The following is a 230,686-nucleotide window of genomic DNA, read 5'->3' as shown; positions in this document are numbered from 1 at the left end:
AAACAGAACCAAAGCCGCCATAAACCGCACCATGTCAGCCATTAACGAAGCTAAAAACAAAGTAACCGAAGTTGAGCTTGCCATGATCAACCGCTGGAGCAACGAGTTATCAGAAGCTTTGCTTCGTCTTGATGCTGTAAAAGAAACCGAATCAGGGCTTGCCGACAAAGTAACACAAACCGAAATTCGCTCCCCCGTGAATGGCACGGTTCAACGTTTACTGGTTAATACCGTCGGGGGCATTTTACAACCGGGCAGTGATGCTCTTGAAATTATTCCACTTGATGATCAGCTCGTTGTCGAAGCAAAAATTTTACCGAAAGACATCGCTTTTTTACGTCCAGGCCAAACTGCGATGATCAAATTCAGTGCCTATGACTTCGCTATTTATGGCGGCTTAGAAGCCGAAGTAACACATATCAGTGCTGATACCGTCACCGATGAAAGAGATAATACGTTTTACATTGTGCAGTTAAAAACGAACCGCAATCATTTTTCAGAAAACCTGACCATTATTCCGGGCATGACCACTCAGGTAGATATAATAACCGGCAAAAAAACCGTACTAGAATACCTTTTCAAACCCATTTTACGTGCAACGTCTTTAGCGATGACCGAAAGGTAAGACGAGATAATTACAGCATTTTTACGGAGTATTCATGCGCCGCAGTATTTTTATTACACAAGATAAATTGCAATCGCCTCATTGGCAAAGTGCGTTTCCAGATTGTGCCGTTCATACCTCGTCACCCAAGCAATTAATTGCAGACACATTAATTTGGTTGTTAGCCGATGGACCTGAGTGGCCGTCTCTCGTTGAGAAGTACAGCGCCCAACGCATACCCGTTATCGTGATGACCACACAACTTGATATAGCCCAGTTGTGTCAAGCACTTCAACTTGGTGCACGTGGTTACATAGAGGCATTTGCGAGTAAGGTGATTATCGAGCAAGTAGCAGAAACCGTGTGTTCAGGCGGTATTTGGTTACCGGGGCAGTTACTGTCGAATCTGGTCGGTGTTTTGTCAAACCAACCTATTAGCTACCAACATCAATGCGATTTGAGCTGTTTAACTAAACGTGAAAAACAAGTTGTTGATCACGTTGTCACTGGCGCAACCAATAAACAGGTTGCGCAAACCTTACATATTACAGAGCGGACTGTAAAAGAGCATATGAGCTCTATTTTTAATAAATTAAAAGTACGCGATCGTATGCAATTAATGTTGGCCGTAAAAGGCCATTAACCAACACGTTCCTCAATTGCGACTAAGCCATCAAATCCTAAACTGTGCAGTATGGCTTGGTCACTCGGGTTTTTAACTCCCTCTGCAACCACTTTAATACCTAAAGAATGAGCTAAAGAGCATACGCCACGTAAGAACGTTTGGTTGTCTTCACTAAAACTAATATTGTGGCAATAAACCGTGTCAATTTTAATCATCTCAAGGCCAAGTTCTTGTATTTTAGTGAGCTTAGTAAACTCAGCCCCCACTCTTTTAAGCGCAACTTTGGCGCCAATACAGTGTACTTGCGAACAAAAGCTTCTAAACAAACTAAACTCTTTCACTGCAAAACCCGCTCTTACCTCAAAACATAAGCGTTTAGCTAAATTCGGGTAAGCAGAAAGCCCTGTTAAAATAGAGGCCACAGCCATGTCATCTCGCAAAGTATCGGCGCTCAGCTCTATGGCAAGTATTGATTCATCCTCACTATCACCATATTCAAGGATCATCAGTTTCATTAAACTCCAATCAAGCCTTGCTAATAAGTGCAAACGATGTGCCCATTGGTAGTAAAATCCAAAGCGATATTTTTCACCGTTTAACAGTAAACTCAATGAAATTTGCTGCTGGAGTAACGAGCCACTAAAACTACTGACTGGGTATAAGGCAATTTCAAGTTGATTCTCTTTAAGTGCAGTTTCGATTGTTGTGCGCCATTGGTCGGCATCAATATGTTCTTGATGAACCGGCACATTGTCGTTAATGCATGCATTACATCCTGGCTGGGCAATAGCAATTTTTAATAGCTGATCAACGCGTGTTAGTAACTCTCCTCGAGTATCATCGGCTTTAATAAGGCTACAACTATGAGACACCCCAAGCTCAACTTGAGCAAACTCTGCTACTAACTGTTTGTGTATATTTAGCACATTATCGCTGAGTGTTTTTAGCTCGCTGACATCACTAAATAACACTAAAAAATCGACATGCGACATACGTGCAATTTGGCTCTCACGAAAACTGTCTTCGTTTGATTCTAAAAACACCACTAACGACTCTGAAAAACGGCGTAAAAATGACACCATTTCAACTCGCCCCACTTGGTCAGATAATGCATCTAGATTAATCACTCTAAACAGAAATAAAGCACCGTGTGCTTGTGAGTTTTGTAAAAAGGTATCGAGCGTTGCATTAAAATACTCACGATTAGCAAGCCCCGTTAAATCGTCGTGCTGACTTTTAAAGCGCATTTCTTCTAGGCGTCGGCGGTCTTCTTTGACTGTGCGACTAAAGCGAGATGATAATTGGTTCATTGACGTGACAAGCTTGGCAAACTCGTAGGTTCTTGGCACTTTTGATTTAATAAAGCGCTTTTCACCCAGCGCCACCGCTTGTTTCATTACATCGCTCAATGGACTTAATATTTTTGATAAGAAATAAGCACCAGCAATACATGCAGACACCGCAACCGCTAAAAAGCTATAAAATAAATGTACGGCGCTCTGCCACAGTGCATCTTGCGTATACTCGCTGTGGCTTTCGACATATAACGTACCAAATTGTTGCCAGCCATCGCTGACTTGCGCGATGCCCGGCGCCACATTTAGCGAATATAAATGCCGAAACCAACGGGGTGCATTTAGGGTTAGCTCACCACTGTAAATGCGTTTTATTATGGTGTCGCCTTGGGGGTCTTTGAGCTCAATACGATGGTAGTACCCGGTATCAAAAGTAGCCGAAATAAGTAACTCTATTTCCACCGGATCTTTATTCATTTGACTCAGCATTAATGCCAACGAGTTAGCATTATCGACATTTTTCATTCTAAGCTCAGTGGTAAAGTATTCTTTCGCCGAGCTGGTACTAATCAGCAAACTACTTACAAAACCAATAATGATCACCGTTAAAATGGCAATCCACAATTCCTGTTTTAAGGTAATGGTTTTATTTCTTTTGCGTTTTAACACTTTAAATACGCTCACCATTTAACTCCTTCTTTACGCGTTTGCTCTAAAATATGACGCCAACGCGATAGTCTCGCGGTTGGATCTGCCACACTTTGCGTCGAATTATTTGCCCAAAGGCCTTTACTATTAAAACTAAAAACGGGACTAAGATCGGTGCGTTTGGCTGCAGGCAGCACCTTAACAATCAAACTGTCTAAAATAAGGGGTTGGGCATTAGGCTGAGTAAAATAACCGAGCACCATATGCGCTTGGGTTTGCCGAGTACCGGGGAGTTGGGCTTTAACATAAATAAGCCTAAGTTTGTCGTCACTGATACCCAGCGCACGTAAACTCACATACTTGGCAATCGCATAATCTTCACAATCCCCCAACCCTTTGCCCATGGTCTCGAGAGGGGTCGCCCAATAGTCGTTTTGCTTCCAAAGTTCTATATCAGTTTGATAACGAAGTGTGCGGGCAAAAAAGTCATTCACAACTAAAATTTGCTGCTGCTCGGGTAAGCCTGCAGCATGTTGCAGCATGCCCTGCCACTGCCTGGCGACAGTCACTCGGTTAGCACCATAACGCTGTTGCATTTGTTGGATAAAGGTTGAAAACTCAATCACCAAACGCTCAGCAAGCGCGACGCTCGTTAAGCATAAAACCAAAAAAAAGAGGATCGAAAAAAAGCGATAGCGCCAAGCAAAGCGGCATGCACTCACAATGCCTTTACTGAGCATAGGCCATGCCAAAGAACAGAACAGCTTGGTTTAAGTAACGTGTTATCACCAGTATGCTTTTATTAAAACCGACAGTCTTAAAAGCATAGCACCCAAGCTGCAACTATGAGAATTTAACGGTTAATAATAAGTCACTTTTTTTACTTCACGCGGCTTAATTTCACCAATATAAAGGTCGTGAACGCGTTTCATATCTAGCTGTAATTCGGTTGCATACGTATCGCCTACAGCGTAGCTTTTGATCACCTGAGCGCCTTTGATCACCCCTTGCACTTGGCTTTGCAATTGATCGTTGTGCGCAACACTATTTTGCACCGTGGTGCCGGCGGAAATTTTTTGCCCATAAACTTGCTCAGCCAGCTCTCGGTAGGCTTCAAGTTTAGAGGCTTTAATTGCAAGCAGCGCTCGTTGCGATTCACTGCTGCCTGGCTGCGCACTAATAGGCGCGTAACCCACCGCTTTTAGTATTGGGTAGTCATCTGGTTCAATGTAAGTATACTCAACATGCTTATCAAAAATACTGCTACAGCCCGTTAATGCTGCGCAGGTAACAAGCCCAATAAATAGAAGTGCTCGCATAATTTGCTTCCGCTTAAAACTCATTTGTCACAAATATGCACGTTTAATGCCACTTCTGGTACATTCCTTGCTCGTTTAGGCTAATCAATAGTTATCGGTGCTAGGTGTCAGCATGAAACGTAAAATTATAGCCAGTTTACAAGGTATCGGATTAGCCTTCACAATTGTGTTTTCAAACAATAGCTTAGCCCAATGGTTTGAGTCTACAGGGCATGCCGTAGTGAAAAATGGCGACACGAGTCAGGCAAAATCAGCCGCCATTAAAGATGCGATCACCCAAGCATTGGTGTTTTCAGGGGCCCGTGTAACGTCTGTTCAAACCCTTGTTGACGGGGTTTTGACACAAGATCAGTTGAAGATCAGCAGTCATGGCGAGATCCAAAAAATAGAGTTAATCAGCGAAGACCGTCATAACGACACCTATGCCATTACACTTCGCTTAGATATATTCCCTCAAGCTGAAGAATGCCCTGCAAATCAATACACTAAGTTTATCGCGGTTACACAAAGCCAATTAGTAAATCGTGAACAAGCAAGAATGGGCCAAATTTTTGACGTTAATAAAGCGATCAGTGAGCAACTGTATGCCAGTTTAAGTAATACGCAAATGGCAGCCAAGCCAACAGCCTATTACAACGTGCCTCTTAGGGTTGATCACTTTTTTACCCAACAATACGATTACAGTAATGCCCTACTTGAAGAAATAACCAGTCGCAGTAATTCGCAATACGTGTTGCTTAGCCGTATTCGCGACCTGTCGGTTAATCAAAAGCTCAACAACGACTATGCATTTTGGCAAGACGACAGCTTTAAACGTGCTTACAAAGTCGATTATGTTTTATTTGATGGCACAACCTATGAAAAACTGTGGGAGAAAAGCTATCAAGCAGAAGGGGTCTGGCCGTACAAAAAAACCGATATCATCGATGTTTACAGCGATAGATTTTGGGCAACCGATTATGGCCGTGCAATCAGTGATGTAAACCAAACTCTGACCTACGACTTGCAAGCAGCCATGGCGTGTTTGCCCACTCAAGGCAAGATCTTACATATTGAAAACGACACGCTCATTATTAACTTGGGCAAAGCTCATGGCCTGCAACAAGGCCAAATTTTAAATATAGCGCATCACAACTACATTACAGATGCACAAGGTAATAAGCTGCCACACAAAATTACCACTTTAAACCAAGTGAAAGTAACACAGCTGTATCAGCAGTCAGCGGTTGCTACCAGTATCGATAAACAACCTTTGCCCGCGATTCAAATTAACGACATTATAGAACTAGCGGGCGCTGAGTAAGCGTTCGTGTAAGCCCTTATGAGCATTTAGCCATGCGGCTAATTGCTCTACCCCAGCGATATGTGGGTAATGTTTTCGGGTTGCAATCACAATTTGACGCTGCTGATTAGGCGCAATAGACACATAGTTAATACCCGCTCTGGGTGAACACGCCAATTTTGGCACAAAGGTCACGCCATCATCCATCGCCACCAGCGCAAGCAAGGTTTCTAAACTGTTTCCTTTATATTGATTAGACACTTCAACCCCTGCCGAAAAGCAAAACTGCTCAGCTTGCTCTTTAAAACAGTGCCCTTCATTAAGCATCAGTAACTCGCCGCCATTTAACTGTTTTAATGCAACCTCATTATGGCTTGCCAGCGCGTGCTGCTCAGATACCGCGAGTAAAAAGTCTTCTTTGTACAAAGCCGATTTATGATAACTCTCTAAATCTGGCACATCAGCGACAATCGCAATGTCTATTTCGCCCTTGTCGAGGGCGCTTAATATTTGTGCTGTTTGCATTTCTATAAACGAAAACTGTGTTTTAGCGAATGCATGCTTCATTGAGGTCAGTAAAGTAGGTAATAAATAAGGCGCTATGGTAGGAATAATACCCACATTAATTTTACCTTGAAGGGGGTCATGTGAACTCGCGGCCAGTTCTTTTAACACTTGAGTTTGCTCAAGTATTACAATAATTTGGTCAACTAGCCGCTGCCCTTGCGCTGTTATAGTAACGTGCTTGGTTGAGCGGTCAAAAATAGTCACGCCAAGCGCTTCTTCAAGCTTTTTTATTTGCCCACTTAACGTAGGCTGGCTGACATAACATGCATCGGCCGCTTTACGAAAGTGCTGAAATTGGGCAACGGCTTTAACATATTCAAAGTCTTTTAAATTCATATCCGTCTCAAAATGATTAAGCATTATTACTGATTGGTATTACCTATCGTATCAATACAAACAAACGATTGGAACTATTAAGAGCAAACCGTCACAATAGTACTCATCAAATCAAGAGGAATTAAAAACAATGTTAAACAATATCGAAGGTCAAAAAGTACCAAACGTTACATTTGCAACACGTGTAGGTGAGCAATGGCAGTCAATCACCACTGACGACATTTTTAAAGGTAAAACCGTGGTGTTATTTGCCTTACCAGGTGCGTTTACACCCACTTGCTCATCAACTCACTTGCCTCGCTATAACGAGCTTGCAGCCGTATTTAAGAAAAATGGGGTAGATGACATCGTATGTATTTCGGTAAACGATACATTTGTAATGAACGCATGGGCACAAAACCAAGAAGCACAAAATATTACCCTGCTTCCAGATGGTAATGGCGAATTTACTGACGGCATGGGTATGTTAGTAGATAAAAACGACTTAGGTTTTGGTAAACGTAGCTGGCGCTATTCAATGCTTGTTAAAGATGGCGTGATTGAAAAAATGTTTATTGAGCCACAAAAGCCAGGTGACCCATTTGAAGTCTCTGATGCTGATACCATGCTTGATTACATCAACCCAGCGCAAGTTAAACCAGAACCTGTGAGCATTATTACTAAACCTAATTGCCCATTTTGTATAAAAGCAAAAGCATTGCTAGACAGCAAAGGCCTTGTGTACGAAGAAATTGTATTGGGGCAACATGCGTCACTTACTAGCTTAAAAGCCTTGTCTGGTCGTGAAACTGTACCACAAGTATTTATTGGTGGTCAGCACATTGGCGGCTCAGACGACTTAGAAAAACATTTTGCATAAGCAATGCAAAACTTCCTTTAAGGGCTACTTTGTAGCCCTTTTGTATTTGCGCTATTTAATCGTTATAAACCGCGCTGAATAAACCTTAAATAAAACCTTTAACGATTCTGCCCATTAGAAACCGCAGCCTATTTACCTTACGAACTTTTCCCCTGCTATTTTTAGCACCTTCATACCTAAACATTACTCATATTTATATTGGATATACCTACATTTTTATTACTTCTTTGTTACAAAAAGTACAAAAAAAATCTAAAATAGCCACCGCTTCACACAGTAAACACCGTCGACTCTAAATATGACTAAATGGAACACACAATGAACAAACTGATACTAGGACTCCTGCTCTCCTTGGTAGGATTCAGTAGCCAAGCTTACGCTGAAACAACAGCCGCTATTGACCTACTTAACCACCCCGTCGGCATTATCTGTGTCGCTATTTTTATTTTTGCCTATGTACTCGTTATTCTTGAAGAAAAAATCCATTTACGAAAATCAAAACCGGTTCTTGTCGCTGCCGGTATTATTTGGACCTTAATTGCGTGGCAATACAGCGCCCAAAACATGTCGGACTTAAGCACCAATGCATTTCGTCATGCGTTGCTTGAGTTCTCTGAGTTAATGCTCTTTTTACTGGTCGCGATGACGTACATTAACGCGCTTGAAGAGCGCCGCCTATTTGACGGCCTGCGTAGCTGGTTAGTCGCACGCGGTTTTAGTTATAAACAATTATTCTGGATCAGTGGCGTACTCGCTTTTTGTATTTCGCCTGTGGCAGATAACTTAACCACCGCATTGCTGCTATGTGCCGTGGTAATGAAAGTAGCAACCGATGATAACCGCTTTATTGCAATGTCGTGCGTTAATATTGTTATTGCTGCCAATGCGGGCGGTGCATTTAGCCCATTTGGTGACATAACCACACTTATGGTCTGGCAGGCTGATGTTGTTGCCTTTTCTGAGTTCTTCGTTTTATTTTTACCCGCGTTAGTCAGCTATATTATTCCTGCTTTAGTGATGTCTTTCTTTATTAACAATAAACACCCACAAACAGCCGATGAAGATGTGGAACTAAAACGCGGTGCTATCCGTATTTTATGCCTATTTTTACTTACCATTCTTACGGCTGTGGTACTTAAAACAGCGTTTGGTTTACCCCCTGTTGTAGGTATGATGATGGGGCTTGGTTACTTACAATTCTTTGGTTATTTCTTACGTGTAACCCTACCGGGTTCACTGGCAAGAAAACGTGCTATGGCAGAGCGTGAAGGTGATAAACAGCGTTTAGAGCGTTTAGGAAACGTGGTGCCATTTGATGTATTTAGCCGCGTATCTCGCGCAGAATGGGATACCCTACTGTTCTTCTATGGCATTGTAATTTGTGTGGGTGGTTTAGGGTTTATCGGATACTTAAGCTTATTGTCTGATTTGCTTTATAACAACTGGTCAGCAACAGGTGCAAATATAATCTTAGGTTTAATGTCGGCTGTGGTAGATAACATTCCTGTGATGTTTGCAGTACTGCAAATGATGCCAGATATGTCTCATGGTCAATGGCTATTAATTACCCTCACCGCAGGCATTGGCGGTAGCCTATTGTCAATTGGTTCAGCTGCGGGTGTGGCTCTTATGGGGCAAGCGCGTGGTATATACACCTTTAATAGCCATTTAAAATGGACACCGGTTATTTTGCTCGGCTATTTTGCGGGGGTGGTCACACATTTATACCTTAATACAGGTTATTTTAACTAACTCAGAAATACGCCCTCGGTAAAGCGCCGAGGGCTTACTTCTTTATTTGCCTTTTAAAAGCACGAGGCGACAGCCCGAACCAATGTTTAAAACTGCGGCTAAACACCGAGAACTCTGCATAACCAAGGTTCAATGCCAAGGTGGTCATCGACATATTACTCATTTCGAGAGTACGTAACGTAATTGATTTTCGTGTTTCATTTAACACTTCCCGAAAGCTCGTACCCGCTTCTTTGAGCGACCGCTCTAACTTTTTAGGGTGCATACCAAGGTTTAAAGCCACGCTGTCTTTATTGCATTCACCTGTCGGTAATAACATTGTAATGCTGTGCTTAACTAAATCGCTAATAGGTAGCACTACAGATGCACTGTTTAGTTGAAATTGCTGATTAATAATGTCGGTAATTAAATTATCTGGACGAATTGGTTTTTTCATTAAAATATGCGACGAAAACAATAAGGCATTATTTTGAGCCTGTGGCACAACTTCACATTGAAACATCTTTCGGAGTATTTTTTGCTGTTCGTGGCTAATGGCTTGCTGTAAACAAATACACTGAAGCTCAAAATCAGCCCCCGCCATATCACGTAAAATACGGTAAATAAGCGCAATGCTTAATTGCACGACTTGTGTGCTGCGGCTTAACTCGTTTATCACTAAACTTATTTGCAGCTCGCATTGCTTTGCCGTCAAATGTGTTAGCGCTAGCTGCGCCCCTTGCACATGCATAAATGAATATTTACGTGCAATACTCAGGGCTGTCGCAATATTTTCTTGCTGCGCCATATGTGCGCCAATTAATCCTAACGCGCGGATCCCTTGGCGTAATCCCAACTTAAAACCAAATAAAGGGTCGGCCAGCTGCAGCGCCGTCAGCTCTAATAAGTGCGATACTTTTTCGTATACAATCATGTTATCAGCGTCACGCAAGTGGCTAGGTAAAAAACCCGCTTGTTTTAATAAGCTAATAGGGTTTGCACCCAGCTCATTCACCAACTCTTGATACCCAGCTAACGAACCTGCACGTACACAATAGTCCATGTTAATGCTCTTATTGCTTTGTTATGTCGCAATTTATCATGTTTTTGTCGTAAAAAGTCAAGATATACCCTGCCAGTTTACTTAGTGTAGATAGCACACAAGGTGAAAACCTTTCCCGTTCAATTGAGGATACACATATGAGCCAAATGAATTCGGTCGCTATGCAAAATGGCCAACTACATGTAAAACAAATAGCCATTCCAACACCTGGGCCTGGACAAGTACTTGTAAAAAGTCTTGCGTGTGGAATTTGCGGATCAGACATTCATATTACTCGCCATACGAGCGATGTATTTGATATTTATAAGAACCTTGGCATCATGGATAAAAGCGCAGGGAACGATCAAGAAGTATTACTCGGCCACGAATATGCCGCTGAAATTGTTAGCTACGGTCCAGATACAAAAGGCGAGCTTACTGCGGGCACACGCGTAACATCGGTGCCTATTTTAATGTCGGCAGGCGGTGCTGGAGTTGGAGTAACACCCGGTATATATGGTGCTTACTCTGAGTACTTTATTGTTGATGAAGCGCTATTATTACCTATTCCTGATGGCGTGCCGTCAGAAGCGGCCGCCATTACCGAGCCTCTTGCTGTGGGCTTGCATGCCGTTAATCGCGCAAACATGAATAAAGATGATGTCGCCGTTGTCGTAGGTTGCGGACCTATTGGTCTTGCCGCTATTGCCGCTCTAAAACTGCAAGGCGTAAAACATATTGTTGCCTCTGACCCGCAAGAGAGTAAAAAACAAATCGCCCTTGAGTTTGGTGCAACACACTACGTAAACCCCATGGCCGATGACGAAGTAACAACAGCGGCCACACTCGCAGGCGATCACAAGGTAGTAATTTTTGAATGTGCAGGTGTAAGCCGTCTACTAAACGACTATATTTTGCGTGCGCCAGCCAAAGCAAAAATTATTGTAACAGGCATTCATACCGCACCACTCGAAGTGAACTTTGCGTATGCAACCGTAAAAGAGCTCGACCTTATTTTCTCTTATTACTATCAACCTGAAGAGTTCGCGCAATCACTTGAGAATATCGCCTCGGGCAAAATAGCGTGGCAAAAAATGCGCACCGGCAAAGTCGGCATCGACGGTGTACAAGGCGCATTCGATACCTTATTTAAACCAAACGACCACATTAAAATTATCATCGAACCATGGCGCACAGGTGCATTAGAAAAAGTAACAGATTAGTCATCACAATGACTAAAACGGGGGGTTATTCGGGTTGATATGCAACTTGGTAGCCCCTAAAACCAGCAAACAGATATTCTAAAAAACCGATAAGTAAAAACCTTCGTTACCCGCTTTTATCCATGGCGTTTAGAAAAACCTAACTCAATCACTTTAAATAGCTAAAGCCCTATTATGCGGTTTAAGCGAACAACAACCGCTCATTAGCTATATAAATCCCATTAATGTAAATTGCTTGCAAATTCAGGAAAATGACCCAATCACTCGTTTTATACTGTAAAGAAAAGCGAGCACCACTGAGTTTTAATAACACTGGTAATTAGTTAACAAGTTTGTTAAAAGTAAACCAATAAGAAATACAAGCTACATTGTGGTAGAAAAACAAGTGATTCGCTCGCTATAAACATGTTAGGTGAATAAGGAGGTTGTAGCAGGATGCGAATCATAAAAATACTATTATGGCTTAATCTTATATTTTTTATGTTAATACCATCATTCCGCTATTTCTTTTATAACTCAATGTATAAAATCCTTACGGTATTTCAGATATCATTGAGTTATTACTAGGTTATTGCTTCATATTTGTAGTTTTAGTCTCAATAGCTATATTGCTCTATTTAATGGTTAAGAAAGATCTCATTATAAAAAAGCAATGCGGGCTATTCATCGTATTTTTTATTGCTCTTGTAATGTTGGTAAGTCCATTGCACAATCTAGCAGCTCGTTTGGCGGTATAATTCGCCTAATAAGATAATTAATAGGACAAAAACAGTTGGCTGTTTTCGTTCCCAACATTTTAGCCAACAATTTTTTGCCCATTATTAGGGCGTTACAAGCAAAAGGAGCTCGAGCAATTAAGCTAATATTGTTACCAGGTATGGATGGGACAGGTAAGCTATTTGAGCCAATTTTAGCTTCATTACCGTCAAATCTTGATGCGCAAGTTATTACTCTATCGAGCCTACAGGGTAACGATATTAAGTCTCAAGCAGAAGAAGTCGCAAGATTAATAGGTAAACAAGAAGTCATCATATTTGCTGAATCTTATTCTGGTTCAATAGCATACGAATTGGCCCAGTTTGAGAGTGTAAATATAAAACATATTGTTTTTGCAGCAAGTTTCTTATCAAGGCCATCATACTTCAGCAAATTTGGCGCTATCACTCCTTTATTTATTTTAAGATTAAATTTAGTACCTTCATTTATATTAAGCTGGTTGTTTTTTGGTAGTTTAAAACGTAATGATCAAGTAAAGCTATTTAAGCAAGTATTAAAGCTGGTAACTAATAGCACCTTAAAGGCGAGGTTAAAAATTATAGCTTCGCTAACAGAACCAGAGAAACAGATTAAAGTCCCTTGCACATATATACAGGCAACAAAAGACAAATTAGTTAATCCAGAATCTATTACAGTTTTTCAAAGGCTATGTGTAAACTTGAAAACCGAAAGAGTAATTGGTGGGCATTTTATTGCTCAAAGTAACCCAAAAAAATGTGCAGAAGTGGTATCTGAAGCATCGGGCTTATAACAAGTGGCTGCTACGGAGTGGTTAAATTGAAATCATTATTTATACTATTAATCCTGCTTAGTTTGGCAGCATGTACTGAACCTATGAAGCCTGGTATCAGCCTTAGCGGGCAGCCTAGAGCCCTCCTATTGAAACGGTTTGAAGCTGAGAATATTAAGTACGAGCTTACTGGTGACGGAACTATCAGATGGTCTGAAAAGGATCAGAAAAAAGCACAAAACCTTGTTTTAGAAGTACTCAACAATTCTAAAGATTGAGATGTATAACTCGTAAAACAAATGCATTAATGAATGGGCGTTACCGCCGCCTACCTCTGGCACAAAGCTCCCTAGTATAACTTGGCTATAAAAGAATATCGTTGGATTTTAAAATCTCAACTCACAATGCTAGACATGCGCTATTAGGAAAAAATGTGAGATTGGTAGCCCCTACAGGAATCGAACCTGTAACTGCCCCTTAGGAGGGTGAGGTAAGCAGGATTCTCCATATATCTCCATGTACAACCAAGCACAAAAATAAAATTTAAATATATGATTTTTAATAGGTAAATTTAAAGTCATTTTTATACCATTGTTCTTTGCTGTTCTTTGTAGCACAATGAGCTTGCTACAAATATGCTACACAGGGAAAGCAGCAATGGCTATAAAAGCTAAAATTACAGCATCGAGTATTAAAGGATTAACACCAGAAGACAAGCGTCTAAATGATACTGAAATTTCAGGTTTCCACGTACTATTACCCCTAAAGGTTTAATCTCTTATTATCTTTTTTATAGACTCCATGGCAAACAAGTAAATTATAAGTTGGGTGTTCATGGTCAAATCACTCCCGCTCAAGCCAGAGATCTTGCTAAAGATAAATTAGCCGAGGTTACAAAAGGCATCGATGTTCAAGCTGTTAAAAAGCAAGAACGCATCAACACAGAGCAAGCTAAGCTTTCAACGCTAGAAAAGTTTCTAGAAGAGAAATACTACCCTTGGCTTAAATCTCGAAACCCAAAAACGATTCAAAAAACCATAAAAGCATTTGAGTCATCATTTAAACAATTCATGAATTATCAGATTAAGGATATTACAGCGTGGGAAGTTGAGAAATGGCGAAACAAACGCCTTGATAGCGGAATAAAACCAGCCACAACTAACCGCCAGATAAACTTAATTAAAGGCTGTTTAAGCCGTGCTGTTGAATGGGGGTTAATTGAGAGCCACGACTTACATAAAGTTAAAGCGCTAACCGTTGATAACTCAAAAGTACGTTACCTATCTAAAGATGAAGAGCAACGTTTAAGAGTTGCTTTAGATGAGCTTAATATTGATTACCTGAAAGCATTGGTTTTGCTTGCTAGAAATACAGGAATGCGTAAAGGTGAACTACTTTCGCTAAAATGGGCAGACATAAATTTAACAAATAAAGTCCTCACTGTTGATTTTCAAAATGCTAAATCGGGTAATTCTCGCCACATTCCACTAAACACAGAAGCCTTCAACACGCTTACTCACTGGAAAGACATATCTGGTGATATAGGCCACGTATTCAAAGATGGTAATCAGCAACCGCTAAACGATTTTAGATACGACTGGGCTAACCTACTTGAGCAAGCAAATATAACTAATTTTAGGTTTCATGATTTACGCCACCACTTTGCAAGCATGCTAGTAATGGCGTGTGTAGACTTAAATACTGTGCGGGAGTTGTTAGGCCATAGTGACTTAAAAATGACGCTAAGGTATGCACACTTAGCGCCAGAACATAAAGCCGCAGCAGTTAATTTGATAGGATAAATTTTAATTAACTCCAGTCTTCCCAACGCTTGCCTCTCGCATGCCATGGTAGCGCTGGTTGGCTTCTAACTTTTTTGCACCGACCATTCTGGATATGAAATGTTTCAATCAGATCAAAAACGCGTCTACCTTTGCGGTTATACCTAATTAAAATAAGGAGAAGAGGCTCAGGAGAAGCTCCCCACTGCTCTTGAACTACATTTAAATTATCTTCGTAGTAATTATTATTTGAATATGAAACAAAGACAGAAAACTCACAGCTTTCTTTTGCAGCTTTTAGTTGTCGCACTTCATTTACCTTTTCAATTTTTCTAGGTTCAAACCACTCCCATTCTAAATTAGAAATTACTTTCTCGTCATTGTCTTTAATTACAGCATCAGTCCTATTTCCGTGTTCGAAATACATAAAATAACCAAGAAGATCTGAGGCAGCCCTAGCACAAATACCAATATGTGTTGTCCACTCAGCTCTTGAAGCAATTTCTTTATGCTCTTTTGTTAATGGGAAATCCCTGTACCATAGAACATTAAATAATGTAATAAAATCTTTAGTTATACGTTTCAACTTTTTATCCTATTATAACTAATAAAAATTTCTTCATATTTCTAAATAGTCATATTCTAGTGTAAACAACTTCTCTTCTGATACTGTAGCTTTTCTTAAGTAGATTTTAGGCTCAGTTCCGTTCCTATTTTTATTAAGATCAATAATGATTTTTTTAATGAAATCAAGTTTTGAAGGCGGAAAGTTGACCCCTAGTGTAATACCTAAAACTCTTGCATTTATTTTACTTCTGTCGGGATTTGGAAAGCTATGCCTTTCGTAATAAACCTTGCTAACCTGATAAGATATCAGGCGAACTTCCTCTTCATACTCCCACTCTTTATTTTTCGTTAGCAAATACTGGTTAAAGATAAATTTGTCTTTCTCAACTTGCCTTTTCTGCCCATAAGTATATTTTACTTCACTAATACCAAAGCCCGAAGGTAAACCACGCCCAAACTCATATTCAACCATAATACCTTGATGATCACCTGTGTAATGTGACCACATCAGCATAGAGTTATCATTTTTAGAGAAGGAACAGATTCTATAATCTGTATCAATGAAGTGTTCTTCCCCAATATCTGAAATGCTAGGCATTTCAATAGGATCATTTAACTGTTGCTTTTCTGGAAGATAAAAGTATTGATTAATCAATGAATCAAGATAATTCAGATTCAACGGCGAATATTTAAACAGCGATGTATTTTGAAGAGAAATATTGTCATTCAATTGGAAAGAATTAACCAGTGCAATATTATACTTATGTCTCCAGTAATAATATTTTTCGTCTTTCAAGTTTTTATCTAACTTTCTAAAAGAAGATAGAAAATTACCTATAACAATATCATCATATTCTTTACACTTCTCCATTATTTTTAGAGCCATTAAATATGATTCACAAGCCTTATCATGCTTTCTTATTCTATCAAAACTAATCCCTAACAGGTTAAATGTGACGATAGTAGGTTTATTATTTTTGTGGTAAATCTGAATACTATTAATTACATCTTCAAACTGATTTTCATTAAAACTGGTTCTACACTGATATACAAACATATCATATTTGGAAATATTATTGGAAGAATCCTGCTTGTGCATATCTAGTTCGTCTTGATCAAATTTTTTATCCCACTTCTTCTCTATAACTGATAACTCATAGTGTAAGTCGCTATATAAGTAATGAGCTATAAGATCAGGATCTTCAAGAAGTTTTTCTGCATCTTGAAATAAACCTTGTATTGCGATGCGAAACTTTAAATCCTCCTCTTTAACGAGCTTATACATTAACTTCATACAAAGAAGTTTAACTTCAACTGCTTTTTTTAAAGCACCGTCATAGTTACTTCGTTTCACTTCGTCATATATAGTTTGATCTAAACGAACACCTAAAAATATTTGTGACATCAAGTAATAGCACTTTGTTTCCGAACTGCCTTCAATATGTTCCCCCCACTTTTCTTTAAAAATATTTATAACTTCCTTGTACAACTTTGCCTTAAAAGCGATTTCAATAATTGACGCTTTGTTTAAGTACATGACACCTGTTTTTTTCCTTTTAATAAGTTCGTCAAACAAGTGAGCATAGTTGTAATCTAAAAACTCGTCTAAATCATAGTCTGAGACTTTTGACATTGCGGATTCATACGACAAAGCATTTGAGCTGACATAGCTTTTAAGCACTTGCACATCAGAATAGGAAACGTCGTCAATTAGATAAGCCCCTTCGCTATGTCTTTCTGTTTTGCAGAAAGCTCTAAGGAGGATGTTGTTTACTGATTTGCTTTTCTTTACTCGTTTGTCATTTAAAATTTCAATTAACAGATTCCATTTATCTTTTTGGAATTCAAAGCTAACAATTAAAACTTCACTTAAACAACGGTTTAAGTTTAAGAAGTCACATTGTTCATAATAAATCATAATTGATTTTAGGAAAGCGTCTTCGTCTTTAGTATTTCTGAATATTGCCCACCATGCATTTGCATTCTCATCATTTTCTAAAATAGCCAGTTTAAAAAATGAATCTGAAATATAGCGTTCGTTTTTGTAGTGAAATACGCTCCTAGATATTCGACCTAAATACTCGTAAGCTCGATCAATACTTCCTTCAACTTCACATATTTTAGATAAAATCTCAGCTGTTGGCTCAGACTTAAGATCTCGCACAAAATAGAGATACCCTAGATAGTTTTTATTTTGTTCTAAAGCCTCTGCCTCTTCTAAGAAATCCAAAGCTGAAAAGCGACCATTACGTATCAAATCTAATACTTCATTGTCATCCATGATGTTCTCCTTTTAAAAATATAACTTAGGGACTTATCCCTAATTTGTAGTTTCCAGACCTCTCAACTATCAGTTGTAAGCATAAATCTTAGAACAAAAAGTAATACATCCTATGGTAAATTTTTGTATTAAGATAAGATACCTATGAATCAAATGGTTAGAAAAGGATTTTACTGTGAAGAAATACTACAGACTTTCTGAACTAGATAAAGCATTCGGTATATCGGTTGATGACGCACATTATCTCAATTCAGAAACTGATGTTTCATTTTGCCTCTATTGTAGAACCTCAGACATTATTTTAGGTGGTTATAAGGAGTCTAAGTTTTTTGGCTTTGGTAAGGCTACTTATTCTGGTTTAATCAAATTAACTAAAGCACAACAAACAACAATTTTTGAAAGTAAAAAGCTTAGCTTAACTAAGTCGACTCTTTTGCAGAAAGATAAAATAACTAACTACAATAGTGGCTATCCCTACTCTATAGAGCTACCAAACAAAATGTTTGAAGGTTGGCTTGCAGCACCTTTAGAAAAAATACAGCTAATAACTATTCCTTTCTGTTTTCAGCCTGAACAACGACAGAGTATGCTAAAGCAGTTTTGCAAAGGGATTTTTGACATATCTGAAAATAAAGAAAAGCTAAGAGAAAAAGCATCTGCTGTTTTTGATCCATCCCAACCCATACCTCCTGAGTTATTTCCAACGTCAAAAGCATTCTCATTTGATGATGTTTGCATTGAGCCTGATGAAATCGAAAAGGCTAAACGTTACTTATTTGGCAATAAAGAAGAATCAACAAGTAATACCAATATCCGACTTATTGATGCCATGCTGATTAATATGCTTAATGAATTCCCTAACGATAGACCAAGCCAAACTTGGGAAAAGTTAAAAAATGACATCACAAATGACCCACGCTCATTTGATACTGACGAAATCATTGATGAAATAGGCGAAGATACATTGTATTGGTATAACTCAAGTGCTGAGTTACAAAAAATGAAGAAGAAGAGTTTTTATAACTTAATTAAAAAATTAAAAATAAATTAAAAGTCATAACTCCTAGAAGGACTCCTAGGAGTTCACTCACCTCTTAAAGTCCTCCATGAACTTAAACGTACATGGAGGCAATCATGCCAACAACAGAAAACAAACGCGCATTTTCAGAAATAGAAACCGCTGAATACATCGGTATGAGTCGCTCTTTCCTTCGCCAGTCACGTATGGAAGGAAATAGAACAAATCGCACACCCGCACCACCGTTTATCAAAATTGGTCGTGCTGTTCGTTACTTAAAAGAAGACTTAGATAATTGGCTAAATAGCTTTAGCCGTTTAGAGCATTTAGGCCAAGATCCGCATGGTGCTGATCATGCCTAAGCTATCTAAAGAGCAAAAGAGACTTTTAGTTTGGTTAGCTCAACCAAATAATCATTTAGAAATTTGTCGTCAACAAGGCCATTCACTAAATCAAGTGAACGGCCTAAAGACCTATACTGATGAATTTGGCAACCCTTACAAGTTTGATATTCGTACCCTCAATAAACTTATAAGCGAAACCCTAGTTTTCAGCGAAATAATTTACCCATTTGGACTTAAGCACGAGCAATACGCTTTAACAAAACTTGGCTTTGAGTTTGTTGAAAAACTACCTAAATCAGTTCAATGAAAACATTTAAAGAAAAGAAGATAGCAAAAGCTATCTTAGACCAAGATACAATACTCGCCCCATACATAGCGAAAGTAGATAAATATGATGCAGCCTTTATCATAAAAAGGCTTTCGCCTTTTTCAAACCTGATTAAAAGCACTATTCTATTTCAGGCATTTAATAAGCCAACTCCTGTCGAACGCAACAGGCATATTCTGGCAACAACAAAAACCTTGTTTGCTCTTTTACCAGCGAAACTGGCTCACTTGTTTTTTTGCTCTGACGACGAAATTAGTTTAAAAGCTAAAGAGTGTTCAAGTTATTGCCGCCAGATTGCCATTAGCCCAGAAAAGGTTAATTTCATTCACTACCAAGCATTACACGCACAGCGAAATGAGAGCGAATTCAAGCGAACGAGTTCACTGTCATTTCGTACTGCTAATAGTGCAAATAGCGAAACTAATAGCGAAAATTTCGCTGCTATTCGCCCTACTAACAACGAATTCGATAGCGAATTCGCTCTAGCAAAGCAAAAGTCTCTTTATGAGTACTTATCAAATTTCGCTATGAATATCGGCGTTTCGCCTATCTCTATCGAAAATAATATCGAATTCGTTGGTTGCATTAAGCGCTATTCAGATAATCGTTGGTGGCTGCGCCGTATTCGAAAACTGATAAACCAAGCAAACGAAAAAGCAGCGATACACTTAAACTTCGTAAACAGCAAAAGGCAAATTTACGCCAGTGATGTAACTACTCGTAACCGAATAGCACAACATACTCGAAACGAAAACTTGCTTAGCTCAACGTATATCTTAAACGAGCAAGGCCAACGTTATTCACTAAAAGAAATATCAGACCTAAATGTATCGAATCCAAAAATTCGCAAAGACGAATTACTTTGTCGTGCCAGAGGGTTTGAAAACCTAGCAAAAGACTTAGGTCACGAAGCGCTATTTATTACCGTAACTTGCCCCTCTAAATACCACCGTGCCTTTTCTAAATCTGGTGCGCCTAATCCTAAATGGCAAGGGTTAATGCCAGACCAAGCGAACAGCTATTTAAATCAACAATGGCAAAAAGCCCGCGCTGAATTCAAACGTCAAAATATTGCTCCTTATGGATTTAGAGTAGCTGAACCACAACATGATGGAACACCGCATTGGCATATGCTGTTTTTTATTGAGGGCGAAAAGCTAGAAGCATTAAAAGCTATTATTCGTCATTATGCGTTAGAAGTAGATGGTGACGAAAAAGGCGCAGCCGAAAACCGCTGTGATTTTAAGCATATCGACCCAAATAAAGGCTCTGCCACAGGTTATATTTTAAAATACATAGCGAAAAACATTGATGGTGAAGGTGTTGGCGAGGATAAATTCGGTAACGATTCGCTACTAGTAGCCCAACGTATTGATGCGTGGGCATCATGTTGGTGTATTCGTCAATTTCAGCAAATTGGTGGTGCGAGTGTATCTGTATGGCGCGAACTTAGACGCTTACGTTCGATGTTCAAAGGCGAAAGTAATTCGCTATTAGAACAAGCGCGTTCTGCTGCTGATAATAGCGACTGGCAAGCTTACACGCAGGCTATGGGAGGCTTAAACATCAAAAGCAAGGATAGACCTATAAAACTTCATTACGATGTTAACGTGAATGAAGAGACAGGCGAATGTTCACAAAGCTATTACGATGGTGAGTTAATCCAAAAAGTAAAAGGTCTTTGGTTTGCGGGTAAAACCTTTGTTACCCGCTTCTACCAGTGGCGTTTAGAAAAAGCATAACAATATTATTTTAATTCGCTAAAGCTCGATTATGAGCTTTAGCTACCAAGTCATACACAAAGCATTGTTTTGATGCTTTTCAGAAGACCTAAAGCTATAAAACAAGCTTTAGGTAGTTCAAATCCTCTACCCAACTTCAAAAATAACCTTTAGCCACCCACTTGCCAGAATGGCAATAAAGCTCTTACTTGGAGTTCTGTAAATAACTGTACTTTAAGATTATGTTTGTCTCGTTGATGATCCTTCCTCTATGAATAAATACAGTTCCAAATAACAACACTATCTTTATTTCTATATACGAATACTGAAATAAGTCAAAATAAAGGCTCTCTAATATATGGATTTAAGGAACTAAATTGAAACCGTTATGTATTTTTTGTGGTAAACCACCACAAAATAAAAATAAAGAGCATATTTTTCCTCAATGGTTACTTAAGCTTACAGGTTATGATAAAGGAAAAGCCTCTGTTGGAAGTAATTGGAAAACAGGCGAAGAATTTATATTCAATATGAAGGCATATACGTTTCCATCATGTACTTCTTGCAATACTAAGTTTGGAGAAATCGAAGGTAAAATAAAACCTATCATTGAGATGTTAATGAAAGACCAAGATGTTACTGCAACTGATCTTGAACTACTTTTGGATTGGTTTGATAAAGTAAGAATTAGTGCATGGCTTGGTGTTAAGTATATGAATAGGGATATATTTAATACAAACTCTCATTATTATGTTAACACCCGAGTAGGTCTAAAAGATCGTTATTTATCAATAACAAATACGTATAAAGAAGAGAAAGAATTAAACTGGTCTGGTGTCAATACTATTGCTTTTATGATGAGCCCAACGGCATTTAGCTTACGTATAAATAACTTAGTCTTCGTTAATTGCTCTTCTGACTTTCTAGTATCTAAACAACTAGGCTTTCCATATGTAGCTTTTGAGATTCCTACCCCTAATAAGAATACTATAGATGCGCAATTTGCAATGCCAAAAAAGCGTGTGGCAAGAAGGATCTTCAAGACCCATACTTATTCACCAAAAATCGAAATTGCGCAACCTATATATAAAGTCACAAGTAACAACTTGCAAGAGTACTATGATAATGATTACGTATCTGAAAATTCATATGAAAAAGGTGTTGGAAAAATATTTGTATCCCGCGGTTCAGGTTTTAGGCCAATAGAAAGAAGCGAGAAAGTCAGTTTTCATAGGGAAGACCCCAAACCTCAATTCAACCATGTTGAAGTCGTAAGACCGATAATAGAACTTCAGATTGAGTTAATTTTAAGCAAAAAACGTAATTTAAAAAATCTGTCTTCAACACAGAAAAAGCAAGAAATGCAGGCTAAGAAATTTATCATTGAATCACTTGTTGAAACAATGAACCAATATAGATATTAAGAATTTACAAATTCAAAGCATCTTTTGAAATTCTAATAGCCTTTGAAACAAAAAGGCCAACATTTGCAAAGAATCTCAAAAACAATAAAACCTGCTACATATACGCTACACAAAACCGAAACCTAAATAAAATTAAATATAACTCATTGATTTTATTGGTAGCCCCTACAGGAATCGAACCTGTAACTGCCCCTTAGGAGGGGGCCGTTATATCCATTTAACTAAGAGGCCACACTTGCACTGAGTTTTCTAGTGACGGTCACTAGCGGTATGCAACTCGTAAAATTATAACGGGCTAAGGCTTTGGTAATCAAGAGATTATGCCAACCGACTACGGTTTTAGCCGGTTGGTATTAATTTTTGTTAGTTTAGCTGGGCTGTTGCCGACTGTATCGACTCATTTTGCAGCACAAAGTACGGAATTACTTTGTTTGAGGTGGCGACAACTTGCTTGGTGGTTAAGTTGATCACGCGGGCATTCACTTCAACGCCACTGGGGCGATAAATTAAGGTGCCCGCTAGCACATGACTTGCAATTCGGCGCTTAGTTAATTCGTTGATATCGCGTGAAAAAACAAAATCACCTGTTTTATCAATAACCACACTATCGCGCGTCTTAAAATCAATAACACCGTAACCAAATTTTTGCAGTTGATGATACAAGGTTTCTGCCACTTGATTACCAAGTTGGTTACTCTGTTGTAGGCTTTCATTTAAATCGACAAACGAGGTCACGGCTATGCCAAGCTCGGACTCTTGTTGCATGGTGTCGGCTATATCAAGCGCCATTTGTTCAACGTAATTACCTAACGTTTTATAATGCTGATAAGGCTTAAATTGGCGACTATTGGTTTGTAGCTCTGATTCATTTTGCTGCTGAGCAAGTAGCATCATGGTGTTTATATCATAGTTAGTTGGCGCGTTGCTCGCAGTCTGGTTGCTTGGCTCAGGCGCTTGGCTAAGTAACTCACACCCAGATAAACTGAGTGTGATAGCTGCGGTTAATGCAACAAGTTTAAACTTGCTCATAACTTACCTCACTCACTCGCTTGTTTAAGCATAATACCGTCGGTACGGTTGCTACTATCAAGAGCATCAACCACTGACTGCGGAATAAAGCCTTGTGCCGAGCCAACCACGGCTTTGCTGGCAAGCCCAATAATACGTGCATTTACCAACACACCACCTTGGTGGTTTACTAACGTGCCTGCAAGTACGTAATTAAAGTTTTGATCTTGACTCAACTCTAAATAATCACGGCTAAACACAAAATCACCGCTTGGGGTTACACGAATGTAGTCTGTGGTTTTAAAATCAACAACAGGCACACCAAACGTATGCAGTTCGTGCATGAAGCTTTCGGCAATTTGATTACCTAGTAAGCTCGATGTGTTGTATTGATCATCTAAAAAGATAAAGCTCGATACGGCAAGGGGTGTTTTATCACTAACGTATTGAAGATTTTGTGCCATGTCTTGCATTAATCCACGTACATAATGATTTATATTTTTGCGCGTAGGGGCTGCGGTAAAGGTGGTGTTATTTTTAACGGCCTGACTACTTTGATAAACCGACACATTTGTTTGTGGTGCGGCAACCGCGCGCTCACTGCGGGTAAGCTGTGGCTCTTTGGTGTCTATCGTTTGTGAGGGTGACATCATTTGTGCGCAGCCGAACCCTAATGGTAAACATAAGCTGAGTAGTAAACGTCTCATGAGTGGACTCCTAATTAGTATTCACTGCGGTAGATCATGCCACCGCGCTGCTGAACTTTTTCACTTCCCCACATTACATTAATGGGGATCTCGGTACTGGCTGCAGACACGATCCGCTGATCGGCTGCATCCACTAAACGGGCATTAACAATATAGGCATGTTGTTGCCGCGTTAAGGTGCCGGTGATCACAAAGTCAATATTCTGACGTTGGCGCAAATTTTTTGTATTTCTGCTTAACATACTATCGGCAGATGATTGTAAATTTAAATTATTTTCTAATCGGTACTCAATGGTATGGTAACCAAGCTGAGCAAATTGCGTCATTAAGCTTTCTTGAATTTGTTGACTAAGCCCTGCCCCCTGACCTTCTGCAAGGCCCGAATCAAGTGCATCAGCCAAGTAAAAGCTGGTTACAGCAATGCGTGCATTACTTTTAAAAGCCCCTTGAATTCGGCTTAATTGCGAACTTAAATCAGCCACATACTGGTGTACCGTATAAGGCGCCATAACGGCTTTTGGTGCTGCTGTACTTACCACTGGTTTTGGCTCTTCAGAGAGCTTACAACCCGCTAAGCTTAAAAATATTAATGACACTAGTAGACGCATAATTGCCATCCCATATCGAACATGGTTAATTAAAAGCAATAACTGTGCCTACTTAGTATAAATCGTTTTAGCGACGTGATAAGTCGAGTGGTTCGCCTAGAAAAGGCGCGGTTAAACAGTGCTGTTGTAGCTGTTTAGCAAGGTAACAAAACACGGTTGCTTCGTTGTAGTTGGCAAACGGGCCAACACGCAGTGCATACCGTGTTTGTGATTTTGTGGGGCGTTCTAAAAACACAAACTCTAGTTTATCAAATGCACCGGGATACTGTTTTTTCATTATTAACACTTGGCGCTTAATTTGGCTTGGGTCTAAATACACTCCAAGCTGAGCGCCAGCAGGCGCCTGAGCATTTCGCGCTACGGCATCATTGTAGGTTATTGACGCGTTATCGGAATGAGTGTGATCACTCTCAGATGCTTCAGAGAGCGTTTGCACGTCTGGCTTACTATTGAGTTCGGCCGTCATAATGCGTAAATCATTTTCCATTTCGGTTAAACGGGCAATACTTTGCTGCTGTGATTGATATTGAGCCGCAAATTGCTGTATTTGTTGCTCTGTATATATCGGCTCTGGTTGCTGTTGCAGCAACATACATGCAGGCAACAGACTTACACTGGCAGTAATTAATAAGTGTTTGAACAACGTTGAAATTGGCATATTTATCATCAGCTAAAAAAACAGAACTTAAGCACAGCAAATAAAATGCCAGCTTTTAGCCTTTATATCAGCACGCTATAGGTAAATGCGATTATCGGTATAATTACTTACCCAACAATCAAGCCCTTGACGCTTAATGGCTTCACAATCAGCGGTTGCGTTTTTAAGGTATTTATAGCCACCAAATTTTAAACGGTAATAGGTGTTTTGATTAACATCAGCCACTTCAACATTTAATAGCGGTTTGCCCTGAAAAACCTCGGGGGCTAAGGCCTTCATTTTTTTAAATGTAATGGCTAAGTTTTTTTCTGAATTTACTGCAACAAGCTGTAATGCAAAACTGTATTCAGGTTTAACCTGTTCGCTGCTCTTACGCTCGTCTGATTTAGCCATAGAATCTGGCTCTTCTTTAGTAGGCAGCCCAGCTGCAGGTAACGCGCTATCTGTGCTCTCTGTGCTCTCTGTGCCATCTGTGCTTAGCTCAGGCAGCGATTGCACCTTTGCTAATACGCTTTGCTCATTGGCCTGAACATTCATTGACTGAAATAGATGACTAAACGACAAAAAATTAAATAATGTGGTAGGTAATGAATGGTGACTACAACCCGATACAACAAACAGCACCATTAGGCACGTGCTGTAACGCAACGGTTTTAAGCAATATTTCATAAGCAGGATTCTTAAACGTACCATTATATATTTGCTTCTTAATCTGAGAAGACCGTTTGTTAGTACTTACCTGCCTGTAAAAAGCCTGAAATATCGTTTAGATATTAAACAAGAAAACACTAACAAATTGCTTTTTTATTATTATATTTTCAGTACAGTGCTTTTACTAACTGCAATAAAAACTTAGTGACACCCTCAGCTTAAGTTTTCATATACGACAACCTAAAGCAATAAAAATCCGTTTCATTATAGGTATTTTTATGAGTATAGCTTAATTAGCTATTCTACAGTGGGTAACTAAGCACTTTTCTGTAATAACTATCTTAGCAATCTGCTAATACAAAGGTATATCAGAAAAGTCCTTAATTAGGTAATAATCGACAATTGAGCATGACATGTAAATAACAAAAAAGTGCCATATAGGCACTTTTTTTACATCATTTTTAACTAATCAAATAGAATTGATTATTTAACCAGCGTTTTTATGAAGTCGGTGAGCTCATCTTTGAATTCATCGCGTCGTAATGAAAACTCAACAATCGCTTTTAAATAGCCTATTTTGCTACCACAGTCATGGCTTTTCCCTTTCATTGAGTAGGCATCAACGGTTTCTTTTTCCATTAACATTGCAATCGCGTCTGTTAACTGAATTTCATCGCCTGCCCCTGCTGGGGTTTTTGCAAGAAGTGGCCAAATGTTTTTACTTAATACATAACGACCAACCACGGCGAGGTTTGAAGGCGCTTGATCAATTGGCGGCTTTTCAACCATATTTAAAATAGCGGCACTTTCACCTTGTTTAATTTTGGCATCACCTAGGTCAACCACACCAAACTTGTCAACTTCGTTAAGTGGCACAGGCTCAACCATAATTTGGCTTTGGCCTGTACTTTCAAAGCGTCCAATCATCTCTGCAAGGTTGTCTTTTTTTAGATCGCTCGCCACATCGTCAATAATCACATCGGGTAAAATAACCACAAACGGTTCATTACCAATGATTGGCGCTGCACAGTTAATTGCGTGGCCTAACCCCTTCGCTTCACCTTGGCGTACTTGAATAATAGTGACATCTTTAGGACAAATAGACTGTACTTCTGCAAGTAGTTGACGTTTAACACGCTTTTCTAATGTTGCTTCTAACTCAAAGCTCGTATCAAAGTGGTTTTCGATAGAATTCTTACTTGAATGCGTCACTAATACGATTTCTTTAATTCCCGCTGAAATCGCCTCATTAACCACATATTGAATCAAAGGGCGGTCAACGATAGGTAACATTTCCTTTGGAATCGCTTTTGTTGCAGGCAACATACGCGTGCCAAGACCAGCAACTGGGATCACTGCTTTCATTGATTTCTCCTTAAACTTTTTTCTTTTTACACTGAAAACGGATACTTAATTGCATCGTGACACTGATAACCTTCTACTTCAAAATCGTCTTTTGTGACCCAAGTTTCAATGTCTTCAAGTGATTTAATATTTGGATTTATTTTAAGTGTAGGTGATGCAAATGGCTCACGCTTAAGCTGTACATCACGCATTAACTCTAACTGATTTTCGTAAATATGTGCATTTGCTATTTTATGATACGCCTTTCCGGGCTTGTGTCCGGTGATTTGTGCAACCAACGCTAATAACACAAAACATTGAATTTGATTAAAATTCAAACCCAGTGGCACATCACAACTACGTTGATACGAGGTTAAGTATAGAGTATCACCCAGTAATGAAAAAGTGTGCGTATGCATACACGGACGTAAACAACCTAGCTCAAACTCGCCCGGATTATAAAACGTGACAATTTCACCTCGGTCATCAATGCCGTTAGATAAGTTAGTAATTACCTTTTTAAGTTGATCAAGGTGTGTACCATCTGGGCGCTGCCAGCTACGGCCTTGTACGCCGTACACACGGCCCATATCATCTTCACCACGTCGATGCGGGTTTTCGAGCCAAGCTTTATTTTCGTTCGCGTTGGCATTCCATGTCATGCAACCGATATCACGAAACTGTGCCGCACTGTCGTAACCACGAAGGTAGCCTAACAACTCTGCAATGGCTGCTTTATAAAAGCTTTTACGTGTTGTTATAAGCGGAAACTTATTGTTTGCTACATCGTACTCAAGGTCAGCATTAATAACGGTTAAACATTTGGTGCCTGTACGCTTATTTTCGACCCACACGCCTTCATCAACAATGCGTTGACATAAATCTAAATACTGTTTCATTGACTTGCTCTTATTATGCTTTGCTTGCAACGCGTCGTTGCGGCTTCATGTAGGCCCATATTAACAAACCAAGGCCCCCAAATACCATTGGCAGCGAGAGTATTTGTCCCATTGAAATCACACCTGCAAATAGACCTAAATGCGCGTCTGGCTCACGGAAATACTCAACAACAAATCTAAATACGCCGTAGCCTAATAAAAATAAACCGGCGACACTCCCTGCTGGGCGTGGCTTTTTAATAAACCATTGCAAAATTAAAAATAGCACCAAGCCTTCTAAAAATGCTTCGTATAGTTGTGACGGATGGCGTGGTTCTGGCCCACCGGTAGGGAAAATAAACGCCCAAGGTACATCGGTTACGCGTCCCCATAACTCACCATTAATAAAGTTACCTATGCGGCCGGCTAGTAGGCCAAATGGCACTAATGGCACCACAAAATCGCCGACCTCTAACAATGATTTTTTACGTGTCCAGGCAAAGACCATAATTGCGGTAATAACCCCCAGTGTGCCGCCATGGAATGACATGCCACCTTGGTCTATTCTGAATAAATAAAACGGGTTTTCAATAAAATAACTAAACTGATAAAACAACACATAGCCAATACGCCCACCGAGTATTACCCCGAGCATACCGTAAAATAATAAGTCGCTTACTTGCTCTTTCGTCCACCCAGAATTAGGTTTTGCAGCTTGACGGTTTGCCAGCCACATAGCTAAAGCAAAGCCAATTAAATACATTAAACCGTACCAACGTACGCTGAGCGGTCCTACCGAAAAAATAACCGGATCTATCTCTGGAAATTGAAGAGCCATAAAAATAAAAACCTTTAACTAAACACCATTTTAAGCGCAATTATGACAAGTAATAGCGCGAATACTTTTTTTATTGTTGCCACAGGTAAATAATGCGTCGCTTTTGCACCATAAGGAGCAATTAATGACGACGTGACAACGATGCCGACTAATGCGGGTAAATAAACAAATCCGGCAAAACCATCACTAAAGGAGGTTACTTGCCAACCTGCAGACACATAACCAACCGAGCCAAACAGCGCAATGACAATACCACATGCTGCGGCACAACCAATGGCCTTTTTAATATCGACAGAGAAATAATGCAGCAAAGGCACAATAAGTGCACCGCCACCAATACCAATCAGTCCTGATAACGCCCCCATTATTGCACATAAAAAGCCAATTACGGGACCTGAGGGCAATGGTTTTTCACTTGCAGCCTTGGTACGTGTAGATAACACCATGCGTAACGCGATAAACACCACACTCGTGGCAAAAACTAAACGTAATAACTGCTCAGGAATAAAGCTCGCCGCAAAGCCACTCACGAGTGCACCAATACCTACACCGGTCATGACCCAAGGAGCAATTTCCCACGGCACATTAGCATTACGATGATGAGCCAACGCTGAAGAGGTAGACGTAAAAATAATGGAAGCAAGTGAGGTGGCTATGGCAATAACTAATACATGGCTTGAGTCAGCAACATTAAATGATACCAACATGGCGCTCAGTACAGGCACAATAATTAAGCCACCACCAATGCCTAGCAGACCGGCTAAAAACCCTACTACACTGCCCAAAATAGCGCAGTACACCATTAAAAGTATTACGTCATGCATAGCACACTCATATATTCAGTTTGTTATATGTATATACTAAACGAATATATAAACGCTTCACAGTACAATTTACTCTCATACTTGCCCTTGGCTAGGGGTATAAAATAACTCACCCAATTGGTGCTCTATCATAAAGTTACGCGTGAGCCTCAATACTTGCTTAGCGGTAGGCTGCAATAAACATTCGCTAAGCAGCTCCTCCATATCGCTCACTTTTAAGCGACGCAGCACAAATTTAATTTTACTGATTGATGAAAGGTTCATACTTAAGCGACGATACCCCATGGCGATTAGTAATAATGCCCCTTCTGGGTCACCACCAAGCTCACCACATAAACTAAAGGGTAATTCATGGTTTTGGCACTCTTGAGCAACTTTAAGTAGCACTCGCAGCACACTAGGATGATAGGGGTTAAAGAGCTCTGCAACACGCGCATTAGAACGATCAACGGCCAGCATATATTGAGTTAAATCATTGCTACCCACAGAGCAAAAGTCGACTTTTTGTGACCACTCTTCTAGCATGAATATACTTGAAGGGACCTCTAACATAATGCCAATTTCTGGGCGGTCAATGGCTTGCTCTGGGTATTGTTCTTCCAGTTCGAACAGCGCTTGTTCAACTAACTTAATTGACTCGTCGACTTCTTCAGAGCCACTGATCATGGGTAACATTATTCTAAGGTTACCTAAACCGATATTGGCCTTTAACATCGCTCTGAGTTGATCTAAAAATAGTTCAGGATGATCCAAGGTGACGCGAATACCCCGCCACCCTAAGAAAGGGTTCTCTTCTGTGATATTAAAGTAGTCTAATACTTTATCACCGCCGATATCTAAGGTGCGCATTACCACAGGATTCGGGTGATAGCTGGTAAGCACTTCTCGGTACCACTTTTCTTGCTCCGACTGCGAAGGAAATTGCCCCTTTTGCATAAACCAGGCTTCGGTACGATACAAACCCACTCCATCACAAAACAGTTTGTTGTCTTGCTCTGTGTTTAATTCAAGGCCTGCATTTAACAATAAGCTAATGTGCTCGCCATCTAAGGTGACCGCATCTAGGTTCTGCTCTGCGACGAAACGATCATTCAGTAATGTTTCTTGGTATTTTAATTGGCTGTATTCATCGTGGAGCATTTGCGAAGGTGAGATATATAAACGCCCTGCGTAGGCATCTAAAATCATCGGCTTACCTTCAAATTGCAGTAAGGGAACGTCTTCAATACCCCAAATAGCGGGTATCCCCATTGCTCGCGTTAATATTGACGCATGGCTGTTTGCTGCCCCATTTACACTCACCACCCCCGCTAAATGCCCTTTGGGCACTTCGGCAAGCATGGCAGGTGTTAACGTACTGGCAATTAAAATGGTGTCTTTAGGGTAAGGCTTTGCCGCATGCTCGGTATTAACTAAGTGGTGTAAAACACGCAAACCAATGTCTTTAACATCTACTGCGCGCTCTTTTATGTATGGGTCTTGCATGGCGTTAAACTGCGCCACCAGCTTTTCGATAACTATTTTTAATGCGCTTTTTGCACTCCAGCCTTGTTGAAGTTGCTCTTCAACATTTTTGCCTAGGCTTTTTGCATCAAGTAGCTGCTGATACACATCGAATACCGCAAGCGCTTCTTGCGGAATCGAATCGCTTAATGTCATTGATAACGTATTAAACTCGTTGCGTGTTGCCGCAACAGCCTGCGTAAATAATTTACGTTGCGTGCTTATGTCATTGTCTTTTTGCAACTCAATCGATTTAAAATCGAGTTTAGGCAACACCACAAAAGCTTCACCAATGGCAATACCTGGCGCGCTCGACACCCCTTTGAGTACCGAAGTCTGATGCGAGAACTCATCAAGCCTTAAAATCTCTTTGATCTCGGCATGTGCAAGCTGCGATGCAAGTTGTGCCGAAAGTGTAATTAAAAAAGATTCTTCATCGGGACTAAAAACACGCGCTAACTTTTGCTGAACTACAATAACGCCCAGCACTTTTTTTTGATGCACCACAGGCACAGATAAAAACGCGTTATAGCCTTCTTCATTAACTTCTGGAGAGAGTTTAAAGCGAGGGTGTGATTTAGCGAACGCTATATTAATTGGCTCTTCGCGTTGCGCCACTAAGCCAACTAAGCCTTCGGTAAAACCAATTCTAAACTTACCCACAGCATCTGGGTTAAGTCCTTGCGTGGCCATTAATACAAAGTTGTCTTGGCTGTAATCAGCAAAGTAAATTGAGCAGCACTGTGTTTGCATGGCATCTTTTACCATTTGCACAAAACACGCTAAGGCACTGTTTAAGTCCGCTTGTTGCGACACAGCCTCAGCAATTGATCTGAGCGTGGCTAACATGATGCTGCTCCTTTCATTTAGTTGATAAAGTTGCCCTTATCGCTTTTGTCGCCAATTATCTTTATGTTGTTCTCGTTTATTAAACGGCATTGCAAACGGGGCAAACTCTTTCATTACACGACGGTAAACATCGCGCTTGAATGACACAACTTGCCTCACCGGATACCAATAGCTCACCCATCGCCAGTCATCAAACTCTGGATGATGAGTTTTAAGTAAGTTTACATCTTCGTCTTTACAACGTAATTTCAGTAAAAACCATTTTTGTTTTTGCCCAATGCACACAGGACTTGAGTCTCTGCGAATTAAACGCTTGGGTAATTTGTAGCGTAACCAATGTTTTGAACTTGCGACGATCTCGACGTCTTCAGGAAGCAAGCCCACTTCTTCGTGTAATTCTCGGTACATGGTTTGCTCTGCTGTTTCACCATCATCGACACCACCTTGGGGAAATTGCCAAGAGTGCTGACCATAACGTCGAGCCCAAAATACTTGTCCCTGATTATTGCAAATTACAATTCCGACATTGGCACGAAAACCTTCGGCATCAATCACCTTAGTGCCTCATTTGTAAGTCGATTTTTATTGATTGTTCCACATAACCTGCGATACAGCAAACACTTTACACCTTCGCCGAAACCAGATTTGAAATTAGCATTTTAACAAGCGCTTTTAATCAATATGTTAGAAAGCAATTATTACGAAAATACGCGCTTTTAATAAAATAGTAGTTTACAACCGTATTTTTCTCACCTTACCCACAGCTTGTGCATAACTTTTGTAAATCATGCTTATTTTGCAAACAAATCCACAATAGTCAGTTCAAAAAAGCACTTTCTCCACAGAAACTGTGGATAAACATGTTCATATATCTGTATTTATACAAACAACTGTCTAATTAATACAACAGCCAAAAATCAAACATCGACAAAAGTCATTAAATTTCAATATATTAAGATGTTATTCCCACAAAACAAATTGACTATTTTTAACTCACTTTCAACATGCGCAAAAAACACCCAAATACAAAGATATCCACGGCAATGCGCATTTGCTATCATGTTAAGGTTAATAACACAATCAAATAAACGCCGTATGCGACCACTAAAACCAAGCTCAATCAACGAATTAATGCAACGCGTGAATGCAATAGCGGGGCTTACACTCGGCCAGCTTGCAGAGCAGTACCAATTTAAAACACCCGATGACTTGCTGCGTGAAAAAGGCTGGACCGGTCAGCTTATTGAATATGTATTAGGGGCAACCGCGGGCTCGAAACCCACTCCTGATTTTGAAGAGCTTGGTATTGAGTTAAAAACCTTGCCTATTTCGTTTAAGGGTAAACCCTTAGAGACAACTTTTGTCTCTGTTACGCCGTTATTGAACGTAACAGGTCTTACATGGCAGCAAAGTACGGTGCGTAAAAAGCTCAATCATGTGTTGTGGTTACCGATTTTGGGAGAACGCGAAATTCTGCCATTTAATCGTACCATTGGCAGTGGTTTTTTATGGCAACCCAGTGCTGAGCAAGATGCACAGTTGCAACGTGACTGGGAAGAGCAAATGGAACTTATCGCACTGGGTCGTATCGATGAAATTTCAGGACACTTGGGTGATGTCATGCAAATAAGACCAAAAGCGGCTAACAGTAAAGCGCTTACTGATGCTATTGGGCCAAATGGGCATGTGATCCAAACCCTGCCTCGCGGCTTTTATTTAAAAACAAGCTTTACCGGCGAGATTTTAAAACGCCAATTTCAGCTGTAAGGGTCTCCGCTCTTTGTATTTATAAGCGGTTTGTCGTGCTAACTCGTAAAAAAGCCGCGATGATGGTCGTCGCGGCTTTGTTCTAACTTGAATTATTAACGTATTGTTATTTCCAACTTTTCATCTTATGGCCTTTAAGAGCATAAAATAAAATGAATAGATAACTTGGGATCATAACAATATACGCACCTTGCGCGCCCAGCCCTGCTACGTTACCTAAACCAATTAACAGCGGACCTAAAGCACCACCTGCAATACCCATGATCAACAACCCCGATGCAGTGCCAGTTAAGCGGCCTAAACCCGCCAATGCTAATGGCCAAATTGCAGGCCACACCATCGCATTCGCAAAACCAAGTAGCGCGATACACAATAAAGGATCGGGGAGTTCAGGGCCTCCAAATGGCACAAGTAATAGATTAGAAATAATAAACGAGTCATTGCTACCAAATACCACCAGTAGCACGGTGATTATGCCAGCGATACCCGACATTAATAGTGCTGTTTGCTGGCTCATAAAACGTGGGATAGTTGCAATACCTATCGCGTAGCCAATCAACATACACGCCATTGTGTACGAAGTCATAACGGAGTAATCAGCAACGCCAATTTGCAAAGCGTAAGAGCCAATCGTATCGGCAGCAATCACTTCAACTGCGACATACAAAGCAATGCCAACAACACCTAGAACAAGGTGCGGATGAGCAAGTGTTTCTTTTAACTCACCTTTACCATTTGATGACTCGCCTTCGTCAAACACTAAATCAGGAAGAGGCGCAAATTTTGCGAACGCAGCAAATAACATAATAAGACCCGCAATTAATACATACGGCATAATTAAGCTATTGGCCATAATGTCTTTTTGCTCTTGCGACAGTTTACCCGCACCATCGACTACACCGCTTACAACGACCGCAGCAAAGATCACCGGTACGATAACTCCAGCAAACTTATTCAATAAGCCCATAATACATACACGCACCGCGGCTGATTTTTCAGAGCCCATTTTTACTACATAGGGGTTAACAGCCGTTTGAAGAATTGTTTGACCTACACCTATCATAAGCTGTGCAAATAAAAATATTTCGATCATTTGCAGTTTCGCGGCAGGAATATACATTAACGCCGACAGCGCCATGACAGCACAGCCGATCGCCATTCCATTTTTATAACCAACGCGTCTTATGAGCATCGCTGAGGGAATACCTGCAACAGTAACCGCAATATAAAACGAAGAAATAATAAACGAAGCTTGTAACGGCGACAGCTCAAGCATTTGCTGCAAAAATGGTGTAATTGCACCATTAAGCCACGTTATACACCCCAGAATAAAAAACATTGATCCTGCCAATACCATTGGCAGCCAAATGCTTTGTTTTGTGTTGTTGTCACACTCAACCGTTGCTTCCATAATTTTTCTCAACTAGTTATTTTAATTAATTATTTTTATTTGGCTGGCTTTAAAACATCATTGTGCTGTTTAATTTCCATACCAATCACAAAAATTTAATCATACACTAACAAAAATGACAGCGCTATCATTTTGCATTCAGCTAAACGTAAAAAAGCCGTAACTAGCTGGCTAGTTACGGCTTTATTTAAATATTTACAACGGCTTAGTTATTACTTACCAATCGCTTCTTTTGCGAACAAGTGTTTAATTGGTCCCAGGTTATCAACAAGGCTAAGCCCCACACCGCGCACGAGCTTTTTAAGCGGATTAGCACCGGCAAATAACTCTTTTAGTCCTTGCATCATGGCAATGTGTTTTTGCGCATCAAGCTTACGGGTACGTTCATAATCACGCAGCGTGCGTGTACTTGCAAACTCACCCTGCTCATTGGTTAATAACTCAATTAGGTAAGCGGCATCTTTTAAGCCTAAGTTCATGCCAAGCCCGGCAAGTGGGTGAATAGTATGCGCTGCATCGCCCATTAACACGACTTTGCCCGACACCCACTGCTGTGCATAACGCATTTTAAGTGGAAACGCCATGCGCTCACTTTGAACTTCGCATAAACCGCATTGGCCATCCAGTGCAGCCAGTAGTGCTTTATTAAACTCGGTATCGTCAAGTGCTAGTAACTGCTCGCAGTGCACAGGGCTGGTTGACCACACAATCGAATGCGTGTGTTTATCAGGCAGCGGCAAAAACGCTAAAGGGCCGGTTGGTAAAAACACTTGGCGTGCTGTGTGATTATGCTCATCATCGGTTTTTACAGTCGCAACAATGGCATGATGATCATAATCTTTAAACGTAATTGGCATATTGAACTGCTTTCGAATCGCCGAGTTTGCTCCGTCGGCTGCTACCAGCAATTTAGCAATCACAGGTTCACCGCTTTCAAGTGTAATAAAGACATCGGACTCTGTTTGATGTATTTGTTGATAACGGGTTTCGAATAATAAGCTGGCATTACTTTGCTTTTCAAGCTCGCTAATTAAAGCGTAGCGAATAATGTCGTTTTCAACGATATGACCAAGCTGCGGTAAGTCGAGATCATTGTGATCAAAATGAATTTTGCCAAAGCTGTCTTTATCGCGTACATCCATCGAGGTATAAGGCGTGGCGCGTTGCTTAATGATTTCTGGCCACACATTCAGTGACTCAAACAAACTTTGGCTCGCCAGACTCAGCGCACTAACGCGAAGGCCATACTCATCCCCCGGAAGCGCCTGTTTTTCACTGGCATCAATCACCACCACACTAATATTGGCTTTAGCTAAACCAAGTGCAAGCGTAAGGCCTACACAGCCACCGCCAACAATACAAACCTGTGCTTGTTTCATATCCGTTTACCTTGCTTAACTTGACCCATTAACTGTTTGGCTAACGGGGTTTTTAACGAGGAGAATAAATCCATAGAGAAAAGACCAATGCTACGACCAAGCGCAAGCATTCGCGATGAATTTGAAAATAACCGCACCAAGCTGTCAGTTAAAGTCATAACCGTGGCAATATCTTGACTGCGCACTTGGCTATAGTAGCGGGTAAAAGCGTAATCACCTAAATCGCTGCGGTGCGCCATATCACAAAGTAGTTGCACATCACGTAAACCTAAATTAAAGCCCTGCCCCGCAATGGGATGAATAGCATGACCAGCATTACCTATAAGTACAGTGCGATGGCTGCTTAGCGCGTCTACTTTTCCATACACCAGCGGGTAGCTGGCACGCATACCAACTTTACTGAACGTGCCGGCACGATAGCCAAACGACTTTTGCAAGGCAGCTAAAAATGCATCATCTGAAAGCGCCATGTGCGCATCTATATGCTCAGGCTCCATGCACCATACTAACGAGTAACGATTATTGCTCATGGGCAAAAGCGCCATCGGGCCATGCTCGGTAAAGCGTTCAAATGCGTGATGATGATGACCACCCGCCACTTCAATATTGGCAATGATCGCGCCTTGCTGATAAGGGCGCGTATTAAACTCAATATTAGCCAGCTTTCGACTACTCGAATTAGCACCGTCGGCTATAACCACCAGTTTTGCACTCAGCTGTTCGCCCGAACTTAAAGTAACGTTCGCAGCATCGGCTTGGTACTCAAGTTTAGCAACCGTGTCAGGACAAAACAGGCTCACATCTGTGCGAGTTAACTGCTGGTGCAAGCTGCGACCAAATGGATTCACCTCAACGACATACCCAAGTGCATCTTGCGCATATTCATGGCAATCAATGTGGGTTTTACCAAAGTGACCACGGTCAGAAACCGTTACTTTTTCAATTGCAGCAGCAAATTGCGCTTGGCAATCAAATGCATTAATGGATTGTAAGTATTGAACCGATTGCTGAGCCAGTGCAATACTTCTATCATCAAAGCTTGGGTGATAGTTTGCACTTACTTCATTTGCTTCAATCACAGCGATTGATAACTGTTTATTGCTGTGTTTTAGGCCTAATGCACAACTTGCGCCAGCCAAACCACCGCCGATAATGACAACATCAAACTGCTCTGCCACGTTTGCTCCTAGCCTTTATTTGCCTTGCATCACTGCTTCAATGTCACTGATAGTTTTAGGTACTGAGAGTGTCAGGTTTTCATGACCCTCTTTTGTGACAAGTAAGTTATCTTCTATACGAATGCCAATACCTTTGTATTGCGCAGGTGCTTTGGCATCTTCGCTGATGTATAAACCGGGTTCGATAGTTAAGACCATTCCTGGCTCAAATACGCGCTCTTTTTCGTCAAGCTTGTATTCGCCTACATCATGCACATCAAGGCCTAACCAATGGCCAAGGCCATGCATATAAAACGCTTTACAGGCTTGGTTTGCCATTAGCTCATCAAGCTCACCCGTTAAAATACCCAAGTCAATTAAGCCTTGCGTTAATACCGTTGAAGCCAGTTCATTGGCTTTAGATAAACTACCACCGGGTTTCACTTGGCTAAATGCAGCCTCTTGCGCCGCAAGTACAATATTATAAAGCGCGGCTTGTGGCTCACTAAACTTGCCATTCACAGGGAATGTTCGAGTAATGTCTGCTGCATAACCCTCAAGCTCACACCCTGAATCAATCAGTACTAGGTCGCCCTCTTTTAGTTCGGCGTCGTTTTGTGTGTAATGCAGTATATTGGCGTTATCACCACTGCCAACAATGGTGCCATATGCTGGGTGGCGAGCACCATTCATTGCGTAGTGATGGTGCAGTTCTGCTTCTAGCTGATATTCAGTTGCGCCGGGTTTTGCAAATTGCATCGCACGAATATGGCCTTGCGCACTAATTTCACAAGCAGTGCGCATAATGTTTAGCTCAGCGTCAGATTTAAATAAACGCATTTCGTGTACTAGGCCACGAATATCTTTAATGGTGTGAGGCGCTTTGTAACCTTTTTTTGGTGCGCCACGAAGCGTGCTTAATAAGTCCCAAATTTTCGTATCGAAATGTGGGTAAGTGCCTTGTGCATAAAATAAAATCTGCTGGCCGTTCACCAAATCTAATAATTGTTCATCTAGTTCACTAAGTGGACAGGTTGCGTCGAATAAGTACTCAGATTTCGCTTTTTCGAAGCCAATTCGACGACCATGCCAAATTTCAGCTAATTTATCTTTATTGCGACAAATAAGCGTACTTGGCGTGTCACTTGATGGGCAAAGCACTAACACTGCATCGGGTTCGTTAAAACCCGTTAAGTAGAAAAAGTCACTGTCTTGGCGAAATGCGTATTCGGTATCACGACTGCGTGTAACTTCAGCAGCCGCAGGAATAATCGCGATGCTATTTTTGTCCATCATCGCAAGTAAACGCTCGCGACGGGCTTTAAATTCAGCTTTATCGATAGCAATAGACAACATGCTAAACCTCTGTAATTTAATTAGTGAAGGGTCTTTTTAGTGCTTTTATCTGTTTGCTCTTTACCGAGTTCAGCAAAACATAATAAGGCAGAAACGCGCACGTACTCGATCACCTCGTGTAGTGCTTGGCTGTCTTCTTCGGTTTCTTCGAATAAAGTATCCAAGCGAGTAATTTCGCTAAAATCGCTAATAACTTCTTTTACGTCCGCAGACAATTTGCCATAGTCTTTTTGCTTTAAACCGAAACCAAGCATAAAACCCGACACCCAAGACACTAGGCCGTTTGCTACGTCAACTAGGGTCTCGTCATCACTTGGCAAGAATAAATCGAACTGAAATTCATCGTCACCAAAACTCGCCACAACCTGTGTATATATAGTGGCAAAAAACGCTTTTAGATCGGTATTGAATGCTAAACCATCATTGAAAACATCGCTTAATAAGCCTAAATACTCGTCGGCTTCAATATTAATGCCACAAGCAAGTAAGCCACTTATTACGCCATGGGCTTCGGCGGGTGCGACAAAAATTTCATTTTTTTCTAATAGCAATTGCGCTTGCTGGTAATCAGGTAACGTACTCATAACTTTTTCTTTGTTCGTCTCAGTAACGTCATGCTACCACTCGATAAATCGCAACTCCAATTAATTGTATGATTGAGGTCAAAAAGCAATCTGAAAAGTAAATGCTTCGTTAAAGGTGGGGAAAAACTACCCGAACGATCCGCTTTTTTGGTTTCTATGGTTTAATGATTGAAACTTGTCTTATATACTGAATATGTTCCCTAGGGTGTTGGAGCTTGGTTAAGTCCCTGAGCCGATAAATTTTATGTTAGGGTTTCTGTTCGTTTACTATTGTGCAAGCTCGGCATGTACCGAGAAGCCTACGGTAGACCGCAGATTCCCGCCCTGAAACCTCAAGGTTTCAGGACTGACACCGGGCACCGCATACTTGGGGAACACCTTCATTACTTCATGCTACGAGCTATCAACATTTTCATTTTATACGACGTTTTTAAACTGTATTTTTTGCGCGCAAAATAAATTCGCACCTAGACCATTTGGCATTTAAACGCCTTCTTCGGTTTATCTTTAATCTTTAGAATTTGCTCACTTATTGAGTTTTTCTGCACTGGGCTCAGCCTACTCACTCTGCTTGCCAATAAAAAACGCGGAATAAATCCGCCGCCACCTTTTTACCTGTAGCAGCGGGTTTACCCCGCGTTATAGCACTGAGTACTTGTATTTAGAATCTAATAACGAGTACCTAGTCTCAAGCCTATTTAAACCATCCCTGAAAACGTTCCATCAATAAGTAATTAACCGGAACAAGTAATAAGGTAATAAGGGTTGCAAAAATAATTCCAAACCCAAGGCTTACCGCCATCGGAATTAAGAATTGTGCTTGTGTGGCTTTTTCAAATAACAACGGCATTAAACCAATAAAAGTGGTTAAACTGGTGAGCATTACTGGGCGAAAACGCGATGCTCCCGCCATTTTAACTGTTTCGAGAAGGTCACCGCCCTCCTCGCGCTTTTTATTGATAAAATCAACCAGCACCAGTGAGTCATTCACAACCACGCCAATCAAGGCCAGCATACCGAGCAAGCTCATAATGGTAAGCTCCATCCCCATGATCCAATGCCCCATTACCGCACCTATCATGCCAAAGGGGATCACACTCATGACAATCAATGGCTGCATATACGATTTAAACGGTATTGCCAACAGCGCATAAATAATGAAAAACACAAACACCAGCCCCCAAGCTAGCGACCCAAATGACTCACGCTGCTCTTTAGCTTCACCTTCAAGCGAATAGTCTGCACCAGGGAATTGCTGCATTAGTTCATCAAGGTACGATTTTAGGTCTGCCTGCAGCACTGTCATGTTGGTGTTTGATTTTTCAACATCGGCAGTCACATTAAGCGTACGGTATCGGTCAATACGGTAAATTGATGACGGGCTTTGTCCCGGCACTAAAGTGGCAACATGCGACAATGGCACCGTACCACCGCTAGGTGTATTTATAAGAATATCTTTTAAATCGGCTACTGAACGACGCTCATCAATGGGTAAGCGCACCATAACACGTACATCGTCACGACCACGTTGAATGCGCTGTACTTGCGCACCAAAAAACGAGTTACGTATTTGCTGCGACACATCAACGCGATTCAAACCAAGCGCTAAACCTTGCTCTGTTAGCTCAATTTGCAGCTCTTCTTTACCATCGGACATGCTGTCGGCAATTTCGTACACTGTTGGGTATGTTGCCAAACGTTGCTTTACTTTTTCTGCAACTTGCTCAAGTGTCGATATTGAATTGCCTGTTAGCTGTACGTCGATAGGGCTTGATGTTCGACCAAATTCAGCACGAAAGGTTACGCTTTCCGCACCAGGGATAATACCAATTAAATCGCGCCATTCACTCGCAAGTTCTCGAGAGCCAATGTCTGATTCGCGTTTTTCTGCTGGCATAATTTCAAACCGAACACTCCCCGAATTAGACGCGCCACCACGGCCACCTGTAGTAGCCAAAATGTTTAAAATAACACTTTGACCGTCTTCGTCACGGTACTTATCTTGCAGCTCTTTTGCTTTATCAGACATTTTAATCACGTATTTATTAGTGACTTCAAACGGTGTACCCGCAGGAAATGTTACTGAGGCTCTCACTGTTTCACTTGGAATGCGCGGAAAGAACACAAACTTTGTCCAGCCACTGGTAATTAACGTTAAAATAATAACGAAAATACCCACAAACAAGCTGACTGTTGCCAGTTTATTCTTAAGAGCGTGATTAAGCAGCGGTTGGTAATATTTCATAATGGCATGCTCAAAGCCATCGGCAAAACGCTGTTGTAAGCGCTCCAGCTTAGTAGGCTCACCCTTTTCGTGGCGCAGCTTTAAATACTTTAAATGTGCCGGTAATACAAACTTAGACTCAATTAACGAGAACAGTAATACAGGAATAACCACCACAGGGATTTGCGCGAAAATAGCACCACGCGCACCTTCAATAAAGGCAAGCGGTAAAAATGCAGCCACCGTAGTCAACACCCCAAATGTCACTGGGGTCGCTACTTCTTGTGTACCACGAATTGCAGCCTGCTCGCCTGTTTCGGCTGTTTTTAAGTGGGTATAGACATTCTCGCCGGTGACAATCGCATCATCCACAACAATACCCAGCACTAAAATAAAGCCAAATAAACTAATAACATTTAATGTGATACCAAATAGTGGCATCACTAAAAATGCCCCCATAAACGATACCGGTATACCAATAAACACCCAAAATGCGATAGCGGGACGTAAAAACAGTGTCAGCAAAGCAAGCACCAGAATGCCACCTTGAATCGCATTACTGGTGAGGGTTGCAATACGACTTTTTACCACTTCTGAGTCATCATCCCAGTAGCTTAATTCGAAGCCTTCAGGCAGGTTATCTTGCTGTGCGACAATAAAGTTTTTCACGACATCTGCAACTTCAATCGCACTTTGTGGGCCAATACGATAAACATCAATAAAGGCGGCTTGTTTACCATTAAAACGCGTGCGTACCGGGGTTTCTTCAAAATCGTCTTTAATGCTAGCAATGTCTCCCAAGCGAATGATCGTGCCATCGGCTTGATGCTTAATTACAATCTTTGAAAACTCATCTTTACGATATGCCTGCCCTTTAGAGCGAATAAGCACATCGCCCCCTTCTGTTTTTAAGTTACCTGCTGAGACATCGGTACTTGAATTACGAATAGCAGAAGAGATATCCGACAAACTTAAATCGTATTGACGCAAGGTATCTTTGCTTACCTCAATAGCAATTTCATAATTGCGCACCCCACTTAGCTCAACCTGAGTCACGCTAGGTAGGCGCAACAATTCATCGCGCACTGTTTCTGCATATTCTAAGGTTTCTTTTTCACCATAAATACTTGAAACAGTGACCGCTATTACTTCACGTTTCCATTCAGCGAGCGACACTATCGGCTTTTCAGCATCAACCGGAAAGGTATTAATCGCATCGACTCGGCTTTTTATATCCGCTAATAACTCTCGCGGGTCATAACCTGTTTCGACTTCAATTGTGACAGAAGCCGAGCCTTCAGCTGAACGGCTCGTTATGCGTTTTACACCTTCTAAATCTTGCACCGCTTCTTCGATTCGGATTGTGACCCCTTTTTCGACGTCTTCAGGTGTAGAGCCACGTAATGAGACGCTGACGCTGATGCGATCAGATTCAAATGATGGGAACACCTCAAGCGGTATTTGCGTTGAAACGCTAAATAACCCCGCTAATAAAATGCTGATCAGCAATAAGTTAGCTGCAACATGATTTTTTGTGAACCAAGCTATCATTATTGCGCTCCTTGCTCACGAGCGGCGCGGCGTTGCTCAATCAATTTTTCAACCGTAATGCCTTGCTCTTTTGCTTTTTTTTCAAGCTCTTCGCGGCTTAGTCGCGGTGTATCCGCGCGCGTAGCTTGATAAGCTTCGCTGCCCATTACCGTTACTTGCGTACCTGAACTTACTTGCCCAAGTGGCGTAAGCACTAAATTATCTCCAGCCGATAAACCATCAGCCACGACTGCCTGAGTTGCATTTTGCCAAGCCAGCGTAATGTCTTTTCGACGTAAAACCCCTTTTTCCTCGGTGTACACATAGCTGCCTTGGTAAATTGCACTGTTTGGAATAACTAAAGCATTCTCAACGGTTTTACCTTTAATCTGCGCTTTAATATATTGACCAATTTTAATGGGGTACTGGTTATCGCTTGTGGCTTTATACGGGTCGTTAATTTGCGCCACAACATAAAGTTGCTGAGCACTTTCATCAATCGCACCTTCGGTACGAATCACTTGGCCTTGCCAATGCTGTTTGCCTACTAGGTTTGAGCTGAACTCGACAAGTGAACCCGCACTATTTTTAGCACCATCGCGGAATTGCTCCGGCAAATTAATAAACGGTAAGTCTTTATTTTTAATCGGTAGCCTAATTTCAACACTGTCTACAGCATAAATAATGGCTATTTCCATGTTATTACTAACAACTTGGCCTAAATCAACACTGCGGCTTAACACTCGTCCTGCATAAGGCGCGGTTATTTTAGTTCGCTCTAAATCAAGTTTTGCTTTTTCAAGGTTGGCTTGTGCCGATAATACACTCGCCTCTGCGGCTGCCAGTTGAGGTTTGCGAAGTACTAAGCTACTCGCTTCTTCGCCTTTACCTAAGCGCTGCCAATCTGTCATTGCTTGTCGGCCACGCGCTTGCTCTTCAAGTAAACTTTGTTCAGCGGTTAATAGTGCGGCTTGCGCTGATTTAACTTCAGCGCGGTGATCTCTATCATCAAGCTGTACAAGTACATCGCCTTTTTCAAAAAAGCCCCCTTCACGGAATTGCTCACTTATTTTAATGATTTGTCCTGAGGCCTGCGCAACCAACTTACTCTGTGTGCGCGGTTTCACTGTACCAAAACTGTCGATCATAATTTGAAAGCTTTGCGGTGTGAGGCTCTCAACTGCAACATTCACTTTTGCTTTAGGAGGTGATGAAAAGCGATTAGCTTGCGGCGGATTCCCTTTTATAAACATCACTAAAAGTACCGTCACGATTATCACTACGAGTGGAATTAATATTTTACGAGTTTTGCTTTTCATGATTATTGCTCTGCTACTTCGGTGTTTGCTTCACTAAAATCACCCCCGAGGGCAATATGTAAGTTGATTCTGTTGATGATAAGTTGGTTTTTAATTTGAATAACTGAACTTTGTGCGTTAAAAGAGCGGTCTTGTGCATCCAGAACCGTGGTGTAGGTTACCAAACCACTTTGATATTGCTCAAAAGCAAGTTGCTCTGCCGCGATGGCATTTTTTTGTGCTTCAAGTGTTTTTTCGTAACGCACTTTTAGCGCTTGCTCTTGGCTTATTGCTGTTTCAACATCGTTAAATGCATCATAAAGAGTCGCTAAGTAAACTTGTTCTTGGCGTTTAACATTGAGCCTAGCTTGCTCTTCGTTCGCTTTTAAACGTCCGCCTTCAAATAACGGCATCGAAATGCTGCCAAGTAAAGACCAGGCAAGGCTTGAAGGCGAAAATAAATCACTCATTCGATCAGTGCTATCACTGATTGAGGCTGATAAGTTCAAGCTTGGAAAACGCTGTTTGTGCGCATACGCAAGACCGGCATCAGTGCTGAGTAATTGATACCAACTGGCCATTAAATCAGGTTTACGGGTAATAAGCTCAGACGGCAAACCAAGTGGTATGGCATTATCAAGTAAAGGTAAGTCTGCGCTAACCGTAAGCGCTCCTCTGGGGTATTGCCCTGTTAAACGCTCTAAATCACGAATTGATTTTGTTAACGTAGCTTGCTGCTCTGCAATGTTTGAACGCTCTGTATTTAGCTCATTGCGAGCAAGGTAAACATCCAGTGCTTCGTTTAGACCTTGGCGGTAACCAGATTCAATGATTGATAAGTTTTGTTCTGCATTTTGTTCGCGCTGCTTATAAAGTTCGAGCAATTTATGATTGCTGATCACATTAAACCAACCCGAAACAACATCAGCAACTAACTGCTGCTTAGCTTGCTCAAACGACGCTTTTTCTGCTAAGTATTCTAAGTTAGCTTGGCGCTCTGACGCCGACAACTTACCCCATAGATCAACTTCGTATCCGAGCTCAAGTGATGCTGAACTTGCATTATTATAATTTACCGGGCGGTTATCTTTACTGCGGCTAGTTCGTGTTGATAAGTCTAAGCTTGGCCACAAAGCCGCACCCGCAGCAACGAGTTGTTGCTCTTTAATTGCAACATCATAACCCGCTTGTAAAATACCCTGATTATTCGCTAAAGCCTGTTCAACTAAGCTCAGCACCTGTGGATCTTGTAACTGCTGTAACCAATTACTCTTCACAGCTAATACTTTTGAAGCACTGTCTAGTTGTTGCCAAGCGTTTGGTATAGCTTCAAGCTCTGGTACTCGTTCACTATTCGTTGGCTGGCTTGCACATGCACTTAGCAAAACCACACTTAAGGCAACTAAACTTGGCCTACATTGCCAATTCATCATAAAAACCTGAAAAATAACTATTTATGAGTGTAATTCAAGCATTGCATTAAGTTTTGCTCAACTGACTTTACATAAAATTACACTCGTTGACGTTGTAGTACGATAAACGGCAGGTATTTAGCGATGAGATTAGAGTTACAACGTTCAAACGTAAGCTGTGAGCAATTTGAGGAGAAAAAGCAACCATGAGTGAAACTGTATTAGGAGCGACCGGTTTAACACTCAAAGCCTATGGCCATTACTTGTTATACCATTACGCTTAATTAAGTAGTCTATTTTGAGGCAATAAAACCGCGTTGATAACAAGGCAAAAATTTAGTTATTTAGTTGTTCTAAATCAGAAATTTTTAACGCAGGTAGCGACTGGTTTAATCACTCAAAATGATTAAGTATTTTTGCGGATTGGTATTACTATTTTTGCAACAGAAACAAAAAAGCCCCGCAATAGCGAGGCTTTTAAATAATGGTGCCCAGAGGCGGAATCGAACCACCGACACGAGGATTTTCAATCCTCTGCTCTACCGACTGAGCTATCTGGGCATAACAATTTACTAATTGTTTAATAAATGGTGCCGACTATCCGAGTTGAACGGATGACCTACTGATTACAAGTCAGTTGCTCTACCAACTGAGCTAAGTCGGCACACTAAAACTGTGTGCGTTGTGCACTATAATCACTTTAAAAGTAATTATCAAATAATGGTGCCCAGAGGCGGAATCGAACCACCGACACGAGGATTTTCAATCCTCTGCTCTACCGACTGAGCTATCTGGGCTTAAAAACTAGTTAATTAACTAGACTTTTAATAAATGGTGCCGACTATCCGAGTTGAACGGATGACCTACTGATTACAAGTCAGTTGCTCTACCAACTGAGCTAAGTCGGCACACTAAAGCTGTGTGCTGCTGCACTATATTAATGTTATAATCTTTTGATTTAAAACACCAATATTTTTAATAATGGTGCCCAGAGGCGGAATCGAACCACCGACACGAGGATTTTCAATCCTCTGCTCTACCGACTGAGCTATCTGGGCGTGCGGCGTATTAAACGGGTTTTGCCTTCGCAAGTCAACTTTTTTTTTGAGCTTTATAACTGTTTGAACAGTTTTCCATCAAGATTGCTATTTTTAATACTTTTACGGTTATTTAAGCATCAAACTGACGCTTTCTGATAGTTTACTCTAATTGTTATTTGGTTTCCTTAGGTAAAAACGTGGTGAATTTTTCTTCGTTGATGGTAGGATTGTTCTACCATCAAGGAACTGCTTAATTTTGCTGTAAAATTATTGGATAAGACCCATGCCGAGTAAATCGACCTCTACTGTAAAAGGCCTATTACCTCTCTTTATAATAACAAACGTAGTTATCACCCTATTAGCGGTGGTTGCTTACTCCTTTTACCCAACCAGTAACGCGCCGAAGCAAACAGAGCCCCCTCGCTTAACTGCAATAGAAGTTTCAGAGTTATTATCTGCACCACTTATCAGCGCACTCACTATGCCTGGACAAGATAAAGTTAAAGAAGTACTCGATTTAAGCCTATTGCTTAATAAAGATTTTGATTACTACTTATATAGATACGAAATTAATGGCGATGCATCGCTTGTCTACGCTAATAACAAAGAGGCGCTTATCGCTTCAAGTAAAGTGGACCAACAACTTGCTCAAGGCACAATTATTCATACGGTGCTTGAGCTGAATGATCAACCCGTTGGTGAGCTTATAGTAAAACAACATCCACAGCAGCAACCAATCATAGAATCAGCCGCGCTCTCGTATGCCCTCGCGGGTTTAACGCTTTTAGCTTTAGTTATTTTATCATTTGCCTTGAGTGTATTAATTAATAAGCGTTTTATAAAAAGCAGCGAATCACTCAGCAACGAATTAATGGTAATAACACAAAATGCCGATTATCAAACGCAGGTGTCAGAAGAGCTCGATTTTGGCTTAGATAAAGTCGCTAAAAACATTAATCAATTACTTAATAAAGTGTTGTCGGTTATTACCGAAAACAAAGCCGCTCAGCAAGACTTAGAAAAACTACAAAGCGGTCTTGAAGCAGAGGTACAAAGCAGAACACTGGCCCTTGAGCAAGCCACCTTAAAAGCAGAACAAGCAAACGAAACCAAAACGACCTTTTTAGCAACCATGAGTCATGAAATTCGCACTCCCATGAATGGCGTGATTGGTACAATTGATTTACTGCGTCAAACAGAACTTGATGGAGCGCAACATAGATTAAGCACCATTATTAGAGACTCAGCGTTTTCATTATTGGGAATTTTGGATGATATTCTTGATTTTTCTAAAATCGAGGCGGGTAAACTTAATATAGATAATATGCCATTTTCAGTGTCAGACACCATTGAAGAGGTCGCGCGGGTGTTGTCCTCTGTCGCGAGAAAACGCGATCTTGACCTTGAGCTTGCCATTGCCCCCGACATTCCAACCAACCTAATTGGAGATACTGTTCGCGTACGCCAAGTACTGTACAACCTATGTAGTAACGCCATTAAGTTCACCACCACTGATGATAACCGTAAAGGCTGCGTAAAAATATCAGTAGAAGTGGTGCAAAATACCACCGATCACTACACCTTACGCTTTAGTGTTTCTGATAACGGCAAAGGGATGACTCGCGCACAACTTGGCGAAATATTTAATCCCTTTATACAAGCCGAAAGCTCAATTACACGTGAATACGGTGGAACAGGCCTAGGGTTATCCATTTGTAAAAGCTTAACAGAGCTTATGCTGGGCACTATTTCTGTCACCAGTGACTTGGGTATCGGCAGTGAATTTATTGTAGAACTTCCTTTTAGCACGCAAGGTAAAGTCGATTTTGCACATAAACACGTCATTAAAGATCAGCGCGTTGTAGTTGTTACGAATCATGATGGCCGTAAAAAACTATTAACGCGCTATCTCTCGTTTATGGGGGCCACCGCCGTCATTGCCGACAGCAACGAAAAAATAGAAGCAGAACAAGACAGTAAAGATATTATTTGGGTTCTCGATGGGATCGAAAGCATGGAGGACATTAATTATATATTGCGCCGCCTGCTTTACACGCTAGAAGATAACCACCAACAAGTAATCGTTCTCAGTAAATTAGATGAAGCAGCCGTTAATCATAAAAATATTTTCTATTTAAATGCTGCCCCACTGTGTAAATCTAACTTTATGATGTCGCTACTTGTTGCTGCGGGCTTACATCAGCCAAAGCAAATTACTTCTGCAAAAACATTTAACAACTACTTAAGCGTTGAACAAGCGCGCGAGGAAAATAAGCTTATTCTGTTAGTGGAAGATAATGTTTTAAACCAGCAAGTGTTAACTGACCAACTTCATTTACTCGGTTACGGGGTCGAGTTGGCAGAAAATGGCCAACAAGGTTTAGAGCTGTGGCGAAAAAATCACTATGCGATTATTCTCACCGACTTACACATGCCAAAAATGTCAGGTTACGACATGGTGAAAAGTATTCGCGAAGAAGCTTCTCAGCTAGAAGACATTAATGCACAACCGTATATAGTAGCAATCACAGCGAATGCGCTTAAAGGTGAAAAAGATCGTTGCTTGAGCATTGGTATGAATGATTACATCACTAAGCCTGTTGAATTAAATGTGCTTGAATCCACCTTATTAAAGTGGTCTAACAAAATAAATCCACAAAGCACATCGGTTGAAGTCAAAAAATCAGCTATGCCTATCGATATGAACATGCTCGCTAAATATATTAATAACGATGAGGCTAAAAAACTGCGCTTCTTTAAAATGTATTTAGAGCAAAGTAATCAATTGACTAAAAATATTAATGCGGGTGTCATTGAACATGACATCGACAGCATTATTTCGTCGTGCCACCAGCTAAAATCAATTTCGAAAACGATTGGTGCGATGAAAGTCGCCGAGCTTGCCGCTGAATTTGAGCACTTTTGCAAAAGCGAAGAGCCAACCAGCGATGAGTTAATTGAGCTGCGTGATGGTTTTGAAATTGAGTACTCTAAGGTGGCGCAGTTTCTCAAAGAGCAAATTAAAAAAGCTGAAACCGAGCAATAAAAAAGGGCCTTTTGGCCCTTTTCTATTATTTTTCAGGTGGACGGTAGCCTTCAATTTCTACGTCTTTACCTTCAAATAAAAACCCTACCATTTGCTCTTCTAAAAAAGCACGGTGCTCTGGGTCCATCATATTTAAATGTTTTTCATTGATCAGCATTGTTTGCTTATGCTGCCATTGGCCCCACGCTTCTTTGCTGATGTTGTTGAAAATCTTTTCACCAAGCTCACCTGGGTATAGTTGGAAGCCTAAGCCTTCAGCTTCTTTTTGTAACTTTTGACAAAATACTGTACGTGCCATAATTGCTCTCTACTCTTATTGCGTGATGCTATTGTAATCTATTGTGCTTAATTGTTTAACCAGCTTTTTAGTGGGTGCAGCCAACCCAACTTCAACCGATTCGTCAAGCGGATACCAAACAAGTTGGCGCTCGTTAATAAAATCAGGAATTGCCGGTAAGGTTAGCACATGTGGGTTAATGGTTAATTCAAAATGCGAGAATACATGGGTAAATGCCTCAAGTGCTTGCGTGTTATCAGTTAAACCATGTTGTGCTAAAAAGTGTTCTAACTCGCTGTACTCGGTAAATTCAAAAAAGCCAAATAAACCTCCCCAAATACCGCTACTTGGCCGCTTTTCCATTAATACTTTATTATCACAGGCTAAAATAAGTTGATGACACGCTTTTTTAGGCACCGCTTTTTTAGGTTTTGAGTGTGGAAACTCTTTCACTTTACCTTGATTAAATGCCTGACATTTACTCTTTAACGGGCATGGCTGACAATCAAACTTACTGCGAGAACAAAGACTTGCTCCTAAGTCCATCATGGCTTGGTTAAATTCAGTAACCGACTCTTTGGGGGTTAACTGAGACGATAACGACCAAAGCTGGTTTTCAACTTTTTTAACCCCGTACCAGCCCTCAACCATAAAGAACCGCGCAAGAACCCGCTTAACATTACCGTCTAAAATAGGGTGATGTTGACCCAGCGATAACGATAAAATAGCGCCTGCAGTCGAGCGGCCAATGCCAGGTAAATCCATGACTTCTTCGAGGGTTGTAGGAAACTTACCTTGGTATTTATCACGGACTATTTTTGCTGTTTTATGTAAATTACGGGCACGGGCGTAATAACCAAGCCCAGTCCAGTGATGTAATACCTGATCTTCATCAGCATTAGCAAGCGCGATAATATCAGGGAAGCTTTGCATAAACTTCTCAAAGTATGGGATGACAGTGATCACTTGCGTCTGTTGCAACATCACTTCGGAGATCCATACTTTGTAAGGGGTTTTATTTAATTGCCATGGCAGTGTCTTACGACCATGAAGGTGATACCAGTCAACCACTTGGTTAGCAAACCAAGTTGACTCCTTATTGCTTAAATTCAAAATAACATCTTTACTTGCTGAAGCTCATTGCGGCTCAGTCTATTGCAGTTAGTTAGGCCAAGCAAGTGAAAACCCAGCATCGAGGCGTGTTGCCCTTACAGGATTAAATAAGAGTTAATATAAGAGTTAATCCGTCCCTAAATAGAGCAAAAGCGCTTCGCATATTTATTCGCGTATTTAACAGCGACACACCTTTTTTTGCCAATTATGCCCCCTCCCCACTTCATAAACTCCGCCATGCCTCAATAGCAAATTCACTACAGCAAAATTAATCTCGAAAGATAAACAGGTCCTAACTATTGTACTCAAGGCGCTGGTCAGGGATAATACGCACCCTTTTTCTATAGTCCGTGTTTTTATCAGGCCAAATTATATGAATGACTCAAGTAACCCTAACCTCGAGCAAGCAAAGCAAGAGGGTAAATATATCCGCACTATTCGTAGTTTCGTTAAGCGCGAAGGTCGCCTAACTAAAGGCCAAGCAGCCGCCATCGAAAAGTGTTGGCCAACAATGGGCCTTGAGCATAAAAACGGCATGCTCGACCTGAAAGACGTCTTTGGTAACGATAACGATATCGTATTAGAAATCGGCTTTGGTATGGGTAAATCACTTGTTGAAATGGCTAAAAATGCCCCTGAGTTAAACTTTATTGGTATCGAAGTACATCGCCCAGGTGTGGGTGCATGTTTAATGGATGCCGATGAAGCGGGTATTACCAATCTACGTGTATTTGAGCACGATGCTATTGAAGTGTTGGCTGACTGTATTGCCGATGAAAGCTTATCTAAGCTGCAACTGTTTTTCCCTGATCCATGGCATAAAAAGCGTCACCACAAGCGTCGTATCGTGCAACCTGAATTTGCACAAAAACTACGTAGCAAGTTAAAAATAGGTGGGGTTTTCCATATGGCAACAGACTGGGAAAATTACGCAGAACACATGCTAGAAGTTATGCAAGTTGCAGAAGGTTACAAAAACCAATCTGAAACAAACGATTATGTTCCTCGCCCTGATTCTCGCCCGTTGACTAAATTTGAGCAACGCGGTCACCGTCTAGGTCACGGTGTATGGGATTTAATGTTTGAACGTACGAAGTAACATAAGGTAAAGCCAGAATGAGTAAGTTAACCAACCCCAGTTTATTATTACTTCGCAACGACGAAGAGTTAGTTGGGCAATCCATTTTAGTGGTTAACTTTGAACAAGATGGCTTTTTACGAGAGCTAAAAGCATTAAACCCAAATGCGGCCATAACTGCATTTAGCTATAACCACGCAAATGCACAGTATGCCAGTAAAATTAATGGCGTACGTGCGGTGGTTGATCACACTATTCCTGAAGGGAATTACGACTTAGTTATCTATTACTACCCTAAAGCGAAGCCTGAAGCTTTAATGTGTCTTGATAATATTCGCGCTATTTGTAAAGAAGATGCACAGCTTCTTATTGTTGGTGAAAACAAAGGTGGCGTTAAGTCAGCAGAAAAACAGCTTAAGGATTTATGTGGTTTTAGTAACAAAATCGATAGCGCCAAACACTGTATTCTATACCTTTTCTCTGAGCTGACATTAAACGATAGTTTTGATATCAGCCGTTACCACAAGCCATTTCAAGTTAAAGCGGGCAATCTTGAATTTACCGCTATCAGTGTACCGGGGGTATTTAACCATGGCGCACTCGATGTAGGGACCGCTGTGCTATTAAATAACGCTCCTAATATCAGTAAAGGTAAAGTACTCGATTTTGCCTGTGGGGCCGGTGTAATTGCCGCCTATTTAGGTATTAAACACCCTGACCTTGTGTTTACTTGCAGTGATGTCAGCGCACTTGCAACCTATGCAACCACACAGACTCTTGCGTTAAACAATTTACAAGGTGACGCAATATTAAGTGATGGTCTTGAAAGTATTGATGGTAAATTTGATTTAATAATCAGTAATCCACCTTTTCATACCGGCATTGCGACCGACTACACAATTGCTGAAGCGTTTTTAGCTAATGCAAAACAACACCTTACTAAACAGGGTAAGCTTACAATCGTCGCGAACAGCTTTCTGAAATACCCTCCTATTCTTGAAGCACAATTTGGTCAATACACAACTGACTTCAAAAATACTAAGTTTTCAGTTTACTCAGCGGCTTAGTTTTCGTTAATTAATATTGGTTGTTGAAATATTTTTCTTATTATTTAGTTACTTTTTGTTGTCTTTGCTAGACTAAGAAGTTACTAATAATACTAAAAAGATTGGCTTTAGACAGCGCATGTCAATATTCTCTGCACAAACAAGTATTCGCAAAGCTTTAACTAACGCAGTAATGTTAGTTACCGCACTCTGTTTGTCGCTATCTATTTCTATTTCGACCTACCTTGATGTAAAAGAGCAAAAATCACTCATCATCGATAAGATTACTATTTTATCTAAAATTGTCGCATACAACGCACAAGTTACCGTGCTATTCGACGATAACGAAACAGAAACTGAGCGCTTAAAATCATTTGAGTCAGTACCTTTAATAAAAAACATTCATATTTACTCTATTGACGAGCTTTCTAATGAACCGGTTTTTTTCAGTAGCTTTAACGCCAGCAAAACGCCGCCCGTTCCAATTAAAGTAGGTAGTATTAATGACTTATTAGTACCTAATGTTAAAGATAAGGTTATTGAGCTTGTTACCCCTATCGTTTACGAGGGGAACACCATTGGCTATGTGTATATTCGCGGTGGTCTAGACCGATTAAATGAATACATTAATCATAAAATTATGATTGATATCCTACTGACGCTGTTCGTACTGGTATTAGTGTTTTTTGTTGCGCGAAGTATTCAAAAGCGTATTGCAAACCCCATTGATGAGCTAAGTGTGTTGCTGCAAGACGTTTCTAAAAATCATAATTATGAAACGCGCGCGCAAAAAACCAATATTGATGAAATAAATCAACTCGCGGGCAGCTTAAACATCATGCTTGCGCGCACTCAAAAACAAATTGAGCGCCATGAAAAAGACAAACAAGAGATAAAACAACTCAACCAAAGCCTTGAAGAAAAAGTAAATCAGCGAACCATTGCCCTTCGTGAAGCAAACCAAGAGCTACTCAACACCCTTGAGCGAATGCATCAATATCAAAACCAAATCGTTGAAAACGAAAAAATGGCTTCGTTGGGGCAAATGGTTGCAGGGGTGGCACACGAAGTTAACACCCCAATTGGTCTGGGGATCACTGGGTCGACGCTGTTGCGTGACAAGCTGGCTGAAATCAATACGCTGTTTGAACAAAAAACCTTAACATCGGCACATTTAAAACGCTTTATAAATGATGGCATTGAAAACCTCGACTTAATTTATCGTAACCTCAACCGCGCTGCCGAACTGGTGTCGAGCTTCAAAAAGGTGGCTGTAAACCAAGATGGCGAAATGACTTCTCTGGTTAACTTACATAACCTACTAAGTGATGTTGTGCTCTCAATGCGTTCAGAAATTGAATACCGCAGCCCTAAAGTAAACATTAATTGCAGTCACGACATTAGCATCGAAACAAAGTCAGGGCCGCTGCAACAGATCTTACAACAACTGTTAAGTAACTCCGTGATACACGCTTTTACTGACAATCAAAATAACGAAATAACCTTTGACGTTGAGCGTAATGAGAGCAGCTTAGTCATTCATTATTTCGACAATGGCGTTGGGGTAGACAAATCGATTAAAAAACGAATTTTTGACCCCTTTGTTACCACCAAACGTGGCGAAGGTGGAAGTGGTCTAGGCATGCACCTCGTTTATAATTTAGTTACCCAAGCATTAGGGGGCAGCATTATTTACGATGAGCTAAGTAATGAAGGCGCTCACTTTATTATTACTCTGCCATTAAACGAAGGTGCAGTTTAATGAGAGCGCTCTTTTATCTATTTGTATTAGTGCTTATAACATACCCCGCGCAGGCTAAGTCGCCTGACCAAGTAAAGTCGGCATTTTTATTTCAAATTGCGAAGTTTGTTGAGTTCACACATGATGACACTGCACGCCCTGTGTCATTTTGTTTTTACAGTTTAAATAGTGGCCCTGGTGCATTTATGAAGGACCGAGATGAACTGCAAATTAACAACAAACCAATTAATGTGATATTAGTTAAAAAAACTCAGCAAATTTCTGAACTTTCTCAACTTTGTGATATCACATACATTGATGAAACATTAGAAAATGATATACTTCCACTTTGGACCGATACAATTTCATTGGATACTTTAACAATAGGTGAAAGTATCAGTTTTTTAGAAAACGGCGGCATAGCCTCTCTGGTTCAAGAAGGGAATAAAATCCGACTGTATATCAATAAGCAGCACGTATTGCAGCAGAACTTTAAAGTGCAATCTCGATTGTTAGCTATGGCTAAGTTTTATCCAAATTGATTTTACTTGTTAACAATTGGATCTACTCCTATAATCTCTAGTATTCGGTTTTGCTTGATAATACCGAATTTTTGTAAATAAAATTTCCGAAAAGGTTAATATACAATGCAAACGCCAGTCATTCTGATCGTAGAGGATGAAGACGTAACTCGACTAAACCTCGTTAGTTTATTTGAAGCTGAAGGTTACAAAGTTATTGAAGCCATTGATGGCGATGATATGCATGACAAGCTTACAAATAATGATGATGTGAACCTTGTAGTTATGGACATCAACCTACCAGGTAAAAACGGGTTAATCTTAGCTCGTGAATTACGTCAAAAACGCAATGTTGGCCTGATTTTCTTAACAGGTCGTGACAACGACGTTGACCGTATTCTAGGTCTTGAAATTGGTGCAGATGATTACATCACTAAGCCGTTCAACCCTCGCGAACTAACGATTCGTGCGCGCAACCTAATCTCTCGTACAGCGTTAGGTGGCGAAGAAGCTAATATCGAAACAAATGGTGTTATTACATTTAACGGTTGGGAACTTGATGAAAACAGCCGTTGTTTAACATCACCAAGTGGCGATGCTAAACGTCTGCCTAAAGGTGAATACCGTGCGTTACGCTTAATGCTTGATTCTCCTGGCCGTATCTTTAGCCGTGAACAACTTATTAAGCATATGACTGGCCGCGAGCTACGTGCTAACGACCGTACAGTTGATGTAACAATTCGTCGTATTAGAAAACACTTTGAAAGCGATAACAGCACATCTGAGCTTATCAGCACCATCCATGGTGAAGGCTACCGCTTCATTGGTAAAATTGACAACTAATTAGAACTAATCTTCTAACTGTTGTAAAAATAATTGGAGGGCTTCATGCCCTTCATTTATTTTGTCTGCTAAAACACTTAACCACTCTTGCAGTTCTTCTGCACTCTCATCAAGCGCACCGTGTTCCATCTTTTTAGCATGTAATTGCACATCGTTTAAACCAACAGAACCTGCAGCACCTTTTAGCTTATGGGCTACCGATTTATATTCTTCTCTGTCGTCTATAGCCAGAGCATCGGCCAATTCTGTTTGATACTGCGGGTTAAGCTTAGCAAATAACGCAGCGCTGCGTTTAAACACCTCTAACCCCATAGAGCCAACAAAATCTTCAATGGTTTCAATGTCGAGTAATTCTACTTTGATACCGGAAAGATCTTTCGGCTTAGCGGCTTTAACAGATGCAGAGTCAGGTACTTTTTGCTGTTTAATATCAAATAGCTCACCCAGCATTTTATCAAGCTTCGTGGTGTTAATTGGTTTTGCTAATGCACCTTGAATACTTATACCAGCGAGCTCCTCTTCGGCGCTTCTTACGTTGGCGGTAAGGGCGACTATCGGTAAGTTATCAAAATGCTCATCATCACGAATTTGCCTTGCTACTTCATCACCATTAATGTCAGGTAATTGCATATCCAGTAGCACTAAGTCTAAATCATCCTCGGTGTAAACAAACGACAGCGCATCTTCACCGGTTTCAGCCCAAATAACTTCGTGACCCCGCTGCTCTAACAGGTTAGTTGCTATTTCAGCATTTAATGGCACATCTTCAACTAACAAAATGTTTAAGCTGCGAACTGCATAGCTTTGCTCGGTTGGCGCAATACAAAGTTTAAGGGGGATTTCTACCACGAATACACTGCCCTCGCCCTCTGTGCTGCTAACATGTATTTCACCTTTCATAGCACTAACCAACGCTTTGGTTACGGCTAAACCAATTCCCGAGCCAATTGCGTTGGTGCCATTTATATCTGGCGCTTTATAATACATATCAAAAATACGGTGTAGCTGCTCTTGAGGGATCCCTTGTCCTGTATCACTCACTCGCATCACTAACCAAGGCCCATCTGGGCGATTTTCACGGCGGCATTCGAGTTCTACATGACCTTGCTGGGTAAATTTCACCGCATTATTAATAAGGTTCCAAACAACTTGGCGAAGGCGGGTCGGATCTAAAGACGCATACACATCAAGCGTGCCTTTACGCTTGATATTAAAGTCGAGGCCTTTTTGTTCAGCAATTAAACCCGCAAAGTTCACAACATCATTGATGAAGTCTGCAACATTCACTGAATCGGCTACAATATCAAGTTGCTCACGGTCAATTTTATCTAAATCTATAATATCATTGAAGATATTACCCAGCGTTTCAGCACTTGAGAACACCGTATTACACCAGCTTCGTTGCTGCTTATCGAGCTCAGTATCGAGTAGCATGCGGGTTAAACCAACAATGCCATTAAGTGGGGTTCTTAATTCATGGCTCAGAGTAGCAATGAATTTCCCTTTATCTTTGTAGGCTGCCTCTAGCGCTTGAGCAGCTTCTTTACGGCTGGTGATATCACGACCGAACGCAAGTAAGCCTATGTATTCACCTTTTTCATTAATAAACGGCAATTTACGCATTTCAAACCAACGTTTCTCCCCTGCTACAGGGTATTCAACGTCTAAAGTGAGTGCTTGATGAGTCTGCGACACTTTTTTGTCGGTGCGTAATACTTCAGGTAGATAATCGCTTGGGTAAATTTCTTCGACACTTTTGCCAATCAGGTCTTCGCTACTTTTACCAATCACCTCTTCAAACATTTTATTACACCCAGCGAACACACCATTGTTATCACGGTAGTAGAATAAATCGGGTGAGGAGTCGACAATAGAGCGAAGTAACATGCCCTGTTGTGCTAACTCTTGTTGTGTTTTCTTACGCTCGGCAATTTCTCGTCTTAACTCTTCAATTGCTCGGTGTTTGGCATGAAACGCCATTTTACGTTCGTCAATTTCTTCATTAAGGCGACTAATATTGTCTTTTAACGTTTGGTTTAAGAGCTTTTCTTGTTTGGTTGCACTGTCTAAGTAACTGTATGACGCTTCTAACTGACGAATAGAATTTAACAGTACAGAAATTAAAATTGGCGATACGACAGCCGTAAAAAACATTACAGCCAATACATCAACTAAGGTTACGGTTCCAACTGCCACGTAGTAAAACATACACGACAATATTAAAGACATAACCAATAACAGGGCATAGCAAGCTGCGGCGGTTTTGAATTCACCGTATTTTGATATAAAGCTTGAGAGTGTGCGAGCCCACGGACTCAAAGAAGAATCAATCATAGATAAAGCTTAGGCACATAATCTAAAAAAAACAGCATAGCTAATTTTATCACTATTCCTTATGAAATATTCATATTGTGCGATAAACACAGAATTTTTTCATCAACGCCGCGTTTTTTATATTTTTTCATGTAAAATACCGCGCTTTAATAATTGCAAAGAATGAGTATTACCATGCAGACCACGATGCCAGATATTGCTGATACGGCTCCCGCCTTACGAACAGGAAAATTAGACTGGGTTGGCATGGGCGAAATTGAACTTCCTTTCATTTTTGAATCTCGCAATATTGCCCCTGTAAATGTAGTTGCTAAAGCACGCGCATTTGTAAATTTACATAAAGAAGATGCGAAAGGCATTCACATGTCGCGCTTATTTTTAGCACTCGATACCTTATCAACTGAGCAGCAAGTGAACCCACAAACACTTGCTCAGGCACTTGATACCTTTATTAGTAGCCATGATGATTTAAGTGACCAAGCACAAATTGAATTTAAGTTTGAGCTTCCGTTGCGTCGTGAGTCTCTATTGAGTGGCAAAGTGGGTTGGAAAAACTACCCAATCCACCTAATAGCCAAAATTAATCAAGGTGTATTAAGCTTTGAGCTAATGGTTGATGTCACTTACTCATCGACTTGCCCATGCTCAGCTGCGCTCGCAAGGCAATTAATTCAACATGCATTTGATGAAAAATTTGCAGAGCAACAACTTGATAAACAAACAGTTTTAAACTGGCTTGGCACAACAGAAGGGATTGTCGCCACACCGCACTCTCAGCGATCAATTGCAAATGTGAAAGTGAAGCTTGATAACGCTCTCACCAGCTTTGATGTGGTTGGCTTAATAGATGCATTAGAAGGTGAATTAAAAACCCCTGTGCAAGCGGCAGTTAAACGTGAAGACGAGCAAGAATTTGCACGTTTAAATGGCCAAAACCTGATGTTCTGTGAAGACGCGGCTCGTAAAATCAAAGGGCTGTTAGAAGAGCAAAACTATGCCGATTACTGGTTGCAAATCAACCACTACGAATCACTCCATGCGCACGATGCTGTTGCAATTGCCGTAAAAGGAGTTGCTGGCGGTTATACTGCTTAAATAATTTGGTAACTCCCGACACTTAGGCACACATATTGCTTTTATTTTTCAGTGTCAATTTGTTGTTGTGGAGTTACCTTATGGAATTCGCTTTATTATCAATTTTAGTTTTAGTCGTAGTGGCTTCTGTTGTTGCGTCAAAGTTCAGCGATGATGGCGGAAACCCGTACCCTTTCACTCGTAAACAAAGTGTTTTTACTCAAGTTGAAAGTGCTTTTTTAAACCTTCTTGAACGTGCCGTTGGCGATCAATACAAAATTGTAAGCCGCGTAAAACTAATCGATTTAATTGACTGCAAGCAAGGCTTGTCTGTTAAAGCAAAGCGAGCAGCCATGACGAAGGCAAAAGGTAAGCAATTAGATTATGTGCTTATCGATAAAGAAAAGCTAACAATCGTTGCAGCGGTTGATTTAGTAAATAATACCAACAAAGACGGTCATAAAGCACAGCGAGATTGGTTTGTTAGTGGCGCATTAGAAGCGGCTGGCATTCCTCATATTCGTATGAAGGTGAAATCGGGTTATCAACCAAGGGAAGTCCGTGATGCGATTATGTTTAAGCTAGGGAAACCTGCAGCAGCGCCGATAAGACCAACACGCAACCGTGTTACAAAGCCTGCAGTATTGTCGCCATCTCAAGCAAAAGCTCATACGAGCTCTACCGCACTTGCTGAAATATAAGTTGTCATAATAGTGGCATAAGCAGACTTTCGGGTCTGCTTTTTTGTTTGTTTTATACATTTTTAGGTATAATCATCCTATTCAATCTAAGGAATCAAATATTATGCACGTTGGTATTATTGGCGCGATGGAGCCAGAAGTAAAAATCTTACGCGAGGCAATGGCAAACCCAAGCACGATGACAAAAGCAGGGTTTACATTCTACACAGGCGAATTAGCAGGTAATAAAGTAACACTTGTTCAGTCTGGCATCGGTAAAGTGGCGTCTGCAGTAGCGACCACGTTACTGATTGATAACTTTACACCTGATTGTGTGATCAACACCGGTTCTGCGGGTGGCTTTGAACCGTCATTAAATGTGGGTGATGTGGTTATTTCATCTGAAGTGCGTCACCACGATGTTGATGTTACTGCGTTTGGTTACGAAATCGGTCAAGTACCACAAATGCCTGCTGGTTTTGCAGCTCACCCAAAACTGATTGAAGCTGCAGAACAAAGCGTTAGCCAAATCAGTGATGTTAAGACCATGATTGGTCTAATTTGTACTGGCGACTCGTTTATGTGTGACCCGGTACGTATAGAAAAAACACGTGCTGAATTTCCTACAATGCTTGCCGTAGAAATGGAAGGCGCTGCAATTGCTCAAGCTTGCCACGTACTTGAAACTCCATTTGTGGTTATTCGTTCTATGTCAGATATAGCGGGTAAAGAATCACCGCAGTCATTTGAAGAGTACATTGAAACAGCATCAATTAATTCATCAAAAATGGTTGTGGCCCTATTAGAAAAACTGACCTCGGTGAGTTTATAAGGTGATTACACATTTTGTTCAAACCCATTTGGACATTATTGTATTTTTTATAGCGCTCCTTGCTGAGCGCTTTTTCCCCTTAGTTAGCTGGTATCACCCCAACACTTTTTTAAGCATTATATTCGCAGCCTTGGGAGAGCGTTTATATAACCGTTCAAACCCCACGAGTTATCAATATATTGCCTCTACCCTTGCCTTTACTTTGACCGTTTTAGTGATTGTCGTTCTTGTTGTATTGTTCTTAGAGTTTGCTTTCTACCCCGAGTTACTGAATGGCTTAATCTTATATTTACTGCTAAGTAGCCGCTTACAAGAAAAGAAGTCGCTGCGTATTGCTAGACTCATAAAACAAAATCAAAAAGCTATCGCAAAAGAGCTACTATCGAGTTTGGTTGCACGTGATGTGTCACGACTTTCATCGCCAGGTATCTGTAAAGCCACCATGGAGTCATTGGTGCTGCAAAGTGCGAGGCATTATTTTGCCGTTATATTCTTTTATTTAATCGGCGGCCCTATTAGCGCAATCGTTTATCGTTTATTAACGCTTATTCACCAATCATGGCGTAAAAAGCAACAGCCAAATAGTCCATTTTTAAAACCTATCGCAAAGCTGTTATTTGTCCTTGAGTGGCTACCCACTCGATTAGTTGCCATCACGATTGCGGCAACCAATGCCAGTAAACACAGTATTCATTATATTAAATACTACGGTAGACATTTTTATCAAACGAATACAGGCTGGTTATTAAGTGTGACCTCAGCAGCCTTACACGTACAACTTGGCGGCCCCGCACTTTATCAAGGCGAACGTTACAATAAAATGCGTGTAGGCACCGAACGATTACCCACTGCCGATGATATTCCTGTGCTTGTAAACCGTTTAAATCAAGCAAAAGCATTCTGGCTGCTATCAATCGTTGCAATCGAAATAGCCACACTATTGCTCGTTAACTAATTGCGACAAAAAAACCAGCCGAAGCTGGTTTTTTGTTTTGCTTAGTATGGAAGTATTAAGCAACCGTGATCTTTGCAAACTTACGTTTACCTACTTGGTAAATCTCAGTGGTGCCTTTTGCAACTTCAAGCTTAGTATCTGTTACTTTTTCTTCACCATTAATTTTAACTGCGCCTTGCTTGATCATTCGCATTGCTTCAGACGTACTCGCTACTAAGTTTGCTTCTTTTAGCAAATTAGTGATAAAGACCGACTCTTCAGCGATGGTTACAGTCACTTCAGGGATTTCATCTGGTAAAGCATTTTTTTGGAATCGTTTGATGAAATCTTGGTGTGCACCTTCGGCTGCATCTGCGCTGTGGAAACGCGCAATTAATTCTTTAGCCAGTTCAATCTTAATATCACGCGGATTAACACCCTCTGCAACGCGTTGCTTAAGTGCAGCAATTTCTTCAATAGATAACGCACTTAGTAAGTCATAATAACGCCACATTAGCTCATCACTAATTGACATCACTTTACCAAACATATCGTTTGGTTCATCAGTAATACCAATGTAGTTGCCTAATGATTTAGACATTTTTTGTACGCCGTCAGTCCCTTCAAGCAGCGGCATCATTAGCACTGTTTGTGGCTTTTGACCTTCGTCTTTTTGTAACTCACGACCCATTAGTAAATTAAAACGTTGATCAGTACCACCTAGTTCAACGTCTGCTTCTAATGCAACTGAGTCCCAACCTTGAACAAGTGGATATAAAAATTCGTGGATTGCAATAGATTGGCCACCGGCATAACGCTTTTTAAAGTCATCACGTTCTAGCATACGTGCTACTGTTTGACGCGCAGCCAGTTTGATCATGCCCGCAGCACCTAATGTCTCCATCCACGTAGAGTTAAATGCAACCGTTGTTTTAGCAGGATCAAGAATCTTAAATACTTGCTCTTTATATGTTTCGGCATTTGCAAGCACGTCATCACGGGTTAACGGTTTACGTGTCACGTTTTTACCCGTTGGATCACCAATCATACCTGTGAAATCACCAATCAAGAAAATCACTTCATGACCTAGGTCTTGGAAGGTTTTCATTTTATTGATAAGTACTGTGTGACCTAAATGTAGATCAGGCGCAGTTGGATCGAAACCCGCTTTGATCTTTAACTTCTTACCAGACTTTAATTTTTCAACTAATTCGTCTTCAATTAATATCTCTTCTGCACCGCGTTTTATCTCAGCTAGAGCGGTTTGTAAATCCACTGTGTATTACTCCAAAAATTCAGCTTACCGGGCGTGGTGGCCTATTAGGGTTAAAATAGAACTAAAACATTAAAATTTAGCTAGTTAGCGCCAGAAATACTGCACAAAAATAAAGCTAACTTAACCGTGTTAAGTAAAAGCCCCGAAGGCAGCGCGCGTGATTGTTCTTTATACCGCGTTATTGCATTTTAATGAAGGTACTTTAGTTAACTAATGCATAATTAGTTTAACTCTTGGCATCTGCTGCAAATTTAATCAAAAAAGTTTAACGCGCCTACTAATTCTAGCGTAAAATAGCGCCAGTTTAAATCTACAAAACTCTGGTATTTGCTCTATTTTAGGTATATCCTGCAATATTAGTAATTAATTTTCTTGACAGCAGAAAAAGGCACGTTATGGTTCACGTTGTGCACAAACTCCCCAAAAAACACAAACTGCTTATTCTCGGTTTGGTTTCTGCTATTGCTGGCTTAGCATTATTACCTTCGGAAAAAGCCACCGCATCAAAGGATAACAGTGCGAATGCACTTGAGATTGGCAAGCGCTACGAATTACAAGTTAAAGTTGACGATAACGAAAAACTAACTGAATTAAATTCTGAGCAAGCAGCAGCTAAACTTCCAGAATACGACCTTATCGACCATGAAGTTCGCAATGGCGATAATTTAGCACTTATTTTTAAACGTGCAGGCTTTTCCGCACAAACATTACACAAGCTAATCAATACAAACGCTGAAACGCGTAAACTGACAAAAATTCATCCAGGCGAAGTATTAAGCTTTGCAACCGCAGAAGATGGCTCATTAGCACAGCTTCGCTATGTTATCTCAAAAACAGATACCTTATACGTTACCTTAAACGAAGAAGGTAACTACGACACCTCTATCGATAGTAAAGAGATAGAAACGCTGAGTAAATCAGCCGGTGGAGAGATTAATAGCAGCTTTTGGACATCAGGTATTGCCGCAGGCCTTAGCGAACGTCAAATTATGAACTTTGCTGATATTTTTGGTTGGGATGTCGATTTTGCCAATGATATTCGTAATGGTGACCAATTCGGTTTAATTTACGAAGCACATTATGTTGATGGTGAATACATTGGCGACGGTAAAATTATTGCCGCAGAATTTATTAACCAAGGCGAGCGCTACACAGCAATTCGTCATACAGATGGTAACTTTTACACTCCTGAAGGCCGTAGCATGAAAAAAGCCTTCTTGCGTGCACCAGTTAACTTTAAATATATTAGCTCTAGCTTTAACCCACGCCGTTTACACCCTGTAACAAAGACAGTTAAGCCACACAACGGTATCGATTATGCCGCGCGCACTGGCACACCGGTTGTTTCAGCTGGTAATGGTAAAGTACTTAAGGCAGGCTACAGTAAGTACAACGGTAACTATGTTTTTATTAGCCATGGCACTCAATACGTGACTAAGTACTTACACTTAAACAAAAAAATGGTTAAAACGGGTCAGAAAGTGAAGCAAGGCCAAAAAATTGGTACGGTCGGTGCCACTGGTCGTGTAACAGGCCCACACTTACATTATGAGTTTTTGGTAAATGGTGTACACCGTAACCCTAAAACGGTAAAACTACCTAAATCAGAACCTTTGCCTCGTGATGAGTTAGCCAAGTTTAAACCTATTGCAGATAACTTCTTAGCGCAATTACAGCGTAACCGTGAAATGCAATTAGCCTTAAACAAATAAGCTAAATTAATAATGACAAAGCCGCTGCACGTTGTAGCGGCTTTTTTGCGCTTGGCCCTAAATTACCTTACGAGTAAATAAATAAGCTGAATAACCATTGAGATCATCACCAAAGGCCAAATGTATTTAGCGTATTTAGTTGCGCCATCAAGGCCCAGTTTTGAATGGTACTTTTCAAGTAACGGCACCAGAATAACCAAGGCAATAAACAAGCAAAGTAAGATAACAAATATATTCATGGTGGCTTCCTAATGTAGACGGTAATGTAACCAGTTTATAGGCAAAAAAAAGCGCAGTAAAATTACTGCGCCAGTCGGTTGGAAGTAAAATGTCTAATCGATTTATTAACCTACAATCGCTAACAAAATACCTGCTGCAACAGCACTGCCTAGTACCCCTGCAACATTTGGCCCCATTGCATGCATTAACAAGAAATTATGCGGGTTACTTTCAAGGCCTACTTTATTAACAACACGCGCAGCCATCGGAACGGCTGACACTCCAGCAGCCCCTACTAGCGGGTTAATAGGTGATTTAGAAATCTTATTGAGGCCTTTTGCCATAAAAACACCAGACGCTGTACCAATGGCAAAAGCCAATGCACCAAGTACTAAAATACCTATCGTTTCGACAGTTAAGAACTTATCGGCAGCCAGTTTTGAGCCAACAGCAAGACCTAAAAAAATAGTGGTAATGTTAATGATCTCGTTTTGCGCACTATTACTTAAACGGTCAACAACACCAGACTCTCGCATTAAATTACCTAAACAAAACATGCCAACAAGAGGGGTTGCCGCTGGTAAGAACAAAATAGTTAGGCTCAATACCATAAGCGGGAAAATAATCTTCTCAGTTTTCGACACAGCACGTAATTGTGGCATTTGAATTTGGCGCTCTTCAGGCGTTGTTAAAGCTCGCATGATAGGCGGTTGAATTATAGGAACCAATGCCATGTACGAATAGGCAGCTACTGCAATGGCACCTAATAAATCAGGAGCCAATTTCGACGCTAAAAATATTGCCGTTGGACCATCTGCACCACCGATAATAGCGATAGCGGATGCATCTTGCAGGGTAAACTCAAAACCTGGAATAAAGTTAAGTAAAATGGCACCAAGTAAGGTTGCAAAAATACCAAACTGAGCAGCAGCCCCCAATAACAACATGCGAGGGTTTGCAATTAAAGCACTAAAATCTGTTAATGCACCCACCCCCATAAAGATCAACAGTGGAAAAACACCTGAGTCGATACCAATGTGATAAACATAATATAAAAGCCCACCTGGGTCAGATAACCCAGCAACTGGAATGTTTGTCAAAATAGCGCCGAAGCCAATGGGTAAAAGCAGCAACGGCTCAAAATTACGTGCAATTGCCAAATACAGCAATAAGCACCCTACGGCAATCATAATCAAAGCAGGAAAGGTAAAGTTTGCTATACCCGTTGCATGCCAAAGGTTTAAAAGACCATCCATCTTCTATCCCCTACGCTAACGAAATCATAGCATCGCCAGTGGTAACTGAGTCACCTTCGGCTACTAAGATTTCAGCGACAGTGCCTGTATGTGCAGCACGGACTTCGGTTTCCATTTTCATTGCTTCCATAATGATAACCACATCGCCTTGATTTACCGTTTGGCCCGGCTTTACCTTAATTTTAAAGATATTACCCGCCAATGGCGCATTGAGCGTTTCACCCGCTGACGCTGATGCCGATTGTGGAATTAATTCGCTGTCTTTAAGAGTAACTTCTTTAAGCTCACCACCTTGCGCTACTACGACATCGTAAACTTTCCCATCAACTTTTACGCTATACTGCTCAGCTTTAACGGCATTTTTGCCTGACGTAGGTTGTTTACTTTCAGTCTGGGCAGTTTCAGCGGTTGGAACTGCTTCAAATGCATCAGGGTTATGGCGGTTTTTAATAAACTTCAAGCCAATTTGCGGGAATAATGCATAAGTAAGCACATCATCAATTACTTCATCAGCAAGCTCTAAGCCTTGCTCTTTGGCTTCTTTTAAAAGCTCAGCTTCTAATTTCTCAAGTTCAGGCTCAAGTTTATCAGCAGGGCGACAAGTAATCGGTTCAGCACCATCAAGGACGCGTTCTTGCAACTCTTTATTCATTGGCGCTGGTGTCGCACCATATTCACCTTTAAGTACACCGGCAGTTTCTTTAGTGATTGTTTTATAACGCTCACCAGTTAATACATTAAGTACCGCTTGTGTTCCTACTATTTGTGAGGTGGGTGTAACAAGCGGAATGAACCCTAAGTCTTCACGAACACGCGGGATCTCAAGTAATACTTGGTCTAATTTATCTGCTGCACCTTGCTCTTTAAGCTGGTTTTCCATGTTAGTTAACATGCCGCCAGGCACTTGTGCTAGTAAAATTCGACCATCAACCCCTTTTAAGCTGCCTTCAAATGCCGCATACTTTTTGCGAACATCACGGAAGTACGCAGCAATTTCTTCAAGTTGATTTAAATCGAGTTCAGTATCGCGCTCTGTGCCTTCAACAATTGACACAATTGTTTCAGTGGCACTGTGGCCATACGTCATACTCATTGACGATATTGCGGTATCAAGCATATCAATACCTGCATCAATTGCTTTTTGATATGTTGCAGTGCTAAGCCCCGTAGTCGCATGACATTGCATAGCAATCGGAATTGAAACTGTCTCTTTCAACCCTTTAATGAGTTGCTCACACTCATACGGTTTTAATAAACCCGCCATATCTTTAATACAAATAGAGTGACAACCAAGCTCTTCTAATTGTTTAGCAAGTTTTAACCACATATCAAGCGTATGAACAGGGCTTACCGTATACGAAATAGTCCCTTGCGCGTGCGCTCCCACTTTAACAGCCGCTTTAATCGCCGTTTCTAAGTTACGTACATCATTCATCGCATCGAAAATACGGAATACATCAACGCCATTTTTATGGGCGCGTTCAACAAATTTTTCGACAACGTCATCAGCATAGTGGCGATAACCTAAGAGATTTTGACCGCGTAATAACATTTGCTGTTTAGTGTTTGGCATTGCCGCCTTTAGCTCACGGATACGCTGCCAAGGGTCTTCACCTAAATAACGGATACAGGAGTCAAAAGTAGCTCCCCCCCATGATTCAATAGACCAATAACCTGCATGATCAAGCTTTTCGGCAATAGGCAGCATATCATCTAGGCGCATACGCGTTGCTAATAGAGACTGATGCGCATCACGCAATACTAATTCGGTTAGTTTTAATTTAGCCATGTTCAAGCTGCTCCGTTATTGTTGTTTATTTCTAAATTGAGCGATAGCAGCGCTGATAGCTGCAATATGTGCCGGTGGTACCCCTTGCTGAGGCTGTAATTTTGCGGTTCGGGCTGGAACTGAGCTCGCAGAGTTTTCAAATCGCCCCAACAATTTCGACATCAGCAGTACGGCTGAAATCAAAATACTGAGAAAGATAAATACACCCACCATACCCGTTAGCATTAAGCTGGCTGCGGTTGTAAGTAAGCCACCAATATCCATACTGCTCCCCTCGCTACTCAGAATAAAAAAACACTTAAATCGAATATTTATACATTCATAATAACAAACAAAACTTATTTTTAAAGCTTTATTGTCAATTGGTAAAACCAATTAATTACAGGGTAACACATCAAACAATTAATTAACACCAAGCCATTACGGCAATTAACTACCCAATATAGACGATAAAAATACTCAATATAGTCAAAAGTTATATGTAAAAATAGTTAACTGTGTAACGTAGCAGCGTAAAAATCAGCTAAAGCAAGGGGTTTGGTAACTTGCATGCCATACAGGTTAAATTGGTCTTACCAAGAAAACATAATCACAGGTGTCCACTTTCAGCATAGAAGTTGAAAAATTATCACTATGAATAAGTTACATGATCACTCGTAATAATTACCAAACGACACGCCACAAAAAAAACGAAAACAAAACTAACAAATTGAAAAATAAGGACTTTAAAACTTTGGTATGGAACTCGCTTCAGTCTAATCAACCGAAACGAAATTAAATAACCAAGGAGAACATTATGTTACGCTGGACAGTTACTTTTTTAGTTATAGCGCTAATCGCTGCAGTGTTAGGTTTTGGCGGTATTGCAGGGGCCGCAGCAGGCATAGCTAAAATCATATTTTTTATATTCTTAGTTTTACTTGTTATTTCACTTATATCAGGTGCTCTTAGAGGCAATGTACCTAAGTAATAACAAACCAACAGCAATTTACTTTACTAATTTATTTACAAGGAATTTCATTATGAAAAATTCAACTTTAAAAGCAGCTACTATCGCCCTATTTTCAGCTTTATTTATTATGGGGTGTGAAGACAACACAGCAGAAGAAGCTGGTGAGCGCATTGATGAAGCAGTAACCGACGCTCAAAATGCAGTAGAAGATGCATGCGAAGAAGTTAAAGAAGGTGTAAAAGCAGAAGAAACTAACTGCTAAAAATAGAGACTTTACGAAAAAAAGCGGCTTTATAAGTCGCTTTTTTTCGTAAAGCATTGGTATTTTTGAAAAACATATACAAAATAACGAAGTATTTTTTTACTTTTACCTAATATATATACTAAGCTGATATTGCTAAGAATGGACTATCAGCAGTATTCCATTGTTTTCTAGCCAACTATAATTTATTGGGAGATAACAATGTTAACCAGCAAACTATCTAATGCTATAAGATTAGCAATTAGTACAGGCTTCGTGTCATCAGTTTTACTGTATGCACCAACAAGTTCAGCCGAAGAAGAAACTGAAGCAAAAAAAGATCTCGAAGTGATATCAGTCACCGGTAGTCGGATTAGACAACCTGGTGCGGTCTCTGCAAGCCCTATTGTTTCAATTGGAGAAAAAGAACTAGGTTATCAACAAGAACCTGAAGTAGAGCAAATCCTTAGAACCCTTCCCTCTACAATCCCTGGAGACGGTAGTAACGTAAATAATGGCTCTGGCGGTGCAGCAACCATTAACTTAAGGGGCTTAGGTTCACAACGCTCTTTAGTGTTAATGAATGGTCGCCGGATGATTCCATACAACTATAATGGGTCTGTTGATAGCTCAACAATCCCCACAGCCCTCATTGAAAGAATTGACATTATTACCGGTGGTGCTTCTGCGGTATACGGCTCAGATGCGATTGCAGGTGCTGTGAATGTAGTCTTAAAAGATGACTTCCAAGGCGTTGATTTAGACTTTAAGCACTCTGAAACAGGTGATGGTGATGGCGATAAAGACAGCATAGCCCTGACAATCGGCTCTAATTTAGAAGATGATAAAGGCAATGTGGTTCTCTCTTTAGGCTGGAGCCAACGTGATCAAATCTTACTGGGTGACCGTCCGTTGGGCCTACTCGGTATAGAAACTAAAACAGGTGCTAACTACGAGCAATTCCTCAATGGTGAACCCCCAATTCCAGCACCAGCAGATTGTAGCGGTCCAAACTCTGTTGAAAGTGGCGGTTCAACAACAGCATTCCCTACGAGATTTGCGATTGTAGGTGCGGGTACAACAGGTTCTGGGCAATTTAGAAATGACGGAACATTGCAACCAGACACCTGTAGTGTATTTAACTTTAACCCTTATAACTTCTACCAAACACCTTCAGAGCGTTATTCTGCTACAGCCATTGCTAAATATAACTTAACTGATGAGCATAAAGTATATTCAAGCTTCAACTACACAAATACCAGTGTTGATACTCAGGTCGCACCATCTGGAACATTTGGTTCAAGCTTCAACTTACCGCTTGCTAATCCACTAATTGGTGACCAAGCTAGACAATTTATGATTGACGGAGCAACAGCAGCTCTGGCAGCTGGAAGCTTAGATGATAGCAACTGGCAAGACGTCAATGGCAATGGTATCGTTGATAGTGAAGACTATTTAAAAGTTCAACTTCGTCGTAGAACGTTAGAACTTGGCGCAAGAACAGAACGTTATGACAGTGCGCAATTCCAACTTGTAACTGGTGTGACAGGTTTCTTCCTTGATGACTGGGAATACGATGTTAGCTACCAATATGGTGAATCTAACAGAACCACAGTGCGTGGCGGCTATACTAACCTAACTAATATTCAAAATGCTCTTGATACAACAGATGGTGTCACTTGTAAAAATGGTGATTCTAGCTGTGTGCCAATCAATTTATTTGGTGGTTTCGGTACAATCACTGAAGAAATGGCAGGATACGCTCAAGCAATCGCCCTGCAACAGCAAAAATACAGCCAAGAAATTTTCACCGCAACGGTTAATGGCGCCATTAATTTTATCGAAATTCCAGGTGCAGGTGCGCCACTTTCGATGAGCTTTGGTTATGAAAATCGTCGCGAAAAAGGCCTTTTTGAACCGGATGAATGTTTAAAACTTGCCCCTGCAAGCTGCCAAGGGGGAGCCGGTGGTAACCAGCTACCGATTTCGGGTGGCTTTAAAGTTGATGAGGTATTTTTAGAAGGTTACCTACCTGTGTTAGATGGGTTACCTGGTGCTGAAACACTTGATGTTGAATTTGGTTTCCGCTGGGCAGACTATGACACTGTTGGTAGTAACGAAACTTGGAAGCTCGGTTTTAACTGGCGCCCTGTAAGTGATGTACTTGTTCGTGTAATGCAACAACAAGCAACACGTGCACCTAATGTTGGTGAGATTGCATCACCTGTAGTCACAGGCTTAGACAATGCACAACAAGATCCTTGCTCTGTCGCAAATGCCGCTAATATTGATGCAACGTTGAGACAACTTTGTATTTCAACTGGCATGACTGACGCGCAAGTAGGTAATGTACAAGATGTAATATCTGGTCAAGTGCAAGTTATCAGCGGGAGCGATCCTTTAAACCCACCTGGTGCTGAAGAAGCAGAAACATTTACTGCGGGTATTGTCTGGACGCCTGAGTTCAGTGCAGTTGAAAACTTTACAATTACACTCGATTACTACGATATTGATATTGATAATATTATTGGTAACTTCTCAGCTCAGGAAATTCTGGATGCATGTTATGTACTTGGCGATGCAAACGAGTGTGCAAAAATCAACCGTATTGGGGGTGATTTAACAATTGCTGGCGCGGGTATTGAGCAATTTACGACCAACTTAAAAAACCAACGCGCCGAGGGTGTAGAGCTTGGGTTTAATTTTGGTATTTTGCTTGATGATATGGGCGAATTGCAGTTCTCTGGTAATGTAAACAAATACCTAACTCAAGAATCACAAAGTTCCAGCACTGCCCGTATTATTGACTGTAAAGGGTATTTCAGCACAAGCTGTGATCCTGTTTCTGAATTACGCTGGGTACAACGTACTAGCTGGATTTGGGAAGACTTTACGGTTTCATTACAATGGCGCCATATAGATGGTGTTGATGTTGAGCCAATCGAAGCACCTAATGTTTTTGAAGAATTCAGAAGTATTGAAAGCTACGATTACTTCGATTTATTTGCCAGCTATCATGTTACCGAATACATGAATGTTACATTCGGTATTGATAACATGTTTGAAAAAGAGCCACCTGTAGTGGGTGGTGAAGCTGGTGATACAAGCTCAAACTCAGGTAACACATTCCCAAGTAACTATGACGTTTTAGGTCGTCAATTTAAAATGGGTGTGAAGTTAAAGTTTTAATAACTTAAAACCAGAGCGGCTTATAAAGCCGCTCTTTTTTTACTTAATTTTTTACTTACATTGAACAGTTAATACCTTCCCTGACGCCATACTGTTAATTTGCCAATTACCATCGACTAAACTCACCTTCGCTATATCACTTACTTCAAAGTCGCCGGGTACATTCAAACGGGTTAAATTATCAGCCAGTTGCTGCTGACAGTATGGGGGTGTATCACCATGCATTACCAACACCGGCTTATCAGTGCGCTTTGCAAAGTCATTGATTGCATCTCTATATACTTTAAAGGCGTCGCAGTCGCTTCGGCGTAAATCAGCGCATGGCTGCTTTTTAGTTGAACGATAGATATCGGCTTGAAAGCCAAACACATATGCCTTCGCACTCTGATTAACTAACGCCTGATTTAACCAATTTACATTGAGCTTGTCTCGTGTATCGGCCGCATCGAGTGCAACATGTTTATCAGTTTTTAGTATTTGAGAGCGGCCATTAAACGTACCTGGTATATGCAAAGTGCGAAACTCTATTCCGTCAAACTGCCAGCGAGCGTTTTCAAGCATATCGGCCTGCTGTGTAAAGCCCTCTAGCTGCTTCGCTTTTTTAACGTATGCTTCGTCATACAGTAATCCTTTAACGTAGTTTAATCGCTCAAGTTCATCAAAACGGGGATTTAGCGTAGCACGGTCACAGTCGGTCCATTCATTGTCGCCAGGCGTATAAATAAATGGCTGAGAAGAAAGAGAAGTAAGTAGTTGTTTATTGCTAGTTAAGAGTTCATTGGTACATGCAAGAGAGCCAGATTTCATATCACCTAAATGCATCAAAAAGCCATGAGGCGTAGTCGCAACAGCTTTTGCTAACTTGCCATTGGGCTTAGCAAGGTTAATTTCATCAATTGGTGTATAAGGCATGTCGGCCATAACTAAAAACGAGTTAGTGGCCACTGTAAGAGCTAAAGATAATGAGCTAAAGAGCATAATATTTTCGCCTAAAAACACATTTACTTAAACGCATTCACTTAAACTCTAGGCAGCTTAATTAAATAAGCTGTTTAGAGACAGGTAAAACGGGCAATAGCAAGGCGAAAAGCTTCATCATTACGTTGTTCTAGATAGAAACTTTTAACGCAGCTAGCGTCAGGTTTAATCCCTCTGAATGATTAAGTAATATTGCAGGTTGGTATAAGCTCTCATAATGACAACAAAATGAAAACCAACTACGGTAGTTTTTTTCTAAAAATGATAAACTTCATGTATCAAATAATGTGAGTACCATGAATGTCGCTAAGTATAACTTACACACTAGATAAACCTTATTACTATGAGTGCTTTGATGAGTCATTGCCCTACTCTTCACAGGCAAAACCAAAATATCCATTATTAGTATTGCTAATAAGCCTAGGGTTACTTGCCTTTTATATGCTTGAAAACCATTACCTTGGCAGCTTTATGTTTATGCTGGCTATCGTTGAGTGTTTATCGTTTTACTACAAACGCCCTTGGTGGGTCACTAGGCAAATGCTGAGTCGCGCATCAGGCAGTGAAGTAACCGTTAGTTTTGATGATGAGGGTGTAAAAGCCGAAAACCCTTACAAAAGCTACCAATTAAGTTGGCAGCAAATCAATGAGATTATTGAAACAGAGCGGGGTTATATTTTAAAAGCAGACAAAGGCATGCAGTATTTATCAAAGCAAGCGCTAAACGAAGCAATGACCACCGCGCTAAATAAAAGAGCCACTCAATGAGTGGCTCTTAAAAAATCTTTTTGCTGATTAAACATTACCCGGATTAGGGTTAGATTTCTCTGCTTGGATTCGCATGTAAATTTCTTCACGATGTACAGAGACATCTTTAGGTGCATTTACACCAATGCGAACCTGATTTCCTTTAACACCAAGAACAGTAACTGTTACTTCGTCACCGATCATTAGGGTTTCACCTACTCTTCGAGTTAGTATTAGCATTCTCTTGCTCCCATGTTCCAAAAAATTAAAAGATTCCGCGTCAAAATCATTTTAATGAAAACTAGACCTAAAAGTAAGTAAAAACTCTATATCTTACTCATTTTCAGTTAAAAAAACTTTGTGTAGTGCACGTACAGCCAGTTCTAAATACTTTTCATCAATTAAAACTGATATCTTTATTTCTGATGTCGATATAAGTATCACTTTGATGCTTTCTTGTGCAAGTGCATTAAAAAATAAACTTGCGACACCTGAGTGAGATTTCATCCCTACGCCAACAGCAGATACCTTGGCAACATTGCTTACTCCATTTATAGATTCAGCTTTGATAGCACTTTGGTTACTGGTTAAAATTTCAAGCGCCTGCTCAAAATCATTTGTGTGCACAGTAAAAGCATAGTCTATTTTTTCAAAGTTATGATTAACTTGATTAATCATATCTATTTCGATACCGAATTCTGCAAAAAGTTGCAAAATTTTTGCAAGGTTTTCCATTCCTTGTGGCACTGCGTTGACATAAATAAGACTTTCATCTCGATTAAACGCAATACCCGACACAATATTTGCTTGCACATCCGGCTCCTCAAAACTGATCAAGGTCCCTTGATCGGGATTAAAACTCGATAACACCCTGAGCGGTATATTATACTTTCCTGCTGCTTCGACACTGCGAATATGTAAGACCTTTGCGCCTAAACTCGCCATTTCGAGCATTTCTTCAAAGGTAACATGGCTCATACGACGCGCATTTGGTTCAATGCGTGGATCGGTCGTATAAACGCCGTCAACATCAGTATAAATTTGGCATTCATCGGCATTAATTGCCCCCGCAATTTCAACTGCTGAGGTATCAGTGCCGCCGCGACCTAACGTGGTGATATTGCCCTCGATATCACGGCCTTGAAAACCAGCAATAATTGCAATCCGGTTATGCTCAAGCTCATGCTTTAGCCGTGTCGCTGCAATTTCTTCAATACGGGCTTTACCGAACATATTGTCAGTACGAATATTTACCTGATCGGCAAGTAAGCTAACAGCTGAGTGTCCACGCTTAATTATTGCCATTGCCAACAACGATACCGACACTTGCTCACCAGTGGTAAGCAACACATCGAGTTCACGGGCACTAGGCCGAGAATCTATTTGTTTAGCGAGGTCAATCAGACGGTTAGTTTCTCCCGACATAGCCGAGAGCACCACCACAACTTGATGGCCTTGTTGTTTTGTTTTAACAACAAGGTCGGCGACGGCCTCAATACGCTCAATGGAGCCCACTGAAGTGCCGCCGAACTTTTGGACGATAAGTGCCACTAGTGATTAAGAACGTTCAGATAACCAACTAGTTACGCTTTCTAAAGCTGCGCTTAGGTTCTCTGGCTGAGTACCACCCGCTTGCGCCATATCAGGACGACCACCGCCTTTACCGCCCACTTGTGCAGCCATGTGATTAACAAGTTCACCCGCTTTCACTTTGCCTGTCAGGTCTTTAGTTACACCGGCAATTAAGCTAACTTTGTCGCCGTTTGCTACACCAAGTGCAATCACGCCTGAACCAATCTTCGTTTTCAGGTCATCAACCATGCCACGTAATGCTTTCGACTCTGTACCAGCTACATCAGCAACTAGAAGTTTAATACCATTCACTTCAACAACTGAGTCAAGTAGCGATGCACCCGCCGCACTTGCTAGCTTATCGTTAAGCTGAGCAATTTGCTTCTCAAGCCCTTTTGACTTTTCAAGGAGTGCTGTTACTTTTTCAAGTACCGTGCTGCTATCACCTTTTACTAGAGCTGCAACATCGTTTAACTGTTGCTCCTGCTCACTGACATACGCAACAGCTTCAGCACCTGTTACCGCTTCGATACGACGAATACCAGCTGCAATGCCGCTTTCTGATACGATTTTGAATAAACCAATATCACCAGCACGCTTAACGTGAGTACCACCACACAGCTCGATTGAGTAATCACCAATCGTGACTACGCGCACTTCGTCGTCGTATTTCTCACCGAATAACGCCATCGCCCCTTTTGCCTTGGCCTCATCAATTGCCATAAGCTCAGTCTCAAGCGCAAAGTTACGACGGATTTCGTCGTTCACTGCACGCTCAATTTGACGTAATTCATCTTTTGTTACGGCTTCAAAGTGAGAGAAATCAAAACGTAAACGCTCAGGGTCAACCAGTGAACCTTTTTGACTTACGTGATCACCTAAAATTTGGCGAAGCGTTTCATGTAAAATATGCGTGGCAGTATGGTTTTTCTTAATGCTATCGCGACGTGCTGCATCAATTGTTGCTTCTGCTTTGTCGTTTGTACCAATGCGGCCTTGTACACGACCATGGTGCGCAAATGCATTACCCAGCTTGGTAGTGTTAGTAACAACAAACTCACCACCCGCCACTTTTAACACCCCCGTGTCACCAACCTGACCACCTGACTCGGCGTAGAATGGTGTACGGTCAAGAATAGCAATACCTTCTTGGCCATCTTCAAGTACAGAAACAGATTGGCCCTCGGCAAATAATTCAACCACGGTGCCAGTGTAGTGCTCTGAATCGTACCCTTTAAAGTCTGTGTGTTTTTCAGATTTAAGTTGCTGATTATAATCAGCACCAAATTTACCCGCTTGCTGTGCTTGCTTACGCTGAACAGCCATGCACTCTTGAAAACCTTGCTCATCAATAGTCATGAAACGCTCACGCGCAACGTCAGCCGTTAAATCAGCAGGGAAACCGTAAGTATCGTAAAGCTTGAAGACTAAATCACCCGGGATTACATCACCTTCGATGTCAGTAAGGCTTTCTTCAAGAATTGCTAGACCACGCTCAAGTGTTTTACCAAACTGCTCTTCTTCGATGCGTAATACTTTTTCGATAATTTCTTGTTGCTTAGCAAGCTCAGGATACGCTTGACCCATTTGCTCGATTAGTGCAGCAACAAGCTTATAGAAGAACGCGCCTTTTGCGCCAAGTTTGTTACCGTGACGTACTGCACGACGAATAATACGACGTAATACGTAACCGCGGCCTTCGTTTGATGGCATAACGCCGTCAGACACTAAGAATGCACACGAACGAATGTGGTCAGCCACTACGCGTAATGATTTATCATTTAAATCTTGCGCGTTGGTTACTTTAGCCGCCGCAGCAATGAGTGCTTGGAACAAATCGATTTCGTAGTTTGAGTGAACGCCTTGTAAAATAGCCGCGATACGCTCAAGACCCATACCAGTATCAACAGATTGCTTAGGAAGCGGCTCCATTGTACCGTCGGCATGGCGGTTGTATTGCATGAATACGAGGTTCCAAATTTCGATGAAACGGTCGCCATCTTCTTCAGGTGAACCTGGAGGCCCCCCCCAAATTTCTTCACCGTGATCATAAAAGATTTCTGAACATGGACCACACGGACCCGTGTCACCCATTGACCAGAAGTTATCGCTGGTTGCAATACGAATGATGCGGTCTTCACTTAGACCCACTTCTTTGTGCCAAATGTTAAACGCTTCTTCGTCATCGTGGTAAATAGTAACCAATAACTTTTCTTGCGGTAACTTTACAGTCTCTGTTAAAAACTGCCACGCAAACTTAATCGCGTCTTGTTTGAAGTAATCGCCAAAGCTGAAGTTACCTAACATTTCGAAGAATGTATGGTGACGTGCAGTGTAACCCACGTTTTCAAGGTCGTTATGTTTACCACCTGCGCGCACACAACGCTGTGAGCTGGTTGCACGTGAATAAGGGCGGCTTTCCGCACCTAAAAATACATCTTTAAATTGCACCATGCCGGCGTTATTGAATAATAATGTGGCATCGTTGCCCGGGATCAGCGAGCTTGAAGGAACAATTTGGTGTTGTTTAGAGGCAAAAAAGTCTAAGAACTGTTGCCTGATCTGTGCGGTAGTCATATGCTGCATGTGAAAGTCTCACCCGTTTATTGCTGTGCTTGCATTGCAAAATCAATTTGTTCGTAATTAAAGCCTCGATACATCAAGTAGCGTACACGTTTCGCTTTTTCTTTCTGATCGAGTTCTTTACGTGAATTTGAAAACTTTTTTAAATATGCGTCCTGTGCGAGCTCAAACCAATCGATTTCGAACTCTTCGAGCGTCTTGTCTAACAAAGCCCGATCTATCCCTTTTGCCATTGCTTCGCTTTGGATGCGTTTAGCCCCATGATACTTCGCTAAATGGCGGCGTACAAACCCTTCGCAGTAGCGCTGCTCGTTAATAAAGTTGTGTGACTCACACCAATCTAACAAACGCTCTGTAAACTCGGGCGTCGCTTCTTTTTGTTGTAGCTTTCGGGTTAAATCACGACGCGAGTAATCTTGTCGTGAAAGTAACCAAAGTACGTAATTTTTTAACTTTTTTTCTTTATCATCCATTACGCGTCAAAGCGTCCTGATTGTGACGATGTTTCTGGTGTCTTTGGTTGGTCATCATTTTTTGGCACAACTGGCATAAAAATAGCCTGAAAAGACACGAAGAAGCTAATGTAACAAATTGGCATTAAAACCAATAGTGGAATAAACGATAAAGGTATACAGATCAGCATTAATACAGCACAAATCAAACCGTAAACACCTAACGGAGCCATATTATGATAAAACACCATGAACGAGGTTTTTAATACCTGGAACATGTTGGTTTGCTTTTGAAAATAAACCAAGGGGACTGCATAAGCAAACGCCGTTAAATACACACAGATTGCCAGTAAAAAAACGGCCACTTGCCCCATAGAAATGGTTGCCAGTAAATCCGCTATGTGTGTTTGGTTTTGTGGGTCGAACGTTTGGCTTGAAATAACTGCATAGGCATCTGCAAAGATAAAATTAGATAACACCGCTAATAAAATGCCCGCCGCCATTTGATACACAGCAACTCGCACTAAACCAATACGGTTCCCTTTATTGGTAAACGGTTTAAAGATATCTGCCTGACTAATCGTGCCACCTTGTTGTTTAGTTAGCACGGCTTGATAAAAGCCCGCCATTAAAAATGGGACAACAAATGCACCGACAACTTGCAGCAGGGGTAACACTAACGATAAGAAACCAATCACACCTATTAATAGGTGCATTAAAATAAACGTAAACGGTTGCAGCTTAAAGATTTCCCAACCTGCTTTAAACCATTTTACGCCTGCATCGGCTTTAAAAATACGCACTTCGATCGACATAGCTTCTCATTCAATAACGACAAAACGCACCGAGTATAACTGGGTGCGCTATTTGTTTATAGTCACCTGCTGTGAAAATTATTCAGGCTTTTTAATTTTTTTGATATCAAGCATGTGTGAACCATGTTTGATTTTTGTTTCTAAGTAAGCGCGATTACCAACAACACCTGCTTTAATGTGTGCATGCGTGCCGACAACTGAATCAACTTCAATGCCAGCATCACGCAGAGCTTTGAGCTTATTTGGGTTGTTAGTCATTAACTTAACATGCTTTTGATTAAGTGCCTCGAGCATTAAAACAGCGTCAGAAAAATCACGCAAATCATCGGCAAAACCTAGGTGGTTATTCGCTTCGTAAGTATTCATACCTTGCGATTGCAATACATAAGCATCAATCTTATTGTATAAACCTATGCCACGCCCTTCTTGGCGCAAATATAATAAAATTCCACCTTGCTCATGCATCATTTCAATGCACTCATTTAACTGCTCACCACAGTCACAACGCGAAGAATGAAATACATCACCCGTTAAGCACTCTGAATGCATACGAATTAAGGGGATGTCTTGCTCGGTGTCAGCTTGATTAAATACTAAAGCAATATGCTCTTGGCCATCATTTAAACCACTAAACGAGACGATTTCTGCAGGGATATCACTGTTTTTGCCAACATTTAGCTGGACTCTTGCTCTTACTTGCGCCACGACAAATCCAAATTAAAAAAATAAATGCAATACTGCAAATGTGATTACAACAGTTTGAGGTTGTAAGAATGCAACATACGACGAGTGATAACTAATATTGAGGCAGTTACCAGCAATTCAAGTATTATACACTCAAACCAGACGAAGATACGAGCTTTGCACATCTTTCAAGCTTAATTTTACAGCCGTATTCATCAACACTTCCTCCGCATTTTTAACTAGAAATTACCCAATTAAGTGACATTTATAATACCTTTTGCTAATCTCGACTAATAAATATGAGTAACCCTCGTTTGTGGTTTATTTAAAAGCTAACTTGCGAAATATAATAAGGATTATTATGAAAAAAGCCTCTTTAGCCATATGTTTAGGCATACTATTAAGCCAGCCTTGTTTAGCTAATCAAGATATAAACAGTGAGTTTAATGAAACTTACCGCGCCTATTTAGCTGCGCTTGAAAACCAACAAGACACTACCGAACTTGCTCAAAAAGCCTATCAACTCGGTCAAAAAGTGTATGGCGAAAACTCCGACAATACAGCGAATTTAGCCATTAACTACGCAAATAGTCTTGCCACGTACCAGCACGAAAAACAATACGAGTTATACAAAACGGCATACACTATTTTAGAAAAAAGACATGGTGAACACAGTACCGAAGTCTATGATGCACTGCTCGGCATGGCTGAATCGACTCAATCAGCAAGAAAAGCAAGTGCTTACTTAAGCGACTTAATTAGCATTGCTGAGCAACAAAAGAATGACAAACTGGTTGCCGACAGTAAGCTCAGTGCAGCACGTATTTTGGCCCTTAAAAACAGTGGTGAACGTTACTTAACAGCTAAACGTTACCTAGAAGAAGCCGATGAATATTACAAAGATAATGTGCCAAGTAACTCGCTAGAGCGTATTCAAGCAGACTTTTTAGCCGCCGCTTTTGCTCAAAGCAGGCACGATTATGACTACGCAATTGAGCGCCTTAACCATGTTGTTAAAGTATTTGATGACGCACTCAGTTTTGATCACAAAGCCGAACTGGACGCCCACTCTAAGCTAGTTCATTTATACGAAAAAATAGGTAAAAGCGATGAAGCAACCAAGCACTGTATTGCTATCGCAAAAATGGTGCCGTGGAAAGACAACCAAGAGCAAGAGCCCTTGTATCGCGTGCATCCTAAGTACCCCATGTCAAAGGCACAGCTTAGACAAAGTGGTTCTGTTATTATGGAGTTCGAAGTGACTCCCACAGGCTTTGTAGATAACGTTGCCGTACTTGAGTCTAAAGGCGGTAAAGCATTCGAAGTAGAAGCTATAAAAGCAATGAAAAAGTGGCGTTATGCCCCAAAATTTGAAGATGGGCATGCCGTTGCATCAACAACCCAAGTTCAGCTCGACTTTAAAATAAACTAATCAAAATAAACTAATCAAAATAAACTAAAAGGTCGCAGTGCGACCTTTTAAAAAAATTAAAGCTTTTTGAGCAAGTTATCCGCCGCGTTTTCGATTAAATCTAGGACCTTTTCAAAACCTTGATCGCCACCATAATAAGGATCGGGAATTTCTTGCTCGCCCGCATCACCATGGCTTAAAAATAACGACAATTTATATTGCAAATGCTCAGGGCATTGCGCGTGTAAATCAGCAAGGTTTTGCTTGTCAGCCGCTAAAATAAAATCAAACTCATAAAAATCAGTCTGCGTAACCGGGCGCGAATAAATCCCTTTAAAGCTGTAGCCTCGTTTTTCGCCTGCTGCTTTTGAACGTGAATCAGGTGGATTACCTTGGTGATAGCCAATCGTGCCTGCTGAGTCGACTTTTACATTAACATTAAGCGTCTTTGCACGACTTCTGAGCACCGCTTCAGCAGTTGGTGAGCGGCAAATATTACCCAAACATACAACCAAAACCTTCTTCATTACTCGTCCTTAAAAGTTCTTTAAAATAGCCTCATCATAGCGCTCGGCATCCAGGCTTAAATTATATTTCTCGGCGACACTATCAAGCTCAGCTTGTTTAATTGCCAGCTCATCCATAGTGATGGTGTTGTCGTCGAGCTGCCATAACAAACGCGAGCCAGCATAGCTGTAATGAATCGCTAATAAAGCATCGGCATTGCCCTCACGCCCAGCCGCTTTTAGCTTTGGCATTTTACGGGTAATCTTATTCAGCGCTTTTTTAAGCTCCCACACATACACAATCTCGGTCATGTAATCATGGTTGCGGTATTTATTGAGTACAAAGCCCACCAGCAAACTGCACACAACAACCCCCGATAGATTCCAGTGAAAATGACTCCCACTTGGGTCTGGGAATAACGCAATCAAGGTTTGTGAAATGGCTAAACTACCAACGGCTAAAGCAATAACACACGCTACAATAACGTGGTTTAAATGCTTACGGTAACGGGCTTTATCTATTTGAATGAGTTTCATAACTACCTAAAGAATCACACTAATTAAAGTGAAAAAATAAAAAGTGAAAATAGTTTCACCCCTTTTTTATTTGCCAGCCGTTTTAGCTATGAAAGCAATTATCCAAAAAGGAACGGCTATGCATACTTTACCACTAAACTCAGCAAGCTTGAATAACAGCAATGGCGCTTTAAAGACAACCGTCGCAATTATAGGTGGCGGGGTAATGACCTTTGCTGCATTTGCCTTTATGCAATACCTAATTTCAGCAGATCAACGCGCAGATATAAAAATGGGCCCCGATATTACCGTTGAAATTTACCAAGTGCCCGAAGACTCAAAAGTGCAAGTAAAGCAAACTTTGCCGCCACCACCCGTTACTCAGGTGCCACCGAAAACGCCCCCGCGGCCAGCTGCTGAAAACCCAGATACAATAATCATTTCCGATGCAACACCTACTATGACATTTGATGATATTGGCGACTCTCTCAGTAAAGCAATTAATCAACCAACCGGTGATGCGACCCCTATCGTGCGTATTAACCCTAAGTATCCCCCTGTTGCTGCACGTGATGGTATTGAAGGATGGGTGCAAATTAGTTTCAGCATTTCACCCACCGGCGAAGTTATCGACCCAGTCATTATTGACGCTGAGCCAAAACGAGTATTTGATCGAGAAGCTATTCGCGCTATAAAACGTTGGAAATACCGCCCCAAAGTAGTTGAAGGTGTGGCACAATTACAAACAAACCAAAGCGTTCAACTTGATTTTAAAATAGATGGATAACGGCCTATGCTAATGAGCATCAAGACATGGTTATTTGACACGCCAAACAGCGATTGTTTGGCGCTGTATGCCAAAACAGGCGACAACCGTTATCTCAACCAACTTGTTGCTCAATACGGTAACGACCTTTATCACTACCTAGTAACACAAAGTGATAAAGATTTAGCATTCGATATTTGCCAGCAAACCTGGTTAAAAGTCATTGATAAACGTGACTTTTATCACGCGCAAAACAACCTAAAAGCGTGGCTATTTCGTTTAGCGCGTAACGTGCTAATTGATGAGTTTCGAAAACAACAAAAATTTGTTGAACTAGAAGACAACCAGCTAGTGTCTGAGCCACACGATGCAAGTTATCACTACGATTATGACGCATTTGATAAAGCACTAATGGCGCTTAGCTTTGTACAGCGAGAAGCCCTGACATTACAGCAAGAAGGCTTTAGCCTCGATGACATTGTTGCCATTACACAAAGCAACCATGAGACCATAAAAACTCGGCTGCGATACGCCCGTCAAAACCTAAAACAACAACTTGGAGGCAATCATGAAGCGTGACGACGAGCAATTTGATGCCGATTTAAAAGCGCATTATCAAAAACGCAAAGCACAGCATACTTTAAGTCCTGAGCAGCTGACGCAAATGCAAAAGCCACAACAAGCTCGCTCAAAACAGCAACGCTTTTTAGGACTTCAAATGACAGGTGTTTTTGCTGCGCTGGCCATTTTGGGCTTTATTATGTTGCAATACAATAACCGCGAACTGACTGACGTATATGCTGTAGATTTATCAGATTACCACTGGCTTGAAGTTCATGAACTTGACGCAAAAGGCAGCTATGTCAGCAACCTAAAACAACAAAAACAAACCCTAGATGCCGACTACCAACACGCCCTTGCTGCTCATCAAACCCGTACCCGCTTCACTGGCCGCTTAGTCAGTGTTGATAACGATTGGTATATCGCAGACTGCGAGCAAAATATACTCGTACAAATAAAACAGTCACTACTTGAAGAGCTACAAAAACACGGCACACTCGATACCCACATTCACCAAGGCGACCTGTTGGCCCTTGACCAAAATCAACAAGGGCAAATTATCGCACTTAAACAATTAACGCATGAAGCCGTGAAATGTGAAGCATAAAAAGCTTAAGCCAATTTTTCGAGCCTAAGAGGCGATTTAACGCCGAGATATTTAGATTGAATAACAACTACTCCGGAATAAGAGAGTCATTAATATCAAGTGCTATGCTTATAATTTTTCCTCTAAGTCTTTGAGTATCAGTTTCTTCAATTAGACCCAATTTAGACAATACATTGATTATAATAGAAAAATCAATGAAAAAATACGCAATTTCAATCCCTCCTTTGTTCTGGCATGAGCCATAAGAGTTTATTTGAAACACAACGCCAAAATCTAAAAACATTTCGTAGAAAGAGTACAAAGATATTAAATTAACTTTTAATAAATCGAGGTTACTTAGTGAATATAGTTTTTCACTCAATACTTCAATATTTATGATCTCTTTACTTTTAGGCACCCATAAATCAAAGCAAACCATTTCTTCGGGGCTATTTTCTGGAAATAATTTTTTATATAGCTTTTGACTATCAATACATAAAGCTGATTTAAAATCTCTACTTTGAAGAATGTTGCTCTGATAAGAAACTTGCTCTTTTAGCTCTAATTTTACTAACTCAGACAGTGCTTTCCTATGTTCTATGAACAGAACAAAATTTTCTTTCTTATTGGCCAAATTAAATTGCTGTTGAGAAATATCTAACTGCTTTTCTATTTTATTTAGCTGATGTGAAACTTGAATGCTTCTGAAATACATCCCTATTAATGAGGTAATAGCAACCATAGAAGTAAAGACACCTATAGGTAACTTGAAGGTACTAGAAAAGCCAACCCAGTTTTCAATTAGTTTAAAATCTGTAGATAGCTGTTCACTAGTGAATAGTGCTTGTAATAAGAAAAATACTATAGTTATTATTGGAGTAGCATAAAAAGAAATCTTAAAACGACTTTTCCATAAAGTTAGCTCTTTATCATAGTCTTCACTTATTACTTCGCTTTCCTTTCTTTCCATACCATGTATCCAAATATCAAATTATTTTAAATAGCATTAATTTTTGGGTCATGCCCCGACCTTCGGCAGCATACTCTTACTAATCACTTTGAATGTATCTAGATCTATCAACATCGAATAAACTTCGTTGTTGTTGATGAATACCACAAATAGATTGCCTTCGGCGTTGAGATTAGACTCTACAATGCGGTTGTAACCTGAAATGACTTCGGTGTAGTTTGAGCCATCAATCTTGCTAAGCGCAAAGGTGCGCTTATCTTTGCCATCAAGCCGTTTATCATTATTGCTATCGTTTTTGATAACCTCATAAGAAACCCCACGAGGAGTATCGACTTGTTGCTCCATGTAGGCTCGAGTATCAAACTCTTTGTAATTGCTTAAAGCACCAAACTCTATGATTAACTGATCAGTTGTGTTAAATAGCCACTTTGCTTGATTGGTTTTGTCATTAATAAATAAGATATTCTTTGAGCGCGTGGGATTATATTTGTAGCTGCCGCTACCAAAGCTTTCGTAAACTGCTGATTCAGGTTTTATATCAACCGATCTTTTTTCTGACTCTAACGGGATGTAATAATAATCGCTATCAGCGACTTTTCGTGGGTACCCTAACTTCCACTTTTCTTGCTGCTTTTCATCTTCAGCTAAATTGAGCGCCTGATGATCCATTTGAGTATTAGATTTAAACAAAAAGCTCGCAAGATTATAGCCAACAACCAATATTGTGATAATTAAGCCAATAAGTAACACAAGGCCATTAATATTCCACACCCATTTGAAAAACTTTTCTGATTTCATACGTAGATTAAATCCATTTAAGTAACTGATATCTCTAAGCTACCAGTAAACTTAAAACAAAGCTATCTAGGGACGAAGGTTCGAGTTAATCAACTTGGCAGGTTTTTTCATGACTGTAATGCCTAATATTCGAGATTAAAAAGCCAACTACATTCATACATTACATTTTTCGCGCGAAATAAATTTCACGCCTACGGCTAACTTACAACCGCTTTTGTTCTATCCCGCTTTTTCTACCAATAGTCGCACTTTACTGAAAGTTAATAACAATTTACCTACGAACAAGCTAGGCTAATAGTATTATGCTTAATAATTTGGAGTAACCATGAAAAAGTCTTTATTTAGCAGCCTCGTCGTCGCTTCTATCAGTTTAACCAGCTTGCAGGCATGTGCGCAGCCAGAGCAAACAATTCCGTTAGATGCCAGTGCCAATAAGTATGAGCTTGAATTAGTGAGTAAAGGGATTCAGATCCCTTGGGGTATGGCGTGGCTAAACGAGCGTGATTTATTAGTGACCGATAGGCGTGGTGAGTTAAGGCTGATCCGCGATGGTCAGCTTGATAAACAAATAATCAAAGGAACTCCTAAGCTTCACGCAGAAGGCCAAGGGGGATTACTTGATATAGAGCTCGACCCAAATTTTGCCGACAATGGCTGGATTTACCTTTCTTACTCAGGTTATGAAGGTGATGATGAAGGCTATAACACCTCAATAATGCGTGCACGTTTAAAGGACATGACGCTTGTAGACCAGCAACTCTTATTTAATGGTGAACCAAATACCACAACAACTAAACACTATGGTTCGCGTATTGAGTTTGATAAAGACGGTTATTTGTATTTTTCGATTGGCGACCGTGGCGACAGAGATGTTCACCCACAAACCCTTGATTACGATGCGGGTAAAATTCACCGTATCAACAGTGATGGCTCTATTCCTGAATCAAACCCTTTTTATAACCATAAAAGCGCGCGTAAAAGCATTTACTCATATGGTCACCGTAATCCTCAAGGTATGGCTATGCACCCAGAAACTGGGGTAATTTGGAGTCATGAACATGGCCCTCGTGGGGGAGATGAAATTAATATTATTAAAGCTGGGGCTAATTATGGTTGGCCTGAGATCACCTACGGCATTAACTACATTGGTACAAAAATCACGGATGAAACAAGCCGCGAAGGCATGGAGCAACCTGATTGGTACTGGGTACCTTCAATTGCGCCCTCTGGTATGGCGTTTATAAATAGCGATAAATACCCGCAGTGGCAAGGGCAAATAGCCGTGGGCTCAATGAAGTTTGCTCACCTTGTGCTTGTTAAACTCGATGGTAATAAAGTCACTGGCCACAGCAAAGTATTTGAGGGTGTAGGCAGAGTGCGCAGTATTGCGACCCATCCAAATGGAGATTTATACCTTGGGGTTGATGGTGTAGGTATTTATAAAGTTGTGCCTAAAGCCTAGCTCCAAGCCTTAAGCTGTCACCTCGAAGAAGCTAGTTTTCAGTCGTCAGATATCAGATTTGAACGTGCTGGCTATCGAGATTTGAGAAGCGAGCCTAGAAATACGAGGTACGGACAATAAAAAACCACAGATTTCTCTGTGGTTTTTTATTGTTTGCTTAAGGGCTTAAAGTTACAAAACCAAAATACTGGTTACCAAATAAGCGATAAAGGTTAATGCGCCGCCGAATAAGGCGTAAGGCATTTGAGTTTTAACGTGGGTTAATAAGTCACACCCAGAGGCAATCGCCGATACCGCACTGGTATCTGAAATTGGCGAGCAGTGATCGCCAAACACACCGCCACCTAGAATGGCAGCAATAACCAGTGAAGGCGGTAAACCTAGCGCTTGAATAAGCGGCACACCAATTGGAATAAGAATGGCAAATGTGCCCCACGAGGTACCCGTAGTGAATGAAATAACCGCTCCGGTTAAAAATAGCACTGGCACAACAAGGTAAATAGGTAAGAAATCACCCACAAGCCCCGCTACAAATACACCGGTGCCTAAGTCTTTTAAGCTCGCACCAAGTGTGAGTGATAACAAGACAATTGCAACCAGCGGTAATAATTCACCCATGCCTTTAAAGCCAATATCAACAAGCTTATGGTGAGTAAAATCACGAGAGCTAATCATTAAAAAGTAAGCGACTACACAGGCTAAAATGGTTGCATACAACACTGATTTTGAGCCACTGCCACTAGCAATATCGCCATCGCCAGTCCAGAACATAAAGCCAACCATGCTGCCAATTAAGGTAATAAGTGGAATAAGCATGTAACGCGCTTTTGAGCCTTTAACTTCTTCTGCTAATTCGGTTTCTTGCTGCTCAAAGTTCTCTTCGGCTTGTTTTAATGGCCCATGTACTTTGTCGAAAGTAATGGTATAAAACACGATGAGCAAGGTGATAATCGCATAAAAATTATAACCAATACTGCCCCACAGTACCGAAACAGCAGACTCTTCCATCTCGTAGTTACCAAGTAGGCCAAGCACATACGCACCCCAGCCGTTAAGTAAAATTAAAATACACACGGGTGCACTGGTACTATCAATAATATAGGCAAGACGCGCCCGGCTCATTTTAAATTTATCAAATAAACCACGCGATAAAATACCCGAAGTTAATACGCTCAAGTTCGATTCAATAAACACCGCAATGCCCGAGAACATGGTTAAATAACCCACTTGGCGCTTACTCTTAGCAACACCTTTGTTCATTAATAGGTTTACGGTTGCTGCCACACCGCCAGATTCACGAATATAGGCAAGCAGTGCACCAATCAAAATACTAAAAATAAGAATACGGCTGTTACCCGCTGAGCTCGCGACTTCGATTACCCGTTCAATGGTATTGATAAAAGTGTAAAACACACTATTGCCTTCACCATTGAGGGCTAGCAAAAACTCAGACGACGCAACGGCGACCAATAAAGCCATGATCACTTCTTTGCGCCAAAACACAATTAAGATAGCAATCAAGGGTGGTAAAATTGAATACCAAGACATAAAAACCCTTTTAAATTAAGACCAATATTTTATTTTTATTATGCAAAAACTCGCTAAGCTTAATGGCTTTGCCGCTAAACTCAACTTAAATCGACTAGTGATTTAATATACTCTCATAAATCAGTGAGATAATTGAACCATACTTACCTGTTTCAAAACGCTTTCCGACAAATTCATAATTTTTATCGTTGCCCTCAATAGGTGTGTGACGGGCATTGGTAAGTAACACGATGGCAAGGTCATACTCGGGGTCAATCACAGTAACGGTGCCGGTCCAGCCAGTATGACCATAGGCTCTTGGGCTGGCATACGGGCCAAAATGCCATGTGCGTGCTTGGTGCCCTGCTCTTCGCCAGCCTAAGCCATAGGTTTCGTCGCTGGCTTGAGGCTGAGTAAATTGCGCGAGTACTTGTGGGGTAAATAACTGTTTATTGTCGTAGCCACCGCCGTTAAGCAGCACCTGCATCAACACCATTATATCGCCAGCCGTACTAAAGAGGCCTGCATGCCCTGCTACGCCCCCTAAAGCATAAAAGGCTTTTTCGTCATGTACTTCTCCTTGCAATACATCGGTACGAATATTGTCAAACTCAATACGCCCGCCACGGGTGTTGCCATTTATTTCAGTTGCAGCAATCTGCGACGCTAAAAATCCCTTTTGCAAAGGGTTGTACACTGTGTGTGTTAACCCTAGCGGCTGATAGAGTTGGCTTTCAACATAGCTGTCGAGAGGCATACCGCTAATGCGCTCAATCAATACGCCTAGCAACATGTAATCAATATCTGAATAAAGGTGCTTTACATTACGCCCCGCCACAAAAGGCACTCCTGTAAGCAGTAAATTTTTGGTACGTAAACTGTTTTGCGAGAAAAACCGTTCGCCAAATTTATTATCTTTACGGTGAAAATCAACCACTGCAGGGTAACCTGCGCTATGCGTGAGCAAATCCTTTACTAAACGCTGCTCTCGACCGCTGCCTCTAAATTCTGGCAGGTAATAAAACAATGGTTTTTCTACATCTAACTTACCTTCGCTTGCAAGTTTCATTAACGCAAAGTTAGTAGCAAACATTTTTGAATTCGAGGCAATGTCGAATAAGGTATCGTTTTTCATCGCTTCAGGCGATGCGAGCAACGTGCCATCTGCATGGTACTTTTTAGCAGCGCCATAGTGGCTTAATTTAATTAACTCACCCTCTTTAATAACGCCAAGCACAGCGCCAGGAAATCCTGCGGCGACTTCTTGATTTATCAGCTCATCAACAGCTTTAAAACGGTCTTTATGTGTGTTTTTAATCAATGTTGGGTAAGGAAACCGCAATGTTAAGCTCGCCCCCTCTGGTTGAACATTGTCAACTTTAAAGGTGTTAATACCGTTATGAGTGCGTTTCGCTAAGCTGTATTGATATACTTTTTCAGCTGTTAATGGTGATGCGATATTAATTTTTTCACCATTAATATAAATATCAGCACTGCGGGCATCGTGGTTTTCAATGATTATTTCACCACGTCCCTTATACGCTTGAAACGTGCCTCGGTTATTTACTAACTCACGGCTACTGGGGTCGAGCGATGGAATACGTACGACAACTTGTGCATTCGCAAGCACCGTTGTCTCAGGCTCCGTTGCCAGTTGCTGTTGCTGATACTCTTTAAACAGTCTCTCGCACTTTTTAGGAAAATACTTTTCTAATAAAGCAAACAGTACAGCTGCACTTCTGGCATCGTTATTACCGCTAACATGCCAAGGTAAAAAGTGCATTTGAAAGGCGCTCAACGCATCTAATGTTTGTGAATCAAGTTGCCCCGTTGCAATCACCTCGTAACCGTAGCTGCGCATGGCTTTTTGCATTAACTCTGTCGAAGGTTTCGATGCACTAAATAACTGCCAATACTTATCGACCGTGTCGCTGTCGTACCACGCGCCAATACCCGCTTTATATAATTGATACCAAGGAAAACGCGGACCAGGATCATTTTTACGACTTGGCGCAATGTCTGAATGCCCTACAATTTGAGTTGGCCCAATATCTGGATTGCGTTTAAGAATATCTTTGCTTAACGTAATTAATAATTCAATTTGCTTGGCATCATAATCAGGATAAATACACAGCTTGCTTGCATCATTTTGCATTGCAGGCGAACTATGCACAGGAATATGACATGTAGGCACATTTACTATTTCAATGCCAATGGAGTGATCGTTTAAATCTTCACGTCCTTGCCAGTAACTTCGTCCAGCATGCCACGCGCGATCGTTCTCATCAACAAGTTGAATAATTTCTAATTTATCGTGCGGATAACTTGAATCGCCCGACTCCGGTAATAAGTAATGTGAGCTTAAGCCCCCTTCATCCACTAAAGCTCGCATCGACTTTTCGTAATCAATCGCGGTGTAGTGCATCACTAAAAACTTAACGCGATGACTGTAGTTAGCTGACTGGGTAAACGTATATTGATTACTGGCACAACTGACTAAAAGCGCAGCGCCACTGAGATAACACAGCTGTTTAAGTAATGTTTTTAAAGAGGGAAAACTCATAACAGTTTCATACCTGAAGTTTTAAGCATTGACGATTCACTGCAATACAGTAGCAACACCCACTTAACATGTAAAATATTTTATTTTAAGATCTAAGAATAAAAAGCATACATTATCGCTACCTCACTAAAAATGGTGCTATCTCAACAAATAATGTTGTATCTATTATGGAATAAAACTATATTATTCCATCTAAATTAAGAAAAATATTCCAAAGTTAATTCGAGTAAAACAAAAATAATTCGTCGTTTGTACTTAATTTTGCGTCTTGGCGCTTAATATTTTCGATTGAAAAGTTTGTATTACACAAAGAATAAGTTAACTAACAAAGTGAGCCCGAATGTCTACTTTTGTAAAAATTAAAGCCTTACGCCAGTCTTTGTCGAGCAGCGAAGCAAAACTAGCAGATTTCACATTAAACTCGGCCAATGCGATTCGTAATTTATCCTCTGTTGAATTAGCAAAAGTGGTTGGTGTTAGCCAATCAAGCGTGGTTAAGTTTTCACAAAAATTAGGTTACAAAGGGTTTCCTGCTTTTAAGCTAGCCGTTATCGATGCCCTAAACGATGAAAGCAGCGAGCCCAAGTTACACGGTAAAATTACCTTAAACGACTCTCTTGAACAAATTGCCGAAAAATTACTCAGCAGTAAACTGGCCGTTTTAACTGAAACCAAAAACCTTAACGAAGCGCCTGCAATCGAAAAAGCGGTTGAATTATTAAAATCAGCTAAACGTATTCTTATTTGCGGTTTAGGTGGCTCGGCGCTGGTTGCCAAAGATTTCTCTTATAAATTACAAAAGCTAGGAATGCCAGCTATCGCTGAACCAGACGGCCACGCCCAACTTGCCTACGTTGCTACGTTTTCAAAAGGTGACTTGGTTATTGCAATTAGTGAATCGGGGATGACCCGTGAAATTGCTGAGGTCGTTAAACAAGCTAAGAAAAACGACAGCGCAGTGATCTCAGTCACTAAGTTTGGTAGTAGCCCCGTCGCAGACTCAGCAGATGTAAAACTCTACTCTGTTGCTGAAGGTGAATCAGTAAGGCTGTCATCAATTTTAGCCCGAACTGCACAAGATTTTGTCATTGATATTCTGTTCATTGCACTGACTCAATCGAGTCGACAAGGCAGGAAATTACTAGAACATTCTAATGAAGTTGTAGGCGAATTTAAGAATAACTAATTTTTAAATACTGACTATAAACCTAAAAAAGCAGCGAAAGCTGCTTTTTTTATGCCTTTATTTAGCAACTAAATTTGCACCTCACCTATCTTGTTATATATTGATTTGTATAAGCTAATAAAAAATAAAGCGATCATAATTTCTTACAAAAAAGCCCCTCACATTCCGTATGCTCTTAAAAGCAAATGAACACAAACACTTACCCAATAAAGGTAATATATTTTATTCCACAAACAAACATGATTAACAAAAAAATATTCTTGACCGATTCTTCTAACAGCTGTTTAATGTATAGGCAACATAATTTTAAAGTTCATAAGTCTCAATTGGGTAAGCAGTCCAACAAAGCATATAAATATAAGGACGGGAAACAATGAAACAACATGCATCCTCACTCGTAATAAGCTCCATAGCTAAAGCGACACATAATGCACTTCGCGCAAAGAAAACAGCTCTAACAGGTGTTGTAATGGCCGCGGCTTTAGCCAGCGCACCAGCCTTTGCTAATTTAACCGGTGGAATCAAGGGTAAAGTATCAACACCAGAGGCACAGCAGTCTCTGGCGGGGATCACGGTAACGGCAAAAAGTAACGTAATGCCGAAACCACGCACTGTTGTGACTCGTGAAGACGGAAGCTATGACTTACCCCAACTAAAACCGGGGACTTATGAACTCACTTTCACCGATAAAAACGGGGTCACTCAAACGATGACCGTTGATGTTTTGCTTGAGCAAACATCGAGCCTTAATGTTACCTTCGGCGGCGCAAATGAAAATGTTGAGGTCATCACCGTCACAGGTAGTAAATTATACCGCCAAGGTAAATCTGCATTAACGAATTCACTGGGTGAAGAAGCAATCAACAGCGTGCCAGTGGGTCAAGACTACCGCGACCTGTTAAAACTCGTGCCTGGTGTTGAACTTTCTGAGAATGCAACATTGGGTCCATCGGCAGGTGGTTCGGGGGTTGATAACTCATACGGTTTTGATGGTGTTGACGTATCTCTGCCTATGTTTGGTAATTTAGCGTCAGAGCCTTCCACCCATGACGTGGCGTATGTCACCATGGATCGAGGTGGTGCTAAAGCGGTAGGCTTTAACCGCTCAGGTGGCTTCTCAATCAATACAGTATCAAAATCTGGCACTGATGAATTTCACGGTAACGTTGAATATAAAGTTCAACCTAAGAGCCTAGTAGCGACTCCGACAGGTGAAGAAAGCTATGAAATGGATAAAAGCTGGCTAACTGCGAGCTTAGGTGGACCGCTGATTGAAGATACACTGTACTTTTATACCTCGTATTATCGCCCTGAAGAAACGCGATCTAATAAAGATACGGCATATGGCGCTGTAAAAGACTATAAAAGTGTCCGTGACGAATACTTTGGTAAGCTTACATGGGCACCGACCGACGATATTTTAATTAATATTTCACAACGTACCTCAGAAAAAACAATTGAAGGTCGCTCAATTGGGGCATTCGAAACAGATAGTGTGTCTGCTGGTGATCGAGCAGACCAAGATATCTTTACCTTAGATGGCTCTTGGATAGTTGGAGATGCCACAACGCTGTCATTCCAATACAGTAAATTTGAGTTAGAGTCAGGCACAACACCGGATAACGCATTATCAGTTGTACCGTCACTAACAAGCCAACTTGATTTAAGTAACTTAGATCAAATGGGTTACTTTAACGTACCAAGCCTATTAGATGCCGATGATAATTACACTGCAGAGCAAATAGCAGCCTTTAATGCTGGGGCCATGCCATTGATTGCGCAGTATGGTTACTCTGAAAATGGCGAGATGCTTGGTGGCGGGGGGGTTGGTGCTTATTACCAATACGATAACATCGATTTTTACCGCGACAGCTTTGAACTAAACCTAGAGCATGAATTTAGCTGGGGTGATACCTACCATACTCTACATGTTGGTGGTGAATGGAAAGAAGGTAAAGAAGTACTGGCTCGACTTTCTAATGGTTGGGGAGCAATTTCTTACGTTGGTGGCTTAGATGAAAGCCTAGAAGAAGGCAGCTCAGCACCGGTTATTTATCGTGCTCGCGTACAACAAATGAGTTTAGTCGCAGGTGAAGATGCAGTTTCGGCTATCAATTCAGAAATGGAAACGCTTAACTTCGAAATTAATGACACAATAGAAGTAGGTGATTGGACTTATAACGTAGGTGTATTAGTAAGCCGCGATACATGGTACGGCCAAGGCCTCAAATCAGCATCTGGTACACTTTCTGGTTACGAGTTAGCACCGGGTGAAAAATATAAAATGTATCAAACTGATTGGTCAGATATGATTCAACCACGTTTAGGTGTTAATTGGAATTATGCAGAACAAGACTCAGTCTTTGCAAACTTTTCAATGTATAACCCTGAAGCGAGCTCATTGGCCCGTGCAGCTTCTTGGGATCGTAATACCCGTGCTGAAATTGAAGTTGAGTTTGATGAAGCAGGTAATGTAATTTACGCAGAACCACGCCAAGGTTCATCAGGTAAAGTATTCGCTGATAACTTGAAACCGCGCCAAATAAAAGAATTTACACTTGGCACAACAAAATATGTGGGCTCTGATTTAGTATTACGTGCCCATGTCCGCCACCGTAAAGCATCCCACTTCTGGGAAGATATGCCTAACAATGCACGCTTAACAGACTACTCAGGGGTTGATGCCGAAGGTGTGCCACAACATATCGCAGATAAAGGCTTATATGTTGAAAACCTTGCCGATATTCGCGATGAAATCGGTGGTTCATCGTATGTAATCGCTGAGGTTGATGGCGGCGAAACGAAATACTGGGAAGCCAGCATCGAAGCTGAATACCTAGGTGAAAACAGCTATATCAATGCTTCTTATGTGTGGAGCCATTACTACGGTAATTTCGACCAAGATAATACGACTGCAACCACAGATGCCAATACTTTCATTGGTTCATCAAACTATGGTGATGGGCGTGGTCGTTACCCTTGGGATAATAAATATGGCACATTATCTGGTGATAAACCGCATAAACTAAAAGTTTATGGTTACTATACGGTGCCGTGGGAAGCGAATATCGGTGCGTACTTTATATTCCAGTCGGGTAAACCTTGGGAAGCATGGGATGGTTCAATTTATGGCTACTCAAATGGCACCACGCGTTACGGTGAACCTGCTGGTAGCCGCCGCAGCCCAAGCCATTGGCAACTTGACTTAAACTACACGCAAGACTTTACGTTCTCAGGTGATATGGAATTACAGTTCCGCGCTGATATCTTCAACATATTTGACCGTCAAACAGGTTATAATAATAACCCATATGTATCGTCAGAAACGTTTGGGGAATATAGAAATTACTACAGCCCTCGACGTGTACAACTGTCATTTAACTTTAAGTTCTGATTAAGTTCTAAACCAATCAATCCTGTTGGGGGCCGCATATGCGGCCCTTTTTCATCCCTTTTAATCTAAATTGTACAAAACGTTCTTGCTTCATCTAAATTAATGGCCTGCTTCATAAAATAATCAATCTGTACCGTACGTTTAATAGCGTGTTGCTGGCTGTTTTTTGATGTTGCTTGCCAGTGCCAGTCACTAAGTGCTTCACGCGATTCACTAATAAACATGCCTGCGGGGAAACTTTCTAGAAAGGTAATATCTTTGCTATTCCCGTGTTGATCAATCGTAATAATGAAGCGTGCACAGCCCGCTTTTTTGGTCATCTGTGCCACTTTAGGATAGCTAGGTTTAGTTACGCGTTTTAACGCCCATAGCTGATCTGCAGCGCTTTTATCGGCGCTTAAGTCAAGTATACGTGCGGCCTTGCTAGGGGCCTGTGAGCAGCCAGAGAGTAAAGCAAATACTGCCGCACAAAAATAGACCTTCATAATACATCCTTTTAATTATTCAGGGCCTAAATTTACCACAGCCGTCAAAAAGTGATAATAAAAAAAGAGGCAAGTGCCTCTTTTTGAAATATGTTTTGTTATTGATACAGTAAATAGGGCTGTCGCTTACGTTTAAATGCCGCAAGCTCAGTTTGCCAACTCTGTTTTATTTGTTGCTCGGTTTGTCCCGCCTCAATCGCTAAACGAAGCTTATCTGTACCCGCTAACTTATCCATAAACTCAGCACGTTCAAAAAATAACTGCTGTGAATCGGTTAGTTGTTGATAAGCAGCAATAAATAAACTTAAATCTAAGCCATGCATGTTTGAATCACGTAAATCTTGACCAAAAACCTCAACGTCTTTGAATTTAGGGTTCATTGATGCCCCTTTAATCGCACGTGGCGTAAAACTAAACTCGCCTAGTTTTACAGGTGAATAGCCGACGACTTGGAACGGAAAATCAGTTCCACGACCAATGGTTATGGGTGTCGCTTCAAAGAAGCATAATGATGGATAAAGCTGAATAGATTGAGCATTTGGCAAATTAGGGCTTGGTTTTACTGGCAAGTCGTAAGTCATGGTGCGCTTATAATTCGCCACCGGTACCACTGATAGCTGAAGTTCAGCTGCGTTATTTATCCACCCTTCGCCTTTAATCATCTGTGCAAGCTCAGCAACCGTCATACCATGTAAAACGGGAATTTCATGCATACCCACGAACGAACGGAATTTGGGATCTAAAATTGGCCCATCGACATAAGCAATGTTCGGATTGGGTCTATCAAGAACAATAAATGCTTTACCATTTTCAGCAGCCGCTTCCATCATATAATGCATTGAACTGATGTATGTATAAAAGCGCACACCGACATCTTGGATATCAAAAATAATAACATCCAGATCAGCCAGTGCTTCTGGGGTCGGTTTTTTATTGCTGCCGTATATAGAAACAACATCGATGCCCGTTTTGGCATCTACAGTACTTTTTACATGGGCACCCGCATCATGATCGCCTCGAAAACCATGTTCCGGGGCAAATATTTTACGCACCACAACGCCTTTCTCGAGTAAAAAGTCGACTAAATGTTGACCATTAATTTCTGACGTTTGATTGACAACTAAACCAACGCGCTTGCCTTTAAGTTCTGGCACATAGGCTTGATAGTTAACAGCCCCCACTTGTAATGGTTGTGCTTTTTCTGGCACATTAACTGGCGTTTCCTTACAACCAAGTAATGCTAAACAGCTCACAATTAAAATGGCTAAAAAACGCATTATTCCTCCACCGCTTTACGTAAAAACCCATTCGTTTGGCAAAGCAGCTGTTTTGCCTCATCTGCAGGCTTACCCGTTAATACAATCAAAATAGCTAATTTGGCACTTTGCTCGGCTTGCTTTAAAGCATCGACAGCTTGTTGCTGTGAGCAACTAGTTGCCTGCATCACTATACGAATAGCACGTGCATGGAGCTTTTCGTTACTTGCATTTACATCAACCATCAGGTTTTTATACACTTTACCGGTGCGGATCATACTGGCAGTGCTTAACATATTAAGTACAAGCTTTTGTGCCGTACCCGACTTCATTCGTGTTGAGCCTGTAACAGCTTCTGCCCCTACCACAGGGCAAATACCAATTTGCGGTAAACGCATCACCGCTGAATCAGGGTTACACGTAATGCCCACCGTGACACACCCTAACGACTTAGCATACTCAATTGCAGCACACACGTATGGAGTACGTCCACTGGCAGCGATACCCACAACGATATCTTTTCCTGTAAGGTTCGCATTTTTTAAATCTTCCACACCAAGTGTGGTGCTATCTTCGGCACCCTCAACAGCTTTTTTAAACGCGGTGTCACCGCCAGCAATAATGCCTAATACCTGCTGTTCGCTCACACTGTAGGTCGGGGCACACTCAACAGCATCAAGAATACCTAAACGGCCGCTAGTGCCTGCGCCTATGTAAATAAGTCTGCCACCTTGTTGAAATGCTTCAACAATATGATCTACTGCTAAACTTATTTGCGGGATAACCAGCTTAACGGCTGCTGCAACCTTGTGATCTTCATTATTGATTTTTGTGAGGATCTCAGTGGTGCTGAGCAGATCGATATCCAAAGTGTCAGGGTTTTGTCCTTCAGAGACAATACCGTTTAATTCTTCAAGTAACTCACTTTGATGCTTAAAGACGTGCTCAGGGCTCATTACGTTGTCCTTTTTCAATAATGTCATGGTAATGCTTTACCGCTAGTATAGCGGCACCAGTTAATGAATCCCCTTTACAAGGAGATAATTCGTTTTGCAATGTAAGTGGCAATAAGTCTTGGCTCACCTTAGCAAGTCCCCCAATTAAAATTACGGGTAACGGCGATGTACCGCGACTTTTATTAATTAACTCAACCACTGACGTCGTGTGCTCAGTTAATACCTTATTGGCTACTTTACATTCGTTTTGTAAGCTAAATACAAGCGGACTAAAACGTGCATAATCCGCGGGTTTGGCTTGTTTAAGCCAATGACTAATTGCTTGACGAGTGCATCCTAGCTGCTCACTCAAGCGAATCGTTAATCGGCTTTTAGGTAAATCGTAACAATCTATATCGTTTAATAAATACTGTACAGCCATTAGACCAATACGCGCGCCGCCACCAAAGTCATCCACAGTAAAACCCCAACCACCGACTAATTTAGCTTGGTTGTTTGATTGTAAACGCGCTCCGACAGCACCTGTACCAAGGGCAACAACAACACAAGGTTCCCCCAAATTTGCACCATAAAGCGATGTAATGGCATCACTCTCTATGCGAAGACTTGCAAACTCAATCTCGTAAATTAGCTTGAGCATTACTTTAACTTGCTCAGCTAATGTGGTTGATGCACCTCCGGCGAGGCCCATTACAGCAACGATATCACTGGCCTTTGCACCACTTTGTTCGCAAACGTCTCGAACAACCTTCACAATATTCTCAACTGCTAAATCAAGATCATTCGAAATAGACGCGGGCCCGCCTTGTGAGCGAAACGTCAATTGTGAGGATTGCTCTGTCAGTTCAGCTAAAACTTTAGTACCGCCACCATCAATGGCTAGAACATAACGCACTGTCATTTATGCAAATGCCTCATTACTTGCTTTGGGTTTGCCAACACAACACACTAATGTTGATAACAAGGTGCCAATACATAACTGCCAAGTAAAACCTAAATAAAAGCGCATCGACTCAGGCAATAACCAATCAATCATATAGGGTTGCATTAATAGCGTAACAACAAAACCAACAATTAATGCAGCGAGCACAGAACCTTCACTGCCGCGTTTTGTAAATAACGTTGTGAAATAAACACCCAATAAACCGCTGTACGAAAACACCATAACGCTTAAGGCAAACTTTAATAACGGCATATCACTGTATTGCTGCCAGAAATAGCAAAGTATTGCCATCAACGCCAACGCTAAACTAACCACTGCCATCCCCACTCTACCGGCTTTAACAAAGTGGTGGTCACTCACGTGTTTATTGGCCTTTTCTAGATACGGGCGATATAAATCTTGCACTATCACTGATGACATTGAGCTCAGTCCCGAATTTAATGTTGATATCGCCGCAGCGATTATGCCCACACTAACCAAGCCTTTAATTCCTGCTGGTACTTCATTTAATACGTAATACATAAAAATGGTAATTTTTTCGCCATTAAACTCTTGTACAACCGCCTCTCCAGCCTGATTATTCATAAGTGTTGGTTGCTGATAAACAATATAAAGCAGCATGCCAATGAAGATAAAAATAGCCATAACCGGTATTACCATCAGCACCGATAGCAATAATGCCTTACTGCCTTCTTTTGGACTCTTACAGGTTAATAAACGCTGTGTCATGTCTTGATCAAGGCCAAATGCTGCAATATTTAACAATACAAACCCGGTTAATACAGAGGCCATATTGAATACCCCTGATGGCGTAAAGTCTAAATCAAACTTAAACAAAGCAAGTTTCGAGTCAGCACCAGGAGCGGGTTCATTTAAGGTGGCTATAATGGTCGAGAAATCGGCAGGAATAATATTCAGCAAACACCAAATAACCGCGATCGCTGCACTAACATAAACAACACTCTGTAAAACATCAGAATAGATAACGCTGCGGATCCCGCCTAAAAAGGTATAAAGTAAACCCGCCAGCGCCAGTACTAAGGTCGCTATCACCACACTGTCGGCATGTATATTGCCATATAAAATCATAGCCACCGCGATGGCTGCCATATAAAGACGCGCACCACTTGCAAACACACGACCAAATAAATACATTAAACCGCTACGGCGTTTAGCTTTTGGGCCTATACGCTTTTCTAACAGCTCATACACTGTGTACACTTTTTGTTGGTAAAACTTAGGAATTAAAAATGCCGACACCACAAATGCCGCAATAAACGCCCCTATATTTGTTGCGATATAAGAGAAATCACCTTGATAACCTTGATCAGGACCACCAATAAAGGTTGCCGCAGATTGCGACGTCGCCAAAACAGAAATAGCCACCATCCAGGTCGGCATGCTATTTCCACCCAAGAAAAAATCTTGGCTTGAGTTGGCACGTTTGCGATTAAACCACCAGCCACTGAGCAATAAAATTGCGCCATAACTTGCGAATACTAACCAATCGAGTAATGCGTAATTTGCACTCATTTATTATCCTAACTCAAACCTTGATGGAATATATTATTCCACCATTACGACAAAAATAAAATACTTTTATTTTATTATTTTTAATTTTCCAGTACCGGCAATTGCCACTGACTTTGTTTTTGCTGATATTGCTGCTTAGTTAAACTCACCAATAATGGTTTTTTACGCTCATCAAGCCAAGCTAATAAGGTATCCATATCGGTTTCGGTCATCGCTGTACATCCTGCCGTTGGTTTATTGGGCGCACGCCATAAATGCATAAAAATACAACTGCCCGCCCCATCGACATTGTAAGGATTGTGCTTTACCACGATCCCCTTTTTATATAAGTCGTCTTGGCTGTAAATATCACGGCGCATCCATTCAGATGAGTTTTTTACCGCAGCGTCTCCCACTTCTGACTTATCAACAAGTTGGTTGTAAAAAGGAGACCCTTTTACATCAATGCAGTAATCGTTAGCAGTCATAGCTTGATAGCTAAGATTCGTTTGTAATGTGTCTAAGTAACCAAATGCAGTACCTAGTTCAAAGATACCCGCTGGCGCTTTGCCATCCCCCTCTTGTTTTTGCAAACCAGCTTGTGCTGGATGTAAGCCAACACCCCAAGCAAGCCCAGTACGCCCAAGCACAACAGCGTGTTGATCACCTTGTTGTTGCCATTGTCGCCCTTTTTTTTCAAAGCGATAAAGCGTCGCATCAATTGCGTCACTGTCATTGGCTACAACCACAACTAATTGTTGATGTGTATTATCAATCACAGGCGTGTACTGCTGCGAGCTTGCACAGGCGGTTAAACTCATTGCTGCAACAAAACTAAAGATTTTTTTCATTCTGGCCACACTCCATTTGTTATCAGTTCAAGACCGTTGATTGATTCAATACCAAGACCTGGGGCATCCGAAAGCGTGATCTGCGGGCCATTAAATTCAACCCCACCTTGCACCGGATCATACTGGCCAAGGGCAGGACCATCTAAATCAATTTTACTAATTTGTTGGGCTTTTGCGGATGCTAAATGTGCAGCTCCCGCCACAGCAATACTGCCCTCAAGCATACAGCCAATCATACATTGCGCTTGATACTGCGCAGTGATATTGGCTATTTCAATCGCACGGCTCAACCCACCGGTTTTCATTAGCTTAATATTAATAATATCAACGGCGCCAAGCTCTAAAAGCTGAATAACCTGCTGAGGAGAAAAAGCACTCTCGTCGGCCATAATCGGTGTATTAACACGCTCAGTAATGTATTTTAGTCCTTGGATGTCATTACTTTTAACGGGCTGCTCTACGAGCTCAAGCACGACTCCGGCGTGTTCTAGTTGCTGTAAGGCCTGCACTGTTTGCTTAGCACTCCAGCCTTGATTAACATCAAGACGCAAGAGTGCTTTGCTTGCAAAGCCCGCATAAATTGCTTTAACACGCTCAATGTCTTGGTTCAGGTTATTGCCGATTTTAACTTTTAATACATCGAAACCTTGATCAACCGCGAGCTGGCAGTCGCTGAGCATCTTATCGATATTATCAACACTGATAGTGATATCAGTCTTGAGCTCTGACTGCCCGCCACCGAGTAATTTATACAATGGCGCTTTATAAAGCTTGCCCCATAAATCATAAACAGCAATTTCTAGCGCCGCTTTTGCGCTACTATTACCGACTACAGTCGTTTGTATAATATGGGTGAGCTGATTAATATTTTCTATTTCGAGGCCCAATAATTTCGGCGCAATAAACTGCTTAATAACGCTTATCATGCCTTGGTGAGTATCCCCTGTAATAACTGGGGTTGATGCTGCTGAACCATAACCAATCTGGCCGCAGTGAGTCTCGATGATCACCACTAAATCTTCTATAAAACTAACTTCTCTCAACGCCGTTTTGAATGGGGTCACTAATGGCACTTTGAGCTTTGCAAAACGAATTGCTTTAATTTTCATACAGGCCTCTAGCGAATACGTTTAATGTTGTACACACGGTCTAAATAGCTTGTTTCTTGCGAGAGTCTTAACGGCAATAATGGAGTAACCGATACCCCATTTAGAGCACTGCTGTAAAAACTACCATCGCCTTTGTTGTAGCCAAGCCCTTTCACGTCGTGAATTACGTACGGCTCACCTTGGTGTTCACCTAAATACATCATCACATGACCTGGAATATAAATTAAATCACCAATTGCCATATTCTTAACAACGGATAATTTAGACGCTTCATTGGCATTTTTATCAAAGCGGCTATTTTTACCGTACTCACTGCTCCCTTGCTGACCGGAGTTACGTGGCATGAGTAAACCAAAACTTTTATAAATTTCACCCACAAAACCAGTGCAATCTCGGCCATTGTAATCGTGCCCCCACCCATAGCGCTCACCTAAAAACTTAAAGCCTTGCTTAATCAGGTTTTGTTCGGTGTAGGCGAGGTAACCGATATTTACATCTGCGGTTTTACTGATCATTGCTGGCTTTATGGCTAATTGGCCATTTTCATCGCGCGTTGGTAATTGCACAATATGGCTGGCATAGGTATTTTGCCCATTCAGTAAGTAAGGAACTTGCTCGTTATCAACAAGGGGTAAACGCACCCCCATATCAAGCTGAACTTCTGAGCGTGCATCATCATTAGGCACATAAGCAGTGTGCACTTTAGCGCCAGTGATGACTAAAAAGTTTTCTTGGTCACGGTACGCTTTAATTTTATCAGCATCGGCAAAAGCAATATCCTCAGCGGGCGTCCACGCTAAATAGTTATAAGCACGCACTAAAAGCCACTTTTTATCCGCGCTTTGATGCAAGACAGCGACAGTCTCTCCCGGAAACATGCCACTTTCTTGAAAGCGATCTAGGTCGTGATCTAAGCCACTGTTGAGCACCCGATCCCACGTTGGAAAGGTCCGTAATGACGTACGCTTCACCACCACACCAAAGCGAACTAAGTTAGTACTCGCGACCTTATTAATATTTAAATTTGCCTGATATTTAGCAAAATCTTTCGCTGTTAATTGACGTCCGTCAGTAAAAAATCGCGGGCTTTTTGGCACTGAGCTGGCTTGATTAATTAAGCTAGTGAGTTCGGCTTTAGACAGTGATTTTTGAAATGACAGTGGATCAACAATGTACTTATTTTCTTTGATTAACTTATCGTTAAACGCCTGAATTTGCGCATTTGTCATGAGCATTTTTGCTGATGCGCCTTGCTGCAACCAATAACTAGGTGACAACTGTGACTGAGTGACGGCTATCACATCTGACTGCCACCCTTCGGCATGCATAGGTGAGCTAAAGGCAACACCTAGGCTAATTGATAAAGCGATAATTGAACGACGCATGTGTGTTCCTTAATACTTATTGAGCGCGTGAATCTAATAGTTTTGTAAAAGCTGCCTGCAAATTTTGCTGCATTAGCTTGCCGACTTTTGGCAAGTGGGCTTCCTCTGCACCAGGGATTGCTTGCTGAATACTCAAGGTAAACTCGCGACCGCCATTAATTTGCCCCAAGCAAACATGAGCGAGCATAACCGTTTCGGTCGTAGAGCGAGTTTCACTTGGGCCCCAGCCGATTTTTTGCCACACTCGCCACTGCCCATTTGTCGCGGTATCAAGTACTTCTTTTGCCGAGCGTGTATCATTGGGTGCAATCGCTTTTGCAAGTGCATTAGTCACAAGATGACTGATGCCAATCATCATACCACCTACGCCAGCCTGTTGTTCGCTATGACCTGTGCCATTAAGGAGTACATCTACATCGCTACTTTGCAAATACGGCATACGGGTACTGGGTTCACGGTCGTGACTAACAAGGCGTTTTAACCATTCAGCTTGTGCCAAGGTAGTCATTGCCTTATTACCCGTTAAACCGCAGTTATCACAACGGTAACTTAAATAACCAGGATCATCACGATTTGCTTTGTAATAGCTGATCTTTGCATCATGTTCTGGGTGTGCAGGGTCATGCCAATATTCATCAGATGGCATAAACTGCTCACCGCCATAGGCACCATTAAATAATAAACCAGGGGTTTCGAGCTTTAACCAGTCATTATAAAAGAAGCTTTGTAATGTATTGCGCCCAGCAACATTAATAAAATAACTCGCGATTGCATTTGAATTGCCATCCGCTTTTCCAAATGGCTCATAGCTATTTACGCTACTAATTAAATCAGCCAAGGGAGTATCACCAGCCAGTGCGTGCGCACCTAATTTAGGCTGCTCTTTTCTCACGGTAGCGACAGCACCTGTGAAGGCTTGAATCTTTGATGAGCTCCATGGCTCATAAAGCTCATTGTGCGTGCCATCACTTAAGTAACGGTAAGCAAGTGCCCCGCCTTTTACCTGATAATCAATAACAAGCAATTTTCCTTGCTGTTGAGACGGAGAAAAATATTGCCAATCCGCGGCAATTCGAGACTGCCAATCAGGTTGCTGATAAGCCACTTGGTCAGCACTTTTATAGCCTTTTCCAGTCCCATTATTAGCGAGACTTAAACAACCGGTATTATTTAAATCACGTGGCATGATTACAGGTGCCATCATCACTTCGGCAAAAAACTGCTCGTCAGTCATTGTGTCCACGGGGTTATTCGCGTGACAGCCAACTAACAGCAAAAGGCTACTACACAACGTAAAATTGATAGATCGTAAACGCACGGTGTGCATAAAATAAAATTCCCACTTATTTTTATTTTTGGAATATTTTATTAAATTTAACACAAATTTCCCATGAAGCAAATTAACTCAGCTTTATTACGATTCATCTCTTCTGCATCCAAAAAAATGACTTACGCGTATATATTTTTAATACCAAATAGAAAAGGGATTTATAAAATGAAAAAGTTATGCTTTATTGCGGGCTGTCTAAGCTGTTCTGGTGGCGCATTTGCTAATATTGAAAAAATTACCGTATATGGTCACCGCACTGGCTTAATTGGTGAATCAATCAGCGCCTCAAGTGGCATTATTGGCCAAGGTGAGATTGAAAATAGACCCATGCTCAGAAGCACAGAACTACTTGAGTTAATCCCCGGTATGGCCGTTACTCAACACAGTGGTTCAGGTAAAGCAAATCAATACTTTATTCGTGGTTTTAACCTTGACCATGGTACAGACTTTTCAACCAATATTGATGGTATGCCAATCAATATGCGCAGCCATGGACATGGTCAAGGCTATACAGACTTGAACTTTATTATTCCCGAAACGATTGCCACAGTCAGTTATCAAAAAGGCAGTTACGATGCCAAGCAAGGTGACTTTTCAACTGCGGGCAGCGCCTACTTTCACCTGACAGATAACCCAAAGCATCAACAGTTAGATTTCACTATTGGTGAGGATAACTATTTACGCGCGGTTGCTTTAGGCAGCATTGCACTTGGTAATAGTAAACTTATTGGCGCCACAGAATGGCAAGGTTACGACGGGCCATGGCAAGACATTAAAGAAAGTGTAAATAAAAAGAACGCCCTCCTTCGTTTCGTTAATGAGTCTAAGCACGGTAACCTGTCCATCAGCGCTATGGCGTATGATAATACGTGGAATTCGGCTGACCAAATTCCGCAACGCGCCGTTGATCAAGGTATCATTTCATCGCTGGGCTCTTTGGACACCACATTAGGTGGCAGCTCTAGTCGCTATAGTTTATCGGCTAATTGGCAAAACGAACACCTCACAGCTAATGCCTATGTAATTGATTACAAACTGAACTTGTATTCTAATTTCTCGTATTTTCTTAATGATCCTGTTAATGGCGACCAATTTAATCAACGTGATAATCGGACGGTGTCTGGCGGGGCAATCAGTTATCAATTTTCAGGTGTTTTAAACTCTATTTTACTGAATCATGATGTAGGTGTTGAACTTCGAAACGATAACATTGATAACGTAGGACTGTATAACACACAGTCGAGAAATTACTTATCAACCGTACGTGAAGACCGTGTTGACGAAACAAGTTATGCTGCTTATTGGCAAACCCAACTTACTATGAGCCCTCAATTAGAGGCCACTGTAGGCGTACGCTATGACTATATTGATGCGAGCGTTAACAGCGATAATCACTTAAATTCAGGCGATGCAAATGACGATTTACTCGGTTTCAAAGCAAGCCTAACTTATTTATTCAACGAGAACGTAGCGGGTTATGCCAACTGGGGGCAATCGTTTCATTCTAACGATGCACGCGGCGCAACAATTCAACAAGACCCTGTAACCCTTGCAGCCACTGATACCGTTGATTTGCTCGTTAAAAGTAATGGTGCTGAGCTGGGCATGCGTTACTTTGACGAAAAGCACTTTAACTTTTCAGCGGCACTGTGGTGGCTCTCGCTTGACTCAGAACTCCTCTTTGTTGGTGATGCAGGCAATACTGAAGCCAGTGATGCATCAACACGTTACGGATTAGAACTAAGCGCTTACTATTGGCTAGCCGAGTCACTTAGCCTTGATGCTGAAGCATCGTTTACACATTCACGCCTAGACATAGATAGCCAGAACGACCGCATTGAAGGGGCTGTGCCAGTAGTTGCCAGTGCTGGCGTAAACTGGCACATAACAGAGCAATGGCAAACATCGTTGCGTCTTCGCCATATAGGTAAACGCATGCTCAATGATGATGGCAGTCAACGTTCAGAGCCTTTGACCGTCGTTAACGGTTTAGTTAGTTACCAACATACTCACTGGAAAGTCGGCTTAGAGCTACTTAATCTATTCGATAGCAGTGATCATGATATCGATTACTATTATGCATCACGCTTACCGACTGAGCCCGCAGAGGGAATAGAAGATAATCACTACCACCCCATAGAGCCACGTACGCTTAGATTCAACGTCAGTTTACTCTTTTAGAGAACCTGCTCTGTGTACTTTTGCAAGTTAGTGATTAGGTCACGGTAAAGCGATACACTGTTATCTTTGATGCGGTCGAGGAAAAAGTCGTCAGTAATGCGAGTTATTTGCTGGCGCTTGTTCTTATCACTTAACTTACTGCCAGCAATTCCTATTAGTTCAGAAATTTTCGCTTGTTCATACGCATTTAAAGACGGATCAGTACTGATATCTTTTAGCATAACCAGTGATTCAAGCATGGAGCCGTTTAGTGTCACAGTGATCGCCTTCGCTAAGCCACTATCACAGCAGCAACACTGCCTATAATCAGGTATAAGAGAGGGTGAATCTGCAGCGAGTTTAATTGTACTAACTGAACAGCCGTTGGCTCACTTATTTTAGAAGAATAAATATACTGTAATACCATTACGCTTAATTAAGTGGTCTATTTTGAGGCAATAAAACCGCGTTGATAACAAGGCAAAAATTTAGTTATTTAGTTGTTCTAAATCAGAAATTTTTAACGCAGGTAGCGACTGGTTTAATCACTCAAAATGATTAAGTATTTTTGCAAAATGGTATAATACCGCGGCTGCGGATTTCGGGCACAAAAAAACCGACTTTCGTCGGTTTATGTCACTTTCAGAGTGAAAGTGGCGGACGCGGGAGGATTCGAACCTCCGACCGCCTGGTTCGTAGCCAGGTACTCTATCCAGCTGAGCTACGCGTCCGCAATAGTTCTGCTTATTTACGTCTTGCAATGACGGTGTCGTTTAAACACAAAAAAACCGACAGTTTGTCGGTTTATGCTTTCTTACATTGCTGTATGAATGTATAGAAAGTGGTGGGCGCAGGAGGATTCGAACCTCCGACCGCCTGGTTCGTAGCCAGGTACTCTATCCAGCTGAGCTATGCGCCCACATTCTATTCTAGTTAGTTTAAGTCTCACTAAGACTTTTCAAAAGTGGTGGGCGCAGGAGGATTCGAACCTCCGACCGCCTGGTTCGTAGCCAGGTACTCTATCCAGCTGAGCTATGCGCCCACATTTTGATGTTAGTAAAGGATGGTGGGCGCAGGAGGATTCGAACCTCCGACCGCCTGGTTCGTAGCCAGGTACTCTATCCAGCTGAGCTATGCGCCCATTCTTTACTTTACAAGATAACCATTTAAAAAATGGTGGAGAAGGAGGGATTCGAACCCTCGATAGAGCTACAAACCCTATACTCCCTTAGCAGGGGAGCGCCTTCGGCCACTCGGCCACCTCTCCGTCTTGTGGGGCGTATAATAAAGATTTCAGAAAATATGTCAAACACTTTTCAAGGAAAATCGCACAGATGGTTATAGATTGTCCACTACGGGTAAAAACAACAAACTTTTGCTCAGCCTTTGACCGGTTTTGCTTTTTGTCTGAACGAATCGATGCCCGTTAATGGGATATGCTCATCGGTTATTTCTGCTAAATATTGATCCTGATAGCCTAGTTGTTGAAACTCGGCGATGCAGGCACGATAAAAAGCTTCACGTTGCTCATCGCTTTTACTGGTGTCTGTCTGCAACTGCACAGGCTTTTTTGTCATTATAATTAAGTCCACTAATACGTTGAACGACATTTGTACAATGTTCTCATACTCGTATTAAAAAAACACCACTGTAATTACGAACAAAAGGCGATGTTTAACACTTTTACTACTACAACAACGCAGACTTAATCAGTATTTCTTTTTTTATCAATTAATTACAAATCAGTAGTCACAGAGTTCAACGTTTAAAATCAGAAATTTCCGATAATAAAAACGCCGCTAAAAAGCGGCGTTTATTAGAGTCTTAGTACTGATTAATCAGCTTGCGGACGCATATGAGGGAATAAAATAACGTCTTTAATCGTTGATGAGTCTGTAAATAGCATCACCAAACGGTCAATACCAATGCCCTCGCCTGCTGTTGGCGGTAAGCCGTACTCTAATGCACGAATGTAGTCTTCGTCGTAGTGCATTGCTTCATCATCACCCGCGTCTTTCTCTTCAACTTGACGAGAGAAACGTTCTGCTTGGTCTTGTGCATCATTTAGCTCAGAGAAACCATTTGCAAGCTCACGACCCCCTACAAAGAACTCAAAACGGTCAGTAACAAATGGGTTTTCATCGTTACGACGAGCCAGTGGCGACACTTCCCAAGGGTATGCCGTAATAAATGTAGGTTGAATTAACTTATGCTCTGCAGTCTCTTCGAAGATTTCACACAAGAACTTACCTGGACCCCATACACAGTTTTCAGGTACTTTAACGTGAACTTGCTTCGCATACGCTTTAAGCTCTTCAAAATGATTTTCTGGGTCATTAAATACAGCCGCATCAAAGTCAGGGTTGTACTTAAGAATAGCTTCGCTCATTGTTAAACGTGCGAAAGGCTTACCAAAGTCATACTCTACAGAGTCAACTACGTCGCCATGCTCGTTTTTCGTTGTGTTAACAACGATTGGTGAACCCAGTACGTCTGTTGCAACTGTACGTAGCATATCTTCAGTGATGTTCATTAAATCGATGTAATCAGCGTATGCTTGGTAGAACTCAATCATCGTGAATTCTGGATTATGACGCGTCGATAAACCTTCGTTACGGAAGTTACGGTTGATTTCGAATACACGCTCAAAGCCACCCACAACTAAACGTTTTAAGTAAAGCTCTGGCGCAATACGTAAATACATATCGATATCAAGTGCATTGTGATGCGTTACGAATGGGCGTGCAGACGCACCACCAGGGATAACCTGTAGCATAGGCGTTTCAACTTCCATGAAATCACGGTCTGCTAAGAAACGACGAATACCTTCTACCACTTTTGAACGAATACGGAATGTCTCACGCGTCGCTTCATTGGTGATTAAATCAACATAACGTTGACGGTATTTTGTTTCTTGGTCTGATAGACCATGAAATTTTTCTGGTAATGGACGCAGTGACTTAGTCAGTAGCTCATACTCAGTCATTTCGACGTATAAATCGCCTTTGCCTGATTTATTTAGCGCACCTTTAACACCGATGATGTCACCGATATCAAGTTGGCCGTATTTTGCTTTTAATTCTTTTTGTACGTCTTTTGATGCGTATGCTTGAATTTGACCTTTCATGTCTTGTAACGCAAGGAAAGGACCACGTTTAGCAAGAATACGACCTGCTACTGAAACTACATGTTGCTCAGCAACTAATTCTTCTTTCGATTTATCACCAAACTCAGCTTGCAAATCAGCCGTGTAATGTTCACGACGGAATTGGTTTGGATGACCGTTGGCTGGGCAATTTTCGCGAATAGCGTCTAATTTGCCGCGACGCTCAGCGATTAACTTATTTTCGTCTTGGATTTGATCAGTCATTTTTTAGCTCTTTTTTAGCTTGGTGGTTATAGGCCAGATTTAAGGCTGGCTTCAATAAATTTATCTAAATCGCCGTCAAGAACCGCTTGAGTATTGCGGTTTTCAACGCCCGTTCGTAAGTCTTTAATGCGCGAGTCATCAAGCACGTATGAACGAATTTGACTTCCCCAGCCAATGTCTGATTTTGCATCTTCTTGGCTTTGCTTCTCGGCATTTTGTTTTTGCAACTCAAGCTCAAACAATTTCGCTTTTAACTGCTTCATTGCTTGGTCTTTATTTTTATGCTGCGAACGCTCATTTTGGCACTGCACAACCGTATTGGTTGGTAAATGCGTAATACGTACTGCTGATTCGGTGGTATTTACGTGCTGACCACCCGCACCCGACGCGCGATATACGTCAATACGTAAGTCGGCGGGGTTAATATCAATTTCAATATTATCGTCAATTTCTGGGTACACGAAAGCAGACGCGAACGAGGTATGACGACGACCGCTTGAATCAAACGGGCTTTTACGCACTAAACGGTGCACACCCGTTTCAGTTCGTAACCAGCCATATGCATATTCGCCAACAAAGCGAACTGTCGCCCCTTTAATACCAGCCACATCACCGTCGGTTGCTTCAACAAGCTCAACTTTAAAGCCTTTCGCTTCACCCCAACGTAAATACATGCGCAGTAGCATATTACACCAGTCTTGCGCTTCAGTACCGCCAGAACCCGATTGTAAATCTAAGTACGCGTCGTTTTGGTCATGGGCACCTGAGAACATACGACGGAACTCAAGCTTTTCTAGTTGCGCATTTAAATCGGCTAATTCAGCCTCGGCTTCAGCAAAGGTTTCCTCATCTTCGGCTTCAACAGCAAGTTCAACTAAGCCTTCAACATCTTCAGTACCGGCCACTAAATTATCAATGGTCTCAACGATAGCTTCTAATGCCGACTTTTCACGGCCAAGGGCTTGAGCACGCTCAGGCTCATTCCACACTGCTGAATCTTCAAGTTCTGCGTTAACTTCTTCTAACCGCTCTTTTTTAAGAGGGTAGTCAAAGGTACCCCCGAAGCAGTTCAGTACGTTCGCGAATTTCCTTGATTTGATTAATCACAGGATTCACTTCAAACATGTACATTACTCCAAAATGGCTGATTTACCGCGCACAGCTCTCAAGATGAATTACGGTAAAATATCTACAAATATTAAAAACGCCCGATTTTAACAAAAAACCGAGCGTTTTATTAGCCTTTTATGTCGATTATAGCGATATTTTTATGTCGCTTTTTGTAGCTCTCGAATAATCAGTTGTAACGAGAATTTGCCACGGAATTCATTTATATCGAGTTGGTAGGCAGCTTTAACATAGCGTGCTTCGGTATCGGGCCAGGCACGCACATCGACACCAAATGCAATACCATCAACCAAACGTCCAGATTGATGCTTTAACACGAGTTTTAAGTGCTTTTCACCTACAATACGTTGTTGAATAACCTCGAATAGGTGCTCGAATACCGGCTCGGGAAATTGCTGTCCCCATGGCCCTGCATTTTTTAACAGGTTGGCAAACTCCATCGAAAAACACTCATTTGGCAACTCGCCGTCGGTCAACAAAATACTTTGTTTATGCTCATCGGTCAGTGTGTCGGTGACCATACGCTCAAACACAGCTTTAAACTCGGGAAAACTCTGCTCATTAATGCTCAAGCCGGCTGCCATTGCATGCCCCCCAAACTTACTGATTAAGTGTGGGTGTAGAGTATTCACTCGTTCAAGTAAGTCACGCATATGCAGACCTTCAATTGAACGACATGAGCCTTTTATTTCACCGTTATCGCCCGCGGCAAAAATAATCGTAGGCCGGTGATATTTCTCTTTTAAACGCCCCGCTAATATACCAATTACCCCTTGATGCCAGTCAGCTTGATACAAGCAAATCGCATCGGGGATAGCGTCGGTTTTAAAGGCAAGGCGATCGAGCACGGCCTGCGCCTCAACCTGCATGCCCTGCTCTATTTCGCGGCGCTCATGATTAAGGCTGTCGAGTTCACTGGCAATACGGCGAGCTTGATTTATGTCGTTTGATAACAAGCACGCGATGCCTAAGCTCATGTCATCTAAACGCCCTGCAGCGTTTAAGCGAGGAGCCAATGAAAAGCCAAAGTCACTGGCACTTAAACGTGCCGCATTTCGATTAGCCACTTCAATTAAAGCGCTTATTCCCGGACGAGTTTTACCACTGCGAATACGTGCTAATCCTTGGTGAACCAACGTACGATTATTGGCATCAAGCGCAACGACATCAGCCACCGTACCAAGGGCGACAATATCAAGTAACTCAGCAAGGTTTGGCATTGGACTATGCTCAAAGGCCCCTTGTTCGCGTAAGTGGCTGCGCAGCGCAATTAATAAATAAAATGCCACGCCTACACCGGCAATCGATTTAGATGGGAACTGACAATCATGGCGGTTAGGGTTCACGATAGCATCTGCATTAGGCAGCGTATCCCCTTGTAAATGATGATCTGTAACCAGTACCTTAATACCGGCGCGCTTCACAATCGCAATGCCATCAATGCACGAAATACCATTATCCACTGTAATAACCAGCTCAGGCTTCATTTCAACAATTTGCGCCGCCAGTGCGGGGCTTAAGCCATAACCAAGGCTAAACCTATCAGGCACTAAATAGTCAAGGTTGTTAAACCCAAACATGGCCAAGCCTTGCATTAAAGTGGCCGTACTGGTTGCACCATCGGCGTCGAAGTCACCGACAATTAATACTCGCTGTTGTTCTGCGAGTGCCTGTTGCAGTAATAATACGGCTTTGTCTATGTCTTTAAATAATTTAAAGTCATGCAGGGTCGCTGCACTGTTATCTAATTCATTGGCATCTTTTACCTGGCGCGAGGCATAAATTTGCTTAATAACGGGATGTAAGTGTTGAGGAAGGTATGAGTCATCGACACGGGAACGAACTTGGATTATTTTTTCCATGTTGGAAATATTACTTTAGTTAGCTTAAAGCGAATAAAAGACCTACCTAAGGCAGGCCTATTTATAAAAAGATTATGAAGATGTTTTTGGTAAGGCATCAAGCGCTTGGCTAATTTGTGCTGCTGATTGATAACCTGGGATCATCGTTCCATCTTCTAAAATAATTGCAGGTGTACCCGACATACCAAAGCTTTGGCCTAATTGATAATGCTCAGCAATAGGGGCACTGCATCCTTCTACCTTGGCAACCTCTGCACCGGCTTTGGCTTCAGTTAGTGCTTCTGCTGGGTCTTTTGCACACCACACATTCATTAAGTCTTCGTAACCTTTACCGCGTAAACCGCCACGAGGGAAAGCTAGGTATTTTACGGTGATGCCCGCTTCTAAGAAATCGTCTAATTCGCGGTGTAATTTACGACAGTAACCGCATGTAATATCGGTGAATACAGTAATTGAATGTTTTTCATTTTTTGCTTTATAAACAATCATTGAATCTTCGTATTCAGCCACACCCGCCTTACGTACATCACTTAATGCGTGCTCAGTGAGATTGACACGATTTTGAAGATCAATCAGCGTACCTTGCATTAAAAATTGACCGTCAGGGCTTGCGTAAAGTACCCCCTTGTCAGTAATTAGCTCTTTAAGGCCAGCAACAGGGCTTGGGTTTACTTTTTTAACCGTAACACCTAACTCAGCAAATTTAGCAATAATTGGCGCATCTGCAGCGTCGGTGGTCGACACACCATTTGCAAACACACTTAAACTCGTACCAAGCAGTGCCGTGGCTAAAACTAACTTTTTCATAACTATCCTATATCCTGATCATTTATTATATAGACCGGTACATCTTTAAAAATCTTGCACTAAGCACGTGGATGATGTTGCTCGTGTACCGACTTCAATCTCTCATTCGCTACATGGGTATAAATCTGTGTTGTTGATAAGTCACTGTGACCTAACATCATTTGCACGACACGAAGATCAGCCCCATGATTCAGCAAATGCGTTGCAAACGCATGTCGAAGCGTATGCGGTGATAACGGCGATTCAACTGATGCCAAAATAGCATAGTGTTTGATACGATGCCAAAAAGTTTGTCGCGTCATGCCAATCCCTCTCTTAGATGGGAACACAAAGTCAGTTGCATGCTTGATCATCTGCGCGCGGCCAACTTTTAAAAAGCGCTCAAGCCAATACATCGCTTCTTCACCAAGCGGCACTAAACGCTCTTTATTTCCCTTACCTTTGACGAACACAACTGCTTGGCGCAAGTTAATTTGCTCCATCCTAAGCCCTACCAGCTCAGTGACGCGCAGACCCGTTGCGTATAAAAGCTCCAACATTGCTTTATCGCGCAGCCCCATAGGCTCTTCAATATTAGGCGCAGCGAGTAGTGCTTCAACCTCAGCCTCAGACAGTGTTTTGGGTAATGACTGCCCTGCTTTTGGCTGTGCAATATTCAACATTGGCGAATCAGCAATGGCTTTTTCACGTACAAAGTATTGGTAAAAACGTTTAAGCGCACTGATGCTGCGCGCAGTGCTGCGTGATTTAAGCCCTAAATCAACTCGGTATGCCAAGTATGCTTCAATATCTTCACTGCTGACAGCCAGTAAATCTTTGTCTTTTAAAAACTGACAAAACTTATCAAGATCGCTGCGATATGCCATCAATGTGTTTTCACTGACCCCTTGCTCAAGGTACAAAATATCTAAAAACAGCTCTAAATGTTCGGCATTGTTTGACGTTATTGCTACTTTTTCAGCTGTGAAATTATTTTCAGCCACGCGTATTGTCATCCTTATCAAGGTATCAATTAAAAAAGCCTTACGGTAAAATAGTATCAAACTACAGGAAGATAGATACTAAAAGCAGCTTGAGTAACTATCATATCAAGCAAATAGACGGTGATAAATACGATGCAGATTGGTTTATTTTATGGTTCTACTACTTGCTATACAGAAATAGCGGCAGAGAAAATTCGCGATATTATCGGGCAAGATGTTGTCAGCTTACACAATATCAAAGATGAGCCATTAAAAAATGCAGAACAATTCGATTTCGTTATCTTCGGCATTTCAACGTGGGACTTTGGTGAGTTACAAGAAGATTGGGAATCAATTTGGGACGACATCAAAGAGGTGAATCTAAACGGTAAAACCGTGGCCCTTTTTGGCATGGGCGATCAGCAAGGTTATGGCCAGTGGTTTCAAGATGCTTTGGGTATGCTACACGACGAAATTTGCCATCAAGATATTACCTTCTTAGGTCTATGGCCTAACGATGAAAGCTATGAATTTGAAGCGTCAAAAGCTCTCACAAATGAGGGTAAACACTTTGTTGGATTGGCACTTGATGAAGACAGCCAATATGAACTCAGCGATGAACGTATTGCTAATTGGGTTGAGCAGGTGATGACTGAATACAGCGAGACCCTGTAATATTCACTCCCTAATTAAGTGAATTGCTGCATAACCCATTTATTAAAACGCCAAGCATTGCTTGGCGTTTTAATGTCAGGCTATTCAACACGCTGCCAGTATTGGTTGCGGTAGAAAAAGGCGATATAACCGCGTACTTCAAGCACTTTTCCCTGTTCTTTAGGGGTGAGCTTTAAGGTGTAGGTTTTGCCATTGTTGGGGTCAAGAATTTCACCGTTTTGCCAACTGCCATCGCCCGCTTCTTTCGCGCCATCGATAATGGCCATTCCCAAAATTGGCTTATTTTTTTTATCGCCTTTACATGCATCACATATTGCATCTTGTTTGGCTGGGTTAAGAATTTTTTCAACTTCACCAATAAGTACACCGTTTTGCTCACGAATGCGTACCAAAGATTTAGCTTCATTGGTTTCCTCATCAATGGTTTTCCAAAGCCCGACAGGGCTCATTGCAGCGACGCTTAATTGAGAAAATAATAGGGCTGATAAAGCGATTGTGAGTCGTAACATAAAATACTCGCATAAAATTTAAGGCCTTATTACTATATCAGGGCTTGGTAAAACACACCATTTTGCTATGATCAGAAAAAGACAACACATTGCGAGGGAACACAATGAGTCAATATACGTTACTTACCGGAGATATTGTCAGCTTCGACAATAATCAAGTCACCCCTATTAAAGCTGATGGCGAGATTAAAACAAACCGCTTTGGTGAGTCATTATTTATTCCGCATAGCGCTAAAACCGCCGTAGAGCTTGGAAAACTCGACGATAATTTATTTAACTTAAACAAATTAATGCGCTCTGGGTATGCCGACCCCTGCCCTGCCACACGCGTGCTAATAGAAACCAAAGATCCTTTACCTGATATCGATGGCTTATTGATAAAACGCCGTTTTAGTATCATTAATTTTTGCAGTGCTGAAATAGAAAAACAGCACACAAAAGCAGTCTTAGACGCCTTGCTTGAGCTTGAGCATGTTCAACAAATTCAACTTGATGAAGTAATGCAGCTGCAACCTCCCGTGCAATTAAGTGCAAAATAGAGGTACAATCAACGCATCAATATGCCATACCAATTCGCTTAATTAAGTGCGCTATTTTGGGGCGATAAAACCTCGTTGAAAACAAGGCAAAGGTTTCGTTATTTAGTTGCTCTAGGTAACTGCTCCTGGATTGCTCCTGCATTGCTCTGCATCCATGCAGTCGTAAATCAGCAATCTTTAAAACAGGTTGCAACCGGTTTAATCCCTCAAAATAATTAAGCATTTTTTGCGAATTGGAACCATACGGCAGCTTCATTAGTAAAAGGATAAACAATGAAAAATGCGCTATTTTTACTCTTTGCAACAACGTTGCTTGTAGGGTGTGATGAGTTAGAAGTCGAGGAAAGTCATGATTTTGGCAATCAGATGTATGAGAACAAGTATACACTGATAAACACCACCGCCTTAGAGGTTGACTACTCCATGGCAAATACCGATCTGTTTGGTAACGCAAGAGAAGTCAGTGATGCGCAATATTATGTAGACACGATCGCATCAGGTTCATTACCTGTTGATATAACACACCTTCACAATGAACGACGCCGTATTTCATTTTATGTAGAAGATCACAGTAAAGCGAGCAACTTCGCAGAGCAAATGTATCAAGTGGACAACGACCAGCCTTACTATTTTGTCGCCTGGCAAAGTGAAGAAAAGCTGCGTTTAACGCTCATAAAACAGATTCAAAGTAACAAAGAGGGCTTTTTTGCCGTCCGCTTTCTTGCCACCGAAAACATTCGCTTAAAAATAGAGAATCAAATAGTTAACCTATATCAAAATCAATTAAGTACGTGGTATCACACTGATGACTGCGCAGATGATATTAAAGTCTCTCGTCTGAATGATGAAGGTAAGCGTGTTGATGAATCAGTTGCCATTTGTCATGCCTCATATGGACACTCTTATACATTATTAGTAAGCGAAGATGGTCTACAAGCGAGCATCAGTGAATAGCAAATACGACCTTTTAGAGTAAAGTGATGACGGACTATTAATGGCTGGTATGCGTCACATTTTCAAATAAAAGTCCTTGCATAGCGCACTATATTCAGCACTGTACGCGCCACTGTTTGCATGAATCGTTAAATGTGTTGTCGTTAAAGGGGCTGCAACCTGACTAAATAACATTAAACTGCGACTGGGTGCTTTTTTCTCGGTTGTTTTAACTAAACACAAGTGGTTTAAATACCAGCCTTCTTGCTCTGCAATGGCAATAAATTGCTCGGCCTCAGGACAAGGCAGTATCACATTGAGCAGAGTATGTGCATGACTCAGCGCACTACACGCTTTGATTAATTCGCTAAAACTCAACCCATCGGTGTGGCGCGCTGTATTGCGTGCTGCATTATCGCCTTTAAGGCTGGCATTGAAATAAGGTGGATTAGTGATAATTGCATCAAAGGGGGTTGCTGCTTTAAAAGACTGCACAGCCCCTTGATAAAGCATAATGTCAGGCCAAGGGCTATTAGCAAAATTAGCGCGAGCATCAATACACGCGTTAGCCTCTATTTCGATAGCGTTAACAACCGCCTTCGGCGCACGTTGTTTTGCCATTAAAGCAAGCAACCCGGTGCCTGTGCCAATATCAACAATTCGTGCAGCATCGCTTACATGTGCCCATGCCCCCAACAAAATCCCATCTGTTGAAACTTTCATTGCAGTGTGAGTTTGCCCTATCGAAAACTGTTTAAACACAAAACCTGACATTTTTTCACCTTTTCATTCACCAACAGCTGGATAGCGCGTATAATTAACGCCAATTGTCCTCTATTTATGTCACTCTATGCAATTTTCTGAATTTGATATCGATAACAAGCTGTTAAATGCCATTAATAAAATGGGTTTTGATACGCCAACCAGCATTCAACAACAAGCGATCCCTGAAGCATTACAAGGGCGCGATATTTTGGCATCTGCACCCACAGGTACCGGTAAAACAGCCGCGTTTTTGATCCCAGCTATTCAATACTTGCTTGATTTCCCTCGTCGTGACCCTGGTTTTGCCCGAGTACTTATCATGACTCCTACTCGCGAGCTTGCTTATCAAATCCATGAGCATTGTGAACAGCTTGCTGAGCAAACACACCTTAAAATAGGTGTCGTGACGGGCGGCATTAACTATGGAACGCACAAAGAAATTTTTGAGAACAATAACGACATTCTTATTGCGACACCTGGGCGCTTAATGGAATACCTCGAAACCGAGAATTTCCATGCTGAAAATGTCGAAATGCTTATTCTAGACGAAGCCGACCGCATGCTCGATATGGGCTTTCGTAAAGAAATGCTGCGTATTTGTGATGAAGCCAGAAATCGTCGTCAATGTTTTCTATTTTCAGCCACACTTGAAGGTGACAGTGTTGAGCTTTTCGCTGAGCGTATTTTAAATGATCCTGCGTTACTAGAAGCAGAATCGTCGCGTAAAGAAAAAGCAAAGATCCACCAGTGGGTTCACTTAGCCGACGACTACAACCATAAGCTTAAAATGTTAGTCGATATCTTAAACGGCGATGATATCCATAAAGCGATAGTGTTCGTTAAGACCCGTGAACGCCTAGAATCATTAATTGGTGCGTTAAATAACGAAGGACTGCGCGTTGCTTGGTTACGTGGTGAAATGCCACAAGATAAACGCATGAAAGCAATGGAGAACTTCCATTCTGGCCGCAATAAAATATTGGTAGCAACCGATGTGGCTGCCCGTGGTATTGACGTGGCAGATATCAGCCATGTGATTAACTTTGATATGCCTCGCACCGCAGATATATACGTTCACCGTATTGGACGTACTGGTCGTGCAGGCAAAAAAGGAATCGCGATTTCATTTATCGAAGCGCATGACGTTGCCATTTTAGGCAAAGTTGAGCGTTACATCGAACAAAAACTAAAGCGCCGAGTAATCAAAGGGATAGAGCCGCAACACAAAGAAGCAAAAATCCCTTCTAAAAAGAAAAAAGATCCAGCAAAGATCAAAGCGAAGAAAAAGGCAAAACCAAAAAAGAAAAAGTAGTGCGTGCTTAATATGCCTTGTTAATAAAAATGCCGAGCCTGTTTCGGCATTTTTATCGCTGTTATTTGCCGTGTCTTTTTTACTGAACTATGTGTAATTACTTCACATACAGTTTCTTTAAAAACAAATAAAATCCATAAATATCAACAAACTAAAATTGGAACAGAATTTGTAATTGTTCATACAGAGTTCAATCTGTCATTATTGCGAGGGAATTGTATGAGCCGTTTCAAATTATCTGTTGTCGTAACCTTATTTAGCTGTCTTTTTTTATTGGCTTGCGCCACACAAGTCAGTGCCAACACCCATGTTTTAACAACCAGTACTTCGGCGCAACCGCGATTACAGCAAGTGGCTTTAAAGAAACTAACGAATAACCGCAATTTTAAAATTGAAAACTTACAGGTTATTGTAAATGGCGATACGATTGAATTATTAGGTTCAACGGAAACGGGGTTTCAACGTGCGCTGGCACAAAAGTTCTTAGAACACAGTCAGGGTGTCAGGCATGTAAAAAACAACCTTAAAGTGAGCAAACTAGAGAGTTGAACACTTTAAGGTTATTGCAGCTAACGCACGGCTGCGGTCAGCGGGTTATTCACCACTGGCTTTTAAATTAATAAATTTCGCAAGCTCTTCAGGCTGACCAACCAGCATCATGATTTGCTGGTTGATTTGCATCATCGACTTGCCTTCAGGTAGGCGTGCCGATAAAGACAATTTTGATAAACCACTGGCAAAGTTTTTAATCGCAGTGTCTAACTCCGCACTTACAGGAGCTTGTTGTAATTGCATTGCCACCACTTGCTCAAGGTCATCAAGTGTCATGCCTTGCGCTTTTAAGAAGCTTTCGACAACAGTTTTAAGTTCACCGTCGTCGTTGATTTCAAGCTCGATACTGCGCGGCTCTAATTGGCTCATTGCCGCCATCATTTTTGATTGTTGCTGTAGTTGTTGCTCTAAAGTGAGCTCAGCCCCATTCGCAGCATTTTGTGCTTGGCTGATTGATAAAGATGCTTCCATCAACGCCGTTGAATTTGCTAAACCAAGATTAAAACGTACATCAGCCACTTCGTTTGCCTTCACGTTAAGCGCAAACTTGCTATCACCTGACTCTTTGTTGTAATCAAGCGATGAATTCACGTTGTAACTCGTTGCGGCAAGCTTATTATTCGCACTGTCTGGAAGTTGCGATAAAAACTCATCACTAAAGCGGAAATTTGTCATCACGAAGCCCGTGTGGGGTGGGATCGCATCAACTTCGTAACCCGTCACTTCTATATTGTCGATAGTGGCAATGGTTTCATCGCCTTCAATGCTTTGCACATTTATACCAGACAACTGCATGCTGCTACTGAACACACTTGCTGAAATATCGCTGTAAGTGATATCTACACCACTTTGGCTTGATAAAGCGCTTAGTTGCTTATCAACAACCTTTTTCACTTCCTGTGTTGCTGTATAGTTTGCGTAAACGACGCCACCTACAGCTGCAGCAACAACGGCTGCAATTACTAACTTTTTCATTTTATTTCCTTTGATTGGTGTTTTTTATAGTCTATCAAATTACAACTAGTTTATTAAAGACAGTAACTCATGCACTGTTTTAACAGGTGTAATTTTTGCGCCCAATCCTTCCATTGATTTATGGTAGTTACGATATGGAATAAAAATTTCAGTGAAACCATGCTGAGCGGCTTCTTTTACTCGCGGCACCCCACTGTCGATGGGCCTAACGTCACCATTTAAGCTTAATTCGCCCATAATACAGGTGGTTCTTGGCACAACAAATTCATTCAAACTACTCAACAATGCCGTAACTAATGCTAAGTCGATACAGGTTTCAGACTCATCAATTTTTAGGCCACCGACAATATTAAAAAACGTGTCATGAAAGATTTTAGTCTTGGTGTGTTTACGCAAAATTCCCGTGAGCATTTTGATACGATTCATATTTAAGCCAACACACACTCGCTGCGGAAACTCAGCCTCGGTTTCTGTGGTTAAGCACTGAATCTCTAACAATAAATTACGATTACCTTTACGAATACATGTAATAGCCGATCCCGGCGATTCGGTGCTTGACCCCGATAAAAATATTTCGCTTGGGTTGTCAACACTGAGCATACCGCGCTCACACATTCTAAAAATACCGACGGTATCAATATCGCCAAAACGGTTTTTATTGGCACGTAAGGTACGAATTTGCCCATCGTTGGTATCAATATGCAGCAGCGCATCAACAATATGCACTAAGGTTTGCGGGCCTGCGATTTCGTTGTTTTTATTAACGTGAGCAATAATGAACATGGTGACGTCATTTTGCTTACAATATTGAGTGAGTGCTTGTGCTGCACTTTTAACTTGTGAAGGAGAGCCTGGGCTGCCATTAGCGGCTTCTGTCACAACCGCTTGAATTGAATCGATCACCGCAAACTTAATCTTGTTCTTATCAAGTTCTTCAATAATTGCTTCAACGCTGGTTTCTGACAGTAAATAAAGCTCATCAGGGTTATAATCTAAACGCAGTCGGTTTACACGGTTTTTAAACTGCGATAATGACTCTTCTGCCGTACAATAAAGTGACGGCATCACTTTCGACATGCGGGCAATTAAATCTGACAATAATGTCGTTTTTCCAGCCCCTGGATCGCCCGAAATAATATTTACGGAACCGGTGGTCACACCGCCACTTAATACACGGTCTAACTCACCAATGTCGGTTAAGCGTTTTTCTGCTTCGGCGGTTTCGACTTCATTAATTTTTTTTGAGCCGCCGCCAACACCGCCTGCGTAGCCTGCAACCACGGCACGGCTTGCCGCTTGTTTTGACTGTCCGGCTGAGGGCTTAAATTCTGCTAGCGTGTTCCATGCACCGCACTTACACTGTCCTTGCCAGCGCTGATAGTTCATGCCGCACTCTGTGCAGACAAATTCGATTTTTGCTGATTTTGCCATTCGGCCTTACCTATTTAGGTCGCTAATTTGTGACTAACTTGTTATTAAAAACTGACACTTAACACAATTAATGTATAGTAAGTTTATAATCACAAAAAGATAACTCGTTGTAACTAAAACCTCTTACTTCAGCTCTTTATTCAACACACTGTTAAATAAAGAACCGCTTTAGGGCATAGTTTTTGCTTACAAATAAAACTTAACAGTGCTTGCCATTTATTTGGCAAATACTTATAACAATAATTAATAAAATAAAAAAGTGACTACTGTTTGTGTTTTTACTGCGTAATTGCCGACTAGTATACCTACTTTTTTTAATAGACGTTGATGGTTTTATAAATGGCTGAAGACATTCTGCTTAAATATGAAAGCCTAGTTGAAGAGCTAAAGGCGTATTTAGGCACCCCAAAATTCGACAAACTGTTTAAATCAAAAACAGCGGGCTTAACTAAGCCTGAGCAGTTCTTGATCAAAATGGAGATGTCGCGTTTATCTCAGCCTGTTGCACGGTTTATTGATTTACGTGGGCAAGTAACGGGTCAAGTAAAACCATACGAATACGAAGGTAAACAGCACTTTATGGACGATACTGCCATCGAAGTGTTTGAACAGGCTATTAAACGCCATGGCGGTTACACCCTTGCTGTCTATGAAGCGGTGATGAACACTGAAAACAACCATCGTGTCATGCAAAAGAAAGCGGCCGAACAAGCTCTTACTGAAGACGATAACGACAGTCAGTTATCAGCCAAAGTGATAAAATTTGCCTCCTACGAAAGCCGTCGTGAAGAGCGGATGAATTACTCTATCAAAATCACTGTTGAGTTTGATAAAGACAGCAAAGTAGCCGCAACAACATCTGATATCTCACTCAGTGGTGCAAAGATAAAGCTCGCGCCACGCTATAAGTTAAAAAAAGGTCAACTTATAGGCCTGCGCCTAGTCGGCCTTGAACAAGATTTTGAGTTAGGTTTAAAAAACGGAATTCAGTACGAAGTCGTCGCGATTGAAAAAGTATCACGCGAATACAATCATGTTCGCCTAAAACGCACCTTTATTGAAAACAACGAAAAGTTTGATGAGTTTTTAGAAAGCTTTATCCACGGCAATAAGCGTCGTTATAAAGTTAACCTAGACAATACGCTCGATGCGGTTGTGTCAAAAGGCTATGAACAATACTACATTCCGCGTGTGACCTCCCTTTATACCTTTTTAAGCTTACAAGGTGACAAGCTATACCCAAGCCTTGCCTTAACAACTGAAAATAATATTTTTATTCAGCGTTATTTTTGTGACGAGCGCAAGCTGTCTTGCTTATACAGTATTATTAACCAACAACGTATAGGCCACTTATTAAGCTCACCAGAGGCAGTAAAAGAAGAGTACCTGTATACTTTCACGCATGTTGTTGCTGGTAAAGTGTATTACTACTCTGCCACGCGTAGTGAGCTTGAAAGCCAGCCTCAGCTTAAAAATTTATTTTTAGGGTTTGGTAGTCAAAAAGACAGCTGGCAATGTTTTAAGTTGCAATTGATGCCAAGTCACCCTGAAGATTCGTATATTCCGTTGTCACTGCCAAGTAGTGCAGGGAAAGACATTGAAAAGTTGAACAAACCGCCCTCACCTCGCGTGCAAGGGTTGATCAAAGACGTTAAATATTTACTGATCTTAACGGCCGTTGGTACGCCCTATGAGCAGCTCTCTTATAAACAATTAACGTTTGATAAAAGCGCGGTTAATCAACTAAAACAATTTGGCCATAGCAAACATAAAACACCGCCACACCTTGAGCCCGTAGCCCTTGAGTATGTCAATTTAAGAGCGCACAAGCGCTATTTATACAAGACAGCTATCGCCATAAATCATCACGAGCAGATTATCACAGGCCATACCCGCGACTTGTCAGTTATGGGATTACAAATCGAGTGTGATAAACCTGTTGAGTTTAAAAAAGGCGACATAATTAATATTAGCTTGCCTGATTTACAAAAAATTACCAAAAAACATGATTTATCGAGCCTTGCTTACGAAGTCATGGCGATTAGTAAGTCACTCACCACGGTTAATCTAAAAGTTCACCGTATTACAGACTTACCACATATGGCGATTAAGTTCTTTACGGTACTGATTGAAAACAATAAAGATAAGTTAAGGGTGTGTGAAGAGTCGCCTAAAATACCGGGCCTTTCAACGGCACTCAGAAATATGGTAACCAAAAGTGTTTGCCAATTTCCGTTCTATTTACACAAAGAAGCAGCGCATTTTAAAGCCGGTGCAATTGGTCAGGGTTTATATCCGAGCCCATTACATGTATTACTGCAAAACTTTGCGCTCTTAAACGAAAACACCAGTATTGAAGGGATTTTATCAACGCAGCAAATCACCGAAGTCATTACACCACTCATAAAAGATCGTAGCCGCCAAGACCCGCCGCTTGCTTTTACCTTATTTATTCGTTTTGACCCTCGCCAACCTTCAATCAGCGACGCGATTACGAGTCGGTGCATTAGTGAAGATGACTACAAACCCCAGACTTTGTTTGTAAAAAAAGCGCTGAGAAATGACCTCATGTTTGTGTTTCGTTTATATGTATCACGTACAGGGCGCCCTGATATTGATTATTTATCAAACGAACTCAAATATATAAGTCAGTATGCCTTACATAAAGCGAAAGATCTTGAAGAAGCGCTGTGGGCCGTGGCAGGTGTGGGTGATTTAATTGATATTAGTGATGAAGCGCTTACGCATTTTGATATTGATGAAACACTCAAAATCGAAATGAATAAGCGCAAGAAAACGTGGTTAAAGCGTGTAATCTAATGGAATTGTGAGCAAGTAACTGACTTGAAGTAACGAGCCTTCATTAATGGCTGTTTGTGCTTGCTCAACAACTTTCGGTTTTCCATGAACAGCCACGCCAAGCCCTGCTGCAGCCATCATTTTTAAGTCATTAGCCCCATCACCCATGGCAACAGTTTGACGGGTATTAAGCGCTAGTTTTTCTGCGATTCGCTTAAGCACTCGCGCTTTTTCTTCTGCATCAACAATCGTGCCTATGACCTTACCCGTTAGCCGGTTATCTTTAAACTCAAGTGTATTAGCATGTACTTCATCTAAACCAATAAGCGATTGTACTTGCTCAGCAAATGGCACAAAACCACCCGAGGCAATGGCAAGATGCCAGTCATACTTTTTAAGGTATTGGCAGAGCTCATTCACACCAGGCATCAAGGGTAAACGCGATTTTAAATCATCGATTAAATCAACATCAATGCCTTCAAGCTTTGCAACACGCTGTTTTAAGCTTTGTGCAAAATCAAGCTGCCCAGCCATGGCTTGCGCAGTGACAGCGGCCACTTCATCATACACATCGGCTAAACGTGCAATTTCATCAATACATTCTATCGTAATCGCTGTTGAATCCATGTCCATGAGTAATAAACCGGGCTCATTCACGGTGGGTGGATTCGTTAACTGCACCAATTGCAAGCCATGCTGATTGGCAAAGGCGGTTAATACGGATGGACTGAGTGGTGATGTTGAGTCGCTATGAACACACCACGCTGAGGGCATAGATTCAATAGGCTGATAACAACACACGGTTAAATTTGTGAAGCCGTGCGAGCTTAAAAATGCTGTCAGAGCCAGTAAATGGTCAGCACTGAGTTCACCGCCAAACGCCACGCTCAGTACGCCTTGATGTGCTTTGGGTAAAATATCTGTCGCAATTAGGTGTTTATTTTCAATTTTATACCAGCAATTTAGTGTTATTTGACCTGTTAAATTTGCTGTAGGTGTAGCAGCTAAGCTAAGCTGTGACATAGTGGCTCCACGTTAGACTTATGTCTGTTGTTGTGCGTGTATTTGCTACTCGCAATCAATGAACTAATAAGGTTATTATACTGGTTTAGTTGTACCATCAATTGTAAAAGCTGTCAGCAGCGTATACGGTGACTATGAAAAATAACCAACTTAAAACTCCATTTTCGGCTACTTATCGCCAACGCATCGTGCGATTAAGCCTAGCTGCGGCCTGTTTTGTGTTGCTTAGTTGGGTTGCCGTTAATAGTAGCTTTCAAAGCCATCAACTACTTTATGACAGTGCTAACAGTACCGCGACAAGCCTAACAAAATTTATGGCGCTTAATGCGCAGACCCCGCTCGAAGAAAAAAATAAGCCCGCATTAAATGCACTGTGTAATAACATAGCAGAAGACGAGTATGTTTTAGCAGCCATCGTTTATGACCAACAAGGGATCCAAATTGCCGCCAGTGATAACTGGCAAAGCCACCACACATTTGGACTTTTACCAGACTCGACTCCGGGAATAAGTAAACTCAAAACCCCCTTTGTCGAGCCTGTAATAAGCGATGATGAGCGTCCGATAGGCTTTGTAACCATCACTTATTTAACACAAGCGTCAATTGCAACCAGCCACAGCAGTTTTCATGATTTAGGCAGACAGGTCTTACTCATGTTGGTTATTACCTGTATTTTTACATGGCAACTAGGCCGAGGATTAAAGCGCTGGCAGGTAAATCGTTATATCAAAAAAAGTGCTGAGCAAGAGTCATAAAGCGCATCAGCTAACGATTGCTTTTCAGTACCCGAGACACCTTTTAGCTCACATAGGTGAGTAAACACCTCTCGTATTTTTAGTGGCGTATTGATTTGCCCTTGAAAGCCTGCAAGTGGCATTGAGGGCGCATCGGTCTCAAGCACTAAATGCTGGGGGGCAATATTACTTATCACTTGGCGTGTTTTTTCAGCTCGAGGGTAACTTATCACCCCACCCACCCCGAGTTTAAAACCTTGCTTAATATAGCTGTTTGCTTGTTGCTGAGAGCCGGAAAATGCATGAATTACTCCGCCATATTTAGGCTTGCATCGCTTGAATGAACGCGCAATGAGATCATGGCTTTGTCGGTGATGAACTATCAGCGGGAGTGCCAATTGGTTAGCAAGCTCAATTTGCCCTTCAAATAACGCAATTTGTTTATCAAGATTATCAATACTGCGATCAAGCCCGCATTCACCAATCGCAACAAGTTCATTCGCATGGATTTTAGCAAGCTGCTCTAGCTCGCTTAGATGATGGGGTTGATGCTGTGATAAAAAATAAGGGTGTAAGCCTAGTGCAATTGATACGCTTGGATACGATTGTAAAAAGCAAAGCAATTGGGTCGATTGTGCCAAGCTAATACCCGGCACAACAAAGTGTGCGATCCCTGCGTTTTGACACGCGTCGATAAGCGCGTCGCGATTCTCATCAAACTCGCTAAAATCGAGGTGACAATGGGAATCAATAAAACGCATTTATGGATTTAAACGACCGAATTGCCAACTGCCGTCAGCGTTGCGCTGATACATAAAGCGGTCATGCAAACGGTGTGCACCGCCTTGCCAAAATTCAACTTTAGTCGGCTCTACACAATACCCTCCCCAAAAATCAGGGAGAGGAATTTCACCATCAGAAAACTTTTGCTTCATTTTAGCAAAGGTTTCCATTAGCACTTTACGAGACGAGACAGGGCGACTTTGCGCAGACGCCCAAGCTGCAAGCTGGCTTTCCTTAGGACGCGATAAAAAGTACTTTGCCACTGCTGTCGTTGGTAATGGTTTTGTTTCACCATACACAATTACTTGACGCTCCATATGGTGCCAAGGAAAGTGTAAGGAAATTTTGTTGTTCCCTTTAAGCTCTTGCGCTTTGCGTGAGCCCGTGTTGGTAAAAAACACGAAGCCGTTTTCATCAAGGTGCTTTAGCAAAACGATGCGCTGCGAAGGCTGACCATGCTCATCAACCGTTGCCACCACCATTGCCGTCGGATCTGGCAAGTTAGTTGCCACAGCCTGCTCAAGCCATTTTTCAAACTGCTTGATAGGCGATGCATCAAGCATGTCTTCAGATAAACCATCCTGTAAATATTCACGGCGAATATCTTCAAGTTTCATTTAAAAATTCCTTCTATCACAGTAAGCTATCAGCTAAAAATTAAGCAACATTTATATCTTGTCAATTTTTGTTGGGTGTCGCTGCGCTCTACCCAACCTACGAAGGCGGTAACATACGTTATCTGCAAGTGTAGGAGTGCTAGCAAGGCAATGAGCTTATTTATACCAAGGAGCATACGTTTTTGTATGTGACTTAGGCTAAATAAACTCATTAACGCAGCTAAAGCGAACTACACGAAGCAGATTACATTTGCTCCATAACTTCGATACCTAACAAATCCAACCCTTTTTCAAGCGTCTTCGCAACCAAATTACACAGCACTAAACGGCTATCACGTACACTTGGTTCTACACCGTCTTTAAGTACTGGGCACGCTTCGTAGAACGTCATGTATAGGCTTGCAAGTTCGTATAGGTATCCACATAGTACGTGTGGTGTTGCTTCGCTGATCATCAGGTCGAGTACTTCTTCTAATTGGAGAAGTTTTAGCGCAAGTGCTTTTTCTTGCGGCTCGTTGATAGCAACGTCTGCTGTTAATGAAGCGGCATCAATACCTGACTTGCGGAAAATACTGCGAACACGCGTATACGCATATTGAAGATAAGGTGCAGTTGCGCCTTCGAAACTCAACATCGTATCCCAATTGAAGATATAGTCGCTGGTGCGGTGCTTTGAAAGATCCGCATATTTTACTGCGCCAATCCCTACTTTACGGGCAATTTCACTACGCTCTTCGTCGCTTAGATCAGACTCACGCTCTGCAAGCTTTGCTGCTGCACGCGTGATTGACTCTTCAAGTAAGTCAGCTAGTTTAACGGTGCCACCCGTACGAGTTTTGAATGGCTTGCCATCTTCACCCATCATGGTGCCGAATGGGCAAAACTCGTAACTAGTTTCATCACGTAACAAACCAGCTTTACGTGCAGTTAGCTCAACTTGGTTAAAGTGTAAGCTTTGACGCGCATCAACAAAAATTAAGATACGGTCAGCACCAAGTTTGTTTGAGCGGTAATCACACGCTGCTAAGTCAGTTGTCGCGTATAAGAAACCGCCGCCTGATTTTTGCACGATAAATACTGAAGGTTCACCGTCTTTATTAGCAAGCTCGTCTAGGAACACAACTTGTGCGCCATTAGACTCAACAGCAATGTGCTTGTCTTTTAATAAAGCGATGATATTGGCAAGCTCACTGTTGTAAGCACTTTCAGCCATGATATCGTCTTGTTTAAGCGTAACATTTAAGCGCTTATACACTTCTTCAGAGTGCTTCACTGACGTGGCAATGAATAGCTTCCACAGCTTTTCACAGTGCGCATCGCCACCTTGTAATTTAACCACGTAGTCACGGGCTTTATCGGCAAAGCCTTCTTCATCATCAAACCGTTTTTTCGCATCGCGGTAGAAGGTTTCTAAATCTGCCAGAGCCACTTTGTCTAAGTCGACACCTTGGCTAATTTGGTCTTCTAAGTGCGCAATCAACATACCAAACTGCGTACCCCAGTCTCCCATGTGGTTTTGACGAATAACATCATCACCACGGAACTCAAGCGCACGAACAACGGCATCGCCAATGATCGTAGAACGTAAATGGCCAACGTGCATTTCTTTCGCAAGGTTGGGTGATGAGTAATCAACCACAACTTTTTGCGCGGTTGCATGCGGTGAAACCGCGAGCTTTTCATCTTCATTCGCTGCTTTTAAGCTTGTTGATAAAAATTCAGGCTTTAAGTGAATGTTGATGAAACCTGGGCCTGCAATTTCTGTTTTTTCTGCGATATCAGCAAGGTCTAGGTTATCGATAATTTTTTGTGCCAGTTCGCGTGGGTTTGATTTTAGCTTTTTAGCCGCTCCCATCGCGCCATTGATTTGGTAATCACCAAACTGCGGGCGTGTACTTTGTGTTACCGCGGGGTTCGTGTCTTCGGGTAGTCCTGCTGCAACCATGGCTGCAACGGCTTTTTCAATTAAAAGAGTACGGATGTTCATTGTAATTTTTACCTTTATTGCCCGCCATGCGGGCACTTAAAATATGTGCCTGTGTAAGCTTAGTTTTCGCGTGTATGGTTAAACTTAATATCAGGATAACGTTCCATTGATAAGTTTAGGTTTACACGACTTGGCGCGATGTAAGTAAGGTTATCCCCCCCATCTAGCGCTAAGTTGCTTTCGCACTTGCGTTTAAACTCTTCAAACTTTTTAGTATCGTCTGAACTTACCCAGCGTGCAGTATTAACACTGACCCCTTCATAAATAGCATCTACGTTGTATTCTGCTTTTAAGCGTGCAACAACCACATCAAACTGTAGTACACCAACAGCGCCAACGATAAGGTCGTTGTTAATAAGTGGTCTAAATACTTGCACCGCCCCTTCTTCTGATAACTGCACTAAGCCTTTTAATAACTGCTTTTGCTTAAGAGGATCTTTTAGACGAATACGACGGAATAATTCAGGCGCGAAGTTAGGAATACCGCTAAACTTCAACTTTTCACCTTGGGTAAAAGTATCACCAATTTGAATCGTACCGTGGTTATGTAAACCAATAATATCGCCCGCATAAGCATCCTGCGCACGTTCGCGGTCGCCGGCCATAAAGGTTACCGCATCAGAAATGCTCACTTGCTTGCCAATACGAACGTGATTCATCTTCATACCTTGGCTGTATTTGCCTGATACGATACGCATGAAAGCAATGCGGTCACGGTGTTTAGGGTCCATATTCGCTTGAATTTTGAATACGAAACCAGTGAAGTTTTCTTCTGTTGCAAGCACTTGGCGATCTTCTGTTTCGCGTGGTAATGGTGACGGAGCCCACTCAGTTAAGCCATCAAGTACATGGTCAACACCAAAGTTACCTAGCGCCGTACCGAAGTAAACAGGTGAGAGTTCGCCCGCTAAAAAGAGGTCTAAGTCAAACTCGTGCGATGCACCCATTACCAGCTCAAGTTCTTCACGTAATTGCTCTGCTAGTTCGCTGCCGATGGTTGCATCTAGCTCAGGGTTATCTAAGCCCTTAATTGTACGAACTTCCTGAATAGTGTGGCCTTGGCCGGTGCTATATAAAATCGTTTCTTCGCGGTGAATATGGTAAACACCTTTGAATTCTTTACCACAGCCAATCGGCCATGTTACTGGTGCACATGCAATGTTTAGTTCGGTTTCTACTTCGTCTAATAACTCCATAGGATCACGAATATCACGGTCACACTTATTCATAAAGGTAACGATTGGCGTGGTACGTAAGCGCGTTACTTCCATTAATTTACGTGTGCGATCCTCAACACCTTTTGCCGCATCGATAACCATTAAACACGAGTCAACTGCGGTCAAAGTACGGTATGTATCTTCAGAGAAATCTTCGTGTCCTGGTGTATCAAGAAGGTTTACCAAACGCTGGTTATAGGGAAACTGCATTACTGACGTAGTTACCGAGATACCACGTTCTTTTTCCATTTCCATCCAGTCAGATTTAGCGTGCTGGTTTGAGCCACGACCTTTTACGGTACCTGCTTTTTGGATTGCTTGTCCGAATAACAGCACTTTTTCTGTAATGGTGGTTTTACCCGCATCCGGGTGCGAGATGATAGCAAAGGTCCTTCGCTTATTGATTTCATTGAGAAAATCTTGGTTTGCCATGTATAAATTCTTTTAGTTTGTACACGGATTTGTACACACTTTTGGAAGTACTCTCTTTTCAGTTCTTCGCTTGTCAAATCCGTCGTGTTAATCGTAATTGGCCGCTATTTTCGCTGATCTTGACTTTATAAACAATCAATGGTTATCTAATCGGTTACCATTTACTCTCAGCGTGCGCCAATGCTCAGTTGTAGCTGTTTGCAATCGTTGCTTCTTCAGCTCATGAACAACTGTGGCTAAACCACAAATTCCTTCGCTACCAAAAATCGATGATAGCTTGTCGTACTACACCGATGATGGTGCAGTTGCCGTTGATCGGTATTGCCGGGTATTGCGGGTTCAAAGGTTTTAGGTACTTCTGTTCACCATCAATAACCAACTGCTTAAAGGTTGCTTCTTTCGAATCATCCAAACGCGCAACAACCAATGAACCTGAAGAGTAAGGTAACTCAGGATCAACAACGATCACTGCTCCCTCAGGTATGGATTTTTTTCCGCTTGGATTTTCCATACTGTCGCCTTTTACGCGAAGTGCGAAACAACCCTCATGTGCTTTCCCAGTGACTTCACGCCACTCCTCAGCATCTTCATGGGCAAATCCCTCCGCTATTTCAGTCCAATCACCGGCCTGAACCCAGTTAATGAGAGGAATTCTTCCCTTAATATCAGGCCCGACTTCTACATTACCGACCCCCAAGCCAATCTCGCCATCACCTGTGGCGAGCCAATGAGCATTCACGCGAAGCGCCTCCGCGATCTGCATGGTGTAACGAGACCTAGCCGATTTACCAGAGCAAATCTGGCTGATCGACTGCTGTTTGATACCAATGCGACGAGCCAACTCAGACTGAGTCACCCCAGTAAGCTGCAAGGCATGGTTTAGTCGTTCGGATAAAGTTTTCATAAGTCCGTATTCTACAAATAAAACTGTAGCCTTTCAACAATTTTAACTGTTGACTTACCTACAGTTTAAACTGTAACATTCAATCTTGTAACAGTTTTTATTGTAACAGGAGACGGTATGGAAGTGTTCAACACGACACAAAAACATCTCCGCCGTGCCATTGACTTGGTCGGCGGGCAATCAGCATTAGCACGAGCCATCAACTCAAAGCAGCAAAACGTCTGGTTTTGGTTGAATAAATCAGGGCGTGTTCCCGCTGAATTCGTTTTACCCATCGAACAAGCTACGCAAGGACAGGTAACCCGATCCCAGTTAAGACCGGACATCTATCCCGAATGCCCAAGCGAGCTGAAAGCCAGTAACCAGTAGGATAAAGAGCAAGTAATGGTCAGCATTTTACGTAAACACAGAAGCGAGTACCTCCATGCGTGATTATGGCAAGGTCTATACCCGCTTTTGGCTAAAGCAAAATGTTTTGTCCTGGAGTGACTCAGCGAAGTTGCTAGGACTGTATTTGCTTACATGCCCACACTGTAATTTGCTTGGCTGCTTTCGATTGCCGATTGGTTACGTTGCTTCTGACTTGAACTGGGATGAGCAACAAGTTGCTAAGGCTTTAAGTGAGTTAGAACAAGATAAGTTCCTGATTCGTTGCGAGGAATCCGGTTGGACTTTGATTCGGAGCTTTCTGAAGCACAACCCAATCGAAAACCCTAACCAAGGTAAGGCAGCCTTTCGGTTGCTTAAAGATGTACCTGCCGACTTCGTTGGTATGGCATCGCTTTTGAAATCTCTTGCCGCTTTTCAAGCTCGGCTACCAGAAGAATTTTCATCATTGTTTATGCCTGATGGCAACCCGGTAAGGGACTCTCAACGGTCGGATGACTCTGAGAGAAGCAATGAACCAACAGTTAAAACTGTTGACCACATACAGTTTGAAGACTTCTGGGATGTACAAATACGCAAAGAAAAAAAAGCAAAAGCCAAAGAAGAATGGCTACGCATGGGCCTCAATGAAGACCATGAACTCGCCTTGGAAGTGCTAACACGCTGGAAAGAGCAACGAGACAATCGATTGCAGTATCAAGATCGGACTAAGACCCCTATGCCACATAACTGGCTTTTAAACCGGCAATGGGAAGACGAGTACGTTCGCATTGATGAAATACAGCAATCATCGACGAGCCTAAAGGGCAGCAATCACCAATTGAACATTGAAGAAAGCAATCGCCGCATTGCTGAAAGCTGGGCCGGACAAGGTATTCGGGAGGTTCGTTCAAGTGCAGGAGGTTGATAAACGCGAGTTTGCGGAAGTCTGGGGAGCAGCTTGGGCCATGTATGGCAAAAGCGTATCACCGCAATTGCTATCCATCGCATTTGAAGCCCTTCGTGCTTACAGCATTGAAGAAGTGCGAATCGGTCTGACTCGGCATATTCAATCACCGGATACTGGGCAATTTTTTCCAAAGCCCGCTGACGTCATCAAGCATATCGATGGCAACTCGGGTTCAAGAGCCATGGTTGCTTGGAACAAAGTTGACAAGGCAGTTCGTCAGGTTGGCGCTTGGACATCCGTGATGTTTGACGATGCACTTATCCACCGCGTGATTTCAGACATGGGGGGATGGGTTGAACTCTGCAAAGTTGATGACAGGGAATACCCATTTAAGCAAAAAGAGTTTTTAACACGCTACCAGGCTTACTTGTTGCGGGACGAAGTGGGTGAATACCCAAGGCTATTACAAGGTATTGCAGACCATCAGAACCAGCAAAAAGGATTTGATATGCAAGCGCCTGTTGCCGTGGGTGACTGGTCAAAAGCGGCACAAGTTTACACGAGAGGCATCGCCAATTTTAGCGCAGTGCCTTTGAAAAGAATAAGCCCGAAAGCCATTCAGGCGCTTCTCGGAAATCAATTAGAGGACAAAAATGAAAACGATTAAAGCAAAAACCATTGCCCTAGTGATAGCCATGTCCGCAAGCACTTCAGTCTATGCGTTTCCGGGCTATCAGTGGGAAAAAGCAGCACAAAGCGTTGGTATTGATCCAGTCATGCTCTACGCCGTTGCCTTGGCTGAGTCGGCCTCACATCGTGGTCTCAACATGACCAGTCCATGGCCATACGCAATTCGCAATGGTTCAAACGCAACCTACGCCAAATCTAAGACAGAAGCAGAGCAACTGTTAAACCAGGCACTGCAAGAGACTGAAAAATATCAGCTCGATATTGGCCTTATGCAAATCAATTTGCATTGGCATGGGCATCGGGTGAGCTCAGCAGCGGAACTGCTAGACCCCATCACCAACCTTACGGTCGGCTCAAGTATTTTGGCCGAAGCAATCAAGTCTTCACCAAATGATTTAGAGCTTGGCATAGGCCGCTATCACAGTTGGAACGAAGAGCGTGCACGCTGGTATGGGCAAAGAGTGCTTTCTATCTATCGCAATATTTTACATGAACTGGAGGTCCGTCAATGACAACCAATCAACAAGACTTCTATCAATTAAATTTGGCGTACCTACACGCAGCACGAGAATTAGCGCGCATTGATCCGCAAGAGGCCGTCTTGCGCTTTGGACTTACACGCGACGTGGTTGATGCTTTGATTAATGCTGGTGTTGATGACCTGCAACGAGTGGCGACCTCATCATTCATGCTGTTTCAACCAAGGGGTAACCAAAGCCAACTGATTGAGATGGTGAAGAGCAAAGGCACAGGTATCCCAAGAATCGCTTATTTATTATCAACCCTAAACAACAAGGGGGATGCATGATTGATAACCTGTCCAAAAGTGAGCTATTTACCCGAGCCTCGCTGCTTATTAAATACGGATTTCGAACAACCATTATCGCGCTCGATACAGGTTTGCCAATCCACATTATCAGAAGGCTCCATAAAGAAGTGACTGGCAAGTCACCTTGTCCTGGTCAATTGCCAGAATCTGATGCCATCGTCAAAAGCAGAAGAGCATTAGTTGAAGGCTCCCTGCTTATGGCGCTTTATGTCAACATTGGTGGTGATAATGTCTACAAGCAATTAAATATCGATGCTTTGATGAAGGCTTACGATGCGTATTTGGTTGCAAGAGAAGAAGCAGATCTTCCAGCTGAGATCCCCTGGAAAAAACTGACCATCAATGAAGGTTGGGTTCTAGCTCGTGATTTAAGATCACAGCTTGCATCCTTACACCGGTGTCGATGCGGCAGTCTGTATTTGACGGTATCACAACAGCGCATTCAGCTTAAATGCCCTGTGTGTGAGATTATGGCCGAGCAAACCACTAGAGCACTTTTTGAGAACTAACATGCTGATGCATGATTTGATTGTGCACCGTCTGTGCACTTTGAGAGTACTAAGAAGATGACAAACTTACTTAAATCTTTACCAGCACGCTGCTGGTTTATATCACTGGGGCTTTTTCTGGCGACTTTGGCAGCGGCTCATTTTTTTCCATCAGAAATATTTACGGCATCTGCCAAGTTAGCGGCTTTGCCATTTCTGATTTGCACCATCGTTTTTTTCAGCTACTTGGGATTCAAAGCAACTGCTAGTCCTATCGGACTTATAGCCATAATCACTATGCTTGTAGCAATCGCATATTGGCAAGCGAGTTGGACAATTGTTGGCTTGGGACTCTTTTTCTTAGCTATTTGCACTGGAATTAGATTCTTGATTAGCCAAGTTAAAGATTCGGGTAGAACTTTGAGCATTGAAGAAAAATGGTATTGGTATAAGCTCCATTCGTTTTTTGATGGCTTTTATCCAAGGTATCCCAAAAAGCCAAAAAAATAGCCAGCCAACCACAAGCTGGCTACCTTCTATTTTCAGTTCCTTCCTGATGCCTGGTTATAAGCCCTAATATCAATCAAGTTGTTCTGAGCATAATCTCCCGCAAGGGATGCATTTGAGATCACCGCTATCTGCTTATCCACAAATGCTTTATCTTCTTCAGACACACTGTCAGGGATGTAAGCGCCCCTCTCATCCTTTTGACGATACTCATTTAGCATTTGCTCCCTTAGGCCAAGCATTTCAGGCGACCAACTCGATGAGTCTTCAGAGTTGAATACGCGCCCTGCCAAACCTTCATTGAAAGCTTGAGCGAACACTTGACTTTGAATCGGGGTCAATCCCATTCTCTGTCCTTCGCTGTATGCTTCCTGTTTAAAATCATCAGCATACTGCTCTAAGAACTCACCATATCGATTGTTAACTGCCGCACCGAATGCCCCCGCCAACATGGCTTCAGACTTAGTGCCCCAGTTTACTTCGGAGGCATACTGCGAACTCGATCCACTGTATGCATCATTAAACGCCGTCAATGGGTTTTCCAAAGAGGTTCCGGCATCAACGGCGGCTTTTAAGCCATCCCAGGTTGATTTGCTGGCTACCGTTGCATTGTGCAAGAAACCTCGTGAGCCAGGATCTTCAAGCGCTTGTTCTTTGTAACTCTCATAGTCTTCGCCAAAGTGATTCAAGGTATGCAGTGCTGCATCAGTATGCTTGCCACTGAAATCACCTATAGCACTGGCGCTGTTGAAGAACATTTCAGCACCAGAAACTCCGCTATCATCAGCCATAATGCGTGATCGCCACTGAGATCCAGCTTCACTGTTTAGTCCAGATTGATAGGTACTTGTGTCAGAAGCTACGGCCTGCTGGGCTTGCTGCTGATGCGCATTCAACTGTCCATCTATACCAGACAGATTGGTTTGGTAAGCCGATTGAGCTGCGTTGAACTGAGTTTGAACTGTTGCTGCATCCTCGTAGCCGCCCAATACACCCGATTCAACTTGGCTTTGAATACCACCAAAAGTAGGTGCAGTTGATGACAAGCTTTCATTAGAGCGTGGCTGAATAGATCGTAAATCGGCTCCGGTAGCCATGGCCATAACAGTCATTGCTGCTTGATAATCATTGTCGCGTTCAGCGGGCGTTGAAGAGTTGCTATAGGTTAAAGACTCCATAGCTGCGGCCACATACGCCTGATTATCATCAGGTAGCAAGCGCTGATACATTGGAAGGTTTTCACGTAATCGGTTACCGGCTTCAACATGCTGGTTCATATAGCGACCTAAATAATCCATGACTTCAGGATTATCCGCCGCTAATCGAGTTAACGTCGCACCATCCGTGTTCCTTTGTCCTGATAGACTGTAGCTGGCCTGATCAAGCTCACTAAAGCGGTTTGATGCCGTGATAACGTCTTGTGCTGAACTCTGAAGTGACTGATAGTCTTGATTAGACAACGACATCTCAACGCCAGAGCGTCTTGAATCTGAAAGGTCCTTAACCATCGCATCGCGATACTCAGCACGTCGTGAATCACTTGATGCCAAGCTTTGCATCTCCCCAGTGAGCGTATTTGCGGTCGTAGATCGAGAACTGCCCTCTGATGACTCAACTTGGCCACTAAAGTTACCACCTAAATCCAAGCCTGCTCGTACCCTTGATAGTTTTGGTACACGAGATGAGTCTGGCTTATCGACTCCTGGCAAGTTGCCCTGTGGAGAATCATTGCCGCCAGTACCAAGAAGCCTTCCAAGAAAGCCCTTATCAGCAACTTCTTTCTCACCGGGATTAGTAATAGTTCCATCGCCACCGACCCTTAGGCCTCCCGATAGCACGCCCGATACCAAGCCACGTACAGCGTCTTTTTTATCGTCTCCGAAACCATACCGTGTTTGAAGGTCATCAGTGACCTGATTAACAACGGCGCTAGATGCGGAATTAGAAGAACCGATTTGACGTCCAACTGAAGATAGATTGTCGTAACTTAGCTTTTCACCAAAGGTTCGACTCATGGTATTGCCAACTTGACGACTAAAGGCTTGAGTTGCCTGAGTCATGGATTCTTTTGCAGAGCCGACCATTGAACCCACTGCGTTTCCGACAGAGAAACTGCTTAGTAGGTTTGACGCGCCGGTCATGGCAGAACCCGTAAGGGCTGAATTTTGGAACATTGACTGTGATTGCATTACCGGGGCATTTTTCGCGACATCTGGACTAGCCAGCTTTTCATCAATGGCATCACCGTTTTGAAGACGCCCAGCCAAGTGGGTAGCGGTTATTGCTGAGCCATAAACGAGCATGAGCGAAATCGCCGGAACACTCGACGCCAACATGCCGCCAGTAGCTATCCAGGTTTGCAGCACTGAATCCATCTGCATCATGCCAGCAAAAGATGGCACTTCTGTACCTGCAAAGGCATCAAGAGCCGACATTTTCCCTGCAACGGTTAAATGAATATATAGGTTAATGATGGCCATGACAGGCATCCAAAGTTGAATCCAAAGCAGGATTAACAAGTACTTCCCGGCCATTCGCATCCCGATTTGGCCAAGGGCTATCACAAAGGCCATCAATGGGGTGATGGCGTAAATGAAACCCTCAAAAAACGTCATCATCGGACGAACGATACTTTGGAACAGGGTCTGCTCCGCCGCCCATTGCGTATTGCGCTGCTCAATCGCTTGGTTAACCATAACGGCGGCGGTGAAAGCTTGATCATCCATATATTTGCCCGTCACGCTTTGCTCATAGATAGGCAAAAGCACCGACGCGGTCATGTACTCTTGGGTGTTAACCGAAGCCAAACCAAGGTTATTCAGTGCATTTCGGATCACGTCATCAGTATCCGTTGCTGACGAAGTTCCCAATGAGGCCGACAGAACCTGTTTAAGCCTTGGAATGAAGGTTGATTCTGTCATGAGTTTCAGTTGGCTGTAGGCATCGGTGCAGTCCAGATCGCTACTGCTACCACTGAGCATGATTCGAGTGCCATAAATGCGCGAATCAAACCTAATCGCAGTCATCGGGTTAGGATCACTCAGCACCTGATCGAGGTTCTTTTGGCCAATGTCGATACCAATCAAGGTGCACTCTTTGATGTAGTTAAACCACGATTGCTCGATGTCCGAGCCGCCGACACGATTTGCATCACCCAACCCAGAGCGATCCATCATCTGTTTTCTCACTTTAATCAGTGACTGTAAACTGGATGCAAAGCCGTATTCCGTCATGGCGGGAGTTGAGAACGCCGTTTCAAACATTCGCGTGATTTGAAAGCCAACAGTCGAAATTGTACTGCCTGCGGCAGCAACACCGATGGGCACATTATCAACCACTCGAACTTGTCCCGTGTACGCATCCTCAATGCTCACTCGGGTACTGGGCCCAAACATGGTTGCAAAGACTAGCCATGAGACTAAAACGTGTTGAAAGTTAATCCCACGACCACCTTGCATCAAGGCCTGAACAGACACCATCAATACCCCAATGAGCAAGCCAATACGAACCATTGAAGTAAAGTCGCCTGTACCAGTGATCATCGCGACAGCGTTCAAGACCTGCTCTAAAAAAGCCGAATCCCCGATGGAATAGATTTCCCACATTGTCTATTCCCCCAGCGCTGTAGATTTAACGGTGTAATAACGCTGTTTGCGAATGGTCTGAATCACCTGGTTAAAATGCGCCAGCAATTCTTGCTCTGAGCCGTATCTTCGCTGCAACGCAGCGTACTCCTCATTGATTTGGCGACGTGCACGTTCAAGGTCTTCCGTTAATAACTTCGCATAGGCATGATCTTCCACACCGGAGGTACTTCTAGCTGCATTGAGCATGTCTTCAACCAATGCTCGGGCCATCTCAACAGCAATAAATGGCGCAGCTCTTGAAGCAAACGACCTAGCAGCCCCTTCATTTAAAGCAGAAAGTGTTCGAATCATGCCGCCAATGCTTGCAGGAGCCGAGGTCATAAAAGCCTTTTCGGTGGTGCTAGCTGCCCCAGTATTTCGAGCAAACTTAAAAATAATGCCGTTACTAGAACCTGTACCAAGAAGTAAATTTTCGACCTGAGTTGATAACCCGGTTAGGGTCACGTCAGTGATTGTCGGATTTAGACAGCCGTCTTGTGTCACTGTGTCACATCGGTACATAGCGACGTTACCGCCATGAATTAGATGCTCAATAGTCACTTTATTGCCATTCAGTCTGGTCAGTTTTGGGGCTTTACCTTGGCCATCAGCCGCATTCGCTAAATCACCAACGATGATCGAGCCCGTCACGGACATAACCGCTTCAAGAAAACGGTCATCCCCCGATGCAAACCAGCTTGATGCCGAGTGACGTTTCAGTGCTCGCCAAACCAAGTTGCCTTTAATCGTTTTGTTCACATCAGATGCCGCGACACTCGAAGCGTTCTCATAAGGGTTCTTACCGTTGGATTCACTCCAACTGGTAAAAACGTCTCCAGCCCCTTTAAGTGAGCTCAACATGCTGGCTTCTGTTTGCCCCTTTTTACCAAAAGCAGCCAGGGTATCGTTCACGACTCCCTGAGCCATTTGACAGGAATTGCCAAAATACTCGTTCAACTGCTGGATTTTCTTTTGCAGTGTCTCCATGTGCTGAGAGCATTTCTCACACATAGCACTGAGCGCCAATTGGAATGCGTATCCCTTGGCATTTGCCGCTACAGAGCGAAGTAATTGAACAAACTGATCTGCATTAACAAATGACAAACTTCCAGCGAACATATCAATGCCGCCACAACCGGCTTGGAATGACGGTGGCACCATAGAGACGAGGTTCTCGTTCATGATCCTGTTACGGACAACAACGCTTCCACCAGATATAACGCCACGCCGCTGACTCTCGAATACGCCAGGCGCAGTGGTGTTGGTCATTGAACCAAACAACTGGTTCATCTCCTGTTGCAAGCTTGCTTGGCTTATAGACGAAAAACCAATCGCACAGGCGATTAGCGATACTTGAAATACTTTTTTCATCGTTATAACCCTCCTTGTGCACGCAGATAGCGAACAAGGAACTCAGGGTCATGTAATATCTTCTCGTTAAGCTCTTGGGCTGACATCGCGAGTGAAACGCCGGGCTGAACAGGTCTGGTGGCATAGTAAGTTTGATCATCAATCCAACCGGCTTTATGGGCTGCAAGAATGATTCGATTATTGAGTTCATCAAGGCTCATTGCGCCCTGGCCAATCGGAGTGATGACATTAGGCGGATCTACTAAGAAGACCGCTGGAACAGTCGTAACGGACAACGATTGTGCTTGTCCTGAATCGACTTTGTAATTTGGAAATTCTCCACTTGGTAAAGGCAAGCCATCGACAGCAATAGCAAACACCTCGAAACCGTAGTTCAAAGCCATGGATTCGATGATAGGCGCTTGAGCATGGCAATAAGGGCAATCTGAACGATAGAAAAAGAACAAGCCAGCCCGTTTTGCTACTTCACCTAAAGCTACATCACGTTGAGCGCCAGCTTCTCGATCCATCCGATTGGCAGCATAGGTCGCCAAGGGTCTGCGACTGATTTCATCCAAAACAGGATCGCCCATGACCACCTGCTGACTAACATCAGCAAACTGTGAGCCCTTATCCATCATGACTCGCTGGAGATACAGATAGGCTCTGACATTCTCATTCGTCGGCTCATCAATAGCCTTGTCCATGAACGACTGCATGTGCTCACGAAACCATGCAGCACTGAAGGGTTTTAGCTCGTCCTTTGTGGGCTCTATGACTCCAGATTCCGGCTTTATTTGCTCTTCAGACTCCGCTGGCTCAGGAATGACCTGATACCAAAACCAGCCTTCCTGACCACGCTGATAGAATTGCCCATCACTAGCATAGGCGGGCAAGATGAATAGAAAGAAAATAATGATTGGGATGGTCACCCATAGGATGAACCAAGGTAACAAAGGCGTTCTCATTGTCAGCTCCAGAAAATTTCATAGAGCTAACATGCTAAAGATCCCCGTTAGAGCGATTGGCCAGATAGATGAAGGAATCGTGTGTGTTTCTGACTAGCTGTTATTACCAGTAACAACAGCTAGCTTTAACGAGCCAACCTTATACTTGGACCGCTTTGAACGAAAAGCAGAAATTTCATCCGTTCCAAAATGTCCTTGCTAATGTCCGCTTTGTTTTCGCAGTGAACATGATGGTTAAAAGAAAACCTCAAAAGCTCAGGATTTCAATAAAAATGTGAAAATTTATCGGGCTCACCGGTCAGGTAATCAGTATCCAACTTATTGCAGTGGTTCATTCAAATATACTTTATCAATATAGTTTTCCAGTTACTCGTTCAATTGAGATACTTGTGAAGCCTTTTCACGATTTTGGAAAATAAGGTTGGTAAGATTTTAAAAAGTTGACTTCTAAGTCAAGCGATATCAGTTGACAAAAATCACTACCATTTATATGATTAATCACTCACTAAAGTAAGTGGTGCTTTTATGTCTAATTTAGGTCGTCCAGTGAATTATGCAGCTCGAGAGGCTAAAATCGAGGCCATTCTCGATGGTGCTGTGCAATGCTTTGTTAAAAAAGGCTTTCATGGCGCTGGCATGGCGGAGATTTCTCGTGTTGCAAAAGTCAGCCAGGCAAGTCTCTATCAATACTTCGCCTCAAAAAATGAGCTCATTCTGGAAATCGCTAAACGCTATTCTTCCAGAGATCTCGATGCCTTGAGAAGAATTGAAAACGCTAGTGATTTCATGGATGCTTTGGAGCAAGAGGCGTATCTCACAGGCGATAAAACAGGGACTATTATGTATCTGGAGATCCTCGCAGAGTCATCCAGAAACCCAGAAATTAAGAAAGCGGTGCAAGATTCAGGTCAAGAGCTCTTTGACACCTGTTGTGCCATGATTAAGAAATTACAGGATAAAGATGAGGCAAGTTATTTGCTCACACCCGAGCAGATAACCCACTATATCTTTGCCTACATTGATGGTTTGTCCTGCCAAATAGCTACTGCGGATATTGAGTATTCGCGTGAGCTTTTACGTCAGCTTGTTCAGACCCTTCTTACACCAAAAAAGTAATTAATATTTAAGCCATACCTCAAGAGGGTTTGTTATGAGTTCGCCACTTTATATACTCGAACGATCAGTTATGTTATTAAAGAAATTCCGCCAGTATGCATTGGTTAGCCTGCTTGTCTTATTCCAAGGTTGCAGCAGTGAAAGTATACCTGAGCCCACTAAGCAGAACATTCGAGTGGTAACACTCAATGAAGTAGGTGCAAACGCACATTACCAAGAATCTCGCTTTTCTGGAATTACACAAACAGAGAGCAGAGCGCAGCTCTCATTTGGCGTTCCTGGCAAAGTGCAAAAGGTGCTGGTAGATATTGGTAGCCGGTTAAAAGCGGGCGATATCATGGCGACACTGGATCTTGAGCCTTATCAACTCGCGGTCGATAATGCTCGCTCTGAAGCCTCAAAAGCGCAAATCGCGCTTGAAGAGCACCAAGCAAACTATGAACGGCTTAATCGCCTCAAATCAAATAATGCAGTTTCACAGCAAGACCTGGAAGCCGCACGAACGCTATTTTTAACCGCTCAAGCCTCTGTGCGTGAAGCGCAAAGCCGAGTCAGACTTACAGAAAGAGAACTCTCGCAGGCAGTAATAAAAGCCCCCTATGATGGTGTTGTCTCTACCAGACAAGTTGAACCCTTTGAAGAGGTAGCTCAGAATCAGGTCATTTTCACTTTCGACAGTTCAGCCCAACTTATTGTCGAATCATCAATCCCTGTGGCTTTGGCAAATGCTCTACGTTCTACAAATGAACAGGTTATGAGTATTAGTCATCAAGGGAAGTCATTTGAGGCTGAGGTGTCCCATATTGCAGAGCGCGCAAGTAATGGTTTGAGCTTGCCGGTTAAACTGCGTATACAAGTGCCAGAGGGCCATTTTTTACCGCCAGGTATCGTGGTCGCAGTGAACTATCGTCTGAAGAATAGTGAAAACGTCCTCTTAGTTCCTCACGGCGCAGTTTATGTTGAAGCAACAAGTAACAGTGCTTTCCTCTACTCCTTTAACGTTGAGTCCAATACCGTTAGTAAAAAACCTGTACAAATTGTCGATATTCAACCTACAGGCTACATTATTAATGCTGAGTTGGAACTCGGAGAGAGATACGTAGCAGCCGGAGCAGCCTTTATTAGTGACGGGCAACAGGTTCGTATTTTAGGGGAGACGCGTTAATGTCCATTACAGGCTTCTCACTTGCTAACAGCCGTTTAGTGCTCTTTCTGTTTTTCATGCTTACGAGCATAGGGTTGGCGTTATACCCAAGTTACCCGTCGCAGGAAGAGCCCACACTACCGATAAATGTCACTGTGATTACCGCTTATCACCCTGGCTTAGATATTTATCAAACGGAATCGCTATTGGCGCGCCCGGTTGAACGTGCTTTGCGTGAACTGGAAGAAACTAAAAATATCACGACGTCTATTCGTGCCGGAGAGATCCATATCTCTTTGGAAATTAAGGACGGAACACCAGACTACGCGCAATCATGGCTCAGAGTCAGAGCGAAAATGCAAGATGTGCAAAACTCACTTCCCGATGGTGTGTCTGGGCCTTTTGTTAACGATAGTTATGACGCCGTTGCCGTGATGACTGTTGCAATTAGTGCCCCCAATCACACGTTTGAGCAACTCAGAAATAAAGCCAGTGAGCTGCGGGATTTTCTTTACGATACCCCTGGTATGGATAAAGTCACCTTGCATGGTGTCACTGAGGAGCAAGTGACTATCAATCTCAAGCCATTTGCTGCATCCAAATTTTCGATCAAGCCTAATGATATCTACCTGCAATTACATAAAAACAATTCGCTTGATGATATTGCCAGAGTGAATTTTAGCGACCAAGAGAGTCGTATTTATATCAGAGGCGGCTATAACTCTATCGAGGATATTAAAGCGATCCCTATTGTGCTGCAAGACGGCAGCCAGTTACCACTTGACACGCTAGCTGATGTAATAAGGACAACTGCACAACCGCTTAATACCGCCGCTTATCTAAATGGGGGGCAGGCTATTGTTGTTGCAGGTTATATGACACCTGGCGTTAATATGGTCGATTTCAATGATCGCCTTCGTACACAAATAGCGCAGTGGGAATACGATTTACCCGCTGGCTTTCAATTGAAAATCATTACCGACCAAGGTGAAGTTGTTAATCAAGTCATATCCAAAATGATTTCAACCCTTCTGGAAACGATCCTGGTCGTAACCGCAGTCACTGTTATCGCACTGGGTTTACGCGCTGGTTCATTGGTGGGACTTGCTGTCCCCATTACAGGCATTATGACATTAGTCGTTTTACGTGTGCTTGGTGTTGAGCTTAATGAGGTTAGTATCGCCTCGTTTATCATTGCACTTGGGATCTTGGTTGATAACCCGATGGTGATTGTTGAGGATATCTCAAAACGTATTAATCAAGGTGAGTCTGGTAAATCAGCAGCCTTACACGCCGGAAAGACACTGGGTACGCCAATGCTGATTGCTAGTCTAACGGTTATCCTGGCATTCGCCCCACCTATGTTCACTGATAATATCACTGCGATTTATATGCAGACGCTAACCATCGTGATTGGCGTCATGCTAATCATTTCCTGGTTTGTTGCCATTATGCTGGTGCCAATTTTGGCGCAGTGGTCTATAAGGAAAGGGAAAAACACTTCTGAGCAAAGTAAGCTCTCGCGCTTAATGATGTTCATGTCTCGCTTTTGGGACAAAGTCATTAGCTGGCCAAAAGCATTTTTAGCAGGTGCTACAGCAAGCCTGATCCTATCGTTATTTTTATCTGCGACTATTCCAGAGGCATTCTTTCCACCGTCGGAACGCTCACAAATGCAAATATCCCTTGAGCTCCCAGCAGGTACGCCTGCAAACCGCACAGCTGAAGTTGCACAAGAAATGACGCGATGGCTTGCAGAGGAACAACGTTTTCCCCAGATTACAGGCGCTACTGCGTATGTTAGTGAAGGGGGGCCACGCTTTATCCTAGGCCTGAATCCGCCAGATCCGGCTCCGCACACCGCTTACTTTGTTATCAATCTTAGTAAAGAAACCAATGTTGCGTCCTTTGTAAGCCAACTTAGGGCTGAGATGCTTCCTGTTTTCCCCTATGCCAAGCTCGGGATCAACCCGTTTTTCATGGGCTCCACGCCTCCAGGCGAAGCAGCCATTAGAATCATCGGCAACAACCATAGTGATTTATTACAGGCTGCTGCAACGATTCAAGAGGCGCTTAGCAAAGTAGATGGAACCATTAACATCAAACAGGATTGGGAACAACCTATCCCCAGCTTGGTGGTAAATGTAGACCAAGCCGCAGCAAGCTATGCCGGAGTCACACGAGAAGACATTTTTTCCGCTCTTAGGAAAAATACTCTCGGAGAGAGTACATCTGAGCTTCGGGAAGGAGAATTCTTGCTGCCTATTATGCTCGCAATGCCAACAGATAACGCGTCACTGTCGCAGTTAAATAATATTCAGATTTTCTCACAATCTTCTGATAAAATCGTTTATTTATCAGAAATTGCTCGCGTTGACACAGAGTTTCATCCGTCGATTGTGAAAAAGAGAAACTTACGGCCAACCCTGACGGTGACAGCGCTTAATCCGGCGATGACCTCTAAAGAGTTGGTTTCCAACATCGCAGAAACGTTGGAGCAAGTTCGTAATACCGGCAAAGTGCAAATCGAGTTTGGCGGAGAGATTGAAGAGAGCGAGGTCACCGCAGAAGCTATTTTTGCTTTCCTACCACTTTGTGTACTTATGATGATCATTTTATTCATCCACAAGTACAACTCGTTTCGTAAAGTAGCAATCATCGTACTAAGTATCCCCTTCTGTGCCATTGGGTTACTTTTAGCACTGATCATTTTCAGGCTGCCTTTCGATTTTATGGCGAATTTAGCCATATTCGCCCTAATAGGCATTATTGTGTCGAATGCGATGCTAATTATCGAACAAATTGATATCGAGAAAGACGCAGGAAAATCTGAGCTTGAATCACTCAAATCGGCTTTAATGCAACGGTTTCGCCCTATTATGTTGACACAAATAACCACTATTTTAGGGCTGCTTCCTTTGCTTATCGCCAATGATCCGCTATGGCGCTCGTTTAACGTTGTGATAATGGGCGGCCTTATTTCAGGCACCATTGCATCCTTTATCGTTGTACCAAGCTTATATGTTTTGTTCTTCACAAAAAAGCAGCAAGGGCAATCTAAATGAATGACTTATTACTCTATATCAGTGTCTTTGTGGGGGCGGCAATTCCGGTGCTCGAAGTTTGGATTGCCGTCCCATTGGGTGTTATTGCTGGGTTACCATGGTTTCCCGCTGCACTTGCAGGTTTTTTCGGAAATTTGCTTTCGCTGTTACCCATAATTTATGCCAGTGAAAAAGTTAAGTTATTTATGAAGCGCTGGCGAAATAAACCCGAAACTGAGCAAGTTGCCCACGACATAACAGATCGTAAACATGTAATTATGGAAAAATTTGGTGTTCCAGGCTTGGCTTTTCTGGGGCCATTTTTGATTGGTATCCATGCCGCTGGTGCATTTGCAATTGCCATGGGGGCTAACAGAAAGGTTGTTATGTTTTGTTTTGGTTTACCTTGTCACTGCTGGTCTGTTCGTTACTATTTGGATTTTTGGCGTCATTGGGGATCACGCAAATAGGAGAAGAAAAACAGCTTCCCTTTATGTAATGGCACAAAACAGAAGCTTTTGTTGTAGCCAGCCTGTCCCAAGGCTGGCTACCGTTACTTAAAAGTTACCAAAGCTCATAATGGATAACTTCACTCCTCGCTAAATTCAGGCACATCCCCATACCTATCTCAACTATATCGGCTACACTGTTAGCACAGGCTAGTAAAAGCTTTTAAATCAAAATGATCACACATATCACGAACGCCCCCCTCACTGAAGTATGGATATAAATGATGTTTCATAAAAATGAGAGTGCTTTGACCGCCATAATACAGTTGAGCAAGCTTGAACTTAGTAGTGATTATTTAAACAAAAAATTTAACGATCATCGGTTATATACAGCTGCGATTTTACTGATACTCATTCCTTTGGGGCTTGCCGAAGGTATTTTTGACTACAAATCACATCCTGAAATAAAAAGTGAGTTGTTTCAGCTGAGACTTTACTTTCTTCTATTAGTGATACCTGCCTGTATTATCTTAAAATCAAGCAGTTTGAAATTAGCTACGGCAACAATTTTAATAACCCTAGTTTTTTCTGCGTATCTCGGCATAAAAATAATAGAGCATTCTGGCGAAGAATTAGTGACAACAGTGAGTAATGTTGCACTCTATCCCTTTTTTATCTTTTTTGTTCTCATCGGCTTCTCAATCTACATTCAGATTTTTTTTCTTACTGTTGCTTTTTCCTTTGTTGTTCTATCCGAAAACCATGGCGTGCTAGATGATCTGATACAAAACGTTTATTTCCAGATCTCAGTGCAATCGAGCGTTTCAGCTTTATTAATTATGCTTGTTTTTTCATGGAGTTATTATCATCGTTACAACCTTCAACTCGCTTTAGAGAAGTCCTCCCAAACAGATCCGTTAACTGGTGTTGCAAACCGGCGTCACTTTGATAACCAACTTAAATCAGAGACAACTCGGAGTGCTCGCTCGAGCGTTGAATGCGCTCTAATCTTACTCGATATAGACAATTTTAAACGCATCAATGATACTTTTGGTCACCCTACAGGAGATCGCGTTATTTGCGCGCTTGCAGATTTATGTGTAAACCAGTCAAGAGCTACTGACCTTGTTGCTAGGCTTGGAGGAGAAGAGTTCGCAATTATCTTACCTGATACCAATATAACTGATGCGAAAAATCTTGCAGAGAGGATTCGAAAGCACGTCGAGGATGTATGCGTGACTAGTGATGCAGGAGAAATTGTAAAATGGACGATAAGTTTAGGGATATCAGCCTTGCCGGTAAATAAAAGGAGTGCCAATACTACCGAAATAGTTATGGAAATGTTTATCCATCAAGCAGATAGCGCGCTTTATGAGGCAAAGAACAAAGGGCGGAATCAAACAGTATTGTCGCAACAAAATACGCTTTAATAGCATATTCAGCTAAGATGATTGAGCAGGTGAAAAAGAGTTAACTCATTTAACATTGGCAGGGAGCATTGACCGCTTTGGATTTTAAAGCGGCCATTAAGGTTTGCAAATGGAATTGACTGCAATTTTCACATAAGTAATATTCATAAATGCGAATACTACATTAACTCACTTTACTGAAAAAACCGTAACCAACGTCTTCATTGAGTCACTCGGAATCATAACAAAGTGCATTTTGCTACCAAGATGCTGCCAGAACTCGGCCTCTTGTGCATATTTTTTGGCTTTTTGGATTGCGACGCTTTCTGGTAACAGGGCTTTAGTTAGCCCCGAGCAAAGCAGCTTTGTGCACAAAGCCTTCCAAGGATGCTTAGGTACACCGTCTGAAAGCCGTTCCACGAACCGTTCTAGCGCGTGACGAGTCACCACGACAGGTCCAATGTTCGGAACGTTGATGACCTCATCGATTTCTCTCACTGTAGCATTATCGACGCTGTATTCTTCGAAGGAATGTGAGAGCCAATCGTCCCGCTTTTCTACCGAGATCTGTGCTTCCTGGTAACGACTGAGCAAGAACCTGGTCAGGCTGTAAAGTGAATGCTGAGTTGAGCGTTGTTTCTGTAACTTTTTGATGGCTCCTTTACTGACCCGGATTTGAAGGCCATTGCCGCTTCGGTTACTCCCCATCACCTCTTTTACTGACAGTAGATGGTGAATCGCATAGAGCTCAGCTGCAATTGGCTTTTGCTGCTCAGTTAGCTTGTCGTATTGTTCACCTAAATCGACCTTTAGCTCACCACCTCTTCGAAGGCCGGTCTTCCAGTAAACCGTAAACTCACCATCAATCTGCTTTGTTAACAGGGTTAATACCATCATGTTTGTTCTCTTATTGGTTATCTATTTTTCATTCTCCATGTTTTTTCAAATATGCAAGGCGCAAAAAAGGGGCCGAAGCCCCTTGGATCAGATATGAACTTTCGGAAAGCCCATGGCACCGTAAACATTCAGCACATCATTCCAATCCCAACTTTTCACGCCAAGTGACGTTGGTATCGGGGGGATCAACACTTGTGTCAGAACGCCTTTCTGCCAGGCTTTTTTCTTGAGTTCATTCGCTGCATTCAGGCCAGTCTCAGAGAGATCGTGATCTGCCCAGATGTACAGCATTTTCACATTACTTGGTGGTTCAAACCTAGCCAGTAGTGTTGCATTCACAACCGACCAACATGTTTGTCCCGTAGCTCTGGTAACCGCTAAAGCTGTTTCGATGCCTTCTGAAACACCTAATACCTCACCAGGCTCACCAATCGGAACGGCACCGCCAGTGATTGTTCTGTCACTTGGTATGGGCATCATCTTTTTAGGCTTTTCAACCGGCGCTTTGAATCCATCTTCACTTAGGTAGATCCGATGAAACGTGGCCGAACGCCCTTGCTGAGTAACGATTTTACCTAGCAGCGCTGGGTAGCTATCGATAAACAGGCCATCTTCATCATGGTAAGGCAAGTTTGGATGAAACCTCAGCACCGAATCCCATTCAGGACGAAGCTGGGTAACAATCCCACGACGATGTAAGTAGTTCCAAACAGGTTGCGCACGAGTATCTGCAAGAGATAACGTTTCTCCCCAGGTTTGATTCAAGCGATGGATAATCGCTTTGTCCTCTTCCTGCTTTCTAGCCTTCCAATCAACAGCGTTGCTCGGTATTGGCCGAGTAGGCACTTGTACTTGTCCGGGTTGAATACCTAGAACTTGACCGATTGCTTCAATAGACTGAGCAAAGTTCCATCCATTAATCCAAGACAACAGTTCAAAGCCATCATGAAAGATCCCGCAGGTATTACAAACGCCACCTCCGGTATATTCAGCATCTTTGAACAGCCTAAAGCCATCACGACCGCCATGAACAGGACAAGCCACATGACGGCCTTTTCGAGCAATAGCGGCATCAAGTTCTGGCACCAATGCCGCCAAGACTTGAAGCCATTGGCCATTAAGATATTGCCTTACTGTGTCAATTTGTAAAGGTAACGCCATATAACCTCCTTAAGTAAAATGCCGACTCCTACCACATGAGGTAAAAGTCAGCTTAGGTCCTGCATTAGCCGTTCGGTTAATGCAGGAGCGTTAGTCAAGCCGGATACCATGTCGTCTTAATAGCCACATGATGGAATCACGAAGCACATCAGGATCGACAACCACAGCCATTGCGCAAACACGAAAGCAAAATGGCGCTAATTCGTCATTTTGAATCCACGACAACACATCCTTGCGCAACCGAGTACTGACACGACCGTCCAGCAACACACGGATCGCATCCAATAGAATGCCTTCGCGTAACTGCCAGATTTCCGTGTCAGACCAAGTGACAGGGGCATCATCAAACTCAAATAGAAATTCGAGCTGTGCTGATGTGTGCTGATGGGACTGCTTTTGTGATGTAGGAGAATGGGCAATACGCCCATTCATTACAGATAACCGCGTTCGGCAAGCGAAACGCAGCCCTCGGATGCGACCACGACATGGTCAAGCGTTCGAATATCAACAAGTGACAAGGCGTCACGGAGTCGATGAGTGATGCGTTTATCAGCTTCACTGGGTTCAGGATCACCCGATGGATGGTTATGAACCAGTATCACTGCTGCCGCATTAAGTTCCAACGCCCGCTTTGTTACTTCCCTTGGATACACGCTCGCCGCATCTAAAGTGCCTTTGAATAGCTCTTCAAATCGAATAACGCGATGCTTTGTATCAAGAAACAGCACGCCAAAGACTTCGTGCTCATACTCGTGCATCAGTGTTTGCAGGTATGAGAACGCCGACGATGGCTGTTCAATTTTGCGACCTTTACTCAATCGACCACGGGCAAGCTTGAGCGCCATATCTAAGATATCCGCTTCAGTCACTTGCTCAGGAACGATGTAAGTACCGGCTTCTTCGCCAGCTAAGAACTTTTTGTTTTTCATAGGAGTCTCCAAAAAAAAACGGAGACGAACCCATGCCCTGACGGGGACGGAATCGTCCCCGCAGGGTGGTAAAATTGATGTGGTTACTGAATTAACAGTTGTTGTGTTACTTCGAATAACTCACGCTTCAGATCTTTGACATCATTAATCACGATGCTTTGAGGAAAGAATCTCTCAACACTGCGTGTTTGAATCCCGATCCCCAGCAGCTCAAAGCCACTGCGTCTGCACCGGTCAACAATGTCATGCGTGGCAGCCCAGTCATCTGGGTCACCATCGGTTAGCACTATCATTAGCTTTCGCTTCTGTTTTTGTGCTAACAAACTGTTTGCCGCAAACCACATCGCTTGTGCCATAGGTGTACAACCTCGTGGTTTTTGGTCAAAACAGGCGGCCCGATGTCGAACCGATTGCTTGGGCAATAACGCGATAGAAACTTCCTGATGAATACCAGGAAAATAACTGACCGCAGGTACAACACCCGGTATACCTTCCAATGCCATGGATAAAGCCAAAGCGGCTTCATTGGCAACATGAAAGTACTTGCGATTACCTTCGCCAATGGGCTTACCCATTGAGCCTGATATATCAACAAGCAAGTGCACAGCAGCATTGGGCGCAATGCGAGGTTGCCTTTGAATAAACAATCTCGACTCTCCTGCTTGTGAAGCGGCAAGACGATGGGTTGCAACTCGAAGACCGTGCCTTTGAGCATGATTCCGATTGTCCTGACTGGACTGAACCATGCCCCTAAGTCGGGCTCGAATTTGAGCAGACTCCGACGCCGATAAGGTCAAGATGGCCTCATCACCCAACATAGCCTGCTCTGCTTGGGGCAAACTGAGTGGAGTGACACCCTGATGTCCTTCAGCTTGTTCCGACAACACTTCTGCCACTTGTGCAAAGGTATCGGGTTCAAACTGAGCGGCACTGGCCTCTAAGGCTTGTCGCAAATTGTCAGCTTGATCAGAGTTATCAGAATCTCCCGTTTCAGCAGCATCCACCATTGCAGACGAGTCTGCTTCCGGGGTTTGACTGTCACTACTGTTATTGCTGCCATTACTCGCATCTTGTCCAATGTCATTACCGCTATCAGCATCCGACTCATCCTGTGGTGGACGAGATTCTTCCTCCAACATGGCAACGATGGCATCGACAAGTTTTAGCACTTCACCTGTAGACGCCAGGCTAGGCACTGCTGTCAGCATGGCGCTTAACCGGCTCATCGCTGCGGCAGGAAAGAGTTGTCTCACTCTTTCATCAATCGCTTGATACAAAGGCGTCAGCGCTTTCTGGCCCAGAAAATGGCATCTCAAGCGAAACAACAACCAGGCTTGCAAGTTAGATGCAGGCTCAAGCTGTTCAGGTATACTCATTTGCTGAGTGTCCACCATGTACTCGATCACTTGCGAAATACTGCGCCGGGTTCCGGGATAATCCTTCGCCAATTCGTTTTCAATGCGAACGTCCTCAATGATATTGAGAAGTGCCTTACGGATCGGTTTGGACGACGCCTTCTGCACCATGTCAAAATTGGTATGCCGAATATGCGCCGCTTCATGAGCCAGATAACCCCAAGCTATCTGTTGATAGTGTGGGTCGTCTGGGTTTGCTGTTGGGATCACAATCCGCTCACCATCGGTAAACGCATCTTGTCCTTGAATAAGCACCTTCACACCAAACTTTTCGCCATAAGCGGCGGCAACGATTGGCAGTGCGTTTTTTAATGGATGATTCATGGGAGTCTCCTAATCATTAGGGGGAATACTCCCTCAGCGGGAGCGTTTCCCCGCTGGGAATGTAAGTGTTTAAACCTGTGCTTTTAGCTTATCCAGGTCGTATTTTTGACCTAACAAAGCCACCAATTGAGCTGGACTCTCGTGCTGCTCAAATGACGTTTTAAGCTGGTCTAAACTCAGGATGTCATCCAATGTCAGACCGTACTGGTCTTGTAACTGAGTAGACACCTCGTGTTGATATTGCAGCCAGGCCAGCTCAAAAGCGGTTTGCTGCAATGCCATGTTTGGAACAAACACCATGGCCGTTACCCAAACACCTTGCCCGTCCGCATCTGCGATCAGTACAGGGTTCTTGGGGATCACGACACTATGTGTTGAGTACGATCGTTGTACTAACGTTCGACAACACGCCACTTCTGGTATCGATTCACTTTCAACCGCATCAGTCACACCACGAAAATGCGGTTCAAACTGCTTCAGTTGGCTAGGGTTATGGATGGTTGATTGCATAATTTCCTCTTACTTAGTTCAGAGGACAAGCGCCCTTCAGGGCAACATGCCCTCAAGGACGTTAAAAATAAAATGAGTTTGGTACAGTCGAACCAAGGTTTGGTCTGACGGTTGGTTGTGGTATTGCACGCAAGTTATCTGCCTGAGCAGATACTGGCTGTGCGGGTTTAGGTTCAGGTTTGGGCATCAGTTGCCTGATATCCAATTGACCTTCACCGTGCATTCTCATCTTGTCTGGATCAGACAAAATTAAAATGGTCGCCATCAGTTCGTGATAGAGATTGTCTGTCACAGGGCCGGTCTTCGGCAGACGAACAAATAAATTGTCCATCGCTTCAACCATTGGCTGAACTCGATGATCCAGGAAGGACAAACCATCCAACTTGTCTCTTAACCGTTTGAGCGGATTAAGGGCTCGCTGGCTGATTTGATTCTTACCTGCAACGGAACGCTCAAACAGTTCGTTGGCATCACGAGCCACCTCCCTAAAGAGGGTGTGTCCCATGCCATTGACCTTGTCATCTAAGCCACCAGCTTGGTCAGCCGGTTGCATTCGATAGATGGCATAATCGAACTGAAGCCGTTGTTCCACGTCTTCGATGGGTGACAGCGCACGTCGGATTGCATCTGCAAATTCCGGGTGTTTTGCAACCCAGTCAAACGTCACCTGATCATAGTTGTCCAAGAACAACTGCTTGCACTGCGCAAACTCCTGACCGATCCGGTCAAGCTCTGGAACAATCTGATCAATTCGGTCTTCAGGGACGGCATAGCCACCTAAAAACCGCACACCGACTTGCTCACACAAGCGCTGTGCTTCTTTCTTTAGCCTTTCAAAGTTCGCCAATGCCTCAGGGTCGCAAATTTTTTTGCTCCCTAAGCTGGCAACATCCTTCGGTGGAAGTTGGCTGCCATTGGCTAATCTGAAATCTTCAGGCCTTAGTTTTTTTCTACCGCTCCAGATGGAACAGTCGATGTGACAAATCAAAAGTTTGTTGAGGGTTTGAATACTCATAGTGCATCCTCATGCGAAATGGGGACGCACCACTCCCAATAGGAGCAATGGCCCCCGTTTGGGTGGTAGTAGTTGACGCGCTAATGGCAATACCACTATCAGAAATAGTAATTTTGCGAATCAGGCGACGATTGGTTGAGATCGATTTTCACAGGCATTAAGTCCAGTGCTTCAGCTATCGGGCGAACCCGCTCTAAATCACTGCCTAGCAACCGCAATACATCTTTTTCCAACTTCAGTTGGTCAGATACTTCTATCCCTTCAGGACTCGCTACTGTGAGCGAACACAGTGGTGGTAATTGACGCTTAAAGGCGAGTAACAGCAACAATGGCCACGGGCCATCATCAGTGTTAACAATGCCAGCGCCTTCACCTGACACCATGCTAATTTGATTGGTACTAGGTAATCCGCTTTTGCAAAACCCTAATGACCATTCTCCAATCCTGACCTGGTTATCATCAATAACAGCCAAGCCATAGGCTTCAAGCAGCTTTGCCATATCGAACAACGCTTTTTGTGCCAGCGAGATTTGGCCATTGACGTCCTTGCGAGTACGAAACTCCCAACTGACGTTATTGGCACACGCGACGCTATCTAGCGCATTTGAGAGTTCAAATGGCCGCCCTTGATGATCAATGCCGACTTGTCCAACCAATCGATAACCCTTATTGATTTTCTCATTGATTCGTCGGTCTGCTTCAGCGTTAGGATCAGTCGAATCAATCAATCGCTGCTGCGACAATTGACCGGCTTTTCCAAACCGAACTTCAATCTCCTGGTTATCTGATCCAACGTAAATGGCCCATTCTTTGGCTGTCCCATCAGAATGACTGTAACGGTAAAGAGCAAAGCACTTTTCCATCATCAATCCTCCCAATGGTCACCGAAGACATCAGCAGCAATACGATGAATGGCTTCACGTTGCTCCAACTCAGCACGAGCCGTCAAAGACCGAATCAGCGCATACTCCACTGCGTTAGGAGCGCCTTTAAAAGCAAGTGTTAGCTTTGCCCAGCGCACCAAGGTCCGAGTGGACATGGTGATACTAAGCTCAGCACCGCCATCCGCGCCCCCAATAAAAAGACGACGAATGTCACCAGCCACCTTCACCATTTTTTGGCGAAAGACCTCTGGTAAGCCCGGCGCAACGTTCTCCAGAATGGCTTCCTCTACAGATGGCTCTGCATAGGTCGCTTCAATGATTCTAAAGCGATCAAGAAAAGCCAAATTCTGTTGAAGCACACCTTGATACAAGCCCGTCTGGTCACCGCTGCCCGCACTGTTGCCGGTAGCGATAAAACGAAACTTGGTATGTGGCATGATGATCTCACCGCCATTTTGTGCGATGACCAACGGGGCACCTTCCAAAATGTCATTGAGCCCAGCCAGTTCAGCAGGCTCAGCAAGATCCATTTCATTAATGATCAGCAAATGGCCATGCTTTACAGCCAGTGCCAACGGTCCATACACAAAGGTCATGTTGCCATTAACCAGCGTGTGGTGACCGATAAGATCGGACAACTCCAATCGACCGTGCGCAGTAATTTGCTGAACAGGCCAATTCAATCGAGAAGCAACTTGGCAAATTAGCGAGGTCTTACCGCATCCGGTGGGGCCTGTAATATACAAACCGTCACCGTCTGGGTTAGACAAAAACGCCAATACGTCACGTAAGTCTTCTTTTCTAAAAACATACTCGTCCTTGCGAACGGGAATGTTTGGATGGGTAGTGTCGGCACTAAATCCTTCCAGAACGAAAGCATCAGGAGCCGGGACATTAAACGCTTGATTCACTTGAACCAAAAATGGGGAGTGTTCAGTCATGGTAAACCTCATTAGTTTTAACGAGGCCCCATGCCCCAACAGGGAATGAAGTCCCCGTCGGGTGGTGTGTGGATTGTGGTATGGCTGTGTATGTAAGAGTTCAGCTCGCTCTATCATTCGTACCCAGCATTGGCTACGAGTGAAACTGCTTTCTGATGCACTCGATGTAAGCGCATGAGAAAGGAGCCGAAATCGGCTCCGAGTGAACGTTAAAAATAAAATGAGCTCGGCGAGTCACCTGGCAGAACCAAGTTCTCTTGCTCAAGGCTGATTTTGATTGGTGTTTCAACGGGCTGCTCTGGCTTATTGGTGCTGATACGCAACCGCTCTTGTGGCGCTTTTCGGTAAGCGGCTAAAACCTGTTCGTCCAGTTCGCCTAATTTATCGGTGGCCAATTGCTTATAGTCCACCGTGCCCGCCATCATGTAGCGGCTGAGTTTGACTCCAGCATAATCCGCATGAGCGTAGTTACCCATCATAGCGACCAATTTCGACTGAGCGTCTCGCATTTCCTCTTTCAAAGATTTAATGTGATTTTCCAGTCGAACCACTTCGGCATGTGCTGAGCAATACTGCCGAGACAGTGATGTCCAACGGTACTGAGCTTCACCCTTGGGAACAAAACAATCTTGCTCAGGGCATTTTGACGGTTCCTTTTTGGTCTGTACTAACTCCCAAAACTGAAGCGCTGTTTCTTGCAATTCAGTTAAGAACGCCGCGTCTCGTTGTATTTCAAACTCAATCAGTTGATCCTCAAAATAGAAAACCAACCAACCACGCGTGCTATTGGCGACCAGAATTTGATGCTGAACTTGCACCCAATACAACTGGTACGCCTCACTTTGTTCTCTGTGAGCTTGCACATCCTCAAAAACTGACTGGCAAGGACATTTCAGTTCAACGGGTTCGCCCGCATCGTTGATGCCATCAAAGCTGGCCCGAAAGATTGCGTTATGATCGGCTTCAGCACATAACGGCAGAAGAAAGTCATTGTGCGCATTCTCAAATGCTCGCCTTGCTTGAGGCTCCAAACGTATACCGCGAAGCACATTTGGATTATTCGACAGGTCTTCCGGTAATACGAATCCAGTTTTTTCTGCCCATAATCGCCAAGGTGTTTTGTAGGGTGAACACCCCATAATAATTGGGGCTTCAGATGCCGTAACCCCTGCAATGCGCCACTGGTGCCATGCAGGAGTACGTTGTGATAGGTCGATAACCTTCATATTGCCTCCTTTGAGGGGAGACTCCCCCGAAGGAGAGAACTCCCCTTCAGGGTTAAGTGGTTACTTTGCAGCTTGTGCTAACGCTGTTTGGTGCTGACCAACACTTGCTTGAACCGAATCAATTGCCGCTTTACCGGCTTGAATCGAACCTAAGACAAGGGCAACAACCAATACCAAGCGAAAAAGTGAGGCTGATTTAGTCATGGAAGATCTCCAAAAAAAGACGAGACCTTCCCCTTGACGGGAGAATAATCCCGCCAGGGTTAGTAGAATGAATGCGTGGCGCTAAGAAGCTAAAGGCTGTGTGAGCGCTTTGGCTGCTTGTTGCTGTGCATTCAATATTTCTTGTTTCGCAAACGTCAGTTCAACACCTTGAAAATGTTCATTGGCATATTCCAATGCACTATTCCAAGCGTTTGAAGCTTCCGCCCGCTCGATAAGCTTGTAAACAAGCCCTCGGGTTCGATCATCAACTTGCTCGGGTGGAATCACCGATGGCTCAACAACATGTGTTGCTTGGCCTTCGATAATTCGCTCCGCTTCGTCTTGATCGAAAATTCCCACAAAGCCAAACGCAATGCGGGAACACTGGATCATGGATTTATGTCTTAGCATTCGCTTAGTGTGCGTCTGCCATGGACCATCTACACGGTAAGGGCCATTTTTGCCGTTACCTTCAAAAGGCGGTCGATAGACTTCATCCAGGTATTCAGTGATTTTGACTGGGTGCGAACGGTCGCGCCGATAGATGATGCATTCCATCCATTCCGGGCATTCTTTCGCGCCATCCAGTGAGACTTTGTTTTCTGAAGTCTTAAACTCCATGCCATCAAACTGGTCGTGTTGATTGATGATGCGAGACCAGCCATCGACACCTACCACTGGAATAATCCCAGCTTGTTTATCAGGGAATGCAAAAATCTCTTTGGTGAAAGGGTTCAAGCCGTACTGATCTGCAACCACCAAGAGCGCCATCATCTGCTCATTGGTCGGTGCACTACCGTCACGTTGCTTGAATGCTGTTGCTTTTAGGGTATCGAACAACTTGTTTGGATCGACACTAAAGCGCTCAGCAAAGCGTTGGATTAGCTTTGGTTTTTCCATTGTGGACTCCGACAATCAAAGTGGGAGTCTGCCCCTGACGGGAAAGTACTCCCGGCTGGGTTAAAGCGTTTTCGCTCGGTTAAAAATCTGGTTCAGGATAAGTTTGTGCCCAATTAGCTTGGGAGCCCGCATCATCCGCCGGTGATGGCTCAGATGCTTTGTTCACACTATCAAGAAGCAGAAACTCGTCCGCGTCCACTTCGGTCAATCGATGCTTAATGCCATCTTTCTCCCATGAGCGCGTGCGCTGAGGACCTTGAACAAAAAGCTTCGCTCCTTTTTGGATTAAATCTTTTGCTCTTAGCCCTAACTTAAATCCACCACGATCTCGAAAAACGATCCGATGCCATTCCGTATGCTCTTTGAGCTCATTGGATTGACGGTCGCGCCATTTCTCAGAAGTGGCCAGTGAAATACTGGTCACTAAATCACCTGATGGATAGGCTCGCGTCTCTGGCTCAGTGCCAACGTAGCCTATGAGTGTTACTTGGTTTTTCATGATGTTCTCCTCGTCTTAGTTGAACTCTGTGCACACAGTCGTTTCTGCCCGGTTGGGCAAAGAAGGCTGACGGCGCAGATAGGTTGGTATTTCGAGTAAATCCATATCGTACTGATGTGGCTCTTTGTAAAACGCAGATGTCAAACGGGGCATACCAGGAGCTTTAGGCACTGCCATTGGACGACGTTTTGGTGTTGGTGTGAGCAAACGCTTGATTTGAGTAAGGACAAATCGAAACGGGCGCACGCTTTGACGAGCAACCAATCGCAAAAGCGACCAGCTCAGTTTTGCAAGCAACATAATGCCTGCGATTTGGATAATAAATCCGAAGATATATTCCATTGGTGACTCCTTAATTTAGTTTTGAAGGAGTCACCCCCAACTGGGGAAAACTCCCCCAGTTGGGTGGTGAAAAGGCGAACCGCAAGGAACGCATGGTTGAGCATGTAAAAACATGCAGGCTATTTGTTTAAGGAGGCTAGCTACCTCTTAGTACCACTGAGAAAACTCAGCGGCAGGCTTCCTTTGAGCTCATGCTCTCAGGCGCGGATATCACTGAAACAGATCAGCAATATTTGCTAGTCAGTGTAACCGTCTTATCCAGACAGGATAGTTAGAAAGATGCTCAATTCTTCCACCTAGCTGAAAGGCCATTACCTCACAGAGGATTAGGCTAGGGACTGATTATTGTCATATCAGGAGCAAACTTATGGCCCAAGCAAAACCCAATTACTCAAAACCCATCTTTGAACAATCATTCACAATTAATAGCTTACAGGCGCAGCGTGTCGTTGACCGTGTGTTTAGACGGACGGTCAGTGCGCTTTACGGAATCGACGTCATCCTGCGCATCATTGGCGATGAGAACGAAATTGATGAAGTGGAACAAATCATTAGCCAGTTGATCGAGGATTGCGCTAAGGCGGTAGACAACGAACAAGCTCGTTTGGACAAACTGATGGAGTCCAACGGCATCGATGAAGTACCTGACTACACCGACCCGATCACCTTCAACGCTAAAATCAGCTCGCCTCAGGTTGGCCAGTTTGTCGGCTTAGTGCGCAAACTCGATGCGTTGATGATCTCAATGGACACACTCTGGTTATCTAGCGTGCTTAGCAACAAGCATCGCGTTGATGGCAATTACGCATGGCAACAGCGCATTATCAAACTGGCTCGGCGCATTATTGATATCGAAATTCGAGCGCGAAAATCAGCTCAAGCTAAGGGTAAAGAAGCAGAAGTTGAGCAAGCGGTGCCTTCAACCGATGACGATATAACTGAAGAGGAAACAGATACTCCCTCCAACTAGCCAGCTAGGCTCCCATCACACAGCCCCTCTCGAAGGGGCTTAGTCTTTACCGTCCATAAAATTCACTTTTTCCTTGAAATACTGCTGAACAAAACATATAATAAATTTATTATATAACAAATTTGTTATGGAGCATGTTATGAAGGTACTCTTCTTATGCACTGAAAATTCGGCCAGATCCATTATGGCCGAAGCATTGTTAAAACATCATGGTAAAGGTGACTACGAAGTCTATAGCGCAGGGACTGAGCCACATAGTGTTGATAATCGAACTCTGTCAGCTATTGAACACTTTGGGTTACCTATCGATGGATTACACTCAAAACACCTTGATGAAGTTAGCAATATTCACTTCGATTTCGTCATTACACTATGTGATAAGGCCGCAATAGAATGTGATAACCGAGTCAAAGGCACCAACTGTCTTGCTTGGGATTTTCCAGAGCCTCGTTCCCGGAAAGATGCCAACCCGTTTGAAAAAACGCTACAAGAACTCAATGAACGCATAAAAATGTTTTTGCTTATACAACAAAAGCAAAAACCCTCGCCTATAACACCTACTACTTTTTACAAAGCCTTAGCTGATGATATTCGCCTGAAAACACTGTTAATTATTGCAGTGGAAAAAGAAGTGTGTGTTTGTGAATTAATGATTGCATTGGATGAAGAAAGCCAACCTAAGGTTTCTCGTCACCTCGCACAACTCAGAAAGTCAGGCATTCTATCTGACAGAAAACACCAGCAATGGGTATTTTATTCAATTAATCCAACATTACCTGTTTGGATGAAACAAATTATCTCATCAACAGTAGTGAATGAGCCGATTTTCATCGAACAAGAGTTAGCTCGATTAAATACGATGGGTGATCGACCGACCCGAGTGGCTAGCTGCTGCGATTAAGGAAATTAAATATGGGCATTTTTGAGCGTTATTTATCTGTTTGGGTTGCGATATCAATTGCTGCTGGTGTAGCACTGGGGATTGTTTACCCACCTCTTTTTGAAGCTATTGCAAAACTTGAAGTTGCCCATGTCAATGTGGTAGTAGCTGTTTTCATTTGGGTAATGATCTACCCAATGATGGTGCAAGTTGACTTTTCAACCATCAAGGAAGTCGGCAAGAATCCACAAGGCTTGGTTTTAACTTTAGTGATTAACTGGCTTATAAAGCCGTTTTCAATGGCGGCATTAGGTTGGTTATTTTTTGAAGGCTTATTTGCTGAGTTCGTATCACCTGAAACCGCACAAGAATACATCGCTGGAATGATTTTACTTGGCGTAGCTCCGTGTACGGCAATGGTATTTGTTTGGTCACAACTGACTAAAGGCGATGCAAACTACACGTTAGTTCAAGTTTCGGTTAACGACATCATCATGATTTTTGCGTTTGCCCCGATTGCAGGGTTATTGCTTGGGGTAACAGATATTCATGTGCCTTGGGGCACCTTGTTTATCTCAGTTATTTTGTATGTATTACTGCCTTTAATCGCGGGAATCCTGACTAGAAAACACTTAAACAGCTCAGGGCGAGATGAAGCGGCTATCACAACCTTGCTAGAGAAATTAAAACCGTTTTCTGTTATCGGTTTACTAGCAACAGTGGTTTTGTTGTTTGGCTTTCAGGCTAACACCATCATTAATCAACCACTTAACATCTTGCTAATCGCTATTCCGCTAATTCTTCAAACCTATGGCATATTCATTATTGCCTATTTTATCGCGGTGAAAATCAAACTTAAGCACAACATCGCTGCACCTGCGTGTTTGATTGGTACATCTAACTTCTTTGAATTGGCAGTCGCAGTGGCTATCTCCCTTTTCGGATTACATTCAGGCGCTGCATTGGCTACGGTAGTTGGTGTTCTGGTTGAAGTACCCGTCATGCTATCTCTCGTAGCGATTGTGAACAGAACAAAACATTGGTTTAACGAATAATTTAGAGGATTCTTATGCAAACCCATCCCTATGACAAATTGGTGCTTGATAATGGCGCTAGCTTTATCTTTACACCATGTCCCGGAACAAAGGGCGTTGACTTAACAACATCAGTCATGCAATTGAAAGATGCTGGAGCACAAGTGATTGTGACGCTGATGTACGATGCAGAACTGAAAAAGAATGAAGCCGAAGAACTTCCTCAAGTGTGTGATGCACAAGGTGTTAAATGGTTTCAGTTACCTATTTTAGATGACGATGCACCTAATGACGATTTTGCAGCAGCGTTCAAATCTCATCTTGATGACATGCTAACTATCATACGTAATCAAGGCACCATTGCCGTCCATTGCAAAGGTGGCTCTGGTCGCACAGGCTTAGTGATTGGACTGCTCATGTATGAACTAGGTTACGACAAGACTGACATTATTAAACAGGTACAGGAAATACGCCCAAAAGCACTTTCGCATCCGGTACAACTTTCTTTTTTTAATGAGTTTCAAAAAGTAGGAGCTTAAAAAATGGCAATTAAAATAGGTATTAACGGTTTTGGCCGCATGGGTCGCTTAACACTTAGAGCCGCTTTTGGTTGGCAAGACATCGAGTTTGTACAAATCAACGACCCTGCTGGCAACGCGGAAACGCTAGCACACCTATTAAAGTACGATTCTGTGCATGGCACTTGGTCACATGATGTATCTCATGATGAAAATAATGTGATAATCAACGGTCATGCTATTCGGGTCACTCAAAATAAAGCAATTAACGATACGGATTGGTCTGAATGCGATGTCGTCATTGAAGCATCAGGTAAGATAAAAAAGACTGAACTGCTACAAGCCTACTTAGACCAAGGTGTGAAGAAAGTGGTGGTCACTGCACCAGTGAAAGAAGAAGGCGTGCTCAATGTGGTGATGGGTGTTAACGACCACCTGTACGATGTTAAACAACACGCCATCGTAACGGCAGCGTCTTGCACTACCAACTGCTTAGCGCCAGTGGTAAAGGTTTTACAGGATAAAATCGGCATCAAACATGGCTCGATGACAACCATCCACGATATTACCAATACTCAAACCATTTTGGATGCGCCGCATAAAGATTTACGTAGAGCGCGAGCCTGTGGCATGAGCCTTATTCCAACCACCACTGGCTCTGCAACAGCAATCACCCATATTTTCCCAGAGTTAAAAGGTAAGCTAAATGGTCACGCGGTACGTGTGCCACTGGCGAATGCGTCAATTACTGACTGTGTATTTGAACTTGAGCGTCCTACAACGGAAGCTGAAATTAACGCTTGGATGAAAGAAGCAGCTGAGGGCGAGTTAAAAGGCATTTTGGGCTATGAAGAAAAGCCACTTGTGTCTATCGATTATAAAACCGACCCACGTTCTAGCATCGTCGATGCGTTATCAACAATGGTGGTCAACGGCACTCAAGTGAAGCTGTATACATGGTATGACAACGAATGGGGATACGCTAATAGAACGGCTGAGCTTGCTCGTAAAGTTGGCCTATCAATTAAGGGATAATGTAATACTATGAAGCGCTTGGCATCATTATCAGACGATATAAAGCAGTACCTCGTTGTCACAGGTAACTATTGGGCATTTACCTTAACAGATGGGGCACTTCGCATGTTAGTGGTGCTTCATTTCCATGCGTTAGGCTATAGTCCGCTTAGCATTGCGATGTTGTTTTTGTTTTATGAAATCTTTGGCGTTGTCACCAACTTAGTTGGCGGCTTCTTAGGTGCTCGATTAGGGCTCAATAAAACCATGAACATTGGCTTAGCCATTCAGGTTATTGCCTTACTTATGTTGGCCGTTCCCGCTGAATGGTTAACCGTTGTGTATGTGATGATTGCACAAGCGCTTTCAGGCATTGCTAAAGACTTAAACAAAATGAGCGCTAAAAGCTCGATTAAGGCATTGGTTGCCGCTGGACAAGAAGGCACGCTGTTTAAATGGGTTGCCTTATTAACAGGCTCCAAAAATGCCCTAAAAGGCGTTGGCTTCTTCTTAGGTGGCCTGCTGTTAACCTTATTGTCGTTCAAGGGTGCAATGTTGCTAATGGCTGGTGCTTTGGCTCTTGTTTGGTGTTACAGCCTTTACACCTTAAAAAGTGACTTAGGAAGAGCCAAGAACAAGCCTAAGTTTACCGATATTTTTTCAAAGAGTCGCTCAATTAACATCTTGTCAGCTGCACGATTATTCTTATTTGGTGCGCGTGATGTCTGGTTTGTCGTCGCACTGCCTGTATTTTTATCGCAAGTATTTAATTGGGATCATTGGACAGTAGGTGGCTTCTTGGCACTTTGGGTGATTGGCTATGGTATTGTGCAATCAATGGCACCCAGGTTAATCAACTTCAAAGATAACGTTTCCCCTGCAAAGGAAACGGTAAAATGGGCTAGCTTATTGGCATTGGTGACTTTAGGGATTGCCTTATCATTATATTTTAGCTGGGAAGTTAAAACGGTACTGATTGTTGGCTTAATGCTATTTGGCGCATTGTTCGCCATTAACTCATCGCTACACAGTTATTTAATTGTTAGCATGGCAGACGCCGATGGCGTTTCCCTTGATGTTGGCTTTTACTACATGGCAAATGCAATGGGGCGTTTAATTGGTACAGTATTATCTGGCTGGGTCTTCCAGCTTTATGGATTAGCTGCTTGCCTGGTCATTTCTTTTGTTTTTATCAGTTTAGCAGCTCTTATTTCAGTCAAATTGCCAAATATAGTCCCTCAACACCGCCATTAGTATTTACCTTAGCAAGGCATGGGTTTACAGATAACTCTGTTTTACAGTAATCAGGGAGCACATCTAGAACTTATTGAGCTTAAATCACAGGTAATACAGGATGCCAATTTGGTTACTTTAATGCTGTAAATCATTATTAAAGTAACCAATATGGAACCTTATGGTGAGAATAGTTATTGGATCTGAATTCGCGCTATCCTCAAACTTTTTAACAGTACTCTCAATTATTCCCTGAAATTTCTTCCGTCGCCTCCTGACGCAGTTTCTGGGCATCCATTCCGTTTAGCCTTTCAATGGCTCGGTCTGCGGCACTCTGACGATTTCCATCCACGTTTAGCGTACTTCCTGAGCCTGTGAGTCTTTCCAGATCCAGTGACGGTACTTCGGGTAGGTTGCCCGTGATCGATAAGATACCTATCCATTCATCCAGATTGACTTGGCTCCAATCCACCTGGTTTAACTGACTCGCGGTCAATCCTTCACAGTTGGGAGATTTCGCACTGCCCCAGCCAAGGCCCAATTGCGGACGCACTTGCTCTTGAATGATCCGTGAAAGCGGCGAAGTAAAGCAGCAATATGATTGCCGTTTCTCAACACAGGCACCTAAAAACTTAGACTTGCAGTAAGAACCTACATAGTGGCAACTCTTCAATACCCGCTTGGCGTTCATCTCAAACTCACTCTGCTCACATTTCCAGATAAGCTGAATGAGGATCATGGTGACTGAATAAATCATGTAGGCCGTCATAACCGTACTCAGAACCGCACCCGCAGCGCCTCCCAGGGCAAAGTTACCGCCCGAAACAACACCATCGGCTCCAACCGCGCCACCAACGTTGCTAAACAGTGCCGATTGCGCCCCTGAACCAAAGGTAGTGCCTACCCATTCAGCCGTTTTGTTGGTTAACACCTGCATGAAGCCAGTCGCAGCTTGCTCCGCTCCCGCGCCAGCAGCGGTTGATGGCCCAGCCCCCATGAGAGAGTCCCATGCAGACACAAAAGGCTCTTTAACCGCACTCCAGGTACTACTTATCGGTTCCCTGAGTGTATTCCACGAACCATAGATTGCCGACGACGGATTCATGGCCATGACTGCCGTATCAAGCTTGTTGACCGCCACTATCATTGTGATGTAATCCGATAACGACACGCCACTTGGCTTTTCACAGCAATCCACTATGCCACCAACGGCTTTTTTGCACTGGCCAGCATTCCCTTTAAAGACCGTACACTCGACGTTATCTTGGCCATCAGCTCCCGTGCATGACATATCATTGGTCATAAACTGAGCCGCATTAAGCATCGCAGCTGCTTCTGCAAAGTTAGCCTGCTTGATTGACTCTGGCTCTAAGCAATCTGTGCCCATACAGCGAACTGGCCCCTCACAGTTGTATTGAGTTTCCATTCGAGCGTTTTGCACTTCAACGCTTTGTCCGCAGTCATACACCAAACTTTGGATATAGCAGAAGCCTTCATGACCAGCCCCGCCTTCAGTACATTCCGTTCTGACGTACTGGCAGGCCGGGTTTTGCTCTAGCGCGGCACACGTATTGGTGGTCGTGTTTTGTCCGTTATTGACGATGGTTTGAGTATTACCATTGGTATCCACCCAGCTATCTGAGCTGCCCATGTTGAACTCTGGATGAGCAGTCGAAGCATTGTAGGTCGCTCTTGCCCTCCAACATGAGAGTCCCAGTCCATCAGAACTGCCGCGACTGGTTAAATGAGCAGGAGACGAAACAACCGCCGGATAAAGACTTCCAAGCTTAGCCAACTCGCCACTACCAACCGTTAACCCGTCGATTCGTTTTGTGCCCGTATCCAAACACTGCCACTGCACCGCAGTAAACTGATCAGTTTGCATCAAGCATTGGTCTACGCCCAGATCACTTGATTGATGAACAACGTCCTGTTCTAAGTACTTGCCGGAGAAGGTCAATGAAGCGCTCAGTTTCGCAGGAGCCAAACACTTCTGAACTTCTCGGCTGCAAGTGTCGAAATCGACTTTGTTCCAGCCGGAATCACATCTGGAACGAGTGACCTCCTGGGGTTCATGCCACGAAATAATCGACCCATTAACGACCCTACACAATGAGCCAACCAAGGTTCCTTTTGGACACGTCATTTCAGGGTACTTAATGGACGGTTTCGTCTCAGTCACCGTCTCCTTATTGCCCGTCAGTGAGAGTGTCGTTTTCCAACCATTTGCCTTTGACGGCGACTCGGTGATTTTTATCTCAGTATTTTGATTATCAAAAATCCTCAGTGTCGCGTTTCCAGTTTGCATAGTACTGCTGTGCTGTGGAACAAAGCTGAGCGTTTCAGAGCTAAAGCAACCGCGCTCAATGGACCAGCTTTGTTGATGGGTTTCAGCGGATACACGTCGCTCTAACTGACACTGAGTAAGCGTGCTGATCTTTTCGCACACCTGGTAATCAGGTACATGCTTGGTCTCAGTAAATGGCGTAATCGTCTGAGTAGGCTCACAGGCCTCAAAACTACTCGGCATAAGATTGGATACCACGCACTTTGGATCGCTGGTTTGCAATCCACAGTCATAGGTATCGGTAAAACGCATGCATTCACCTTTATCATTGGTTTCGGCACATTCTGACGACATGAAGCCACAGGAAGGGTTCGCTTCAAGCACTTGGCAGGCCTGATTTTCAATCCCTTTATAGCTTTCGTCATCCACACTCACTTGTACACGCCGACACAAAGGCGATATGCCAGCCACAGGGCTTGGGGCAAAATAGGATTCACAAACTGAAACACCATTGACCACCGTACATCCGTTGGTTGAAGACGGCTGATCCGTGCATTGAATGCTGTAGTCTGAAAACTTCGTCGGGATATCCGCTGCTTGTTCGATACAGGATTGTGGCGACCAACTATCATTCATCACCACCTTGGTTGGATCAAAGCGCACCTTGATGCGTGCATACCCCTCACCACTACCCGTAACCGATACGCGAATTTTTACCGGCACTTCTAAACCGGGTTCTACCGCTTTTAGCTTGGCAGTGAGATCGGTATTTGGATTGCGCTCCCAACTGGTACTGAGCTCGCAGCGGCCAGCCGTTTCTGGTGGAAAGTTATTGTTCGGCCCAGACCAGACTTTCTGATCGCCAAGCCACACTTGCATGTAGTCATCCCATTTGGCGTACTCAAGAACGGCTGAGGTAATCGCATCGGGGTTCACGACTTTGAGTGTGATGGCCTGTTCAAACACTTTACAACGGCCACTCCAGTAGTTGTCGCCAATACGTCCTATCCAAACTTCAAGACACCCTTCACCACAAGAGCGAAGGTTCATCGGTCCTGAAACATGCTCAATAATGCCTGCCGTGTAATCGTGAGTAATAGTGCAGCTGTTAACCGCTGTATTGAGCCTGTCACATTGCTGGTAGTTTGGGCTTCCTTCACCTTGAGACTCACAGCCTGGGAAGCTTTGGGTTAATAGATTGGGGTCAGTTTGAACCGCATCAGTTAATGCCCAAAGGGGATCATTGACCATATCTGGCCGAGACCTGTCTTTGATTTGCTGTAGCGAGCGAAACGCCTCACCCGTAGCGCCAATTTCGGATGCCATGCTCTCTTGGCGCTGCGTCCCCAATTGATTCATGCTGGCATCAGAGCCATAAACGCCCGTTAAGACATCCAATGAGCCCTGATCCATACCAGGGAAAAGCTCTTGCAAGTTAATGGACTCATTACCACTGCCATTCGGCACCGACAATGTATTGCCATTGAGTGCGGGCATCGTCCAGTTTTGCAGCAATTGCTTACCTTCCTGTTGTCCGCTTAGGCCGGATTGGCGCTGCACATCAGCGGCCACACCATGTAAGGGCAGGCACGCCATAGTGATTGATAAAATACCCGCTAAAACTCGGGTAAAAAGTGTTGGTTTCATGGTTAACCTCCCGAGTTACAGCAGTCTTGCCAGCGCCACAAAATGTAGAGCGCATCTTCACCGGCACCGGGGATTGTTCGCCACTCTCCCCATTTCATGGTGCTTTCACCGATGACATGCGCACTTTCAGTTTCCGGTACAGGAAAGAACATACTCATTTTGTATTGGGATTTCGGCAGCATGGGTTCGATAACAGGTCGGCATAGCGCACTGTTCCCCATTGTTCGCCTTGCAAGACCACGCCTGTGTTGAGCCGCGATTGCTCGCGCCGCTAAATGGCTGGTGTTTTCTGCTAATGAGCCAAAGGCTAAGGTGTGGCCAGATAACGGGTAGAGATGGCCCCAACTGCCAGCACACCAAAACAACTGGTCGATGGGTTTACCAAGCGTTGATGAGGCAGCGTCAGCGGTACAAGCCGAAATAGCCAATGGATTAGCAACAGCAGCCGCTTCAGGCTGAGTAAAAAAGGCCAGTTCATCGTTCAGCCATGTTGGGTCCAATTCCGACAAATACATCAAGTCAAAGTCCATGTAACCATCGGCATTGCAATTGCCATCCATGAACAAATCGAGCATGATCAAAAGCGGAAAGGCGTAATAATGGTAATGGTAGAAAGCGAGATCACCGGTATCGTATTCACCTTCGCCATGACCACCTTGCAGTCTCCTATCACCTAACGGTAAACGAATCCCTCCCAGTGAAGGCGAACAACCCGGCGTTCTGACCAATTCAATCAGACGCGCTGGCTCCCACATGCTGGTAACAATACCTGGCCTTGGCACGCCTAAGTTGTCTTCACACAAGCAAAATGACTTGTTTGATGCGCCGCTTGGGACATTGCCAGAGCCAAGAGGAAGCCCTGCAACCCGGATAGGAAAAATGCATGACCAGCAAACATCCGTCAGCAACTTGCCCGACAATAAACCCGCGTCTGGGCAGGTCAGTTCGGCTTTTGCAGGAATAGATGCGCCCAGGACAAACACGACAACGAGAGTCCGCAACAGACGATACATATTATTGAGCTTTTTCATGAACAAGCTCCTTTGCTGGAATTTCTTCTATCTCAAACGCGAGTCCCTTTGCTTGAACAAACGATGGGGTGACTTGCAAATCAAAGCGCTGCTTTAGCGAGGCATTGAGAAGGTAAACCGGACTGTCCAATGTCTTTTCGAGCATATTGAGGCTATTCCAACCTTGACCACGGTCGAGCTGCGTGGTGATAAGCGTAATGCGGCGCAGTGTCCTATCTTGGCCCTCAAGCCAATGCGAAACTGCGTCCACTTCTTCAGCGTTCGACGCATTAAACACCACAAGCTGCTGCGTAAATGGCAAGGCTTTTAGCGGGTTAATACGCGTTCCTGCTGGGATCAGTGTTCGGCCATTGGCATCCAATAGTGGCCGCTGCATGACGATGGTTGGATCAACCATTCTTATCCGATACTGCGTGGCTTTGGGTAAGTCAGTAAATGTTTGGCGAGACCAGAAACGCTCAATGGCTTTTTTCTTTAACGCGCCGAGGTCAAGCGACTGTAAACGCTGCATCGCCACTTGCATCAAATCCGGTTCTAAAATCGAATGAATTGGACCGCGTTGACCCAATGAACCGCTATTGCCAGTTTCAATTTGACGCTGCAACCAGTCCTTGCTGTAAACCCCTAGTGCACTTGCAGTCACTTTGTCATCTTCTATGCGGAAAATGGCAGGCACGCTAGTCACCCGCCAGTGCACAAAGGCTTTCGGATCGATTCGAACCTGAGGAACAGGATCAAGTCCCGCCATCAGGGTATGCCAATCACGGATAGCCGCCCCCAAGGTCTTTCCTTCAGGAATTCCCCGAAACAACACAATAGCGCCGGTAGCACTGGCCTCTTTAAATAGCTGCTTCAGTGACGAATCACCCAATGAGGACGACGCAAATATCAACCATTCATCGCTGTGTTTGAGCGACACAGGTTGTTCAACCGGTGCAAAAGGCTCAATAAATTCAGATGAGCCATCCACAGCACTTTGTAAAATGCTGCGGCTCATTTCGACGATCTTTTTGTCCTCGTCAGACAACAGAAAAGGCTCTTGTGCCCAGGAAACTTGAACCCAAGACAATGGAGCAACCAACAAAAATAAGAGACATAGTCTTTGCATCATCTACCTCCTACCAAAGCGGCCAAGCGCGACCGACAATCTGCTCGCGCTTAACGGCATTCCAATAGCGGGAGTCGAAACTCGTAGCAGCCTCGCCGGAAAACCAATATTCGTTTTCTTGCAGCGTCAATGAACGGCTAAATTGTGATTCCGCCACACCAAGACGCTGGGCTAATGCCATGCCGATTGAGACTTGAGCACCGTTCACTAGCACATGCTCAGGCGTCACATTGACTTCATCCCCAGGCATCCCTGTAAGGCGTTTCAGCATACGAGTACCGTCGTTATATAACGGAGCGAGTCCTTTTGAGTGGAAGGCATACAAACCATCCTTAACGGGCTCTTTATTCCATAGGTCAATCAGATAAACCGTGGTATCAGGCAGGCAGCGCTCTTGCTGGGTATCAATACCTATTCGGTAGCGCATCATGGCGTAGGTGCCTACCAAGGCCATGATTAACGCAAAAACGGTCAACCGAATGAGATATGGCCGCCAAGGCATTCTTTTACGGAGTACCTGCATGAGACACCTCCTTTGAGCCTACTGGCACAAATACAGAATCATCAGCACCCACCACCGCTTGGGCATCCAGCACGATAAAACCGGCTGCTTTTAGCTTTTCAATTTGCTGATTGGTCCGAAGCAACCTGGATTCGATGTCTTGTTCGCTGGCATTAGGACCCAGTGACAACACCGCCTCCCCAAAATCCACGACTGCAATGGGCGTACTTAACGCCAACTGGCTGTGGATGGGTTCGAGTGTTTTCATTAAGAGCCAACTGGTCATTAAACCGCTACCAGCAACAGACAAAGTAATAGAGGCCATAAATGGCCAAAGCGTGGACTTATTCATAGCCTCGCTCCTTCAACAACTGGGAGATGGCATCAGCAACAGAAAGGCCTTTGCGCGTTAACTGCTTAATCGCATTTACATCTTCTGCACGGGACGAGTACAACAGCTTGTGAAACGGATCGACGATGAGGCGGCCAATCCCGGTGCCCATTTCGGTAATAAAGAAAATTTCGGAATAGACACCCGTGACGGTATGAACCGTTTTCAGGTATTCATAACCACCTTCACCTAATGGCAAACGGCCTTCTTTTTTGAGCGCGTTGATGGTTTCGGCTTTTTGGCCAAGCAGGTACATATTGGCCGAGTTTTCAGCGATAGCTTTACCTGTAGGGCTGTCATACAAATCGTTGACCGACTGCGTTACCGTTACAGCACTGCCGCCATATTTTCGAAATCGACGGTAACCCGTCTCGATGAACTTACCGACATCACCTTGAGTCAGCAGATCCCAAGCTTCGTCGATGAACACAATCTTGCGACGATCCCGCTCACCTAAATACATCTCTTGTTGGATTTGGTAGATAAGCTGAAGCAACACCACTTGTTGCAGGTGCTTGCGCCCCTTGAGCTCTTCTAACTCCAGAACGGTGAAACGGTTTTTGAAGCGAATATTGTTGTGACCATTAAAGAAGCGGCCATATTCGCCCTGTGTCGTAAACGGATAGAGCTGCTCACCCACGTCTTGCACACGACGGTCTTCATGATTTTTTAAGGCCTCTGCCACATCATCAACCAACATGGCACGACCTTTTTTCTCCCACAGTTCACGGGTCTGACGCTTTAGGTTGGCCATCTGAAAATCAGTTAATGACTGCGTAGGCGCGGCCATTGCGGCCAATAATCCAACCAGTACATCCGCTTCTTCGTCATAGTCCTCAACGATTTCAAACGGATTTAAGCAAATGCCACTGTCCCGCCCGAACTGTAAGAACTCACCGTCATAGACTTCACACAGCTTTTCATAAGAGCGGCCAACATCAATCACCCAGCATTGCCCGCCTTCTGATAAGTAGGAGGAGATGATTTCGTTCACCAGGAAAGACTTGCCCGACCCCGATTGCGCCGCTATGCAACAGTTGTAATTACTGCCCGAGTCATACAGGGACACACTCATGATCTGGCCATTACGGGAAACAAAGTTAATCACTGGCGTGCCTGTACCTTTCCAATCCGCAAACAAAGGCAACAGAGGGATCACATGCCGTGTCGCCATAGTCTTGAATCGAAACAAGTCGTTCATCGCCTGGCGGTCAGCACCAAATGGCAAGGCATTCAGGAAAATGGGCAAACAGAAGTACTTGTCTTCCATCAGCTCAAACCCGAGTTCTTTGAAATAGGTTCGAGCATTTGAAACAGAGCTGATGGACGCCTCTTCCGTTGGTGAAAACAGCGTTAAGGTCATATTTGCCCGAATAGGACGATCACCTTCTTGCAAGGCTTCAAAAAGAACATCAAAACCCTTTTTCTTGGCTGCAAGCACCGGCACAAACTTGAGCATCGGGCCATAGGCCTGATTGACCGCCCATTGACGCTTCGTCTCTAAACGAGATCGCATCGCCTCGGCTGAGGGAAAGTGAATGGTGACATTCAGCAAAAAGCTTCCGCGTAAACCGCGACTACCCGTCATCATATCGCCCGCAAAACTTGCGGCATGACCAAACCAGATCCGCTCAGGCAAGCGCTTAAATGATAAGGTTTTAACTCGGTAATCACCCAGCATCAGGCCTTGGCTATCTACCTTGATAGCTCGGTCATAATCCAACACTTGCTCTCGAAGTGGTTTATCTGCCTCACTACGGATTGGTGATGGATTACGCCAAGAAGCATCTTTTCCCCAGTTAAGCTGCGCACTTAATGCCGCGAGCCAGTTTCGGTCAGTCATCTCAGTGACGCGAAAACCAACCGTTGCCAGCGCCTGCGAGAAAGAAGCCCGAAGCGCGGATGCGCGACTCAATTCACGCTCCGTCGGTATAGGACTTTCCAAAGGCAATTTGCAGGTGACGATCAGTTGAAAGTTGCGTACCTGAGTCTGGGTCGATTCTTCTATCGGTTGAACCGTGCCCCCATCGAGGAAATCCGCACGTTTGCGAATAGACGCCCTGAGCAATGGATCGGATTGACGATGCCGTAAGCCCATCATTCGCTGAAGGTCGGTTTGAATATCAGGCGAGGCGTACAGGCCAAATTGCAGCAAAGTGTCTTTTGGCCAGTCGTTGTTGAGTAGAACATTAACCCTGTCTGCAACAGACTCATCACCACCCGGCAATGGGTCACATAGAAAACCAAAGCCAACACTCTGGTCTTCCATGAAAAACAGTTGCTCATCGTCGGAATAGGCCAATACTGGCAACAGCTCAGAAGCGCGTTGCCCTGAATACAGAGAGGCTTTCATTAACGCCCCTCCAACCAAGCAGAAAGATCATAAGGACGGCCTCGGCTGATGCGACCATCATTGGCGACGATGAAAGGCACACCTTGAATGCCAAGGATTTGAGCCGTCACCAAGGTACGCTGCATTGGCTCTAAGTTGCAGGCATCATCCTGTTCTAGGTTACCAATCCGGCCATTGAGCAATGCATCGGTGGCCGCTTTCTTGTCACGCGCACAGCCAAGCTGTCGAACCTGACGCTCTGAATCAGGACCAAGCACTGGCACAGGGAGTATTTGGAAGGTGTATTCTTTGGTTAGCGGTAAAGCTTGTTTCAAAAGCTCATGGCAGTGCGGGCATCGTGGGTCAACAAAGACCACCACTTTCTTTTTGCCTTCGCCTAGCGTCAGTGGGTTCAAATCATCCATTTTTAAGCCAAGGCGACTTAAGTCCAGCGTGTTACCCGCTTCACGAATGTCTTCAAGGCTGGTAAGCGGCTTTTTCGACCAGGCATCATAGAGCGTGCCATCAATGACGAACCGGCCACTGTCTGACATGAAAACAATACGGCCATTGCTTTCGACCGCTTTCATACCCGTGACAGGTAAAGAAACCATGCCGTCAATTTTGCCAACAGGCGACACTTCAGACACAGGTTCAGCTTGAACCAATGGAGACAGCGCAAGCGCCAGAATAATTGGAGATAGTTTTCGCATGAGGAGTCCTCGTTAATGTAAATCGAGGCTCCAGTCTATGCAGTTGTCCTATGTGGACTCGGTTAGATAGATTGAAGAAATCAGCATCTAGCTGAGGGTAACTTCACTTGAAAATGAGTGATACCAGGTGGAATTAAGATTATAATTCAACCATTATTTGTAAGGGGTCATGTACCGATTAAACACCGCTGAATTTACGGTACTTACAGCATAGGTTATTGCCGATAAAACTGGCTCACTTCATGCTAGTGAGAACCAAATACAAGAGAAACAGGACAAAAAATTGGCTTCGGATAATTTGCTTAACATCGACGATGTTCCTTTACCTTGTGGTCTCATCCGCAACGGTATTGTTTTTAAGAATAGTTTATTGGATAGCTTCTCTAGTGAAGCCCAAAACTACTTCGAAAAAATGGCAAGTAACTTTCTTAAAAACAGTAAAACGCTCAACAAAACTATCGATTTCAATAAACATAACCTGCAAGGTAAAGTGTATATTAATCAACCGAAAGATTCCGATAAGCGTGACACGGCTGTATTCTGTGTTCATCTTTTTGATACTTTACAAGATACTCCCATAGACAACATTGTCTTCGATCACAGTGGTGAAGCCATGGTGCTAACGGATGAAGATGACGATATTGTCAAAGTCAACGAGGCGTTCAAAACTGTTTTTGGTTATGATGAGCCTGATACTTTAATGAAGAATCCATCATTTCTTCGAGATGGTTTAAATCAGGTAGCGCTAATCAAAAAAGCTTTTTCTGAAATCGAAAAAAGTGGCCACTGGAGTGGCGAAATTGCTGTTCGAAAAGCATCAGGGGAGATTATTCATACTTGGCAATCAACGTCTTCAATTGTAAGAAATGGCAAAACGCAGGGCTATATTACCATATTTTCTGACATTACCACTCATGTCAATGAAATTGAAAAGGTGCGCTTCCTCGCTTATCACGACTATTTAACGGCATTACCAAATAGAATGCTTTTGGAAGATAGGTTTGAGCAATTAAAACGACACCTAAATCGCAACAAATCAAATCAAGAAAGTACTTTTAATATCGTTTTTATCGATTTAAATAACTTTAAGATTGTAAACGACACTCATGGTCATGCTTTTGGTGATAAATCTCTGATATCGTTCGCTAAAGCACTGCATGAATCAATAAGAGAAGAAGATACCGCCTCCAGAATTAGTGGGGATGAATTTGTTCTACTACTGGAGCAACAAGATAAACCACTTGATGTTGGTTTGTTTTTTGAACGGCTAGACAAAAGCGTGGCACGTCAACTTAAGGAAAACAATTGCCCAACAAAACTGGAATACAGTTATGGATTGGCAACATATCCAAATGATGGTGAGTCACTAAAATCTCTCTTACACGTTGCAGATAATCGTATGTATGAAATGAAAAAGCAGCCGAAACAATAAGCTCGGCTGCTAGTAATACTAGAAGAAATTTGCTTAGCGCAAAACAATCATAGGCAACGCGGTTTGCTCAATCATTTTCAGCGTATTACTACCCAAAAATACACTTGCTAATTTAGAGTGAGAAAAAGCGCCCATCACCAGCATATCAACACCACTCGTTTCCTTGTACTTCATTAAAGCATCAAAGATTTTTCCCTCTAAAAAACAGGCTTTGACTTCAAAACCTTTATTCTCCAACAACTCTTTAGTTTGCTTGAATTTTTCCTCGATATTCGGTGCACTATTTTTTACAGTAACTAGATGGCAGGTCAAACCATGCAGCAGCCCACCATCAATAATACGCTGCACGGCTTTATCCGCTGTTTCTCTACCATCATAGGCAAGCATGAAGCTTTCAGGGGTTTTAAAAGACTGATTCGCAATCAGTATGGGCGTGTGAACCCGACGAATAATCTGCTCAATGTGAGATCCAAGCGTCATGAAATCTCCAGCATGTTGTTGACCAGACTTACCAATTACAATAAGTCGGGCATCATTTTCAAGATCGCAAATGGCTTCAACAATACCACTGTGGCGTTGCGTTTTTTCAATATCATGACACCCGTTATCAACTAAAAATGCCTTGGAGTGCGCCAAGATTTCCTTGCCAAGGGATAAAGCAACTTTACTGCGTTGCTCGTCTAAGGTGGCCATTTCATTGAGAAGTGAAGAGCGAGCCCCAAGGCCAATAGCTCCGCTTAAATCCTCCGTAATTGGTGAGTGATTTTTTTCAATCGCATGCAATAGCAAAATAGGTTTACTCAACTGTTTTGCAGACCAACAAGCTGCTGCGCACACCTGATCAGAAACCGCTGAGCCATCAATACAAGTAATTATCTTATTCATATGTTTTCTCCTTAGTGGCCAGCCATTAATTTTTCAACTTCTTTTGGATCGTTATGGACGCCAAATTTATCAACAATAGTTTCAGTTGCTTCACTCATTCCAACAATTTCAACTGTCGCACCTTCCCGTCTAAACTTAATAACGACTTTGTCTAATGAAGACACGGCGGTAATATCCCAAAAATGCGCATGAGTTAAGTCAATGGTTACCTTATCAACCGCTTCTTTAAAATCAAAGGAATCGATAAACTGTTCAGATGAGGCAAAGAAAACCTGACCAACTACACGATAAGTCCGTGAAGCATCATCAGTTTGCGTTGCTTTAACCACCATAAAGCGACCAATTTTGTTTGCAAAGAATAACGTTGCCAATAACACACCAACGAAGACACCAATCGCCAGGTTATGTGTTGCCACCACAACAATAACGGTCGTGATCATGACGATATTGGTTGATATTGGGTGCTTTTTTAAGTCTTTAATTGATGACCATGAGAAGGTTCCGATTGAAACCATAATCATAACCGCCACCAGTGCCGCCATAGGGATCTGTTTTAGCCATTCATCCAAGAATACAACCATGACAAGTAAAAACAGGCCTGCACTAAAGGTAGAAAGTCGCCCACGACCGCCAGATTTTACGTTGATAATAGACTGCCCTATCATGGCACAACCAGCCATACCACCGAGTAATCCAGAACCAATGTTGGCAATACCTTGACCTTTACATTCGCGGTTTCGGTCACTTTTAGTATCCGTCAAATCATCAACAATCGCAGCCGTCATCATTGACTCTAATAAACCAACAACAGCAAGGCCTAAAGAGTAAGGAAGGATAATCATTAATGTGTCTAAGTTAAGTGGCACATCGGGCCATAGGAAAATAGGAAGTGTGTCCGGTAATTCCCCCATATCACCTACGGTTCGGATATCTAGGCCTATGATCATGGCAAATGCGGTGAGAGCAACAATACATACTAAGGGCGAAGGGAGAGCTTTGCCAATAACCGGGATATATGGAAATAAGTAGATGATAGCTAAGCCTGCCACTGTCATCGCGTACACATGCCAAGTCACATTGGTAAGCTCAGGCAATTGAGCCATAAAAATTAAAATGGCAAGCGCATTTACAAATCCTGTTACGACAGAGCGAGACACAAAACGCATTAGGCTTCCTAACTTAAGGTAGCCTGCAACTATTTGTATCAAACCGGTAAGCAGTGTTGCAGCAAGCAAATACTCAAGGCCATGCTCTTTCACTAACGTAACCATGAGTAATGCCATTGCGCCTGTGGCAGCGGAGATCATACCAGGGCGACCACCCACAAACGCTATAACAACGGCAATACAGAATGAGGCGTAAAGACCTACTTTAGGGTCTACTCCTGCAATAATCGAAAATGCAATCGCCTCAGGTATGAGTGCCAGCGCAACGACAATACCAGCTAAGAGATCTCCTCTGATGTTGGAGAACCATTCAAGTTTCATTTTTTCAAGCATAGATAACCTTATTGATAAATTTAGCGACAACAAAGGCATACAGAATCAGGCCGGACTAGCGACTGAATTCATTATGTTGATTGTCAGATTTTTAGTTTGATTTTCGGCACGAAGCCTACCGATAAACGGCATAAGGAGTGTCACGTTGAGAGATGTGACTTTAAGAAGGAGTGAGCGCCTAAGGTGGCGTAATACGCAAAGTTTTTACCTTTATAACAGATAGAACTAAAAAACAACATTTTGGCATAGTTTACTTATAATCTCAAGTAAGAACTCTGTAGTCAGTAAACGTATAAGTGGGGGGCCGGACTATAAAAATGAAACGGCACTTTCATCAATTACCTTATGAGTGTTAACAATTACAGGTAAGATTACAAAGACAACACTTTCAACGCCTGTAAGCGCAGACAGCGTCACAGCTAGCTAGCCGGTTTAGCTTAACCCTGTTTTTCATACTCTGGGTGTTAAAATTTGCCTCTCGGTAAACTAACCAAGTCCTTTTAATCCTCCACCTAAAAACAAGTCAACAGATTTGACACTTTTTGACGTCATTTTTGTCAACTTAAAGAGAATTAGCATAAATACCCATCTAGTTAACGACGATGCATTGCATTACAGTTGTCTAAATGCACACTGTGCGCTCAGCTAAGCAAGTTACATGCCAATCTACAGGCAGAGTCAAACGTACCACAACCACCTTTCCCTATCCCTGCCCAAAAAACAACGTATATCTATTGACTACACGCAAAGACCATTTAAACTGTATATTAAGTAGATATACAGAGAATGGTGTCATGGCTACCAAAACAGCGCCAATCAACATGCGAGTACTGCCATCGGTGAGAGACATTATCGATGCCGCAGCAAGTTTAAAGAAAGTCGATAGAACCGTATTCATTCAGCAAGCAGCACTCAATGAAGCACATAGCGTACTGGCCGAGCAGCGGGATTTTGCTCTTGAAGCAAAGGCTTTTGAAGCGTTTGATAACGAACTTCGTGCAGAGCCACAGACTCTTGAAGGCATGAAAGATCTGTTTAAAAGGAAAGCGCCTTGGGAATAAGTGCACCCACTATACTCACTGGTGAGCACCAGATTAACGCCTTTCAATGTGGCATCGAAGAACTCGATACCTGGTTAAGAAAACAGGCGTTAAAAAGTCAAAAACGGGGAACCGTGAGAGTATATGTGGTCAATGACACGGATACTCATCAAGTGTTTGGGTACTACGCCATTGCCATGGGATCAGTTTCCAGAGAGCAAGCATTCAGTTCACTAAGACGAAATAGTCCTGATCCCATTCCCATGGTGATTCTAGCCAGGCTTGGGGTGGATAATGCCTATCAAGGTCAAGGCGTTGCGGCAGGTCTTTTAAAAGATTGTATCATTCGCTCAGTACAAGCAATGAACGCTGTCGGTGGAGCAGGAATCTTAGTCCATGCTATTGATGGTAGTGCGCAAACGTTCTACAAGAAATTTGGCTTCAAAGAATCGACGTTTGATCCTTTAGTACTCATGGCAAGGATCTGCGATATCGAAAAATCATTGTCAATAGACTGAGATGACGGCTCCCCTTGCACAAGAGAAGCCGTCTATATTATCAGATGCCCAGTAAAACGGCGCTGATTGCTGGAACTGTTGTGCCAATGACTTCTTGAGTGCTGGCAACAACAGGTAAGGTTGCAGACATAACACTTTCAACGACGGTTGGCGTATTGTAGAGACCCATACCGCCACCAATGCCCAAGGCAAAAGCCATCAAGCTTTGGCGAGCGATACCGCCCACAATACCCACCAGAACCATGGCTCCCGCTACGATCCGTCCCAAAGTACCTTGGGTCCAATCTTTTAGGGTATCCCACACATCGGTGAAAGCATCACCACCGGTGCCCGCAAATGAGGGCTCCGAAATCATTAACGCCATTAAACCAAGCGCACCAATGGTCATTAGGCGCTGAGTTTGAATGGTGCGAACTGCATTTGTCATTCGTTAGTTTCTCCGTAGATACTCAAGTTATCGCGCTTACCATCAGCTCCCACTGAGGCAGAATCGCTTTGAGTCTGAAGTGGACGTAGCACTGGCGAAACCGTTCGAGGTGCTGACACCCCAATATCCCACCGGCGCGGTTCAATTTCGGTAAACACGTAGCTGGATAAATTCAGATCTCCACGGTCATCCTCCCAAGGCGCAATCCAAATTCGCATTACCCTTGAAGGAATGCGAATAGGTGCAGATTGCTGCGTCTCAGGTAATGCTGGATGGCTCAGCAGTCCTGTCTCTAAATCAGATTGTGAATACCCAGAGGGAGAACCAATTCGAGTCGCCACAGCATCAATCGTCTTGGGTGCAGCGCCATTACTGGTCAGCTCATAGACTTCACGAGCGGATAAACAGCGCACACCGTCAGGCATACCTGGGCATCCATATTCACTACTCCCCAGACCCAATGAACTACAGCCAGACAATAAGGTTGAGCCAACTGCCAATAAAAGTAATCCAGCTTTAGACCACTGTTTTGACTGGTGCTTTGGGTTGTTCTGCATTGATGTCGTCATGGTTAACTCTCCTCTGGATACACATCTTATTGTCTGAAACGGACTTCGATCGGTTAGCAACATGCAGGATTTTTTCATCTTCTTGCACCTCCCCCTTGTGAAGTGGCCAATGACAATGAGGCCCCACGAGTGACTATGACTTCAATTTTCCTTGCAGCGTCTACCTCTATAACTGGAAACATATTTTCAGCCATGTCCAAATAGAACTTGGCCACGCGATCCAATGCTTTACCGGTGCCTTTAATCGCAGCGCCTTGTAATGCTTCTTGGCTCATGACTTGCTGGTACAGCTGAGTATCACCGGCATTACCCGTCTGAATCGTTGGTACAGGATTCACATCAAATGCGCCAGCCAAGCCCTGAAGGAATCCGGCCATCATCGATTTGGCCACCAGCTGGCCTTGTTTCGACACTAATCGGCCACGAATACCGGCTTTGCCGTCTTCACCCACGGCATAAGAATCCAGTCGCGTTTCAATGACGCCACCATCTTCTCTCACACATGAAATGGTCTCGCCTCGCAAATAGGCACGCTCAGAGCTCAAATCACCGTAACCTGCGGCGATCAAGAAACACTCTTTGATATCCGCTCTAAATCGGTTGGGTAAAATGGCTTCCTTTTGAATCCTCAGCAATGCAGGAAAAGGCTCGCGTCTTGCGGACTCGTGAGTAGGGGCATCCAAACCCGTGATCAAAGTACCCGAGATAATGCTACCCGCCGGTAAATACAAAGGCGGCGCTTCTTGCACTACAACTTCTGGCTCGACAACCACTTCAGGCTCAATCATACGAATCGTGATTGGCGGCAATGGAACATCTCGTGCTCGTGAACCTTGGCCACTGGCTGACTGCTGATAGAGCGGATCTGGCAGCGGCGCATTGGCAAAATAGTCGTCTGGGTTAGACGGCAGTGGCTTTTCTTCTTTGGGCAATTCCATGGCAGATAAAGGCACTTCAAAACGGCTATTTGTGCCTTCAACTGCTGCATCACCTCCAGCGCGAACATCATCAAGCTCCGCTCGAAGGCGAGCCAACTCCGCATTAACCTCACTTGGTATTGAAGGCGAACCAGGGCTTAGCCGTCCTGAATCGACGTCACGACGCAAGCGTTCAACTTCACGGCGTAACTGCTCGTTGCGCTCACTGAGTAGTTTTACGTTTGCAGCCAAACTATCGACCCCAACATCACGAGTATTGGTATCCGTAAGAATGTGCCGGATCGTTTCCTGTCGGTTCCGACTGCTCGCGCCATCATCAGGATTAGGTGAAAACACCATCACCATAAGAATGAGACCACCAGCAATACCAGCAACCGATAGGCCACGCTTCATGTTCGGGCTCATTTGTTCCCATTGTGCTTTCATCGTTATTCACCTCCCACAAGAAGCGAAGGTCGCTGACTTTCCACCGCTTCTTCACGATGATTGCGAACAACCACATACAACTCAGTCTTTTCACCCGGCAACAAGATATTGCGAGGCCAGTAGGCGTTTGCCACTATATCTGGTGCATTACAGGCTATTTCACTGGCTTCTATCGGCTCATCGGCAAAGCTTTCAACCAGTCCTACGTAGACGGTGAAGTAATGTCCCGTCACAATTTGCCCCTGCTTAAAACCAAACTTTAAACCTGGCTGAAAACATTTCGGGCTTGTGTCAGTTTGGCCAGCTAAACGGATGTCATAGCCTTGTGGCAACTCATTTAATGCAAGGCGTCTGAGTAAATCACGTAAGCTATCGACGTATGGCTGAGCCGTTTCCCAAGTGGCGGCTTTGCGGTTCACGACGCCCTTAATAGGCCACTGCTGACCATCAATAGCTAAGGTAATTTCACGCGGTGGAATACGACGAGGCACTAAGGTGACAGATAATGCGGGCGCTTCCTGACCAGGCGGAGTGATGTAAAGTGAAACCGGTGATTCTTTGTCCGTGGCCACATATACAACATTCCCCTTGATTTGCGTCTGAGCATCACTGGTTGTTCTCACCTGAGGCGATTCAAACGGCGTCACAATCCGATTCAGATGACCAAGTGCTACAGGGATCAGTTCATTAACCCCCGGTGTCATCAGTAGCGTTGTTGGCGTATCCGCTGCAACCGAATTGCTTTGAACCGGTGGATTAGCAGTAGCAGACTGCTTCATCACACTGGCTGGCACAATTGGCAATTCCACGTCTGCATACGACGCTTGAGATAACAGGACGCCACTCAAGCTCATTGCGATTAAGCTTGGTGTCATCCATCGACTAATTTTGGTTCGCATCATTCACCCTCCGGTTTTGCTCTTGGGTCAACTTTTCACGAACTCGCTTCGTTCTAGCTTGCCCCTCGTAAGTATCCAGCCAACTGAGCTTTGGACGGTATTGCTCAATATCGATGTCAAACTCATAAGTGCGAGTTTGGCGCTGTTCATCGCCAGATGGTCCAGAGACCAAGGAATAACCGGTCACAAAGACATGGCCGGTTTCATACTCATACTCCACTTGTCTGGGGTGGAATTTGAGCGTGACTCGGTCTTCACGGATCTGTCTTGCCTGAATCTCCAGTGCATCGACCACTTGCTGGTACACCGCAGGTGAAAGGAGCGGCTCGATAGCAACCCGGATAAAGGACACATTGCCCGGCGTCACGTTGCCCATAAGCTCAGCCAGGTAGAGCCCCCAGGATTCCAAGTAAGGCTGAGTAGCCTGGTTTCGTGACACTTCAGCCGTTTCAGACAAGGTTGGCGGTTGAATGGCTACCACGGTATTGCGAGAAAATGCCGCTACCGCAAGCAGCAAGTTAGATAGCATCAGCACTGCAATCAGGAACCGTTGCCATCGGTTCTCTAATTGCGTGCCTTGCCATGATTTTAAAAACACGTCGAACTTCACGGCAGATAGCTCCTGATAAATGGGTTAGGGATCGTCTTGGCTTTGGTTGGCAACAGTCCAGCCCAGTAGATGGCGTGAAGAATAAAACCATCTGGGCGGCCATCACGAAAACGCCGATAGAGCTTGGTTGTTACCAACCCCAACAGGCATAAAACCAAGGCATTACCGGTAAAAATGCCGATCACTAGCCCCAACAGAATGGGAGCCATCTCATCGGCACTCCAAAGCAGGAAGTGCGGCGGGTCATCAATATAGGATGGAATACTCACAGGTTCCATAGTCACTCCTCGTTGTTTGAATTGAGAAGTGAAGGATGCCTCGGGATTGGCAACTTCAGTGGTCAGCTAGATGCCGAATTCTTGAAGGTTTTGAAGTGGCTTTGCAATTCTGCTCTTACAATCAGATTGATATCGCAACCTTAAGGGTTACAATTAGTTCACAGCAATTGGCACGTTACATTCAGATTCAATGAACGAGATGCTGAAATTGTTAACTACGAGGATTATCACTAATGACTATGCATAATCCAGCTCACCCTGGTGAGATATTAAAAGAGTTGATCATCAAGCCGTTTGAGTTGACGATTACCGATGTTGCAGAACACTTAAATGTAAGCCGTAAAACCCTATCCAATGTATTGAACGGACGAGGTGCAATAACTCCTGAAATGGCCGTGCGCTTGGAGTTGGCTTTTGCTAAGCCTTCTGCTGACCACTGGTTGCGCCTGCAAAATGCTTATGATTTATCAGCTCTCAGAAATCAAAAGACTACGCTGAAAGTCCAATCTCATGAACTAGCTTAGGGGTAAAATTGATGTCTCTAAAAACATTGAAAGAAAAAGCACTTAAAAATCCAAGTGTTGTACGGGAATATCATAAACTAAGTCGCGAATTTGCTCTCATCGAACGGAAACTTACACGCAAAATCGCTCGAACACGCAAACCTTAAGCTAGCTGAAAACTGTCGCTAGTTATATTGGCGTATTCTCTCAATGTTCGTATTTTTAACTCACGTGCGCCAGTTTATACCGAGTGCTACGCCCACCGGCTTCACTTTTTACTAAGCAACCAATCTCGACCAACGCCGCTAAATGACGAGAAGCGGTTGGCTTACTCACTTTCGCCACTTTATGATATTGCGACGTATTAATGCCTTGGTCAAAATCCCCATCAAGCATTCGATTGAGCACTTTTACTTGCTCCGAGGACAGTCGCGTTTGATCGACATTTCGCCAGAAGTTTGTTTTAAAAACCGTTTGGTCGATTTCTTCGAGCACATTGGTGAATGTTTCACCTAAGGTGTTTAAAAACCACATAAGCCAAGCAGTAATATCAAGTTCACCTTTCTGGGATTGCTCTAATATTTCGTAGTAGCTTTTGCGGTTGGCTAGAATCGCCACTGACATTGCATAGAAACGGACAGATTGGCGCTCAGCCTGGGCAAGCGCCAAATCAGTGAGTAAGCGGGTGATCCTGCCATTGCCGTCATCTAAAGGATGGAGCGTCACAAACCAAAGATGTGTTATCGCCGCTCTAAGCAATGGATCTAAAGCTGGGTCCTCACGAGAGTCATTAAACCAGCGAATAAACACGTCTAGTTCGGACTCAAGCACATCTCGGCTCGGCGCTTCAAAATGCACCGTGGGTTTATCAATCCTACCCGACACTACCTGCATAGGCTCTTCACCGCGTAACTGTCCTCCTATAACGGGATTGAACAAGGTGTAGCCCTCAGGAAACAGTCGTTTATGCCATTGTAATATTCTCTCAAGTGAGAGCGGCGAGTCTAAATTATCTACCGCATCTAGCATTATTTCTGCAAGGCCATCAGTGCGTTCAGTGGTTGGAAATGGTTTTTCTTCAGAAAGACCAAGTTTATTAGCCAACGACGAGCGAACAGAAAAAGCGTTGAGCTTCTCACCTTCAATGGCACTCGAATGAATAATGTTCGCCAATAGCGTGTCTAACATACTTTGTTTTTGGTCTTTAGGTTGGCTCGACATCTTGCCCAACAACATTCCTTGGTGAAAGCGAATGTCTCGTAACTTGGGGTCAATAACCTTTTCATCCCAGATAAAGTTTGGCCAGTCAGCTTGTTGCCAGATCCACATCTTGTCGCCTTTTGATTTAAATAATAGCATATTCAAATCATAGCATGATTTGAATGAAGCTCACAATCACATCTAATGATGATGTGAAAAACGCGAATATTCATATCATCTTTCGATGTTATCATCCTGTCTTAGTAGACATTAACCTAGGCCTCATATCTTCTTCTGCAAGTGGCTTAACGCCAACCCCGCCATCAACGCCAAGCCGATGATCACCGAAGGTAGTACCAGCGGTGGAATAGCCAGCGGGGCGAACAATCCCATAAACAGCAAGATGACGCCTGAGCCCAAGATGATCATGCTGTAGCGGTGAATGATAGGGCTCGAAAAATCAAAGGTTGTTTTCTTAATCTTCCATGTCATCAAGCCGTCCCACAGTGCTGGTAACATTAGAATAAGCGCAAAGGGCAACCAGACCATCAGCAAAGCAAATCGAGTGAACACTTGGTACAACACATCAAAAAATGCCTGAATACGGTCTTCTACCCAGACAAACCAAAAGCCTCCCATGTTCTCCATCCCTTTAGAGCGCAGTCGCTGCTCTTCAGTGGGGATTAGAAAATCACGCACAGATTGCTCCATCTGCGTATCCACAACCCATGACTGATACCAGCGATGGCTAGTTTGACCAATCCAATAGCTTGTTTGAGCGCCCAATTGATTTTGGATCATCTGCTTCTCTTTACTAATGACCCGGCCAGTCCAATCACCGGGCACTAACACGCCAATGGCAATAATCTCCAACATCAGTGCCAGACACAGCAGCCAAACCGACTTATGCTTGCTCATGCCAAACATCCTCTTCTACTCGCGCCAGCATGGCTGCAACGGTTGGCGTCATAATCCGGGCTTTAATCACTTGCTGAAGCCGCTTTGTCGTCGTATGACCAGTGACATAACGCACGTCGATGCGTCCTTCAGCCAGATACGCCATCCGATTTGGACGATTACGCATCCAGGTGTGGAAATACACACCATCCACGGCGGCCCACTCGAAATGGTCAGGATCACGCAGGCGAATCCCCGTTAAAGCACTGGCGGCAGTCCAGGTCAATGCCTCAATGAAATGCCACAGGCGCACACTGTCATCATCACAACTGACTTCTTCATAACTGCCCAAGCCATTACACAGACACAAATCAAAGATGTAATGGCCATCTAACGTGAGCGCATCCGTTAAATAGTCCGCCAAACAGTGCACTGAAGCCAAAGCATGAGGCCAGTCGGTTTCAAGCAATCTTAAAGCTTCCTTGAACTGGGGGTTATGTTGCTGCCACTGAGCGAGCATTTCTTTACTGGTAAGTGTTGTCATTTTCAGACAGACAGAATGATGCATACAGACTCCTTATGCTGCCTGTGTAGAGCTGGTTAAAATAGGAATACGGCCTTTGATCACGCGGCCACCTGAAAGCTTGGCGATGTACTCCAGGTTAGGGAGCTGGCCTAATAGCTGCGGTGGAAACATATCGCCTTCTTCCTCCATCAAGCGTTCGCCATGATTGCCGGTAAACAAGGCGGGGCTGTCCGAGTTGGACGACATACCTTGAGTTTGCATGATGTACTGCAACCGAGTCTTAGGCAGATTGTCGGTAATGTACTGCTGCGTTTCGGCATCCATCACTCGAAGAGCTATCAGGTTGTTGATGTTGCCTAACACCTGACGGGCCTTAGCTTCACTGCCTGTACGAGCTGCAAAGTCAGCAAAGGTCTGAGTAGCAATCACACAACGCATTTTTGCGCCACGGCCTTTGTTGAGCAGTTGAATGAAGGGATCGTTGACGACCTCAGCCGCCTCATCGATGAAGATATTTACGGGGCGATTTTCAACACCATAGTTATAGCGGTCACCGGCCACAGCAGTGAGATCGGATAAGAGCAATGAACCAATTGCGCTGCCAACCATGGCGTCAGTTAATGAATCCAAGCCGATATATGCCACTTGGGCATTGTTGATAATACGGCCAGAATCCGTAATTAACCGGCTGTCATCCACATCGTTTGCAATAGGTGATAGCAGCGGACCTAGTTCACTTGAGGTGAGCATATTGAGCACCGGCATCAGTGAGGCCACCATCTTGGAATAGTGGGTTCTGTCATGTTCAAACATGCTCAGTAACCCCTCCAAATCGGTATTGGCGGCAACGGGCTGAATGCGTTCGTAGTAGAAAAGCAGCATCGCCATGGCTTGTTTTGCCAATGTATTGGCCTTTTCGGTAAAGCGTTTAATCTCCACACTAAAGTTCGGATACACCTGCTCCCCCCAGGCTGTGACGGCTTTTACTACCAAGCCTTCTGGGCCACCGTCCAAGAATCGCCTCAGTGTCTTCAGATCAGGACGTTGTGACGAAAGCAACAGACCTTGCACGATGTTGTTCAGTGCCATTTGTCCAAAGACTTTAAATGGATCAGCACCGGTTTCAGATGGGATTAAGGCCGCAATTCGGCTGGCAATTTCAGTGCCCCGGTTAAAGTTTCTCAGGGGATTAAGACGTACAGAATGCTCTGGAAAACCAGGATGAAAATACACAAAGCGCTCTGGACTACCGGCGGCAATACAGGTTCGCTGCGCATTATCCTTAAGTTCCTTGTCTCCCTTAGGGTCAATAATAATAACGGCTTCATTGCGCAAAATGGCCTGAGTGATCATCGCATCAAAGCATCGGGTTTTTCCGGCACCGGTCGTACCGACAATTAAGGTGTGCCCCTCAGTATGGCCAACTGGCTGGTACACATCTTCTTCTTTGGGCTCGACACCATGAATCCAGGTCGAACCCATTTGGCTATTTTTTCGATAAGAGTCGTGACCTTGGTTAAGCAAGGTTTGCTTATCCCGCTTTAGGATTTCATAAGCGCGTTGGGCATGGCGTTGGTCCCACTCAAAGCCATAACCTAACCACAATTCATCAGGATGTTTTGCCATCACTTTTTGCAAATGCGAAAGCGCCATAAAAGCCAATGGTTTGCCTTTTAGCCCCTTCTGTAATTTATAAAGACGGCAAGCCTCGGGCAGGCGGTACAACGCCATGCCCGAGGAAATCCCTGTCATCCACCAAAATGGCTCAGGTGGTAGCTCAGTCAGCATTTCTGCGGCTATTGCCCCAGTGGCCCCAACCAGCCAACCTGCTGCTGCCATGGCTTCATAGTTCGTGCGCCAGGGCATCTCGTATGCGTTTTCTTTCATTCATGCTCCGCAAAATAACCGTTTGCAATCGCTTAATTTCAAATGGATTAAGGTTTAGCGTGAGCGGTAAACAGAACCGTTTCCCCCTCATCAAACTGGCATTCGTCACTGGCCGAGATCCCCCGAAGCAGTTGTCCGGCTGGAATGCCATGCTCATTGGCGACTTGGCGTAAGGTTTGAATCGTGACGCGAATACCATCGGCACTATGATCCACGTCTGGGTAATCGCCATCGGTCAGTAAGATGGGCAAATCTTTCACAAAATTAACCATCTGTTGCCGCTGCGCGTGTTTGGGGTCTGTACTTGAATGCGCATTGGGCGCAATCGGCTTTTGCTTACGCTCCGCTGTTGTGGCGGGCTTCTTTGCTTGGGCATTGGTTGTCTCAGTTCGACGCGGACGCTGTGAAGCCTCTTCGTTCTGAATTGCTGTCACTGATTCTTCGTCATGTTTGGTGAGGTCTATCAGTGCAGTTAGCCCTTTCGAAACTGACACTTTTAGTAGTAACCCTTGCTCCTGAACGCCACCTTTCGTAGTCACAGTTCTGGCTTTACGCGTCGGGTTTGCCGGATCTATTTCAAGCCAATCCAATCGACTGAGTTCAGCAAGCAGTTTTCGGGGTGCACACCAAGGCCTTACGGCATCGGGATAGCGGATCAGTATCTGTTCACCAACCACAACCAGCGTGCTACTGGCCTCTGGAAGCCACGCCAAAGATTCAGGGAGACTCAATGCTTCTGCATCGTGCTGGTTTACGTTATTTGAGATAGCGCCATCATATGAATTGTTAGGCTTTTCGCATTCATGACCTGGAACATTTTCAGTTGCCTGAAGGTGATTAACATCACTGGCAAGACGAAGTTCATCATCTTGTTCGGACGGTTTTGTCGATGGTGACTCATCCGATTTTCTATGTTCGATTGATGATGACTCTTCAGGCAAGCCTGGCTGCTCACTGGAGCGACTCTGAGGCTCTGCTTGTGTTTGCTTTCTTGCTTCCCATTCAGATTTGCTAAACAGTGCCACGCTACTTGGCACATTCGAGCTGAACAATAAATCGGCCTCAGATATATGCAGCATGGGTAACCAGATTGGCTTGTCGTCTTTGATCAGAACTTCAGGGGCAAGGCTTTCATATCGCTCATTTGAGGCGGATTTAGTGGCCAATGCTCGCTCAATGAGGATGTCCGCAAGGGTATCGGGATCTCTTGGTATGCCTGGTATCTTGTCTTTTGCCAATAGCTCAATGATGTCCTTAGCCGCGCTTTTCCAGACCAGGTAAAGATGGGTTGATTGATTTGATTTTCGTACCCAGACTCTGGCGTCTCGCTGATTGACTAACCATTGGGAACTGGCAAGTAATCGCCTCATGGCATCAAGTAGATAGCGTTCGACTGGGACTCCAAGGGCATTGTCGTCAACGGAAATTCGTTGAGCTTTCAGGTCTCGCTGGACACTGGCTTGGTCAGCTTCAATGACCAATTTAGAAAGGACATGCTCGGGATCGGTATTGCCAATTGCTTCAAGCATGGCTTGCAAAATCTCAGGGCCCGGCTGGGTTAACCAGGCGAGCAACTCAGGTGTCATCACCCGGTTTAACACGAGAATTGAAAATTGCTCGTGCCGCTTGCACCGTCCGTCGCGCCAGCGAATGAAATAGCGTTCAATGCTGTTATTAGTGGTCCACTGAGATAAGGTTTCTAAAAAAGGGTTCCACTGATAGCGTCCATCTTCGTCCGTGATGGACAAGTCTGAAACGGGTTTACCAATATCGTGGAACAAACCGCCAAGAGCAGCCGCAACACGCCACCTTGGCTCTAGCTCTTTTTTCTCAACCGGTGTGCCACTGGCAACAAAGATGATCCCTTCAGCTGCTTGTGCCGCCCAGAAAGCAACTTCCAACGAATGACGTAATAGACCACCTGCACCACTGTGATGATGATGCTCAGAAGCTGGCAACAAATGAACATAAGCAGCCAGATGATCAATGCAGGGCTGAATCAGCCTTTGAAAATCACGCTGATTAAAACCAAGTACCTGGCGCAGTTTGGCAATTAGCTCGTCTTGTGTGGACTGTAAATCCTCGGGTGACGCTGCTGGCAACCCCTTTAGAAATGGCGGATAGCGCGGAATTTCTGTATCCAGTTGCGATGAAAGCTTTGGTAGTGCTTTGGTTTGAAAAAATAGGTTTTTGAACATAGTGAACCTCCGACACGATAGTGTGAAGGTTCAATCTGGCGTTGCCGGTTGATTAGACTAAAAAATCCGACATGTATTAACACATACGCCATAAAATGCTGAGGGAGCTGATTAAGCTAAGGCGTATTTCTACTTGGTCTTTTAGTTTTTTTCCCAACTCTCCTTTTGGGTTTTTCAATCGGTGTAAAAGCTTCTTGTAGGTGATCGCGAAACCATCGGCGGCGCTCAACTTGACGAAACTCGTTCAAGACAAACCGATAGTCACACGAGCCAAGACGATCACCACAACCACATGGACAAGGTAATTTATTTGCCTCACGCTTGCGCAAACCTAACGCTTTCAGTGCCCGTAGTACCGATGCTTTACCATTAACATTGAACAACTGAGAATAATCATCAATCAGGCCTTTCTCACCATGGTCCAGTTCGCCATAGGGAAAGTTGCCAAATTCAACCCTATGGGACACCGAATAAAGAAACCTGACAACAATCTTTTCGAAAAAGGTTGTCAATGACGAGTCGGCTTTCAAAATTGACTTAATTTTCAGGTCTGAGCCAAGACAAAATGATCCATCAGAGTAAGTATGGAAGTCCTGATTACGAGGAAAGTAACCAGCGGTATCAAACACCACTGGTAAAGCCCTAGGATAATCACTTGGGCATACAATCTTTAGAGAAAATGTTCGCTCTATAAACCGACTTCCAGCTAGCTGTGCTTTTAACTGATACTCTCCCTGCAACTCAACCTTATCTGCATGGACATCTACTAATCTAATGTTCGGATAGGCCGAGAGAAAAGTCTCTAGGCCTACAGCCTTCCAGTGCTTCATCTATTGCTTAAACCATGGCTTTGGATCAGACGATTGAATTGCGAAAGTTGGTTTTGCTGTCACCGCAGGAATTCCCAATAGACGTGCTACCGAATTTGAATCAAGCTTCAAATCCAAACCATTTTGCGCCGCATTTACTATTCGTTGCGTATCATCACTTGAGCAAAGAGCACTAAAATCAGCTCTAGCTTGATACAGCCATTTATAAAAGTTTTCTTGTAATCGGTATTGAGCAGATTTTTCGTCATACCACTTGTCTGCAAAATCTTCGGCTGGGTTGACTGGGTTCGGAATCATTGGCGCTTGTGCAGAAATATGGTCATCCATCTCGGAGAGTACCGTATTCAACGCTGAAGCCAAATCACTTTCACCTTTATACGATTTAGCCGCCAATGTAGTGATGATTACCGATATTGGCTTACTATCCTCATTGTTTTTAAACATAGTGTCACGATGACGCTTCAATAATTGGATAACCTGCTGTAAGGGTGTCTTCCATTGATAATATGGCAGACTATCTATACTGGCTTTAAATCGCATTTCACGTTCGTTTATTACTAACCGTGCCGTCTTCATGCGCGTTTCAAACCATCGAGCATATCCTTCAGGATTGCTGATACGCCAGTTTTCATTCACAACTGCATAAGTGGAATCTGTGTTGTCGGTAATCGAAACTGCAAGCTGAGACACGTTTTGAGCCAAGTTTTCATCAAACTTAGAGTTTTCGACCATCCGCTTTTTCAAAATGCCTCTTCCTGTATCACTCTCTGGCACACACGGAACTATGTCCATGTGAAAGCTAAGCCCATCGGCATACTCTAAGCGCCAACAGCGTTTCTTCTCGGCTAGCTCTTCCTTAATGCCTCTGGCATTTCGATAAAGCTCTAATTCATGACCGACTAGGTGCTTTAATTGCTTTTGAGTGATAGACGCTTTATCTAGGCCACGCCGAAGATTGCACCCCATGTCTAGGTCATACTGTTCTTCTGAATCGGGCCTAATCGCCGTACCTAGACGAAAGGAACCTTGAGAAAACACGTGAGGATCAAAATTCATGCATGTTGACTCTGGGCGATGTAACCAATCACCTAGATCCTTATAGCGTTTTTCAGCCTTTTCATAAGCACTGTCAGGTAGCTCAATTTTCTCGAGAATTGTGTTTAGAACATCGTTGCTTTTGCTATTACTCATATAGATCTCCTCGAAGCTCGATTGCCATTACAAATTGTTGTGTTTTTATGTCGTGGTCATAAATAAGCCATGGCATATCAGCCTTAGGCATTCTGGCCCGTCCTAATTCGACGGCACACGATACTGGCATCACAGGAAAAATTTGCAGTGGCGTCGCATCCCCGTGTGTATTTTTTATTTCAACAATCAGCTTTCTTATGCACTTTCTGAACAAGGAGAGCTGCTGCTTTGACTGCATGAAATCATTATGAGGCTGCTTGATAGTCACTTCCCAAATCGATGTATCTGGCCCTATAACCCGAGTAATTCGCTCATGCGACACATGGTCACTCAAAGAAAGTACTAGGGCTGGCTTTCCCTCCATATTTTGAGGTCTGTTGATGATGTACTCAAAATCATCTGAACAGTCTTGCCAAAACCAGCCTTTAGGCTCTCGATGCAGCTGATAAGTCTCGACGTCAATTTTGTCGGTGAGCAAAGCGCCAAGTTTTATTAACAATGGTTGAGGAGCTAACGCGAACAATGAAAAATGCTTACAAGAATCCTCTTCGATGATCGATGAAATTTTACTTTGAAAACGCTTCGTTAGGTGTTGCGACTCTGCTTGCCAATATTGTTCAGAGTGATCCTTAAGCTCTGATACCATGGATAGTGTCACTGGCTTTTCAGTTGCCGGATACCAATTCGGAAACATTGCCTCAACACAACCGTGATAATTAATCGGTGATCTTTCAGTTCCAATATTGGCACCATATAAAACAACATTTGATTTGCGATCAGGATCAATGCCTGTGAGGATTTCTATACGTTGCTCATGCTGCATTTTCCAACTAATCAAGAGATCGGCTGGATACCTATCTTCGCTGCCTTTCTGATCAATCTTTTTGTGACAGTCATAGCACATCAACATGAGGTTGCTGACGTCATTCAAGCTGGTTGGCTTAGTTTTAAAGAGTCCCCAACCACGAGGCCCATTCTCAGAAAATGCGTAAATATGAGCATTTTGAGAGACATTGACCGATTCCTGAGTCACCGCTGATTTGTATAACAATTTATTACACCCGCTAAACTGACAACGAGCAGCTGCGCGAGCCCAAAGCTCTCGCTCAACAGGACGCTTAATGTGCCTCGTGACTTCAACGACCATTCAAAACTCCTATAGTTTGCCAATTAACGGAAGTGAGCGCGGCGTTGTCGCATCACAGAGCAAATGGCTGACATAAGCACATCCGGCAATTAGTCCCAGCCCGCGAAGGCACTTTTCAATTGCCTCTTCCGGTTGCCACTCATACAAATGTTTGAGACCAACACCTAGTGCAGTTAACACCAATAGACTGTGGTAAAACTGGCGATGGTGAGGGTTACCCAAAGAGGGTTCCAAAATATCTGGAAGCTTGCCAAATAGAGAACCAACCGTAATGGCAGTTACAGGATGGTGACTGACTGCTTGTTTTTTGTTGTCCGCCAGGGCAACGGTTAAACCAACCGCAGCCCCGACGACCAAATGGGTTTTACCATTAGCCAAACTATTTCTCCTTCCTGACACCTTTAAAAGGTGTTTTGTCGGATGTCTTTACATCCATGAATCGACCAGTATCAGCATCTCGCTTTACCCAATGTCCGCTTGGCGTCTGAGTCTGAGATCTACCTTTAACGGCACCGTTTCTGTGTCCGTCACCTGATGGGGGATTTGTAGCCATAAAGCCTCCTATTCTGCTTAACTTAATCACATTTATCAGATGTTAATAAAAAAGATCCAAAGGATCTGATCAAATAATAAACCTCAAATCTGATTAACGCAAGCAGATTAACCAGAAAATCAAAAAAAACTACACAATTGATCGGTAGACAAATTCCAGTCCACCTGACTCTGCCACTTCTTTTTGACCTAACACAAGACCAGTAGCATGAAGCTTCTTTAATCGACCACTGGCATTCTGTGCTGAAATGTCAAAGTGCTTAGATACGTGTGACGAAGTCACTGTCTTTTTTGCAATAACAAAATCTAGAAGCTCTTTGACAGTCGCACTGAGTTTTACACCAAGTACTTCGTAACCGCTATCGCTCTTTACTAGAAGAGGTTGATCCTTGGCTGTAGCGCCATAAGACCAATTATCCAGAAGGTCACGACTCGGTACATTAGAAAGGTAAAAACCTTTTTCTCCTTTCAATGCTTTAGCCAACGAGATTACACTTTCACGAGGAAATGAAGCATCAGTGAATCGAATGCCTTCCAAGCTGATAGCAAAAATATCGCATGATGGGTGGCCATCAACGATCTTTTTAATCTTCACATAGGCTTCACTACCTTCATCGTTACCAAAGGCATGGTCAGAACCTACGACTTCTGAAAGAAGAATTTTATGAGTTAACTGTTTCATCTGCTTAAGTTGACACTATTTATCAGAAATTGTCAACATAGAAGTCAAAACAGATATGGGTTCCTGTGATAGGGACCAACCCCCGATCTTCAGAAACATTGATGAGTTGTCCCTTCGAGTATTCCAAAGCCAATGAGAAAGTGAGCTGCCTAATAACAATGATAACTTTCTCTTTACTAGCGTGCTCTCGACTACTCTTAAAGCCTAGCCCCCGGCCTTTACCAAAGCGACTAACCTCACCAGATGTAAATGCTTTTTGAACGAGCGCAATGTCATTCTCAACAGTTTCCGCTGAAAACTGTGCGTACAACTTCGGATGTTCACTTTGTAACGTTGTTCTCAAGGTAGCGGCAATACCTAAACCAGAGTCGGATATGACTGTTTGAATATGCTTTGGTTTATTATACGGTCGATACACTTGCAGACCTGCTAGTCCAGGTATTTTGGATTCACTGTGATCAGTAACGTTGCCTACAAGCTCTGAAAAAACAGTCTTAGCCGCTAAGAAATAGCTAGCTGAAGAATGCTCTACAAACCTGTCGCCCAAACGAATTACAAGCGCCTTGTTTTGGGTTGGCTGTGCAATTTCTCCTAGTTCGACCAAGGTATCGCTATTATCCCGATAAGTTTTAGCAGCTGACAAAACGGGCCTTTCAGGAATACAAGTGACACTTTGATTAAGATAATCAAAGAAGCCATTTCTGCTGAAAAAACTGTGAGTATTAGGACATGCTGTAGTATCCATCACCACATCCTTCCCATTAGCAGTAAGCTGATTCGCCAGAGCAAGAAAACGGGCCAATGCTATCAGCAAAAACTTACAATCGATGCCGAATTTAAATGTTACCTTTGTGGCATCTTTTTGGTACGCAAGCTTACCGATAGCACTCTCAAAGGCTTTCTCATCAATCCAACCTGTAGCGAAATCAATTTCCACATGATGAGCCCGTATCAGGCTCCATTCATGATTTGAGTTTTTCACAAACGTATCCTGGTTTTTGTGAAGAAACGAGTTCACTTGGGACTTATCCAGTCCCAGCTCCCTGGCAATTTGACGTCCTTTCAGGCCTGGTGACCCATCTAATAACTCTAAGACTGCCTTCAGCAAACCATCACTCCTTTCTACCTACATACCTACCATTCGTTGCATACTTTGCGTCCACGACGCTTTAAATGCTGAATCTCCTGCGAACAACTTGTAGAGCTCAAGTTCATCTTTACGGCGTTGCAGCATAATTTCCTTGAGCATTTTTTCGAAGGCCAAATCTCGATTATGAGGATCTGGGTTGTTTTTGTATTTAGATTCAAAATCTGGGTGATTGCGGATACTCTCAGCGATGTTCACGAACTTAACCTTTTGCTCTTCAGGTGTGGCACTCCAGCCCTGGAACCATCGTTCATTAAATGTGCGAATGATTTCATCCAGCGGGTCAGTTTCTTTTTCACCGCCATGCGCCCCACGTGGGTTCGGATTTTGAGGATCAAGCTCCGCTTCTTGGTCACTAAGCTTAATACTGTGGTTAAGCTTCACACGTTGCAAACCGTATGAACTCAGATCGACAGAATCGAGAAGCTCATCAATAGCATCTGCATCGGGATCTTCCACTTTCAATTTCGGTATTAAAAACTTCAGGAACCAAAACAGTTTTTCCCAGCTGACCATTTCATAAGGCATGATAGAAGCCATCTGCCCATAGATTTTCACGAACTGTTTGGCTTTAATCTTAAAGTCAACTTTAGCTTCAGCTTCAAGCTCCAGCTCATGGTCAAACCGGGCTGCTGCAACATCAATGATTGGGCTGAGTGTCTGGGCGTCTTCATTCTTGAAATAACGCGTCACAAAGTCTTCAACTTCATACCACTCGTACACACCGACATCGTCCATTTCATCTTTCAACTCGTGCAGCACGTTTATATCTGTAGCCTGGGACAACGACGTTGCTGTGTAGAAAGGATCGAATGCTGACTGAATATCTTCAACCGAGTTGAAAAAATCTAAAACAAACAGGTCTTCAGTTTTTTTACCCCATTTTGGCGCACTTCGATTGAGACGAGACAATGTCTGTACACACAAGACACTGGCGAGCTTCTTGTCCACATACATGGCGCAAAGCTTAGGCTGGTCAAACCCAGTCAGATACTTGTTAGCAACCACTAAAAGTCGATACTCATCGGTATCAAACATATCTTTGGTATCTGACTCGGCAAAACCATTAATATCTGCTTCGGTATATTCAATACCGTCAACTTCTTTGGTTCCTGAGAAAGCAATGGCAACTTTAAACGGGTTTCCTTGCTCCTCAAGTATCCGCCTAATCGCTTTGTAGTATCGAATGGCCGTCTCAATATTTTGAGTGACCACCATTCCCTTACCTTTACCTTTGAGCTTTTTCGCATTTACGACATGTGGAACAAAATGCTCCAGCATAATCTCTGCCTTGGTATCAATTGTTTGCTGGCTTCGCTCTACATAAGCTCTGAGTTTTTTCTGTGCCTTTTTGGTATCAAACTCAGGGTTATCAGCGATTGATTTCTCAATCTCATAATAACTTTTGTACGTCGTATAATTTGCCAGGACATCCAAGATGAAGCCCTCTTCAATCGCTTGTTTCATCGAATACAAGTGAAACGGCTTGAAAGAACCATCTTCTTGGCGTTGACCAAATTTCTCCAAAGTGCTGTTTTTTGGTGTCGCTGTAAATGCCAGATACGACGCATTCCCGCGCATCTTGCGCGATTTCATCGCCTGAAGGATTTTATCCTGAGCATCTTCTGCCTCTTCGACTTCAGACTTGCCCATCGCTCGGTTCATATTGTCATGCGCCGAACCAGACTGTGAGCTGTGTGCTTCATCGATGATCACCGCAAAGCGCTTGTCACTGAGATCGGCGATACCATCAATAATGAACGGGAATTTCTGAATCGTCGTTATAATGATCTTTTTGCCATTCTCCAGCGCCTGCTTAAGCTCAGAAGACTTGTTCGCCGGAGCAATAATGTTCTTTACTTCAGAAAACTCTTTAATGTTATCCCGCAGCTGCTTGTCCAATAAGCGTCTATCGGTAACCACAATTACAGAGTCGAATAACGGCTGCTCCAGGCTTTTTCCACCGGCTACATCAGACGAAGCAGGATAGGTTTCAATTAACTGATAAGCAGCCCAGGTAATAGAATTAGACTTACCTGAACCGGCAGAGTGTTGAATTAAATAAGTCTGACCGACACCGTGCTGGGCAGCATGGTCTACTAATTTTCTCACCACATCCAATTGGTGGTATCGAGGAAAGAACAGAGTTCGCTTTGGTAATGGATCTTTGCTTGACCCATCCAGACGCACAAAATGTTGAATAATGTTCGCCAAGCTTTCTTTAGTGAATACTTCTTGCCATAGGTATGCCGTTTTATGGCCAGATGGATTCGGCGGATTGCCTTGTCCAAGATTGTGACCTTTATTGAACGGCAAGAAGAATGTACTGCCACCTGATAACTTGGTGGTCATATACACTTCGTCGGTATCGACCGCCATATGCACTAGGCAGCGGCCAAAGGTCAGCAAGGCTTGCGTTGCATCTCGATCATCTCGATACTGCTTTTGGCCGTGATAACGTGCTGTTTGCCCGGTCCATGCGTTCTTCAACTCCAGCGTTATCAATGGTATTCCGTTGATAAACAATACCATGTCGATTTCTTGTAGGGGATTTGCCATGGAATAGCGCACTTGGCGAGTACAACTAAACACGTTATCTGCAAAGTTTTGCTTTACCTTCTCACTACTGCTTGCCAAAGGGGCTGGATAGAGCAAATTGAAGTGAGCATCGTCTACACTTAGACCTTTCTTAAGTAAATGAAGAATGCCATGCTTCTTAATCAGTCGGTCAAATCGTTCGAGTAACTTACGCTGCCAATCTGAGGGGTTGTTCTTTTGCAGTTTGGCTAGCTCTACTTCCTGTGTCTTTTGCAGAAATTGCCAGAAAAAACGCTCATCAATGGCATATTGCATATTAAAGTCTGATGCAAAGCCCACTTGATAAAGTCTGTTATGAAAATCTGGCGCAACTTCTTGCACACCTGCTTTGAGCTCTTCCAGAGTTGTACCCGTTAAGCACTTCTCAATCGCCGACTCTAATGCTTGCTCATTGGTTTGACTGACCATATTAATCCTTCAATTTGTTATCTGACACCTGCCAATACCCGCCTTTTTTGGGACCATGGAAAGCTAATTTCTGTTGCTGTTTTAACTTAGCCACGGCGCGTTCAATAGTGCTTGGCGATTTGCCTAAATGATCAGCAATCTCGGCTAAGGTTAACGTTGGCTGCTTAGCCAACAAGATTAAAATCTGTTCAGGGGTTTTTACCCGCGTTTCTACCTGCATTTCTACCCGCACTTTTTCGATTGCGGCCACCTGCTCAGTGTCTGTGGTGTTTTGAACTTCATGCAGGGTTTTGGCAATAATGCCGAGCATAAACTCAATAAAAGGCGCGCTGTCTGTTTTCTCTGTACTGGCTCGAATAGCTTGGTAATACTCGGCTTGATGTTGATGAATTAAGCTTTCTACGGGGATATCCATAAAGACGGGTTGCCACTGGCTGAGTATCAGCGTTTGCCACAAGCGCCCCATGCGGCCATTGCCATCAGCAAACGGATGAATAAATTCAAATTCGTAATGGAACACACAACTACTAATAAGCGCGGGTAACTCAGATTGTTTAAGCCAAGCAAATAAGTCTTTCATTAATCGTGGTACTTGATCCGCGCCCGGTGCCATATGCACCACAATATCACCCGACATCACTCCCACACCGCCTTGACGATAATGCCCCGCATCATTTAGCAGTCCAGACATGAGTACTTGATGGGCATGCAGTAAATCTTGCTCGCGGCTATATTGCCATGTTGCTAAAAAGTCATAGGCTTTGAGGGCATTTTGGACTTCAAGTACTTCTTTTGGCGGCGCAATAATGCGTTTACCGTCTAAAATAGCGGTTATTTGCGCTTCGCTTAAGGTGTTACCTTCAATCGCCAATGAGCCTTGTACTGTGCGAATACGATTGGCTCTGCGTAGCCGCAGCGCCTGCGTTTGCTCGATACGCACACTTAATCGGCCAATGCTTTCACTGATCTCAGCAACCTGCTTAAGTATGGTTGGGGTGATACTAAAAGGCGGGTTATAGGGCATTAGTCCACCTCAACCAGTTTGTTTTTTAGCGCCAGTAAATCTAAACGTTCACGGCCAGCGGCCAGCACAGAAGGTAAAAGCGCAAAGCCATCGAACTCCTTTTGAATCATCAGCAGCTCTTCACCGAGTGCGGAAGGCTCGTGTGCTAAGCGCAGCCCTGAGCGGGTGAAAAGCTGAAGATGCTTGCGCTCAGTAAAGCCCAACTCACTGAATCTCTTCGTCTTAACCGGACTAATCCTGTTGGTCTGATGATTTACCGTGAACATATTCGCTTCCTATTGCTCAACCATTTCTGGGGTGATTTTTATTTTTCCTGTCACGGCGCTGTTGATCAGGGTGGTTTTGTATTCTTTGAGCTTTTCGATTTGTGCTAATAGCAACTCAATGCCTTCATCAGAAGACTTCATAAAAGCGCTGACGTAGTTAGCTATTTCTTTTTGCTCTTCAATGGGCGGAATAAACAAGTCAACCTTTGAAAAGTTGTCAAAATTTAAGTCTTGACCATCTCTAATGAAACTTGCTGTCTGCTGCAAAGCTGCTATGTAAGAGGGTAGTTTTAATAAATACCCATAGAACGAAGGATCAATTTCTTCTACTGCTCTCAGAACTACATAGGAGGACCGGATACATCCTTGCGACCAGGCACGCTCTAAGCCGCCTTGGAAACTTCTCATGCTGATTACAAAGTCGTCCTTTTCGACGTGCTTTCTTTTATCTAAATGAAACTGAATTTTGACAACGCGTTTACCCGTTAACTCTTCATACTGGTCTTGCGGAATAACACCATAAGCTTGAGTTGCAGAAAGCTGTACGTCATCTTTCCAAGCCCGCTCTTTTCTTTGAGTAAATACAAACTTGCTACGACGGACTTCCCAATGCGCTGGAACCTTACCAATCCAATCCACACCGGAGTCTTTCATTGGCACATTGGGGTCAAGCCCTTGGGTCACCGCCTGTTGGATGATGATCTGCTTACGCTCTTTGAGCAGGCTAATTTGCTGCTCTTTGATCGCAATCGCGTCATCGATTTGCGCGGTTTTCTTGTCTAGGAAGCAGGCGATTAGGAGTTGTTCCTCGGTTGGTGGCAAAAATACCAAAGCTCTTTTTAATTGAGGCCAATATAGGTTTCTCTGAATTGTTCCTACACCTTTTGAGCAAACTAAGTAATTAGCCACCATTGCCCCATCTCTGAACAGATAGTTACCAAAGCGGGGAACTATATCTTCCGATAAAGAAAGAACTAAGTAAGCTGGACTGACTATTCCTAGGTAATCAGAAACACCGACTGAACCACGCCAAGCTTGCTGATTATTTAAAACAAAGTCACCTGGCTCTACCAACTGATACTTAGTCAGATCCGAACTGGTTGCATTTGTACGTTTTGCATCAACGTCATCGAATTTTATTACCCCTTTGTCCAAATAGACTGATAGAAGTTCTTCATTTTCCTTATTAGAAATCGATTTTAATTTTGATTTTGCGCACAAAGGAAATGAATTCCAGTGAACTGGTATGGCCCCTAACCATTCAACACCTGAGTTTTTATAAGCCTCATACTTAGGCATCAATGCTAAACTTTCCATTAGGCTTCTCCCTGAACTTCCGCCACTTTCACGCCCAGTATCTGCGCAATAAGACCTTCGGCTTTTTGTTCTAGGTTGATGATGTCTGTTGCGACCTCTTCTAAACTACGCAGCGGTTTATGACGGTAGAAGTACTTATTGAAGCTGATTTCATAGCCAATTTTCACCGTATCCAAGTTTATCCACGCTTCATCAACATGAGGCTTCACTTCGTCTAGGAAGTACTGGTAAATGCTTTGCTTCAGTGGGACAGATTCTGTGTCACGCAGGTCTGAGTTGGTCTCGTAAGTAATGAACTCGCCTTTTTTGCCGCCTTCTGTTGTAGGAACGGGGTAATAACCAAAATCTGGCAGGTCAGCAACTTCACACTCATAGCGCTCCAGCAGGTCGTTTAATTTATCACCCGTTAGTTTAACGATCTTTTTCACCACTTTCTTGGCGGTTTCGTCATACCAGCTCACCGCGTTCAGGATGGCATTTTTCTCAGGTGCTGAAAGCTTAATAGCATGGGCTTTTAGCGATTTATCAACTTGGGTTTTAAAACTATTGAAGTCATCAAATTCAATGCTACCGATGTCAGCCATCAGCGTTTCTGCCGTTTCAAGCAATGCTTTAAGCGCCAGCCAATGTTTCACATCGAGCAGTTTTGCCTTAGCTTTGGCATTGAGACTGATGTCGTTATCTTCACACCAAGAAAGAATGTCTTTCTCAATGGATTTCAAGAAGCTCTTTTTCTTTTCAGTACCATAGCCAGTTTTTTCGTAAACACGTTCGCCTTGCTCTGCGTACACGTACTCCATCACTTCACTAAGTTGCTTATCAAAACGCAGTGGAGCTATTGCTTCTTGAGTGAACTTGGCTTTGCGGCGATCTGGGCGCTCGATAGTGACTTTGTAGTAGCCAAAATCGTCATTGCTGAACACCTTACTGGCGATACCGATAGGATTATTGTTTACATCAAGAGCTCTTTCAACATCCTCACACGCGAGGTAAGTATCGGTAATTTCCGTGATGTGCTCAGGCGCAAATTCACAGTTTTTGTTACCTAAGTTCTTACGCAACTTACGGTATAGCAAGCTGGCATCAATTAGCTGCACCTTGCCTTTTCGTGCCTCAGGTTTATTGTTGTTCAACACCCAAATGTAAGTGGTAATGCCGGTGTTGTAGAACAGGTTATTAGGTAACTGAACGATGGCATCTAGCATGTCGTTTTCAATGATGAAGCGACGAATGTTACTTTCGCCACCGCCCGCATCACCGGTAAAGAGCGAGGAGCCGTTATGAACAGAAGCAATCCGGCTGCCTAATGGGCTTACGCTTGGATCTTTCATCTTGTTGACCATTTCCATTAAGAAGAGTAGCTGGCCATCACTTGAACGTGGCGTGGCATCCACCACTTCGAGATTTCCCCAATAGTCTTTCAAGCTAACCTTAAAACGTGGGTCAATCACATCACTGCCGTCTTTAATGTGCTTCTGTTCGGACGCCCAACTCTTACCATATGGAGGGTTAGACAACATAAAGTCAAAGCGAGAAGCCGCAAACTCGTCGGTAGACAAGGTTGAGCCTACTTTGATGTTCTCAGGGTTGTTACCTTTGATCATCATGTCCGATTTACAAATCGCGTAGGTCTCGTCGTTGATCTCTTTGCCGTAAAGATAAACATCTCGGCTGTCGTTTGGATATTTCTCTTCAATGAAGTTTTGAGATTCAGTCAACATACCACCGCTACCACACGCAGGGTCATACACTGTCATGGTAAGCGGTAACTGGTCTTTCACTGGGTCGAACACCAGGTGCGTCATCAATTCAATAACTTCACGTGGTGTAAAGTGTTCACCTGCTTCTTCATTGTTTTCTTCGTTGAACTTACGGATCAACTCTTCGAACACGTAACCCATACCCAGGTTAGTAAGGGCTGGCATCTTGTTGCCATCCGGGTCTTCGACCGTTTCATGAGTTAAGTTGATGTAAGGGGAAACAAACTTTTCGACGACATCAAGAAGGACTTGCTTTGAGGCCATGTGACGAATTTGCGACTTGAGGTTAAAGCATTCAATGATTTCTTTAACGTTATCGCTAAAGCCAAGCAGGTACTCTTCAAAGTTGGCGAGTAATATCTGTTGGTTATTAGTCGCGGTGTTGAACAGGGATTTCAGCGTCCATTTAGATGTATTGTAAAAGACATAGCCACTGGCCGCCTTCAATGGTTCATCATCAAGCTCCGTGGCTTGCATCTCTTCTTTTTGGAACTTTACCTCTTCAAGCACGGCTTCTTTGGTGGGTTCAAGTAACGTATCTAAACGTCGTAATACCACCATAGGTAAAATCACATCACGGTACTTACCGCGAACGTACACATCGCGTAAGCAGTCGTCGGCAATGTTCCAGATAAAGGAGATGAGCTTGTTATGTACACTATGATCCATTTTCTTTTCCTGTTCAGTGTTGGTTGCACCCCACTAGGTTGCTGCAACGGCTTCACTATAAATTTAAAATTCTGTTCTTTATGTAACGTCTCAATGGTCGCTACATCGTTCGATTAACTTGTTCTACCCGGCGCAATACTTAAGTTTGTGACGCCATAAAGAGCCTGGCTGTTACGCAACCAAAGCTGATACTCAAAGCCCATTAATGAGTGTTCCGTAGAACAATCCACATGCCATTGGCGTAGCAAATACCCAGCGGTTGCTGCTCTAATCTCAACCTTTAGAACGCCACCCGTCATGCCATAGTCCAGCTCTATCGCTTCGCTGTGCTCTATGCGTGGGTGTGGTACTAACTCCAGCTCTATAAATCTGTTCCATTGTCGGTCCTGGGTTTCTAGTTCAGCTTCAGATAACCTTGAGTCTTCAAGTACAACCGCTGCTTTAATTCGGGTCAGCACAAAGTCACGGAACTCACCATGCTTGCGGTCAAAACCACGAACATGCCAACGCAGGCCATTATCCACCAGCTTATGCGGCACAATTTCCCGCGTTGTTTCACCGCTCGATAATGACACATAGGTGATACTCAAGGCTTTGCCTTTGTGGATGGCCTCGGTGACCTTCGCCACTATAGATAAACAGGGCTTGTTAAGGTGATAAGGCGCTTCACAAGCCAGAGGTGGTTTTACCTTTCCAGTGAAGCCATCTCCGTAGCCTTGGCTAATGGTTGCCAGAGTTCTCACAACGTCATAGTCGAACAAGGGCTCAAAAGCTACACCGCGTTTATGCAACTTGAGCTTTTGGTCATACTCAATGTTGCTTGGCGCAAGCTCTCGGTATAGGGTGAAGTCTTTCGTTGCTTGTGTTGGCGCTATACTGAAACGCTCAACCAAATCAGCGCGTACCGCTTCTCCCTTGAATAACAGGGTAAAGTCGATATGCGCAATACGATCACGGCTAGCTTGAGGTAGTTCATCTAAAAGCGTTCTAGGCTTGCTTCCAGACAGATCATGTTTATTCAGCGTCATGCAACCTTCATCTATTCAACATCTAAGCATTGTGGAGACTTGAGCTTTCTGAGATAAGCTTCCGGATCATGCAAGCCTTGGCTATCTGTCCCTAGTCCAAGCTTCTTTAATAAAGCACTTTTGAGATCTCGACTATGCTCGCCAAAACAAGGGGCATTAGTTGTTTCGTCAATTTCCCGCAGCAAAGCCAATACACCCGAATATGCATGATACTTTTCTGTTTTGGTTGCATTTTTATTGCTAACAATTTGGATCAGCTCTTCTAAAATAGTGAGCTTTGATAAAAGCTCCTTTGATGTATTCATATGGCACTCTCCAGAAACAAACTCCATCTTATGTGGTTGCTCACAGCAAGAAAATAATTTGAATCACGTAACCTAACTAAATTTATTAGGTATCATCCTATCACAAATTATTTTGTAGTGAAGACTAAGCGGCAACTTTTTGATCTGGATTGCAATTGCCGCTCAGTTATGGGCGTGAAGACCTTGTTTCGTGTCATTGGTGATAGCCGAGTTCAATGCGCTACCCGAACCAGTGGCACCACGATGTTACTGCGATGAGACACCCCTTTGTCGGACTCTATAGACATCAGGGCTCGTTGCTCACTCTCCCGAATGCGCCTGGCAACTTCTGCCTGGGCTGGTAGCAATGGCAGCATCCCTTCAGCAATCGCGTCCGGTGCAGACTCTTGGCCACAGGACATCAAGTGCTTCCATGGATCTTTAAGAAAGCGCTCGAACGTGATGCCAAATTCAATGATGCGGGCAGAGACGAAGATTTCGCCCCAGTATTCAATGTAGGTGTCTTGGTACATGGAAAGATTCCTCTTGTTGATTATATACCCTTCCTACTTGCAGCCGCAGCGGTGTTACCTGCATTCGCTCACCCCAATCACATAGAAGATCTATGCTCATGGGGACTCGCTCACTTGCCGCCTAGCTGCAACACCAAGTAGTTTGGGTATAACGTAAGTTCACTTTCCATTTTCCAGAGGTTTTCAAATATGCAAGCAAAAAATATGTAAGAAATGTGCTTCTCCATCCGTCTATTTCAATACAAGGTAAAATTGCGAGGAAATTCCTATGTGTTCATCACCAAAATCAAGCGGTCACGTACGCATTAATCGAGCACCTATAAAAGCGTTTGGTGAAGGCCTTACAAAAGAACAACGCTTACATTTTGTAGAAGTGGCCAATCGTGCCGATGAGCGTCGCCAACAAAGACTTGAAGCCAAACGTCGCTGGGAGCAAAAACACAATACCGGCACAAGCAAACAGCAACCATCTTCAGTTTGGCAATGGCTGAACAATTTTTTTGCTTCTCTTGCTACTCGATAGGCTTGTCACGAATTTTTAAATCGATTATACGAGTCGAGGTAATCATAGTGAGCAAACTCAGACCCACGATGGTACAAATTATCCAGGTAAGTTTGTTCCTGCGGCAACTCGTCTTCGCTGATTTCGCGCCACCAATGTTTGTTGGCACCTTTAACACCGTCATGCCAGCGGTAACCGCGCTCTTTTAAATAGTCCTTTACGTCAAACGGCGCACCAAACGCACGAACTAACACAGTTCGCCGGTCTGCTTCTGACAACAAGTTTGCAACGGACTCGGGCAACAAATGGAACAACCAGGCCATCGCCAAACAATCGGTTGCAGCTCGGTGTCCTTCATAGAACCAACCTAAGCGAAGCAGCAGATACTCAAGTTTTCGACTTTCAAAGCCCAGCGCTTTCCAATCTATGCCACTGGCTGAACAGGCCCAAGATAGATGGCCTAATGCGGCAAACCGCTTTTCAAAGAAAGGACGATCAAACTGAGCATTGTGCGCAACCACCAGCGGATCATCGGATAACCAACTCGCTACCATTGCATCATCAATGCGCTGGCCTTGCACCATATCATCGGTGATACCGGTTAACTCGGTAATAAGCTCGGGGATTGGCTTGCCGGGATCTTCATACAAGCTGATCACATCAACAATCGACACAATCCGCTTAGCAGAGGGGCTGTAAAGCACCTTAACCATACCAAGCTCAATAATGGATTCGTCATCGGCAGACAGTCCGGTTGTCTCTGTATCGAGCATCACCATCGGTTGTTCATCACCGACTAAAGGAGAGAGTTCAAGAGGCCAGGACTGCGGCTCACGCGTTAAAGGAATGCGCTCCAGCAATCTAAAATCTTCTGGTCTTTCTGGGATATCCGCGAGGCGCTCTAGCGGAAATGGCACAGGGGCTCTTGTCATTGATGGTTCCTCTTCAATTCTATTGTTCGCTTGGGGTTATTTTACTGTGCCACAGGTTTTTCAAAATGCACCTTGGGTACCTCAGCGTTTTTTTAATCTTTCTATTGGGTGAACCCATGTATGAAGGCTTTGGATGAGCCTTCATAAAGCCTTAGCCAAACCGTTTAGGTAACCCTTACCGATACCCTTTACGTATGGCTTAGCCAACCCTTTTCAAACGGTTGCAAAAGGCTTGAACTGAGTTCGACTGAGCATTTTAATGATGCTCCTGACTTCGCTTTAAGCCAGTAAATTCAATACGAAGCAGAATTTTACTAACTGTTTTGAAACCCTTTGTGAAGGGTTCAACAAGCCTTATCTAACGGTTACCAAACCCATGCGTTAACCAGTAGCAGTAACAGGATCAGTAACAGAAACAAGAGCAGTAGGCAGAAGCAGTATTGTCCAAGCCTTGCAGGCTTTGACGAGGGCAAGCAATCCCTACATCAAGCTTTTCAACACAAAAAAGAAATCACCTACAACACAGCGTCTTACTCGAACAACACCAGTTTTACCTACAACTTTACTTGTAGTTTCGGTTTAATAACTGTAATCAATAATTGAATAGCAAAATATTTAGACGTGAGCAGCAGGTCCATAGCTGACCTGCTCATTCATGTGTTTTAAAGGTTCTAAGGAGAGGGCAAACGTCTAAGGTGAGGTATTCTATGTCTTGAATTTATTTGATACCGTTTCAAGCATGGTTGATAAGCTCATCAATTGATTTGATGCCTCGTGAACGTTTTCGCCTCCCTTTGCAATAGCTTGATTAGAATGGAGTACTTTAGCCAAATTCTGGCGCATCTCTGTAATAACCGTCTCATTGCTTTGAGTAAGGTGTGCTAGCTTTTGATTATCTGAACTTAAACTTAGAATGGTACTTCTTAGCATTTCCAACGATTCAACAGTCTGATGCACGGCATTTACCGTCCCCCTCGCTTTTACCTGGTTTGAATCCATCGAGTCTACTGCGCCTGTGATTGACTGAACAATTGTCGCCAAGATCTCATTAATTTGGTGTGTGGATTCATGAGTGCGAGTTGCCAACAACCTTACTTCATCAGCGACAACGGCAAACCCACGACCAGACTCACCTGCACGAGCCGCCTCTATTGCTGCGTTAAGCGCAAGCAAGTTCGTCTGCTCCGCTATTTCCGCAATTGTTTTTACAACGGCGCCAACTTGGTCGCCAGAAGCTTTCAGCGCAGTCAACATATCACTGGATACCTGAAGATCTTGGCTCAACTCATCAATGCTGCGTGCAGCATTATTTACAATATCCGCGGCGGACTCTGCTTGTTCGGCCCCTTTTAATGCCACGTCAGATGCAGCTTTTGACTTTTCAGATGCATCTAAAATGCTTTGCTCAACTGTACTGACTTGTTCATTTAAGTTGTTAATAGAATTCGAAAAATGTGCTATTTCGTTTTTTACCGTACTGGACAACTGCTCTAACGAGCCTGCCGAGACAATAAGCTCCTGTGCAGACTGCTTTCCTGTTTGGGCATTGGCTCGAAACGTCACAATTAATTTATTCAGTGCATTAGCGATATCCAAAAGTTCATCATTTGTAGATGTTTCTATCTGCTTCGTCAGATCCATCGAGGAAATAACGTTTGTTAAATCTTGAGACAGCGACTTCGCAGGCACGACAATGCCGCGACGAGCAGTTACAAATGCCACAATAATGATCACCAGAATGACAAAACCAACCAGTATGATTGAGGTATGCATACTCAGAATTTGCTGTTGAATATAGCGGGAATCTTTTTGAGCAGTCTCTTGCACACTGTTTTTTACTTCGTTCAGTGCTTCATCCAATTTGTGTTTAATAGATTGCAACCTTTCTAGATATGACCTCGCTTCATCCCAATCTATGCTATCGCGGTTCATGGTCGCATACAGCTTGTCTATCACTTGAAAAAGCTCAGTGAACGACTGTTTGGAGCCAATTTTTGAAAACATTTCATCTTCAAACTGACTTAATTGTTCTGTTAAGGTACGTTTAGACGTCGCATAAAACTGGCTAAACTGTTCCGCGCTAATTGTTGTGCCGTACAAAGCATAGGTTGCAAGCTGCAATTCACTGAGCTCTTTCGAAATCACCTCGATCGATTGCAGCTTAGGCAACAACTCCTTGGTAAACGCTTCATTGGTCCTCCCAACGTAGCTACTCTGTTGATATAAATACAGACTCGCCAACAATACGGTGAGGAGTATTACAATATACCCAGCCATCACTTTTCTACTGATTGAGTTGCCAATCATTTACAGCCCCTTATTTCCTATCCGCACTCGCGCCTGTCGTGACATTCTACTCGTAACACATTTAGTCGAGTTTAACCCACCATTCTTACACCTTTTTTGCTTAGATTTGCAAATATGCATAACCATCACAGTCTGAGACCTAGATTCAAAAATTTTTTTAAAAGATGTGTAAGAAGTGATGATGTCGTTCCGACTACTCCTATGAACGCAGAGTTCAGATGAACACTGCCATTTGACTACTAAATTATCCATTTTAAGGAATACATTATGAAAACTTCATTGTTTACCAGCTTGGCATTAAGTTCATCAATCGCATTGGCTTCAGGCGCTGCGTTGGCAAATGACAATCCATTTTCGGCTAACGCTCTGGACTCTGGCTATCAACTTGCTCAAGCGGATACTAAAGCACAAGAAGGCAAGTGTGGTGAAGGTAAATGCGGAGCCGACAAGAAAAAGGCCAAAGAAGGCAAGTGTGGCGAAGGTAAATGCGGAGCCGATAAGAAAAAAGCCAAAGAAGGCAAGTGCGGCGAAGGTAAATGCGGAGCCGACAAGAAAAAGGCTAAAGAAGGCAAGTGCGGCGAAGGTAAATCCGGAGCCGACAAGAAAAAGGCTAAAGAAGGCAAGTGCGGCGAAGGTAAGTGCGGAAGCTAAGCCCAGTTCCTACCCCGAATTACCTGGAGAGGTCGTCATGTTCCCTCTCCAGTCACTGCCTAGCTAACACTTAGGAGTAAATTATGAGCATACTTCAAGGCGCGGGCCTAGGGTTTCGTCGCGAAATGCTAAGTGATTTAAAAGAGAATGAAGCGCCTGATGTTGATTTTTTCGAAGTCGCACCAGAAAACTGGTTAAACATTGGCGGACAGTATGCCCGAGATCTGCGGATGTTTACTGAAAAGTACCCGTTTGTCTGTCACGGCCTATCCCTGTCATTAGGGGGAACCGAGCCTCTAGACATCGACTTACTAAGACGTATCAAAGCATTTATCAACATGCATAATGTTGCGTTTTACACCGAGCACTTATCTTGGTGTACGGATGATGGTCATTTATATGATTTGCTTCCTATACCGTTTACTGAGCAAGCTATTCAGTGGGTGGTTAATCGGATACAACAGACACAGGAGCTGTTAGGTATGCAAATTGGGATTGAAAATGCATCCTATTACATCAATCCGCCCAATGGTGAAATGACTGAAGAAGCCTTCATCACTGAAATTGTTAAACGTTCAGGCTGTTTTCTACATCTGGATGTGAATAACATCTATGTAAATAGCCAAAATTTTAAATTTGATCCATACCGATACATGAATGCATTGCCTTTGCAGCAGGTTGGCTACATCCACGTTGCTGGACACTATACCGAAGCCGACGGACTGATCATCGATACACATGGCACTGATGTTATTGATCCAGTTTGGGAGCTACTTAAACATAGCTATGCTGCGATTCCTGAAGTAAAAACGCCAACGTGTCTGGAACGGGATTTTAACTATCCAGGCATGGATACACTGCTGGACGAGGTGGACGTTATCAAACAGTTACAACAGCAAGCATTTACATTGCGAAATGGGAGCGAATATGAACCCGCCAAACGAGCTTAGAACATTTCAGTTAAGTCTCGGTAAATACTTACGCTCGCCGGAAACAGAAACACTGCCCAGTGGTATTGAACCACGTCGCGCCAGAGTATATGAAGAACTGTTATTTAATAACGTTTGCGGTTTTATAAATAACTGCTTCCCGGTTGTAAAAAGCCTTGTCTCTGAAGAATCATGGACAAACATGATACGCACTTTTTTTTCAACGTGGCGGGCAAAATCACCTTTATTTAAAGATATCCCGGAAGAGTTTTTGCAGTTTCTTCAGCAAAGTACATTGCTTGAGTCCTTGCCTCCCTGGTTTTTTGAACTGGCGCATTATGAATGGGTTGAGCTTTATATTGATACGTCAAGCGCTAACTCGCCTGCTCCGCAGTCGGGGAAAGTGATGCTTAATCAACCTATTTTACCACTTATTTACGAATGGCCCGTGCACAAGATCTGCAAAGATTTCCAACCGCAAGAAAAACAAGAAACCTGTTTGATTGTGTGTCGGGATACAAGCAATGAAGTACGCTTTATCGAAACCAATGCTGCCACCATTCTATTGCTTCAGCTATTAGAGCAAGCACCATTATCCAGCCAAGAATTGTTCGAAACCTTAGCTCAAACATTTAACCGTTCATGTGATAGCCAGTTTGTCGGCTTTTGCGAAGAAATCGTGAAAGACTTAACCCAGCAATCGGTTCTTATTTAACTAATAACATCTACTCAAAGGTCTTTATATGAAGAAATTAATCGCTGCCTGTTTTATCGCACTGCTTAGCTTTAGTGCCAGTGCGCAAAAACAACCATTTAACGAAACGCTTTATGAACAATATCAGGAGTCTGGAACCGTTTTTCTGGTTGATGTATTTGCCTCCTGGTGTCCAACGTGTAAAAAGCAGTCTCAAATCATCGACCAATATTTCACCGAGCATCCCGACAGTAAAATTCAGGTACTCGTCGTGGACTACGATGAGCAAAAGGAATGGGTCACCCATTTTAGAGCCCCCAGACAATCAACCCTTTTACTTTATAAGGGAAAAGAACAATTGTGGTTCTCTGTAGCAGAAACCAACAAAAGTAAAATATTCACCCAACTTAAACAGGCAGATAAATAATCCATATGGAATTTACCGCAATCCCTCTCGCCTTTATGGCGGGTATATTAAGTTTAGTTTCGCCTTGTGTTCTGCCTATGATCCCTGCTGTTGCGGCTTCGGCGATGCAGTCGTCCAAGTGGGGCCTCATCACTCTTGCATTGGGTATTAGTCTGGCTTTTGCACTAGCTGGTACGGTACTGACTTTCGTATTGCTTAACCTTGGCATTTCTACCGAATGGCTCCGATACTTTTCGGTGGTTTTATTGCTGCTGATGGGGGCGACCTTACTCATTCCAAAGCTTTCTGACACGCTGGCATTTTTGCTTTCTCGCCTAACCAGTCGTGCTGCCAACGTGCAAATTGAAGGCAGTTCTGCACCCATGCAGTTTGTGATCGGCGCTTCTCTGGGGTTTGTTTGGCTGCCTTGCGTTGGGCCCACGCTTGGAACGGCGATAGCACTTGCCTCTACAGGCCAAAGTATGCCGATGGCATTTGCTGTCATGCTATCATTTGGTATTGGAACGGCCATACCTCTTGTCACATTAGGATATTTTTCTGGTAAAAAACTGGCGACGATTAAATCATCTGGGAAGCTAGGTAAAACTATTCTAGGTGCAACTTTGGTATTTCTTGCCCTAATTATTCTGACCGGTGTAGATCGAGTATTAGAAGCTTGGGCGCTCGAAATACTGCCTGATTGGGTAACATCAATCTAGCAGTTTAGTTCTCTCCCAAAGCCCTGTTGCCCCAATTCGTTGGGGCTTTTTATATGGGAACGGTGTTGTCCTAACACTTGGAACAACAACCCTTATTCAACTGTATTGGGGGACACGGCACCGTGCCAAAAGAACAATAAACACAATAATCGCCCTGTTTAGGTTTAAGAAGAGCATGACAATTTCGGCATTCATAAAACCATTGACATGAATCCGTGGGCATAACTTCTGCCTTCTTAAAACCACACTCTGGACAAGTCAGTTCGGATACGCGTACTAAATCAACCATAATCTGTCCCTGTAATCACAATAGTCCAATAGCCTAAACTAAACTGACTAATGCCACTGAAGCGAGCTTGAGATATACAGAATCCTCCAGTTCAAACTCAGAGAACCCGTCTTTTTTTTGCGATCTTGTAAAATGGCATGCACTGAGACTTTCACCACCAATAACAACTTGAGTAATACTCTTGGTGTGCCGTCCCTCTCGTATCATATTAACGCTATAGGATGGATTATCTTTTGCTCCACTTGTATGAAAATTCATTAGCAGTTGAGGACTGAGATGCTTGTTCGTGAAGAGAAAATTATCAAATGCCCGTTTGCGCCACGCCTTCACGGATTCCAGTTCAATAGATGACGAAGTAATAAAAAATGGCTTGGAATAGCTATTTGCATACTGGCTCATCTCCACTCCATTCCAAACAACCTTGATAAGCATATTCCCCTGCACCAGTAACAAAGTAAAGGGCATAAAATGATGAAGATGCATTTTTTCTAGGCTGTTCAAACAGGACATGATGTCTGTGTTTGCCAACAAGTATGGAATAATTTTTCCTCTGGAGACAAACGCTTGAGGATTACTTTCTTGATAACGATTGAGGATCGTCAATACCAGACCATAATTGTTGACGCCAAACCAAGTACCCTCACTCACTGCATCTACGGGATACCAAGCATGCACTTCATGACTCAAATGGTGTAGTCGTGGCGCATCTTCTTCGCGCTCAATTAACTCATCACGGTTCATGGTGATCACCGTTTGCCCATCGCCCCGTGTAATTGTTACTGTGCACATACTTCAGGCTCACATGCTAACTGTCGGTAATACGTAGCTGTACCAGGAGCCAAGCCAATTTCTGATGGACAACTTACACAGGCATTATCCATCATGTGTTTAATGATTGCCGCATGGTGAATGGTGTGGTTTATCAAATATAAAAGCTCACGCTCGACACTTGAGGTCATTTGTAGGTTTTCAGTCGCATGGCAATTGATTTCAGAGATAATCTCTATTTTGGAAGACGCGACATTCAACGTGTCCAGCTGGTTAAGAATATGTTTATTTTCAGACTGGCTAATGGATAAGCTCACCTCTTCCATACTGTCCCTGTTTCTTAAGTTATAATCCACTACGCCTGTATTTAAACCAATAAATAGGCTTCTGAAATGGTCGTGCACATGTCTAATATGAGCCCCAATACGTTGCTGAACAAAAAGCTGCTCTTGCTTTTCTTTTGACTGCGACGCCAACAAGGTTAAGATCGTCGTGATTTGTTTTAGCGCAATATGGGTTGAGTTAAGCAGCATCTTGTTTTCCCCATCTTTTTAAAAAGATATGTCGTCCATCCTCTCCTAAATAGCGCTTAAGGTAGCGCTCAGGTGCTTGTCGTAGATCAACAACAATGAGTCCATCAAGTGAGTTGTTGAATCCTTCATTAATAGAGAAGTCAATAAAACGGCCATTGAGAGAAAGATAATGGCGAATAAGGACCGGCACCCGTACATCAAGACCCGAAAAACCGAGTAACTTATTAACTGCGCCGACATTGGACAACTGCCTAACCAATTTTGGGCTCCAATGGCTGGGTTGAGTTTTGAAAGGTTTGTTGGGCACCACGCCTGCTTTTTGACTGTCATCCGCACTGTAACCAGCAAGCAGGGTGTCGTAAAAGAGCTCTCTGATGAGCGGAGCATAACTTTGGGAAATGCTGACGCAACCAATAAACGTATGACAATCAGGATGCAGCAGCATATATGCGCCCAGTCCCTGCCAAAGGGTATCAAGCGCTCTGGGATCACCTTGGTATTCTTCGCAGACAAAAGAACGTCCAACCTCAATAGCACCAGAGAACTGCTTTATAAATCGCTCGTCATAATAGAATAATGAACGGCTATATAAGGGGTTTGCCGAGGCGTTAGTGAAAGGACTGTTTACGCGGCAAGCACGATAACCGCCAATCAATCTATTTTTCTCAGTATCCCACGCCAGAATGTGTTGGTAGTGTTCATCGTAAATATCAAAATCAATTGATTTCCCCGTTCCTTCTCCTGCCTTTCTGAAGGTTTTTTCTCGCTGTGTAGCCAAATGATCGGCTAATGGGCCCAACGCGCTAAAAGGTAAACTATAAACAGTAACATGACGCTGTCTTAGCAAGACATAGTCTTCCAAGTAGTCCATCGAAACTGGGGCATCGATATCAGGGATCTGCGCCTCAGTTCGAGTGATAAGCCTGGTAGTTTTGTCTGCGCCCATGATGTCACAGCTTGCTTTGAGGTACTCGGTTGCCGTTTGCATAGTATCTATGCCAATATCAGACAAACTAAAAGGGTTACCAACACACACTGAAATGGGGTGTTTACTACTTTTCATCATTGCCCTGGGTAGCAACAGTGTTCTCAGTCGTTTGTGGATACGTTTGGCAAAGTAAAAGCGGCGTTCATTGCGACCTTCAATATGGATAGGTAAACATTGAGCGTTGTGCTTAAGTGCAAGCTTGGCTGCGGTGTGTTGCCACGGAGCATCATCCACTTGATTTGTCTTTGCATTGTATTCCCCGACGGTACCCGCAGGAAAAATGAGCAACGCACCATTATTTTTCAGATGCTGGTTCATCATTTTCACTGACGACTTGTTACATCGATTCGCACTTAAAATATCTACGCCAATAAACAACTCTTTAAATTCGTCAAAACAAAGTAATAGCTTGTTTGTAATGACTTTTAGATCAGGTCTGAATGCCAATAAGTAATGTGACAGAATGATCCCTTCCACCGCCCCAAGTGGATGATTGGCGACTATTACCAGTGGGCCGCTTCTAGGGATACTTTCCTCTTTATCATTACCAATAAAACGAACATTGACATCTAACTTTTCAAGCACAAAAGCAAGAAATTTCTGTACAGTGTGCTCTTCCTTTGTAAGCCACTCTTGATACCAAGCAGACATTTTAGGTTCGTTAATAATAAACTTTATAAGTGGGCGAAGGAGTGCTGGCACGCCAGATAGATTAATCGGTGATTGTTTACTCATTTAGTCATTCTCCGGATATGCCGCACTTAACTGCTTCTCATGTCGCCAGGCCTTTAACAAAACACCTATTGAAGGTGGCTTCTCGCCTGATTTTCTAACCTGAGCACCAATTTCAAATAAGGTCTTGTATTGCCAAAGTAAGGTTTTGAAAGCGTCTAATAACTTTGCGTCTTTATCCCAAATGTGAATAGACTCAGAGCTCGCGCCATTAATTTCAACGATCTCAAGATGTTCACCTCGTTTTAGTGACGCCAAATCTTTGTACTTCACATCCATCCGTCCGTAATGAAATTCTGGCAGGTCTTGCATAACCAAGTTAATTGCCTGATTTAATTCCGGTGTAATATGGTGTCTGCCATCCTGAAATACCGCACCTCGACAATGGCTGGCAGAAAACAGTAAAGAGTGACGTTGCCCTTCTGGGAGCACGCTATGCCAAACCGATTGATTGCGCGATTGGTATAGCGATAACAATTTTGCAGCCCGATCGTCCTGTTGGACCAACTCACATACAGTGCTTTTACCATCGCCGATAACCTCTGGCCGGTTTTTAAAGGTTAACGACACCACGTGGCCAGCAGAAGTGTTCGGATATTTTACAAAGAAAATGCCGACTTCATCCGAGTAACGCGATAATTGCTGAAGGATAATGCCAGCGCCAGTTGGATACTGCGCTAAAATTGTTGAAAACGAGTCTTGATTCTTGATCAGTTTGACACCTGCACCACGACACCCCGTATCTGGTTTACACACGAATGGAAAAGAGATGTTCATGCTATTTAGTCGCTGCAACGCCCTGTGTGTCTGCTCTGACAGCTCTTCATTGGTCTTAGTTATTTTCACCCAAGGTAAGATTGTTTCCGCGCACTTTCCCCTGGCTTGAGACATCAACTCGGCTTTAGACCCTCCCACCATTCCTGATAAAAAGATCCGAGGATTAGCAATCAAAGGCAAGGTCGCACAGCGGTAGCGAATGCTCCATACTAACCACATGAAGCCTACCGGTAAGTACATAAACCACGTTGGCCAAAACTCAAAAAAAGAGGTTGCCCGAGTTAGCGAACCCGACTCGCTATGATCCGCTGGACTTGTCTTCGAAGCCATCGGTACACGAGTACGCTGTTGGTCGGTTTTTTCCATGTTTACACCTTAAGTTTTAAGTATTGCAATTATTGATTGGTCGTAGTGAGCGGAAGGTTTCTTACAAAAATAGTGTAAGAAATCTTGGGTCGCCACGACTAATCTAAACCCAAGGCGTAATCTCGCAGCATTAGCGAACATCTTACGTCTGCAATTAATGAATCGTAATGAAGGATAAACAGATGAATCTTACTGTAGCTTTTATGTCTTTAAGGGACAGAATTAACACTATCGACTTTTTAGGCCCCCTTGCTCTTAGGATTTATTTGGCGCCCATTTTTATTATTGCTGGTTGGAATAAATTAACGGGACTGGAGGATACCGCTTACTACTTTGGTGAATATCTGGGAATGCCAGCCCCGATGATGATGGCCGTACTTGCTGGATTAACTGAGTTTATTGGTGGCTTATCTTTATTATTTGGTATTGCACTGCGTTTTATGGCGATCCCCATGATGTTTACCATGATAGTTGCCGCAGGAACAGCCCATTGGGATAACGGTTGGCATGCACTACCTGAAACAACGCTTACCGTTCCATGGGAATGGCGCACTGATCTAATCGAAGAAGCACAACAGCGCAAATCAGCTGCCGTTTCTATATTACAAGAACATGGAAATTATGAATGGCTCACTGAAGCGGGCAACTTTACGGTGCTTAAAAATGGGATTGAATTTGCCGCCACCTACTTTGTGATGTTGCTGATGCTGCTATTTAGTGGTGCAGGTCGATACGTCAGTTTTGACTACTGGATTGCACGAAAGTATGCAGAAGCATCCAAGATCAGTGCGACTTCTTAAGAGCAAAGAGGTTGCGCACTAATGAATTTCAAGGCATCAAACAGCACTTTGATATCCGTGATCAGTTTGATTATCGCGATTTCAGCACTTGGATACAATACCTGGCGCAATGAGGTGAGTGAACACAACCGAAACATCAGAGCATCAGGATTTGAGCTGTTAAAAGCGTCTGCAAAATTACAACTGCTTGTTGATCGTCAGTTTTATGAAGACAGTAGTCAGTTAAGTGCTATTGAAGGCTGGACACGCATTAATTTTATTGTCGCTCTCAGTCAAGTAATGCCTGAGCCGGTGAAGATCAATAGTGTTCAACTTAAAGCAACATGGTCTGAAAATTGGCAGTCCCTAAACATAAGTGAGGATGCAAATAAAACAATTTCTATGGCAAACAAACAGCTTGAAACATCGATTATTGCTGCATTAGCAGCGTTAAATTAACAATTTACCAATAGTATCAATACGCTAATAAACTTTATATCAGGAGAAATGACATGCCTAAATTCACTGTCCATAATTTAGACAGCGCCCCAGAAAAGGCGACCAGTCTGCTCAAAGACTCACAAGCAAGCTTTGGTATGATCCCAAATTTGCATGGCGTTATGGCAGAAGCGCCGACAGTGCTCGACGCATATAAAAAATTACATGAGCTAGCCTTGGCAACCAGCTTCAACAATGAAGAGAAAACTGTCATTTGGCAGACGATCAATATTGAACATCAATGTCACTATTGCGTCCCAGCGCATAGTGCTATTGCTCGCGCCATGAAAGTGTCTGAACAAATTGATAACTCGCTTAGAGAAAAGGCTGATTTGCCAAGCTCAAAACTCAATGCGCTACGCAGCTTTACATTGGCCGTCATTAGAAACAGAGGTAAAGTTGAGAAAGAGATCAATTACTTTATCCAAGCAGGGTATAACAATCAGCATGCACTTGAAGTGATCCTATTCGTATCTCAAAAGGTGATGAGCAATTATATTAACCATTTTGCTAACACGCCTGTCGATGAGGCCTTTAAAGCATTCGAATAACAAAACATAAACAACTGAGGATTATAATCATGCTACACATGCGTCACTTTAATATGGTCGTAATCCTCTTGATTGTTACTTCTTGTATCTTTGTTGGAATCCGGAGTTTTCAGAGCGTACAAACCGTTCAGAAGAGCAATACTTCGCTTGCCCAATCACAACTGCCCTTATTTGAGAAAACCCAACAATTACGCTCCGTATTGGCACTTCAAGATTTATCATTTCATAATTACTATCTAAATAATGATGATGATGCATTTTACCAGGCTTTTAATCAGCATCGCCGTGACGCTGTCTCGCTGATCCAACAAATCACTGACGATTTTGGTGAAAACAGTAACATAATCCTTCTCAACACTAATCTTGATAAAATTGATACACTGGCAAATGAAATGCAGTCGGTGATGGCTTCGCCCACAGACTGGGACGGGGCACGTGATGTCTTATCAGAGTTAGAGCCGATTACTGTATCGATTACTCAGGCTATCGGTACGCTAATCACTGATATAGAGAAGGATGTGCTTAACCAAGCGCAAAAAAGTCTTTCACATATCGAGCAGAGTCTGTTTTGGACAATGCTTCTAAATGGCGGGCTACTCTTTGTTTTAGGCTTACTCCTCTGGCTTGACGCTAAAAGAAATCGAGCTCAAAAAGAAATTGCACACTTTGCCGGCTTTCCTGAGAGAAACCCAAGACCAGTGCTTGCATTATCGCAATCTGGGGAGGTTAACTATGCCAATCCAGCGTCTTCAGAATTGGCCCAAGGATTGTTTAACACAAATAATCTCGGTGCACTTCTACCGGAGGACATAGCAACGAAACTCAGCGAATGTCGGACCGAAGGAGATTACCTGGCGGGCGAATATTGCTTAAAGCAATACTACTACGACTATGTGTTGCAATATCTGCCTGACCTGAAAGAGTTTCGCCTGTACCTTGCTGATATTACAGCTAGAAAATTAGCAGAAAAAGATCTCAACCGGTTGGCCTATTTTGACGAACTTACTTATCTTGATAACAAAGCGTCGCTACAACGAGATTTTTCAGACAGTTTAAATAACTGTAGCGCACTATTACTGATTGATTTTGTATCCATGCCGCAAGTGGCTATGCGGTTAGGACATAGCGCCACCTATGAAGCGATAAAAGTCTGTGCCAAAAAGTTAACTGTTGTTTGTATGCCTTTTAAGGCGAAGCTTTATCACTTAGGTGAAGAACGCTTTGCTTTATGCTTGCAAGATAATGATACGGAATTTAACGATTTGACCAATGCGTTAGCTAGTTCATTCTCCCAAACCGTTTCAATCAACGGATTAGACTTCCATATTCACCTCGCCGTGGGTGCGACCAAATTCGACACTAACGCAAGTTTTGATGACATAATGCGACATGCAAACATTGCTTTGCGTTCAGTCTATCCCAAAGGCGGTATGGTTGTTTATACCGAACAACTAGAAACGCAAACACAGCGCAAAATTCAAATAGAAAGCGCCCTTCGGAGCGCCATAGAAAAGGGACAACTCATACTCCACTTCCAGCCACAGCTCAACCTTAAAACTAATCGGGTAAGTGGTGTTGAGGCGCTATTACGATGGGTCGATGATGAAGGTAACTGGATATCACCTGCGGAGTTTATACCTGTTGCGGAAGAGTCTGATCTCATTATTGAAATTGGTCAGTGGGTGCTTCGTCAGGCAATCAGTACCTGCGCCAACCTACTTAAGCAACAACTGATCAGCAAACCGTTTTCAATGGCAATCAACATTGCTCCCGTTCAACTACTCACACCAGGATTTTGTGAAACGGTTTTAGCATTATTATCTGAATATCAAGTGGATGCCGAGTTAATCGAACTTGAAGTCACGGAAAGCGCCGCACTTTATGATATAGACTTGGCAATTTCTGTTATGACTAAATTAAAAAATTCAGGGCTAAAACTTGCTATGGATGACTTTGGCACCGGATATTCATCGTTTAGCTATATCACTCAACTGCCACTTTCAAAACTAAAAATAGACCAGTCGTTTATTCGCAATATACTCACTGAACCTAAGCTGTGTAATGTTACTGAAACCATGATTGCAATGGCGGGACCTTTGTCACTCAGTGTGATAGCAGAGGGTGTTGAAAGTCATGAGCATATCCAGAGACTAAAAGATTGGGGATGTGATGAAGTCCAAGGATACCATATTGCCAAACCCATGCCTGTGGAAAGCTTGAACCAGTGGTTGATATCAACCACTCTGAACTAATTCAGCTCAGTTGATATAGACCTATCCGTTGGTTCATGCAATCCTACAATCTATACATCATCTTGTTTACCCTGATCTTTATCGGCATTGACATATTCTTTACTGATACTACGAATTAGTCCCATTTGTTTACCAAAATTTCGACAACCAGAGCACATTGCCGTATGCATGGTTAACGCAGCCTTCTCGGTGAACGTTAGTTCTCTTTCCTGAGCATCAGATAATAGACGAGTCGCCTGTTTGCAATTCATCATGGCAATTACTCCTGTTTAAACCATTTATTTTCAAGGCATTCTCTAAGCCGAACCCTTGCTCTATAAAGCATGACATGTAAGTTACTCGTCGATATATTTAACGTGCTACACATTTCGTCACTATCAAGCTCTAAAAATTCTCTCATCATAAAGATACGGCCTAAACTCTCAGGTAGCCCATTTATGCAAGCCTCAAACACTCGCCAGAAATGCGCGTCTTTTACAGACTCCATTGGAGCAGACCAACCTGCCGGGCGCTCTTCTGCGTGCCAAAATCCTCGCTGGTTAAATAACACATCTGAGATATCATCAGCATCATCGTCAAAAAGTTCGCTCACACTACTTTCCCGTGCTCTTTTGCGCAGAATATCAATGATTTTGTTCTTTAAAATTGCAAATACCCAAGTTTTAAAAGCCGACTCCCCGTTAAAAGAGGAACGATTTTGATGTGCCGCAATCAATGCCTCCTGAACAGCATCTTCTGCTAACCCCTCATCTTTCAATTGCAAAATAGCAAACCGAAACATGTCTCGCCGAACTTGACTTATCAACGCAGAGTCACTGAACTCACTTTCTACCTTTGCAGTATTTTTATCTGTTGTTTCCATCTGCTTTCTTCCTTTCGATTTCGTTTCTCGCCGCGCTGTATGATGCTACAAAGTAAGGAATGCAATAGTTTAGTAGCGCTTGAACCCAAGATATGTCCGCCCCAGAAAGGACTTCACTCCCTTGGTTTGCGATATTTAACAATGTACCGACAACACTAGCTATCTTTATCGCATTTTTCACTATGTGGGGTCTGAACAGGATAACAAACAATACTTTCATAAAGTACAACCGATTCAATTCTTCATAAAAATGCAAAGCAGTTTGATCTTGGTCGCTTCAAGCATCTTGTTTCTTACATCCATAAACTAAATTTTTTTCATAATGTTGATTTTTATGAATAATATTCAGATGGATCGAGTGAAGCCTTAACATCAGTTCAGCCCTATATTTTTCATCGAATTCCAGGCATTACTGCTGCTCTCTATTAGCGTCCCGTTCTCTTCAGTAACAATAAACGCGGCAATCCCATGTTCATTAGCAACTTGTATAGCGTCACTTTCCCCAAGACACAATAACGCTGTTGACCATGCATCTGCTTGTGTTGGGTCATCATGAAGCACTGTGACTGATAATGTGGAATGAGTAACGGGGTTGCCAGTACGCGCATCTATAATATGGCTATAGCGCTGACCTTGTTCATCGAAGTAGTGTCGGTAGGTGCCTGATGTCATAATGGCAATTGAATCATCCTGCTTAATATCAATGACCTTGTGTACAGCCCTATCACCAGGCAATGGCCGCTCTATAGCAATACGCCAAGACGAGCCATCTGGTTTATGTCCACGTGTTTGCATTTCACCACCAATTTCAACTAGGTAATTGGTTATTCCAGCGTTCTCAACTACCTTAGCAATACGAGACACACTGTAGCCTTGAGCTATCGAGGAAAGATCAACACTTAATTCTAGCTGTTTTTTTAATAGGCTGGTTTTTGTTGGTGAAGCAAGATAATTTAGGCCAATTTTATTTATGACACTTTGGATGTCTGATTCAGAGGGAGCATTAAATACATCTTTACTAAACCCCCACAAATCAAAGAGCGGCTTAACGGTCAAATCATAGCAGCCATTTGTTGCCTGACTCACTTGCCGAGCTATGTTGACCAAGTTAACAATTTCTTCTCCCACTTCTATAGCTTGAAAATTTTGATTGCGGTTAAACTGTTCAATGACAGAGTCTGGACGGTAATTCGACATCATTTTATCAATTCGCAGGAACTCAGCTTCTATCTCTTGCTGTAATCTTTCGGTATCAATTACAGAGTCGCTCCACACTGAAACGTGCCAAGTGGTGCCTTGCGCAGCACCACTTAACATTTTTACCTCAACAGGCTTAGAGCATGCCACCAAGCCAAGCATTAAGCTGGTCAACGCCACCAAAGTTAATCGCTTCATGACTTATCCTTTTCGGTAGGTAAACGTTGCTCAGATACAACGCGCAGTGTGCGTTGTGGAAAAGGAATCGTCAGACCAGCGGCTTCAATGGCTTCTTTTAACAAATTCAAATCTCAATAAGCTGACCAATAGTTTTCATTGGTTGCCCATGCTCTCAGCTGAATATTTACTGCACTGTCGGCCATGGACGCAATCATTACCTGAGGCGCTGGATCAGTCATTAATCTTGATTCATTTTCTGCAACCTTAAACTTTAAAATCAATAACTTACTATTAATTAAGTACCGTTCCACTTTGGAGTTACTTTTTTGAAAACTGGCTCATTTTCATTTCATAAAGTTTTGCTTCTTTTGTAAAAGCATAAAAAGCTCCTATCATTGCTTTTACAAACCCTCTTGTACCGAATAAAAATAGCCTACCAAGAATGTATTCTTTAAAGAAAAAAACAGGGAAACAAAATATTAACTTTGTAAGTGAATATTTTTTACCTGATTCGAATTTTTCTTGCGCTCTTAATGATGAGTATTTGTTAGTTTTATTAAGTAGTGTATCAATATCATTGTACCCATAGTGATAAAAATGGCTATTTGAATAATACTCTTTTCCTTTGACGGTAGCACTTTCATGAACTAGAACGTGTTGATCTTTACGGTATAAAAAGCAAACAGCATTTGGGTTGGTTATAATACTTTCGCCAAAAAACAAACAACTTCCCCCAAATGCC

210 protein-coding genes, 12 tRNA genes, 1 other RNA gene and 3 pseudogenes (1 of these 226 cut by a window edge) are annotated in these 230,686 nt (G+C 43.0%); 77 read left to right on the top strand and 149 right to left on the bottom strand.

Annotated features, from left to right (window positions below; all coding sequences use genetic code 11):
* Positions 1 to 625, top strand: partial view of an HlyD family type I secretion periplasmic adaptor subunit gene (locus tag ACSSVW_RS11875; RefSeq protein WP_454179394.1) — the 3' portion only. Its footprint begins 797 nt before the window's first position; only the last 625 of its 1,422 coding nucleotides appear in the window; its start codon lies off the left edge, out of view; it ends in the stop codon at positions 623 to 625.
* Between the two features lie 34 nt (positions 626 to 659).
* Positions 660 to 1,247, top strand: coding sequence for a response regulator transcription factor (locus tag ACSSVW_RS11870; RefSeq protein WP_036970232.1), 588 nt, complete (start codon positions 660 to 662; stop codon positions 1,245 to 1,247).
* On the opposite strand, the gene ACSSVW_RS11865 is transcribed toward ACSSVW_RS11870, so the two are convergent.
* From ACSSVW_RS11865 to ACSSVW_RS11855, 3 genes are all read right to left on the bottom strand, one after another.
* Positions 1,244 to 3,211 (bottom strand): bifunctional diguanylate cyclase/phosphodiesterase, encoded by a 1,968-nt coding sequence (locus ACSSVW_RS11865; RefSeq protein WP_454179393.1) that lies wholly within the window; start codon positions 3,209 to 3,211, stop codon positions 1,244 to 1,246. The two genes, ACSSVW_RS11870 and ACSSVW_RS11865, sit on opposite strands and share 4 nt — an antisense overlap.
* A complete protein-coding gene (locus ACSSVW_RS11860; protein ID WP_083422949.1) occupies positions 3,205 to 3,912 on the bottom strand; it encodes a transglutaminase-like cysteine peptidase in 708 nt (235 codons plus the stop codon). The genes ACSSVW_RS11865 and ACSSVW_RS11860 overlap by 7 nt, the downstream gene beginning before the upstream one ends.
* Before the next feature lie 120 nt (positions 3,913 to 4,032).
* Entirely contained in the window at positions 4,033 to 4,491 is a 459-nt protein-coding gene (locus ACSSVW_RS11855; RefSeq protein ID WP_065978388.1) for an LPP20 family lipoprotein, read from the bottom strand.
* A gap of 112 nt (positions 4,492 to 4,603) precedes the next feature.
* Between ACSSVW_RS11855 and ACSSVW_RS11850 the strand changes: the two genes are divergently transcribed.
* Positions 4,604 to 5,794, top strand: a complete 1,191-nt coding sequence (locus tag ACSSVW_RS11850) for a flagella assembly protein FlgT (protein ID WP_036970238.1) — start codon at positions 4,604 to 4,606, stop codon at positions 5,792 to 5,794.
* Here the strand turns inward: ACSSVW_RS11850 and ACSSVW_RS11845 are convergent.
* Entirely contained in the window at positions 5,777 to 6,676 is a 900-nt protein-coding gene (locus ACSSVW_RS11845) for a LysR substrate-binding domain-containing protein (RefSeq protein ID WP_065978389.1), read from the bottom strand. The genes ACSSVW_RS11850 and ACSSVW_RS11845 overlap by 18 nt on opposite strands.
* 130 nt (positions 6,677 to 6,806) lie before the next feature.
* Between ACSSVW_RS11845 and ACSSVW_RS11840 the strand changes: the two genes are divergently transcribed.
* Positions 6,807 to 7,535 (top strand): glutathione peroxidase, encoded by a 729-nt coding sequence (locus ACSSVW_RS11840; protein WP_036970241.1) that lies wholly within the window; start codon positions 6,807 to 6,809, stop codon positions 7,533 to 7,535.
* Between the two features lie 318 nt (positions 7,536 to 7,853).
* On the top strand, positions 7,854 to 9,287 hold the full coding sequence (nhaD, locus tag ACSSVW_RS11835) for a sodium:proton antiporter NhaD (RefSeq protein WP_036970244.1): 1,434 nt from the start codon (positions 7,854 to 7,856) through the stop codon (positions 9,285 to 9,287).
* Between the two features lie 34 nt (positions 9,288 to 9,321).
* On the opposite strand, the gene ACSSVW_RS11830 is transcribed toward nhaD, so the two are convergent.
* Complete coding sequence (locus tag ACSSVW_RS11830) at positions 9,322 to 10,329, bottom strand: AraC family transcriptional regulator (protein WP_180311419.1); 1,008 nt, start codon at positions 10,327 to 10,329, stop codon at positions 9,322 to 9,324.
* Between the two features lie 137 nt (positions 10,330 to 10,466).
* Here ACSSVW_RS11830 and ACSSVW_RS11825 point away from each other — a divergent pair, with 137 nt between their 5' ends.
* Positions 10,467 to 11,531 (top strand): zinc-binding dehydrogenase, encoded by a 1,065-nt coding sequence (locus tag ACSSVW_RS11825; protein ID WP_196857635.1) that lies wholly within the window; start codon positions 10,467 to 10,469, stop codon positions 11,529 to 11,531.
* Between the two features lie 772 nt (positions 11,532 to 12,303).
* Positions 12,304 to 13,059 (top strand): alpha/beta fold hydrolase, encoded by a 756-nt coding sequence (locus ACSSVW_RS11820; protein ID WP_454179392.1) that lies wholly within the window; start codon positions 12,304 to 12,306, stop codon positions 13,057 to 13,059.
* A gap of 419 nt (positions 13,060 to 13,478) precedes the next feature.
* On the opposite strand, the gene ACSSVW_RS11815 is transcribed toward ACSSVW_RS11820, so the two are convergent.
* A tRNA-Arg gene (locus ACSSVW_RS11815) sits at positions 13,479 to 13,552 on the bottom strand.
* A 241-nt stretch (positions 13,553 to 13,793) separates the two neighbouring features.
* Here ACSSVW_RS11815 and ACSSVW_RS11810 point away from each other — a divergent pair.
* A complete protein-coding gene (locus tag ACSSVW_RS11810) occupies positions 13,794 to 14,840 on the top strand; it encodes a tyrosine-type recombinase/integrase (RefSeq protein ID WP_454179397.1) in 1,047 nt (348 codons plus the stop codon).
* Positions 14,841 to 14,847: 7 nt separating this feature from the next.
* On the opposite strand, the gene ACSSVW_RS11805 is transcribed toward ACSSVW_RS11810, so the two are convergent.
* Positions 14,848 to 15,405, bottom strand: coding sequence for a hypothetical protein (locus ACSSVW_RS11805; protein WP_454179391.1), 558 nt, complete (start codon positions 15,403 to 15,405; stop codon positions 14,848 to 14,850).
* A gap of 33 nt (positions 15,406 to 15,438) precedes the next feature.
* Positions 15,439 to 17,667 (bottom strand): DUF2971 domain-containing protein, encoded by a 2,229-nt coding sequence (locus tag ACSSVW_RS11800; RefSeq protein ID WP_454179390.1) that lies wholly within the window; start codon positions 17,665 to 17,667, stop codon positions 15,439 to 15,441.
* Between the two features lie 175 nt (positions 17,668 to 17,842).
* Here ACSSVW_RS11800 and ACSSVW_RS11795 point away from each other — a divergent pair, with 175 nt between their 5' ends.
* From ACSSVW_RS11795 to ACSSVW_RS11775, 5 genes are all read left to right on the top strand, one after another.
* Complete coding sequence (locus ACSSVW_RS11795) at positions 17,843 to 18,718, top strand: hypothetical protein (protein ID WP_454179389.1); 876 nt, start codon at positions 17,843 to 17,845, stop codon at positions 18,716 to 18,718.
* Positions 18,719 to 18,801: 83 nt separating this feature from the next.
* On the top strand, positions 18,802 to 19,047 hold the full coding sequence (locus ACSSVW_RS11790; protein WP_058586435.1) for a helix-turn-helix transcriptional regulator: 246 nt from the start codon (positions 18,802 to 18,804) through the stop codon (positions 19,045 to 19,047).
* Complete coding sequence (locus tag ACSSVW_RS11785) at positions 19,040 to 19,336, top strand: hypothetical protein (protein WP_417699023.1); 297 nt, start codon at positions 19,040 to 19,042, stop codon at positions 19,334 to 19,336. The genes ACSSVW_RS11790 and ACSSVW_RS11785 overlap by 8 nt, the downstream gene beginning before the upstream one ends.
* Positions 19,333 to 21,099 (top strand): replication endonuclease, encoded by a 1,767-nt coding sequence (locus tag ACSSVW_RS11780; RefSeq protein ID WP_454179388.1) that lies wholly within the window; start codon positions 19,333 to 19,335, stop codon positions 21,097 to 21,099. The genes ACSSVW_RS11785 and ACSSVW_RS11780 overlap by 4 nt, the downstream gene beginning before the upstream one ends.
* Positions 21,100 to 21,455: 356 nt before the next feature.
* Positions 21,456 to 22,502 carry a hypothetical protein gene (locus ACSSVW_RS11775; protein ID WP_454179387.1) on the top strand — a complete coding sequence of 349 codons (1,047 nt, stop codon included), beginning with the start codon at positions 21,456 to 21,458 and terminating at the stop codon, positions 22,500 to 22,502.
* A gap of 156 nt (positions 22,503 to 22,658) precedes the next feature.
* Here ACSSVW_RS11775 and ACSSVW_RS11770 read toward each other — a convergent pair.
* The 12 genes from ACSSVW_RS11770 to rppH form a co-directional block, all read right to left on the bottom strand.
* A tRNA-Arg gene (locus ACSSVW_RS11770) sits at positions 22,659 to 22,733 on the bottom strand.
* A 132-nt stretch (positions 22,734 to 22,865) separates the two neighbouring features.
* The gene (locus ACSSVW_RS11765) at positions 22,866 to 23,531 is read right to left on the bottom strand and encodes a FlgO family outer membrane protein (protein ID WP_036970385.1); all 666 of its coding nucleotides are present in this window, start codon (positions 23,529 to 23,531) and stop codon (positions 22,866 to 22,868) included.
* Between the two features lie 8 nt (positions 23,532 to 23,539).
* Positions 23,540 to 24,217: a FlgO family outer membrane protein gene (locus ACSSVW_RS11760; RefSeq protein WP_036970388.1), complete on the bottom strand. Its 678-nt coding sequence runs from the start codon at positions 24,215 to 24,217 to the stop codon at positions 23,540 to 23,542.
* 14 nt (positions 24,218 to 24,231) lie between these two features.
* Positions 24,232 to 24,825 (bottom strand): FlgO family outer membrane protein, encoded by a 594-nt coding sequence (locus ACSSVW_RS11755; protein ID WP_036970392.1) that lies wholly within the window; start codon positions 24,823 to 24,825, stop codon positions 24,232 to 24,234.
* 67 nt (positions 24,826 to 24,892) lie between these two features.
* The gene (locus ACSSVW_RS11750) at positions 24,893 to 25,483 is read right to left on the bottom strand and encodes a hypothetical protein (protein ID WP_454179386.1); all 591 of its coding nucleotides are present in this window, start codon (positions 25,481 to 25,483) and stop codon (positions 24,893 to 24,895) included.
* Between the two features lie 75 nt (positions 25,484 to 25,558).
* On the bottom strand, positions 25,559 to 26,152 hold the full coding sequence (locus ACSSVW_RS11745) for an SPOR domain-containing protein (protein ID WP_454179385.1): 594 nt from the start codon (positions 26,150 to 26,152) through the stop codon (positions 25,559 to 25,561).
* A gap of 465 nt (positions 26,153 to 26,617) precedes the next feature.
* Complete coding sequence (galU, locus tag ACSSVW_RS11740; protein WP_065978397.1) at positions 26,618 to 27,499, bottom strand: UTP--glucose-1-phosphate uridylyltransferase GalU; 882 nt, start codon at positions 27,497 to 27,499, stop codon at positions 26,618 to 26,620.
* Positions 27,500 to 27,525: 26 nt separating this feature from the next.
* Positions 27,526 to 28,377, bottom strand: a complete 852-nt coding sequence (locus ACSSVW_RS11735; protein WP_036970397.1) for a thymidylate synthase — start codon at positions 28,375 to 28,377, stop codon at positions 27,526 to 27,528.
* 13 nt (positions 28,378 to 28,390) lie between these two features.
* Positions 28,391 to 29,194, bottom strand: coding sequence for a prolipoprotein diacylglyceryl transferase (lgt, locus tag ACSSVW_RS11730; protein WP_454179384.1), 804 nt, complete (start codon positions 29,192 to 29,194; stop codon positions 28,391 to 28,393).
* Positions 29,195 to 29,208: 14 nt separating this feature from the next.
* Complete coding sequence (locus ACSSVW_RS11725; protein WP_065978398.1) at positions 29,209 to 30,018, bottom strand: sulfite exporter TauE/SafE family protein; 810 nt, start codon at positions 30,016 to 30,018, stop codon at positions 29,209 to 29,211.
* Positions 30,019 to 30,093: 75 nt separating this feature from the next.
* Complete coding sequence (ptsP, locus tag ACSSVW_RS11720) at positions 30,094 to 32,370, bottom strand: phosphoenolpyruvate--protein phosphotransferase (RefSeq protein ID WP_454179383.1); 2,277 nt, start codon at positions 32,368 to 32,370, stop codon at positions 30,094 to 30,096.
* 36 nt (positions 32,371 to 32,406) lie between these two features.
* Positions 32,407 to 32,925: an RNA pyrophosphohydrolase gene (gene rppH, locus ACSSVW_RS11715; RefSeq protein WP_036970409.1), complete on the bottom strand. Its 519-nt coding sequence runs from the start codon at positions 32,923 to 32,925 to the stop codon at positions 32,407 to 32,409.
* A 540-nt stretch (positions 32,926 to 33,465) separates the two neighbouring features.
* Here rppH and mutH point away from each other — a divergent pair.
* On the top strand, positions 33,466 to 34,137 hold the full coding sequence (mutH, locus tag ACSSVW_RS11710; protein WP_036971710.1) for a DNA mismatch repair endonuclease MutH: 672 nt from the start codon (positions 33,466 to 33,468) through the stop codon (positions 34,135 to 34,137).
* Positions 34,138 to 34,243: 106 nt separating this feature from the next.
* Here the strand turns inward: mutH and nagP are convergent, their stop codons facing one another.
* The 5 genes from nagP to ACSSVW_RS11685 all read right to left on the bottom strand — a co-directional run bounded on the left by nagP (position 34,244) and on the right by ACSSVW_RS11685 (position 40,024).
* The gene (nagP, locus tag ACSSVW_RS11705) at positions 34,244 to 35,548 is read right to left on the bottom strand and encodes an N-acetylglucosamine MFS transporter NagP (RefSeq protein WP_036970411.1); all 1,305 of its coding nucleotides are present in this window, start codon (positions 35,546 to 35,548) and stop codon (positions 34,244 to 34,246) included.
* A 212-nt stretch (positions 35,549 to 35,760) separates the two neighbouring features.
* A complete protein-coding gene (locus tag ACSSVW_RS11700; RefSeq protein ID WP_036970414.1) occupies positions 35,761 to 36,927 on the bottom strand; it encodes an FAD-dependent monooxygenase in 1,167 nt (388 codons plus the stop codon).
* On the bottom strand, positions 36,924 to 38,105 hold the full coding sequence (gene ubiH, locus ACSSVW_RS11695) for a 2-octaprenyl-6-methoxyphenyl hydroxylase (protein WP_065978399.1): 1,182 nt from the start codon (positions 38,103 to 38,105) through the stop codon (positions 36,924 to 36,926). Before ubiH ends, ACSSVW_RS11700 begins: the two co-directional genes overlap by 4 nt.
* A gap of 15 nt (positions 38,106 to 38,120) precedes the next feature.
* Positions 38,121 to 39,440 (bottom strand): Xaa-Pro aminopeptidase, encoded by a 1,320-nt coding sequence (pepP, locus tag ACSSVW_RS11690; protein ID WP_065978400.1) that lies wholly within the window; start codon positions 39,438 to 39,440, stop codon positions 38,121 to 38,123.
* A 20-nt stretch (positions 39,441 to 39,460) separates the two neighbouring features.
* Positions 39,461 to 40,024: a UPF0149 family protein gene (locus tag ACSSVW_RS11685; protein ID WP_036970422.1), complete on the bottom strand. Its 564-nt coding sequence runs from the start codon at positions 40,022 to 40,024 to the stop codon at positions 39,461 to 39,463.
* Between the two features lie 194 nt (positions 40,025 to 40,218).
* Between ACSSVW_RS11685 and ssrS the strand changes: the two genes are divergently transcribed.
* Positions 40,219 to 40,402: non-coding RNA, 6S RNA (gene ssrS / locus ACSSVW_RS11680), on the top strand.
* Between the two features lie 316 nt (positions 40,403 to 40,718).
* Here ssrS and ACSSVW_RS11675 read toward each other — a convergent pair.
* From ACSSVW_RS11675 to ACSSVW_RS11640, 8 genes and pseudogenes are all read right to left on the bottom strand, one after another.
* The gene (locus tag ACSSVW_RS11675) at positions 40,719 to 43,799 is read right to left on the bottom strand and encodes an efflux RND transporter permease subunit (RefSeq protein ID WP_454179382.1); all 3,081 of its coding nucleotides are present in this window, start codon (positions 43,797 to 43,799) and stop codon (positions 40,719 to 40,721) included.
* A complete protein-coding gene (locus tag ACSSVW_RS11670; protein WP_454179381.1) occupies positions 43,799 to 45,097 on the bottom strand; it encodes an efflux RND transporter periplasmic adaptor subunit in 1,299 nt (432 codons plus the stop codon). Before ACSSVW_RS11670 ends, ACSSVW_RS11675 begins: the two co-directional genes overlap by 1 nt.
* Positions 45,078 to 46,506 (bottom strand): annotated as a pseudogene (locus ACSSVW_RS11665) (efflux transporter outer membrane subunit). Before ACSSVW_RS11665 ends, ACSSVW_RS11670 begins: the two are co-directional and overlap by 20 nt.
* A 467-nt stretch (positions 46,507 to 46,973) precedes the next feature.
* Positions 46,974 to 47,049: transfer RNA gene (locus ACSSVW_RS11660), tRNA-Phe, on the bottom strand.
* Positions 47,050 to 47,076: 27 nt separating this feature from the next.
* A tRNA-Thr gene (locus ACSSVW_RS11655) sits at positions 47,077 to 47,152 on the bottom strand.
* Positions 47,153 to 47,209: 57 nt separating this feature from the next.
* Positions 47,210 to 47,285, bottom strand: a tRNA-Phe gene (locus tag ACSSVW_RS11650).
* A 35-nt stretch (positions 47,286 to 47,320) separates the two neighbouring features.
* A tRNA-Thr gene (locus tag ACSSVW_RS11645) sits at positions 47,321 to 47,396 on the bottom strand.
* 74 nt (positions 47,397 to 47,470) lie between these two features.
* Positions 47,471 to 47,546, bottom strand: a tRNA-Phe gene (locus tag ACSSVW_RS11640).
* A 265-nt stretch (positions 47,547 to 47,811) separates the two neighbouring features.
* On the opposite strand from ACSSVW_RS11640, the gene ACSSVW_RS11635 reads away from it, so the two are divergent.
* On the top strand, positions 47,812 to 50,574 hold the full coding sequence (locus tag ACSSVW_RS11635) for an ATP-binding protein (protein ID WP_454179380.1): 2,763 nt from the start codon (positions 47,812 to 47,814) through the stop codon (positions 50,572 to 50,574).
* Positions 50,575 to 50,599: 25 nt separating this feature from the next.
* Here the strand turns inward: ACSSVW_RS11635 and ACSSVW_RS11630 are convergent, their stop codons facing one another.
* Positions 50,600 to 50,872 carry an oxidative damage protection protein gene (locus ACSSVW_RS11630; RefSeq protein ID WP_036970432.1) on the bottom strand — a complete coding sequence of 91 codons (273 nt, stop codon included), beginning with the start codon at positions 50,870 to 50,872 and terminating at the stop codon, positions 50,600 to 50,602.
* A gap of 15 nt (positions 50,873 to 50,887) precedes the next feature.
* Complete coding sequence (mutY, locus tag ACSSVW_RS11625) at positions 50,888 to 51,964, bottom strand: A/G-specific adenine glycosylase (protein WP_206770731.1); 1,077 nt, start codon at positions 51,962 to 51,964, stop codon at positions 50,888 to 50,890.
* Positions 51,965 to 52,337: 373 nt separating this feature from the next.
* Between mutY and trmB the strand changes: the two genes are divergently transcribed.
* The 5 genes from trmB to arcA all read left to right on the top strand — a co-directional run bounded on the left by trmB (position 52,338) and on the right by arcA (position 57,193).
* Entirely contained in the window at positions 52,338 to 53,063 is a 726-nt protein-coding gene (gene trmB, locus ACSSVW_RS11620; RefSeq protein ID WP_074989461.1) for a tRNA (guanosine(46)-N7)-methyltransferase TrmB, read from the top strand.
* A 17-nt stretch (positions 53,064 to 53,080) separates the two neighbouring features.
* Positions 53,081 to 54,109 (top strand): methyltransferase, encoded by a 1,029-nt coding sequence (locus ACSSVW_RS11615; protein ID WP_454179379.1) that lies wholly within the window; start codon positions 53,081 to 53,083, stop codon positions 54,107 to 54,109.
* A gap of 118 nt (positions 54,110 to 54,227) precedes the next feature.
* On the top strand, positions 54,228 to 55,850 hold the full coding sequence (locus ACSSVW_RS11610; protein WP_421419389.1) for an ATP-binding protein: 1,623 nt from the start codon (positions 54,228 to 54,230) through the stop codon (positions 55,848 to 55,850).
* A complete protein-coding gene (locus ACSSVW_RS11605; RefSeq protein WP_036970447.1) occupies positions 55,850 to 56,371 on the top strand; it encodes a YfiR family protein in 522 nt (173 codons plus the stop codon). The genes ACSSVW_RS11610 and ACSSVW_RS11605 overlap by 1 nt, the downstream gene beginning before the upstream one ends.
* A gap of 105 nt (positions 56,372 to 56,476) precedes the next feature.
* Complete coding sequence (arcA, locus tag ACSSVW_RS11600; protein ID WP_036970449.1) at positions 56,477 to 57,193, top strand: two-component system response regulator ArcA; 717 nt, start codon at positions 56,477 to 56,479, stop codon at positions 57,191 to 57,193.
* Between the two features lie 6 nt (positions 57,194 to 57,199).
* Here the strand turns inward: arcA and arcB are convergent, their stop codons facing one another.
* Positions 57,200 to 59,527 carry an aerobic respiration two-component sensor histidine kinase ArcB gene (arcB, locus tag ACSSVW_RS11595; RefSeq protein WP_182396175.1) on the bottom strand — a complete coding sequence of 776 codons (2,328 nt, stop codon included), beginning with the start codon at positions 59,525 to 59,527 and terminating at the stop codon, positions 57,200 to 57,202.
* A 174-nt stretch (positions 59,528 to 59,701) separates the two neighbouring features.
* Here arcB and folE2 point away from each other — a divergent pair, with 174 nt between their 5' ends.
* The 4 genes from folE2 (at position 59,702) to ACSSVW_RS11575 (ending at position 63,068) form a co-directional block, all read left to right on the top strand.
* A complete protein-coding gene (folE2, locus tag ACSSVW_RS11590; RefSeq protein ID WP_454179378.1) occupies positions 59,702 to 60,622 on the top strand; it encodes a GTP cyclohydrolase FolE2 in 921 nt (306 codons plus the stop codon).
* Positions 60,623 to 60,702: 80 nt separating this feature from the next.
* On the top strand, positions 60,703 to 61,302 hold the full coding sequence (locus ACSSVW_RS11585) for a DUF2726 domain-containing protein (protein WP_036970456.1): 600 nt from the start codon (positions 60,703 to 60,705) through the stop codon (positions 61,300 to 61,302).
* 103 nt (positions 61,303 to 61,405) lie between these two features.
* Positions 61,406 to 62,113, top strand: a complete 708-nt coding sequence (gene mtnN, locus ACSSVW_RS11580) for a 5'-methylthioadenosine/S-adenosylhomocysteine nucleosidase (protein ID WP_065978410.1) — start codon at positions 61,406 to 61,408, stop codon at positions 62,111 to 62,113.
* Position 62,114: 1 nt separating this feature from the next.
* Positions 62,115 to 63,068, top strand: coding sequence for a cobalamin biosynthesis protein CobD/CbiB (locus ACSSVW_RS11575; RefSeq protein WP_454179377.1), 954 nt, complete (start codon positions 62,115 to 62,117; stop codon positions 63,066 to 63,068).
* A gap of 55 nt (positions 63,069 to 63,123) precedes the next feature.
* Here ACSSVW_RS11575 and tyrS read toward each other — a convergent pair whose 3' ends face one another.
* A complete protein-coding gene (gene tyrS / locus ACSSVW_RS11570) occupies positions 63,124 to 64,323 on the bottom strand; it encodes a tyrosine--tRNA ligase (RefSeq protein ID WP_065978412.1) in 1,200 nt (399 codons plus the stop codon).
* Between the two features lie 395 nt (positions 64,324 to 64,718).
* On the opposite strand from tyrS, the gene ACSSVW_RS11565 reads away from it, so the two are divergent.
* A complete protein-coding gene (locus ACSSVW_RS11565) occupies positions 64,719 to 66,035 on the top strand; it encodes a peptidoglycan DD-metalloendopeptidase family protein (protein ID WP_036970468.1) in 1,317 nt (438 codons plus the stop codon).
* Positions 66,036 to 66,097: 62 nt separating this feature from the next.
* Here ACSSVW_RS11565 and ACSSVW_RS11560 read toward each other — a convergent pair whose 3' ends face one another.
* From ACSSVW_RS11560 to ACSSVW_RS11545, 4 genes are all read right to left on the bottom strand, one after another.
* Complete coding sequence (locus tag ACSSVW_RS11560) at positions 66,098 to 66,274, bottom strand: hypothetical protein (protein WP_162898025.1); 177 nt, start codon at positions 66,272 to 66,274, stop codon at positions 66,098 to 66,100.
* 105 nt (positions 66,275 to 66,379) lie between these two features.
* Positions 66,380 to 67,510, bottom strand: coding sequence for a sodium ion-translocating decarboxylase subunit beta (locus ACSSVW_RS11555; RefSeq protein ID WP_454179376.1), 1,131 nt, complete (start codon positions 67,508 to 67,510; stop codon positions 66,380 to 66,382).
* Positions 67,511 to 67,520: 10 nt separating this feature from the next.
* Positions 67,521 to 69,299, bottom strand: coding sequence for a sodium-extruding oxaloacetate decarboxylase subunit alpha (oadA, locus tag ACSSVW_RS11550; RefSeq protein ID WP_036970475.1), 1,779 nt, complete (start codon positions 69,297 to 69,299; stop codon positions 67,521 to 67,523).
* Between the two features lie 15 nt (positions 69,300 to 69,314).
* Positions 69,315 to 69,563 (bottom strand): OadG family transporter subunit, encoded by a 249-nt coding sequence (locus tag ACSSVW_RS11545; protein WP_454179375.1) that lies wholly within the window; start codon positions 69,561 to 69,563, stop codon positions 69,315 to 69,317.
* A 532-nt stretch (positions 69,564 to 70,095) separates the two neighbouring features.
* On the opposite strand from ACSSVW_RS11545, the gene ACSSVW_RS11540 reads away from it, so the two are divergent.
* The 3 genes from ACSSVW_RS11540 (at position 70,096) to ACSSVW_RS11530 (ending at position 73,681) form a co-directional block, all read left to right on the top strand.
* A complete protein-coding gene (locus ACSSVW_RS11540) occupies positions 70,096 to 70,269 on the top strand; it encodes a DUF1328 domain-containing protein (RefSeq protein WP_036970480.1) in 174 nt (57 codons plus the stop codon).
* Between the two features lie 52 nt (positions 70,270 to 70,321).
* Complete coding sequence (locus ACSSVW_RS11535) at positions 70,322 to 70,513, top strand: hypothetical protein (RefSeq protein WP_036970483.1); 192 nt, start codon at positions 70,322 to 70,324, stop codon at positions 70,511 to 70,513.
* Positions 70,514 to 70,714: 201 nt separating this feature from the next.
* Positions 70,715 to 73,681, top strand: a complete 2,967-nt coding sequence (locus tag ACSSVW_RS11530) for a TonB-dependent receptor domain-containing protein (protein ID WP_036970486.1) — start codon at positions 70,715 to 70,717, stop codon at positions 73,679 to 73,681.
* 51 nt (positions 73,682 to 73,732) lie between these two features.
* On the opposite strand, the gene ACSSVW_RS11525 is transcribed toward ACSSVW_RS11530, so the two are convergent.
* Positions 73,733 to 74,659 carry a hypothetical protein gene (locus ACSSVW_RS11525; protein WP_454179374.1) on the bottom strand — a complete coding sequence of 309 codons (927 nt, stop codon included), beginning with the start codon at positions 74,657 to 74,659 and terminating at the stop codon, positions 73,733 to 73,735.
* 300 nt (positions 74,660 to 74,959) lie between these two features.
* On the opposite strand from ACSSVW_RS11525, the gene ACSSVW_RS11520 reads away from it, so the two are divergent.
* The gene (locus tag ACSSVW_RS11520) at positions 74,960 to 75,427 is read left to right on the top strand and encodes a YcxB family protein (RefSeq protein WP_036970492.1); all 468 of its coding nucleotides are present in this window, start codon (positions 74,960 to 74,962) and stop codon (positions 75,425 to 75,427) included.
* Between the two features lie 27 nt (positions 75,428 to 75,454).
* Here the strand turns inward: ACSSVW_RS11520 and csrA are convergent, their stop codons facing one another.
* The 6 genes from csrA to ACSSVW_RS11490 form a co-directional block, all read right to left on the bottom strand.
* On the bottom strand, positions 75,455 to 75,646 hold the full coding sequence (csrA, locus tag ACSSVW_RS11515; protein WP_036970495.1) for a carbon storage regulator CsrA: 192 nt from the start codon (positions 75,644 to 75,646) through the stop codon (positions 75,455 to 75,457).
* Positions 75,647 to 75,739: 93 nt separating this feature from the next.
* A complete protein-coding gene (locus ACSSVW_RS11510; protein WP_036970498.1) occupies positions 75,740 to 76,957 on the bottom strand; it encodes an aspartate kinase in 1,218 nt (405 codons plus the stop codon).
* Positions 76,958 to 76,963: 6 nt separating this feature from the next.
* The gene (alaS, locus tag ACSSVW_RS11505) at positions 76,964 to 79,564 is read right to left on the bottom strand and encodes an alanine--tRNA ligase (protein WP_065978417.1); all 2,601 of its coding nucleotides are present in this window, start codon (positions 79,562 to 79,564) and stop codon (positions 76,964 to 76,966) included.
* 17 nt (positions 79,565 to 79,581) lie between these two features.
* Positions 79,582 to 80,034, bottom strand: a complete 453-nt coding sequence (locus ACSSVW_RS11500; RefSeq protein ID WP_036970503.1) for a regulatory protein RecX — start codon at positions 80,032 to 80,034, stop codon at positions 79,582 to 79,584.
* The gene (locus ACSSVW_RS11495) at positions 80,034 to 80,828 is read right to left on the bottom strand and encodes a BPSS1780 family membrane protein (RefSeq protein ID WP_454179373.1); all 795 of its coding nucleotides are present in this window, start codon (positions 80,826 to 80,828) and stop codon (positions 80,034 to 80,036) included. The genes ACSSVW_RS11500 and ACSSVW_RS11495 overlap by 1 nt, the downstream gene beginning before the upstream one ends.
* Before the next feature lie 78 nt (positions 80,829 to 80,906).
* Positions 80,907 to 81,533, bottom strand: a complete 627-nt coding sequence (locus ACSSVW_RS11490; protein WP_036970507.1) for a GTP cyclohydrolase II — start codon at positions 81,531 to 81,533, stop codon at positions 80,907 to 80,909.
* A gap of 340 nt (positions 81,534 to 81,873) precedes the next feature.
* On the opposite strand from ACSSVW_RS11490, the gene ACSSVW_RS11485 reads away from it, so the two are divergent.
* Positions 81,874 to 82,944: a TonB family protein gene (locus ACSSVW_RS11485; RefSeq protein ID WP_036970510.1), complete on the top strand. Its 1,071-nt coding sequence runs from the start codon at positions 81,874 to 81,876 to the stop codon at positions 82,942 to 82,944.
* A 56-nt stretch (positions 82,945 to 83,000) separates the two neighbouring features.
* Here ACSSVW_RS11485 and ACSSVW_RS11480 read toward each other — a convergent pair whose 3' ends face one another.
* Together ACSSVW_RS11480 and ACSSVW_RS11475 are read right to left on the bottom strand one after the other, a co-directional pair.
* Positions 83,001 to 83,450 carry a low molecular weight protein-tyrosine-phosphatase gene (locus ACSSVW_RS11480; RefSeq protein WP_454179372.1) on the bottom strand — a complete coding sequence of 150 codons (450 nt, stop codon included), beginning with the start codon at positions 83,448 to 83,450 and terminating at the stop codon, positions 83,001 to 83,003.
* A gap of 9 nt (positions 83,451 to 83,459) precedes the next feature.
* Complete coding sequence (locus tag ACSSVW_RS11475; RefSeq protein WP_075593837.1) at positions 83,460 to 83,966, bottom strand: DUF3087 domain-containing protein; 507 nt, start codon at positions 83,964 to 83,966, stop codon at positions 83,460 to 83,462.
* A gap of 118 nt (positions 83,967 to 84,084) precedes the next feature.
* Here ACSSVW_RS11475 and ACSSVW_RS11470 point away from each other — a divergent pair, with 118 nt between their 5' ends.
* The 3 genes from ACSSVW_RS11470 to ACSSVW_RS11460 are packed head-to-tail and all read left to right on the top strand — an operon-like array spanning position 84,085 to position 85,879.
* Complete coding sequence (locus ACSSVW_RS11470; RefSeq protein ID WP_454179371.1) at positions 84,085 to 84,732, top strand: energy transducer TonB; 648 nt, start codon at positions 84,085 to 84,087, stop codon at positions 84,730 to 84,732.
* 6 nt (positions 84,733 to 84,738) lie between these two features.
* Positions 84,739 to 85,290 (top strand): RNA polymerase sigma factor, encoded by a 552-nt coding sequence (locus ACSSVW_RS11465; RefSeq protein WP_454179370.1) that lies wholly within the window; start codon positions 84,739 to 84,741, stop codon positions 85,288 to 85,290.
* Positions 85,280 to 85,879 (top strand): hypothetical protein, encoded by a 600-nt coding sequence (locus tag ACSSVW_RS11460; RefSeq protein WP_454179369.1) that lies wholly within the window; start codon positions 85,280 to 85,282, stop codon positions 85,877 to 85,879. The genes ACSSVW_RS11465 and ACSSVW_RS11460 overlap by 11 nt, the downstream gene beginning before the upstream one ends.
* Positions 85,880 to 85,946: 67 nt before the next feature.
* Here the strand turns inward: ACSSVW_RS11460 and ACSSVW_RS11455 are convergent, their stop codons facing one another.
* Both ACSSVW_RS11455 and ACSSVW_RS11450 read right to left on the bottom strand, forming a co-directional pair.
* Entirely contained in the window at positions 85,947 to 86,828 is an 882-nt protein-coding gene (locus tag ACSSVW_RS11455) for a hypothetical protein (RefSeq protein WP_182396165.1), read from the bottom strand.
* 48 nt (positions 86,829 to 86,876) lie between these two features.
* Complete coding sequence (locus ACSSVW_RS11450; RefSeq protein ID WP_075593833.1) at positions 86,877 to 87,626, bottom strand: hypothetical protein; 750 nt, start codon at positions 87,624 to 87,626, stop codon at positions 86,877 to 86,879.
* Between the two features lie 325 nt (positions 87,627 to 87,951).
* On the opposite strand from ACSSVW_RS11450, the gene ACSSVW_RS11445 reads away from it, so the two are divergent.
* Entirely contained in the window at positions 87,952 to 89,088 is a 1,137-nt protein-coding gene (locus tag ACSSVW_RS11445; protein ID WP_454179368.1) for a PQQ-dependent sugar dehydrogenase, read from the top strand.
* A 171-nt stretch (positions 89,089 to 89,259) separates the two neighbouring features.
* Here the strand turns inward: ACSSVW_RS11445 and ACSSVW_RS11440 are convergent, their stop codons facing one another.
* Both ACSSVW_RS11440 and pbp4b read right to left on the bottom strand, forming a co-directional pair.
* Complete coding sequence (locus ACSSVW_RS11440; protein WP_036970533.1) at positions 89,260 to 90,636, bottom strand: Na+/H+ antiporter NhaC family protein; 1,377 nt, start codon at positions 90,634 to 90,636, stop codon at positions 89,260 to 89,262.
* A gap of 94 nt (positions 90,637 to 90,730) precedes the next feature.
* Positions 90,731 to 93,178, bottom strand: a complete 2,448-nt coding sequence (gene pbp4b / locus ACSSVW_RS11435) for a penicillin binding protein PBP4B (protein WP_454179367.1) — start codon at positions 93,176 to 93,178, stop codon at positions 90,731 to 90,733.
* A gap of 340 nt (positions 93,179 to 93,518) precedes the next feature.
* Between pbp4b and ACSSVW_RS11430 the strand changes: the two genes are divergently transcribed.
* Together ACSSVW_RS11430 and ACSSVW_RS11425 are read left to right on the top strand one after the other, a co-directional pair.
* Positions 93,519 to 94,364 carry a MurR/RpiR family transcriptional regulator gene (locus ACSSVW_RS11430; RefSeq protein WP_036970537.1) on the top strand — a complete coding sequence of 282 codons (846 nt, stop codon included), beginning with the start codon at positions 93,519 to 93,521 and terminating at the stop codon, positions 94,362 to 94,364.
* A 373-nt stretch (positions 94,365 to 94,737) separates the two neighbouring features.
* Complete coding sequence (locus ACSSVW_RS11425) at positions 94,738 to 97,758, top strand: carboxypeptidase regulatory-like domain-containing protein (protein ID WP_454179366.1); 3,021 nt, start codon at positions 94,738 to 94,740, stop codon at positions 97,756 to 97,758.
* A gap of 65 nt (positions 97,759 to 97,823) precedes the next feature.
* On the opposite strand, the gene ACSSVW_RS11420 is transcribed toward ACSSVW_RS11425, so the two are convergent.
* The 9 genes from ACSSVW_RS11420 to ACSSVW_RS11380 form a co-directional block, all read right to left on the bottom strand.
* Positions 97,824 to 98,243 carry an energy transducer TonB gene (locus ACSSVW_RS11420; RefSeq protein ID WP_273007741.1) on the bottom strand — a complete coding sequence of 140 codons (420 nt, stop codon included), beginning with the start codon at positions 98,241 to 98,243 and terminating at the stop codon, positions 97,824 to 97,826.
* 98 nt (positions 98,244 to 98,341) lie between these two features.
* The gene (locus tag ACSSVW_RS11415) at positions 98,342 to 99,520 is read right to left on the bottom strand and encodes an exo-beta-N-acetylmuramidase NamZ family protein (protein WP_075593828.1); all 1,179 of its coding nucleotides are present in this window, start codon (positions 99,518 to 99,520) and stop codon (positions 98,342 to 98,344) included.
* Entirely contained in the window at positions 99,520 to 100,455 is a 936-nt protein-coding gene (gene murQ / locus ACSSVW_RS11410; RefSeq protein ID WP_075593827.1) for an N-acetylmuramic acid 6-phosphate etherase, read from the bottom strand. The genes ACSSVW_RS11415 and murQ overlap by 1 nt, the downstream gene beginning before the upstream one ends.
* A complete protein-coding gene (locus ACSSVW_RS11405) occupies positions 100,445 to 101,356 on the bottom strand; it encodes a BadF/BadG/BcrA/BcrD ATPase family protein (protein WP_051501818.1) in 912 nt (303 codons plus the stop codon). The genes murQ and ACSSVW_RS11405 overlap by 11 nt, the downstream gene beginning before the upstream one ends.
* The gene (locus ACSSVW_RS11400; RefSeq protein ID WP_065978428.1) at positions 101,357 to 102,931 is read right to left on the bottom strand and encodes a sodium:solute symporter; all 1,575 of its coding nucleotides are present in this window, start codon (positions 102,929 to 102,931) and stop codon (positions 101,357 to 101,359) included. It lies immediately after the preceding gene.
* An 80-nt stretch (positions 102,932 to 103,011) separates the two neighbouring features.
* Positions 103,012 to 103,761 carry a L,D-transpeptidase family protein gene (locus ACSSVW_RS11395; protein WP_454179365.1) on the bottom strand — a complete coding sequence of 250 codons (750 nt, stop codon included), beginning with the start codon at positions 103,759 to 103,761 and terminating at the stop codon, positions 103,012 to 103,014.
* Positions 103,758 to 104,870 (bottom strand): mandelate racemase/muconate lactonizing enzyme family protein, encoded by a 1,113-nt coding sequence (locus tag ACSSVW_RS11390; RefSeq protein ID WP_454179364.1) that lies wholly within the window; start codon positions 104,868 to 104,870, stop codon positions 103,758 to 103,760. The genes ACSSVW_RS11395 and ACSSVW_RS11390 overlap by 4 nt, the downstream gene beginning before the upstream one ends.
* An 8-nt stretch (positions 104,871 to 104,878) precedes the next feature.
* Positions 104,879 to 106,255: an SH3 domain-containing protein gene (locus tag ACSSVW_RS11385; protein WP_065978431.1), complete on the bottom strand. Its 1,377-nt coding sequence runs from the start codon at positions 106,253 to 106,255 to the stop codon at positions 104,879 to 104,881.
* A gap of 16 nt (positions 106,256 to 106,271) precedes the next feature.
* Complete coding sequence (locus ACSSVW_RS11380; RefSeq protein WP_454179363.1) at positions 106,272 to 107,498, bottom strand: hypothetical protein; 1,227 nt, start codon at positions 107,496 to 107,498, stop codon at positions 106,272 to 106,274.
* A 252-nt stretch (positions 107,499 to 107,750) separates the two neighbouring features.
* Here ACSSVW_RS11380 and ACSSVW_RS11375 point away from each other — a divergent pair, with 252 nt between their 5' ends.
* Positions 107,751 to 109,766 carry a TonB-dependent receptor gene (locus ACSSVW_RS11375; protein ID WP_454179362.1) on the top strand — a complete coding sequence of 672 codons (2,016 nt, stop codon included), beginning with the start codon at positions 107,751 to 107,753 and terminating at the stop codon, positions 109,764 to 109,766.
* On the opposite strand, the gene ACSSVW_RS11370 is transcribed toward ACSSVW_RS11375, so the two are convergent.
* The 12 genes from ACSSVW_RS11370 to xerD all read right to left on the bottom strand — a co-directional run bounded on the left by ACSSVW_RS11370 (position 109,763) and on the right by xerD (position 117,859).
* Positions 109,763 to 110,023 (bottom strand): hypothetical protein, encoded by a 261-nt coding sequence (locus ACSSVW_RS11370; protein ID WP_454179361.1) that lies wholly within the window; start codon positions 110,021 to 110,023, stop codon positions 109,763 to 109,765. The genes ACSSVW_RS11375 and ACSSVW_RS11370 overlap by 4 nt on opposite strands.
* A gap of 376 nt (positions 110,024 to 110,399) precedes the next feature.
* Positions 110,400 to 110,476: transfer RNA gene (locus tag ACSSVW_RS11365), tRNA-Arg, on the bottom strand.
* A gap of 111 nt (positions 110,477 to 110,587) precedes the next feature.
* A tRNA-Arg gene (locus tag ACSSVW_RS11360) sits at positions 110,588 to 110,664 on the bottom strand.
* 46 nt (positions 110,665 to 110,710) lie between these two features.
* Positions 110,711 to 110,787: transfer RNA gene (locus tag ACSSVW_RS11355), tRNA-Arg, on the bottom strand.
* Positions 110,788 to 110,809: 22 nt separating this feature from the next.
* Positions 110,810 to 110,886 (bottom strand) — tRNA-Arg (locus tag ACSSVW_RS11350).
* A gap of 33 nt (positions 110,887 to 110,919) precedes the next feature.
* A tRNA-Ser gene (locus ACSSVW_RS11345) sits at positions 110,920 to 111,012 on the bottom strand.
* Between the two features lie 112 nt (positions 111,013 to 111,124).
* Entirely contained in the window at positions 111,125 to 111,322 is a 198-nt protein-coding gene (locus ACSSVW_RS11340) for a hypothetical protein (RefSeq protein ID WP_118844781.1), read from the bottom strand.
* Between the two features lie 257 nt (positions 111,323 to 111,579).
* A complete protein-coding gene (gene lysS / locus ACSSVW_RS11335) occupies positions 111,580 to 113,115 on the bottom strand; it encodes a lysine--tRNA ligase (protein WP_036970557.1) in 1,536 nt (511 codons plus the stop codon).
* A gap of 26 nt (positions 113,116 to 113,141) precedes the next feature.
* Positions 113,142 to 114,240, bottom strand: a protein-coding gene (gene prfB, locus ACSSVW_RS11330) for a peptide chain release factor 2 (protein WP_118844059.1) whose coding sequence is annotated in 2 segments (ribosomal slippage) — positions 113,142 to 114,164 and positions 114,166 to 114,240 — 1,098 coding nt in all. Because the reading frame shifts where the segments join, the coding sequence is not laid out codon by codon here.
* Positions 114,241 to 114,383: 143 nt separating this feature from the next.
* Positions 114,384 to 116,105 carry a single-stranded-DNA-specific exonuclease RecJ gene (gene recJ / locus ACSSVW_RS11325; protein WP_454179360.1) on the bottom strand — a complete coding sequence of 574 codons (1,722 nt, stop codon included), beginning with the start codon at positions 116,103 to 116,105 and terminating at the stop codon, positions 114,384 to 114,386.
* Between the two features lie 72 nt (positions 116,106 to 116,177).
* Positions 116,178 to 116,912 (bottom strand): bifunctional protein-disulfide isomerase/oxidoreductase DsbC, encoded by a 735-nt coding sequence (dsbC, locus tag ACSSVW_RS11320; RefSeq protein ID WP_036970561.1) that lies wholly within the window; start codon positions 116,910 to 116,912, stop codon positions 116,178 to 116,180.
* A 59-nt stretch (positions 116,913 to 116,971) separates the two neighbouring features.
* Positions 116,972 to 117,859, bottom strand: a complete 888-nt coding sequence (xerD, locus tag ACSSVW_RS11315; RefSeq protein ID WP_371915641.1) for a site-specific tyrosine recombinase XerD — start codon at positions 117,857 to 117,859, stop codon at positions 116,972 to 116,974.
* Positions 117,860 to 118,027: 168 nt separating this feature from the next.
* Between xerD and fldB the strand changes: the two genes are divergently transcribed.
* A complete protein-coding gene (gene fldB, locus ACSSVW_RS11310; protein ID WP_036970565.1) occupies positions 118,028 to 118,549 on the top strand; it encodes a flavodoxin FldB in 522 nt (173 codons plus the stop codon).
* Positions 118,550 to 118,629: 80 nt separating this feature from the next.
* Here fldB and ACSSVW_RS11305 read toward each other — a convergent pair whose 3' ends face one another.
* Positions 118,630 to 119,058 (bottom strand): DUF2147 domain-containing protein, encoded by a 429-nt coding sequence (locus tag ACSSVW_RS11305; RefSeq protein ID WP_454179359.1) that lies wholly within the window; start codon positions 119,056 to 119,058, stop codon positions 118,630 to 118,632.
* A 104-nt stretch (positions 119,059 to 119,162) separates the two neighbouring features.
* On the opposite strand from ACSSVW_RS11305, the gene ACSSVW_RS11300 reads away from it, so the two are divergent.
* Positions 119,163 to 119,597, top strand: a complete 435-nt coding sequence (locus tag ACSSVW_RS11300; protein WP_454179358.1) for a hypothetical protein — start codon at positions 119,163 to 119,165, stop codon at positions 119,595 to 119,597.
* 273 nt (positions 119,598 to 119,870) lie between these two features.
* Complete coding sequence (locus ACSSVW_RS11295; RefSeq protein ID WP_454179357.1) at positions 119,871 to 120,551, top strand: hypothetical protein; 681 nt, start codon at positions 119,871 to 119,873, stop codon at positions 120,549 to 120,551.
* A 54-nt stretch (positions 120,552 to 120,605) separates the two neighbouring features.
* Here ACSSVW_RS11295 and ACSSVW_RS11290 read toward each other — a convergent pair whose 3' ends face one another.
* A complete protein-coding gene (locus ACSSVW_RS11290; RefSeq protein WP_065978439.1) occupies positions 120,606 to 121,304 on the bottom strand; it encodes a tRNA1(Val) (adenine(37)-N6)-methyltransferase in 699 nt (232 codons plus the stop codon).
* A gap of 76 nt (positions 121,305 to 121,380) precedes the next feature.
* On the opposite strand from ACSSVW_RS11290, the gene srmB reads away from it, so the two are divergent.
* Complete coding sequence (gene srmB / locus ACSSVW_RS11285; RefSeq protein WP_036970576.1) at positions 121,381 to 122,607, top strand: ATP-dependent RNA helicase SrmB; 1,227 nt, start codon at positions 121,381 to 121,383, stop codon at positions 122,605 to 122,607.
* 219 nt (positions 122,608 to 122,826) lie between these two features.
* The gene (locus ACSSVW_RS11280; RefSeq protein ID WP_074989443.1) at positions 122,827 to 123,156 is read left to right on the top strand and encodes a BON domain-containing protein; all 330 of its coding nucleotides are present in this window, start codon (positions 122,827 to 122,829) and stop codon (positions 123,154 to 123,156) included.
* Between the two features lie 45 nt (positions 123,157 to 123,201).
* Here ACSSVW_RS11280 and ACSSVW_RS11275 read toward each other — a convergent pair whose 3' ends face one another.
* Together ACSSVW_RS11275 and radA are read right to left on the bottom strand one after the other, a co-directional pair.
* Positions 123,202 to 124,134: a hypothetical protein gene (locus ACSSVW_RS11275; RefSeq protein ID WP_036970580.1), complete on the bottom strand. Its 933-nt coding sequence runs from the start codon at positions 124,132 to 124,134 to the stop codon at positions 123,202 to 123,204.
* A gap of 45 nt (positions 124,135 to 124,179) precedes the next feature.
* Complete coding sequence (gene radA / locus ACSSVW_RS11270) at positions 124,180 to 125,565, bottom strand: DNA repair protein RadA (protein WP_036970582.1); 1,386 nt, start codon at positions 125,563 to 125,565, stop codon at positions 124,180 to 124,182.
* A gap of 339 nt (positions 125,566 to 125,904) precedes the next feature.
* Here radA and ACSSVW_RS11265 point away from each other — a divergent pair, with 339 nt between their 5' ends.
* Positions 125,905 to 128,385 (top strand): PilZ domain-containing protein, encoded by a 2,481-nt coding sequence (locus tag ACSSVW_RS11265; RefSeq protein WP_036970583.1) that lies wholly within the window; start codon positions 125,905 to 125,907, stop codon positions 128,383 to 128,385.
* On the opposite strand, the gene serB is transcribed toward ACSSVW_RS11265, so the two are convergent.
* Positions 128,368 to 129,387, bottom strand: a complete 1,020-nt coding sequence (gene serB, locus ACSSVW_RS11260; RefSeq protein WP_036970584.1) for a phosphoserine phosphatase SerB — start codon at positions 129,385 to 129,387, stop codon at positions 128,368 to 128,370. The genes ACSSVW_RS11265 and serB overlap by 18 nt on opposite strands.
* A 134-nt stretch (positions 129,388 to 129,521) precedes the next feature.
* On the opposite strand from serB, the gene ACSSVW_RS11255 reads away from it, so the two are divergent.
* The gene (locus ACSSVW_RS11255; protein WP_036970587.1) at positions 129,522 to 130,142 is read left to right on the top strand and encodes an AhpA/YtjB family protein; all 621 of its coding nucleotides are present in this window, start codon (positions 129,522 to 129,524) and stop codon (positions 130,140 to 130,142) included.
* On the opposite strand, the gene ACSSVW_RS11250 is transcribed toward ACSSVW_RS11255, so the two are convergent.
* The 5 genes from ACSSVW_RS11250 to ACSSVW_RS11230 form a co-directional block, all read right to left on the bottom strand.
* Entirely contained in the window at positions 130,109 to 130,882 is a 774-nt protein-coding gene (locus ACSSVW_RS11250) for a TatD family hydrolase (protein WP_454179356.1), read from the bottom strand. The genes ACSSVW_RS11255 and ACSSVW_RS11250 overlap by 34 nt on opposite strands.
* Entirely contained in the window at positions 130,883 to 131,521 is a 639-nt protein-coding gene (gene pdxH, locus ACSSVW_RS11245) for a pyridoxamine 5'-phosphate oxidase (RefSeq protein WP_454179355.1), read from the bottom strand. It lies immediately after the preceding gene.
* A gap of 244 nt (positions 131,522 to 131,765) precedes the next feature.
* On the bottom strand, positions 131,766 to 133,508 hold the full coding sequence (argS, locus tag ACSSVW_RS11240) for an arginine--tRNA ligase (RefSeq protein WP_036970597.1): 1,743 nt from the start codon (positions 133,506 to 133,508) through the stop codon (positions 131,766 to 131,768).
* 59 nt (positions 133,509 to 133,567) lie between these two features.
* On the bottom strand, positions 133,568 to 135,157 hold the full coding sequence (gene prfC / locus ACSSVW_RS11235) for a peptide chain release factor 3 (protein ID WP_074989440.1): 1,590 nt from the start codon (positions 135,155 to 135,157) through the stop codon (positions 133,568 to 133,570).
* A gap of 256 nt (positions 135,158 to 135,413) precedes the next feature.
* Positions 135,414 to 136,061, bottom strand: a complete 648-nt coding sequence (locus ACSSVW_RS11230; RefSeq protein WP_000854920.1) for a LexA family protein — start codon at positions 136,059 to 136,061, stop codon at positions 135,414 to 135,416.
* 117 nt (positions 136,062 to 136,178) lie between these two features.
* Here ACSSVW_RS11230 and ACSSVW_RS11225 point away from each other — a divergent pair, with 117 nt between their 5' ends.
* From ACSSVW_RS11225 to eexS, 7 genes are read left to right on the top strand one after another with little or no spacing between them, the layout of a single operon-like run.
* Positions 136,179 to 136,430: a helix-turn-helix domain-containing protein gene (locus tag ACSSVW_RS11225; protein ID WP_000451746.1), complete on the top strand. Its 252-nt coding sequence runs from the start codon at positions 136,179 to 136,181 to the stop codon at positions 136,428 to 136,430.
* Between the two features lie 55 nt (positions 136,431 to 136,485).
* Positions 136,486 to 137,355, top strand: a complete 870-nt coding sequence (locus ACSSVW_RS11220) for a hypothetical protein (RefSeq protein ID WP_454179354.1) — start codon at positions 136,486 to 136,488, stop codon at positions 137,353 to 137,355.
* Positions 137,342 to 138,004 (top strand): DUF6475 domain-containing protein, encoded by a 663-nt coding sequence (locus tag ACSSVW_RS11215; RefSeq protein ID WP_001158521.1) that lies wholly within the window; start codon positions 137,342 to 137,344, stop codon positions 138,002 to 138,004. The genes ACSSVW_RS11220 and ACSSVW_RS11215 overlap by 14 nt, the downstream gene beginning before the upstream one ends.
* A complete protein-coding gene (locus tag ACSSVW_RS11210) occupies positions 137,991 to 138,539 on the top strand; it encodes a lytic transglycosylase domain-containing protein (protein WP_008843242.1) in 549 nt (182 codons plus the stop codon). The genes ACSSVW_RS11215 and ACSSVW_RS11210 overlap by 14 nt, the downstream gene beginning before the upstream one ends.
* On the top strand, positions 138,536 to 138,835 hold the full coding sequence (locus ACSSVW_RS11205) for a flagellar transcriptional regulator FlhD (RefSeq protein ID WP_000210563.1): 300 nt from the start codon (positions 138,536 to 138,538) through the stop codon (positions 138,833 to 138,835). The genes ACSSVW_RS11210 and ACSSVW_RS11205 overlap by 4 nt, the downstream gene beginning before the upstream one ends.
* Positions 138,832 to 139,365 (top strand): FlhC family transcriptional regulator, encoded by a 534-nt coding sequence (locus ACSSVW_RS11200; protein ID WP_000566753.1) that lies wholly within the window; start codon positions 138,832 to 138,834, stop codon positions 139,363 to 139,365. The genes ACSSVW_RS11205 and ACSSVW_RS11200 overlap by 4 nt, the downstream gene beginning before the upstream one ends.
* A 57-nt stretch (positions 139,366 to 139,422) precedes the next feature.
* A complete protein-coding gene (gene eexS, locus ACSSVW_RS11195) occupies positions 139,423 to 139,854 on the top strand; it encodes an entry exclusion protein EexS (protein WP_454179353.1) in 432 nt (143 codons plus the stop codon).
* Positions 139,855 to 139,886: 32 nt separating this feature from the next.
* On the opposite strand, the gene ACSSVW_RS11190 is transcribed toward eexS, so the two are convergent.
* The 3 genes from ACSSVW_RS11190 to ACSSVW_RS11180 are packed head-to-tail and all read right to left on the bottom strand — an operon-like array spanning position 139,887 to position 145,795.
* A complete protein-coding gene (locus tag ACSSVW_RS11190) occupies positions 139,887 to 143,456 on the bottom strand; it encodes a conjugal transfer protein TraG N-terminal domain-containing protein (protein ID WP_454179352.1) in 3,570 nt (1,189 codons plus the stop codon).
* A 3-nt stretch (positions 143,457 to 143,459) separates the two neighbouring features.
* Complete coding sequence (locus ACSSVW_RS11185; RefSeq protein ID WP_454179351.1) at positions 143,460 to 144,848, bottom strand: conjugal transfer protein TraH; 1,389 nt, start codon at positions 144,846 to 144,848, stop codon at positions 143,460 to 143,462.
* A gap of 2 nt (positions 144,849 to 144,850) precedes the next feature.
* A complete protein-coding gene (locus tag ACSSVW_RS11180) occupies positions 144,851 to 145,795 on the bottom strand; it encodes a thioredoxin family protein (RefSeq protein ID WP_454179350.1) in 945 nt (314 codons plus the stop codon).
* Positions 145,796 to 146,320: 525 nt separating this feature from the next.
* On the opposite strand from ACSSVW_RS11180, the gene ACSSVW_RS11175 reads away from it, so the two are divergent.
* The 5 genes from ACSSVW_RS11175 to ACSSVW_RS11155 all read left to right on the top strand — a co-directional run bounded on the left by ACSSVW_RS11175 (position 146,321) and on the right by ACSSVW_RS11155 (position 152,978).
* Positions 146,321 to 146,911 (top strand): TetR/AcrR family transcriptional regulator, encoded by a 591-nt coding sequence (locus tag ACSSVW_RS11175; RefSeq protein ID WP_454179349.1) that lies wholly within the window; start codon positions 146,321 to 146,323, stop codon positions 146,909 to 146,911.
* A 70-nt stretch (positions 146,912 to 146,981) separates the two neighbouring features.
* Positions 146,982 to 148,076, top strand: coding sequence for an efflux RND transporter periplasmic adaptor subunit (locus ACSSVW_RS11170; RefSeq protein ID WP_454179348.1), 1,095 nt, complete (start codon positions 146,982 to 146,984; stop codon positions 148,074 to 148,076).
* On the top strand, positions 148,076 to 151,120 hold the full coding sequence (locus ACSSVW_RS11165) for an efflux RND transporter permease subunit (RefSeq protein WP_454179347.1): 3,045 nt from the start codon (positions 148,076 to 148,078) through the stop codon (positions 151,118 to 151,120). The genes ACSSVW_RS11170 and ACSSVW_RS11165 overlap by 1 nt, the downstream gene beginning before the upstream one ends.
* Positions 151,117 to 151,569 carry a small multi-drug export protein gene (locus tag ACSSVW_RS11160; protein WP_454179346.1) on the top strand — a complete coding sequence of 151 codons (453 nt, stop codon included), beginning with the start codon at positions 151,117 to 151,119 and terminating at the stop codon, positions 151,567 to 151,569. The genes ACSSVW_RS11165 and ACSSVW_RS11160 overlap by 4 nt, the downstream gene beginning before the upstream one ends.
* A gap of 260 nt (positions 151,570 to 151,829) precedes the next feature.
* A complete protein-coding gene (locus tag ACSSVW_RS11155) occupies positions 151,830 to 152,978 on the top strand; it encodes a GGDEF domain-containing protein (protein ID WP_454179345.1) in 1,149 nt (382 codons plus the stop codon).
* Between the two features lie 168 nt (positions 152,979 to 153,146).
* On the opposite strand, the gene ACSSVW_RS11150 is transcribed toward ACSSVW_RS11155, so the two are convergent.
* The 14 genes from ACSSVW_RS11150 to ACSSVW_RS11085 form a co-directional block, all read right to left on the bottom strand.
* Positions 153,147 to 153,854 carry a hypothetical protein gene (locus ACSSVW_RS11150; protein WP_454179344.1) on the bottom strand — a complete coding sequence of 236 codons (708 nt, stop codon included), beginning with the start codon at positions 153,852 to 153,854 and terminating at the stop codon, positions 153,147 to 153,149.
* Between the two features lie 87 nt (positions 153,855 to 153,941).
* Positions 153,942 to 155,015 (bottom strand): DUF7146 domain-containing protein, encoded by a 1,074-nt coding sequence (locus ACSSVW_RS11145; RefSeq protein ID WP_454179343.1) that lies wholly within the window; start codon positions 155,013 to 155,015, stop codon positions 153,942 to 153,944.
* 90 nt (positions 155,016 to 155,105) lie between these two features.
* The gene (locus ACSSVW_RS11140; RefSeq protein WP_454179342.1) at positions 155,106 to 155,447 is read right to left on the bottom strand and encodes a plasmid-related protein; all 342 of its coding nucleotides are present in this window, start codon (positions 155,445 to 155,447) and stop codon (positions 155,106 to 155,108) included.
* Entirely contained in the window at positions 155,447 to 155,944 is a 498-nt protein-coding gene (gene radC / locus ACSSVW_RS11135; RefSeq protein WP_000791199.1) for a RadC family protein, read from the bottom strand. Before radC ends, ACSSVW_RS11140 begins: the two co-directional genes overlap by 1 nt.
* A gap of 83 nt (positions 155,945 to 156,027) precedes the next feature.
* Complete coding sequence (locus ACSSVW_RS11130) at positions 156,028 to 157,683, bottom strand: VWA domain-containing protein (RefSeq protein WP_423434384.1); 1,656 nt, start codon at positions 157,681 to 157,683, stop codon at positions 156,028 to 156,030.
* Positions 157,684 to 157,752: 69 nt separating this feature from the next.
* Positions 157,753 to 158,193 carry a hypothetical protein gene (locus ACSSVW_RS11125; RefSeq protein WP_208661516.1) on the bottom strand — a complete coding sequence of 147 codons (441 nt, stop codon included), beginning with the start codon at positions 158,191 to 158,193 and terminating at the stop codon, positions 157,753 to 157,755.
* A gap of 61 nt (positions 158,194 to 158,254) precedes the next feature.
* Positions 158,255 to 159,208 (bottom strand): DUF3150 domain-containing protein, encoded by a 954-nt coding sequence (locus tag ACSSVW_RS11120; protein WP_454179341.1) that lies wholly within the window; start codon positions 159,206 to 159,208, stop codon positions 158,255 to 158,257.
* A 98-nt stretch (positions 159,209 to 159,306) separates the two neighbouring features.
* Positions 159,307 to 160,071: a hypothetical protein gene (locus ACSSVW_RS11115; RefSeq protein WP_332397608.1), complete on the bottom strand. Its 765-nt coding sequence runs from the start codon at positions 160,069 to 160,071 to the stop codon at positions 159,307 to 159,309.
* A 2-nt stretch (positions 160,072 to 160,073) separates the two neighbouring features.
* Positions 160,074 to 161,033 (bottom strand): AAA family ATPase, encoded by a 960-nt coding sequence (locus ACSSVW_RS11110; RefSeq protein ID WP_235373594.1) that lies wholly within the window; start codon positions 161,031 to 161,033, stop codon positions 160,074 to 160,076.
* A gap of 209 nt (positions 161,034 to 161,242) precedes the next feature.
* Entirely contained in the window at positions 161,243 to 162,259 is a 1,017-nt protein-coding gene (locus tag ACSSVW_RS11105) for a YqaJ viral recombinase family nuclease (protein ID WP_454179340.1), read from the bottom strand.
* Positions 162,260 to 162,319: 60 nt separating this feature from the next.
* Positions 162,320 to 162,463 (bottom strand): hypothetical protein, encoded by a 144-nt coding sequence (locus tag ACSSVW_RS11100; protein WP_342853957.1) that lies wholly within the window; start codon positions 162,461 to 162,463, stop codon positions 162,320 to 162,322.
* An 81-nt stretch (positions 162,464 to 162,544) separates the two neighbouring features.
* The gene (gene bet, locus ACSSVW_RS11095) at positions 162,545 to 163,363 is read right to left on the bottom strand and encodes a phage recombination protein Bet (protein ID WP_078462557.1); all 819 of its coding nucleotides are present in this window, start codon (positions 163,361 to 163,363) and stop codon (positions 162,545 to 162,547) included.
* A gap of 79 nt (positions 163,364 to 163,442) precedes the next feature.
* Entirely contained in the window at positions 163,443 to 163,862 is a 420-nt protein-coding gene (locus ACSSVW_RS11090) for a single-stranded DNA-binding protein (RefSeq protein ID WP_454179339.1), read from the bottom strand.
* A 15-nt stretch (positions 163,863 to 163,877) separates the two neighbouring features.
* A complete protein-coding gene (locus tag ACSSVW_RS11085) occupies positions 163,878 to 164,204 on the bottom strand; it encodes a hypothetical protein (RefSeq protein ID WP_454179338.1) in 327 nt (108 codons plus the stop codon).
* Positions 164,205 to 164,571: 367 nt separating this feature from the next.
* On the opposite strand from ACSSVW_RS11085, the gene ACSSVW_RS11080 reads away from it, so the two are divergent.
* The 6 genes from ACSSVW_RS11080 to arsJ all read left to right on the top strand — a co-directional run bounded on the left by ACSSVW_RS11080 (position 164,572) and on the right by arsJ (position 169,874).
* Entirely contained in the window at positions 164,572 to 165,174 is a 603-nt protein-coding gene (locus ACSSVW_RS11080) for a hypothetical protein (RefSeq protein ID WP_113603053.1), read from the top strand.
* A gap of 139 nt (positions 165,175 to 165,313) precedes the next feature.
* A complete protein-coding gene (locus tag ACSSVW_RS11075) occupies positions 165,314 to 166,075 on the top strand; it encodes a metalloregulator ArsR/SmtB family transcription factor (protein WP_454179337.1) in 762 nt (253 codons plus the stop codon).
* An 11-nt stretch (positions 166,076 to 166,086) separates the two neighbouring features.
* Positions 166,087 to 167,109: an ACR3 family arsenite efflux transporter gene (arsB, locus tag ACSSVW_RS11070; RefSeq protein ID WP_454179336.1), complete on the top strand. Its 1,023-nt coding sequence runs from the start codon at positions 166,087 to 166,089 to the stop codon at positions 167,107 to 167,109.
* Positions 167,110 to 167,123: 14 nt separating this feature from the next.
* On the top strand, positions 167,124 to 167,627 hold the full coding sequence (locus tag ACSSVW_RS11065; RefSeq protein WP_454179335.1) for a phosphatase domain-containing putative toxin: 504 nt from the start codon (positions 167,124 to 167,126) through the stop codon (positions 167,625 to 167,627).
* 3 nt (positions 167,628 to 167,630) lie between these two features.
* On the top strand, positions 167,631 to 168,641 hold the full coding sequence (locus ACSSVW_RS11060) for an ArsJ-associated glyceraldehyde-3-phosphate dehydrogenase (protein WP_454179334.1): 1,011 nt from the start codon (positions 167,631 to 167,633) through the stop codon (positions 168,639 to 168,641).
* A 9-nt stretch (positions 168,642 to 168,650) separates the two neighbouring features.
* Entirely contained in the window at positions 168,651 to 169,874 is a 1,224-nt protein-coding gene (gene arsJ, locus ACSSVW_RS11055; RefSeq protein WP_454179333.1) for an organoarsenical effux MFS transporter ArsJ, read from the top strand.
* Positions 169,875 to 170,094: 220 nt separating this feature from the next.
* Here the strand turns inward: arsJ and traN are convergent, their stop codons facing one another.
* From traN to ACSSVW_RS11020, 7 genes are read right to left on the bottom strand one after another with little or no spacing between them, the layout of a single operon-like run.
* Entirely contained in the window at positions 170,095 to 173,787 is a 3,693-nt protein-coding gene (gene traN, locus ACSSVW_RS11050; RefSeq protein WP_454179332.1) for a conjugal transfer protein TraN, read from the bottom strand.
* A gap of 2 nt (positions 173,788 to 173,789) precedes the next feature.
* Positions 173,790 to 174,818 carry a TraU family protein gene (locus ACSSVW_RS11045; RefSeq protein ID WP_454179331.1) on the bottom strand — a complete coding sequence of 343 codons (1,029 nt, stop codon included), beginning with the start codon at positions 174,816 to 174,818 and terminating at the stop codon, positions 173,790 to 173,792.
* Positions 174,802 to 175,929, bottom strand: a complete 1,128-nt coding sequence (locus tag ACSSVW_RS11040; protein WP_454179330.1) for a TrbC family F-type conjugative pilus assembly protein — start codon at positions 175,927 to 175,929, stop codon at positions 174,802 to 174,804. The genes ACSSVW_RS11045 and ACSSVW_RS11040 overlap by 17 nt, the downstream gene beginning before the upstream one ends.
* 7 nt (positions 175,930 to 175,936) lie before the next feature.
* Complete coding sequence (locus ACSSVW_RS11035) at positions 175,937 to 176,449, bottom strand: S26 family signal peptidase (protein WP_454179329.1); 513 nt, start codon at positions 176,447 to 176,449, stop codon at positions 175,937 to 175,939.
* Positions 176,433 to 176,780, bottom strand: a complete 348-nt coding sequence (locus ACSSVW_RS11030; RefSeq protein WP_454179328.1) for a hypothetical protein — start codon at positions 176,778 to 176,780, stop codon at positions 176,433 to 176,435. Before ACSSVW_RS11030 ends, ACSSVW_RS11035 begins: the two co-directional genes overlap by 17 nt.
* On the bottom strand, positions 176,773 to 179,172 hold the full coding sequence (gene traC / locus ACSSVW_RS11025) for a type IV secretion system protein TraC (RefSeq protein ID WP_024008831.1): 2,400 nt from the start codon (positions 179,170 to 179,172) through the stop codon (positions 176,773 to 176,775). The genes ACSSVW_RS11030 and traC overlap by 8 nt, the downstream gene beginning before the upstream one ends.
* Entirely contained in the window at positions 179,172 to 179,864 is a 693-nt protein-coding gene (locus ACSSVW_RS11020; protein ID WP_454179327.1) for a DsbC family protein, read from the bottom strand. Before ACSSVW_RS11020 ends, traC begins: the two co-directional genes overlap by 1 nt.
* Before the next feature lie 283 nt (positions 179,865 to 180,147).
* Between ACSSVW_RS11020 and ACSSVW_RS11015 the strand changes: the two genes are divergently transcribed.
* Complete coding sequence (locus ACSSVW_RS11015) at positions 180,148 to 181,296, top strand: sensor domain-containing diguanylate cyclase (protein WP_454179326.1); 1,149 nt, start codon at positions 180,148 to 180,150, stop codon at positions 181,294 to 181,296.
* A 33-nt stretch (positions 181,297 to 181,329) separates the two neighbouring features.
* Here the strand turns inward: ACSSVW_RS11015 and ACSSVW_RS11010 are convergent, their stop codons facing one another.
* Positions 181,330 to 182,181 carry a universal stress protein gene (locus ACSSVW_RS11010; protein WP_454179325.1) on the bottom strand — a complete coding sequence of 284 codons (852 nt, stop codon included), beginning with the start codon at positions 182,179 to 182,181 and terminating at the stop codon, positions 181,330 to 181,332.
* 11 nt (positions 182,182 to 182,192) lie between these two features.
* Positions 182,193 to 183,680, bottom strand: coding sequence for a SulP family inorganic anion transporter (locus tag ACSSVW_RS11005; protein WP_454179324.1), 1,488 nt, complete (start codon positions 183,678 to 183,680; stop codon positions 182,193 to 182,195).
* A gap of 794 nt (positions 183,681 to 184,474) precedes the next feature.
* On the opposite strand from ACSSVW_RS11005, the gene ACSSVW_RS11000 reads away from it, so the two are divergent.
* The gene (locus ACSSVW_RS11000) at positions 184,475 to 184,741 is read left to right on the top strand and encodes a type II toxin-antitoxin system TacA family antitoxin (protein ID WP_454179323.1); all 267 of its coding nucleotides are present in this window, start codon (positions 184,475 to 184,477) and stop codon (positions 184,739 to 184,741) included.
* Entirely contained in the window at positions 184,732 to 185,238 is a 507-nt protein-coding gene (locus tag ACSSVW_RS10995; protein WP_454179322.1) for a GNAT family N-acetyltransferase, read from the top strand. The genes ACSSVW_RS11000 and ACSSVW_RS10995 overlap by 10 nt, the downstream gene beginning before the upstream one ends.
* Before the next feature lie 40 nt (positions 185,239 to 185,278).
* On the opposite strand, the gene traA is transcribed toward ACSSVW_RS10995, so the two are convergent.
* The 6 genes from traA to traL form a co-directional block, all read right to left on the bottom strand.
* Positions 185,279 to 185,665: a TraA family conjugative transfer protein gene (gene traA, locus ACSSVW_RS10990; protein ID WP_171345802.1), complete on the bottom strand. Its 387-nt coding sequence runs from the start codon at positions 185,663 to 185,665 to the stop codon at positions 185,279 to 185,281.
* Positions 185,662 to 186,234, bottom strand: coding sequence for a type IV conjugative transfer system lipoprotein TraV (gene traV, locus ACSSVW_RS10985; protein WP_454179321.1), 573 nt, complete (start codon positions 186,232 to 186,234; stop codon positions 185,662 to 185,664). The genes traA and traV overlap by 4 nt, the downstream gene beginning before the upstream one ends.
* A gap of 74 nt (positions 186,235 to 186,308) precedes the next feature.
* Positions 186,309 to 187,598, bottom strand: a complete 1,290-nt coding sequence (locus ACSSVW_RS10980; protein ID WP_454179320.1) for a TraB/VirB10 family protein — start codon at positions 187,596 to 187,598, stop codon at positions 186,309 to 186,311.
* A gap of 2 nt (positions 187,599 to 187,600) precedes the next feature.
* Positions 187,601 to 188,497: a hypothetical protein gene (locus ACSSVW_RS10975; RefSeq protein WP_454179396.1), complete on the bottom strand. Its 897-nt coding sequence runs from the start codon at positions 188,495 to 188,497 to the stop codon at positions 187,601 to 187,603.
* Entirely contained in the window at positions 188,481 to 189,107 is a 627-nt protein-coding gene (locus ACSSVW_RS10970) for a TraE/TraK family type IV conjugative transfer system protein (RefSeq protein ID WP_454179319.1), read from the bottom strand. The genes ACSSVW_RS10975 and ACSSVW_RS10970 overlap by 17 nt, the downstream gene beginning before the upstream one ends.
* The gene (gene traL / locus ACSSVW_RS10965) at positions 189,104 to 189,385 is read right to left on the bottom strand and encodes a type IV conjugative transfer system protein TraL (protein ID WP_000433891.1); all 282 of its coding nucleotides are present in this window, start codon (positions 189,383 to 189,385) and stop codon (positions 189,104 to 189,106) included. The genes ACSSVW_RS10970 and traL overlap by 4 nt, the downstream gene beginning before the upstream one ends.
* Before the next feature lie 233 nt (positions 189,386 to 189,618).
* Between traL and ACSSVW_RS10960 the strand changes: the two genes are divergently transcribed.
* On the top strand, positions 189,619 to 189,909 hold the full coding sequence (locus ACSSVW_RS10960; RefSeq protein WP_454179318.1) for a HigA family addiction module antitoxin: 291 nt from the start codon (positions 189,619 to 189,621) through the stop codon (positions 189,907 to 189,909).
* A gap of 201 nt (positions 189,910 to 190,110) precedes the next feature.
* On the opposite strand, the gene ACSSVW_RS10955 is transcribed toward ACSSVW_RS10960, so the two are convergent.
* The 19 genes from ACSSVW_RS10955 to ACSSVW_RS10865 form a co-directional block, all read right to left on the bottom strand.
* Positions 190,111 to 191,217 (bottom strand): Fic family protein, encoded by a 1,107-nt coding sequence (locus ACSSVW_RS10955; protein ID WP_134990709.1) that lies wholly within the window; start codon positions 191,215 to 191,217, stop codon positions 190,111 to 190,113.
* A gap of 153 nt (positions 191,218 to 191,370) precedes the next feature.
* The gene (locus ACSSVW_RS10950) at positions 191,371 to 192,006 is read right to left on the bottom strand and encodes a DUF4400 domain-containing protein (protein WP_454179317.1); all 636 of its coding nucleotides are present in this window, start codon (positions 192,004 to 192,006) and stop codon (positions 191,371 to 191,373) included.
* Positions 191,993 to 192,553 carry a conjugative transfer protein gene (locus ACSSVW_RS10945; protein WP_454179316.1) on the bottom strand — a complete coding sequence of 187 codons (561 nt, stop codon included), beginning with the start codon at positions 192,551 to 192,553 and terminating at the stop codon, positions 191,993 to 191,995. Before ACSSVW_RS10945 ends, ACSSVW_RS10950 begins: the two co-directional genes overlap by 14 nt.
* Before the next feature lie 9 nt (positions 192,554 to 192,562).
* Complete coding sequence (gene traD / locus ACSSVW_RS10940; RefSeq protein WP_454179315.1) at positions 192,563 to 194,398, bottom strand: conjugative transfer system coupling protein TraD; 1,836 nt, start codon at positions 194,396 to 194,398, stop codon at positions 192,563 to 192,565.
* Between the two features lie 47 nt (positions 194,399 to 194,445).
* On the bottom strand, positions 194,446 to 196,596 hold the full coding sequence (mobH, locus tag ACSSVW_RS10935; RefSeq protein ID WP_454179314.1) for a MobH family relaxase: 2,151 nt from the start codon (positions 196,594 to 196,596) through the stop codon (positions 194,446 to 194,448).
* Positions 196,597 to 196,712: 116 nt separating this feature from the next.
* Positions 196,713 to 197,426: a hypothetical protein gene (locus ACSSVW_RS10930; RefSeq protein ID WP_454179313.1), complete on the bottom strand. Its 714-nt coding sequence runs from the start codon at positions 197,424 to 197,426 to the stop codon at positions 196,713 to 196,715.
* A complete protein-coding gene (locus tag ACSSVW_RS10925) occupies positions 197,427 to 198,617 on the bottom strand; it encodes a nucleotidyltransferase domain-containing protein (protein WP_454179312.1) in 1,191 nt (396 codons plus the stop codon).
* Complete coding sequence (locus tag ACSSVW_RS10920; protein ID WP_138942767.1) at positions 198,610 to 199,764, bottom strand: SAVED domain-containing protein; 1,155 nt, start codon at positions 199,762 to 199,764, stop codon at positions 198,610 to 198,612. The genes ACSSVW_RS10925 and ACSSVW_RS10920 overlap by 8 nt, the downstream gene beginning before the upstream one ends.
* Positions 199,765 to 199,773: 9 nt before the next feature.
* Positions 199,774 to 200,142, bottom strand: coding sequence for a metal-dependent hydrolase (locus tag ACSSVW_RS10915; RefSeq protein WP_371957051.1), 369 nt, complete (start codon positions 200,140 to 200,142; stop codon positions 199,774 to 199,776).
* Between the two features lie 304 nt (positions 200,143 to 200,446).
* Positions 200,447 to 200,998 carry a MarR family transcriptional regulator gene (locus ACSSVW_RS10910; RefSeq protein ID WP_000811851.1) on the bottom strand — a complete coding sequence of 184 codons (552 nt, stop codon included), beginning with the start codon at positions 200,996 to 200,998 and terminating at the stop codon, positions 200,447 to 200,449.
* 22 nt (positions 200,999 to 201,020) lie between these two features.
* A complete protein-coding gene (locus tag ACSSVW_RS10905) occupies positions 201,021 to 202,106 on the bottom strand; it encodes an ATP-binding protein (RefSeq protein WP_454179311.1) in 1,086 nt (361 codons plus the stop codon).
* 18 nt (positions 202,107 to 202,124) lie between these two features.
* Positions 202,125 to 205,151, bottom strand: coding sequence for a type I restriction endonuclease subunit R (locus ACSSVW_RS10900; protein WP_454179310.1), 3,027 nt, complete (start codon positions 205,149 to 205,151; stop codon positions 202,125 to 202,127).
* A 1-nt stretch (position 205,152) separates the two neighbouring features.
* The gene (locus tag ACSSVW_RS10895; RefSeq protein ID WP_454179309.1) at positions 205,153 to 206,175 is read right to left on the bottom strand and encodes a Fic family protein; all 1,023 of its coding nucleotides are present in this window, start codon (positions 206,173 to 206,175) and stop codon (positions 205,153 to 205,155) included.
* Positions 206,175 to 206,441 (bottom strand): hypothetical protein, encoded by a 267-nt coding sequence (locus ACSSVW_RS10890; RefSeq protein ID WP_454179308.1) that lies wholly within the window; start codon positions 206,439 to 206,441, stop codon positions 206,175 to 206,177. Before ACSSVW_RS10890 ends, ACSSVW_RS10895 begins: the two co-directional genes overlap by 1 nt.
* 9 nt (positions 206,442 to 206,450) lie before the next feature.
* Entirely contained in the window at positions 206,451 to 207,758 is a 1,308-nt protein-coding gene (locus tag ACSSVW_RS10885; protein ID WP_454179307.1) for a restriction endonuclease subunit S, read from the bottom strand.
* A complete protein-coding gene (locus ACSSVW_RS10880) occupies positions 207,758 to 210,187 on the bottom strand; it encodes a type I restriction-modification system subunit M (protein ID WP_454179306.1) in 2,430 nt (809 codons plus the stop codon). Before ACSSVW_RS10880 ends, ACSSVW_RS10885 begins: the two co-directional genes overlap by 1 nt.
* 113 nt (positions 210,188 to 210,300) lie before the next feature.
* Entirely contained in the window at positions 210,301 to 211,215 is a 915-nt protein-coding gene (locus ACSSVW_RS10875) for a WYL domain-containing protein (RefSeq protein ID WP_454179305.1), read from the bottom strand.
* Positions 211,216 to 211,226: 11 nt separating this feature from the next.
* Entirely contained in the window at positions 211,227 to 211,520 is a 294-nt protein-coding gene (locus tag ACSSVW_RS10870) for a hypothetical protein (protein WP_454179304.1), read from the bottom strand.
* Between the two features lie 212 nt (positions 211,521 to 211,732).
* Positions 211,733 to 212,032: a hypothetical protein gene (locus ACSSVW_RS10865; protein ID WP_454179303.1), complete on the bottom strand. Its 300-nt coding sequence runs from the start codon at positions 212,030 to 212,032 to the stop codon at positions 211,733 to 211,735.
* Positions 212,033 to 212,300: 268 nt separating this feature from the next.
* On the opposite strand from ACSSVW_RS10865, the gene ACSSVW_RS10860 reads away from it, so the two are divergent.
* Positions 212,301 to 212,555 (top strand): hypothetical protein, encoded by a 255-nt coding sequence (locus ACSSVW_RS10860; RefSeq protein ID WP_454179302.1) that lies wholly within the window; start codon positions 212,301 to 212,303, stop codon positions 212,553 to 212,555.
* A gap of 5 nt (positions 212,556 to 212,560) precedes the next feature.
* Here ACSSVW_RS10860 and ACSSVW_RS10855 read toward each other — a convergent pair whose 3' ends face one another.
* Both ACSSVW_RS10855 and ACSSVW_RS10850 read right to left on the bottom strand, forming a co-directional pair.
* Positions 212,561 to 213,466 carry a 3'-5' exonuclease gene (locus ACSSVW_RS10855; protein ID WP_454179301.1) on the bottom strand — a complete coding sequence of 302 codons (906 nt, stop codon included), beginning with the start codon at positions 213,464 to 213,466 and terminating at the stop codon, positions 212,561 to 212,563.
* Positions 213,467 to 214,171: 705 nt separating this feature from the next.
* On the bottom strand, positions 214,172 to 215,773 hold the full coding sequence (locus tag ACSSVW_RS10850) for a methyl-accepting chemotaxis protein (RefSeq protein ID WP_454179300.1): 1,602 nt from the start codon (positions 215,771 to 215,773) through the stop codon (positions 214,172 to 214,174).
* 267 nt (positions 215,774 to 216,040) lie between these two features.
* Here ACSSVW_RS10850 and ACSSVW_RS10845 point away from each other — a divergent pair, with 267 nt between their 5' ends.
* The 5 genes from ACSSVW_RS10845 to ACSSVW_RS10825 all read left to right on the top strand — a co-directional run bounded on the left by ACSSVW_RS10845 (position 216,041) and on the right by ACSSVW_RS10825 (position 219,172).
* Entirely contained in the window at positions 216,041 to 216,424 is a 384-nt protein-coding gene (locus ACSSVW_RS10845) for an HvfA family oxazolone/thioamide-modified RiPP metallophore (protein WP_454179299.1), read from the top strand.
* Between the two features lie 83 nt (positions 216,425 to 216,507).
* A complete protein-coding gene (locus ACSSVW_RS10840) occupies positions 216,508 to 217,374 on the top strand; it encodes an HvfB family MNIO-type RiPP peptide maturase (protein WP_454179298.1) in 867 nt (288 codons plus the stop codon).
* Positions 217,352 to 218,068 carry an HvfC family RiPP maturation protein gene (locus tag ACSSVW_RS10835; protein WP_454179297.1) on the top strand — a complete coding sequence of 239 codons (717 nt, stop codon included), beginning with the start codon at positions 217,352 to 217,354 and terminating at the stop codon, positions 218,066 to 218,068. The genes ACSSVW_RS10840 and ACSSVW_RS10835 overlap by 23 nt, the downstream gene beginning before the upstream one ends.
* A 28-nt stretch (positions 218,069 to 218,096) precedes the next feature.
* Positions 218,097 to 218,474 carry a thioredoxin family protein gene (locus ACSSVW_RS10830; RefSeq protein WP_454179296.1) on the top strand — a complete coding sequence of 126 codons (378 nt, stop codon included), beginning with the start codon at positions 218,097 to 218,099 and terminating at the stop codon, positions 218,472 to 218,474.
* Between the two features lie 5 nt (positions 218,475 to 218,479).
* Entirely contained in the window at positions 218,480 to 219,172 is a 693-nt protein-coding gene (locus ACSSVW_RS10825; protein WP_454179295.1) for a cytochrome c biogenesis CcdA family protein, read from the top strand.
* Positions 219,173 to 219,242: 70 nt separating this feature from the next.
* Here the strand turns inward: ACSSVW_RS10825 and ACSSVW_RS10820 are convergent, their stop codons facing one another.
* From ACSSVW_RS10820 to ACSSVW_RS10800, 5 genes are read right to left on the bottom strand one after another with little or no spacing between them, the layout of a single operon-like run.
* Entirely contained in the window at positions 219,243 to 219,461 is a 219-nt protein-coding gene (locus ACSSVW_RS10820; RefSeq protein WP_454179294.1) for a GDCCVxC domain-containing (seleno)protein, read from the bottom strand.
* Positions 219,462 to 219,494: 33 nt separating this feature from the next.
* The gene (locus tag ACSSVW_RS10815) at positions 219,495 to 220,202 is read right to left on the bottom strand and encodes an NRDE family protein (RefSeq protein ID WP_454179293.1); all 708 of its coding nucleotides are present in this window, start codon (positions 220,200 to 220,202) and stop codon (positions 219,495 to 219,497) included.
* Positions 220,203 to 220,237: 35 nt separating this feature from the next.
* Positions 220,238 to 220,762 carry a hypothetical protein gene (locus tag ACSSVW_RS10810; RefSeq protein ID WP_454179292.1) on the bottom strand — a complete coding sequence of 175 codons (525 nt, stop codon included), beginning with the start codon at positions 220,760 to 220,762 and terminating at the stop codon, positions 220,238 to 220,240.
* Positions 220,752 to 222,485, bottom strand: coding sequence for a lysophospholipid acyltransferase family protein (locus tag ACSSVW_RS10805; RefSeq protein WP_454179291.1), 1,734 nt, complete (start codon positions 222,483 to 222,485; stop codon positions 220,752 to 220,754). Before ACSSVW_RS10805 ends, ACSSVW_RS10810 begins: the two co-directional genes overlap by 11 nt.
* Positions 222,486 to 223,625 (bottom strand): D-alanine--D-alanine ligase, encoded by a 1,140-nt coding sequence (locus ACSSVW_RS10800; RefSeq protein ID WP_454179290.1) that lies wholly within the window; start codon positions 223,623 to 223,625, stop codon positions 222,486 to 222,488.
* 182 nt (positions 223,626 to 223,807) lie between these two features.
* On the opposite strand from ACSSVW_RS10800, the gene ACSSVW_RS10795 reads away from it, so the two are divergent.
* From ACSSVW_RS10795 to ACSSVW_RS10780, 4 genes are read left to right on the top strand one after another with little or no spacing between them, the layout of a single operon-like run.
* Positions 223,808 to 224,425, top strand: coding sequence for an HvfX family Cu-binding RiPP maturation protein (locus ACSSVW_RS10795; protein WP_273059893.1), 618 nt, complete (start codon positions 223,808 to 223,810; stop codon positions 224,423 to 224,425).
* A gap of 21 nt (positions 224,426 to 224,446) precedes the next feature.
* Positions 224,447 to 224,863 (top strand): hypothetical protein, encoded by a 417-nt coding sequence (locus ACSSVW_RS10790; protein WP_454179289.1) that lies wholly within the window; start codon positions 224,447 to 224,449, stop codon positions 224,861 to 224,863.
* A 53-nt stretch (positions 224,864 to 224,916) separates the two neighbouring features.
* Entirely contained in the window at positions 224,917 to 225,453 is a 537-nt protein-coding gene (locus ACSSVW_RS10785; RefSeq protein ID WP_454179288.1) for a carboxymuconolactone decarboxylase family protein, read from the top strand.
* Positions 225,454 to 225,482: 29 nt separating this feature from the next.
* A complete protein-coding gene (locus ACSSVW_RS10780; RefSeq protein ID WP_454179287.1) occupies positions 225,483 to 227,705 on the top strand; it encodes a putative bifunctional diguanylate cyclase/phosphodiesterase in 2,223 nt (740 codons plus the stop codon).
* A gap of 50 nt (positions 227,706 to 227,755) precedes the next feature.
* On the opposite strand, the gene ACSSVW_RS10775 is transcribed toward ACSSVW_RS10780, so the two are convergent.
* From ACSSVW_RS10775 to ACSSVW_RS10750, 6 genes and pseudogenes are all read right to left on the bottom strand, one after another.
* Positions 227,756 to 227,959, bottom strand: coding sequence for a zf-HC2 domain-containing protein (locus tag ACSSVW_RS10775; RefSeq protein WP_273086262.1), 204 nt, complete (start codon positions 227,957 to 227,959; stop codon positions 227,756 to 227,758).
* Positions 227,960 to 227,964: 5 nt separating this feature from the next.
* Complete coding sequence (locus ACSSVW_RS10770) at positions 227,965 to 228,567, bottom strand: sigma-70 family RNA polymerase sigma factor (protein ID WP_454179286.1); 603 nt, start codon at positions 228,565 to 228,567, stop codon at positions 227,965 to 227,967.
* A complete protein-coding gene (nrtS, locus tag ACSSVW_RS10765) occupies positions 228,551 to 228,787 on the bottom strand; it encodes a nitrate/nitrite transporter NrtS (RefSeq protein WP_454179285.1) in 237 nt (78 codons plus the stop codon). Before nrtS ends, ACSSVW_RS10770 begins: the two co-directional genes overlap by 17 nt.
* A 152-nt stretch (positions 228,788 to 228,939) precedes the next feature.
* The gene (locus ACSSVW_RS10760) at positions 228,940 to 229,962 is read right to left on the bottom strand and encodes an FAD:protein FMN transferase (RefSeq protein WP_454179284.1); all 1,023 of its coding nucleotides are present in this window, start codon (positions 229,960 to 229,962) and stop codon (positions 228,940 to 228,942) included.
* Positions 229,959 to 230,228 (bottom strand): annotated as a pseudogene (locus ACSSVW_RS10755) (hypothetical protein); the annotation flags it as partial. The pseudogene ACSSVW_RS10755 and the gene ACSSVW_RS10760, both read right to left, overlap by 4 nt.
* A gap of 34 nt (positions 230,229 to 230,262) precedes the next feature.
* Positions 230,263 to 230,686: pseudogene (locus ACSSVW_RS10750) on the bottom strand (hypothetical protein); the annotation flags it as partial.

The sequence above is a fragment of the Pseudoalteromonas sp. MBR-15 genome (genome assembly GCF_053628915.1).
Note: the sequence above shows the minus strand (reverse complement) of the source record. Positions and strands in the feature narration are given on the sequence as shown.

Excerpts from the sequence above, each read along its gene's own strand:
- ACSSVW_RS11295 (WP_454179357.1), top strand. The coding sequence starts at position 119,871 with ATGAAAAATGCGCTATTTTTACTCTTTGCAACAACGTTGCTTGTAGGG.
- arsJ (WP_454179333.1), top strand. The coding sequence starts at position 168,651 with ATGAAGCGCTTGGCATCATTATCAGACGATATAAAGCAGTACCTCGTT.
- eexS (WP_454179353.1), top strand. The coding sequence starts at position 139,423 with ATGACAAACTTACTTAAATCTTTACCAGCACGCTGCTGGTTTATATCA.
- ACSSVW_RS11100 (WP_342853957.1), bottom strand. The coding sequence starts at position 162,463 with ATGACTAAATCAGCCTCACTTTTTCGCTTGGTATTGGTTGTTGCCCTT.
- ACSSVW_RS11180 (WP_454179350.1), bottom strand. The coding sequence starts at position 145,795 with ATGAGAACGCCTTTGTTACCTTGGTTCATCCTATGGGTGACCATCCCA.
- ACSSVW_RS10815 (WP_454179293.1), bottom strand. The coding sequence starts at position 220,202 with ATGAACCGTGATGAGTTAATTGAGCGCGAAGAAGATGCGCCACGACTA.
- ACSSVW_RS11390 (WP_454179364.1), bottom strand. The coding sequence starts at position 104,870 with ATGAAAATTAAAGCAATTCGTTTTGCAAAGCTCAAAGTGCCATTAGTG.
- ACSSVW_RS11045 (WP_454179331.1), bottom strand. The coding sequence starts at position 174,818 with ATGAAAAAGCTCAATAATATGTATCGTCTGTTGCGGACTCTCGTTGTC.
- ACSSVW_RS11700 (WP_036970414.1), bottom strand. The coding sequence starts at position 36,927 with ATGAAACAAGCACAGGTTTGTATTGTTGGCGGTGGCTGTGTAGGCCTT.
- ACSSVW_RS10890 (WP_454179308.1), bottom strand. The coding sequence starts at position 206,441 with ATGTTCACGGTAAATCATCAGACCAACAGGATTAGTCCGGTTAAGACG.
- ACSSVW_RS11220 (WP_454179354.1), top strand. The coding sequence starts at position 136,486 with ATGCGTGATTATGGCAAGGTCTATACCCGCTTTTGGCTAAAGCAAAAT.
- lysS (WP_036970557.1), bottom strand. The coding sequence starts at position 113,115 with ATGACTGATCAAATCCAAGACGAAAATAAGTTAATCGCTGAGCGTCGC.
- traN (WP_454179332.1), bottom strand. The coding sequence starts at position 173,787 with ATGAAACCAACACTTTTTACCCGAGTTTTAGCGGGTATTTTATCAATC.
- ACSSVW_RS11210 (WP_008843242.1), top strand. The coding sequence starts at position 137,991 with ATGAAAACGATTAAAGCAAAAACCATTGCCCTAGTGATAGCCATGTCC.
- traC (WP_024008831.1), bottom strand. The coding sequence starts at position 179,172 with ATGAAAGCCTCTCTGTATTCAGGGCAACGCGCTTCTGAGCTGTTGCCA.
- ACSSVW_RS11130 (WP_423434384.1), bottom strand. The coding sequence starts at position 157,683 with ATGAATCATCCATTAAAAAACGCACTGCCAATCGTTGCCGCCGCTTAT.
- ACSSVW_RS11755 (WP_036970392.1), bottom strand. The coding sequence starts at position 24,825 with ATGCGTCTACTAGTGTCATTAATATTTTTAAGCTTAGCGGGTTGTAAG.
- ACSSVW_RS10875 (WP_454179305.1), bottom strand. The coding sequence starts at position 211,215 with ATGACGCTGAATAAACATGATCTGTCTGGAAGCAAGCCTAGAACGCTT.
- ACSSVW_RS10920 (WP_138942767.1), bottom strand. The coding sequence starts at position 199,764 with ATGGTCGTTGAAGTCACGAGGCACATTAAGCGTCCTGTTGAGCGAGAG.
- ACSSVW_RS11540 (WP_036970480.1), top strand. The coding sequence starts at position 70,096 with ATGTTACGCTGGACAGTTACTTTTTTAGTTATAGCGCTAATCGCTGCA.
- ACSSVW_RS11080 (WP_113603053.1), top strand. The coding sequence starts at position 164,572 with ATGGCCCAAGCAAAACCCAATTACTCAAAACCCATCTTTGAACAATCA.
- ACSSVW_RS11125 (WP_208661516.1), bottom strand. The coding sequence starts at position 158,193 with ATGCAATCAACCATCCATAACCCTAGCCAACTGAAGCAGTTTGAACCG.
- ACSSVW_RS11430 (WP_036970537.1), top strand. The coding sequence starts at position 93,519 with ATGTCTACTTTTGTAAAAATTAAAGCCTTACGCCAGTCTTTGTCGAGC.
- ACSSVW_RS11415 (WP_075593828.1), bottom strand. The coding sequence starts at position 99,520 with ATGCGTTTTTTAGCCATTTTAATTGTGAGCTGTTTAGCATTACTTGGT.
- ACSSVW_RS11545 (WP_454179375.1), bottom strand. The coding sequence starts at position 69,563 with ATGGATATTGGTGGCTTACTTACAACCGCAGCCAGCTTAATGCTAACG.
- ACSSVW_RS10775 (WP_273086262.1), bottom strand. The coding sequence starts at position 227,959 with ATGATGAATTGCAAACAGGCGACTCGTCTATTATCTGATGCTCAGGAA.
- ACSSVW_RS11495 (WP_454179373.1), bottom strand. The coding sequence starts at position 80,828 with ATGTCGATCGAAGTGCGTATTTTTAAAGCCGATGCAGGCGTAAAATGG.
- argS (WP_036970597.1), bottom strand. The coding sequence starts at position 133,508 with ATGAACATCCGTACTCTTTTAATTGAAAAAGCCGTTGCAGCCATGGTT.
- ACSSVW_RS11060 (WP_454179334.1), top strand. The coding sequence starts at position 167,631 with ATGGCAATTAAAATAGGTATTAACGGTTTTGGCCGCATGGGTCGCTTA.
- ACSSVW_RS11470 (WP_454179371.1), top strand. The coding sequence starts at position 84,085 with ATGCATACTTTACCACTAAACTCAGCAAGCTTGAATAACAGCAATGGC.
- ACSSVW_RS10880 (WP_454179306.1), bottom strand. The coding sequence starts at position 210,187 with ATGGATCATAGTGTACATAACAAGCTCATCTCCTTTATCTGGAACATT.
- ACSSVW_RS11405 (WP_051501818.1), bottom strand. The coding sequence starts at position 101,356 with ATGACAGTGCGTTATGTTCTAGCCATTGATGGTGGCGGTACTAAAGTT.
- ACSSVW_RS11185 (WP_454179351.1), bottom strand. The coding sequence starts at position 144,848 with ATGAAAAAAGTATTTCAAGTATCGCTAATCGCCTGTGCGATTGGTTTT.
- ACSSVW_RS11160 (WP_454179346.1), top strand. The coding sequence starts at position 151,117 with ATGAATGACTTATTACTCTATATCAGTGTCTTTGTGGGGGCGGCAATT.
- ACSSVW_RS10820 (WP_454179294.1), bottom strand. The coding sequence starts at position 219,461 with ATGGTTGATTTAGTACGCGTATCCGAACTGACTTGTCCAGAGTGTGGT.
- ACSSVW_RS11145 (WP_454179343.1), bottom strand. The coding sequence starts at position 155,015 with ATGGCGTTACCTTTACAAATTGACACAGTAAGGCAATATCTTAATGGC.
- ACSSVW_RS11800 (WP_454179390.1), bottom strand. The coding sequence starts at position 17,667 with ATGGATGACAATGAAGTATTAGATTTGATACGTAATGGTCGCTTTTCA.
- ACSSVW_RS11455 (WP_182396165.1), bottom strand. The coding sequence starts at position 86,828 with ATGGAAAGAAAGGAAAGCGAAGTAATAAGTGAAGACTATGATAAAGAG.
- ACSSVW_RS11585 (WP_036970456.1), top strand. The coding sequence starts at position 60,703 with ATGGAATTCGCTTTATTATCAATTTTAGTTTTAGTCGTAGTGGCTTCT.
- ACSSVW_RS11155 (WP_454179345.1), top strand. The coding sequence starts at position 151,830 with ATGATGTTTCATAAAAATGAGAGTGCTTTGACCGCCATAATACAGTTG.
- ACSSVW_RS11225 (WP_000451746.1), top strand. The coding sequence starts at position 136,179 with ATGGAAGTGTTCAACACGACACAAAAACATCTCCGCCGTGCCATTGAC.
- ACSSVW_RS11010 (WP_454179325.1), bottom strand. The coding sequence starts at position 182,181 with ATGAATAAGATAATTACTTGTATTGATGGCTCAGCGGTTTCTGATCAG.
- ACSSVW_RS11105 (WP_454179340.1), bottom strand. The coding sequence starts at position 162,259 with ATGAAGGTTATCGACCTATCACAACGTACTCCTGCATGGCACCAGTGG.
- ACSSVW_RS10975 (WP_454179396.1), bottom strand. The coding sequence starts at position 188,497 with ATGCGAACCAAAATTAGTCGATGGATGACACCAAGCTTAATCGCAATG.
- ACSSVW_RS11000 (WP_454179323.1), top strand. The coding sequence starts at position 184,475 with ATGGCTACCAAAACAGCGCCAATCAACATGCGAGTACTGCCATCGGTG.
- ACSSVW_RS11850 (WP_036970238.1), top strand. The coding sequence starts at position 4,604 with ATGAAACGTAAAATTATAGCCAGTTTACAAGGTATCGGATTAGCCTTC.
- ACSSVW_RS11830 (WP_180311419.1), bottom strand. The coding sequence starts at position 10,329 with ATGGACTATTGTGTACGTGCAGGTTCGTTAGCTGGGTATCAAGAGTTG.
- ACSSVW_RS11840 (WP_036970241.1), top strand. The coding sequence starts at position 6,807 with ATGTTAAACAATATCGAAGGTCAAAAAGTACCAAACGTTACATTTGCA.
- ACSSVW_RS10810 (WP_454179292.1), bottom strand. The coding sequence starts at position 220,762 with ATGCTGCTTAACTCAACCCATATTGCGCTAAAACAAATCACGACGATC.
- ACSSVW_RS11870 (WP_036970232.1), top strand. The coding sequence starts at position 660 with ATGCGCCGCAGTATTTTTATTACACAAGATAAATTGCAATCGCCTCAT.
- nagP (WP_036970411.1), bottom strand. The coding sequence starts at position 35,548 with ATGGAAGCAACGGTTGAGTGTGACAACAACACAAAACAAAGCATTTGG.
- ACSSVW_RS11005 (WP_454179324.1), bottom strand. The coding sequence starts at position 183,680 with ATGCTTGAAAAAATGAAACTTGAATGGTTCTCCAACATCAGAGGAGAT.
- ACSSVW_RS11605 (WP_036970447.1), top strand. The coding sequence starts at position 55,850 with ATGAGAGCGCTCTTTTATCTATTTGTATTAGTGCTTATAACATACCCC.
- ACSSVW_RS10955 (WP_134990709.1), bottom strand. The coding sequence starts at position 191,217 with ATGTGGATCTGGCAACAAGCTGACTGGCCAAACTTTATCTGGGATGAA.
- ACSSVW_RS11300 (WP_454179358.1), top strand. The coding sequence starts at position 119,163 with ATGAGTCAATATACGTTACTTACCGGAGATATTGTCAGCTTCGACAAT.
- ACSSVW_RS10790 (WP_454179289.1), top strand. The coding sequence starts at position 224,447 with ATGAATTTCAAGGCATCAAACAGCACTTTGATATCCGTGATCAGTTTG.
- ACSSVW_RS10870 (WP_454179304.1), bottom strand. The coding sequence starts at position 211,520 with ATGAATACATCAAAGGAGCTTTTATCAAAGCTCACTATTTTAGAAGAG.
- ACSSVW_RS11200 (WP_000566753.1), top strand. The coding sequence starts at position 138,832 with ATGATTGATAACCTGTCCAAAAGTGAGCTATTTACCCGAGCCTCGCTG.
- ACSSVW_RS11150 (WP_454179344.1), bottom strand. The coding sequence starts at position 153,854 with ATGATGGTATTAACCCTGTTAACAAAGCAGATTGATGGTGAGTTTACG.
- ACSSVW_RS11440 (WP_036970533.1), bottom strand. The coding sequence starts at position 90,636 with ATGTCTTGGTATTCAATTTTACCACCCTTGATTGCTATCTTAATTGTG.
- alaS (WP_065978417.1), bottom strand. The coding sequence starts at position 79,564 with ATGCAGCATATGACTACCGCACAGATCAGGCAACAGTTCTTAGACTTT.
- ACSSVW_RS10865 (WP_454179303.1), bottom strand. The coding sequence starts at position 212,032 with ATGTACCAAGACACCTACATTGAATACTGGGGCGAAATCTTCGTCTCT.
- ACSSVW_RS11460 (WP_454179369.1), top strand. The coding sequence starts at position 85,280 with ATGAAGCGTGACGACGAGCAATTTGATGCCGATTTAAAAGCGCATTAT.
- ACSSVW_RS11750 (WP_454179386.1), bottom strand. The coding sequence starts at position 25,483 with ATGCCAATTTCAACGTTGTTCAAACACTTATTAATTACTGCCAGTGTA.
- ACSSVW_RS11075 (WP_454179337.1), top strand. The coding sequence starts at position 165,314 with ATGAAGGTACTCTTCTTATGCACTGAAAATTCGGCCAGATCCATTATG.
- pbp4b (WP_454179367.1), bottom strand. The coding sequence starts at position 93,178 with ATGAGTTTTCCCTCTTTAAAAACATTACTTAAACAGCTGTGTTATCTC.
- ACSSVW_RS11535 (WP_036970483.1), top strand. The coding sequence starts at position 70,322 with ATGAAAAATTCAACTTTAAAAGCAGCTACTATCGCCCTATTTTCAGCT.
- radC (WP_000791199.1), bottom strand. The coding sequence starts at position 155,944 with ATGAAAAACAAAAAGTTCTTAGCTGGCGAAGAAGCCGGTACTTACATC.
- ACSSVW_RS11450 (WP_075593833.1), bottom strand. The coding sequence starts at position 87,626 with ATGAAATCAGAAAAGTTTTTCAAATGGGTGTGGAATATTAATGGCCTT.
- ACSSVW_RS11630 (WP_036970432.1), bottom strand. The coding sequence starts at position 50,872 with ATGGCACGTACAGTATTTTGTCAAAAGTTACAAAAAGAAGCTGAAGGC.
- ACSSVW_RS11780 (WP_454179388.1), top strand. The coding sequence starts at position 19,333 with ATGAAAACATTTAAAGAAAAGAAGATAGCAAAAGCTATCTTAGACCAA.
- ACSSVW_RS11385 (WP_065978431.1), bottom strand. The coding sequence starts at position 106,255 with ATGCGTCGTTCAATTATCGCTTTATCAATTAGCCTAGGTGTTGCCTTT.
- serB (WP_036970584.1), bottom strand. The coding sequence starts at position 129,387 with ATGTCACAGCTTAGCTTAGCTGCTACACCTACAGCAAATTTAACAGGT.
- ACSSVW_RS11735 (WP_036970397.1), bottom strand. The coding sequence starts at position 28,377 with ATGAAACAGTATTTAGATTTATGTCAACGCATTGTTGATGAAGGCGTG.
- ACSSVW_RS11030 (WP_454179328.1), bottom strand. The coding sequence starts at position 176,780 with ATGAATAAGTCCACGCTTTGGCCATTTATGGCCTCTATTACTTTGTCT.
- ACSSVW_RS11525 (WP_454179374.1), bottom strand. The coding sequence starts at position 74,659 with ATGCTCTTTAGCTCATTATCTTTAGCTCTTACAGTGGCCACTAACTCG.
- srmB (WP_036970576.1), top strand. The coding sequence starts at position 121,381 with ATGCAATTTTCTGAATTTGATATCGATAACAAGCTGTTAAATGCCATT.
- ACSSVW_RS11340 (WP_118844781.1), bottom strand. The coding sequence starts at position 111,322 with ATGACAAAAAAGCCTGTGCAGTTGCAGACAGACACCAGTAAAAGCGAT.
- pepP (WP_065978400.1), bottom strand. The coding sequence starts at position 39,440 with ATGTTGTCTATTGCTATCGATAAAGCTGAATTTAAAGCCCGTCGCGAG.
- folE2 (WP_454179378.1), top strand. The coding sequence starts at position 59,702 with ATGCAGACCACGATGCCAGATATTGCTGATACGGCTCCCGCCTTACGA.
- ACSSVW_RS10835 (WP_454179297.1), top strand. The coding sequence starts at position 217,352 with ATGAACCCGCCAAACGAGCTTAGAACATTTCAGTTAAGTCTCGGTAAA.
- nhaD (WP_036970244.1), top strand. The coding sequence starts at position 7,854 with ATGAACAAACTGATACTAGGACTCCTGCTCTCCTTGGTAGGATTCAGT.
- ACSSVW_RS10840 (WP_454179298.1), top strand. The coding sequence starts at position 216,508 with ATGAGCATACTTCAAGGCGCGGGCCTAGGGTTTCGTCGCGAAATGCTA.
- ACSSVW_RS11745 (WP_454179385.1), bottom strand. The coding sequence starts at position 26,152 with ATGAAATATTGCTTAAAACCGTTGCGTTACAGCACGTGCCTAATGGTG.
- ACSSVW_RS11520 (WP_036970492.1), top strand. The coding sequence starts at position 74,960 with ATGTCGCTAAGTATAACTTACACACTAGATAAACCTTATTACTATGAG.
- ACSSVW_RS11565 (WP_036970468.1), top strand. The coding sequence starts at position 64,719 with ATGGTTCACGTTGTGCACAAACTCCCCAAAAAACACAAACTGCTTATT.
- nrtS (WP_454179285.1), bottom strand. The coding sequence starts at position 228,787 with ATGAAAGTATTGTTTGTTATCCTGTTCAGACCCCACATAGTGAAAAAT.
- trmB (WP_074989461.1), top strand. The coding sequence starts at position 52,338 with ATGAATGACTCAAGTAACCCTAACCTCGAGCAAGCAAAGCAAGAGGGT.
- ACSSVW_RS10850 (WP_454179300.1), bottom strand. The coding sequence starts at position 215,773 with ATGATTGGCAACTCAATCAGTAGAAAAGTGATGGCTGGGTATATTGTA.
- ACSSVW_RS10785 (WP_454179288.1), top strand. The coding sequence starts at position 224,917 with ATGCCTAAATTCACTGTCCATAATTTAGACAGCGCCCCAGAAAAGGCG.
- ACSSVW_RS11290 (WP_065978439.1), bottom strand. The coding sequence starts at position 121,304 with ATGTCAGGTTTTGTGTTTAAACAGTTTTCGATAGGGCAAACTCACACT.
- ACSSVW_RS10845 (WP_454179299.1), top strand. The coding sequence starts at position 216,041 with ATGAAAACTTCATTGTTTACCAGCTTGGCATTAAGTTCATCAATCGCA.
- ACSSVW_RS10770 (WP_454179286.1), bottom strand. The coding sequence starts at position 228,567 with ATGGAAACAACAGATAAAAATACTGCAAAGGTAGAAAGTGAGTTCAGT.
- ACSSVW_RS11635 (WP_454179380.1), top strand. The coding sequence starts at position 47,812 with ATGCCGAGTAAATCGACCTCTACTGTAAAAGGCCTATTACCTCTCTTT.
- traL (WP_000433891.1), bottom strand. The coding sequence starts at position 189,385 with ATGGAACCTGTGAGTATTCCATCCTATATTGATGACCCGCCGCACTTC.
- traD (WP_454179315.1), bottom strand. The coding sequence starts at position 194,398 with ATGAAAGAAAACGCATACGAGATGCCCTGGCGCACGAACTATGAAGCC.
- ACSSVW_RS11790 (WP_058586435.1), top strand. The coding sequence starts at position 18,802 with ATGCCAACAACAGAAAACAAACGCGCATTTTCAGAAATAGAAACCGCT.
- ACSSVW_RS11760 (WP_036970388.1), bottom strand. The coding sequence starts at position 24,217 with ATGAGACGTTTACTACTCAGCTTATGTTTACCATTAGGGTTCGGCTGC.
- ACSSVW_RS11190 (WP_454179352.1), bottom strand. The coding sequence starts at position 143,456 with ATGTGGGAAATCTATTCCATCGGGGATTCGGCTTTTTTAGAGCAGGTC.
- oadA (WP_036970475.1), bottom strand. The coding sequence starts at position 69,299 with ATGGCTAAATTAAAACTAACCGAATTAGTATTGCGTGATGCGCATCAG.
- arcA (WP_036970449.1), top strand. The coding sequence starts at position 56,477 with ATGCAAACGCCAGTCATTCTGATCGTAGAGGATGAAGACGTAACTCGA.
- ACSSVW_RS11560 (WP_162898025.1), bottom strand. The coding sequence starts at position 66,274 with ATGAATATATTTGTTATCTTACTTTGCTTGTTTATTGCCTTGGTTATT.
- ACSSVW_RS11675 (WP_454179382.1), bottom strand. The coding sequence starts at position 43,799 with ATGATAGCTTGGTTCACAAAAAATCATGTTGCAGCTAACTTATTGCTG.
- ACSSVW_RS11175 (WP_454179349.1), top strand. The coding sequence starts at position 146,321 with ATGTCTAATTTAGGTCGTCCAGTGAATTATGCAGCTCGAGAGGCTAAA.
- ACSSVW_RS10910 (WP_000811851.1), bottom strand. The coding sequence starts at position 200,998 with ATGAAACAGTTAACTCATAAAATTCTTCTTTCAGAAGTCGTAGGTTCT.
- radA (WP_036970582.1), bottom strand. The coding sequence starts at position 125,565 with ATGGCAAAATCAGCAAAAATCGAATTTGTCTGCACAGAGTGCGGCATG.
- ACSSVW_RS11255 (WP_036970587.1), top strand. The coding sequence starts at position 129,522 with ATGAAAAATAACCAACTTAAAACTCCATTTTCGGCTACTTATCGCCAA.
- ACSSVW_RS11280 (WP_074989443.1), top strand. The coding sequence starts at position 122,827 with ATGAGCCGTTTCAAATTATCTGTTGTCGTAACCTTATTTAGCTGTCTT.
- bet (WP_078462557.1), bottom strand. The coding sequence starts at position 163,363 with ATGGAAAAACCAAAGCTAATCCAACGCTTTGCTGAGCGCTTTAGTGTC.
- ACSSVW_RS11465 (WP_454179370.1), top strand. The coding sequence starts at position 84,739 with ATGCTAATGAGCATCAAGACATGGTTATTTGACACGCCAAACAGCGAT.
- ACSSVW_RS10950 (WP_454179317.1), bottom strand. The coding sequence starts at position 192,006 with ATGAGCAAGCATAAGTCGGTTTGGCTGCTGTGTCTGGCACTGATGTTG.
- ACSSVW_RS10900 (WP_454179310.1), bottom strand. The coding sequence starts at position 205,151 with ATGGTCAGTCAAACCAATGAGCAAGCATTAGAGTCGGCGATTGAGAAG.
- ACSSVW_RS10925 (WP_454179312.1), bottom strand. The coding sequence starts at position 198,617 with ATGAGTAATAGCAAAAGCAACGATGTTCTAAACACAATTCTCGAGAAA.
- ACSSVW_RS11170 (WP_454179348.1), top strand. The coding sequence starts at position 146,982 with ATGTTATTAAAGAAATTCCGCCAGTATGCATTGGTTAGCCTGCTTGTC.
- ACSSVW_RS11305 (WP_454179359.1), bottom strand. The coding sequence starts at position 119,058 with ATGTTACGACTCACAATCGCTTTATCAGCCCTATTATTTTCTCAATTA.
- lgt (WP_454179384.1), bottom strand. The coding sequence starts at position 29,194 with ATGGCTCTTCAATTTCCAGAGATAGATCCGGTTATTTTTTCGGTAGGA.
- ACSSVW_RS11275 (WP_036970580.1), bottom strand. The coding sequence starts at position 124,134 with ATGAAAAAGTTAGTAATTGCAGCCGTTGTTGCTGCAGCTGTAGGTGGC.
- ACSSVW_RS11500 (WP_036970503.1), bottom strand. The coding sequence starts at position 80,034 with ATGGATGATAAAGAAAAAAAGTTAAAAAATTACGTACTTTGGTTACTT.
- ACSSVW_RS11115 (WP_332397608.1), bottom strand. The coding sequence starts at position 160,071 with ATGGAAAAGTGCTTTGCTCTTTACCGTTACAGTCATTCTGATGGGACA.
- ACSSVW_RS11765 (WP_036970385.1), bottom strand. The coding sequence starts at position 23,531 with ATGAGCAAGTTTAAACTTGTTGCATTAACCGCAGCTATCACACTCAGT.
- ACSSVW_RS10795 (WP_273059893.1), top strand. The coding sequence starts at position 223,808 with ATGAATCTTACTGTAGCTTTTATGTCTTTAAGGGACAGAATTAACACT.
- mtnN (WP_065978410.1), top strand. The coding sequence starts at position 61,406 with ATGCACGTTGGTATTATTGGCGCGATGGAGCCAGAAGTAAAAATCTTA.
- ACSSVW_RS11865 (WP_454179393.1), bottom strand. The coding sequence starts at position 3,211 with ATGGTGAGCGTATTTAAAGTGTTAAAACGCAAAAGAAATAAAACCATT.
- ACSSVW_RS11425 (WP_454179366.1), top strand. The coding sequence starts at position 94,738 with ATGAAACAACATGCATCCTCACTCGTAATAAGCTCCATAGCTAAAGCG.
- ACSSVW_RS11530 (WP_036970486.1), top strand. The coding sequence starts at position 70,715 with ATGTTAACCAGCAAACTATCTAATGCTATAAGATTAGCAATTAGTACA.
- ACSSVW_RS11420 (WP_273007741.1), bottom strand. The coding sequence starts at position 98,243 with ATGAAGGTCTATTTTTGTGCGGCAGTATTTGCTTTACTCTCTGGCTGC.
- ACSSVW_RS11085 (WP_454179338.1), bottom strand. The coding sequence starts at position 164,204 with ATGGAATATATCTTCGGATTTATTATCCAAATCGCAGGCATTATGTTG.
- ACSSVW_RS10855 (WP_454179301.1), bottom strand. The coding sequence starts at position 213,466 with ATGACAAGAGCCCCTGTGCCATTTCCGCTAGAGCGCCTCGCGGATATC.
- ACSSVW_RS11555 (WP_454179376.1), bottom strand. The coding sequence starts at position 67,510 with ATGGATGGTCTTTTAAACCTTTGGCATGCAACGGGTATAGCAAACTTT.
- ACSSVW_RS11250 (WP_454179356.1), bottom strand. The coding sequence starts at position 130,882 with ATGCGTTTTATTGATTCCCATTGTCACCTCGATTTTAGCGAGTTTGAT.
- ACSSVW_RS11110 (WP_235373594.1), bottom strand. The coding sequence starts at position 161,033 with ATGACTGAACACTCCCCATTTTTGGTTCAAGTGAATCAAGCGTTTAAT.
- ACSSVW_RS10885 (WP_454179307.1), bottom strand. The coding sequence starts at position 207,758 with ATGGAAAGTTTAGCATTGATGCCTAAGTATGAGGCTTATAAAAACTCA.
- mobH (WP_454179314.1), bottom strand. The coding sequence starts at position 196,596 with ATGTTCAAAAACCTATTTTTTCAAACCAAAGCACTACCAAAGCTTTCA.
- fldB (WP_036970565.1), top strand. The coding sequence starts at position 118,028 with ATGCAGATTGGTTTATTTTATGGTTCTACTACTTGCTATACAGAAATA.
- ACSSVW_RS10960 (WP_454179318.1), top strand. The coding sequence starts at position 189,619 with ATGACTATGCATAATCCAGCTCACCCTGGTGAGATATTAAAAGAGTTG.
- ACSSVW_RS11855 (WP_065978388.1), bottom strand. The coding sequence starts at position 4,491 with ATGCGAGCACTTCTATTTATTGGGCTTGTTACCTGCGCAGCATTAACG.
- ACSSVW_RS10980 (WP_454179320.1), bottom strand. The coding sequence starts at position 187,598 with ATGAAAGCACAATGGGAACAAATGAGCCCGAACATGAAGCGTGGCCTA.
- ACSSVW_RS10830 (WP_454179296.1), top strand. The coding sequence starts at position 218,097 with ATGAAGAAATTAATCGCTGCCTGTTTTATCGCACTGCTTAGCTTTAGT.
- ACSSVW_RS11395 (WP_454179365.1), bottom strand. The coding sequence starts at position 103,761 with ATGAAAAAAATCTTTAGTTTTGTTGCAGCAATGAGTTTAACCGCCTGT.
- galU (WP_065978397.1), bottom strand. The coding sequence starts at position 27,499 with ATGAAAGCAGTGATCCCAGTTGCTGGTCTTGGCACGCGTATGTTGCCT.
- ACSSVW_RS11090 (WP_454179339.1), bottom strand. The coding sequence starts at position 163,862 with ATGAAAAACCAAGTAACACTCATAGGCTACGTTGGCACTGAGCCAGAG.
- prfC (WP_074989440.1), bottom strand. The coding sequence starts at position 135,157 with ATGGCAAACCAAGATTTTCTCAATGAAATCAATAAGCGAAGGACCTTT.
- ACSSVW_RS10760 (WP_454179284.1), bottom strand. The coding sequence starts at position 229,962 with ATGAAGCGATTAACTTTGGTGGCGTTGACCAGCTTAATGCTTGGCTTG.
- pdxH (WP_454179355.1), bottom strand. The coding sequence starts at position 131,521 with ATGAAACTTGAAGATATTCGCCGTGAATATTTACAGGATGGTTTATCT.
- ACSSVW_RS11860 (WP_083422949.1), bottom strand. The coding sequence starts at position 3,912 with ATGCTCAGTAAAGGCATTGTGAGTGCATGCCGCTTTGCTTGGCGCTAT.
- dsbC (WP_036970561.1), bottom strand. The coding sequence starts at position 116,912 with ATGAAAAAGTTAGTTTTAGCCACGGCACTGCTTGGTACGAGTTTAAGT.
- ACSSVW_RS10805 (WP_454179291.1), bottom strand. The coding sequence starts at position 222,485 with ATGAGTAAACAATCACCGATTAATCTATCTGGCGTGCCAGCACTCCTT.
- ACSSVW_RS11040 (WP_454179330.1), bottom strand. The coding sequence starts at position 175,929 with ATGATGCAAAGACTATGTCTCTTATTTTTGTTGGTTGCTCCATTGTCT.
- ACSSVW_RS11400 (WP_065978428.1), bottom strand. The coding sequence starts at position 102,931 with ATGAGTGCAAATTACGCATTACTCGATTGGTTAGTATTCGCAAGTTAT.
- ACSSVW_RS11205 (WP_000210563.1), top strand. The coding sequence starts at position 138,536 with ATGACAACCAATCAACAAGACTTCTATCAATTAAATTTGGCGTACCTA.
- ptsP (WP_454179383.1), bottom strand. The coding sequence starts at position 32,370 with ATGTTAGCCACGCTCAGATCAATTGCTGAGGCTGTGTCGCAACAAGCG.
- ACSSVW_RS11230 (WP_000854920.1), bottom strand. The coding sequence starts at position 136,061 with ATGAAAACTTTATCCGAACGACTAAACCATGCCTTGCAGCTTACTGGG.
- ACSSVW_RS11020 (WP_454179327.1), bottom strand. The coding sequence starts at position 179,864 with ATGCGAAAACTATCTCCAATTATTCTGGCGCTTGCGCTGTCTCCATTG.
- mutH (WP_036971710.1), top strand. The coding sequence starts at position 33,466 with ATGCGACCACTAAAACCAAGCTCAATCAACGAATTAATGCAACGCGTG.
- ACSSVW_RS11785 (WP_417699023.1), top strand. The coding sequence starts at position 19,040 with ATGCCTAAGCTATCTAAAGAGCAAAAGAGACTTTTAGTTTGGTTAGCT.
- traV (WP_454179321.1), bottom strand. The coding sequence starts at position 186,234 with ATGACGACATCAATGCAGAACAACCCAAAGCACCAGTCAAAACAGTGG.
- ACSSVW_RS11375 (WP_454179362.1), top strand. The coding sequence starts at position 107,751 with ATGAAAAAGTTATGCTTTATTGCGGGCTGTCTAAGCTGTTCTGGTGGC.
- ACSSVW_RS11265 (WP_036970583.1), top strand. The coding sequence starts at position 125,905 with ATGGCTGAAGACATTCTGCTTAAATATGAAAGCCTAGTTGAAGAGCTA.
- ACSSVW_RS11475 (WP_075593837.1), bottom strand. The coding sequence starts at position 83,966 with ATGAAACTCATTCAAATAGATAAAGCCCGTTACCGTAAGCATTTAAAC.
- ACSSVW_RS11610 (WP_421419389.1), top strand. The coding sequence starts at position 54,228 with ATGTCAATATTCTCTGCACAAACAAGTATTCGCAAAGCTTTAACTAAC.
- ACSSVW_RS11615 (WP_454179379.1), top strand. The coding sequence starts at position 53,081 with ATGAGTAAGTTAACCAACCCCAGTTTATTATTACTTCGCAACGACGAA.
- ACSSVW_RS10800 (WP_454179290.1), bottom strand. The coding sequence starts at position 223,625 with ATGGAAAAAACCGACCAACAGCGTACTCGTGTACCGATGGCTTCGAAG.
- ACSSVW_RS11685 (WP_036970422.1), bottom strand. The coding sequence starts at position 40,024 with ATGAGTACGTTACCTGATTACCAGCAAGCGCAATTGCTATTAGAAAAA.
- recJ (WP_454179360.1), bottom strand. The coding sequence starts at position 116,105 with ATGGAAAAAATAATCCAAGTTCGTTCCCGTGTCGATGACTCATACCTT.
- ACSSVW_RS10930 (WP_454179313.1), bottom strand. The coding sequence starts at position 197,426 with ATGAAGCACTGGAAGGCTGTAGGCCTAGAGACTTTTCTCTCGGCCTAT.
- ACSSVW_RS11845 (WP_065978389.1), bottom strand. The coding sequence starts at position 6,676 with ATGAATTTAAAAGACTTTGAATATGTTAAAGCCGTTGCCCAATTTCAG.
- murQ (WP_075593827.1), bottom strand. The coding sequence starts at position 100,455 with ATGAGCCCTGAGCACGTCTTTAAGCATCAAAGTGAGTTACTTGAAGAA.
- ACSSVW_RS10780 (WP_454179287.1), top strand. The coding sequence starts at position 225,483 with ATGCTACACATGCGTCACTTTAATATGGTCGTAATCCTCTTGATTGTT.
- ACSSVW_RS11480 (WP_454179372.1), bottom strand. The coding sequence starts at position 83,450 with ATGAAGAAGGTTTTGGTTGTATGTTTGGGTAATATTTGCCGCTCACCA.
- arsB (WP_454179336.1), top strand. The coding sequence starts at position 166,087 with ATGGGCATTTTTGAGCGTTATTTATCTGTTTGGGTTGCGATATCAATT.
- csrA (WP_036970495.1), bottom strand. The coding sequence starts at position 75,646 with ATGCTAATACTAACTCGAAGAGTAGGTGAAACCCTAATGATCGGTGAC.
- ACSSVW_RS10825 (WP_454179295.1), top strand. The coding sequence starts at position 218,480 with ATGGAATTTACCGCAATCCCTCTCGCCTTTATGGCGGGTATATTAAGT.
- ACSSVW_RS11140 (WP_454179342.1), bottom strand. The coding sequence starts at position 155,447 with ATGAATGGGCGTATTGCCCATTCTCCTACATCACAAAAGCAGTCCCAT.
- ACSSVW_RS11485 (WP_036970510.1), top strand. The coding sequence starts at position 81,874 with ATGAAAAAAGCCTCTTTAGCCATATGTTTAGGCATACTATTAAGCCAG.
- ACSSVW_RS11725 (WP_065978398.1), bottom strand. The coding sequence starts at position 30,018 with ATGCATGACGTAATACTTTTAATGGTGTACTGCGCTATTTTGGGCAGT.
- arcB (WP_182396175.1), bottom strand. The coding sequence starts at position 59,527 with ATGATTGATTCTTCTTTGAGTCCGTGGGCTCGCACACTCTCAAGCTTT.
- traA (WP_171345802.1), bottom strand. The coding sequence starts at position 185,665 with ATGACAAATGCAGTTCGCACCATTCAAACTCAGCGCCTAATGACCATT.
- ACSSVW_RS10945 (WP_454179316.1), bottom strand. The coding sequence starts at position 192,553 with ATGCATCATTCTGTCTGTCTGAAAATGACAACACTTACCAGTAAAGAA.
- ACSSVW_RS10860 (WP_454179302.1), top strand. The coding sequence starts at position 212,301 with ATGTGTTCATCACCAAAATCAAGCGGTCACGTACGCATTAATCGAGCA.
- ACSSVW_RS11165 (WP_454179347.1), top strand. The coding sequence starts at position 148,076 with ATGTCCATTACAGGCTTCTCACTTGCTAACAGCCGTTTAGTGCTCTTT.
- ACSSVW_RS10895 (WP_454179309.1), bottom strand. The coding sequence starts at position 206,175 with ATGCCCTATAACCCGCCTTTTAGTATCACCCCAACCATACTTAAGCAG.
- ACSSVW_RS11670 (WP_454179381.1), bottom strand. The coding sequence starts at position 45,097 with ATGAAAAGCAAAACTCGTAAAATATTAATTCCACTCGTAGTGATAATC.
- ACSSVW_RS11825 (WP_196857635.1), top strand. The coding sequence starts at position 10,467 with ATGAGCCAAATGAATTCGGTCGCTATGCAAAATGGCCAACTACATGTA.
- ACSSVW_RS11120 (WP_454179341.1), bottom strand. The coding sequence starts at position 159,208 with ATGAGTATTCAAACCCTCAACAAACTTTTGATTTGTCACATCGACTGT.
- ACSSVW_RS11445 (WP_454179368.1), top strand. The coding sequence starts at position 87,952 with ATGAAAAAGTCTTTATTTAGCAGCCTCGTCGTCGCTTCTATCAGTTTA.
- ACSSVW_RS11035 (WP_454179329.1), bottom strand. The coding sequence starts at position 176,449 with ATGCAGGTACTCCGTAAAAGAATGCCTTGGCGGCCATATCTCATTCGG.
- ACSSVW_RS11065 (WP_454179335.1), top strand. The coding sequence starts at position 167,124 with ATGCAAACCCATCCCTATGACAAATTGGTGCTTGATAATGGCGCTAGC.